The sequence below is a fragment of the Winogradskyella aquimaris genome, assembly GCF_042676105.1.
In the GTDB taxonomy this organism is placed as follows: Bacteria; Bacteroidota; Bacteroidia; order Flavobacteriales; family Flavobacteriaceae; genus Winogradskyella; species Winogradskyella aquimaris.
On the sequence record NZ_JBHTJQ010000002.1, the window covers coordinates 57672 to 288357 of the forward strand.

A 230686-nucleotide genomic window follows, 5' to 3' on the forward strand; every position below is an offset into this window, starting at 1 on the left:
CAGGACGTAATGTTTGAAAGAATATAGGGTCTCCGTTTGGAAGTGTTCCAAACTGAATGTTTGCTGCATTATTACGTGAAGGTGTATATACCCCCAAGTAACCGTAGTTTTGGCCTATTTCTTGCTGACCAGTAACACCCCATCCAGCTCTAAGTTTTAAGTTTGAAAAGAATGAATTTTCCATAAAACTTTCATTCATTAATTTCCAACCTACAGAGACACCAGGGAAAGATCCCCAACGGTTATCTTCGCTAAATCTTGAAGAACCATCACGTCTAAAACTTGCAGAAATCAAATATTTATCAGCAATATCAAAACTAGCTCTGGCAAAATAAGACTCTAGTGCATTTCTGTTAATGTCAGTATCCGTTAACGTTGTAGCAGATACCCTGTCTACAAAACTTTTTATGTAAAATTCCTGAAATGCATGACCTGCTGTAATATCTACTAACGTATTAATAGATTCAATATCTTTTTTGTAATTCAAATAAAAATCCAAAGAGGTATTTCGGTTTAGACCAGAAGATACTTCGTTGGTAGGTACTGCACCTGAATTGTTTGGATTGGCAGCTGAAAATTGATAACCGTTGTTTTCAGCATAATCAATACCAGCATTCAAATTAAATCGTAAGTCTCTTAAGAACCAGAATTTATAGTCTATGTTGAAATTAGAGATAACACGTTTTATTGTTTGTCTACTATTATAATTATTGTTATCGAGTAAGAATAATGGGTTAGCAGGTGCTAAATTAGCACTAGTTCCATATTGTGTATAATTACCATTTTCGTCAAAAACTGATTGAGTAGGATCAAACGCAACCGCCGCACCAATAGCGCCTTCGTTAGCATAGTCATACTCATCTTGAATAGCTTTTGTTACTAAAGTCAATTTTAAATCATTATTTAAAAATCGATGAACAAAAGAGGTGTTAATACCAGTTCTTTCATAAAGGTCATTTAGTGGGCCCTCTTGCGAAACATGATTCAAATTTACTCTGAAATTAAAACGCTCGTAACCTTTAGAAACGGTAATGTTGTGAATGGCACCTACACCAGTCGTGTAAATTTGGTCTTGCCAATCGGTATTAGCATTGCCTAAGGAGGCAACATCCCCACCATTATCCGTAACAACTTGTCTAAATTGGCTTGCATTTAAAACGTCAACGGTGTTAGTAACAGTTCGTGTTGATGCTTGAAGGCCATATTCAACTTTAAATGGCTGATTTGCACTACCTTTTTTCGTAGTAATTAAAATAACACCGTTAGATGCACGAGAACCATAAATTGCAGTTGCCGAGGCATCTTTAAGAACTACAAAGTCTTCGATATCAGCTGGGTTAATGGCGTTTAAGGCATTTCTACTTCCTTGCGCACCACCTCTCTGATCAATTGGTAATCCATCTATTACGATAAGCGGGTCATTCGTAGCACCAAAATTAGAACCTAAAGAAGCTCCTCCACGTATTCTAATTTCACCACCTTCACCAGCAGCACCACCACCTGTTGTAATACGTACACCAGCGGCTTTACCAGCAATAAGTTGCTGAGGTGCCACAATAGCACCACGGTTAAAGTCTTCATCACCGACCTTTTCAACTGCTCCGGTAGCATCTTGTTTAGTTGTAGAACCGTAACCGATAAGTACCACTTCATCCAATTGCGCGGCATCTTCTTCTAAGACAACGTCAATTGTAGATTGGCCTGTATAGGTTATTTCTTGAGTTTTGTAACCAACGTAAGAAATCACGATGATTTCTCCTTGATTTACTTCTAAGGTGTAATTACCATCAAAATCGGTAGAGGCACCTCTCGAAGTTCCTTTAACCAGTACATTAACACCTGGCAAAGGCATAGCGTTTGCTTTGTCTGTAACTGTACCTGAGACGGTCGATTGTGCCATTAGAGTGGCAGGTACCATAATCAAACAGAACAGTAAAGCATTTAAGAATGTTTTCATACAATGTTTTTAAGTTAATTGCTTAGTTAATTGATTTATATTTTCACTTCTTGGGTTAAATCTATGTAAAATTAATGTGTTTTGAGTGTTAAAAAACATGACATAAGTCACGAAAACGTTTTCGTGTTAAAAACTTTTTAACAAACGTTAACATTTGCATTAAAATAGAAAAAAAATAAAAAATTCACAATATTGTCTAGTTAAAATTAGGAAGTCTGGAATTTGAATTGTTAAAATTAGGTTATCTTAGCCTCTTGATTGACAGTCAGAATTATGAAAAGAAAAATTACTTTAAAGCAAATTGCACGAGAATTGGAAGTCTCTATTTCGACCGTTTCAAAGGCCTTAAGAAATAGTCCTGAAATAAGTGAGGATACGAAGCAGAAAGTGCAAGCTTTTGCTAAACTTTATAATTATAGACCAAACAATATTGCACTAAGTCTTAAAAACCGGAAGACTAATACTATTGGTATTATAATTCCGGAAATTGTACACCATTTTTTTTCTAAAGTTATTCGTGGTGTCGAGCTGGTGGCTAATAAACGGGGTTACAACGTCATTATAGGACTTTCAAATGAGTCCTTTTCAAAAGAAGTCATTAATATGGAGATGTTGGCCAATGGGAGTATTGATGGGTTTATCATATCCATTTCAAAAGAAACCCAGCAATTACAAGATTATCACCATTTTAATGAAACTATGAGTCAGGGAATGCCAATTGTTATGTTTGACCGGGTCGTTAGTGATATCAAGTGCGATAAGGTGATTGTGGATGACTTAAATGGCGCTAAGAATGCAGTAGAAAAGTTAATAGCTAATGGTTGTAAGTCAATTGCGCTGATTACTACCAAAGATTATGTCAGTGTAGGTAAACTGCGTACACAAGGGTATTTAGAGGCTTTGGAAAACTACAAAATTCAACCGAAAGCCGAACTTATACTTAAGATCGACGATACCTTAGATTATGAAACTCACTTGGAGGCTTTAGAAGATGAAATAGAGCAATTGTTTAAATCCAACAGGCACATAGATGGTATATTTGCCGTTAATGAACTGTATGCGCTTACAGCTATGAAAGTAGCGCGAAAGCTAGGTTTAGAAATTCCTAAAGACTTACAAGTTATTGGGTTTACAGATGGTGTTTTGTCAAAACATTCTACACCTGGTTTAACAACAGTTAGCCAGCATGCACAGCAAATGGGAGAGCGCGCTGCAGACCTTTTGATTGATAAATTAGAAAACAAAATAGAAACAGAAGAGGAAGAGTTTCAAACCATAGTTATTGAGACCAATTTGGTTGAGCGAGAATCTACCAAATAGAAATTTAACATTGGCATTCTAAAATCTTTGTCTATCTTTACGCCCGAATCAAGACTTATATTTTCACTTCACAAATAAGTTTTGATGAGCGCAGCTTGTCAGAATAGTATAAACAAATAACATACTATTTATGGAAAAGCGCAGGTTAAGCTTTCTAGAAATCTGGAATTTAAGCTTTGGGTTTTTAGGAGTTCAAATGGGTTTTGCTTTGCAAAACGCAAACGCGAGTAGAATACTTCAAATTTTTGGCGCAGATGTTCATGAGTTATCCTGGTTTTGGATTGTAGCTCCCTTAACGGGTTTGATTGTCCAACCTATTATAGGGCATTACAGTGATAAAACTTGGACAAAACTTGGCCGAAGAAGACCTTACTTTTTGGTAGGTGCTATTTTGGCTTCATTAGGTTTGATTTTAATGCCTAATTCAGATTTATTCACGGCATACATGCCTGCTCTTTGGGTTGGTGCTGGTATGCTTATGATAATGGATGCGTCATTTAATGTAGCCATGGAGCCGTTCAGAGCATTGGTTGCAGATGTTCTGCCCTCAGATCAACGTACTCTGGGATTTAGTGTCCAAACGGTACTTATTGGTGTAGGTGCTGTAATAGGTTCTTGGTTACCGTATGTATTAGCTAATTGGTTTGGTGTGACAAATGAAGCTTCAGTTGGTGAGGTGCCATTAAACTTGTTAATGTCATTCTTTATTGGTGCAGCAGTGTTAATAGGTAGTATTTTGATTACCGTAGTGACTACCAAAGAATATTCTCCAGAAGAAATGGAGCTTATTCATGAAGCGGCAGGTGAAACTATGGAAGAAGAATCTTCTAGTTTACTAAATATCTTTTCGGACTTTGCTAAAATGCCAGAAACCATGAAACAATTGGCATGGGTTCAGTTTTTTTCTTGGTTTGGTCTTTTTGGAATGTGGGTGTTTGCAACACCTGCAATAGCATCACATATCTATGGTCTGGATATATCAGATACGCATAGTAAAGGATTTCAGGATGCAGGTGATTGGGTAGGAATTCTTTTTGGTGTTTACAACCTGGTTTCTGCAATTTATGCGTTCTTCCTACCTGCAATTGCTAAAAAAGTTGGACGTAAAAGAACACATTCCTATTCTTTAATCGTAGGTGCACTTGGACTATTATCCTTATATGTACTTCCAGATAAGAATTGGTTAATACTTTCAATGGTTGGCGTTGGTGTAGCCTGGGCTAGTATTCTTGCTATGCCTTATGCAATTTTGGCTGGCTCAATACCAGCAAGAAAGATGGGTGTTTATATGGGAATTTTTAACTTTTTTATTGTGTTGCCACAGATTTTGAATGCACTCATAGGTGGTCCTATGGTTAAATATTTGTACAACGACAAACCTATTTTTGCACTTGTTTTAAGTGGTGTGTCTTTTATAATTGCAGCTTTGCTAGTATCTAGAGTGCAAGATGTAGACGATGAAGTTGTTGTAAATGAAATTGAACAAAAATGAGAGGTTTTATATTCGATTTGGATGGAGTTATAGTAGATACTGCAAAATATCATTATTTGGCTTGGAAAAAACTTGCTAATGATTTGGGTATTGACTTTACCGAAGAGGAAAACGAGCAATTAAAAGGGGTGAGTCGAGTAAAATCTTTAGAAAAGATTTTGGATTGGGGAAATAAGACCATCTCTGAGCAAAGCTTTAATGAATTAATGGCTAAGAAGAATGATGATTATTTAAGTCATATTTCAAAAATGGACGAAAGTGAAATATTACCGGATGTCCCTAGAGTTTTGAATTTGTTAAAGAAGAAAAAACAACCCATTTCGCTCGGGTCTGCAAGTAAGAATGCCAGAACAATATTAGAGCGTGTTAGTTTAAAAAATCAATTTGATGCCATTGTAGATGGTAATGATGTTAGTAAGGCTAAACCAGACCCTGAAGTGTTTTTGATAGCCGCAAAAAGGTTAAATGTAAAACCAGAAAATTGTATTGTTTTTGAAGACTCGGTAGCTGGAGTTGAAGCTGCAAATGTTGCAAATATGATATCTATTGGTATCGGGAGTAAAGATGTTCTAGGGCATGCAGATTACATATTTAGCGACTTTACAGAGATATCCGATGAGTTTATTAAATCACTAATTGAAAATTAAAATGCTTAAGAAGGCATTTGAAAAAAATATTCATGAATTTAGATTATATCATACCCAATGATTGGTCAATCTTAGAAGAGGGATTTGACCCAAAACATGTAAAAGCTTCAGAAAGTATTTTTAGCATAGGTAACGGTGCTATGGGGCAACGTGCTAATTTCGAAGAAAGATATTCTGGACCTACATTTCAAGGAAGTTATATCGCGGGAGTGTATTATCCTGACAAAACCAGAGTAGGATGGTGGAAAAACGGTTATCCGGAATACTTTGCAAAAGTACTCAATGCACCAAATTGGATAGGTATTGATGTGTTTATTAACGATGAAGCCTTAGACCTATATAAATGTAAGAAGGTAGAGCATTTTAAAAGAGAGCTCAATATGAAAGAAGGATGGCTATCCAGATATTTTATAGCCACACTTCAAAATGATACAAAAGTTGAAGTTTCTGTAAAACGCTTTCTCAGTTTGGATATGGATGAGTTAGGTGCTATAAACTATTCTATAAAACCATTAAATTCTAACGCTACGATTACTTACAGACCTTATATAGACAGCGGTATTACCAATGAGGATACTAATTGGGACGATAAGTTTTGGGATACCTTAAGTGTAAGTCATCAGGACAATCAAGCTTTCATTCAAGCAAAAACCATGAAGACAGATTTTTATACCTGTACATTCATGCAGTCCCAAGTATTTGTTAATGATGGATTAGTTGCGATTGAACCCGATACCAGCTCAGATTCAAATAGTGTTTCATTTGGTTACACGCACAATGTTAAAGAAGGTGAGAGTTATAGCATTCATAAGTTTGGCGGCTATACAGTTGACAGAAACCATGATAAATATGAATTGGTTACTGCGGCAAAAAGTGTTTTGAATAAAGCCGTCAAAGAAGGGTTTAATACACTACTCGAAAATCAAAAAACAGCTTGGTCCAAAATATGGGAAATGGCAGATATCACGATAGATGGGGATGTTAAAGCTCAACAAGGTATCCGTTTTAACATTTTTCAGCTTAACCAAACGTATTTAGGGAAAGACGCAAGATTGAATATTGGACCAAAAGGATTTACTGGTGAAAAATATGGTGGTAGTACCTATTGGGATACCGAAGCCTATTGTATTCCATTCTACATGGCTACCAAAGACCAAAGTGTGGCGAGAAATCTTTTAGAATACCGTTATAACCATTTAGAAAAAGCCATTGAGAACGCAGAAAAATTAGGATTCTCTAATGGTGCAGCCTTATATCCAATGGTAACAATGAATGGTGAAGAATGCCATAACGAATGGGAAATTACCTTTGAAGAAATTCACAGAAATGGCGCTATTGCTTTTGCAATTTTTAATTACCATAGATATACAGGTGACTACAGCTATATACCTGAAAAAGGATTAGAAGTGCTTATTGGAATTGCCAGATTTTGGCATCAACGTGCTACATTTTCAAGAGACAAAAACAAATATGTTATCCTTGGGGTAACAGGGCCTAACGAATACGAAAATAATGTCAATAATAATTGGTACACCAACTATATAGCGCAATGGTGTATAAATTATGCCTTAGAAAACATTAATACGGTAGAGAACCAATATGCGACGGACTACACAAGAATTATGAATAAGGCAAAATTGTCTAAAGCCGAAATGCAAGAATGGAAAACGGTAGCTGATGGCATGTATTTTCCATATTCAGAAGAAAAAGAGGTGTATTTACAGCAAGATGGCTTTTTAGATAAAGAGTTAATTACGGTAGCTGACTTAGAAAAGTCGCAACGACCAATAAATCAAAAATGGTCATGGGACCGTATTTTAAGGTCTCCATATATCAAACAGGCAGATACCTTACAAGGCTTCTACTTTTTTGAAGACCACTTTACAACTGAAGAACTCGAGCGTCATTTTGATTTTTATGAGCCATTTACGGTTCATGAAAGTTCATTATCTCCTTGCGTACACAGTATCCAAGCAGCCAAACTGAATAGAATGGATCAGGCTTACACCTTTTACCTTAGGACGTCACGCTTAGATTTAGATGATTATAATCATGAAGTCCACGAAGGTTTACATATTACCTCAATGGCTGGGACTTGGATGAGTATCGTAGAAGGTTTTGGTGGTATGCGTATTAAGGAAGGCAAGTTAAGCTTTGAACCAAGAATTCCAGAACAATGGAATGCATATTCGTTTAAGGTTAACTTTAGACATCAGATTCTCAAGGTTAATGTGTGCAAAGGTCATACTCATTTTGAGTTAGAGGGGGATCAGGATTTACATATTGTGGTCAATGGTGAGGATGTCACTATTTCACCAAATAACTTAGTGACTGTCTAAGGCGTTATAAAATTACAAGAACATAAATTAAAAATTCATGAAAAAACTAATTTTAAGTATTACACTATTTTTAGCAATTTTAATATGCTCTTGTAAAGAACAGGTTGAAAAAACAGATCAAAAGCAGCAAGACCAAGAGTTGGTTGAAGCATTTGAATTAAATAAGGTTGAACCACCTCACTGGTGGACAGGTTTTAAAAGTAATGAGCTTCAACTCATGGTAAAGCATCCTAATATTGGTAATTATAACCCAAGTATTAATTCAGATGTTGTCAATCTCGTTGAGGTCCATAAAGCAGATAGTCCAAACTATCTATTCCTAGACTTAGAGATTGAGGAAACAACGCAATCCCATAAATTTAATATTGTTTTTAAAGATGCCAATGGTACAGAACTCACACAAACCTATGAGCTCAAAGCAAGAGAACAGTCGGCAGATGATTTTATAGGTTTCAATAGTAGTGATGCTATTTACCTCATAACACCTGATCGTTTTGCCAATGCTAATCCGTCTAATGACTCCTTTGATTATATGAGTGAAATAGGAATTGATAGATCTGATGATTATGCCAGACATGGTGGTGATATTGAAGGCATTATCCAAAATGTTGATTACATTAAAAACTTAGGATTTACTTCTGTTTGGCCTTGTCCTTTATTAACCAATGATATGTCAAGTGGGTCCTATCATGGTTACGCAATTACCGATTATTATCAAGTGGATCCAAGATTTGGGACTTTAGAAGACTACAAAAAATTGGCCAACACCTTGCGCAAAAATGATATGAAACTCGTTATGGACCAAGTGGCCAACCACTGTGGTTTAGGGCATTGGTGGATGCAGGATTTACCATTTAAAGACTGGGTGAATTTTCAAGATAATTATATTCAGAATCAGTCGCGGTGGGACAATTCTAAAGTCATTACATCTAATCATGTACGTACTACCAATCAGGATATTTATGCTTCGCAAAGCGACAAAAAAGGCATGAGCAACGGTTGGTTTGTGAGCGGTATGCCGGATTTAAACCAGAGAAATCCATTTATGGCCAATTATATTATTCAGAATAGTATTTGGTGGATTGAAACCCTTGGACTAGGTGGTATTCGACAGGACACTTATCCCTATCCAGATAAAGATTTTATGAGTAATTGGGCAGGTGCTATAATGAATGAGTATCCCAATTTTAATATTGTGGGTGAAGAGTGGTCTACCAATCCACTGTTAATAGCATATTGGCAAGAAGGTCATGACAATCATGATGGATATAAATCTAATTTACCATCTACGATGGATTTTGCCATGCAAGAACAATTGGTTTCAGGGCTTAAAAATCCAGAAACTTGGGGAACAGGTTTAAAAGAAATCTATGTGGCGCTAGCCAATGATTTTGGCTATGCCAACCCTCAAAGTATTATGGCATTCCCAGATAACCATGATATGAGTCGCATCTTTACACAGTTAGAAGGCGACATTACTAAAACTAAAATGGCACTGAGCTATTTAGCTACGATACCACGGATTTTTCAAATGTATTATGGGACTGAAATATTAATGAATGATTTTGAAAAACCTGGAGACCATGGCTTGATTAGAACTGATTTCCCCGGTGGTTGGGAAGGAGATGCTGTAAATGCCTTTACGGGCGACAATTTAGAAGCATCTAAAAAAGAGATGCAAGGTTTTATCGCAACATTACTCAATTTTAGAAAATCGTCAGATGCCATCCATAAAGGGAAAACCATTCATTTTGCTCCGGAAGACAATACCTATCTTTTGGCTAGGTATAATGAAGATGAAACCGTTGTTCATATTATGAATAAAAACGAAGAGCCCTTTGATTTAGGACTTGATCGCTTTAAGGAACTTGGACTAGAAGGAAAGACCTTAAAAAATGTCTTTACTGGTGAAACGGTGACTTGGTCAGAAAATTTAACCTTAGACAAAAAGGGGAGTTACTTATTCACTACAAAACTGTAATGAAATGAGAGCTTTTTACATTATCATATGTTTTTTAGTAGGCTTTACCTCATGTAAACAAAAGGAAAGTGAAGGTGAAAAACCAACAACTAAGGATGTCGCGTATGAGATGTTATTTCAGAAGGTTGATACCGCGAAAATAGCTTCTGGGACATTACTGCGTGTTGAAACATATCCTTCAAAATTTATTGTTTCAAGACCAGTTGATGTGTGGCTACCCGAAAACTATTCAGAAGACAGGACCTATGACGTTCTGTATATGCACGACGGTCAAATGCTTTTTGATAGCACTACGACTTGGAACAAACAAGAATGGAAAGTAGATGAATGGGCTTCTCAGCTCATGAGTAGCAACAAAACCAAAGATTTTATTGTGGTGGCGGTTCATAATATTCCAGAGCGCCGCTGGGAGGATTTATTTCCAGAAAAGGCTATGGGTTTTCTGTCTGAAGAAGAACTAAAAACGGTTAAGGATATTTCTAACAGAACTGATTATACCTTAAATGGAGATAATTATTTACGGTTTATGGTAGAAGAACTAAAACCAGAAATAGATAGAAGCTTTTCAACCAATGCCGATGCATCTCACACTTTTGTTATGGGGTCTAGTATGGGAGGGCTTATGTCCATGTATGCCCTGAGCGAATACCCACAAATCTTTGGTGGAGCGGCTTGCTTGTCAACACACTGGCCTGGTGCCGTACCAAGTGAAAATCAACTGTTGCCCAATGCTGTTTTTAAGTATATGGAAATCAATTTACCTAGTGCAGGTCATCATAAAGTTTATTTTGATTACGGAAATCAAACACTAGACGCGTATTATCCACAATATGGTCCGAGAGTAGATGAGTTATTACAAACTAAAGGTTATACAGATAAAGATTCCAAAAATTTATTTTTTGAAGGTACGGACCATTCTGAAAACTCTTGGAATAAGCGTTTGGACTATCCTATTATGTTTTTGTTGGGAAATTAATCCGTTAGTAGTTGTTCCGTATATAATGCGGAATCTATTTTTGAAATATATGAAACACGTTATCCTATACCTGTCTATTTTTTTCATTGCAGTGTCAGTAACTGCTCAGAATACAAATCGTAAGTACAAATCACACAATGAAGAAAACGGAATATTTTCTGTAGTAACCAATGACGGTGCCTATAAATTTCAGTTTTATACGTCAGAAATTATTCAAACTAGTTTTACCCCTTCAAACGATGATAATTCGAGTGATTCCCATGCTGTAGTATTACAACCTGAATCTGTAGATACAAATTACAAATACGTTGGTAATGAAATCACATTCGGAACTGAAGATCTTTCTGTAACAATAACTACAGAACCTTTTCAAATCTCATACTACTACAAAGGTGAATTTGTAACTTCAGAAAAACGTGGCTATTACAAGAGCAACCACGAACCCATGGAAATGGTTAAAGGTAATATCATTGCCGATTACACTGAAAAAATAGAATTTAATTTATCAAAAGATGAAGTTCTTTATGGCGGAGGAGCTAGAGCTTTGGGTATGAATCGTAGGGGGCACCGATTACCGTTATTTAACCGCGCACATTACGGTTACGAAACCGATTCTAAACTCATGAACTACACCATGCCAATTGTGCTTTCTTCAAAGCAGTATATGATTCACTTTGACAATGCGCCAATTGGTTACTTGGATTTAGATAGTAAAGGTGATAATACTTTAACTTACGAAACCATTTCAGGTCGTAAAGCCTATCAGATTATCGTAGGCGATTCTTGGTATGAGATTCTTAACAATTATACCAATTTAACCGGAAAGCAACCAATGTTGCCACGTTGGGCGCTTGGTAATTTTTCAAGCCGTTTTGGCTACCACTCGCAAAAAGAAGTGGAACAGACGATTGCCAAATTCAAAGAAGAACAAATTCCAGTAGACGCGATAATACTTGATTTATATTGGTTTGGAAAAGAGGTGAAAGGGACTATGGGCAACCTAGAAGTCTTTAGGGATTCGTTTCCAGATTTTGAGGGTATGGTAAAACGGCTGAACGACAAAGGGGTTAAAACCATTCCCATTACAGAACCCTTCGTTTTAACTACATCCAAAAAGTGGGATGATGCTGTTGCCAATAATGTTTTAGCTAAAGACTCAGTAGGCGAAGCAGCACGATATGATTTTTATTTTGGAAACACGGGGCTTATAGATATTTATAAACCCCAAGGTGAACAATGGTTTTGGAACATTTATAAGGAATTGGCCAATAAAGGTGTTGCAGGTGTTTGGGGGGATTTAGGTGAGCCGGAAGTGCATCCGCATTGGGTGCATCATCATACAGGTTCAGCTTCAGAAGTGCACAATATCTACGGACACGATTGGGCACGTTTGGTTTATGAAGGTTATCAGCGTGATTTTCCAGAAGTAAGACCTTTCATTTTGATGCGCGCGGGCTATTCTGGAACGCAACGTTATGGTATGATACCTTGGTCTGGAGATGTTAACCGTACATGGGGAGGCCTACAATCACAACCAGAAATTGCAATGCAAATGGGCATGCAAGGGTTGGCCTATATGCACAGTGATTTAGGTGGTTTTGCAGGTGCTAATTTAGATGACGAATTGTACGTGCGTTGGTTACAATATGGTGTTTTTAACCCTATTTTTAGACCACATGCGCAAGAAGATGTACCAAGTGAACCAATCTTTAGAAGTGAAAAGGCAAAGCGCCTAGCAAGTTATGCCATAGCCATGCGTTACAGATTATTGCCATATAACTATAATTTGGTCTATGAAAATCATAGGTTTGGGAAACCACTTATGCGTCCTTTATTTTTTGAGGAAGCGGATAATCCGCAGTTGTATAGCTATTCAAAAACCTATCTATGGGGAAATGATATTTTGGTTTCACCTGTGTTAGAGGCAGGCAAAAAACAACAGGAAGTTTATTTTCCAAAGGGTTCAAAATGGTTTAATATCGAAAATGATATTGTTGTAGAAGGTGGTAAAGTCCAGACTGTTGAGTTAAAGGAAGACTTTATTCCTGTTTACGCCAGAGCAGGAGCATTTATACCATTAACTAAAATGGTGCAAACGACGGCGGATTATGATGATAGTGAATTTCAATTACAGTATTATCATGATGCTTCCATAAAGAAGTCTGAGCGTGAGTTTTATTTTGATGATGGAACAACAACGCATCCATTAGAAAAGGATAACTATCAAATTTTAGGTTTTGAGGCGGAGATTGAAGGTAATTGGTTAGAATTTGAGCTTGAAGCAGAAACAGGTGTAGACTATTCAGCTAAAACAAAAACGATTGCTCTAACCGTTCATAATATTAATAGTAAACCAAAAAAAATCAAAGTAGGTAAAGACAAAGTCAATGGAGCTTACAATGAGAAGTACAAAACCTTGACCATTAATGTAGTTTGGGATACAACAGAAGAAAAAGAAATAAAAATAAAACTTAGCAAATAACATGCGTTTAAGATATTTCACTACCCTAATTTTAGTTACAACCATTTTTTTGAGTTGTAAAAATGAGAACAAAAAAGCGTTAATCAATAATGAATTAAAAGTTAATTCAGTACAGCAGAACATGAAAAAGAAAGAAGTCGTCTATCAGGTCTTTACACGTCTATTCGGAAATACCAATACCAACAATAAACCTTGGGGGACATTAGAGGAAAATGGCGTTGGTAAGTTCAACGACTTTACAGATAAAGCGCTTACGGAAATCAAAGATTTAGGGGTAACGCACATTTGGTATACTGGAGTTCCGCATCATGATGTCATAACAGACTATACTAAATATGGTATTTCTAATGACGACCCAGACGTGGTAAAAGGAAGAGCGGGCTCACCTTATGCCGTAAAAGATTATTACAATGTCAATCCTGATTTAGCAGAAAATGTAGATAATAGACTTCAAGAGTTTGAAGCCTTGATTGCGCGTTCGCACAACGCAGATTTAAAAGTAATTATTGATATTGTACCAAACCATGTGGCTCGGAATTACCAAAGCTTAACGAATCCAGAAGGGACTTCAGATTTTGGGGAGAATGACGATACAACGGTCACTTATCATGTTAATAATAACTTTTATTATAATCCAGGTGAAGCTTTTATCGTACCCGAATGGAAGAATGGCTACCAACCACTCGGTGGAGAAAATCATCCTCTCGCTGATGGAAAGTTTGAAGAGAACCCAGCTAAATGGACAGGCAACGGCTCTCGAGCCTCACAACCCGATATGAACGATTGGTACGAAACCGTAAAGGTAAATTATGGAGTTCGACCAGATGGTACGAAAGACTTTGACGAATTGCCAGAAGGTTTTGAGGACAAGGATTATAAAGCACATTTTGAGTTTTGGAAAGATAAGGTCGTTCCAGATTCATGGGTAAAGTTTAAAGATATTGCGCTGTACTGGACGGCAAAGGGTGTTGACGGTTTCCGATTCGATATGGCCGAAATGGTTCCTGTTGAGTTTTGGAGCTATATGAATTCCAACATAAAAATGGCCAATCCAGATGCCTTTTTACTCGCCGAGGTTTATAACCCTAGTTTGTACAGAGATTATATTAAAAAAGGCAAAATGGATTACCTCTACGATAAAGTACAGCTTTATGATACTCTGAAGCACGTGATGCAAGGCCATGGTAAAACTGATAATATTCCACCAATTCAGGAGGGTCTTAAGGACATTGAGCATCATATGCTACACTTTTTAGAAAATCATGACGAGCAACGCATTGCGAGTCCAGATTTTGCTGGAGATGCTTTAAAGGGTAAACCGGCTATGGTGGTGTCTGCAACGATAAGCACCTCACCAACCATGGTGTATTTTGGTCAGGAATTTGGTGAAAAAGCCGAAGAAGATTTGGGCTTTGGCGATCCAACACGTACCTCTATTTTCGACTATGGTAGCGTGCCGACTGTCGTGCGTTGGGTCAACAACAAACAATTTGATGGTGGCCAATCCACTGCCGAAGAACTGGAGTTAAGAGACTTTTACAAGCGCTTACTCAATTTTACCATTAAAAGTTCAGCTTTAATGGGGAATTATCAGGATATCCATCTATACAACCAACAACATACCGAATGGTACAATGATAAGGTATTGAGTTTTGTGCGTTGGAGTGATGACGAGCAATTAATTATTATTTCAAACTTTAATGCTGAAAATACTTATGGGTTTGAACTACAACTACCAGAAGATTTGGTGGGTAAACTTGGCTTAAAAGATGGCCAATATGAAGTTAAAGACCAACTCTTTGGTAATTATACGCCTGTTTTAAAAGTTGAAAATGGAAAGGCTGAGGTGCGTATCGACATTAAACCTTTAGAATCCTTTATTCTGAAGATAAAAAACTAACACGATGAGAACATTACTAGGCATTTGCTTTTTGCTATTAAGCTTTTTAAGTTGTGATAACGTTAAAAAGGAAGAAAAGCAGAATGTAGAAAAGAACAAGGATAGTATGAACGCTTATGAACCAGAAGACTATGTAAAACTAACCCATCCAGAATGGAGTAAAAATGCGGCTATTTATCAGCTCAATACTAGGCAGTTTTCAGAAGAAGGCGCCTTTAAGGCCGCTCAAGAGCAGTTGCCCAGACTTAAAGACTTGGGTGTAGACATCATTTGGCTCATGCCTATACATGCCATTGGCGAAAAAAACAGAAAAGGGAGCTTAGGCAGTCCATATTCAGTTAAAGATTATTATAGCGTTAATCCCGAGTTTGGAAACCTTGAAGATTTAAGGAATTTTGTAAATGCAGCGCACGAGCAGGGTATGTACGTTATTTTAGACTGGGTAGCCAATCATACGGCTTGGGATAATGTTTTGGTAGAGGAACATCCAGATTGGTATGAGAAGGATTATAAAGGCGATTTTAGACCTACACCATGGTGGGACTGGTCAGATATCATTGATTTGGATTACAGTAAACCCGAAGTTAGAAAGTACATGACAGAGGCCTTAAAATATTGGGTAAAAGAGGTTGATATCGATGGCTATAGGTGTGATGTCGCGGGATTTGTTCCTATTGAATTTTGGAATAATGCGCGTAAGGAACTTGATGCCATAAAACCTGTTTTTATGCTTGCGGAATGGGAATCCAGGGATTTACATGCCAAAGCATTTGACATGACCTATGCTTGGAGCTGGAACGAAAAAATACATCAAATCTGTATGGGTAAAGCTGATGTTAATCAACTTTATATTTATTATTCCTGGAACGAAAGTGCCTATCCAGCTAACAGTATGCGTATGACCTTTGTAAGCAACCATGATAAAAATGCTTGGGAAGGTACCATGTACGAGCAGTTTGGTGAGGGTCTCGAGGCTGCTATAGCTTTATCAGTCGTTGGTGAGGGAATGCCCTTAATATACAATGGGCAGGAAGCTGGCAACACCAAACGTTTAGCATTTTTTGATAAAGATGCCATTCAATGGAAACAAGATGCTATTGGAAAGCTCTACAAAGATTTGTTTGCTCTCATGAAATCGAATACGGCCTTATGGCATACTAAATGGGGTAGCAGGATGATTAAAGTACCCAATAATGATGAGACTAACGTGTTTAGTTTCGTGAGATCCAATGAAAAGGATAAGGTTTTTGCGGTATTCAATTTTTCTGCTGATTCAAAAGAGGTAGTCTTTAAAGAGCATCTGCATTTTGGTAAATACAGACAATTTAGGGATGGTAACAATATGACATTTGACGAGGATTCTAGCATAAGTCTAAAGCCTTGGGACTATAAAATCTATATTAAGGAATAAACAGTGATAAAATGAAAAGAATAGCAGCAATAATCTTAATACTCATAGCATTGAACTGTAAGGAACAACCCCATAAACCTAAGGTTACTAATAGCGCCTCGGTTGAAAAGGCACCATTTGTATGGGAAGGTGCAAATATCTATTTCTTATTAACCGATCGTTTTAATAATGGCGATACATCCAATGACGTTAATTTTGACAGAACTAAAGAAACTGGAGTGCTTCGTGGGTTTGAAGGTGGTGATATCAAAGGTGTAACTCAAAAAGTAAAAGAAGGCTATTTTACAGAGTTGGGTATTAACGCCATTTGGATGACACCTATTGTAGAACAGATTCATGGTGCGACTAATGAAGGTACGGGAAACACCTATGGATTTCATGGGTACTGGACCAAAGACTGGACTAGCATTGACCCTAATTATGGAACAGCTGCAGATTTGCACGAGCTTGTTAAAGAAGCACATGCAAGGGGAATAAGAATTGTATTAGATGCTGTTATCAATCATACAGGTCCTGTAACTGAAAAAGACCCTGTTTGGCCAGAAGAATGGGTGCGTACCGACAAACAATGTAGTTATGATAATTACGAGAATACCGTAAGTTGTACACTCGTGGCTAATTTACCAGATATTCGAACAGAGTCTAATGCTCATGTGGATTTACCACCGCAATTGGTAGAAAAATGGAAGGCAGAAGGACGCTATGAGCAAGAAGTGGCAGAGCTCGATGCCTTCTTTGAGCGCACGGGTCATCCTCGTGCACCACGTTTTTATATCATGAAGTGGCTAACAGATTATATTACCGAATTTGGAATCGATGGCTATCGTTGCGATACCGTTAAGCATACCGAGCCTTTTGTTTGGAGTGAATTTAAAATAGAATGTGATTACGCTTTTGAGGAATTTAAAACTAACAATCCTGATAAGGTTTTGGATTATAACAAGTTTTATCTGGTCGGCGAGGTATACAATTATGGTATTTCTTCCGGAAAAGCTTTCGATTTTGGTGATAAGAAGGTCAACTATTTTGATAATATGTTTACCAGTCAAATCAATTTTGAATTTAAATGGAATGCTGCACAATTAAGTTATGAAGAGCTCTTTAACAAATATTATAATCACCTATCTAATGAATTAAAGGGATTTGGTATACTCAATTATATAAGTTCTCATGACGACGGTAGCCCTTATGACCCTTCAAGAGAAAAGGCCTATCAAGCAGCCAATATTCTATTATTATCACCGGGAGCATCACAAGTCTATTATGGAGATGAGTCAGCTAGAATCCTTAAAGTTGAGGGTGCAGAGGGAGATGCTAATTTACGTTCCTTTATGAATTGGGAAGCTATAGGCTCAAACACACCTCAACAAGAGGTTCTAAACCATTGGCAAAAATTAGGTCAGTTTAGAGCCAATCATCCTGCGGTTGGTGCAGGGATCCATCAGATGATTACGAAAGAACCCTACATGTTCTACAGAAGCTATCAAAAAGGGAATTTTAACGATTTAGTAGTTATAGGCTTAGACTTAAATAGGGGAAGTAAAACAATAGATGTATCTAAAGTTTTCGAAGATGGTGATCAGCTTCATGATGCTTATTCAGGACAACAAGCTACCGTCAAGAACGGAAAAGTAATAATCACTTCAGAGCACAATATTGTTTTAATTGAAAAGCTATAAAAGTATGAGTTTTAGATATATTCTACCGCTACTCGTCATTCTTTTAAATGCATGTTCAAAAGAAAATAAAAAGATTTTTGAGGTAACATCACCTAATTCAGAACTAGTGGTGAACTTTAATGTTAATGCAAAAGGACAACCGTTTTATACTGTAGCTTTCAACAATAAGAAGGTGGTGGACACCTCATATTTAGGATTTGAATTTACGAATGCCGAACAGCTTAAGGACAGTTTTAAAATTTTAAGAACAACAAAAAAGGAATTTAATGACACATGGCAAATGCCTTGGGGAGAACAACTTCAAGTTGCTAATCACTATAACGAATTTCGCGTTGAACTTGAAGAAACATCACCCTCACAACGTAAGCTTAATGTAGTGTTTAAAGTCTATGATGACGGATTAGGTTTTAGATATGAATTTCCCAAACAAGCGGGTTGGACAGAGGCCTTAATTAAAGAAGAACAAACCGAATTTAATCTTACAGAAGATTACAAAACCTTTTGGATTCCTGGCGATTGGGATATTTATGAACATCTATACAGTACTACCAAACTCTCTGAGATTGACGCTAAATCGTATATCCCCAAAACAAATTTGGCGCAGAGTTATATTCCAGAAAATTCTGTGAATACACCTGTCACTATGGTAGGCGAAAAGGGACTTCATCTCAGTTTTCATGAAGCGGCTTTAGTAGATTATTCGGGTATGACCCTTAAAGTAGATACGACTCATCTGAATTTAAAAAGTAGTTTGGTCGGTTCAGAAAATACGGACTATAAAGTAAAACGAACGCTACCGTTTCACACACCTTGGCGCACCATTCAAATTACGGATAACGCACCAGACTTAATAGCATCAAATCTTATTGTTAACCTTAATGAACCCAATAAACTGGGTGATGTATCATGGTTTGAGCCTATGAAATATACTGGTGTTTGGTGGGAAATGCACTTAGGAAAATCCACTTGGGATTACGGTATGGAAATGGTGGATGGCAAATGGACGGATACAGGTAAGGCACATGGTAAACATGGTGCAACGACTGAAAATGTAAAGCGGTTTATAGATTTTTCAGCAAGAAATAACATTAAAGGTGTTTTGGTGGAAGGATGGAATACTGGTTGGGAACGTTGGATTGGTTTTGAAGATCGCGAAGGGGTTTTTGATTTTGTAACCCCTTACCCAGATTACGATTTAGATGAAGTGACACAGTATGCCAAAGAAAAGGGAGTCCAAATCATTATGCATCATGAAACTTCTGCAGCAACCGAAACCTATACCAAGCAGCAAGATACCGCTTATGCTTTAATGCAAAAGTATGGTATGCATGCCGTAAAGTCTGGATATGTAGGTAAAATTTTGCCAAAGGGTGAATATCATCATGGCCAGTACATGGTGAATCATTATAATAATGCGGCTATAAAAGCTTCAAAATACGAGGTAGCTGTAAATGCTCACGAACCAATTAAACCTACAGGCCTAAGACGCACCTATCCTAATATTATATCTCGAGAAGGATTGCGAGGTCAAGAATTTAATGCTTGGTCCATTGATGGTGGTAATCCGCCAGAGCATTTGCCTATCGTGGCTTTTACTAGAATGCTGGCTGGACCAATAGATTTCACTCCAGGAATTTTCAATATAAAATTTGATGAGTATAAGACAGAAAATCAGGTTAATACCACATTGGCACAGCAGTTGGCGCTATACGTTGTCATTTACAGTCCAGTGCAGATGGTTGCCGATTTGGTAGAGCATTATGAGGCCAATCCAGAACCACTTCAATTTATCAAAGATGTTGGAGTCGACTGGGAAGCAACTAAAGTGCTAAATGGTGAAGTTGGGGATTATGTGACCATTGCTCGTAAAGAAAGAGAATCTGGCAATTGGTTTGTAGGTGGTATCACCGACGAACATTCAAGGGCTATTGAGTTGAGTTTCGATTTTCTAGACCATGATCAAAATTACGAAGCAATAATCTATAAAGATGGTGAGAAGGCACATTGGAATGATAATCCTCTGGATATAATCATTGAAAAAATGGAACTGACTAAAGACTCAGGCCTAAGTATTCGATTGGCAGAAGGTGGCGGCTTTGCTATTAGTCTTATAAAGATAGATTAAGCTATTGTTATACCATTGTTTTATCGTTTGATATGATCTGTAAGTTAGTCTAATCAGAAGCGACTACTGTAATTATTGTATCTTTGATTATAAAAAAAAATACGATTTGGACATTAACGATAACATTGATTCACCCTTTATTATTAAAGTAGGGTTTAATAAGTTGCTCAATCAATATCAAAAATTGGTTGAGGCTGATAATGATTTTATTGTTGCTAATGCACGTCGTGTTTTAGATATTGCCGACAAAAATCCCATTTTAAGAGAAGGTTTTAGTGATATAAAATTGCTAAAAACATATGAAAAAGAAATCGAAGGCTTACTACAAGATGCTTTCAGCCCAATCTTAACAAAAAATGAGATTAAAACGGCTTCTGTTCCTTTTCAAGATATTATTTTCAATTCATCAGAACGTTTTCGTTCTATTTTAAAAACGGCAGGTGAGGATTTCGAGTTGAAGATTAAGAATATGCCAGAAGACCAAAGGTATATCATCGCCTGTACCATCATCCTCAATTTTTGTTATGGCTATAATTTAAATTTTAAGCGTCCATTCTTTTATGAAATTCCTGATGGCAAAGGTATAATTCGTTATTACAAGATTTTGTATAATGCTGATTTCGTTGAAATTGTACCGAAGGACAATGCACCAAAAATTACCCAAGAGGATTATGAAGAGCTTTTAGATAATTTTGAAAATATAGACTTATGGCGTGAGAAGTTTCCACCAAGTAGCTATGAGTTTAAGGGTTTTGTGATTTCAAATATTTTTGATGTAACAGACGATCAGTCTATATCCAACATAAAATCATCTTTAATAGGCGAAGACAAACGCAAGAACCAAAGTTTTATGCAGGGGTTTTATGAAATTTTCAGATCCTTATTTGGTTTTAAAAATATTGAAGTTGGTTTTTCTATCTACAATGAAGAAGAGGGTGCTTTTGAGCGCGTTTACGGTGCTGGTATGAATAGTTTTCTATTAAATAAGAAAGAGCGGGTACCGTGTGAAAGTGCACTTTGCAAATGGTCTTATAAACGCTTGCTAAAGGAAAATTCGTATTTCTCCATTTCTGATGTAGATAAAGTTTATAAAAACACAAAGGGTAAAGTTCCTCACATAAAAGTATTACATGATCAAGGGTTTAAAAGTGCCATTTTTGCACCAATAGCAAATGAAGATGGTTTGATGGGAATTTTAGAAATCGTATCCAAAGAACCTTGGGCCTTAAATAGTATCAATGCTAATAAATTGGTAGATATTATGCCTTATATTGTTTCTGCAGTAGAACGTTCCAAGAATGAGGAAGCGAATTTAATCGAAGCTATCATTCAGAAAGAATGTACATCTATTCATCCTAGTGTACACTGGCGATTTGTTCAAGAAGCTAAGGACTATATCAAAACTGAGTATAATACAGGAGAGTCCCCAACCTTTAGGAAAATTGCTTTTGATAATGTATATCCATTATTTGGTCAAATCGATGTCAAAGGCTCTTCTAAAGCCAGAAATGAAGCGACTCAAAAGGATTTATCTCTTCAATTGAGTTTGGCAGAAAAAATTTTAAATAAAACACTTCAGAAAAAGGAGCTTCCAATTTTTGAACAGATAAAATTTCAGGTCAATGCCTATTGTAGTGATATTAATACTCATTTTAAAGTAGATAGTGAACATGAAATTACGGTTTTTTTGAAGGATGAGATTAAACCTGTTTTTGAGTTAATTGCTGAAACAGAACCTGAACTCAAAGAGGATATTGACGATTACTTTAGTAAAGTAGATGAGGATTTGGATGTAATCTACTTTTATAGAAAACACTACGATGATACGGTGAAGTTGATTAACACCAATATGTCATCACTACTAGATGAAAAGCAAATTGAGGCGCAAGAGATGTATCCGCATTTCTTTGAGCGATTTAAAACGGATGGTGTTGAGCATAACATGTACATCGGGGAATCGATCACTAAGCATGATAGTTTTAACATGATTTACCTCTATAACTTAAGGTTATGGCAATTACAGGTAATGTGTGAAATGGAAAACTCATACTATCAGAATCAACATGAATATCCTTTGGGTCTAGATGTGGCCTCTATGGTATTGGTGTTTAATCAACCATTATCCATTCGTTTCAGAATGGATGAGAAGCGTTTTGATGTAGACGGTACCTATAATGCACGTTATGAAGTGGTTAAAAAAAGGGTAGATAAAGCATTCATAAAAGGTACAAAAGAACGCGTAACTAAGAAGGGAAAGCTCACCATTGTTTACTCTCAGAAAGAAGGTGAAGAAGAGTATAAGCGTTACATTAGTTTTCTTCAATCTAAAAATGTCCTCGATGAGGATTTGGAGACCTTAGAGCTTGAAGATTTACAAGGTATAACAGGCTTAAAGGCCTTAAGGGTTAGTATTTTATATCATAACGAGAATGATGATAAAAATTTCTATACCTATAAGGATTTAATGGCGACGATTAAATCCTAAATCGAATTTCTTTAACTATTTCTGATTTTTTGTTGATAAAACCTGTTTCGATATTTGATTGAGGTAGGACGTCTTCAATTGTCACGTTAGGATTATTTTTTACCGCAATGGCAAAGGCCATTAAAGAGATAATAATTCCTATCATAAAAACAGTGTAGGTAATTCGTAATAGCCTGTATTTTCGTTCTAAAACTTTGCCCAAAAAGTAGAGGTCTTTAGTTAGTGCTTTGTAAATGTAGTCTTTGTCCTTTACCATTTCCATAATAGCCCATTCAAATTCTTTTAGCTCCATTTTATGGAAGTTTCCAAAAAAACTTAAGTTCACTTTTTGATTTTTTACATCTTCTTTGGTAAACTGACCACTGGTAACATTTGGTCGTGTTGCAATAATAGAAAGTACCATAGAAACCACACAGAAGAATAGGAATATGATGGTTGGCCATGTCAAATAGGGATTGGTATCCAATTTAGAAATTAGATTGGCCAATACAACCGAAATAATTATGGCATTTACCGATAATAATATATTGGCTTTGGTATCAGCAATATCACTTAACTTTATATGGTTTCTTAAAGCTGTTCTATAGAAGGTTTGCACACCTCGTTCGGGACTTTCATTTTTGTATTGTGCCTTATATTTAGCCTTTAATTTTTCTACATCGAGTTTCTTTTTACGCTTTTTCTTTTTACCCATCAACTTAGCCAAGTTCTTTTCTTTTCTTGTTTGCCAATTTTTTAGGGCATAGGCTGTATAATAACTATGATGTGTCAGTACTTTGATATTCTCTGAACGCCATTCGGCAGGCGAGTAGGTTTTAATTCCGCGTAATTCCAGTTCTTTTCTCAAGAATTCACTCGCTTCAAAAAAATATTTTTTACCAAAATGGGAGGCATCTGCATCTCTTATGATTTCTTGGAGTTTATTGTTAGGTTCACCATCAATTTTTGTTGCCAAGATACAGTCGGAAACCGTTTTGATAATTCTGTCACTAACGTTTCTTTCTTTTAAGAAAGCTTCCGCAAGTTTCACACTTTCGGCTTCATGATTTTCAGAGTCAACGGTATAACCGATATCGTGTAATAGTGCTGAAAGCTCTAGTATTGTCTCTTCTTCCTCAGATAGCTCAGTGTTTTCAATAAGCTCTCGGGTACTTTTTAATACACGTAGCGTATGGGTGAGGTTGTGATAGAGAAATGAACTAGGAAGTTCATCTTTTAAAAGATTAACAACATAGTCTTGTGTGTCTTCAATAAGAGACTTTGTCATAAGTGTCACTAATTAGTAATGAGGTCTAAATTACGAAAATTACAAGACTTAACAGATAATTAGCGCTTTTACAAATTACTAAATTGTATTTTTATGATTTACATATTGTGTTTAGCCTTTTTGTACTTACAAAACCCAACATAATGTTGTAGAAGAGTTTATCAATACTATGAAATTAAAGATTGAAGATACCTTTAATAAAGAGTTACCATCTGATACGAGTTTAGACAATACCAGACGTAAAGTCTTTAATGCTATGTATTCTTTTGTGAGCCCTAAAGTTCCTAAATCACCAAGTTTGATTCATGCGTCTATAGAACTAGCAAAAGACTTAGGTATTTCAGAAAAAGATGTAAACTCCCAAGAATTTTTAGATATATTTTCAGGTGCTAAAGTTTATCAAAATACAAAACCTTATGCCATGGCATATGCCGGACACCAGTTTGGTCATTGGGCAGGACAATTAGGAGATGGAAGAGCTATAAATTTGTTCGAAGTGGTTCACAATCATAACCGTTGGGCGCTCCAGCTCAAAGGTGCTGGTGAAACACCTTACTCCCGTCAAGGAGATGGTTTGGCGGTTTTAAGATCTTCTTTAAGAGAATACCTATGTAGCGAAGCTATGCATCATCTGGGAATTCCTACAACTAGAGCATTAAGTCTTATGTTTTCTGGTGATGATGTATTAAGGGATATGTTATATAATGGTAATGCAGCTTACGAAAAAGGGGCTATTGTTTGTAGAGTTTCACCTACTTTCATTCGTTTTGGTAATTTCGAATTGTTTGCGGCTAGAAATGATATTGATAACTTAAAAAAGCTAACGGACTATACCATAACCTATTTCTATCCAGAACTCGGTAAACCATCAAAGGAAACGTACATTAAGTTTTTTAAAGCGGTTACGGATAAAACATTAAGTATGATTATTGACTGGCAGCGTGTTGGTTTTGTACATGGAGTCATGAATACCGATAATATGTCCATACTTGGTCTTACCATAGACTATGGGCCATACGGTTGGTTAGAAGGTTTTGATTTTGGATGGACTCCAAACACCACGGATAGTGAACATAAAAGGTATCGCTATGGCAATCAGCCTAATATAGCACTGTGGAATTTGTTACAGCTAGCTAATGCATTGTATCCAATGGTTGAGGAATCTGAGCCTTTTGAATCTATTTTAAATCAGTACCAAAGCGATTTTGAAACACAACATTTAAATATGATGCGCTCAAAATTAGGCTTGGATTTAAAAGACGGAGATGATGCTAAGTTAATTGAAGCGTTAGAGGATTGCCTATTGTTATCAGAAACGGACATGACCATTTTTTTCCGTTTATTGTCTACTTACAAAATTGGGCGACCCAAGAATGGAATTAAAATGATTACAAAGGCATTTTATAAACCAAACCAGATTAAGGAAGACATTGAGGATAAATGGAACCAGTGGTTTAAAATCTATGACGAGAGATTACAGCTAGAAGAACTTTCAACAGAAACGCGTCAAACCAAAATGAATTCGGTGAATCCAAAATACGTTCTTAGAAATTATATGGCGCAACTGGCGATTGATGATGCAAATCAGGGCAATTATAATTTACTTAACGAACTGTTCGAATTATTAAAGAAGCCATATAATGAGCAACCAGAATATGAAAAATGGTTTTCTAAGCGACCCGAATGGGCGAGACATAAAGTTGGATGTTCAATGTTGTCATGTAGTTCATAACTAACGTTGAGGTTATTTTAGAGTGAAGTTACAAATACAAAACATGAAGTTTATTTTAAGAAGAATTACAATACTTATCTTATTTGTTCTAAGTCATGCCTGTGCTACATATAAAGCACAGTATGCAGATGAGAATTTTGTCAATCAAAATTTACCGGATAAACCTGTAGACCATGTCTTTTATTTGGTAGGCGATGCAGGCAAGTCACCCATGGATGGATATTCAGATGCATTATTGGCATTTAAAACCTATTTGGAGAGTCATGACGTTTCAAAAGATGACTACGCCATATATCTGGGTGATAATATTTATCCAGCAGGATTACCAACTAAGGACCATAAGAATAGGGATGATGCCGAGAATGCACTTCGTGCCCAAATCGGAGCAGTTAAGAATTTTAAAGGTAAAACGATTTTTATTCCAGGTAATCACGATTGGTATGCTGATGGTTTAAAAGGGGTAAAGCGTCAAGAAAAATTCATTGAAGACGCACTTGGTAAAAACACCTTTCAACCAGAAAATGGTTGCCCATTAGAGAGTATTGATGTTAGTGAAACAGTTCAACTTATTATCATAGATACACAATGGTATTTGGAAGATTGGAATGACAATCCAGGCATAAACGACGATTGTGAAATAAAAACAAGAGAACGATTTTTTTTAGAGGTTGAGGGCGAATTAAAAAAGGCACAAAACAAAACTATTGTATTTGCAATGCACCATCCAATGTACACCAACGGAGTTCATGGTGGTCAATTTGCAGCGTCAAAACATATTTTTCCTGGTCAGAAAAAAATACCCTTACCAGGTCTAGCAACGCTGGTGGCACAAATTAGAACCCAAGGCGGTGTATCCATTCAAGACCGATATAACGAACGTTATAATGAATTAATGAAACGATTGGAAACCCTTGCTGTCGATAGTAAGAAATTGGTATTCGTGTCTGGACATGAGCATACGTTACAATATATTGAAGAAGGTCGGATAAAACAAATTGTTTCGGGTTCTGGTGCCAAGGAGTCCTATGCAACTTTAGCGCATAATGGATTGTTTTCATACGGAAAACAAGGTTTTGCCAAACTTGTGATATACAAGGATGGTAGCGCTTGGGTTGAGTTTTTTAGTGCTGAAAATGGGAAGCCTAAAGTGATATATCAGAAGGAGATTATGCCGCCCAATAGACCTGATTATGATATTACTACTTTGCCAGATAGCTTTCCAAATAAGGTCGAAGTATCAATATATTCCAAAGCGGAAACTGATAAAACAGGTTTTTTTAAATCCATTTGGGGTGAAAACTACAGAGACGTTTACAGTACAAAAATAACAGCTAAAGTCGCTACATTAGATACACTTTATGGTGGATTAGAAATTGTGAGAAAGGGAGGTGGGCATCAAACGCGGTCCTTAAGGTTGAAGTTAAAAGATGGCCGAGAACTTAATATGCGAGCCCTACGAAAAAGTGCGACACAATATATCCAAACGGTTGTATTTAAGGACAACTTTGTGGAGAATGAATTTGATGAAACTATTGTAGAAGACTTGATATTGGATTTTTACACAGCAGCCCATCCTTATGCCTTTTTAGCAGTGCCGAAACTGTCTGATGCTGCACAAGTCCTTCATACCAACCCTAAACTATATTACATACCAAAGCATAAGCATTTAGGGAAATATAATGACGAGTATGGTAATGAACTATATATGATTGAGGAGCGTCCTGAAGATCATTATGCTGATGAGAGTAATTTCGGGTATGCGGACGATATAGAAAGCACACATGATATCATCGAAAAGATTAGAAAGGATGAAGAGTATAAAATAGACGAAGAGGCCTTTGTTAGAGCACGACTTTTTGATATGCTTATTGGTGATTGGGATCGACACCAAGACCAATGGCGTTGGGCTCAATTTGATCAACCTAATGGAGATAAATTATATAGGCCAATTCCAAGGGATAGAGACCAGGTATTTTCAAATTTTGATGGGACGCTACTGGATATTGGTCGCACAATTTCTAATGCAACCAATCAATTACAAGTGTACGATACAGAATTGAAGGACATTAGATGGATGAATAATGCAGGGCATAAGTTAGATAAGGCACTTATTAAACAATCTGATAAAGGAACCTGGCTTGCACAAGCAAAATTTCTTCAAGTACAAATAACAGACGATATTATAGAAACGGCCTTTTCAGATTTGCCAGAAGCCATTCAAGATGAAACCATAGAAGATATTAAGGCCAAACTTAAAGGAAGGCGTGATAATTTGCTTGATATTGCTTCTCGTTATTCCGATTATTTAGATGAATTAGTCATACTTACTGCAACAGATAAAGACGATTTTATTACCATTACAAGATTAGCAGATAAAGAAACGCGAGTTCAAATTTGGCGAAATAAAGGTGGTGAAAAGGCGAATGTCATTGTAGATAGAACTTATCATAGAGATACCACCAAAGAGATTTGGGTATATGGCTTAGATGATACCGATATTTTTGAGGTTAATGGAAAAGGCAATAATTTAATTTACACCAGACTTATTGGTGGTCAGGGGAATGACACCTACATTATAAATAATGGAAGGCGTATTAAGGTCTACGACCATAAGTCCAAAAAAAACACGGTCGAGCTTAACAAAGGTGGTCAGTTAAAGTTTACAGATGATTATAAATCTAACCTTTATGATTTTCAAAAATTTATATCACACACAAGTATCCTTACACCAAATATTGGTTTCAATCCTGATGATGGTTTTAAGGTTGGTTTAAGTCTAACAAAAACAACTAAAGGTTTTGAACGCAATCCGTTTTCGCAACAGCACAAATTTAGATTAGGATACTACTTTGCCACAGAGGGCTTTGATTTGAGATATCAAGGGCAATTTGCTAATGTATTTAGTGATTGGAATTTGAAAATGGGAGGCGTTTTTACTAGTGCAAATTTTACAAATAATTTCTTTGGAATAGGTAACGAAACAGAAAACGATGATGACGAGTTAGGTTTGGATTACAACAGAGTAAAAACAAGTATTGTTGGTGTTGATGTAGGTATAGTGAAAAACTCAGGTTATGGCAGTGAATATGGATTTAAAGCTATTTTTGAGGGGGTAGAATTGGATAACACCAGTAATAGGTTTATTAGTGATTTCACTCCATCAACAGATGAAGAGTTTTTTGAAAGACGTTTATTTACTGCTTTAGAAGCCGAATATAATTACCACAGTGCTGATGATGAAATTGCTACGTCAAGAGGAATGGACTTTAATATTATTTTAGGATCTAAAACAGAGATTGAAGAGTTCAACTCCATTTTTGGTTATTTAAATGCACATTTGGGATTTTATAATGCTTTAACTGTTAATAGAAAGCTCGTCTTAAAAACTGATGTTAGAACCCAGTTGCGTTTTGGTGATGACTTTTTGTTTTTTCAAGGAGCCAATATTGGAGATGGCACAGGTCTGAGAGGTTACAGAAGAGAACGTTTTACGGGTAAAAATGCTTTCGTTACGAATGCCGATATAAGATATAGTTTTAACACCTTCAAAACAGGGTGGTTTCCAATGCAAATTGGTGTTTTTTCAGGTGTAGATGTGGGTAGGGTTTGGGTAAAAAATGACACTTCAGAGAAATGGCATAATTCCTATGGTGGTGGTTTTTGGGTTGCGGCTGCAGAATCTGTCGCAGGAACATTTAATTTTTTTACTGGTGAAGATGGATTGCGTTTTTCGTTCGGCTTTGGACTAAATTTTTAGTCGATCTTAAAACTATATATATTTCCACCCTCACCCCCATCACGTTCATCAGTGATTAAAACCGAATGGTGGTTTTTAAAGCAAATGCCTTCTTTTTGCGAGTTATGGTCAAATTTTAATTCCTCTATGTCACCAGAGAAGAAATTATCCTCATCAAAATTAGAAAGTTTCCAGAGTTTATCGTGATTTAACAAGACTATGGTTTTACCATCTTCACTAATATCTGCAGATGTAATTTTATTGTCTTTCCCCTCTAAATTAAAATCGTAAATTATCGTTGCTTCATGTTTACCAACACTATTAGGTACCTTAAGAACAATGAATTTTTTAGTTTCCTTGCTAAAAATGTAAAATGTGTTTTGAAATAGGAAAAAGGCCTCAAAATCTTTAGAGTCTTGTTTCTTAGGTAATGTGAATTCAATGATATCGACTTGTACGGCCTTATTTTTTAGATCCTCTTTTTTAATTTTTAAAATTCTAAAATGCTTTCGCTTTTCGTTGTTATTTCCAAAATCACCGATGTATATATTGCCTTTAGAATCGCTGGTAAGATCCTCCCAATCAATATTACTAGCATTGGTAATGGCGATTTGTTTTACTATTTTGCCGTGAGAATCTAAACCATATAAATTATTGTCGTTGCCTGCGTCTTCTATTGTCCAGATAAGAGGAGATTGTGAAATAGTTTCAGCAGCAGACGCTTCTTCAAGAGCGTTGTTTATGCTCCCCTCAATTTTTAACTGACCAGAAGACTGACAAGAAACTGCAATAAGGGTAATAAGTATTAACCTTTTATAGTGTATCATTGTATTTAGTTTCAGACCTTAAGAATAATTAATGGGATTAGGATTAGCAAGGAATTAGTCATAAAATCTTCTTAAACCAGAATTTTGCAGATACAAAGAGACATCGTAATTATTGGAGGAGGAGCCGCTGGTTTTTTTGCTGCAATAAATATTGCAGAGCAGCATCCTGAATTGTCCGTCGTGATCTTAGAACGTGGTAAGGAAGGTTTGCAAAAGGTAAAGATTTCTGGAGGAGGACGTTGTAATGTGACGCATGCAGAATTTATACCATCAGAGTTGGTGCAAAATTATCCTAGAGGTGAAAAGGAACTATTAGGGCCATTTCATAGATTTATGACAGGCGACACCATAGCTTGGTTTGAAGACCGCGGAGTAGAATTAAAGGTTGAAGAAGATGGTAGAATGTTTCCTGTTTCTGATTCGTCTCAAACTATTATTGACTGTTTTTTAAATGAGGTCAGAAAACTCAATGTTGAGGTTTTGTATAATCATTCCGTAAAATCTATAAAATCCCATGAAGGTGGATTTATTATTAGCACCTCACAAGTTGAGGTAGAGGCAAATAAAATAGTTGTCGCTACAGGAAGTAATCCAAAAATTTGGAAGCTTTTAGAAGGTTTAGGACACACCATTGTACCTCCTGTACCTTCGTTATTCACCTTTGATATAAAAGATGAACGCATAAATGACATTCCCGGTGTCGTAGCAAAAAATGTTGAGGTCAAAGTTGTTGGAACAGATTTGGTTTCCGAGGGGCCATTACTCATTACACATGTTGGTTTAAGTGCTCCTGCTATATTAAAGTTATCTGCATTTGGTGCGTTAGGGCTAGCCAAACTGAATTATAATTTTGATATTGAAATTAACTTCATAAAGCAAGATTTTGAAACTAGTTTAAACGATTTGAAGGAGATGAAGCAGGCATTGGCTAAAAAGCTAGTTTACGGTAGCGCACAATTCGATTTGCCAAAACGCCTTTGGAAAAAACTAGTAGTAGCCTCTCATATTTCTGAAAATGATCGCTGGGCAGATATAAACAAAGGACAACTTCAAGAACTAGCGATCCAATTAACTAAAACAATTTTTAAGGTTACGGGGAAAAGTACGTTCAAAGAAGAGTTTGTAACAGCAGGTGGTGTTGACTTAAAAGAAATCAATTTTAAAACCTTTGAGAGCAAGTTAATTCCCAACTTGTATTTTGCTGGCGAGGTTATCAATGTGGATGCGGTAACTGGAGGTTTTAACTTTCAGAATGCATGGACAGGAGCTTACATTGTGTCCCAATCTATTGCAAGAAATAAAGATTCTAACAGATAAACCTTCGGATTATTTCTAATGAAGATTAGCGTATATTTGCACTCTTATAAAAAGACTTATTGTGGTAGAGCAAGATTTTATTCTGACGTCATATAATAACGCTATAGATTCAGGGAAAGTAAAATGGTCTTCTCCAAGTAACATTGCATTGGTGAAGTATTGGGGCAAACGAGAACATCAGATTCCAGAGAATCCGTCTATTAGTTTTACCCTGTCAAACTGTAAAACCGTCACGGAAGTAACCTTTACTAAGAAAGAATCCGATAGTTATAGTTTTGAGGTATATTTTGAAGGTGAAAAAAACGAAGCTTTTAAACCTAAGATCCAAACGTTTTTTGAGCGTATTGAGGTCTACGTGCCATTTATAAAAGACTATCATTTTAAGATTGAAACTTCCAATACCTTTCCTCATAGTTCTGGTATTGCCTCTTCAGCTTCAGGAATGAGTGCTATTGCCCTATGCTTAATGAGTGTGGAAGAAAAATTGACGGAAATCATGATGTCAAAGGATTACTTTAACAAAAAGGCATCTTTTTTAGCGCGTTTAGGTTCTGGTAGTGCATGTCGAAGTATAGAAGGAGAACTAGTGGTTTGGGGACAGAATAAAAGTACGGAAAGCTCGGATTTGTATGGGATTAAGTTTGATGGTGAGGTACACCCTAATTTCAAAAATTATCAGGACACAATTTTACTGGTAGATAAAGGCGAAAAACAGGTAAGCAGTACGGTTGGGCATCAGTTAATGTATGGCCATCCATTTGCGCACCAACGGTTTGAGCAAGCCCATGAAAATTTGGCAAACCTAAAGGCTATTTTAGCCTCTGGAGACCAAAAGGCATTCATAAATATAATAGAAAGCGAAGCCTTAACGCTTCATGCCATGATGATGACCAGTATGCCCTATTTTATTTTAATGAAGCCTAATACGCTTCAAATTATCAATAAGATTTGGAACTATAGAAACGAGAATGATTCTAATATCTGTTTTACTTTAGATGCAGGTGCTAATGTACATGTGTTGTATCCTGAGATTGAAAAGGAAAGTGTTTTAGAGTTCATAAAAAATGATTTAGCGGCCTATTGCCAAAATGGTCATTTTATTACCGATCATGCAGGTAATGGTGCAGAATTAATCAAAAAATAACATGGCTTAAAGCTTGATTGCAAACTATATAGCAGATTTATACGTATATTTGTTTAAAGAAATTGTTTAGCATAGTATGAAAGGACCCCTTTTCTATTCAAAAATTTTACTCTTTGGTGAGTACGGAATCATCAAAGATTCTAAGGGTTTGTCGATTCCTTATAATTTTTATAACGGAGCTTTAAAGGTGGATGAGAATCCAACTGATGAAGCATTAAAGTCAAACCAAAGTTTAAGTCGTTTTGCATCTTATTTAGAGAATTTAGATAAGGATTTAGTGTCGTTTGATATAGATACCCTAAAGGCAGACATAGAAGCCGGTATGTATTTTGATTCGTCAATACCACAAGGCTATGGAGTAGGAAGTAGTGGTGCGCTAGTTGCAGCAATTTACGACAAATATGCCACCGATAAAATCACGGTATTAGAAAACTTAACTCGTGAAAAGCTATTAAAACTAAAGGCAATTTTTTCTGAAATGGAGTCTTTCTTTCATGGAAAATCTTCAGGTCTTGACCCTTTAAATAGCTATTTGAGCCTTCCAATATTGATAAATTCCAAAGATAATATCGAGGCTACTGGCATTCCGTCTCAAAGTACTGATGGTAAAGGTGCAGTATTTTTATTGGATAGTGGTATTGTGGGTGAAACAGCACCTATGGTAAGTATATTTATGGAGAACATGAAGAATGAAGGCTTCCGTAGTATGCTGAAAGAACAATTTATAAAGCACACTGATGCCTGTGTAGACGATTTTTTAAAAGGTGATATCAAATCTTTATTCAGAAATACAAAACAACTTTCCAAGATTGTATTAAATAACTTCAAACCAATGATACCACAAGAATTCCATGAGTTGTGGAAAAAAGGTATCGAGACTAACGATTACTACCTTAAACTTTGTGGATCTGGAGGTGGAGGTTATATTTTAGGGTTTACAGAAGACATCGAAAAGGCCAAGGAAGCTCTTAAAGGTCAGAAGTTGGAAGTGGTTTACAATTTTTAAGCTTAAAAACATTACATTTAAGCCTCGCAAATTTTCGTGATTTGTGAGGTTTTTTTAATTCTAATCCATGCTAACAAGACGACAGAAACATATTCTTTTAAAGTTTTTTAGCTTGTTTTCGGTAGTTCGAGGCTACAATATTTTAGTTGTAGTTATAGCACAATATTTAGCATCTGTTTACATTTTTGCTCACAACAAACCTGTAAAGGCCGTATTATTTGATATTAATTTATTAATGCTGGTGTTAGCATCATCAGCAACCATTGCTGCAGGATATATCATTAACAATTTTTACGATTCTGAGAAGGACTTAATCAATAGGCCTAGAAAAACCATGTTAGATCGTTTAGTTAGCCAAAACACCAAACTATCATTTTATTTTGTTTTAAACTTTCTTGCTGTGGTCTGTGCGAGTTATGTGTCTTTTAGGGCAGTCGTATTTTTTGCACTCTACATTTTTGCAATATGGTTGTATTCGCACCGATTAAAAAAGCGACCAATGACGGGTAATTTAGTATCCGCTATACTTACCGTAACTCCATTTTTTGCAATATTTATCTATTACCAAAATTTTGAGTTGGTCATATTCGCACATGCTATATTCTTGTTTTTGTTAGTATCGATGCGTGAGTTAACTAAGGATTTAGAAAATATCAAAGGTGATTTCGCATTAGGTTATAAGACAGTACCGGTTGTTTATGGAGAAGAAACCTCAAAACGCATGTTAAGTGTCTTAGCTATTTCAACTATAATTTCTGGAATCGTACTTATTCTTTTTTTTAAGATTGGCTATATGTATTATTTCTTCTATGTGAGTATAGCCTTATTAGTACTATTTATATTAATTCTTTGGAGATCAAATAAAAAATTGCACTATTTACTTCTTCACAATATTTTAAAGTTTATTATTGTGGCAGGAGTCGTCTCAATTTTACTTATTGACGTATCCGTAGTTTTAAATCGTTTATAATCCTTTAATTACATCTAAAAACAACTTTACAAATAAAACAGCAGATATTAACTATTGTTATACCTTTGTACCAAAATTCATCCACGTTTATAGGGACGAAATAAAAAATAATATGAGCAGACATCAAGATAGCAAAGGAAGAGGAAAAACTTCAGGAAGAGGCCAGGCTAACCGCAAATCAAAGAGTTTTGCGAGAGGTAATGCTCCTTTTAAAAAGAAAGCGCAATCAAAATCAAAATCATCGACTAATACAGATGAAATTCGATTGAATAAATACATAGCCAATTCTGGTATTTGTTCGCGTAGAGAAGCGGACGAAAACATCGCGATTGGGTTAGTTACTGTTAACGGAAAGGTGGTTACCGAAATGGGCTATAAAGTAAAACGTTCTGATGATGTGCGTTTCGATGGTCGTCGTATTGCGCCAGAACCTAATGTTTATGTGTTGCTTAACAAGCCTAAAGGCTTTGCGACGACAACTGCCCAAAGTAAAGGACCAACAGTAATGGATTTGGTCGCCAATGCTACAAATGCCAATATTAAACCCATAGGGCGTTTAGGTAGAAATTCCTTAGGACTTTTATTGTTTACCAACGATGATAAAATTGTACAAAAGTTTACTAATTCCAAGAAAGGAGTGGCACGTCTTTTCCAAGTAGAACTAGATAAAAATCTAAAGTTCGAAGATTTAAAAAAGATACAAGAAGGGTTTAATGTAAATGGTAAATTAATTACAGTTGAAGAGATCAGCTATATTGATGGTGAGCCTAAGAATATTATAGGCATCAAAATAAAAAATACAGGAAATTCGATTTTAAGAACCATTTTTGAAACTCTAAAATACGATTTGGTAAAAGTTGATTGTGTGGCAATTGCTCACTTAACTAAAAAGGATATTCCGCGTGGACACTGGAAGCATCTCACAGAACAAGAGGTTAATATTCTAAAGATGCTTTAATTGTTACTTTTTAACTTCAACCGTATACGTGGAAATTAAATCGTCATTTAGATAAAAATGCACATCGTAAAACCCAGTTTGATTAAACTGGTGCTCAAAATCTAAGAATTTGTCATTAATGCTAATTGAAGTAGGTTGGTCTTTCCATGTACCAAAACCATTATCAAAACCTAATGTTACACTAGTAGTTGAGACTGTGTTTTTTAAATGATACTTAAATGCTATTTTTTGAAACGGTTTTATGGTATGGTGCATCATTAGAGGCGTCTTATGTAAATTTAGGTGTTTATAGGCATTACCATAAAGAACCGGTGATCTCAAAAACTCTTCAAAAGAAGGTGCTTGGTTATCATCTAATAGCCACCAACGCTTTTCTACCGGAAAATGATTTATGGCAAATAGTTTGGGGTTCGCTAGAAAGAACCCATCATTATAGTTGAAACTAAATTTGTTAGTTGTAGGATTGGGTATGCCACTAGCCCATGTAGGATCGCAAAGATACCATTTACCAGAGAGTTTTACTGCATTCCAAGAATGATTGGGCAAATCTAGGGTTTCAATATCTGTGGTGCTCACGCGTCCAAATCCTTGTACGATTTCACATTCGATGTTTGCAAAATTGGCTAGTGTTTTAACCAAATACGCATAGCCTGTGCAAATGGTACGCTTTTTATTAAGAAGCCGCTTAAATAGTTTTGTTCTAAATTTTGTATTCCATGCAGCGAGCTTTATGCTATCATCTTTAAGACGTTGTCTTTTACGATTGTTTTTAAGGTAAAGAGTATAATCATTAGAGATATTAGCACAAACCCACCTGTAAATAGCTCTAAATCGTTCTACATCAGTATGAAGCTCGTGAGTAAGCTTGTATGAAAGTTCTGGTAGATTGGTAAGACTCTCCCCTTTTAAGGCTAATGCAATACTATCTGCTTTTTTAAAATTAAACGTTTTAAAATCCCTAATTTGAGCATTAAGGAAAGTAAAACTCAAACTTAACAGAAGTAAAAGTGTTGTTTTTTTCAACGCTTAGAATTAATTCTTTTTACGTTTAGACTTGTAAGGTTTATTCGTGTCTACAGCACCAATCATTTCTACCATATCTGGTGTGAGCTCTAGGGTAATAAAACTGGTATTGTCCGTAATCGCAATCTTTTGGGTCTCATAACCAAGGTAGCTAAATATCAATACGTCACCTGTTTTTAATTTCTTTGGAAAAGTAAATTCACCATCATTGTTGGTAACTGCACCTATTCTGGTACCTTCTAATGTAATATTGGCGCCAGGCAACGGACCATCTTCATTAGTAACTAAACCTTTTATAGTACGTTCTTGTGTAGCCTCTTTGGTTTGTCCGTAAGTGGTATTAAACGTAAATAAGATCATCATTAAAGCTATTGCCAAACCAAAAGTTTTAAATATGTTTCTAGGTGTTAATGCATGTGTTTTCATAATATCTAAGTTTTGTTTACCACTAAACTATGGCGTTTGGTTAAAGATATAAAATAGGTTTGAGTTATTAATACCTTTGCTTGAGTAAAGTGCTAGCTTCAGTAAGTTAAATATTCATGATAATACGTACACCTAAAAAAATAGTTGATTTAGAATTGAGCATTGGCAACAGCAAGCCTTAGTCAATAATTTTTTGGCGGTTTTACTCTAACTTTCTGGTATTGGCAACCTCTCTATGCAGTTTCCATTGGCCATCACTTTTATCTTTTTTAAGTATCGCCAAAAAAGTAGCGGTTAGTTCAATGGGATCTCCTTCGGCATTTGTGTAATAAGTAGAACTTGTACCAAAATCATAGGCTACGCTATCACTCACGATGACAGTCTCTCTTGGTCGCATAACCAAGCTGTCGTAATGAAATTTGCCTGTTGGATTTTCTCGTAGGCTCTTAAAGGGTTCCCAATTGCCACAATCTGGCGTAAGCGATTTTACGTCTTTAATAGCGTAATTCTTTAAATCACCAAATCTGTTTTCTTTAATTGCAAGCTGGAAAGCGGTTCGGGTTTTTTCAATGGACGCTAATTCGGCTTGTATATCAATACTTCTTTCTTCAGAATGTTTGGTCTCTATCGGATTATGTTTTTCAACACACGACATCAAAAATAAGATCAGAATTAAAAGTGAGAAATTTTTCATTTTATTATGGATTAATGGTTATAGCTATGATTAAGTGCAACATTCTCGAGATGGTTTTGTTTAGGTAATGGACATCATTTAGTCGTCACCTTAAAGTTAGTAAAAAGCCTTAATGTTCTGATTAGTAAGTCCAACCAAAAAGAGATATGTATGTTATTTTGAGTTCTTAATTTTATTGAGACTTATGTGCTTCCAATTCTATTTCTACCATAAATTCAGGAAGTGCTAACCCCTTTACTTCAAGCCAAGAACCTGTTGGAAAACCGTTCTTGTAGATTTCAGCTCGATAGCTTGACTTTTCTAGCATTAATGCCATGTTTGTTGTAAAAATATCCTCTTTTACAACATCATCAAAAGTGCAGCCAAAGTGATTTAATATTTTTTCTAAGTCTGCATAGCAGTTTTTCATCTGCTGTTCTATGTCGCCTATAGCTGTTGGATTTCCTTCATCATCCATACTTACAGCTCCAGAGATCTTAATGTCATTTCCAATCTTAACAGCATGGGTGTATCCATATGCGTTTTCTACGTCAGGTCTTAATTGAAAATATTCAGGTTCTTCGGATTCAATAATCACTTCTTCTACAACCTCTTTAGTTTCTTCTTTTTGTCCACAACCCTGAATTGTCAAAGTCATAGTAAAAAGTGTAAATAATATTGCCAGTCGGTGAGTTAGTTTTTTCATTTTTGTATTGGTTTAGTTTCTATAATACACTTGATTTTCGTTCTAAATTCACCAACATTCTAATTAGAAAATTCCGTATCAAAATGTTGGCCCCAGTGCATGATTAGTCCGTCTATTTCTTCTAATGTTGGACGTGAATTAATTCCGAAGGCACAGATTATCATCAATATACTAATGATAATCAATAGATTGGTATTTAAATTTAATTTTTTTTGTTCTTTTTTAGTTTGTTGATTTATGGTAAGACCTCAAATGCATGTGCGTATTAAAATATTTTAAACTAATCGGTTCACTGATGTTTAAAATTGAACGCATTAAAAAAAATCATAAAATGTTTGGCATATTAAAAAATAGCATACTTTTGTTATGAAATTTAGAGTCGGTAACATAATAGATTCTAAATTTAGCTGAACACCTTGAAAACTGTTTTTACGTTCGGGCTTTTGAAAATTAGGAAGTCATATTCAAAAGTAGCTTATAAGATGAGCATCCGAAATTTAAAGCTAACTTCCGCGTCTCCGATTGCTGCCAGTCAGCATAATTTTGGTTTTGTTCCCACTACACAAAGCCAGTTCCAGATTTGATATTTAGTTAACACCAATTGTCTATATAACTTTATATCTTTATTTTCCTGATAACTGAGAATTAAACAAAAAATGAACACAAAATATATTGATCTCATTGATCAATCCTTTTACTTTCCACAAGAAGAGTTTTTTCTTGAGGATAATGCACTGCAATTTCATGGTATTAATCTTATGGCATTGATTGAGCAGTACGGTGCACCTTTAAAGTTTACCTATTTGCCACAAATTTCTAACAATATTCAACGTGCCAAATCTTGGTTTGCCGAAGCGTTTGCCAAACACAATTACAATGCCACATACAATTACTGTTATTGTACTAAGAGTTCTCACTTTAAGCATGTGCTAGACGAAGGCCTGAAAAACGATATCCATATTGAAACTTCTTCAGCATTCGACATTGATATTGTCAACAACTTAAAGAAAGAAGGTAAGATTACAGATAAAACCTTTGTGATAAGTAATGGCTTTAAGCGTGAGCAGTACGTTAACAATATTGCTGATTTAATAAACGGTGGCCATCAAAACTGTATTCCTATCATAGACAATTACGAAGAATTGGATTTGCTTACAGAAGCAATTAAAGGTAAGTTTAAGGTTGGGATTAGAATTGCATCTGAAGAAGAGCCTAAATTTGAGTTTTACACATCCCGTTTGGGAATAGGCTACAAAAATATTGTACCATTCTACAAAAATCAAATTCAGGATAATGCGCAGGTAGAGCTTAAGATGCTACATTTCTTTATTAACACGGGTATTAGAGATAATGCTTACTATTGGAATGAGTTAACCAAATGTCTTAAGGTATACACAGCACTTAAGAAGATTTGCCCATCATTAGATAGTTTAAATATTGGAGGAGGTTTCCCTATTAAAAATTCATTGGCGTTCGATTTTGATTATGCCTACATGGTAGATGAAATTGTCAACCAAATAAAGGCTGTTTGTGAAGAAGAGGAGGTGGATGTTCCTCACATTTTTACCGAATTTGGAAGCTTTACAGTTGGCGAAAGCGGTGGTGCTATATATAAAGTGTTGTACCAAAAACAGCAAAATGATCGCGAGAAGTGGAATATGATCAACTCATCCTTTATCACCACTTTACCAGATAGCTGGGCTATAAATAAACGTTTTATTATGTTGCCCATAAACCGATGGCAAGATACTTATGAGCGCGTGTTACTTGGCGGTCTCACTTGTGACAGTGACGATTATTACAATAGTGAGCAGCATGTGAATGCTATTTATTTGCCAAAATATCATAAAGATAAGCCTTTGTACATTGGTTTTTTTAACACGGGAGCCTATCAAGAAACTATCGGTGGTTTTGGTGGACTACAACATTGTTTAATCCCAAGTCCTAAGCATATATTGATTCAACGTGATAATAACGGAAACTTAACAACCAAGGTTTTTGCAGAACAACAAAAAAGTGAAGATTTACTGAATATTTTAGGATATTAAAAGATTTCAGAATCAAATAAAAAACAACAAGAATAAATAACCAATTTCCCTTTCAGGAATTAAAAAAATGAACACAAAAACTTACGCTGGAATTCCAGCAGAGCATTCAAAATTAGAGCAGTCAAAGATTGTTTTAATCCCAGTACCTTATGATGGTACAAGTACATGGCAGAAAGGTGCAGATAAGGGCCCAGAGGCATTTTTACACGCATCGGAAAACATGGAACTGTATGATATTGAAACCGATTCTGAAGTGTACCTTCAAGGTATTCACTTAGCAGATGCAGTAACAGAAAATGCCTCACCAGAAGCCATGGTTGAGGCTGTGCATCAAGCAACCAAAACCTATATTAAAAAGAACAAGTTTGTTACAATCTTTGGTGGTGAGCATTCTATCTCAATCGGTACAATAAGAGCGTTTAATGAAATGTTTGAAGACTTAACGGTATTGCATATTGATGCCCATGCCGATTTGCGAGAAAGTTACGAAGGCTCAAAATGTAACCATGCTTGTGCTGTTTACGAAGCTAGCCAAACAACAAATTTAATTCAGGTTGGTATCCGTTCAATGGATGCGATCGAAAAAACAGTGATGGATGAGGACAAAACTTACTTTGCTCACGAAATGGCTGTAGATGATAATTGGATGGACTCTGCAATAGATCAGATGACAGACAACGTGTTTATAACCTTCGATTTGGATGCTTTTGACCCTTCTATAATGCCAAGTACTGGTACGCCAGAGCCTGGAGGATTATTCTGGTATGAGACTTTAGAGTTCTTAAAACAGGTGTTTGAAGAAAAAAATGTAGTTGGCTTTGATATTGTAGAGCTTTGTCCAAATAAAAATGAAAAGTCATCCGATTTCTTGGCGGCAAAGTTGTATTATAAAATGTTAAGTTATAAGTTTCAGGACGAAGATGTAGAGGACGATTTTGAAAGTAATTTCAATAATGGTTCATCTGGAACTAATAAATTTTCTAAATTTAACGATGACGATGAGTACTAACAAAGGACACATATCCCAATTTATAGAAAAGTATTACCTCCATTTTAATGCAGCAGCTTTGGTCGATGCGGCCAAAGGTTATGAGGACCAGCTTAACAATGGTGCTAAGATGCTAGTATCCTTAGCTGGAGCAATGAGTACCGCAGAATTGGGAAAAATATTTGCAGAAATGATTCGTCAGGATAAAGTGCACATTATATCCTGTACAGGTGCTAACTTAGAAGAAGATATAATGAACTTGGTAGCACACAGTCATTACAAGCGTGTTCCTAATTATCGTGATTTAACGCCACAGGATGAATGGGATTTGTTAGAAAAGGGACTGAACCGAGTTACAGATACATGTATACCAGAAGAGGAAGCGTTTAGAAGAATTCAACAGCATATTGTAAAAATTTGGAAAGAGGCAGAAGCTAAAGGAGAACGTTACTTGCCACATGAGTACATGTATAAGTTGTTGTTGTCAGGGGCTTTAGAAGAATATTATGAGATAGACTTGAAAGATTCTTGGATGTATGCCGCAGCAGAAAAAAACTTACCTATAGTTTGTCCTGGTTGGGAAGACAGTACCATGGGCAATATTTTTGCAAGTTATGTACTTAAAGGAGAATTGAAAGCCAGTACGATGAAATCGGGTATTGAGTACATGACGTTTTTAGCAGATTGGTATACATACAACTCTGAAAAAGGGATTGGGTTCTTCCAAATTGGTGGCGGTATAGCAGGAGATTTTCCTATTTGTGTTGTCCCAATGCTCTATCAGGATATGGAACGTACAGATACACCATTTTGGAGTTACTTTTGCCAAATAAGTGACAGTACCACAAGTTATGGGTCGTATTCTGGTGCTGTACCAAACGAAAAGATTACTTGGGGAAAATTAGATATTAATACACCAAAATTTATCATAGAAAGTGATGCAACCATTGTTGCGCCATTAATTTTTGCGTACCTTTTGGACATGTAAATCCAACCTAAAAAGATGAACAGAAAAGACCAACATTTAAAACGTGTCATAGTTGACTTTAAAAAGTTAACACCAGAGATACTTGCCTTATTGGTGGAAAAATATCCTGATGGTTATGATGAAGACCACATTATTACCTTTAGAAATGCCAAAAATGAGATTATAGATGCTGTTGAAGTCACTACGGAAGACACTAAATATTTAGTGAAGGTAAGCACAAAATTGGCGGTTACAATGGAGAATTATGATGAGGATGATTATGAAGATTTTGACAATGACGATCCAGAAGCGGTCCAAGACCCAGAAATTGCTGATGAATCTGATGAAGAGGATTTTGATTAATTTTCCTTACCGGTGTCATATAATTTTGTAACTTTCTTTATACTAAAAAGTTATAAACTCTAAGTGCTTAAATTATGGAAACGTCATTTCACATGTCACTACCGTGTTTGAGTGTAAACGAAACTCAAGACTTTTACATTAAAAACATTGGCGCTTCTGCAGGAAGAACCTCAGAAAACTGGGTAGATATAAATTTATTTGGGCACCAAATTACATTTATAAAAGCTGAAAAATTTAACTTTAATAATCCAAATTATGTGTTTGAAGGTAAAATTTTGCCATCTTTTCACTTTGGTGTTATTGTGGGTGCTGATAATCTGAAAAACATCTATTCCAAGCTTACTAAGCAAAAGTTGGAGGTTGTAACCAAAACCACTTTTTTAAAAGATAAGACGGGAGAGCATCTATCGTTTTTCATTAAAGACCCAAATGATTACATGTTAGAGTTTAAAAGTTTTAAAGAACCTCAAGATATGTTTGTAGCATAATGTTACCGGTTGTCGCTTATCAGGTAGCAAACACTATCAGTACCAAAGAGTGCAAACAACAATTGCAATGGCATCTGTTGTTTCAAGATAGTGATGAATTATTCTATTTATATTCAGAAGATAAGTACATTTACCTGTTTCAGTATGGAATGGTTAGTTTCTTCAATCTTTCTAAAACGGAGATCGATAGTGCATTAACCCTAATTAAGCCATTTTGTGATATCTATTTTACAAATAAAATTGCCGAAGAAGTCAATGTGGAAATAAAGACCGACACGCTTCAGGTAAATTTTGAAAGCATTGTGTTGCCAGACTTTGATAGCGAAATGATTCGCCTAGTGATGCTAAATGCATCTCAATCGGTCGCCTTAAACCGCTATTCTGAAATTACTGAAGCCTTATTGATTGAGACTAATGAGCATACAAAATACTTAGAATCCAAAGGAAAACTCAATATATCAGGTAACAAGCTAAAACGCTTTATAGGTAAGGTATTGAATATCAAGAATAAGATTTCAGAAAATCTATACATTTTTGACTCACCAGATATCACCTGGGAAGATGAGCAGTTAAATAAATTAAATATTGAGTTAAAGAAAACCTTTGATCTTAAGGATCGATACCACTTAATCCATGATAGAATAGAAATTATTAAAGAGAATCTAGAACTCTTTAAGGATATTATGGATCATAGAGAAAGTAGCCGTTTAGAGTGGATTATTATCATTCTAATTTTGGTAGAAGTCATAGATTTGTTTATTCTAAAACTGTTTTAAAAGACAAAGAAAACTCCAAAGAAAAACCACAGTTATCGCTGTCTCAGATGGTGAGCTAAAAGCACTTGGGCTTGAGGTGGTAAACTCCCAAAAACTATAATTAATACCAATAGATTTTTCATTACAACATGTTAATGAAAGATCAAAAACATAAGATATCAAAATGAAAAACAAGCATTTTTTAGTATTACTTTTTTCGATTATGATGTTTGGTTTAAGCGCAAATTCGGAAATTAAAAGTCCTTCACAAGAGAATAAAACCGTTACTACCGTTGCCATCTTTGACGGGTATGATGAAGATGATGGCTATGCCTTTCTAGTAAAAAGCGATGACGAATACGACGACGTTATGTACTTTTCTGAGGTCAAACCAGAAGTTTTAAAAATTGTAAATCTTCAATCTGAAGATAATATTGGTGTGCGGTTTGAGATTACTTACGAAATAGAAGAGTTTGAAGAAGAAGATGAGTATGGTTATACCGAGGTGTATGAAAAATATACTATCACAAAGATTAAAAAGATGTAATAATAAAAGGACTGCTAATTAAAATGGCAGTCTTTTTTTTAGGAATACTTCCCAGGTAAACACTGCAAAAACAATGAGGTATTCAAAAGCAACGACCCATAAGTTTTCAATCTTATCCTCTGAGCCAATACCTAGGTAGGAGAAGTAACTTAACACCACCACCAAGCTCCATACTAATGGGTATTTATAGTTGGTAAATACACTAAGGATAACTAAAGAGGCAATATACCAAGGATGTACCGTTGTGCTTAAAAATAAGTAACAGGTCATTGCCAAAAGCATGGATGGGATAAGCTTGGTTAAGCTGTTGTTTTTTGTAAAAAATGACAAACCTAGAACACATAGAAGTGTTATGACTGGTAGTATCTTTCCAATGATTGCTATTTCATTATATCCGGTTATGGCAAAGCCAATGGATCTTAACAGGTAGTATATGCTAGCATTAAATTCAAAATCGTTGAACCAAAGACCTACTGTTTGAGCATAGTTGGTTATAAATTCCATTGAAAAAAATGGAAGAAAGCATAACAAAGTATATGAGCAGACAATCGTATAAAATAAAATCAATGTTGTCATTCCTAGTAACATAGAGTTTTTGTTTATTCCTGTATAGCTTCTATTCGAATGAAACCACCAAAAAAATAACGGTAAAAACATCAATGGAATTAATTTAATTGTGACAGAACAGGCAAATATTACAGCTGCCCATTTCCATTGGCCTTTGTTTAGTAAGTACAAACTCCAAACCAGAAAGAAAATCATTACACCCTCAAAATGAAGGTTACCTGTCAGTTCAATGATGATAAAAGGATTTAAAACATACCAGAAAATTCTATTTGATGGTAGTTTTAAGTCTTCTAAAAGCTTTTTTCCAACGTAAAGCGTTCCAATGTCCGCAGCGATAATAATTAGGCGCATGCCTATGACAGAGCTTAAAATACTCTTTCCAGGAAATAGATTTCCAAGCGCAAAACACAACTGATTTAAAGGTGGGTAATTGCTAAAGTGAGAGGCACTGAGTGAGCCCATACCATTATACAGTTCCTGAGCCATTGGAATATCAATTCCAGATCCATTCATTATGTCATTAGGTCTGTATAAGTAGGGATTTAAACCTTCTAAAAGCATTTGCCCATCCCATATAAATCGATAGAAATCTTGAGAAAGGTTAGGAATAGCAAATAAAAAAGATAATCTAAACAGGATGGCAGCCAGTACTAAAACCCTAAAATAAAAGCCAGAGGTTTTTAGGATTTGGAAACCTAGAAAGAATAAGGCTACATATAAGAGAATGAGTTTTAAACCTTCAGTGCGTTCCAAGCCATATGCAAACCATAGATAAAGGATACAACTGATTAAGATGTAGGCTAAAGTACTTTTTTTATAGCTATAAATATTGGCCAATTGCAGCATGTAGCCAAAGATAGAATTATTTAGAATAGGCTGCTATTGTATTTTTGAGCCCAAAAAGGAACATTCCTAAACTTTAGAAGCAATAGACTTAAAGAATACATAACCAAAGCCGATGAAAAGCATTAAATGAAATGGGAAAAGTCCAAAATCTCCTCCTTGGTCGCCAACAATAAATGCACTGTAAAGGCCAAATGCAAAATACAACATCAATATGCCCTCTAAGACTACATTTTTAGATAAAGACTTTTTTAGGTATTTGTTATTTTTCCAATTATCCTTAAAACTCTTAATGTTAAATTTTGGCGTTCTAATAAACTCACTTTTTTTACCTAAATGACCTTCTATAACTGCTATGGAATTATGCAGTGAAAAGCCCATGGCAATAGAGAAAAAAGTAAAAAACATGCCTATATAGCCAAAAAAGCGTTTAAAACCGCTGCCATAAATATTTCGGTACATAAACCAATAACACACAAAGAAAATAATGGTGCTCATAATAAAGAAACTCATCACATAGAAGTAGTCTCTTAAATGGCCATATTCGTTTTTAATGTAAAGCATAGGGATGCTCAAAACAGCAACTATAAAGATGCTTAAAAACATGGTGCTGTTTAATAAATGCAGTAGACCATGTACTTTGGTTTTAGGTGAAATATTTTTAGACTTGATTACGCGCCAAAGCATTTTTCTAAAGTTTTCGGCACCACCTTTGTTCCATCTAAACTGTTGTGATCTAGCCGCGCTTATGACCACAGGGAGTTCTGCCGGAGTCTCAACGTCTTCAAGATATTTAAACTTCCAATTTCTAAGTTGTGCTCTGTAACTTAAGTCTAAATCTTCGGTAAGGGTATCACCTTCCCAGTTACCGGCATCTATAATACATTCTTTACGCCAAATACCTGCCGTTCCATTAAAGTTGATAAAATGCCCTTTACTATTTCTGCCAACCTGTTCTAATGTAAAATGGGCATCTAATGCAAAGGCTTGTATTCTCGTTAATAAAGAATAATTACGATTAATATGACCCCAACGCGTTTGTACAACACCAATGCTTTTATCTTTAAAGTAAGGCACTGTACGTTTCAACCAGTTGGGTTGCGGTAAAAAATCCGCATCAAAAATTGCAATGAATTCCCCTTTGGCTATTTCTAAACCTTCTTTGAGGGCACCAGCTTTGAATCCAATACGATTGGTTCTAGTAATGTGTTTGATGTCTAATCCAGTAGCTGCTAGTTTTTCTACATGCGCTTTGGTGGAATGAACAGTCTCATCAGTAGAATCGTCTAGTACCTGTATCTCTAATTTTTCTTTGGGATAGTCTAACAATGCGATGTTGTCCAGTAGACGCTCCATAACATACATCTCGTTAAAAACGGGTAGTTGGATCGTTACGTAAGGGACTTCGCTAGGATTGTCTAAATTAAAAGTGTCGTTATCTTCACGTTTCTTTTTGGATGATAAATAATTGACCAATAAATTTAACTGTGCCAAGGCGTACAAAAAGATAAGTACGATGGCAATAGTATAAACAACAATAATAAAGTAGTGTAAATAAATCACTTAAAACTGTATTTAAAAATCCATGTTAAGATTTTTACGCCTGCAAATATAGCACCTTTTACCGTTCCTGAAACTTTTGAGACACCTATTCTGTTTTTATAGTGTACAGGGATTTCCTTATAGCTCAATTTTTGCTTAAGTACTTTTAGCTGCATTTCTACCGTCCAACCATAGGTTTTGTCTTCCATTTTTAGATCTAGTAGCTTTTGATACTTAATGGCTCTAAATGGGCCTAGATCTGTAAAAGTTGATTTAAAAAACAAGCGCATTAAAAACGTAGCTAACCAATTGCCAAATATTTGCGGACCAGTCATAGAGCCTGGTTCTCTTAGTTCTTTAACACGAGCACCAACAACAAAATCAATATTGTCTTCTATTATAGGTTGAACAATTTTGGTGAGTTCCTCGGGATAATCGCTATAATCTCCATCTAGGAATACGACAATATCAGGTAGTTCTGTATAATCAAAACTTGCAACATATTCCATGCCTTTTAAACAGGCATGCCCGTAACCTTTTTGATGTTCTACTAAAACGGTTGCTCCTGCGCTTTTAGCGTTATCTTCGGTATTGTCGGTAGAGTTATTACTTACCACAATAATTTCGTCAACAATTGAAGGGATGTCTTTTATAACATAAGAGATAGAGGCTTCTTCGTTGTAAGCCGGAATAATAACAACTATTTTAGGCATTTGATACGATTGAGGCTGCAAAATAACTGCCTTATTTCTGATTTACCAAATCCATTAAATCAATATCGTTTCCAAGTAGTATTTCATTTGGGTTGATGCGTCCTTTCATGCCATCATTCTCTAATTTTAAAACACCCCTTGGGCAGACAGCACTGCAAATGCCGCAACCTACACAACTAGAGCGTACTATATTTTCTCCTTTTTGGGCATAGGCGCGCACATCGATTCCCATTTCGCAATAGGTCGAACAGTTTCCGCAAGATATACATTGTCCACCATTGGTAGTAATTCTAAATTTTGAAAATAAGCGTTGCTGAAAGCCTAAGATTGCTGCCATGGGACAACCAAATCTACACCAAACCCGACTGCCAAAAATAGGATAGAAGCCAGTACCAATAACTCCAGAAAAAATAGAGCCAATTAAAAATCCGTAGGTAGTTCTCAAGGTTTCAGATTTGAATAGAAACAAGGTATTGTTTTTAGTGAAAACGTACATTGCAAAAAGTGCTGCAATGACTACAAAATAACCTATTGCACCATACTTAGCGTCTTTAGCTAATTCTTTCCGTTTAAATATCATAGTGCCTGCAAAAATGAGTGTTAAGAATGTGCCGACACCAATTAAAAACGTAGATTTTGTCAACCAGTACTTACCGGTGTCCGTACCTAAATAACTGTGTATAACAGCGGTTGTCATTAACACTACAAAGACCAAGACCGAGTGGATAACCCAACGTTCTACCTTCCAGGCAAATTGAGATTTATCACTAAGTTGTCTAAAGCTATCACCAGCAGTTTCGGCTAGAGCACCGCAACCACATACCCAAGAACAATACCAGCGCTTACCGTATTTGTAGGTTAGAATTGGCGTAATGACAAAAATGGAAACAACACCAAAAATGAGCATCGCTAAACCAATATTTCCTGCACTTATAAAGGCTTTGACGCGATAACTTTCAAAATTATAATAATTAAGTGGCCAAATATTCTTCAAATCATAGTATGGTAAATCGCTATTTAACACATACATAAACTCAGGAATAAGAAAAGCAAAGGCCAACTGAAAAAACATCACGGAAATGGTTCGTATTTGCTCATAGCGATTATGCCTATATTTTAGGAGAAACTTGTAACCAAAAACTAAAATGGCAACGGTGTATAGTGTGCCGTATACAAACCATTGACTAGCATTTCTACCGCTTAACAATTGACTTAAAGGATCAAAAAGTGCTATTAAGCCAGTATTGCTCTCTTCTTTTTGAGCCAAACCTAAGTATTGTGGATAAAAATAAAGAACCACGTAAAACAAGGTTAGAACAATACCAATGACCCAACCAATACTACCTCTAGAGGATAAGGACTTAAAATAAACGCCGTCGTTTTTTATGCCTTTTTGTTTGGTTAAATAAGCGTTGTTTGCAAACCAAATACCACCAATAAAAATGAGGCTTAAAGCAATAGTTAGTGTAATGGCTTTGTTTGGAAAGTCAGTATTAAATAAGGCCAATACAAAAATAAATAAGCCCATTATTCCTATTGCAGAAGCTATTCTTTGGGTAGTTGTAAGCCCATAAGAATTTGCCAAAGACATACTGTAATTTAGTTTTAAGCTCATATTAATTGGTTTGCAAGGTGTTATTATAGGATGCTCTTATCTCATTTTCGAAGCGTTTATATAACTCTGGGTCAAAATTTGCCTCTTCAAGGTGATTAATGACATAATCTAAATCCCGTTTTTCGGAGAGCCATCTGTCAAAAACATTGTGTCGCATTCTAATTCCAAAGGTGTTAATGCCTAAAAGAAGATTTGTATCTCTGTGATAGGCTATAGTGATACATTTGGTATCATCCTTATGTTTCCAATGAAAATGAACTTCGTAATCCGGTTTGCCTTTTTTGCCGTGAACCCAACCATAAGTTTGGTATTCGATATCAAAAAATTTCGCACTATTAAACCAATGTCCTGGGTTGTATTTAATGCGATTGCCACAAATGGTTTGAGCTAAGGTTTCACCCATCATTCTACCAGTGTACCAAACGGATTCAATGGGTCTACGAAGACCTAAAGCTTCTTGTTGTTCGGCACAATCGCCTATGGCATACACATCTTTGACGTTGGTTTCTAAATACCGATTAACTAGTACACCTTTGTTGGTGTTGATTTTAGAATCTTTTAAAAAGGAAATGTTAGGGGAAACGCCTGCGGTTAACCCTACAAAATCACATGGAACTTCCTCACCAGTTTCTTCAATAACAATCGATTTTACTTTACCATTACTGTCTGAAATGATTTCTTTTAAATTAGAGGACAACCGCAAATCAATATGATGATTTTTAATATGTCTGTTTATCATTTGACTTTCTCCATCGGGCAGAACACCGTTCCAGAAGCTGTTCTCTCGTACTAAAAATGTCACAGGAATATTTCTTGTATTTAACATTTCTGCCAATTCAATACCAATTAGTCCACCACCAACAATAACAGCGCGTTTACATACCTTGTTGTTAGGTGCATATATTTCAAGGTTTTCCAAATCCTGCTTGCTATATAAGCCCTGGACGCCTTTTAAGTTCTGACCGGGCCAACCAAATTTATTGGGCTTGCTACCGCTTGCAATCACTAATTTGTCGTAAGTGAGGGTATTGCCATCATCAAAATGGAGTATTTTTTTGTCAGTATCAATTTGATGGACATAGCCTTTTTTTAATTCGATCTTATTTTTTTTCCAAAACCAATTTTCGTAAGGTTGTGTATGTTCAAAGGTCATATGCCCCATATATACATACATTAAAGCAGTACGAGAAAAGAAGTAATCACTTTCAGCAGAAATAATAGTGATTTTCTTTTTGGACATTTTTCTAATATGTCTTGCAAGGGTAACACCCGAAATACCGTTACCTATAATCGCAATGTGCTCCATACTTTTGGTTTAGTTGATTTTTAGGTCGCACCTAAAGATAATACCTTAATTATTGATATCAATTTAGAAGGAATTTAAATTAAAATTGATTTGTAAGGTATTGTCTTTTTGCAACACACGACTTTTCTTTAAATTTACATTATGAGGGTAGCACTTGTTTTTTTGGTTGTATTATTTTTAGGTTGTTCGGCTGCGCCATACAAACCGACCAAGATTAACGGTGTAAGTTTTGTGGCTGCAAGAGATGTTGTTGATAGTACACATGTAGAACCTGTGGTTAATGTTAATGCTAATTTTGCAGCGGTTATGCCCTTTGGGTTTATTAAAAATTTAGAGCATCCAGAGATAATCCATAATACCGATAGGCAATGGTTTGGTGAAACTCGAGCAGGTGCTGAGCAGTATATTTCAGAATTACGAAAGGCGAACATTAAAATAATGATTAAACCTCAATTGTGGGTTTGGAGAGGAGAGTTTACAGGTGAAATTATGATGACGAATGAAAGTGATTGGCAAGATCTAGAAACCTCTTATGAAGCTTTTATTTTAGAATATGCAGATTTGGCTAATAAAGTGAATGCTGAGATATTTTGTATTGGAACTGAATTAGAGCTATTTGTAAAATTCAGACCCGAATTTTGGTCTCAATTAATTGAAAAAATAAAGTCTAGATATACTGGGAAATTAACCTACGCTGCAAATTGGAATGAGTTTGCCAAGACACCGTTTTGGAATCAATTGGATTATATAGGGATAGACGCCTATTTTCCAATAAGTGACAAAAAAACACCGACCTATGAAGATTGTTTGAAAGGTTGGAAAGCTCATAAACCAACTATAAAACGACTTTCTGAACAAAACAATACACCGGTTTTATTTACAGAATATGGTTACCGAAGTGTAGATTACTCGGGTAGGGAACCATGGGTTTCGGACCGTACAATGAAGGAGGTTAACCTTGATGCACAGGTAAACACGACTAAAGCCTTATTCGATACCTTTTGGAAAGAAGATTGGTTTGCTGGTGGATTCATCTGGAAATGGTTTATAAAGCATGATGAGGTTGGTGGGCATGACAACCCGATGTTTACACCGCAAAATAAACCTGTTGAAGCGATCCTGTCTGAGACTTACGCGGAGTTTAATTAACTCTATTTTAATCTTTAAAATAGTTGTGCTTAATCATTATAATTTAGTTTTGTGTAAAAGATATTGGAAATGCGAACACTAACGGTTGGTGATATTCATGGTGGTTTAAAAGGCTTATTGCAGGTATTAGAAAGAGCTGAAATTTCCGAGAAAGATCGTCTCATATTTTTAGGTGATTATGTAGATGGTTGGAGTGAATCTGCTCAGGTTATTGATTATCTAATTCATCTTTCAACAACAAACACATGTATATTTATAAAAGGGAATCATGACGTTTGGTGTGAGCATTGGTTGGCCGATGGCAATGTTAATAATGTTTGGTATATACATGGTGGAAAAGAAACGATAGAAAGCTATAAAGGATATTCAAAACAGCAAAAGCAAGCACATCTCGATTTTTTTGAAGCCATGCCCTTGTACCACATAGATGATGAGCAACGGCTTTTTGTTCATGCAGGTTTTACGTCAATGCATGGAGTAGAGCGCGAAACTCATCGAGAGACCTTTTATTTTGACCGTACGTTATGGGAAATGGCATTGACCATGGATAAACGAATTCAACAGAATTCAGAATTATTTCCAAATAGACTTAAGCATTATAAAGAAATTTACATAGGACATACACCCACAATAAGATACCACAAGTACGAGCCAATGCAAGCAGTCAATGTGTGGAATGTTGATACAGGTGCGGCCTTTACAGGAAAATTATCGGTTTTGGATATTAATAATAAGGAGGTGTTTCAAAGTGATACCTTAATGCATTTGTATCCCGATGAGATGGGTCGGAATACTTAGACTTTATGCTATATGCCTTTTATAGTAGGCTAATAGATCCTCAGCAGATGCACCCAACCATTTTTTCAGGTGTATAGCCCAATAATGAATTTGTAATTTCCAAATTCCAACCCTTTTGTAAAGTCTGGCTGAGGTGATAATTCTTTTATTAATGACAATGAATTGATTGCGTTTGTAGAGTTCCTTTATTAAGATGTTGTCTTCGTAAATGATATAAGCTTCGTCATAACCACCAATAGTGTTGAATAACGATTTAGTAATAAATAAGCTCTGGTCACCACCACGACAAACTTTTAAATTAAACTGCGTTAACCAACCTGCAAGTTGTAGCCACCAATGCGAACTATCGAATTGCATTCTAAAACAACCTGCTTCATGTCCTTTTTTAACTTCGTTTATAATGTAATGGTCAAAATGTTTGGGCGGAAAAGAATCAGCGTGTAGAAAATATAAAATATCCCATTTGGCATTTTTTGCACCTAAATTCATTTGTTTAGCTCTACCTTTTGGTGAATTTAAAAGTAATATGTCGGGTTGAGTGAAATCGCTTTTTTGAGCTTCTTGATTCAATTTTTCACTATGTTCAAAATCACTCGAAGCGATGAAGTTGGTTACAATTTTTTGAGTGCCATCAGTACTTCCGCCATCCACAACTATGATATCTGAGATATTATTAGAATCGGAATTTTCCATAAGGTGCTGTAATAAACTGCCGATAGTTTTGGCTTCATTTAATACTGGGATTATAACACTTATCATATTATTACTTACAGAAAAATTAGTAACTAAGTTTTCAATCATTTAAGGCCCAATTGTAGTCTTTAAAACTTTTTTTGGCCTTATCTGAAATGACGATATCTGAATAGCGATTTAAAAAATCAATAAGACTTCCGTTTTGTTCAAAATCTTTTTTAAACCATCTGAAAATTTTAGAGAGTTTGAGTTCGTTTTCTGAAATCTCGTTTTTTGACTCATCTGCCAAAAATGCTTTAGTTGCTTCGGTGAGTTGTGTGTCTAAATCTTCAGCGACAAAAGCTTTGTTTTTTAATTTAGGACATGATTTAGATGCACAAACAATGGCAAAATGAATTCTTGGTTCGTTCATTTTTCGCAAAATGTCATGTTCAATATCATTAAGGTTGAGCCATTTGTCTTTGAATTTCCATAAGCGTTGATCCCAAGGGTCCTTAAGGTCTTTAATGCTTTCCAATGGATAATTTCTTAGGATTAAGTCTATCGTAAGTGCGTTGTAGGCATTGATCCAAAATGCGAGTTGTTCTTCTTTTGTGTTGCCTTCTGAAGGAGCATTAAGCTTTAAATATGAAATATAATTTTTAAGTTTTAAACTATCTTTTATAAACGCTTCATAATCTACATTACCTGTTTTTGAAACATGATTGGTTAACAGTTCTGTCCACAACTGATGATCAGAATTTTGTGCTAAACCAAAAAACGTCCAACCAAAGCATACTATATAAATAAGGATTTTCATTCTTGCTTTTATAGTTTTTTGATTAAACGTTTGTTTTGAATTTAGATTGTCGATTAGCAACAGCCTCCACCATCGTAATGATAGGTAGATTCGCTAATAAAAATATCATCCCTGCCTAAACTCGCTAAGGCACCAGCAGTCTTATCGCAAATAGCTAATGGTTGGTTTTTTAGTAGTATATGGCCTGCTTTATCGTCAAAATAATCATCTTCGCCATAGTATATGGCAGCTTTACCTGTAAAAACACAAGATCCGTCAACAGGCATTGGATCTTTTATGGCTGCAACTTCGATCGATTCAATATAAATTAATTCGTCCGTTGGATAATGCTTAGGGTCTAATATTCTGTAAGGTTTGCGTGCTCTAATTTCAATAGTGCCAAATCCAGCATCCGTTAAAGCTTTTACGTATTCTTTAATGGGTAAACTACCACTCAAACATAATGCTCGTAATCTTTCATCATTTCGTAAAGCGTCGTTCATGGGCTGCTCGCATGTAGGGTCACTCATTACCAAACGACCGTGAGGCTTTAATACACGATACATTTCTGCGATAGCTTTTTTTAATTCGTCTGCTTTAAAAATATTGAATAAACAGTTTTGTGCCGCAACATCTATACTATTATCTTCAACTGGTAGGTGTAAGGCATCTCCTTTTTTTAGATCCACAAAATCACTCTTAAACCAAGGATTTAATCTTTCAGCTTCTTTAAAATTTTGACGTGAGGCCTCTAACATTTCTTCAACAACATCTACGCCAACAACACCTCCTTTTTGTCTGTTGAAATAAGCAAATTGAAGCAGTTCCATACCTCCGCCAACACCGACATAAAGCATTTTGGGGTTGTTGGTTAAATCGCGAGCATGCACTGTAGAACCACAACCATAGTTCATTTCTTGCATTATTTTTGGGATTTTTAAACCAGGAAGTTCCCAAATAGGGTTTGTAGTACAGCATAATCCAACATCTGGTGTCAGTGCTGCTTCTTTATAAACGTTTTTTGTGGTCTCTAAATAGCTCATAAGTTTGTTGTATTGTGTTGGGTTTTCAGTGGGTGATCTCAATGAGCATTGTCATTGAAGACCAAGTGTTTTAAAGTGTTTTTATTAGTTCTTTAAATAAGGTGATCATGTCAGGCTCGGCTTTATTAGCCATAGCAATAATCTCTTCAATATTTACAGGTTTTAGGTTGTCTGGATCGCATTCGTCAGTTAAAACTGAAACAGCCGCAGTTTTTAAGTTAAGATGATTGGCTACAATAATTTCTGGCACGGTACTCATGCCAACAGCATCGGCTCCAATAATTTTTAACATGCGGTATTCAGCTCTGGTTTCTAACTGCGGACCAACGACACTGGCATAAACACCTTTGTGTAAAGTAATGCCATTAACCTTAGCAATTTTTTCAAAGTTTGAAATGATTTCTGTATCGTATGGAGCACTCATATCTACAAAGCGTTCGCCAAGTTTGGAAACCCCTTTAAATGACAATGGAGAATTACCCTGTAGATTGATATGATCATCAATCAGCATTAACTCGCCCTTTTTAAAGTCTAAATTTACGGCCCCAGCGGCATTTGAAACCAAAAGCGTTTTAATACCCAGTTGTTTCATGATTCTTACAGGAAATGTAACATCTTGTAGTGTATAACCTTCATACACGTGAAAACGCCCTTGCATAACAACTACTTTTTTTCCTTCAAGAATGCCATAAATCAATTTGCCTTTATGGAATTCTACTGTTGCTGTGGGGAAATTTGGGATATGATTATAGCTGGCTTGCGCTAGTATATCTATTTCGTTGATTAACTGTCCCAATCCTGTTCCTAAAATGATTCCTACCTCTGGATTGTCAAAACCTTTGTCTTGAAGGTACTCAGTGCTTTCTGTTATTTGTTTAATCATTAAACTGCTGTATTTTTTCTTGTAATTTAGTGTTGTTCATATAAAAATCTGAAGCTATTAAATCTTCATAAGTATCAATATCGTTTAGAGGTTCTAATGTACTAAACGATATATTTAAATGTTCTAATTCCAGGAGTGTTGTTTTTAGTAAATGCGGTTGACTCCATGGCTTATTTATAAAAATCCCTGGTGGTAATTGACTTAAACCAATGAGGTAATAGCCGCCATCTTCCGCTGGGCCAAAAACGACCTGATTCTTCTCTAATGCTGCTAAGCCCTCTTCAATATGTAATGTGCTAATATCAGGTAGATCAGAGCCAATGAGTACAATATTCTTGTAACCGTCTTCAAATCCATCTTTAAATGCATTATACATACGTTCTCCAAGATTTGTACCGCTCTGTATCCTGTTTGCGTAATTTGGCCATCCGTCATCGTCTATAGTTTCAGAGAAGTATATGCGAACATCGCAACTTAATTCAGCAACAGCATTTTTTGTGATTTTCAGAAGTTCTTTATACACTTCTAAAGCACCTAGATCTCCAATGGTTTTGGCTAATCGTGTTTTTACAGACCCTAAGGTTGCTTTTTTTACAAAAACAATGACGAGGTTTTTAGTCATAAATCTTTATACCTTTTAGGAGCCATTGACTCCATTCTTTTGAAAATGCATGCACATTTTCTGTGGGATTGTTGTTGTTATCGTAAACTGTGAAACCCTTATTTTTCCATTCAAAAATTCCCCCAAAAAGGTTGTAAACATTAGTGTATCCTTTATTTTGTAATTGTTCTGCAATATCTTCGGAGCGAATGCCTAACGAACAGTACACTACAATCATTTGATCTTTATTGTTGAGGTTCTTTACCGTATGTTCTAAATTAAATTCGTTATACCCAACATACAGAGCATCCTTCAGGTGACTAACCTCATATTCCTTAAGTTCTCTTGCATCCAAAAGAATGGCATCGGTTTTTGGCATGGCCAATTCTTGAACCGAAATATAAGGGATATCTTCATTGTTATGCTTCTTTAAAACCTCTGGAAGGGTTTGTTGGGAAAACACAAATCCAGAAATAAATAAAAAGGTATATATAATAGTTCTTTTCATAATTTAAGAGTCGTGTAATAACAAATATCCGTTAAGCTACAGTTCCTTGACAGCTACTGCCTGCACCAGCAGTACAACCATAGCAATGCTGGGAGATTACAATATTTCTGCCCTCAAGTAAATCTTCATTGTATTCTGAAATGTGTTTCACTTTGCTATTTACAGGGAGCTCTAACATTTGATTAAAATCACAATCGTACAAGTAGCCATCCCAACTTACGGAAATAGTATTGGTACACATCACATTGGCCACAGCTGCAGGATTATATGCTTCTACTAATTGGTACATATAATCTTCATAATTTTCCGAAGCTATTAGGTAATCCAAAAAGCGACTTATGGGTAAATTGGTAATGGCAAATAAATTATGAAACTGTATTCCGAAATCTTCCATGAGGGCTTTTTTAAAGTCCTTTTCCATTGCAGCTTGATTGCCAGGTAAAAAAGCACCTGATGGGTTATAAACCAAATCTAACTTTAAGTCACTATTGGGCATACCATAACCTACGGCATTTAAGTCTTGTAAGGCTTTTATAGACTTATCAAAAACACCATCACCTCTTTGCTTGTCTGTTTTTCCGCGGGTCCAGTGAGGCATTGAACTCACAACATGTATATTATGTTTTTTAAAGAACTCGGGTAAGTCATGATATTTTTTATTCGCTCTAATGATGGTGAGATTTGAACGTACTATAAAATCCTTAACACCTGCTTTTCCAGCCTCTTCCACAAACCATCTGAAATTAGGATTCATTTCTGGTGCTCCCCCTGTTAAGTCTAATGTATGGGCACCAGTTGTTTTAATCACTTCCAGGCATTGTTGCATGGTTTCTTTGGTCATGATTTCTTTACGATCAGGTCCTGCGTCTACGTGGCAATGCTCACAAACCTGATTGCACATGTAGCCAACATTAATCTGTAGGATTTCGAGCTTCTTAGCGCTTAGAGGAAATTGATTGGTTTCGGCTATTTTGTCTTTAAAAGTTGGTAATTCGCCATTTTGAAAAATACCATTAGAAAGAATTTCTAACTGCTTTTTACTTTTGGCTAATACGCTTTCGCGTTTGTGCAAAGATTTGGTGATCATTAATTATGTGGTCTTTTTACTGTATGTACGATAATACTATAAAGTTTTTTTTAAGGCTTTTATCCATCTAATTTATTGACTTTGTTCATCATTTGAACACCATGAACCAAGGATGCTCCACCTCTAATAGCGCCTGCAACATGGAGTGCTTCCATCATTTCTTCCTTAGTAATGCCTCTTTGTAACCCATCACCGGTATAAGCATCGATGCAATATGGACATTGAATGGTATGAGCTACGGCAAGTGCGATTAAGGATTTTTCTCTTTCGGATAGCGCACCCTCTTTAAAGACGGCATTGTAGTAGTCAAAAAATTTACCGCCAAGTTCTTCGTTCCAATCTGAAATTTTTCCAAATTTTCTCAAATCAGCCGGATCATAATACGTTTTAGACATGTATTTTCATTTTAAATTGTACGAAAAATCAATATAGCACTTTTGTCGAAGTTAATTCTTAAAGATTACAGAAAAATTTAAAATTTGATGAATTAGACGCCTATACTTTTTATAAAAGTCTTACTGTTAAGCTAATACTTTATTTTATCCTCTTTTTTTTTCCATTCTTTAAATGCTTCAATAGCAATTTCGGGTGCTACTTGCTCAAAAGGAATACTTCTTTCGTTGTATGGTAAAGGAATTTCTTTGTAAATAAATTCGTCGTCAAAGCCAATATTAGCAGCATCTGAATGGTTACTGCCATAAAACACCCTATCAGGTCTTGCCCAATAGATAGCGCCTAGACACATGGGGCAAGGTTCACAGGAGGTATAGATGTCACAACCTTCTAATTGAAAGGAATCCAAGTTTTTGCAGGCTTCTCTAATAGCTGTAATTTCCGCATGAGCAGTCGGATCGTTGGTGGAAGTGACTTTGTTGTTGCCTCTCCCTATGATTTTTCCATCTTTTACAATCACACAACCGAAAGGGCCACCTTCATTACTGCGCATTCCCCTTAAAGCAGTTTTTACCGCCTCGAGCATAAATTTTTCTTTTTCACTCATAGTCAAAAAAATCAAAAGTCTAAATTAGGATGTAAAAATAAGTAATGCCTATTTTAAACAAGGATAATTTAATAGCTAAATAATGTTAATCCCTTTAGGTTATGGTCTAAAAACAATATCTTTAAGATTCGAAGATTAGCAAACCACAAAGCACTTAAATTTAATTTATTCTATGCATACTGAACCCAAATTAGCACGATTCAATCAAAATGTACTTTCCAAATATCAGATATACAATAGTATCTTTATGACATTGCCTTTTGATACTTTGTCTAAAACAGTGGCCTTGTTACCATTGTTTTATGAAACTTGTAAAACAGGATTTGAAGATAAGCATGATCCCACAACCATAGTAAAAACCTTTTTTAACAAATATCAAAGTCAACTGAACGAGAAAGGCCAGATAGACTTGTTGTTTCGTTTTATACAATACATAGAGCGTCAGGTTGTTTTATTTGATGCGGTTGAGGATGCCGCTTTTCCGATTGTAAATAATATGGAAGGTGTTGGGTCGTTAAGAAGTTTAAAAGAAAATGCAGCGGCACAGCATAAAAAGGAATTGCTCAAGCGATATCTCGAAACCTTTAATGTGCGCATTGTTTTAACCGCGCATCCAACACAATTTTACCCAGGTGCTGTATTAGGTATTATAACGGATTTAGCCGAAGCCATAAAAACCGATAACTTAACTGAGATTAGTGAACTATTGGGACAGTTAGGAAAAACCCCTTTCTTTAAAGACCAGAAGCCAACACCTTATGATGAAGCTGTTAATTTAATTTGGTATCTCAAAAATGTATTCTACCATTCCTTTGGGGATATTTACGATTATGTACAGCAAAATATTTTTGATTATGATGAGATAAATAATTCTTTGGTAAATATTGGTTTTTGGCCAGGAGGTGATAGGGACGGCAATCCATTTGTAACACCGCAGATTACCTTAAATGTTGCCAAAAAATTAAAAGAGTCTATCATCAAAAATTATATTAAGGATGTTAAATATTTGAGGAGAAGGCTGACTTTTAGAGGTATTAGAGAGCGTATCATTGATGTAAACCATAGATTGTACAATACGTTATTACTTAAAGATAATGACATTACCCTAGAGGAATTAAAATCGGAATTAAACCAGATAAGAACACAATTAATTGAAGAGCATCAATCTTTATATTTGGACAAAGTAACCTCGCTAATTAATAAGCTAACCTTATTTGGGTATCATTTTGCCAGCTTAGATATTAGGCAAGACAGTCGCGTTCACGATAAAATGTTTAGGTCGCTTGTTGGTGAGTTAATTAATAATGGTAGTGATCTCTTTCCTGAAAACTTCTTTGAACTTTCGGAAAGTGAACAAAAGCAACATCTGGCCGCTATCAACGGTACCATAGGCAATGTTGAGTTTAAAGAAGCTTTATCTAAAGACATTGTGGAAACGATAAAAGCGATGAAATCCATTCAGGAAACCAATGGGGAAATAGCCTGTAGCCGATATATAATTAGTAACAACCAAACCACGATGAATGTGCTGCAGTTATTCGCTATGTTAAAAATAATTGCTTTTCATGACAGTTTAACTGCTGATGTAGTACCACTATTTGAAACGGTATCGGATTTAATTGCTGCCCCTAAAGTCATGGAGGAGCTCTACACGAATTCACATTACAGAGCTCATTTAGAGAACAGAAATAACAGGCAAACAATAATGCTTGGTTTTAGTGATGGTACCAAAGATGGTGGTTACTTAATGGCCAACTGGGCTATTTTTAAAGCAAAAGAAGCGTTAACAGCCTTGTCGCGCCAATATGGTATTGATGTGATATTTTTTGATGGTAGAGGGGGCCCGCCTGCTAGAGGTGGTGGTAAGACACATCAGTTTTATGCGTCATTAGGTCCGACGATTGAGGACAAGGAAATTCAGTTAACCATACAAGGACAGACCATTAGCTCCAATTTTGGAACTTTAGATTCTTCAAAATACAATATGGAACAGCTTATTAGTTCTGGTATTATGAATCGTCTTAACGATAAGAATTTAGAAATGGAGGTTGAAGATAAAAACGTTATGGACCATTTGGCAGAATTGAGTTATCAGGCTTATGTAGATTTTAAAGGTCATCCCAAGTTTCTGCCGTATTTAGAGCATATGAGTACCTTAAAATATTATGCTAAAACCAATATAGGTAGTCGTCCTTCAAAACGTGGTAAATCTGAAGGCTTGGATTTTGAGGACCTTAGAGCAATTCCTTTTGTAGGCTCTTGGAGTCAGCTCAAACAAAATGTTCCTGGCTTTTATGGTGTTGGGACGGCCTTGAAATTTTATGAAGATAAAGGCGAGTTTGAAAAGGTTAAGCATTTATATAAAGAGTCAAGATTTTTTAGAACACTTATTGCTAATAGTATGATGTCGTTGTCTAAATCCTTTTTTGAGTTAACACGTTATATGGCAGAGGATAAGGAGTATGGTGATTTTTGGAAATTAATTTACGAAGAGTACGAAACTACAAAACGACTTATTTTAAAACTCACAGGGTTTAATAAGCTCATGGAAAACGAACCTGTGGCCAAAGCATCGATAGCGGTAAGAGAGTCTATCGTATTACCATTGCTTACCATTCAGCAATTTGCACTCAAAAAAATGCAAGAATTAAAAAGTGCCGATGAAAGAGATGAAGCTAAAATTGCTGTTTTTGAAAAGATGGTAACCCGATCCCTATTTGGAAACATTAATGCAAGTCGAAATTCTGCTTAGGCTCTTAATGTTTGAAAGAAATTAAATACCCTCTAAACTTTATTTAGAGGGTATTTTTTCACAATTTAAATTAAAAACAAGTATAAGAAGTTTTAGTGTTCGTTTAATCTGAAATCTGGATAGGCATCCATACCGTGTTCATAAGCATCCAGTCCTTCTAGTTCTTCAAGTTCGGAAACTCTAATTCCAACAGTTTTCTTTAAGGTAAAAATGATTAAAAACGATGAAACCAGGCAAATAGCCGCATAAGCTAATACTCCATAGAGTTGAGGTAAAAATGATAAAGCGTTCGTTGCTTCTAGTGCAGAAGCCACAACGTTACCATCAGCATTTAAAAATTCACCAGCTTCATTAGTCAATGGTTTAAAACCAAAAATTCCTACGGCTAGGGTTCCCCAAATACCACAAACTAGATGTACGGCAATGGCACCAACAGGGTCGTCTAGCTTTAATTTATCAATGAAGCTTACGGCAAAAACAATGATAATACCTGAGATGGCCCCAATTACAATAGCATCTGTTGGGCTCATAACATCGGCGCCAGCAGTAATGCCTACAAGGCCACCTAAAATACCATTTAAAAACATGGTAAGGTCTAAATTTTTAAACATGAGGGTTGATGTGATTGCAGAAAAAACTCCACCCGCTGCCGCAGACAGACAAGTTGTAACTAACGTTAGTGATGTCAGTTCAGGGTCTGCAGATAATACAGAGCCACCATTAAAACCAAACCATCCCAACCATAAGATTAAGACACCTGCGGTGGCAATTGGAATATTGTGTCCTGGTATGGCTTGCAGTTCACCATCTTTAAATTTCCCGATTCTTGCACCTAATAAACAAACGGCCACTAAGGCTGCCCATCCGCCAACGGAATGCACTAGTGTTGAACCTGCAAAATCATAAAAACCAAGTTGGTCTAGAAATCCTTCGCCCCATTTCCATGATCCTGCAATAGGGTAAACAAGCCCAACGTAAAGTACGGTGAAGATCATGAAAGGTCCAATTTTAATACGCTCAGCTACAGCCCCTGAGACAATGGTTGCTGCAGTAGCAGCAAACATACCCTGGAATAAGAAGTCGGTCCAGTAGGTGTAACCTTCGTTGTATGATAAGTCTAATGTGCCGGTTTCCGTTAAAGGAGCTTCAAGTCCAAAGCCAGATAAACCAATGAAACCGTTGAAATCTCCGGGATACATTAAATTAAAGCCCACGAGGTAATACAGTAACAAGCCAACAGTAATTATAAAAATGTTTTTGAACAATATATTTATGGTATTCTTCTGACGTGTTAAACCTATCTCTAAGAATGCAAAACCTAAGTGCATAAAAAACACCAAGGCAGTACAAATCATCATCCAAATGTTATTAGCAGTAAATAATTCCATCTTGTTAATTTAAAGTTTGACTTCCTTTTTCGCCAGTTCTAATTCTATAACATTCTTTGATGTCTGATACAAAAATTTTACCGTCACCAACTTCTCCCGTAGCTGCAGATTCTAAAATGGCTTTAATGGTAACCTCTTCAAAATCATCGTTCACAACTATAGATAGGTAGCGTCTTTGTATATCGCTGGTACTATATGAGACTCCTCTGTAGACATGACCTTCTTTTTCGTTTCCAAGACCGGTAACATCCCAATACGAGAAGAAATTAACGCCAACGTTATGCAGTGCGCTTTTAACAGCAGAAAACTTGGATTTTCTAATAATAGCTTCGACTTTTTTCATCAGTTTTAAATTTTATGAATTCTATTAAAATTCTAAATTTTGTCAAATTTATTATTTTTAATATAAAAACCCCCTAAAAAATAGGGTATGAGGATTAAATAATAGTTAAAAAGTAATTATAGCCCTAAAAAAATAAGGGTATAGTGTTGTTAATAAATTTTTAAATGTAAATAAGTACATTATTAGCTAGCGTATTTAAGCTACCAGAATTGTGATACAATAACTTATTTATGTGCTAGTTGATTAAAAAATCTGTAAGCTCTTGATAAGTAGAAATCTTAATGCTCTTTTTTTCTTTATTCAGTATAGATTTGATTTGTGAAGGTATTGTCATATTATCGACAATGTCTTTTGGCATGACAGGTAAAAACTTAATAGGGTGTGCCGTCTCGAGGAAGACTCCATGAACTTTCAGGTTTTGATTTAAATAAGTTTTTAGGGCCAGGTAACCAATAGCTCCGTGAGGGTCAGCAACGTAATTATGGTGTATTTTTAAATAGTTTATGGCTTTCACTGTTTCTGCATCATTAAAGCTATAGCCTGAAAGATTTTGTTTCAATCGGTCAAAATTATGATCGTGAAGCTCTTCAATTCTTATAAAATTACTGGGATCACCAACATCCATGGCGTTGCTAATAGTAGAAACAGAGGTTTTGGTCTTATAATTACCCGTTTTTAGATAATCTGGAATTATGCTGTTGGCATTGGTTCCTGTAACAAAATGATGAATGGGTAATCCTAATTTTTGAGCCATCATACCAGCACAAATATTACCATAATTACCGCTTGGAACAGAAAATACTAAGTTTTTGCCCTTGTGTTTTAATGCTTTGTAGGCAAAAAAGTAATAGAACATCTGTGGCAGCCATCTGGCTACGTTTATGGAATTTGCAGAGGTAAGTGTTCTAGCGGTTTTTAAATTTTGGTCTAAAAAAGCGGTTTTTACCATGGCTTGGCAATCGTCAAATACACCGTTAACCTCTAAGGCGGTAATATTTTGTCCTAGCGTGGTCAATTGTTTTTCTTGAATATTGCTAACCTTACCACTGGGATATAAGATTATAACATCTACGCCTTTGACACCTAAAAATCCATGGGCAACGGCACCTCCCGTATCACCAGAAGTGGCAACCAGAACAGTAATGTTATCCTTGTTATTATTTTTATTATTGAAATACCCTAGACACCGAGCCATAAACCTTGCGCCAACATCTTTAAAAGCCATGGTCGGACCATGAAACAATTCTAAAGCTGTAATGTTTTTGTCAATTTCAACCAATGGAAAATCAAAATTTAAAACATCTTTTAAAATCTTTTTGAGATCATTTTTAGGGATTTCATTACCAACAAAGGGGGCAATGACTTCAAATGCAATAGAAACATTATCTAGATTTTCAATATTTTGAAAAAAGGAATCTGATAATCTTTCAATTTTTTTAGGAAAGTACAAGCCTTTATCAGGGGCCAATCCTCTTACAACAGCTTCTTCAAAACTAACATCTGGAGCATTATGGTTTAAGCTATAATAGGTCATTGGATTCGGGTTCCTGTTTTACTAATTTGAGATACATACGTGCTAAAGTCAATATCTGATTTTTTATAGACAGAAGCTATAGCATATTCAACTTGTTTGGCAGTCTCCAAACCTTCGCTCAAGGCAAAAATGGATGGGCCAGATCCTGAGATACCAGCTCCTAAAGCGCCTGATTTAAGGGCTGCATGTTTGACCTCATCAAAAAAAGGAATCAATTTTTTTCGGTTGGGTTCCGCAACTAAATCGACCAAAGACCTACCGATTAAATCAAAATTATTGCTGTAGAGGCCGCTAATAAGTCCGCCAACATTAGACCATTGAGAAATGGCAGTTTTTAGATCAATCTGTGTTGGTACAACCTTACGTGCGTCTTCGGTTTTTATTTCAATCTGGGGATGAATAATAGTAGCTATGAGGTTGGTGGGTGTTGGAATATTCACTATATCCAAAGGCTCATTACTCCGAACCAAAATGAATCCTCCGTAGATTGCCGCGGCAACATTATCTGCAATGGCAGATCCACAAGCAACAACTTCGCCTTGCATGGCAAATTTAGTAAGTTCAAGGTCTGGGTAACGCTTATCTAATAGTTGATTAACGGCAAACGCAGCTCCTGATGCGCTAGCGGCACTACTTCCTAGGCCACTACCAGGTTTAAAATTCTTAAAAATTTGAATATCTAGACCAAAATTGGCTTTACTATCTTTAAGCATAAGTTGGGCAACAGCGCCAGCTACATTTTTATCACTATCATAAGGAAGGTCTGCCCCTTCTATTTTAGATATGATTACACCTTTAGAGTCTGTTTTAGTAAATATCATGTCATCACCCAAAGTTTCTAAAGCAAAGCCCATAGCATCATAACCACACGATACATTAGCGACTGTTGCTGGTGAAAATACTTTGATTTGATCCATGTTTTTTTAATTTCTTCCTAAGGTAATGATGTCGCCAAATAAACCAGAAGCAGTAACTTGGGCACCAGCTCCAGCTCCCTTTATTATTAATGGTTGTTCGGCATATCGTTCTGTAAAAAACAGTACAATATTGTCCTTTCCTTTTAAATTGTAAAAAGGATGCTCTTTGTTTATTTCTTGTAATCCGACACTAGCTTTACCCTCGTTAAATTCTGCAACATACTTGAGTTGACAGTCGTTACTTTTGGCAGAGCTATAAAGCTTGCTAAAATGTAAAGCTTCGGTTTTTAAGGTTTTGTAAAACTCATCAATCGTTTTTGCTTTTAAACTTGCCTTTGGTAAGAACGATTGGTTTTTAATAGCTTTTAAATCGATTTTAAAACCAGCTTCCCTAGCAAGGATTAAAATTTTTCGTGCCACATCAATACCACTCAAATCTATTCTTGGATCTGGTTCGGTATAACCTTCTTCTTGAGCTTGTTTTACAATGTCATGAAAACTGCACTCATCATTAAAGTTATTGAAAATAAAATTTAAGCTTCCTGATAATACGGCTTGAATCGAAGTGATCCTGTCACCCGAATTGATTAAGTTGTTGAGTGTATTAATAACAGGTAATCCTGCACCAACATTGGTTTCAAATAAAAACGAAGCATTGTATTTTCTTGATAATTCTTTTAGCTCTCGATAATCTGAATATTTTGAAGAGCACGCTATTTTATTGCATGCTACAACCGAAATACTCTCTTTTAAGTAGTCTTTGTAAGTGTTTGCAACATCCTCGTTAGCGGTGACATCTACAAAAATGCTATTGCTTAGGTTATACTTTTTAACGGTTTCAAAAAATAATTGGTGCGTGCGTTTTTTACCTTTTTGTAATTGCGCTTTCCAAGAATTTAAGTCTATGCCTTCCTCGTCAAAAAGCATTTTTTTGGAGTTACTGATACCAACAACCCTAACGTTTAGCAGCAGATTAGTATTGAGGTGCTGTTGTTGCTTTCTTATTTGGTCCAATAATATAGCTCCTACATTACCAACGCCCACAATAAATAGATTGAGCGTTTTAACTTGTTTTTCGAAGAACTGATTATGTAATACTGTAAGGGCTTTTTTTATGTCTTTGCTAGCGATGACTGCAGAAATATTCCGTTCAGAAGCCCCTTGAGCGATGGCTCTTACGTTTACATTGTTTTGGCCTAAAGCTCTAAACATTCTGCCGCTAATCCCTTGATGACTCTTCATGTTGTCACCAACTACAGCGACAATTGCAAGGCCTTCTTCAACCAATAGAGGTTTGATTTTCTTTTTGGAAATTTCATATACAAATTCCTCATCAACCACGTGCTTGGCCTTTTTTGCATCAGCACTATATATGCCTACACATATGGAATGCTCAGAAGATGCCTGGGTTATTAAAACTACATTAATACGATTTCTTGATAAGGCGGAGAACAAACGTTTAGAAAATCCGGGTATGCCCACCATACCATTACCTTCTAATGTAAGTAAGGCAATGTTTTCAATATGGCTTATGCCTTTTACAGGCAGAGTTTTATTTTTGTTTTTTTTCGTGATTAAAGTACCTTCTTCAGTGGGTGCAAATGTGTTTTTTATAAGAATAGGAATATTCTTTTGCAAAGCCGGTTGAACCGTTGGTGGATACAATACCTTGGCACCAAAATGTGATAATTCCATGGCTTCCTCGTATGAGATTTCTCTTATAGGAAAAGCCTGTTTTACCAATTTAGGATTAGCAGTGTACATGCCACTGACATCGGTCCAAATCTCAAGAATATCTGCTTTAACTGCGGAAGCAATCAATGCTGCTGTATAATCTGAGCCACCTCTACCAAGGGTCGTGGTGTCCCCATTTCCATTTTTTGAAACAAACCCAGGGAGTACTACAACCTTATTTTTGTTCTTTTTAAAAAAGGTTGAGATATTGGTTGTGGTTTCTTTTGTTTTTACAATTGCGTTTGTGAAAGTAGAATCTGTTATTATGAGTTCTCTACTATCTTTTAAGGTCGAACTTTTTAAGGTTTGTTGTAAAATTTCAGAAATGATGTAAGATGATAACAGTTCCCCAAAACTCACAATTTTATCTATGGTTTTGTTTGAGAATTCATTGATTAGATATAAGCCTTGAAGGAGTTGCTTTAAATCCAAAAGCAATCCATTAACTTCATTAAGGACATCAGTTCTTTTTTGATCTGAAATAAGATCCTTTACTAAGCTGATGTACCGATTGCTCACTTCCTCATATACTTCTAAATACTGTTTGTCTTTTTTCGTGGCGAGTTCACCAGTTTTCATGAGCATATCGGTAGTGCCACCTAATGCAGATACAACAACTGCAATATTGTGTTTTTTAGATTCCTTCTCTAAAATCTTGATGACTTTTGATATGTTATCGGCATTGGCAACAGAAGTACCACCAAACTTAAGTACTTTCACTGGTAAATAATTCTTTTAACAATGATATTAAAAAATGTGTAAAATGATACTTGTAAAAAGAAAATATATTTGAGTAATCTTAGGTTAAAACTGTTTTTAAAGACAGGATCTTTTAAAAACCAAAAAACCCAATTCAAAAGAATCGGGTTTTTGATGGTGGTGCCTCCAGGAATCGAACCAGGGACACAAGGATTTTCAGTCCTTTGCTCTACCAACTGAGCTAAGGCACCAGTTGCTTAATTAAGCGGATGCAAATATAAATTCATTTTTAGTATTACCAAAAAGAAAATTGTAAAATTTGATTTTATAAATTTGCTTCTTATTTAAAACGTATGAATCTTATAGTTGACGTAGGAAATACATTTGTAAAGTTTGCAGTTTTTAAAAATGACGAGTTAACTTATAAGGTGGATTTTAAACTGTCAGAGCTCGAAAAGCAATTTAGAAGTTTAAAACATGATTTTCCCAATTTAAATTGGGCAATTGTGTCTTCCGTAGGTCGCTTAACAAAAAGACAACTTCAAACCATTGAAGCAGATTTAAATGTCATAGAGCTGAATCATAAGCTAAGATTGCCGTTTAAAAATCTTTACAAAACGCCAGAAACCCTTGGCTTAGATCGCATTGCTTTAGTAAGTGCTTCAGTGCATCAATTTCCCAACCGTAATGTTTTAGTCATAGATGCTGGTACTTGTATAACGTACGACTTTATTACCAAAAAAAGCGAATATTTAGGTGGGGCAATTTCACCTGGTATAGGATTGCGTTATCAAGTGCTTCATAATTTAACAGCCAACTTACCGTTATTAGAGAAAAGCCAACCAGAAAACATTATAGGTAATTCAACCAAAACTTCTATTCACTCGGGAGTGGTTATTGGAGTTATTAAAGAAATTGATGGTGTGATAAATCAATATAAAGCTGAACATCAAGATTTAACAGTTATTTTAACAGGTGGTGATGCCAATTTTTTGTCAAACCAATTAAAAAATAGCATATTTGCGAACTCAAATTTTCTTTTAGAGGGTTTGAATTACATTCTACATCTTAATTCATAGTAATGATAAAGCGGCTCATTGTAATTTGTATTGCAATTATAAGTTCTAGTGTTTTTGCACAACAAGGTACGGCATCTCCATATTCTTTTTACGGAATAGGTAGTCTTAAATTTAAGGGTACTGTAGAGAATCGTAGCATGGGTGGCATGGGAGTATACTTAGATAGTATTCATCTAAATTTAAGGAATCCAGCTTCATACGTTGGTAAAAATATTGATGCCTATCCATTTGAAGGAGAAAGCAGACCTGTAAAATTTGCTGTAGCTGGTACGACCTCTAATGTTAAGCTCAAAGGAGATTCGGGTGAAATCGATGGCAATAGCGCAACTTTCGATTATATCGCTTTATCAGTTCCAATCGGAAAATTTGGTTTTGGTTTTGGGCTTTTACCTTTTACTTCTGTAGGCTATAAGCTAGACGATATAAATAACAATGATGATATCATTAATAGGTTCAGAGGTGAAGGTGGTGTCAACAGGGTTTTTGCAGGTTTTGGTTATCAGATCTCAAAAAAGCTTGGATTTGGTGTGGATATTAACTACAACTTTGGAAATATTCAAAATTCTGCAATCGAATTTGCTTATACACCAGAAGGTGAACTTATTGAGCTACAAACTAGAGAGGATAGTAGATCCGATTTAAGTGGTCTTAATGTAAACTTTGGATTAGCTTATAAAACCAAGATTTCTGATAAGTTGGAATTATCAGCTACTGCAACTTATGCACCACAGAGTCAGTTGTCGTCTGAAAATGAGAGGTCATATTCAACCATAATTATTAATACCGTTACTGAAAGGGAAGTGACCCTAAACACAATTGAGGCAGATCTTGATGCTCAAAACCTAAGAAACACAAAACTTACCTTACCCTCTAGATGGTCTATTGGAACAGGTATAGGTAGACCTCAATCATGGTTTGTTGGAGCAGAGTACACGCTTCAAAGCACAAGTGATTTTGATAATCCTTTTTACAGTAATGAGGTTTCTTCCTTTGAAAATGCGTCTGAGATAGCGGTAGGTGGTTTTTATATTCCAGACTTTGATGCGTTTTCTGGGTATTTAAAACGTGTGGTTTATAGGGCGGGAGTCAACTTTTCAAATACTGGTTTGGTAGTAAAAAATGAAACTATTAAGCAGTTTGGCATATCTTTTGGTCTAGGATTACCTGTTGGTCAAAGATCCAGTGATCCCTTTTCAAATTTAAATTTAGGATTTGAATTAGGACGACGTGGCACAACTAACAATAATTTAATACAAGAGAATTTTATAAATTTCAACGTAAGTTTAAATTTGAACTCACGTTGGTTTAAACAAAGAAAGTACAACTAACAATAACATAAATTAAGATGAAGACGAGAATTACTATACTACTAGCGGCTCTGTTTGTGAGTTTCAATATTAGTTATGCTCAACAGGATGAAGAGTGCATGAACAATCTATCAATTTTTGATAGTTATGTAAAAACAAAGAAGTATGATGATGCTTATCAGCCTTGGAGCATTGTTCGAAATAAATGTCCAAAATTCAACAGGGCTATTTATGTACATGGTGAAAAAATACTAACACACAAGATTGAGAATTCTACGGGTTCAGATCAAGTGGCTTATATTAATGACTTAATGTTGCTATATGATCAAAGTTTAGAGAATTTTCCATCAAAATACGATTTAGGTGAAATTTTAGTTGATAAAGCTAATTTGGCATACAAATACAGAAAAGAGCTTAATAAAACCGATCAGCAATTGTATGATATGTTTGATAATGCTTATGTAAAGGATGCTAAAAACTTTACAAGTGCTAAAGGACTGTATACTTATTTCTCATTAGCAGTAGACTTATTTGATGCCGGTAAAAAACCAGCGCAGGAAATGTTTGATAAGTATGACGACGTTAACGAAATCATTGAAAACTTAATTGCTGGTTACACGACAAAACTAAACAAGTACGCGGCGAAAGAAGAAGCAGGTGAGACTTTATCTAAAAAAGAAAATCGTTACAAATCTAGCTACGAGTCTAATATCGAGGCATTTGAAAATCAGATTCTAGGTAGTATGGATAAAAAGCTAGGTGATAGAGCAAATTGTGATGTTTTAGTACCACTGTATGAAAAAAATTATGAAGATAATAAGGATGATCGTATTTGGTTACAGAGAGCAATGAACCGAATGTATGCAAAAGGCTGTAAGGAGAGCCCTTTATTTTTAAAGTTAGTACAACAAAAAAATAGCCTTGAGCCAAGTGCAGATACATCATATTATTTATACCTGTTAACAGGGGAACAGAAGTATTTTGACCAAACCTTAGAGTTAGAGGTAGATCCTTTGAAAAAGGCAAAGCTTTACAAAAAGTTAGCTAACGAATTAAAGTCTAAAGGAAGTTATGGGAAAGCGAGACAATACTATATGGAGTCTTTGAAATTGAATCCTTCAGATGGTTCACCTTACTTATCTATTGCGTCTATGTATGCTAAAAGTGCCAATAACTGTGGTGATTCTAACTTTAACAAAAGAGCGGTATTTTGGTTGGCTGCCTTAGAAGCAGAAAAAGCAGGTAGAGTTGACGGTCGTTTAAGATCTGCAGCTGCTAAATCTGCAGAAAGCTATAGAGCTAGTGCGCCATCTAAATCAGATATTTTTACTGAGGGTAATTCAGGACAGACCATTAAGATAGGATGTTGGATTGGTCGCTCAGTAACGGTACCGAGTATTTAATGATTGTAAAAGATTTACATATTATAAAACATTTAGTCACAGCTTTTGCTGTGACTTTGTTTTTTTCATGTAATAATGATTTTAGCGATGTACAAAAGGTTGGGGTTCTTCAAAATCAACCCATAGGAGAAGCTGAGAATATAGATTTAAAATATACTGAGTTTATCGATGACTCTGTGCGTCTAAAAGCAAATCTAATTAGCCCTAAAATGCTAGATTATTCTAATCGGGATTTTGCGTTTTCAGAGTTTCCAAAGGGTATCATTTTAAAGGTATATGATGAGGATGGGAATATGACAACAATAACCTCACGCTATGCTATTTTTTATACAGATACCGATGTTATAGACCTACGTGAGGATGTGACCATTACCACCCATCAAAACGAAAAATTGGTCACCGAACAGTTGTACTATAACGAAAAATTAGAATGGGTGTTTACCAATAAGCCATGGGTATTTCAGCAAGCAGCGGGGCCAAGGTATGGTAATGGATTTGACTCTGACAAGGACTTTAAAAATTTTCAGATGTTAGAAATGGGTGGAGATTTCGAACTCGATAATTAACTATCTTTGCTGTCTAATTAATTAGATAATCTCATCATGAAAATCTTTAAAATATTTCAATACGCCTATATCATCTTTGCGGTTTTATTTCTTTGGGACGCTATAGAGAACTGGTCTGTAGATCGAAGCAGGTCTTATATGTCTTTGTTTTTTGTGGCTCTTGCTATATTCATGTTCTTTTTTAGAAAGCGTTTTGCACAAAGGTTTCAAGACAGAAATAAGGATTAATTTATGACTTTAGATATAGTCATTATAATTTTAACACTCATTCTTTCAGCTTTTTTTTCAGGAATGGAAATTGCTTATGTGTCTTCCAATAAAATTCATATAGAGCTTGAGAAAAAGCAAGAGGATTTCCTTGGGAGGATATTAACCAGACTTACTGAAAAACCTTCAAAGTATATCGCAACCATGCTTATTGGTAATAATATAGCATTGGTTATTTATGGTTTAAAAATGGGAGATGTACTCGTACATTGGTTTCAATCCATGCTGCCATCAGAGCATGCCATTTTAAACTATCTTTTTTATGATTTGCAATTGCTAACGCAAACCGTTATTTCAACCTTCGTTATTTTGATTACCGCAGAGTTTTTGCCAAAGGTGTTTTTTCAAATTTACGCTAATTCCCTAATGAAGGTTTTAGCGGTGCCAACTTATATATTTTATGTGGCCTTTAGTTGGGTTTCGGATTTTGTACTTTGGATTTCCGATGCAGTTTTAAAATACATTTTTAAGGCTAAAGATGAGGACGTTGCGCTGGCCATGACCAAGGTAGAACTTGGTAATTACATTAGTGAGCAGATGGAGTCTGTTGAAGACCACGATGAGGTTGATAGTGAAATTCAAATATTTCAAAATGCACTGGAGTTCTCAGAAGTAAAGGCAAGGGAAGTGATGGTGCCTCGCACTGAAATAACGGCTGTAGATATCTCTGAGTCAATTGAAAATTTAAGGCAGTTATTTATTGAAACAGGACGAACAAAAATTATAGTTTATAAAGATAATATTGACGATATTTTAGGCTATGTACATGCTTTTGAGTTATTTAAAAAACCTAAAAGTATAAAGCCGATTATTATTCCGGTAAGTTTTGTGCCCGAAACCATTCTTATTAAGGATGTACTGAATATATTAACAAAAAAGCGGCAAAGTATTGCAGTGGTCATTGATGAGTATGGTGGTACATCCGGTCTTATGTCTGTTGAAGATATCGTTGAAGAACTTTTTGGTGAAATTGAGGACGAGCACGATACGCTAGAAATGATAGAGGAACAGATAGATGAGGATACTTACAGATTTTCTGCAAGGTTAGAAGTAGATTATATCAATGAAACCTATAAACTTAACCTTCCTGAAGGTGAAACTTATGAAACTTTAGGCGGACTAATTGTTAACGAAACTGAAGGTATTCCAGATAAAAACGAAGATATAATGATAGATAATTTTAAGTTTACCATAGAGGAAGTATCTTCAACAAAAATAGATATTGTAAAGCTCAAAATACTCGAGATAGATTAAAGGTCTCACTAGCTTACAAAAACTATACTTCTCCTTTTATTATTTATTAGAAAGTACTATTTTCGCAGACTTATTTATACGAAAAATTTAAGAAATGGCGATTTTAAATAAAATTAGACAGCGTTCACTAATCTTAATCTTAGTCATAGCGCTAGCATTATTTGCTTTTGTTATACAAGGTGTTATTGACAATCCAAACGCATTTTCAAACTCTCAAGGTGTTGTGGCTAGTGTAAATGGCACGGATATCGAGGTGAATGATTTTCAGCAAAAGGTAAAGAATTATCAAGATCGAGCTGGTGGTAGAATTTCTTCAACTCAAGCAATGAATGCCATCTATAATCAGGAATTAAGAAAGATTATTTTAGATGACGAGTATGAAGCACTTGGTCTTTCCGTGGAAAAAGATGAGATGCGTGAGTTGCTTAAAAATAGTTTTCAATCGTATCCAGAATTCCAAGATGCTAATGGAAATTTTGATGTGAATCGTCTAAATGCATTTATTAGTAATCTAAAGGATATTAGTCCAGATTCAGCACCTCTAACTTCTGGTGGGCAGTCATTTAATATCAATTATGATATTTGGACTAACAATGAGCAATCTATTGCTTCTAATGCACTTCAGCAGAGCTACTACAATATGATCAAGGCTGGTGTTAGCACCACTATAGGTGAAGCTAAGGACGAATATATGGCAGATGCCAAAAATGTCGATATTCGATTCGTTCAGATTCCTTACACAACTATTGCAGATAGTTTAGTAGAAGTTACAAAGTCTGATATAAAGGCATACATAAAAAACCATGAGGAAAAATACAAAGCAGATGCGAGCAGAGAAGTGGTTTATGTAGAATTTAAGGAAGAAGCTTCAAAAGAAGACGAAGACGCGATCAAAGCGGAGTTATTAAAATTAAAAAAGGACAGAGCTGAGTATAATGAGAGTAGCGGTAATACAGATACCATTCCAGGATTTGATACCGTGAAGGATGTAGAAGCCTTTGTTAATTCTAACTCTGATATTAAATATAACGACACGTTCTTAAGAGTTGCACAAGTTCCTGGTGTGGCGAAAGATAGCTTGATGAAATTAGAAGTTGGTGACTATTATGGTCCTTACAAAGATGGTGAGTACTTTAAGCTTTCAAAAATGATAGCTAAGGAACAGATGCCAGATACTGTAAAAGTAAGACATATCTTAATTCCTTATGCTGGTGGTCAGAGAGCAGATGCTTCTGTAACTAAAACACCAGAAGAAGCTAAGGCTACAGCAGATAGTATTTTAGCAAAGATTAAAAGCGGTACAAAATTCTTAGATCTATTAGACTTATCATCTGATAAAGTAAGTAATGAAAAAGATGGGGAGATTGAATTTGCTTATAATGCAGGGATGGCGCCAGAGTTTAAAGAATTTTCTTTTGATAATAAAGAAGGTGACATTGATGTAGTAGGGACGTCTTTCGGCTATCACGTAATTGAAATATTAGAACAAAAAAGTTTTAATAATGCTTATAAAATAGCAACTATAGCTAGAAAAATTGAGCCGTCAGATCAAACATTACAAGACATCTTTAATAAAATGTCTAAGTTTGAAATTGCTGCAAAAGATGGTGATTTTACTGAGTTGGCTAAAGAACGCGAATTAACTTTAAAACCAATTACGTTTAAAGAATTGGATGAAAACATTCCAGGTCTAGGAAGTCAGCGACAAGTGGTCCGTTGGGCTTTTGAAGAAACAACTGATGAAGGAGATTTTAAAAATTTCCCAATTTCAGGTTTTGGTTTTATCGTAGCAAAATTAGTAGAGAAAAATGAAGAAGGTTTGATGAGTGTAGAAGATGCTTCAGTAACCGCGCTACCAGAAATAAAGAAGCAGAAGAAGGCTGAAATGATTGGTGCAAAAATTAAAGCAACATCAATAGATGAGATTGCAAAGAACCAAGGTCAGAGTCCTAAAACAGCAGCAGCCTTAACTATGAAAAACACAACATTGGCTGGTGCTGGTGTTGAGCCAAAGGTTATTGGTGCGGCGTTTGGTCTTGAACAAGGAAAGACATCTAAACCAATTGATGGCGAAAAAGGAGTTTACATAATAGAGGTCACTAAAGTAACCGAAGTTACAGAATTAGATAACTACACCTCAATAATGAACAGGTTAAACACTACCAAACGTGGTGCTGTTCAAGGCAAAGTTTACCAAGCATTAGAAAAAGCTGCAGATATTGAGGATAACAGGGCCAAAACAGTTTACTAAAAGAAAAAAAATAGACTTATATTAAAAAGGCTTTACAGAAACGTAAAGCCTTTTTTAGTTTAATACCATTTCAGAATAGGGAATAACGGTCTCAAAACCTTTGGATTTAAAATAGGTCGACGGATTGCTTTTAGAGGTCACCAAAACAAAATCACCTCCCCAAGCACCTAGGCTTTTAACAGAGCCTTCAAAATCCTTAAATAATTTAGATTTTATAGGTTCTTGATGTATAATCTCGGCTACAAGATGCTCATGTTGGTCCAATAAGACTTCAAAATCATATAAAGTTTTTGTAGTTATCAGCTTTTCTGTGATAGCCGTGATATCTTCTAATATGCTATCATTTACTCTGTTTAAGGTTTTATAAGTCTCAATACCCTCTCGGCTATTTTGTTTTTTGTTGAGATATACAAAGTAGAGCTGATTTTTAAAAGAAGGATCAAAGGCAACAGGATTAACTATCGGGTGTTTAGCGTTACTCAACTGAAATGTTATTGAAGTTTTGTGTTGGGCACAAGCAATATCATATCCACTACCTCCAAAGGTTTTTTCTAGAAGTCTATAGGCATCAATATTTGCCCATTGGGCAACATTGTTTATTAGTGTAGAAGAAGTTCCTAGCCCCCAGGTTCTTTTAAAATCTAGATGAGTTGAAACGTTATATCCACTTCCGGTTTTTAAAAAATCTGGATTTAATGCTTTGGCTGCCTCTAGAATTTGCATCAGCCGAATAGCAATGGCATTTTCATTCTTATTTTGATTCAAGATGTTACTATCATCAAAAGCAAAAGCTTCCGCAAACCAAAGGTTACCATTTTCGTCATAACTTTTCCAATCCAAAATAGTTCTTTTGGTACGTTCAACTGTTAAGCGTTGGCCGTATTTAGTAGGTATCGCTAGGGCTTTTGCTCCATCCAAAACCACATACTCGCCAGTAATTAAAAGTTTGCCGTTGCTACAGAAAGTCTCCATTAGCGTCTAATTTTTTCAATAGCCTCAACAACAGCGCTATGCGTTACGATATGAGTTTTAAAATGTTCTATTAGTTTTTCTTTTTCTGTGGTAGTTGCTCCAAACTGATTTAAAATATTTAGTAAATGCATTTTCATATGTCCTTCTTGAATGCCAGTGGTAGTTAAGGACTTAACTGCAGCAAAATTCTGTGCTAAGCCTGCAACAGCAACAATCTGCATTAATTCTTTGGCCGATGGATTTTCAAGCATATCTAAAGCAAACTTAACCAAAGGATGTAAAGTGGTTAGGCCGCCTACAGTACCTAGGGCTAATGGGATTTCAATCCAAAATTTAAAGACACCATCTTCTATAGAGCAATGCGTAAGACTTTTATATGAACCCTCTTTTGCTGCATACGCATGCACTCCAGCTTCAACGGCTCTAAAGTCATTTCCGGTAGCTAAAACAACAGCATCAATGCCATTCATAATCCCTTTGTTATGAGTTACCGCTCTATAAGGTTCAATTTCAGCAATATTTATGGCTTGTTTAAATTTTTGGGCAAACAGTGATGGACTAGAGATATCCTTGCTCTTTAAATCTTCTATAGGACAAGAAACTTCTGCTCTTACCAAACAGTTGGGAACATAGTTAGAAAGGATACTCATTACAATATCTAGCTGACCTTCTAATTTATGTTCGGCTTCTTGTTGAAAGGTTTTTGCAAATTGCTCTAAACACGAATTTATAAAATTGGCACCCATGGCGTCTAACGTTTCAAACGTAGCATGCAGTTGATAATAGTATTCTAGGTCTTCGGTTTTTGGTCTTAATTCAATATCCAGGATGCCACCACCCCGACGTTCCATGTTTTTGGTAATGTCTTTGGTGTCTTCAATGAGTTTTGGCTTTACATTTTCAAAAAACGATTTTAAGGCCTTAAAGTCCCCATCGTAGGTAAAATGCACCTGACCAATTTTTTCTGTGGAAATAATCTCAGCATTAAAACCGCCTCTATCTAGCCAAAATTTCGCTGCTTTACTTGCAGCAGCAACTACAGAGCTTTCTTCTATAGCCATTGGTATCGTGTACAACTTTTGGTTTATTAAAAAGTTTGGAGCTACACCAAGCGGCAGATAATAATTCGTAATGGTATTTTCTATAAACTCATCGTGTAATTTCTGAATAGTTTCATCGGTATTCCAATATTGCTCAACTAGGTTTCTTGCGGCTTCCTTGTCCGAAAAATATGTATCTATAAGCCAGTCAATCTTTTCAGATTTAGAAAGCTTTGAAAAACCAGAAATTGCGTTTGGCATAGGGCTATTAAATTTAAAATGCAAAGATACTTAGGATTGCTATAAAATGGGCGTCTATTCTATTATTATTGCCGATTTACTGTTAATAATGCCTGATTTTTGCATATTTTTTAGTAAACTTGACCTTGCTTTATTGAAAAAAGATTTACATGAAATTGAGATACGTCGTCGCAATCGTCGGATTCCTAACAGCCACATTAATTTATGGTCAGGATAAGCAAATTACACTTGAAGAGATATGGAGTGGAGCTTTTAGAACAGAAGGCATGCAGGCCTTGCATTCCATGAAAAATGGAAAGCAGTATTCGGTGTTAAATTATGATAGACAAAGTGGAACATCTTCTATTGATATTTACGAGTATAAAACTTTAGAAAAAATTAAAACCTTGGTGTCCTCCTCAGATATAGCGGAGATTCAAGGTTTTTTTGATTATACCTTCAGTGACGATGAGACCAAGGTCATTTTAACCACAAATGAAGTGCCTGTTTACAGACGCTCTAGACTAGGGGAATATTATGTTTATGATCTCGAATCAGGGCGTATAATAAAAGTGTCAGATCAATTGGTGCAAGAGCCAACCTTTTCACCGGATGGCCGTAAAATAGCTTATGGTTTTGAAAATAATCTCTACATCAAAGACTTAGAGTCAGGCCTAGTAACTCAGATTACCCAAGATGGTGAAAAGAATAAAATCATCAATGGAATTACAGATTGGGTATACGAGGAAGAGTTTAGTTTTGTTAGGGCATTTGATTGGAACAATGCTAGTAATCAAATAGCGTTTATTCGATTTGATGAAACTGATGTCCCAGAATTTTCAATGGATGTTTATGGTTCTGGATTATACCAAACACAACAAGTATTTAAATACCCAAAAGCTGGAGAAAAGAACTCAGAAGTATCCTTGCATTTGTATGACTTGCAAACTGGGAAGCTAACAGAATTAAAGGTTGACAAAGCCTATCAAGACTTTTACATTCCTCGAATAAAATGGACCAAGGATGCCAATGTATTAAGTGCTCAGTACATGAACAGACATCAAAATGAACTAGATCTTTGGATGATAAATACTAAAACAAGGACTTCTGATTTAGTATTGGCAGAAAGGGATAAAGCTTACGTAGATGTCACATTTAACCTAACATTCTTAAAGGATAATAGTTTTATTTGGACGAGTGAGAAGGACGGTTACGATCATATTTATCATTATGATAACGATGGGAAATTGATCAGTCAAGTTACCAATGGTCAATGGGAAGTAACGGACTATTATGGATTTAACGAAAAAACCAAAACCATTTATTACCAATCTACAGAAAATGGTTCTATCAATAGAGACGTTTATGCGATTGATTTAAATGGCAAGAATAAAACGCGATTGTCAATGCGAGAAGGGACTAATAGTGCATCGTTTAGTGCAGATTTCACTTATTTCATCAATACGCACTCGAGTTCAACCTCACCACCAGAATATACCTTACATAATGCTAAAAATGGTACTCTTGTTAAGAGTATAAAGGACAACGATAGATTAGCCCAGAAAATAGGTGATTACGTCACTTCTAATAAAGAATTTAGTACCATTAATGTCAATGGTAACGACTTAAATATGTGGATGATAAAACCGGCTAATTTTGATAAGAACAAGGAGTATCCCTTATTTATGTATCAATACTCTGGTCCTGGTTCGCAGCAAGTGGCAAACCGATGGAATGGTGCCAATGATTACTGGTATCAGATGTTGGCACAACAAGGTTATATTGTAGTGTGCATAGATGGTAGAGGTACAGGATATAAAGGTGCTGATTTCAAAAAAGTGACTCAAAATGAATTAGGGAAACTAGAAGTTGAAGATCAAATAGAAGCTGCTAACAAACTTGGGTCCTTACCGTATATTGATGCCTCTCGTATTGGTATTTGGGGATGGAGTTATGGGGGATTTATGAGTAGCAATGCTTTATTTAAAGGTAATGATGTATTTAAAATGGCCATTGCTGTAGCACCGGTTACAAGTTGGAGGTTTTATGATACCATTTATACAGAGCGTTACATGACTACGCCAGAAGAGAATCCAAGCGGGTATGATGATAATTCGCCAATAAACCATGTGGATAAACTAAAAGGCGATTTTTTACTAATCCATGGAACGGGTGATGATAATGTACATGTGCAAAACACCATGCGAATGGTAGAGGCTTTAATACAGGCGGACAAGCAATTTGAATGGATGATATATCCAGACAAAAATCATGGTATTTATGGTGGAAATACGCGATTACATCTGTACAAAAAAATGACGAATTTTATCCATAGGACATTAGGTGATAAGATTGAAGAGAATAAAACGCAAGAAAAGGAAACATCAAAAATTAAAGGCTAACAAACAAAAAACTAACTAATTAATTAACACAAAAATTATATGTCAACAGCAATCAAACAACCGCATCAAAAGGAATTATTTGGGCATCCTGTAGGTTTATACGTTCTATTTTTTACTGAAATGTGGGAACGTTTTTCCTATTATGGAATGCGAGCAATTTTAACCCTATATATGGTCGCCAAAACAACAGATAGTAATGCTGGTCTTGGTTGGGATAATGGTAGAGCACTTGCACTATATGGCTGGTACACCATGCTGGTTTATGTGGCTTCTATACCTGGAGGTATAATTGCTGACAAAATATTGGGTCAAAAAAAATCGGTAATGATTGGAGGCTGGCTTTTAGTTGCGGGTCATGGTATTTTATCAATAGAACAAGAATGGGCATTTTATACAGGTTTACTTTTAATCGTTTTAGGTGTGGGTATGCTAAAACCAAATATTTCTACCATGGTTGGTGGTTTATACAAGCAAGGAGATATTAGGCGAGATAAAGGGTTTTCAATCTTTTATATTGGAATAAATATTGGTGCAGCAGCAGCCAGTTTAATTGTTGGAATAGTTGCCGCTGAATATGGATGGCATACAGGGTTTGGACTTGCAGCTATTGGTATGGTACTCGGTCAGTTAGTGTATCTCGCAGGTCAAAAATATGTAAAACATGTTGGTAATGCGCCCTCAAAAGAAATTGATCAAAAGGATTCTGTTTCCATTGGTGTAATCTTCCAACGAATGTTTAGTACTACAAAAACTTTAGTTGTTTTTAGTCTTTTAGTAATCATTTCTGTAGTGATTCCTCAATTATTTATGGATAACGAAATTCTTAACTATACAATTTTCTTTGTCTTCTTATCCTTAGTAGTTGGATTTATGATAACTGTTTTTGACGATCTCGATAACCGAATTGATAAAGATAGATTTGTTGTACTTCTACTATCATTTTTAATCGTAATAGTTTTCTGGGGAGCCTTTGAACAAGCCGGAGGTTTGATGAACATCTACACGGAACAAAAAACAGATCGTATCATTGCTGGTTGGGTAGTGCCTGCTGCAATAATGCAATCATTTAACCCAATCTATATAATTATTTTCGGTATTCCAGTAGCTTCATTTTGGGCCTGGTGGAAAAATAGAAAAAAAGAATCATCTTCAATTTTTAAGATGGCTACTGGAGTTATAATAATGGGATTAGGTTTCATTTTTATGGTTGGTGCCTCTTTACAATATGAAGAGTTGGGGAAATCAGCATTATATTGGTTAGCGCTGGCCTATTTGTTCCATACTTTGGGCGAATTATGTGCCTCCCCAGTTGCGTTATCCTTTATAACTAAGCTAGCTCCAGTGAGATATGGAGCTTTAATGATGGGTGTTTACTTTGCTGCTACAGGATTAGGAAATAAAGTAGCTGGAATTATTGGTGAAGGTGCCTCAGAAGCTGGTGAATTGACGATTTTTACTGGTATTACAATATTCTGCGTGGTATTTGGGATTTTGGTAATATTAATGCTAAAACCTTTAAAGCGTTTGACTCATGGAGCGGAGGACAACGAACATGAAATGCTAGAGACGGAAAAATACGAATTGGCAGATCCTGATATCAATAACTAAAAATATTACCCTTGTAAATTTAGATTTACGAGGGTTTTCTCTACTAACTAAACATTTTAAGATTTATGAGTAATTCATCCGAAAATTTTTTCGAAACAAAAGTCATGGGACATCCAGCGGGTCTGTTTGTCTTATTTTTCACAGAAATGTGGGAGCGTTTTTCGTATTATGGTATGCGTGCTATCCTTGTTATATTTTTAACAGGTGCTTTAGTAGGAGATAATCCTGGGTGGGATTGGGATAAACCGGCAGCACTTTCGCTTTTAGGAACTTATGCTATGTTTGTTTACCTAACACCAATTGTTGGTGGTTGGTTGGCTGACAATAAAATTGGGTATAGAATGGCGGTTGTTATTGGCGCGTTGTTAATGACGCTTGGTCATGCGTCAATGGCCATAGAAACACCAACATTTCTGTACATTGGTATTTCATTATTAATTTTAGGGAATGGGTTTTTTAAGCCAAATATGACGTCTATCATATCAAAGATGTATGAGGGTCATGACGAGAAAAAGGATGGTGCTTACAATATCTTTTATATGGGTGTAAATGCTGGGGCGTTTTTAGGAATTATGCTTTGTGGATGGCTAGGTGAAAATGTTGGATGGAGTTACGGATTTGGTCTAGCAGGTATTTTTATGTTTTTAGGAATGGTTCAGTTTTATTATGCGCAACCGCTCTTTGGTGATGTTGGTGCCAAGCCAAAAAATGAAAAGAAAGGTATTATTGATACATTATCTGAGGATTTAGAGTCTTCGAAAGAAAAGATTAGTGGTAAACTCAATCACTTCATTACTATAGATTATTTGTTAATAGGTGTTTTTATAATATCTGCATTAATTTTTATAGTGAATGACCCATTAAGCAAAATAGGGAATATCAATACACTTAACTTTACGGTAGCTGGAATGACAGATTCTTTATTTTTTGCATTGCTGGCCGCCATATTATTTATTCTAATTCTTATTGTTAGAATACCGCGTTACGAACGAGTGGTAAGAGATCGCATGATTGCTTTTACAATCTTCTGTATTTTTACCATTTTCTTTTGGGCCGCGTTTGAACAAGCAGCAGGTTCTCTGCCTATATACACCAGAGACTTTACCGATAGAGTATTAGAAGGCAATGCGGCATCAATTTTTAAGATTATCGATGCCATTGTAACTGTAGTTCCAATAGGAATAATCACCTATGTTTTAATAAGCTTATTTAGACAAACATTTAGTAGAATTGGTTTTTCTAACATTGTATTAGCAATAAGTTTCGTTATAATTTGGGCATTGGTGATTTATAAGCTTTACATCAACTTTAGTGCAGAGGCAAAAGAAGTTGAAATCACATGGTTTGCTATTTTAAATTCATTATTTATTATCGTATTTGCGCCGTTATTCACAAAATGGTGGGATAGTAAATACAATCCACCAGCATCAGTTAAATATGGATTAGGACTCATTATAATGGCTATTGGGTTTGGCTTATTAGCTTTTGCTACAAGAAATGTGCCTCTGGGTGCAGAAACAGCCAAATTAAGTATGATTTGGTTGGTATTGGCATACTTATTCCATACGCTTGGTGAATTGTGTTTATCACCTATGGGATTATCATATCTAAGTAAGTTAGTCCCTGCCAGAATGGTGGCCTTTATGTTTGGAGTCTATTATTTAGCCATTGCTATAGGTAATAAAATGGCCCACTATGTGGGTGGCGACATCGAAAAGATTACAAAAGAGGATGGGTTATCTTATTTCTTTTTAATATTTACAGTGGTGCCAATTGGACTTGGATTACTATCTTTTGCCTTACACCCATTATTAAAACGATTAATGCACGGTGTACGCTAGTAATACCGTTAAAAATAAATGAAAATGCTCCTATTTAGGAGCATTTTTTGTAAGTTCGGTACAAGTTTTGCAACAAATTGGATATGAAAAGAATTAGACTACTTATAGCGTTTATAGCTTTTGGAACATTAGCCTCGTTTCAAAACGTTAATGAAACACCAGAAAAGGAAATCAACTGGATTACTTTAGAAAGAGCGTTAGAACTTCAAAAAAAGAACCCTAAGAAAATTATTATGGATGTTTATACCACGTGGTGTGGGCCATGCAAAATGCTAGATAAACATACCTTTCATAACGAGGACGTTGTGGATTATGTTAATGCGCATTATTATGCGGTTAAGTTTAATGGTGAAGGGAATGACACGGTAACTTATAAAGATAAAACCTATACGAATCCCAACTATGACGCTACTAAAGCAAACAGACGTAATAGCGCACATGAACTAACACGTACCCTTGGTGTAAGAGCATATCCTACGATGGTATTTTTTGATGAGAATGGCGATTATATCGCACCAATCTCTGGATACTTAAAACCACGACAAATAGAGTTATACCTAAAGTTGTTTAAGACCGATAAGTATAAAGAAATGGATACCCAAGAAAAGTTTAATGAATATTATAAAAGCTTCGAGCCTACATTTAAGGAGTAAATAAATGAATTATTTAATAATAAAAGCTCCCTTTTCATTGGTGTAATGGAAAGGGATTTTTTTTGCTCTACATGTTGCCTTCCAGCGTTCGACATAAGATTTGTAATTACTGGCATCTGCGATTATCTGTTGCGGTCTCAAGCTGTCAATGACCCTATTAAGATTGATTCTTGGCGAATTGCGGAGTAGTATTAAATTTGGATGGAATGATAGGCCTTTATAGAGGCCTAAGCTATCCATAACTAGTATGGTGTTGTTTTTAAATTGGTACACATGTTGCAAACTATCCAAAGTCACAAAATCTATCTGTTCTCCAACTTTGTAATTCTTAATAATAGCATCATCTTTTAGTTTTAAAGAATCTACATTATGATGAACCTCAAGTTTATTATGCGCTCTTAATCCTAATATTGAAAATCGACTTTTATTAAAGACAATAAAAGTATCATCTTTATCCTTAACATTGTTGTAAACGTAAGTGGTTTGAAGACAAATAATAGAGATTAAGCACAAAGAAACCCATTTAAATGTTTTGAATTTATAGAACTGAACTGCGCTGATAATAATCGCGTAAGTACAAATAACCTGGAGTAGGGTAAAGGGAATGTCTCTAAATAGAAACTGTTCAAATTGAGCGATCCAAGCAATAAATCCGTTTAGGGATTCAATGATTAGGCTGTAAATTTCAGCTAATGTTTTAGGGAGAAAATTCAGTAATGCCAAGACAATTACTAAAAGACCTAAGCCAAGTATCAATCCTAAAAACGGAATAACAATGAGATTTGATATAAAAAACAACCCAGGAAACTGGTGAAAATATAAGAGACTGATAGGAACAACCCCAAATTGAGCTGCAAGAGTAACTGTAAATATTTGCCATGGTTTATCGATAATCCAGTATTTAGGTTGCCATAGCTTATATAAAATGGGCTGAATACTAACGATTCCCAAAACAGCTAAATAACTCATTTGAAAACCAACCTCAAATAAAAAAGTAGGTTTTACCAGTAGAATAAGAAATGCTGATATGGCCAAGGTGTTGTAAATATTTGTTGGTCTTTTGAGATGCATTGCAATACTTATAAGGCTAAACATAGAAACAGCTCTGGTAACAGATGGTGACAAACCTGCAATTATGGCAAATAGCCAAAGTAAAAAGACAATAATCAATGGTCTTAAAATACGTCCGTATTTGAGAAGGAGTAATGGTTTAAAAACAAAATTAAGAATAAGTAGGAGTATCCCAACATGTAAACCGGAAACAGCCAGAATGTGTATGGTTCCAGAATTGACATAATTGTTGTAAATACTTTGGTCAATAGTTTGTCTTTGGCCTAAGAGTAGCGCATTGATTATACTTAGCACATCTTTTTGAAATCCAGCTTTAAGAAGTTCTGTATTGACTTTGGTTCTCAAACGATCAGCAAAACCATAAATAGATGTGGGTTGCTCAGATAGTATTAAAATGTCATTGGGCTTAAGATAGGTTTGTTTATATACTTGCTTAAGTTGTAAATAATTGCTGTAGTCAAACTGATGAGGATTTAACGGTTTTTGAATGTCACTTAAGTCAGATTTCGTATAAATAATGCAATCAACGGGAAGAGGATTGAATGTGGTGTCTCTTTTTATATTAAGAAGTAATTTGCCATTAGCTACTTTTTGGTTGGCAGAAATCAAAGAGACGATATATTTGTCATTGTACAAATCGGGTTTGAGATGTTCCTTGACCTTAAACACAATATCAATGACTCCTTTTAATTCTAAGTTGGTATAGTGTTTAGGCTGTAACTGTTCGTTTTGTAGGTTATAAGCGTTTATGCCAATGCTAACCATACAACAATAAGTAATGACAGCAAAAAATGGTGCAGTGCTTACTTTGCGTTTTAGTCTTAGGTAGTAGTAGAAAACGGTACCTATCAAACCTATGGACAAATAAAGCCCCAGGTTAAAACTTATTTTTAAATAATGAGCAGAAATTATGCCCACCATTAAACAAGCCGTGAGTTTTATGATAATAAAATTTAGTAACTTCATGATAATGAGTTACTAATATAATAAAAAGCATTAGTTTGATAAGAAAAATATTACAGAACTCTCCTAGCTTGGACAAAGGCAAAATACCAGTATTTTTCTGCCAGGGAAGAAATTATGACTCCACGGCTCGTTGAGGCGTGAATAAACTCCACGTTACCCGTTCTTACATTAGTTACAATACCTACGTGATTCACCTTACGACTATTTTTTTTGGTGGCAAAGAACACTAAGTCGCCAACATTGACTTCTTTGAGATCAATCCAATTACCAAATGAGGATAAGTCTCGTGTTGTTCTAGGTACAACAATGTCATTATCACCAAAAGTGGTAAAAATTAGACCGGAGCAATCCATACCACGTTTGGTAGTACCACCATATTTATAGCGTGTTCCATTAAATGTTTTGGCATACCTTGCTATAGCTTCACCCTCAGGAGAAGGCTTTATGTTAGAGTTAACTTTTACCGTATGTGTTTGTCTTTTTTTTGTACTGTAGGATTTCTTTGCTTTGCAGCTACTGGCTACTATTAGTAATAAAAGAACAGGTAAAAGGTTTTTCATCTTTAATAATGGGGATTTGTAATTTTTGAAATAATGAGCTTTGCTGCTTTATCACTTGCCCCTTTGCCGCCAAGTTTTTTCTCCAACTCAAAATAATCTAGGAAAAGCTGTTCTCTTTTATCTGGATCAAGAATGGCACTTAGTTCTTTTTTTAAACGTTTTTTGTTTAAATCACCTTGTATGAGCTCGGTCACAACTTCTTTATTCATAATAAGGTTGACCAAGGATATAAACTTTAAGGTAATAATGCGCTTGGCAATTTGGTATGAAATCCAATTTGCTTTGTAGCAAACCACCTGAGGAACTTTATATAAAGCAGTTTCTAAAGTTGCGGTGCCAGAAGTAACTAGCGCAGCATAAGAAATACTCAACAAGTCGTAAGTTTTATTGGAAATAAAGTGAACACGACTCCTTCGTAAAAACTTTTCATAGAATTCAAAATCTTGACTTGGTGCACCTGCTATAACAAATTGGTAATTTTCAAAATCATCTACTAAGCTCAACATGATACCCAGCATTTTGGTAATCTCCTGCTTTCTGCTTCCAGGTAATAAGGCGATAATAGGTTTGGTGCTTAAGTTATGTGTCTTTCTAAATTCATTTTCATTAATTTGAGGGCGGTTAGCGATGGCATCAATTAGCGGGTGCCCAACAAAATGGACGTTATAATTGTATTTGCTATAAAATTCTTTTTCAAATGGTAAAATGCAGTACATTTCATCAATATCATGTTTTATATTTTCTACACGACTGGCTCTAGAGGCCCAAACTTGTGGTGAAATGTAATAGTGTGTCTTGTAATGTTGTGCTTTAGCCCATTTAGCGATCCTCAAGTTAAAACCCGAGTTATCTATGAAGATTATAACATCTGGTTTAAAGGCATCAATATCTTTTTTGCAAAACTTAATATGACCAGAAATTTTTCTGAGATTCATAATAACTTCAGCAAAACCCATAAACTGGCGCTCTTTATAATGCATTACCAAATCACCACCAACAGCCTGCATTAAATCACCGCCCCAGAATCTTACATTGGCCTGCTTGTCTAATTTAAACAAGGCTTTCATAAGATTAGAGCCATGGAGGTCTCCTGAAGCTTCACCTGCAATAATGTAATATTTCACGCTTCTAAATTTAGGTTTGTCATTTATTTGAGCTTCCAGGTATTTAAAGATTGAATGGCATGGTGCGCTGTTAAATCAAACTGTACTGGTACAATCGAAATATAGCCATGTTCTAGTGCCCATTCATCAGTATCTTCACCATTATCCATGTTAACAAATTTACCAGCTAACCAATAGTACTCCCTACCCATTGGGTTGATGCGCTTGTCAAATTCTTCTACCCAATTTGCACGTGCTTGTCTGCAAACTTTTATGCCTTTTATGTCTTCGTTTTTCAGCTTCGGTATGTTTACATTTAAAACAACACCGTCAGGTAAACCGTGTTCTAAAACTTGCATGGTAATGGTTTCTACAAATGATTTACAGTAATCAAAATTAGCATTCCAATTGTAATCTAAAAGTGAAAAGCCTATGGCAGGAATGCCTTCTATACCGGCTTCTAGGGCTGCACTCATTGTGCCTGAATAAATAACATTGATAGAAGAGTTAGAGCCATGGTTAATACCAGAAACACAGATATCAGGTTTTCGTTCTAAAATTTCTCTTACGGCTAGTTTTACGCAGTCTGCTGGTGTGCCTGAACAACTATATTCGGGTTGTTTACCATCAATAACCACTTGTTCCAAATACAGGGTAGAATTAACAGTAATGGCGTGTCCCATAGCGCTCTGAGGGCTATCTGGAGCTACAACAACTACATCACCAATAGTTTTCATGACGCTAATAAGGGTCCGAATACCTGGAGCGGTGATACCATCATCATTTGTCACCAAAATCAAAGGACGTTTAGCCATATACAAAATTAGGTTTAAATAGTGTAAAAATACTAAAAAGCTTAAGAAGTATTTGTGTTTATACCTTTAACAAAAAATTAGTTATGCAATTTTTTATGGCACGGTTTTTTCTTCTATTTTAGTAGAATATTCATTACTTAAGTATAGTAATTAGAAAAATTAGAAAAATGAAAGGGAATTATAAGTTCTTACTGCTGGCTTTGCTCATTGCATTTGCATCCTGCAGTTTTACCAATAAAACATTTGATGACAATCCAGACAAGGATAAATTGCTTATTCAATTAATCACTTATGTGTTGGATAATGGTCATTTTAATCCACAAGATATCAATGATAGCTTTTCGGAGAATGTATATGAAGATTATTTAAATCAATTAGATCCATTTAAGCGTTATTTCTACGAATCTGACATAAAGGAATTTGAAGCTTACAAAACACAGATTGACGACCAGATTAAGGATTATGATGTTGCATTTTTTAATCTAACGCATGAACGCTTATTAAAACGAATTGAAGAGTCTAAAGCGATTTATAAAGAAATTCTTGAAAAACCGTTTGATTTTTCCAAAGACGAAGCGTATACAGCTGACTACGAAACATTGGAATATGTTAAGAATAAACGTGAAATGAAAGAGCGTTGGAGACAACAGTTAAAATTTTCAACAATTGCCAATTATGACGATGCACTGTCACAGCGGGATGACGAACTCGATACCAATGCGCTTCCAGAGAGTGTATTTTCAGCTCAAAATGAAAAATCTAACACTAACGAAAAGAAATCGTTAGAAGAAATCGAAAAGGAAGCTAGGGAAGTTACTAAGCGTTCCCTTGATGAACTTTACGATTTTATTGACGACAGACAACGTAAGGATTGGTTTGCAGTATATATCAATGCTATTGTAGAAGAGTTTGACCCTCATACGTTCTATTTTGCTCCGGAGGACAAAGATCGATTTGATGTGGCCATGTCAGGTAATTTTGAAGGTATTGGAGCAAGGCTTCAAAAGAAAATGGATGCGATTATGGTTAATGAAATCATTAGTGGTGGTCCAGCATGGAGAGCTAATGAGTTAGAGGTCGGGGATCAGATTTTAAAGGTACGTCAGGCAGACGAAGAAGAAGCTGTAAATATCGTTGGTATGCGTTTAGACGATGCCATTAAACTCATTAAAGGCCCAAAAGGAACAACTGTTGTACTGACCTTAAAAAAAGTAGACGGTACCATTGAGGATATTTCTATTACTAGAGATATTGTAGAACTTGAAGAAACATATGCAAAATCATCTACAGTAATCAAAGATGATAAAAAATTTGGTGTCATTAATCTTCCAAAATTTTATGTAGATTTTGAGAACTACAATAAAAGAAATGCGGCCTCTGATATTAAACAAGAAATTATTAGACTAAAAGAAGAAGGTGTTGAAGGGTTAGTGTTAGATTTAAGAAATAATGGTGGTGGCTCTTTGCAAACCGTTGTAGATATTGCTGGATTATTTATCGAAGAGGGACCTATTGTTCAAGTGAAAGAAACGGGTCAGCCAAAAGAAGTGCTGAAAGACAGAGACAAATCTATTGTTTGGGATGGGCCATTGGTGATTTTAGTTAACGAACTTTCAGCGTCGGCCTCCGAGATTTTAGCTGCGGCAATGCAAGATTATAAGCGAGCGATAGTTATTGGGAGTAAACAGACCTATGGTAAAGGAACGGTGCAAAATGTTTTGGATTTAAATCGATTAGTGAGAAATAACTCCAATGGTGATTTGGGAGCACTAAAGTTTACAACTCAAAAGTTTTATAGAGTAAACGGAGGTTCAACCCAGTTAGAAGGCGTAAAAAGCGATGTTATTGTGCCAGACAGATACAGCTACATTGACATAGGGGAAAAAGATCAAGAAAATCCGTTACCTTGGGATAAGATAGATGCTGTAGATTATGAGGTTTGGGGTAATTATTTCGATTATGATACTACCATTGAAAAAAGTAAAGCCCGTATGGCAGCCAACGAGCAATTAAAATTAATTGATGCAAATGCCAAATGGGTAAAGAAAATAAGAGATCGTGAAAGCTATTCTTTAAACTATGAAGACTACAAAAAAGAGATGGAGCTCAATGAAGAAGAGGCAAAACGGTTCGAAAAATTATCAGAGTATAAAACAAATTTAACATTTGGTTCTTTGCCGTATGAGTTAGAGCTAATGGATAAAGATTCTATACTTAAAGAAAAGCGCAACCGATGGCATCAAAGCTTAGCAAAGGACGTTTACATTGAAGAAGCCTTAAATGTTTTGCATGACCTAAAAATGACTTATGCCATAAAAAATAAAGTAGCAGAGGTTAAGAATTAAATTGAGATTACTAATGTCTTAATTGGCTTGATATAGTGTCTCTTTACAGGTAAATTTTGAATAGAAACAACTCATTAACAAGTTTAGCGCTCCAAAAGTTTAAAAGAAACTTTTGGGGCGTTTTCAGTTTGGGGATAATTGTTTGTATCGGTCTAGTTTCAATTTTAGCCTATCTTTTTGCACCAGATGATTCTATGAATGCTAATCAGATGCATTTGTCCATACACTCAAAACCTCCAGGGTTTGAAGTTCAGATGTTAACGATACCGTCGAGTATAGAATCTGAACAAAGTTTTCTGTCAAAATTGTTTTTCGGTGTAGAGAATACAAATACAGAAATTCCGATCCAATCCTTCAAAGTACTGAATAATGAGTTGCACTATGTAGAGTATACCTCAGATGGATTGCAAGGTATAGAAAAGCAAATACCATTAGAGCGATTTCCAAACTCAGAATACAATAATTACATTGAAAACCGAACCTTCATTTTTGGTACAGATAAATATGGTAGAGATTATTTAAGTCGAATATTGATAGGATCGCGTATTTCATTTTTTATTGGTTTTATTGCCGTTTTCATTTCTTTGGTAGTTGGCTTACTCATGGGGAGTTTAGCTGGGTATTATGGAGGAAAAGTGGATGCTGTAATCATGTGGATTATAAACGTGACCTGGTCTATACCAACATTGCTTTTGGTTATAGCAATCACCTTAGCATTGGGCAAAGGCTTTTGGCAGGTATTTATAGCGGTAGGGTTAACGATGTGGGTAGAAGTAGCAAGGGTCGTAAGAGGGCAAATTATAAGCGCCAAAGAGATGCAATACGTTACTGCAGCTAGGGCTCTGGGTTATACAGATTACAGAATTATTACAAAGCACATTTTACCTAATATATTTGGTCCGCTAATTGTGATTTCTGCAGCAAATTTTGCGGCTGCAATACTCATAGAAAGCGGATTGAGTTTTTTAGGAATAGGTGCACAACCACCAATGGCAAGTTGGGGAGCCATGATAAAAGACCACTATAATTATATTATTCTCGGAAAACCGTATCTAGCTTTAATTCCAGGTATTTGTATTATGCTATTAGTGATGGCATTTATGTTGGTTGGAAATGCCTTGCGAGATGCTTTGGATGTTAGGGCTTAAGTCTCATCATTTTTTAAAGCTTCAATCTCTTCGTTAGTAGCTTCAATAAAGTCCAAAACATCATCTTGCCCCATTTTTTTAGAAGACGAGGTAATGAAGTATGGAGGTAATTCTTCCCAGGTTTTTAACAATTCTTGACAATAATCATCAACATGGCGTTCTATGGCTTTGGGCTTTAATTTGTCTGCCTTGGTAAATACAATCCCAAAAGGAATACCTTTTTCACCCAAATATTGCATAAACTCTAAATCGATGATTTGTGGTTGGTGTCTAATATCAACCAAAACAAAAGCAGATACTAATTGTTGTCGTTGTTCAAAATAATTCGTGATAAACTTCTGAAACGCTTTCTTTGAAGTCTTAGAAACTCTGGCATAACCATAACCAGGTAAGTCTACTAAATACCATGTGTCGTTAATGATAAAATGATTAATGAGTTGTGTTTTTCCAGGTCTTCCGGAGGTTTTTGCCAAACTTTTACGATCGGTGAGCATATTAATCAAAGAAGACTTACCTACATTGCTTCGCCCAATAAAAGCATATTCGGGAATACGATTCTTAGGGCATTTGGCCACATCAGAATTACTCATTACAAACTCAGCAGATTTTATCTTCATAATAGGATTCTAGAAAAAAGAAACTTAATAATTTATGCGTTCGTAGATCTTAAAAATTTTAAAATCCACGTTTCACAAGCCAGTTATTTAGCAAGTTATTGAACTCTTCAGGATGCTCCATCATTGCCGCATGCCCGCATTTATCTATCCAAAATAGATCAGAATCAGGTAAAAGGTCGTGAAACTCTTCGGCAACTTCTGGAGGAGTTACAGTATCATTTTTTCCCCAAATAATACAAGTTGGTGTCTGCATTTTAGGGAGGTCTTTAGCCATGTTATGTCTTATCGCACTTTTAGCGATGGCCAAAGTCTTTACAAGTTTATTTCTATCATTGACGGTTTCATAAACTTCATCTACAATCTCCTTGGTGGCAACAGCTGGATCGTAAAATACATCTTGAGCTTTTTTCTTTATCACTTCATAATCACTACGTTTTGTATAGCCGCTTCCCATAGCGCTTTCATACAAACCAGAACTACCTGTAATGACAAGAGCTTTAACTTTATCTGGATATAGTTTAGTGTGATATAGCCCAATATGTCCACCTAAAGAGTTTCCCAATAGAATAACGTTATCTAAACCTTTAAACTCAATAAAATCCTTCAAATAGTTTGCAAAGCTTTTAACGTTAGTTTTTATCAGTGACATTGAGTAAATAGGGAGTTCTGGAATAATAACCTTGTAACCATTTTGACCAAAAAAATTGGTAACGGCGTCAAAATTACTTAATCCTCCCATTAAGCCGTGAAGTACTATTATTGGTGTCCCTTCTCCTACTTCAATATATCTATAATCCTTTTCTTTTTTTAAAAGGTGTGCCATCTATAATGTTAGTGCTTAATGTTAAAAACAAATATAACTAAATCCTTTTTAAAACAAATACAATAATCGCTAATCAATTGGCTTCAATGAAATACAGGTTTTTTTAATCTGTTGATAAACAACACGTCTAAAATTTGTTCTAACCACTTGTGTTTGTTGAGATTTTGGTTTTTGGAGTTGTTAAAACCTAAAACTTTTCAACAAAAGTGGGAGAACGTGGTAAAATGTGGTAAATTTTTCAATATATTTGATTCTTAAACGTTAAAGTGGAAAACCAAGGGTATTGAATTCATTTATTGGAACATACGAGTGTAAAGCAGATGCTAAAGGAAGGCTAATGATTCCTGCGGCATTAAAAAAGCAATTGTCTGCGGCTTTGCAGGATGGCTTTGTGCTTAAGCGCGCTGTGTTTCAGCCATGCTTAGAGTTGTATCCAATGTCGGAGTGGAATGCCTTAATGGCTAAAGTGAATAAGCTTAACCGATTTAAGAAAAAGAATAACGATTTCATTAGACGGTTTACAGCAGGTGTGAAGGTCGTGGAAGTAGACAGTGCAGGGAGGTTGTTAATTCCTAAAGATTTAATGAGTTTTTCAGGAATTACAAAAGAAGTCGTTTTGGCTTCTGCCGTAAACATTATTGAAATATGGGATAAAGACAAGTATGAACAAGCTATTGATGATGCGGCATCGGATTTTGGGGAATTAGCTGAAGACGTTATGGGACAAGATGGTGATGACGATGGAATATCATAATGCAGTTTTACTTAAAGAGACAGTTGATGGTTTAAATATAAAGCCAGATGGGGTTTATGTCGATGTCACATTTGGTGGTGGTGGGCATAGCCGTGAGATCTTATCAAGATTAGGTGCCGAAGGCAAATTGTATGCCTTTGATCAGGATAAGGACGCCTTAGCTAATACAATAGATGATGATCGCTTTGTGCTTATCAATGAGAATTTTAGATATATCAAACGATTTCTAAGGTTTTACGGTGTAAAGGAAGTTGATGGTGTTTTAGCAGATTTTGGGGTGTCATCCCATCAGTTTGATGTCGCTGAGCGTGGTTTTTCAACACGATTTGAAGCGAAGTTGGATATGCGCATGAATCAAGACAATAAGCTTTCGGCTTATGAAATAATCAACGACTATGAAGAGGAACAGTTAAGAGATGTCTTGTCAAAATATGGTGAGTTAAGACAGGCTCCGGCTATGGCTAGGGTAATAGTGTCGGAGCGTAAGTCAGCACCAATCGAAACAAGTGAGCAACTAAAGACGGTATTGAAGAAGTTTCTTAATCATAGAAAAGAGAACAAGGTTCTAGCGCAAATCTATCAGGCTATAAGAATTGAGGTCAATCAGGAGATTGAAGTGCTGAAAGAACTGTTATTGCAAATGCCGGAGATTTTAAAAAAAGGAGGCAGGCTAAGTTTCATATCATACCATTCTCTCGAGGATAGATTGGTAAAGCGTTTTATTAGAAATGGGATGTTTGAAGGTGAGCCAGAACGAGACGTGTTTGGAAATTTTGAAGTACCACTAAAAAAGGTTGGTGGTTTAATAGTACCGAAGGAATCAGAAATAAAAATGAACAATAGAGCGCGAAGTGCCAAACTTCGAATCGCCGAAAAAATATGAAGAAAAGTATCTACAGCATATTAAGGGGAAAGTTTCTAATCAGTGATGATTCGTTTAAAAATTGGCGCATCATCATTTTTATTTCGTTTCTAGCCATCATCATGATAGCGAGCTCGCATAGTGCCGATAAAAAGGTGCATGAAATTGCTAAACTCAATAATCAGGTTAAAGAATTAAGGTCGGCATTTGTAGATGGTCGTTCTAAGCTAATGCGCTTAAAAATGGAATCAACCATAATAAGAAAAGTGGCGGATAAAGGAATTCAGATTTCTGAAATTCCGCCAGTTAAGATAAAAGTAAAATCGTCAATTCAAGAATAAGCCTTGGCAACAACGGAAACAAACATATTAAACAGATTATACTTTGTGGCAGGATGCATGTTTGTGTTCGCTTTAGCTGTTGTATTTAAGCTGTTTAGCATTCAGTTTATTCAAGGTGATGTGTATCGTCAACTTGCAGAGAAAAGGACAGTTAAGGATTTTGATATAGCACCTAATCGCGGAAATGTTTATTCTGCAGATGGCAGTTTATTGGCAACATCAATACCAAAGTACGATATCAGACTTGATGCCGTACAAGCACAACAAGCCGTATTTGATGAGCACATTGGGGCTTTGGCCGATTCACTTTCGGCTTATAAAGGTAAGTCGGCGAGTTATTATAAAGACATCATACGAAAGGCGCGTAGAAACAAGAACAGATATTTTCTATTAGCTAGAAACATCAGCTACTCGGACTATATAAGATTGAGAAACTTTCCGTTGCTCAATAAGGGAGCCATAGGTGGTGGATTAATTGTTGAGCAAACTACCCGAAGAGAACATCCAATGGGAGAAATAGCAGCGAGATCTATCGGTTATGAGCGATTTGATGAAGATGGCAATGTAAGTAGAGCGGGAATAGATGGCGCTTTTGGTGAAAAATATTTACGTGGTGTAAAAGGAAAACGCTTAAAACAAAAAATAGGCAATGGCCAATGGAAGCCTATCGCAGATTTTGATCAGGTGGAACCGCAAGATGGTTATGATGTGTATACCACTATTGATGTGAACATTCAAGACATCGCCCACCATTCTCTTTTAGGTCAGCTTGAGAAGTATGAAGCTGAACACGGCTGTGTGGTGGTTATGGAAGTGAAAACAGGCGAAATAAAGGCTATAGCCAATCTTGCCAAAACATCTAAAGGGACCTACTACGAAAAGAGAAACTATGCGGTCTATGAATCACATGAACCTGGTAGTACATTCAAGGTGATGGCCATGATGGCAGCGCTGGAAGACAAAGTGATAGACACTTCTACGGTTATTGATGCTGCTAATGGACGAAAATATTTTTATGGAAGAATCATCAATGATTCCGGCCATGGTTACGGTAAAATATCAGCAGCAAAAGCTTTGGAGGTATCTTCTAATATCGGTTTGGCGACCATTATAGATGATAACTACGCAAAGGATCCGATGCGATTCATAAACCATATCAAGAGATGGAAACTTAATGATTCTTTAGATATTCCGATTCAAGGAGAGGGTATTCCTAATATACCTGAACCAGGAAAGTCTAATTGGAGTAAAAATGCTTTGCCATCTATGGCATATGGCTATAATTTGGCTATTACACCTTTGCAAACGCTAACATTCTATAATGCTATAGCCAATGGTGGTCAGATGATAAAACCACGGTTTATACGCTCGGTAAAATCATTCGATAAAGATATTGAAGTATTTGATAAAGAGGTTTTGGTCAATAAAATCTGTTCTGATAAAACTTTGGCCGAAATAAAGGATATTCTTAAAAATATAGTGATTAGGGGAACAGGACAACGTATGTATTCCGAAACATTTTCTATGGCAGGTAAAACAGGTACGGCTCGTACAGACTATGCGAATTACGAAGAATGGATAAAGGAAAGAAAATACATTTCGTCTTTTGCAGGATACTTTCCTGCAGATAACCCAAAATATTCCTGTATTGTGGTCATCCATAAGCCAAGTACCAAGGTTGGGTATTATGGTGCCGATGTTTCTGGTCCAGTTTTCAAGCGTATTGCGCAAAAAATTTATACGGATACGCCATTAATTGATGAGGTAAAAACTTTGGAGTTTAAAAACGATCTGGTCATTAACGAGTATGAAACCTACTTTGAAAATGCACGTAAGTATAAAGAATTAATGCCAAGTGTTGTTGGTATGCCAGCAATGGATGCCATCGCCTTACTCGAAAACCTTGAGGTTAATATAAAGGTGAAATTAAAAGGAAGCGGTACAGTTAGATCTCAATCTATAGAAAAACACCAAAAACTTAAACCTAACCAAACAATAGTTCTAGAAGCCTCATGACCTTTTTGAAAGACATATTGTATAAGGTTACCATTAATGCAGTTGTTGGCAGTACAAGTACCGCTGTAAACAAAATAGAATTCGATTCCCGAAAAATTGAAACAAATGATGTATTTGTAGCTATTCGTGGAACTGTAACCGATGGCCATAACTATATTGCCAAAGCGATCACAAATGGTGCTTCTTCTGTTGTTTGTGAAGTTTTGCCAGATTCCTTACAAGATGGAATTACTTATATAGAAGTGGCTAATTCCAATCAAGCATTGGCCTATATGGCTGCCAATTATTATGAGCATCCATCAGAAAATTTAAAGTTGGTAGGTGTAACGGGTACTAACGGTAAAACTACAGTAACCAGTTTGCTGTATCAGTTATTCAAAAAAGCAGGTTATAAAGTTGGGTTGTTATCTACGGTTAAAATAATGGTAGATAATACCGAACATAAGGCAACCCATACTACACCGGATTCATTAACCATCAATAAGTATTTAAAACTTATGAATGATGAAGGGGTGGAATTCTGTTTTATGGAGGCGAGTTCACATGGTATTCACCAAAGTAGAACAGAAGGCTTAAAGTTTGCGGGAGGTATTTTTACCAATCTCTCTCACGATCATTTAGACTACCATAATACGTTTGCTGAATACAGAGATGTAAAAAAATCATTTTTCGATCAGTTGCCTAAAAATGCTTTTGCATTATCTAACATAGATGATAAAAATGGTTTGGTGATGTTACAAAACACGCAAGCAAAGAAATTTACCTATGCCTTAAAGAACTACGCTGATTTTAGAGCCCAGATTTTGGAGAATGAATTCAGTGGTCTCCTTCTTAAAGTAAATGAAAGTGAATTATGGACAAAACTCATAGGGAGTTTTAATGCCTATAACATTCTGGCAATTTATGGTGCAGCAGAATTATTGGGTCTTGAAAAAAATGAAATTCTTAGGCTTATAAGTGAGTTAGAAAATGTCTCGGGTCGATTTCAATATTTTATTTCAGAGGAAAAAATAACGGCCATAGTAGATTATGCACATACACCAGATGCCCTAAAAAATGTCCTTGAGACTATTAATAGTATCCGCACAAAAAATGAAGAATTAATCACTGTTGTAGGTTGTGGTGGAGATAGGGATAAAACCAAGCGGCCAAAAATGGCTCAGATTGCATCAGCTCTAAGTACGAAAGTAATTTTTACTAGTGACAATCCAAGGAGTGAGGATCCAGATGCCATAATTAAAGACATGGAAAGCGGTGTAGAGCCGCAAAATTTTAAAAAAACATTGTCTATTACAGACAGAAAACAAGCTATAAAAACCGCCTGCCAAATGGCAGAGGCTAATGATATTATCCTTATTGCGGGCAAGGGCCATGAAACCTATCAAGAGATAAAAGGGGAGCGCTTTGATTTTGATGATTATAAAATCGTAAGCGATTTTTTAAAACAATTACAAAAGTAAATACGTAGATGCTGTATTATTTATTTGAATATTTAGAACAACAATTTCAGTTTCCTGGGGCATCACTGTTTGGGTTCTTAACCTTTAGAGCAGCAATGGCGGTTATTTTGTCGTTGCTAATTTCTACCATTTATGGTAAGCGAATTATAACGTTTTTAAGAAAAAAACAGGTTGGTGAGACCATCCGTGATTTAGGTCTAGAGGGGCAGGTAGAAAAGGCAGGTACGCCTACAATGGGAGGACTTATCATTATTTTGGCGACGTTGCTTCCGGTAGTGTTAATTGCTAAACTCGAAAACATCTACATTATTCTACTTATCATTACCACCCTTTGGATGGGAACAATTGGGTTTATTGATGATTACATCAAAAAATTCAAAAATGATAAGCAGGGCTTAAAAGGAAAATTTAAAGTTCTTGGGCAGGTTGGATTAGGTCTTATTGTTGGGCTAACCTTGTACTTCCACGACGATGTAACGATTAAAGAAGAGTTGCCTGAACAGGTACAACGCCAATTATTGGCTGAAAACCCAAATATTCCGGAAGCACAATTGTTTGATGTCGCAGAGAAATCTACTAAAACTACCATTCCTTTTGTAAAAAACAATGAGTTTGATTATTCAAGTTTAATCACATGGATCAGTCCAGATTTAGAAAGCTATGCCTGGATTATTTTTGTTTTGGTGAGTATCGTCATTGTCACTGCGGTCTCTAACGGTGCCAATCTAACCGATGGTATCGACGGACTTGCTGCCGGTACATCTGCTATAGTTGTACTAACCTTGGGAATTTTTGCTTGGGTCTCTGGTAACATTATTTTCTCCAAATACCTCAATATCATGTACATCCCACAAGTAGAGGAGATTACGATTTACATCGCAGCATTTGTGGGGGCACTTGTTGGATTCTTATGGTACAACGCTTATCCAGCTCAAGTCTTTATGGGAGATACAGGTAGTTTAACTATTGGAGGTATCATCGCAGTCATAGCCATAGCCGTAAGAAAGGAATGGTTGATTCCTGTGCTGTGCGGTATTTTCTTAGCAGAAAACTTATCGGTCATGATGCAGGTGAGTTATTTCAAATACACAAAGAAAAAATATGGTGAAGGTAGGCGCATTTTTAAAATGTCGCCATTACATCACCACTATCAGAAGTCAGGATATCACGAAAGTAAAATAGTGACACGATTTTGGATTGTTGGAATTCTATTGGCCATTATATCAATTGTGACATTGAAGATCAGATAATGAGAAGGTTAGTGATTCTTGGTGGTGGAGAAAGTGGAGTAGGAACTGCTTTATTGGGAAAGGCAAAAGGGTATGACGTATTTGTTTCCGATAAAGGGAAGATTAAGGAAAAGTATAGAGACGTTCTTTTAAATAATGAGATTGAATTTGAAGATGAACAGCATACGGAATCCAAGATTCTAGATGCAGACATTGTTATGAAAAGTCCTGGTATACCGGATAAGGTAGCTTTGGTAAAGGAAATCAGAACAGCCGGTATTAAGGTCGTATCCGAAATCGAGTTTGCCTCAAATTTTACGGACGCAACTTTAGTGGCTATAACAGGGAGCAATGGTAAAACAACGACTGCAACCCTAACACATCATTTGTTGAAACGAACGCTGGATGTGGGTTTAGCAGGAAATATTGGTGACAGTTTTGCCAAACAAATTTTGGATAAAAACCATGAGAATTATGTGTTAGAGGTGAGTAGTTTTCAATTAGATGACATACACAATTTTAAACCTAAGATAGCGGTATTAACCAATATCACACCAGATCACCTCGATCGATATGATTACAAGTTTGAAAATTATATCGCATCAAAATTCAGAATTGTAGAGAATCAGACCAAAGACGACTATTTCATTTATGATGCAGATGACGAAGTGATTTCAGAAAAATTGAAAAACCATCCTATTCAATCTAAAAAACTGCCTTTTTCCTTGAAAAGAGAAATTGAAGAAGGTGCTTACTATAAAGACAAAAACATAATAATAACGATAGATAACAACAAAATAATTATGCCAACAGAAAACATAACCTTAGAAGGGAAGCATAACGTTAAAAACGCTATGGCAGCTTCTACTGTAGCACATTTGCTAAAAATAAGAAAGCAGACCATACGAGAGAGTTTAGAAAACTTTCAAGGAGTGGAGCATCGATTAGAACATGTATTAAAAATCAATAAGGTGCAATACATAAATGATTCTAAAGCAACTAACGTCAATGCCACTTATTTCGCCTTGGAGAGTATGGATGCACCTACCGTATGGATTGTTGGAGGAGTGGACAAAGGGAATGATTACAAGGAGTTATTTCCATTTGTTAACGAAAAAGTTAAGGCCATCATTTGCCTCGGTGTTGATAATAAAAAGCTCTATGAGGCCTTTGGAAATATGGTAGATATCATTGTAGAGACACAGTATATGAGTGAGGCCGTTAAAATAGCTTATAAGGTGGCAGAAGCAGGGGATAATGTATTATTATCTCCAGCGTGTGCTAGCTTCGATTTGTTTGAAAATTATGAAGATAGAGGACGACAGTTTAAGGAGGCTGTAAGGAATTTATAGTAAACGAAAAGTTGAATTAGGGACTCAACTATAAAAGGTTAAGCGTGCAAAATATATTTTCACAGATAAAAGGAGATAGAGCCATATGGGCTATAGCTACATTGTTGGCTATATTTTCGTTTTTACCAGTCTACAGTGCCGCCAGTAATTTGGCATATGCAGGAGGTACGGGTGGTAATACGTTTTCCTTTTTTGTAAAGCACTTTGTACACCTGTCCTTAGGTTTCGCAATTATGTATGCGGTACATAAAATCCCTTATAGATATTTCAAGGGGCTGTCCATGGTGTTAATTCCTGTGGTCTTAGTGCTTTTGTTAATAACAATTTTACAAGGTTCGACGAATGCTCAAGGGACAAATACAAGCCGCTGGATCCAAATTCCAATAGTCAATATGTCCTTTCAGACATCAACATTTGCAGCAGTTGTTTTAATGGTATACGTGGCGCGCTATCTTTCAAAAATAAGAGAGAAAAATGTAAGCTTTAAAGAGACGATTTTACCACTTTGGGGACCTGTGTTTTTTATTCTCATTTTAATACTTCCCGCAAATTTTTCGACTACGGCTATCATATTTACCATGGTAATGATGTTAGCCTTTATTGGAGGGTATCCCATTAAATACCTTTTGGTAATTATAGGTTCTGGATTGTTGGCATTAACCATGTTTGTGCTTGTGGCCAAGGCTTTTCCAGAGGCGATGCCCAACCGAGTAGATACCTGGATGAGTAGAATAGAAAATTTTGCCAATGGAGAAGATACTGAAGAAGATTATCAAATTGAGAAGGCTAAAATTGCCATAGCAACAGGTATAAAGCCCTTAGGACCAGGGAAAAGTGTTCAGAAAAACTTTTTACCACAGTCATCATCAGATTTCATATTTGCTATCATCATTGAGGAATACGGCTTGTTTGGCGGTATTTTTTTATTGGTCATGTATTCTTGGTTACTGCTCAGAATTGTAGTGGTGTCACAAAAAGCAGATACCATATTTGGCATGCTGTTGGTTCTTGGTGTTGGTTTACCTATTGTATTTCAGGCATTAATTAATATGGCTGTGGCGGTTGAGCTATTTCCGGTAACAGGACAAACCTTACCATTGATAAGTAGCGGAGGTACATCCATTTGGATGACATGTATGGCCATAGGAATCATTTTAAGCGTGAGTGCAAAGCGTCAGGAAATCAAAGAAAATGAAGTGTTAGAAGGAGATAATCCCTTGGATATTTTAGGTGAAACTATATAATGAGTAATTATAAATTCATATTGTCAGGTGGAGGCACAGGAGGTCATATTTATCCTGCCATCGCTATTGCTAACGAATTAAAATTGCGTTACCCAGACGCTGAATTTTTATTCGTAGGTGCATCAGACCGTATGGAAATGGATAAAGTACCTCAGGCGGGTTATCCAATAGAAGGGTTGTGGATTTCTGGTATTCAAAGAAAACTAACCTTCAAAAACTTGATCTTTCCATTTAAACTTTTAATAAGCTTACTCAGATCTCGTAAAATTATAAAAACGTTTAAGCCAAGTGTCGTTATAGGTACTGGAGGCTTTGCAAGTGGACCGCTACTGCAGGTGGCAACCTCTAAAGGTATACCAAGTTTAATTCAAGAACAGAATTCGTACCCAGGAATCACCAATAAATTATTAGGTAAAAAGGTGGATACAATTTGTGTTGCTTATAAAGGATTGGAAAAGTTCTTTCCTAAAGAAAAACTAAGACTTACAGGTAATCCCATACGAAAAGATTTGTTAGCTGTAAAAGGAAAGCATATTGAAGGCAAAGATGCTTTTAAGCTTATTCATAGCAAGCATACATTATTAGTATTGGGAGGTAGTCTTGGTGCAAGAAGGATCAATGAATTAATTGAGGCGAATCTCGAATTTTTTGAGGAACAGAATGTACAACTCATATGGCAATGCGGTAAGTTGTATTTTGATCAGTATAAGCAGTATAATACTTTAAAGCATGTACAAGTGCATGCATTTTTAAATAATATGGATATGGCCTATGCGGCTGCAGATGTCATTATCTCAAGAGCCGGAGCTATTTCGGTTTCTGAATTATGTATTGTTGGTAAACCAACCATTTTTATACCATCGCCTAATGTTGCAGAAGATCATCAAACCAAAAATGCTAGTGCTGTTGCAGCGAAAAATGCTGCGATTTTAATCAAGGAGAGTGAATTGGATAATGAATTTCAAAAACAATTTTCTGATTTGATCACAAACGGTGAAAAGCAATCAGAACTAAGTAAAAATATAGAAGTTTTGGCACTCGTCAACGCGACGAGAGATATTGTAGATGAGGTAGAAAAACTATTAAAAAATAAATGAATTTAAACGCTATAAATAACGTCTATTTTATCGGTATTGGAGGTATCGGTATGAGTGCTTTGGCGCGTTATTTCATGGCTAATGGAAAACGGGTATCAGGATATGATAAAACATCTTCAGATATCACTGAAAGTTTACAAGGTTTAGGGTTTGAGATTCATTTTAATGATGATATGACCGAAGTTAGTGAGGAGTTTTTAAATCAAGAAAACACCTTAATAGTTTATACACCAGCTATTCCAAATAACCATACCGAGTTAAACTATTTTAAAAACAATGGTTTTAAAGTCTATAAGCGTTCTCAAGTCTTAGGAGAAATCACTAAGCAAAGCACATGTTTAGCAGTTGCTGGTACACACGGTAAGACTACAACGACAAGTATATTAGGACATTTATTAAGCGAATGTAAAGTAGCAGTTACAGCGTTTTTGGGTGGAATTAGTGAGAACTACAATTCAAATCTAATCTTAAAAGGTACAGAAGTCACTGTGGTAGAAGCTGATGAATTTGATCGTTCTTTTTTAACCTTATCACCAGATTTGGCGTGCATCACTTCCATGGATGCCGATCATCTGGATATTTATGGGGATGCTGCAGAACTCACCAAGACATTTAAGGCATTTTCAGAATGCATAAAACCTAACGGTAAACTGTTTGTGAAAAACGGATTGCCATTAAACGGAATTACGTACGGTATTGATGACGATTCCGATTATACAGCTAAAAATATTAGAATTACAAATGGTAGTTATGTGTTTGATGTGCAAACACCTAACGGTTTATATAAAGATTTTCAATTTAACCTACCTGGTAGACATAATTTGTCGAATGCAATAATCGCCTTGGCGATGGCTGCTGAATACGGTTGCCCTCACAACCAGCTTGCCAAGGCTTTAGCATCTTACAAAGGGGTTAAAAGACGGTTTACCTACCAAATCAAAACAAATGATTTAGTCTTCATAGATGATTATGCCCATCATCCAGAAGAAATAAATGCGGTACATCAAGCGGTGCGTGAAATGTATTCGGATAAAAAAGTGTTGGCGATTTTTCAGCCACATTTGTACAGTCGTACACGAGATTTTGTAGATGGTTTTGCAGAAAGCCTTTCAAAGTTCGATGAAATATTGCTTTTGGATATATATCCAGCAAGAGAATTACCAATAGAAGGGGTCACATCCCAATGGCTATTAGATAAGATTGAAAACCCCAATAAAAAGCTGATTTCCAAGTCGGCAATCGTAGATGAAATTAAAGCTTCAAATGCCCAAGTTGTTTTAACTATCGGTGCAGGGGATATAGGAGTCGAAGTAAAACGGATAAAAAACGCTTTTAGTGTTGCGAGTTAATATTAACTACATAAAAATCATTGTGTTACTGGTCTTGGTCAGTGTTCTCTTTGCATTTTCAAATTACAGAAATGCGAATCGAAAAGTAGCTGAGCCAACAATTGAGTTTGTGGGTGAAAACAAGTTGTTTATCACAGAGTCAACTGTTAGTAAATTGTTAATACAAAATCAAGGCACCGTTGCGGGACAACCTAAAGAAATTATAGATTTGAACGAATTAGAAACGGCCCTGAATTCTAATCCAATGATAAAGAAAGCTGAGGTGTTTATGTCAGTAAACGGTAAGCTTTCTGCGGAAATTGAACAAAAACGACCTATTGCTAGGGTTCAAACAAATGCATCATATTATATCGATGATCAAGGATCGTATATGCCTTTGTCATCTAATTATGCTGCTAGAGTACCCTTAGTTACTGGTAGTGTTAAGAAAAATAATCTCAAAACAGTATTTCAATTTGCAAAGGCTGTAGACCAAGATGAATTTTTAAAGAAACACGTCATCGAAATTCGTCAGAATGATGACGAAACCATTGATTTTAAAATTAGAAGGAGTGATTTTTTGGTTCATTTAGGAACCTTAAACCAGCTTCAGAAAAAGATAAACAATTTTAAAGCCTTTTATCAAAAGGCCTTAAAGGATAAGATTTTAGATAACTATAAGCTTGTAAATCTCAAATTTGATAAACAAGTGATTTGCACCAAAACTTAGACTATGGACGAGCACAACATTTCGGTAGGTTTAGATATAGGGACTACAAAAATTGTGGCCATGATTGGGCGCAAAAATGAGTATGGTAAAGTTGAAATTCTAGGTGTAGGTAAATCCAAAAGTTTGGGAGTGCACCGCGGTGTTGTAAACAATATTACACAGACTATTCAATCTATTCAGCAAGCGGTTCAAGAAGCGGAAGCTGCAGCATCAGAAAAGATTGAGGATGTCACCGTTGGTATTGCGGGGCAGCACATCCGTAGTTTACAACATAGCGATTATATCACAAGACCAAATTCAGAATTGGTCATAGATGAAGCCGATATTGATCGTCTTATCAATCAGGTACACAAGTTAGTCATGCTACCAGGTGAAGAAATCATACATGTTTTACCACAAGAGTTCAAAGTAGATGGGCAAGCAGAGATAAAAGAGCCAATCGGTATGTATGGCGGTAGGTTAGAAGCCAACTTCCATGTTGTTGTTGGTCAGGTTTCATCTATTAGAAACATAGGACGTTGTGTTAAGAGTGCAGGCTTAGAGTTAGAAGGCATCACGTTAGAACCCTTGGCCTCAGCAAATGCGGTATTGAGTCAAGAAGAAAAGGAAGCTGGTGTGGCTTTGATAGACATTGGAGGTGGAACAACCGATTTAGCTGTTTTTAAAGATGGCATCATTCGTCACACGGCTGTTATCCCGTTCGGTGGTAATGTTATCACCGAAGATATCAAGGAAGGTTGCTCAATTATTGAAAAGCAAGCCGAACTTTTAAAGATAAAATTTGGTTCAGCATGGCCTGGAGAAAATAAAGACAATGAAATTGTATCCATTCCAGGACTTAGAGGAAGAGAGCCTAAAGAAATTACCTTAAAAAATCTATCGAAGATAATCCATGCTAGAGTTGTGGAAATCATTGAGCAAGTTTACGTAGAGATAAAAAACTACGGTCATGAGGAACAAAAGAAAAAGCTTATAGCTGGTATTGTTTTAACAGGAGGAGGAAGCCAGTTAAAACATTTAAAGCAGCTCGTGGAATATATCACGGGAATGGATACTAGAATTGGGTATCCTAATGAGCATTTAGCAGGTGATAGCGATGAAGATATCGCAAGCCCATTATTTGCTACTGCAGTTGGTCTGGTGATGGACGGTCTCAAGCGACATGAGCGCAGAAAAGCTGAAGCACTAGAGGAAGATGTATTCAAGGCGTCTGAAAACGAAGGTGAACAAGATACAGATCAAGAAGCAGTTATTGAAGAACCAAAGAAAGAGCGACGCTCCTTCTTAGACAAGTTAACCGAGCGTGTCAAAGAATTTTTAGACAACGCAGAATAGGGCTGAGTGTAAAGAAATTGTCCAGTGGACAATTTTAACGAAGAGCCAGCGCTGAGGCGAGGGTTTAAAAAGATAAAACATGAAGGAGTAGATAATCATCATGTGTTTAAAAGAATAAGCAAAATTTAAAAGATATATAAAATCCCAAAATCTCAAAAATATGAGTAGCAGCAACGAATTTGGAAACATCTCATTTGATTTACCTAAGCACCAGTCCAATGTGATAAAGGTCATCGGTGTTGGTGGTGGTGGTAGTAATGCCATTAACCATATGTTTCAACAAGGTATTAAAGGCGTAGATTTTGTCATTTGTAATACAGATGCGCAGGCTCTACAGAATAGCGGTGTTCCTAACAAAATACAATTAGGAGTAAACTTAACTGAAGGCTTAGGCGCTGGTGCTAACCCAGACGTTGGTGAACAAGCTGCTGTAGAAAGTTTGGAAGATATCCGTAGAATGCTCGATACCAATACAAAAATGGTATTCATTACAGCAGGAATGGGTGGTGGCACAGGTACTGGAGCAGCACCAATCATTGCAAAAATGTCAAAGGAATTAGATATTCTCACCGTTGGTATTGTGACTATGCCATTTCAATTTGAAGGTAAAATGCGTAACGAGCAAGCGCAACGTGGTATTGAAAATTTAAGGGAGCATGTAGATTCTTTAATTGTAATTAACAACAATAAGTTACGAGAAGTTTATGGTAATCTTGGGTTTAAAGCTGGCTTTTCTAAAGCAGATGAGGTATTATCAACAGCATCTCGTGGTATAGCAGAAGTGATTACTCATCATTACACTCAAAACATCGATTTACGCGACGCAAAAACGGTTTTGAGCAATAGTGGAACGGCTATTATGGGATCGGCCACGGCTTCTGGTCAGACTAGAGCACAAGAAGCGATTATGAAAGCTTTAGATTCACCACTATTGAATGATAATAAAATTACGGGTGCCAAAAACGTATTGTTGCTTATCGTTTCGGGTTCTCAAGAAATTACTATTGATGAGATAGGTGAAATTAATGATCATATTCAAAACGAAGCTGGTCACGGTGCAAACATCATCATGGGAGTAGGTGAGGATGATTCTTTAGAAGAGTCTATTGCTGTAACCATCATTGCTACGGGCTTCAATATAGATCAACAAAATGAAATTTCTAATACAGAAACCAAAAAGGTCATTCATGCCTTAGAGGAAGAGGTTATTGAAGAGGTAAGTACTCAAGAGAGGGAACCCGCAATCATTACACCAGATATCGTTCTTGAAGAGAAAACGGAAGAGGAAGTAGTGCGTCATACCCTTTTAGATGAGGATGACCTAAACATGTCCAGCGATTCTGATATGGATTTAATTTCCACTACAGATCTTATAAGAAATATGGATGTGATTTACGATGAGGTTTTGGATACTAATTCACAGTTAGACACAGATCCAGACGAATTTATCATCACCCCAATTGAGAATAAGGCAGAGCCTATAGTCGAAGAAAAAGAAGAGCAAATCACACTGACGTTTGACTTGCCATTATCTAACAATGAGCCTGAAAAAGTTGAAGAACCAGAATCTGGCGAGGAAATGATGTTCTTTAGCTTGGATGAAGACGTTAAGGATATGGATGTTAATGAGCCTGTGGAAATCATATCTGTAACCGAAGTTAATGAGAAAGGTGAAAAGCGTTATGCATTAGACGATTTTGAAACGTATGAGTCTTCAATGAACTCTAAATCAGAAACCACTGAAGTCAAAGAAGAAATTGTATTTGAAAAGAAAGTACTTCCTGTAGACGAAACTGAGAAAGAGGTGGAAGAGGAGATAGACCCGATGAACAGTCCAATTTCAGAATTAATCAAAGCACGTGCCGATGAGAGAAGAAAGCACATGAAAGATTTTAACTATAAGTTTAATTCTGCAAAGATAGATGAAATAGAAAAGGAGCCTGCTTACAAGAGACAAGGTGTTAATTTAGAGAATGCACAGCATTCGTCAGAAACCAACGCTTCCAGACTATCGGTCGGTACAGATGATAACGACGATATCCAGTTACGAAGTAACAATTCATTTTTACACGATAACGTAGATTAATAGCAAGTTTAAGTTGAGTGTTTTTACACCATTGTCAAGCCCAAAAAGGTCCTCAAGCTTTTTGGGCTTTTTGTTTTATATCGGTGTAGATACATGACTTTTTTAGTATCTTCGCAGTTCTAAAATATTTGGTTAACCATGAGTTTACAAGATAAGGTGATGACTGCTATGAAAGCAGCGATGAAAGAAAAAAATCAAACGGCTTTAGCAGCTTTAAGAGCTGTGAAATCTGAAATATTGTTAGCGAAAACAGCATCTGGTGGTAGTGAGGATTTATCAGAGGAACAAGAGTTGAAGATTCTATCTAAGATGGTGAAACAGCGCAAAGATAGCGCTGCTATTTTCACAGAGCAGGGTCGGGAGGATTTAGCACAACCAGAATTGGACCAAGCGGAAGTTATCAATCAGTTTTTACCAGAAGCTTTGAGTGATGAGGAAATTGAAAAAGTTGTGGTGATGACAATAGATAGCATAGGTGCTGAAGGCATGAAAGATATGGGTAAAGTAATGGGTATAGTGAGTAAAGAATTAGCTGGTCAGGCAGACGGTAAGACCATTTCTAACATTGTAAAAGCTAAACTTTCTAATTAGTACATTAAAGGCCACGTAGCTCAGCTGAATAGAGCACTGGATTTCGGCTCCAGCGGTCGTAGGTTTGAATCCTACCGTGGTCACGAATACATACTACAAAAAGAAAAAATGCCAAGCTCGCTTGAGCATTTTTTTGTTTGAAGTATGTTCAAAGCGGATCACAAAGGATGCGACAGCAATCCTTGGGATTCGATTTGCCAATGCTCTACTTAAGGCCGTATAGTTGAATTTGTATATGGGATTTTTTGGTTTTCAAAGCGGGGCACAAAGGATGCGACAGCAATCCTTGGGATTCGATTTGCCAATGCTGTACTTAAGGCCGTATAGTTGAATTTGTATATGGGATTTTTTGGTTTTCAAAGCGGATCACAAAGGATGCGACAGCAATCCTTGGGATTCGATTTGCCAATGCTGTACTTAAGGCCGTATAGTTGAATTTGTATATGGGATTTTTTGGTTTTCAAAGCGGAGCACAAAGGATGCGATAGCAATCCTTGGGATTCGATTTATCAAAACTATACCAAGGATATAAAGCAAATGTAAAACTTTAATTTTCAGGATACCAAAGAGTGAGAAATAAGCATTATTTTTGAGGTATAAGCAACACAATCATAAATGAAAAGAATATTAGTAACGGGTGGTGCGGGATTTTTAGGATCACATCTTTGCGAACGTCTTCTTAATGAGGGCAATGAGGTCATCTGTTTAGACAATTATTTTACTGGAGCTAAACGGAATATTGAGCATTTGATGGACCATCATTATTTCGAATTGGTAAGACACGATATTACCAATCCCTTTATGGCCGAAGTTGATGAAATCTACAATTTTGCCTGTCCAGCTTCTCCCGTCCATTACCAATACAATCCTATAAAAACAACAAAAACCTCGGTTATGGGAGCTATTAATATGTTAGGATTGGCCAAACGGGTTAAAGCCAAAATATTACAGGCCTCTACAAGCGAAGTCTATGGGGATCCTACTATACACCCACAACCAGAACATTATTGGGGCAATGTGAACCCTATTGGGCTACGCTCATGTTATGATGAAGGAAAACGTTGTGCAGAAACCTTATTTATGGATTACCATAAGGAGAATAAGGTAAAAATTAAAATCATTCGTATTTTCAATACGTATGGACCTCGGATGCATCCTCAAGATGGTAGGGTAGTGTCTAATTTTATTGTTCAGGCTTTAAGAGGAGAAGACATTACTGTTTTTGGGGATGGGAAGCAAACCAGAAGTTTTCAATATGTCGATGATTTAATCGAGGGTACGGTGAGAATGATGCATACACGTGATAGTTTTATAGGACCTGTAAATATGGGTAACCCTACAGAATTTACCATGTTACAATTGGCAAATGAAGTCATTGATTTAACAGGTTCGAAGTCAAAAATCACCTATTTACCACTTCCAGAAGACGACCCTATGCAACGCCAACCGGATATCAGTTTGGCGAAGCAAGAATTGGGAGGTTGGGAGCCAAAGGTAAATTTAAGAGCAGGTTTAAAGCATACCATCACTTACTTTGATGAACTATTAAGCAGTGGATTGTAAGTTATAGCACAAAAGAAATCCATTATAAACAAAAAAAGGGCTCTACAACTAGAGCCCTTTTTTTGTTTACTATAGTTGTTTCTTATAATGCGAATACAGCTTGTATATGTGTTTGGTAGTGATTGTTATCTAAGCCACTTTCGGCATGGTCTAAAGCAAATTTACCGATAACTTGGGCTCTTATTCCAAAAGTTTGTCTTCTATTCAACCAGAATAAAACCCCACCGCCAAGGTTCAATGAGATATTGGTTTCATCAATATTAAAGAATCCAACACCAGCATTACCATAAAAATCAATCCAATCTGCTGATGGGAAAAGGTGTTTACCAAAATAGTATTTTGCATGCGTGTCAAATGAAAAATAGGTGTAATCCTTTTCCAAAATAGCACCATCAATTTCATCACCTTCTGCAAAAGAGTTTAAGGTAAAGGCCTGCTCAATGGATAATCCAGACGTCCATCCCACTTCTACACCTAGAGAAATTGGGAGGTTAATAGCCCAGTCGGTCATTCCATTTACTGGCGACTGCGTTCCAGCACTATTTATAGCGTTTAGACCAACACTTCCAAACCACTCACTAGAATTTGATTGGCTATATGAATTGAACGTAAAAGTCAAAACCGCTGCTAATAAGAGTAATTTTCTCATGAAAAAATTGATTTTAAAATTCAAAGTTAAACTTTATGACTTATAAAACAAATAAACACACAAAGTTATTTAGTTGTAAATATAATTATTAATGCCTGTTTTTAAAAAAAGACCTGAATAGTTTAAAAACACGCTTTCTGTCTCTAAACAAAGCCTTTCTGTAAGCTTTGTTTGTGATAAAAAAGGGTATTCTTCCTAAAAGAATTACCAAAAAACCATAGTGTTTTAAAAGACGATTCCAAAACTTGTAAAAGGTGACATGCTTCAATTTAAAGTAGTAAAATCGTGTTGTAAAATTGGTTGAGACATATTCTTTGGGAATGTCCTTAAAGAACATAGCGAGGATATTAAAGTAGGACCTTATTACTTTATCTTTTATAATAGAGATTTGATTATTAGAGTGTTTTAATAAAACAATGGTGTCATAGGCCGATCTGAAGCTGATACTATTGTACAAACCCCCATTATCGTTAATTTGATAGTTCAAAACATTATGAAGACCTAAATGCTTTACAGATGGAATGGAAATTCCATTTACCATTTGTCTGGAAGCTAATATATTGGAGCTGCTCAAGGTTTGGTCATGGTAAGTCACAAACAATTTTCTATGCAATTCAACAGCACATATGGCTTTATTGGTCTTTAATCGTGGTAAGTGCTTATGTTCAAAAAAATCATGACCAAAGGTTTGTGGTATAGGTTCATAACCATGATCTCTTAGGAGGTCGAAAGCGGCATCCAAATCGTGCTCAGATACCAATACGTCGATGTCCCCAAGCATCCGTTCGGCGTGATCCTCATAAAAACCACCAGCCAATAAGGCCGCACCCTTTAAAAAAACATGAGTAATGTGATGCGTATTGAATAATGTGGATAAGGCTTCAATTTGATCTAATATAGCGGCATTTCGTGAACGGTTTAAGGCCGTAATGTCTTTAAGGTAGCTTTCAAGGTCTTCAGGTAAAAGATGCAAACGTTGTTTTGCGGTCAACCGACAGTAAATCGCTGGTAAAACTAAGTGCCTGCTTCCTTGCCTAACGATATCATCCCAATCAAAATCAGGATGGCTAAGGGTCTGTTCTAACTCCTTATCGTTACCTTTAAAACTTATTATATCGGCAATGTGGTGGTATGTTGTGGCTAGGTCACCCATAAGAGGAGCTTGTAAGTCCTAAATATAATTAATCTTGGGCGTTAGGCAATGTTTTAAATAGGGTTGAAATTTCTTTTACAACACTCGCCGTATCACTATATGTCAGTTCGTAAATTTTTAATTGGGCTAACCAATCTAAAAATTGTCTGGCATGCTTGGGTTTAGGCGACAACCAGGATTCTGGAATCAAGGTTTCCAAAGGTGTTTTTATAGACAAAGGTTCAAGTTTGGTTGGTTTTCCTTTGGCGTAGTTCACCATAATAAGCGCTTTACAAGAATAGCTGCCTTTTAAAAGTGGGTTTGGTACTAAGTACTTTAAAGGCCCCTTACTTTTATTAAATAAGGTTTCTGGAATCTCCTCAAACGAACGGACCAAAGGGTTTAAAACTTCAAAGGCCCCTTCTTTTAAGGATATGGCAGAAGGATTGCTATAGATATGCAAATCTTTGGAGAGCAGTGGTGAAACATCATCGGCCACCAGCTCAAAACCATGAGCAACTAATAAGGCGCTTAGCGTACTTTTACCTTTACCGGATTCGCCCATAAGCAATAAGGCATGGGTGCCATCCGAAATTGTAGACCCATGAAATGTTCCCACCCAGTCTGATTCTTCCTTTTGGTGGATAAGCGAGAGCAGTTCCATAACAAATTTTCCCTGGATCAAGTGGTAGTCTTTTTTAGGGGCACTTCTAAGCAAGGTTTTATTTTTAAATAGACAAAGCTGGTCCTGATCTAAATACACATCAAAAACCACATTTGGTTTTTTAGTGGTGTTTACTTCTAAATGTGCTATGGACGGGTGAATCGTTTTTTTAACCAACTCAGAATCAAAATTAATCTGAAAGCGTTGACCAAAACATTCATAGTGTATGGAAAAACTAGGAATAACAGGTTTAAAAGAAAGTGTAGCGGAGACCGTTTGGTCAATGTCCTGAGTATGGCATTGCTCTAGGTAGTACTGTATACGGTCTGCAATGGTATCAGCGTTAGCAATATCAAGATTAGAACGAAAGGTATTAATAGATTCAGATTGTAGGTAAGCGTCTAAAAGCGCCTTAAAGTTTTCGTCCACTATACTATAGCGGTTAGACGTTTTATACCATAGTACCCAATGAGAACCAAGCAACTGTTCATATGTTGGCCCTAAACTGTGATTCAAAATGTATTATGAATTAATCAAATGGATTTCCACCTGGATCTGGTGGAGAAGAAGATTGTGCTTTAAGTGGATTTAAAATCACAAAAGTTCCAACAGCAGTTAACGCTGCGTACTTGCCCATCTTTTTAATAGCATCCTTACGTGTGATTTTATCAGTGTTGTTGTCTTTTTTCATGGACTAGCCGTAATTTGTTTCAAAAATAATAAAATAATTTAGTTATCAATGCAAAATGTTAAAAGGTTTATTTTAAAACTAATAATGCAGTTTAAAATTAAGGCTTTTTAACGCAATTATTAAGCGAATATATAAAATAAAGTTAAAAAGCCTAATAATCTCCCTACACTTAGGTCAGTGTAGGGAGTTGCTTTTCTATTTTAAAATTATTTTTTCAGTCTTGCTATAATTACCACTAACAAGATTTATTATATATACACCCGTATATAAGTTGCTGGCATCGATAGTCTGCAGCGTTGCGTTAGATTCTAAGACTTTAGAAGTGACCAAACGACCTTGTATGTCATACACATTAGCTGTAGTATCTCCAGCCAACTGTCCAGCAATAGTTATATTACGATGGTTTTGATTGGCATAAATACTAATGTTATCTAAAGTATTATCTGACGTTGATAATGCACTATTGGAGAATCTTAAATAAAAACGGCCAGTTCCATTAAGGTCTTCTGAAGGAGTTAACACATAATCTGAAGTGTTCAACAGGGTAGAAGTGCTGGTCAAGGTATCGTCTAAATACACCTCGATAGAAGCTGGTAAGGTGTTTTCTGCAATACTAAAGGTTAATTGCTCACCCATGTTCGCATTAACACCAAGGGCAATAGTCGTGTCGTTATAATCATTTTTGCCAATAGCTTGAGTAGCAAATGGTACACCGACATTGTCTTGTACCAAGTGCGAGAATAATGCAAATGCTGGTGCCACTCCGCCAAGTAGACTCGCATCATATCCAGGATCTAAACCTAGACCTGAAGATGGTGTAAAGTAAATTTTAGTAATAAAATTATCAGAGATATTACTTAGATTGATATTTACATTGGTAATTGCAGATGCCATATTTCTACCCGCAATAAAATCATCATCAGTAGAGGTAATACGCATATCTGGTGTACTTGTAGTAAATTGTAGATTACCACCAGTGGGGTTAGAGGCTACAAAGAACCCTTGACCTGGTGCGATATCTACATCCGTATTCTCAAGTGCACTAATAATAGTATAATCATCTGCAGAAGTCCCATTAGTACTGTCGTTATAACCGTAGATCACTTGGGCACTTGGGTCTAATAATGCACTATTTACACTTAAAAAGTCCTGCGCATTCAAATACGATGGGAATGGGTTGCCCACTAAATTCAAAATACTAGCTGTGCCTTGTCCAATGGGAACTTGAACTAAACTTGTATTCACAGTACCCTCAAAGGATACCAAGTTAGAGCCCGCTAAAGGATCTACACCAGTTCTGTAACCAACTCCAGCCGTTAAAGGTGTGGTGTCTGTTTCATCCCATAGCTCAAACGGATTCACAGCATCGTCGTTATCAAAGCCTCCAAAAAGCACATTGGTACCACTTGGATTGGCTAAGATATTGGTGTTATTGGCAATAAATGTATTGAATGCCTGACCTGAAACAGGGGCACTGACTAAATCATTCCCATTAACAGGACCATTATCATTGACATGGCGGTTATAGATGCTGGTTCCACCACCAGAGCTGCTGCCATTCACAATTAAGCTAGAATACTGAGTGCTAGATGAGTTCATAATTAAAGTACCATCATTAATAAAATCCCCACTATATGTAGCATTTCCTCCAATAGTAAGGCTATTGGCTGGGTCAATTGTCACGGTATTTGAAGCATTAATATCAAAAACACCAACGGTAGCATCCACGTCTACAGTTATATCATCATTAATTGTAATGTAATCAGTATCAAGAGGGGGGTTTCCATTTCCCCAAGACCCATCAAAAGACCATACACTAGCGATTGATGTTGTACTTCCAAATCCACCTTGTAAGTCATCTGTGGTAAAATAGGTGTCGAATGCTGCCCCAGCAAATCCAGCGTTGCCACTTCCATCAGGACTAAATGCGAAAAAACTACCAATGGCCTCATTAGATCTATAACCGGTACCGCTAATGTATGTAGCAATAAACTTAAAGGAAGTTGGATTGCCAATATCAGCATTCAATAGGTTAAACGTCCAATCAGAACCATCAAGAGCAATATTCACAGATCCTATGTAACTATGAGGTGATCCATTAGCAAGACTCCATAAGCCTCCAAATGAAGAATCAAAAGCTATCGCATAATCTGCTTCAAAACCAGGTGGAAAATCTAATCCAGCTCTTTCAAGTTCATTTCCGTTGAAACCAGATATAGCTACTCTTAATGGGTCACCAGTATCTGTAAACCCATAGGTGTTTGTAAAGTTACCACTCTCATCAGAATCAATATAGATAACTACCTTGTCATTAAAAGATCCAATACCAGGAAAAAGGGTAAATAATGTCTCTGTTGGACTTGAGTCTTCAAAGTCAATATCTATGACACAATCACCTAAAAAACCGCCAAAGCCTGTATTGCCATTTCCAAAAAATGAATTGGTCTGCCCATTCACAAAAGGCAACCAAAATAATACTATGATAAAAGTGTAAAAATGTCTCATAAGCTTATATAGATTTGATATTTTGCTAATTAGTTATTTTCAAATATAGGATTTTTTTGCAGATTTAGTAAGGTATTTTTTTTATTTAAGTATTCAAAACTTGTGTTTAAGTACTTGCTAATTAGTAGTTTGAAATAAAAAAACGCACTCTTTGTGAAGAATGCGTTTTTTTCAAAAGGATGTATAATTTAGTTTATTTCAAAATAATTTTTTGTGTTTTACTTTCATTTCCGTTACGAATTACCACGATATAAACACCAGTATTTATAGCGTTAGCATCGATACTTTGTAATCTAAGGCTCGATGTTAGAGCCTTGGAGGTAATCAATCTTCCTTGAATATCGTATACACTAGCTGTGGTATTGTCGTCAACCTCACCAGAAATGTTGATAGATCGGTTGGACTGATTTGCATATATTGTTAATGTCTCGAAAGTGTTGTCTGGGGCAGAAAGCGTCGTATTGGTAAAATGAATGTAGAAACGCCCAGTACCTGTAAGGCTTGTGTTTGGTGTTAATACATAGTCTGTTGTGTTTAGCAGCGTAAACGTATTGGTAACATTGTCTTCCAAATAAACGTTAATGGGTTCTGGTAACGATGAGTTTTGTCCTAATCTAAACGTAATTTGTGTTTGTGCAGGTGATTTGACACCTAAAGGAACAACCACTCCATTTAAATCATCTAAAGGTAAAGACTGATTAAAAAATTCAACACCATTATTATCTTCGACCAGATGTGTAAAAATACCCTTTGCGTTACCAAAATGGGCTCCTGTATCATAGCCTGGATCTAAACCTCTTGTATTGTTAGCTCTGAAATACAAATTTGTTTCATAAAAAGCATCTTCGTTAGAAAGAAGAATGTTAGCTATAGGGGTGTTAGAGCTGCTGCTATTTCTACCCAAAATAAAATCATCCGCATTTCCAATACGCGTCATGTTAGCGTTAAAGCTAAAAGTTCCCGAGGCATTGACTGCAACAAAAAAGCCTTGGCCAGGTGCAATGAGTAGGTCTTGATCTGAGTTACTATCCCAAATGGTCCAACCATCCGCAGCGGCACCATCATAACCGTAAATCCCAGCAAAACTTGGGTCAAACATGGCACTATTGGCATCAAGAAAATCACCAAGGTGCAAATAGGCAGGGAATCTATTTCCTATTAAGTTCCAAATTCCGAATGAACCGGTTCCAATCGACACAATAGAGGCACCTGATGTTATTGGTGGACCTTCAAATAACAAATTGCTGCCATCAGTTGTAGCTACCCTAAATCCAGCGCCTTGACCGGTCATTGATGTTAAGGCATTTGACGTGGTATCATAATTATCATACGTGTCGGTATCATTATTAAATGGTGCAAACGCCTTGGTAATACCATCAGCAGCAGTAGCCAAATTTGGGTTGGCCGCAGTAAAATCACCAAAATTTTGCCCTGATAAAGGAGGTGAGATTAAATCATTTCCTTCCGTTAGACCAGAACCAATACCATTAACAAAACGGTTGTAACGGACCGTACCAACTACGCCATTACCATCTGTAGTCTTTAAACTCGAATAACTATTAGATGTAGATTCAAGAGTTAATGTGGTTAAGGTCAAAATGGAACTACCAGTTGTCTCTATCCCAGCACCCGGATTTACAAGTACCGTATTTGCTGATGTTGAAGCGCTAATTATTGGGTGGTTAGCAGTCTGCAGTATGAGCACGTCATCCAATACTGTTGGTACATTTCCACTGCTCCAGTTAGCGCTATTCGCCCAATCGTTATCAACAAAACCTTTCCAGGTTATGGTTGAGAATGGTAGACCAGACGTATTATATAAACCAGGTGAGGCTGTTACTGGATTGGTCTGTATGCTTGTGTGTTGCACAAAAGCACCAAAAAGGTCTTCATTTCTACCTAAAGATTGGTCATTTCCACCTTCAGAACCATAAGAATAGGTTGCAACAACATTACTGCTTGTGTCTTCAAGAGTAACAGTATCACCACCATTATTTAAGCCTAAACCACCAGTAGATGCTACAGTAGAGATACCAGAGATACCTGTTGGTGTACCACCACCAAACACGACTACGGATCCTCCAGCAGGTATGACTACACTGCCAAAGGTGTGTCTCACGCTTACACCGTCAGATAGCGTATAACCCGTAATATCTACCGCAAAAATTTCATTATTAACGAGCTCAACAAATTCGTCATCCGTTGCACTAGGAGTTCCATCTCCATTGGCATCAATAACATTTGAGTCAGCTAAAATTTCATTAATCACAATATTTGGTAACGGAGGTGTATCATCATCAATAATGGTAACTGTATGTGTCGCTTGGGAAATCACCAAACCAGTTACCGAACTGGTTTCGGTTAGGGTTAGCTCTACCGTTTCGTCATCAAAATCCGCATCAGCATTAATATCTATAGTAATGTTTTGTGTACCATCGGCAGTAAATGATAAGGATGTCGGTGAAGTAAAAGCATAATCACCTGCTTCAGCGGTACCACCGGTAACACTAACGTCGATATCAATTTGATTGCCATCGTAGTTTGTAACGGTTATAGGAATATTAGAACTTGTAAAAGTCGTGTTGGTTTCGTTTTCTGTACTTGTTGCAGTTCCAAAACCTATTGTTGGATTTGAGGAAGCAAGTGTTCCCTGAACAAGAACATTATCAAAGCTTATAGATTCTGTACCGGCGTTATTATCCATTTCAACATATATAACCAAGGAGCTGCCAGAAAGTCCACTAACCTGTAAGGTTGCAGTATTAAAATCGTCTATTTCTTGAGCAAACTGAATTATACTTCCGCCATCAATTTGATAGGATGCACGGATAAAATCTTGGTTTTCCATTGTGCCAGTTTCTACAGCATCAATTGATATTGAAACGTCAGTATAACCTGAAATAGGTATAGATGGACTAATCCAAATAGGTCCATTACCAGAACCATTTGTCTGTTGTGTTCCATCAACATCCTGCCCTTCAAAAGCTTCATTTTCAACTCTGAACCAATCAGATGTTGCAGATAAATCTGCGTTAGTTACATCAATTGTCCAACTTACCCCTGTTAAATCTATTGTAGGACTAGAGCCACCAGGGCCTGTTGCACCTTTTCCATTTTGACCAGTAAAATCTTCGGAGTAAAGTGTCGTCTGCCCAAAACCAAGGCTTGTAAATAAAATCGCAACTAAAAATGTGTAAAAATGTTTCATATACCTATAAAATATAGTGTTTGTCGTTAAAAAAATAAAGCGTGGTTAAAACTGTATCGTAGAAGGGGACAGCAAATATAGTAAAACATTAGGTTCACCATGCATTTAAATATTAACAAAGCGTTAATATTAGGTGTAGGGTAGCATCCTCCCGATGATCATACCATACAGATAAGATAGCCGTGTTACTTTTTTAGCAATGGGTCAATAAGTTTTGGTTTACGCTGTAGAAGACTGGTAAATATTAAAGATGCTAAAATGAATATCTCAGAAATTCGAAATAAGGTCATAGGTCCAAAAATCTGCAGTGCTATTATTATGTAATTAGCTGTTTATCAGCATTTTGTTGTTGTTGTAGTTGACAATGTTATAAACATTTGAGCGAAAGAGTTGCACCTTACCCTACTAAAAAAGCAAATATAAAAATGTTTTATAAAGTATAAATAATTTATAATCAGTGTATTACATAGACTAATATTATACGACGTTTTCTTCTTCAAACCAAAAAATACACCAAGAATTTGTTAAGAACTTTGTTTTAAAAAACACATAGCAATTCGCATCTTTGTAAGTGTTGTGAAGGCACTGACTGTCAGTGTACTGCAGCGAAGTATATTTTTATAATTAAAAAATTTTTAAGCCAATGGCAGTAAAATTTAAGGCGCAAGCCAAACGAAACCCTCAGGACATTCCATTACCTGAGAAGTACTACGCAGCAGCGATAGCTGATGGCGAAGTAGATTTAGACATGCTCGCGGAGCAAATTGCGTACGAGTGTACGGTCACCGAATCGGATTGTTATGCCGTGTTGCTCTCTTTAGAGCGTAACATCATTCAATCCTTGGATGCTGGTCGTATTGTAAAACTCGGCCGCTTGGGTAATTTTCAAGTCGGTCTAAGCTCGGAAGGAGTGGACACTGAAGACGAGGTCAACGCCAGTCTCATTACAAAATCACGTATTTTGTTTAGACCAGGAAAGCGTTTACGGCAATTACTAACGTCCTTGAGTTACAAAAAAGCGAGTTAGGATCCGCTTGTTACAATAGCCTAGAGCTATGTTGGCCTTGAGTGTTTCTTACCGCTCAAGGCCTTTTTTTTAAATACAATTGTTGTTCCGATAAAGCGAAGCGCCTCGGCATCTCATCATAGCACAACAAAAAATCTTTAAAACTCCCGCAACTTCCTTTAAAAAGGTCAGCACCTTATTGTAAAGCGTTCTGCACCTTGTTAATTAAAGTTCGGCACCTTTCCTACTAAAGTTGCGCAACTTCCATAAGGTTACTAATTTTAGGGGTGTTACAGGTCTTATTTTTAGGTTTCGACCTCAGATTATTTTACGGGAAAAATGAATTGAAGCGAAGGGATAAGCAAAAATGAACAGGAGTAAAAACACACTAGCATTAAATAAAGCCATAAAAAAAGCCTAAAAAGCGAGTTAGGATCCTTGTTTTTTAGGCTAAAGCTATCTTGGCCTTGAGCGTTTCTTACCCACTCAAATCGATAGTATGTGGTTACAAAAGTACAGATTTATGGCTTTGACGCCTAATTTTATAGACTTTTTTGCAGGTGCTGGTGGGTTTTAAGACCAAGCAGAGGATAAGCCTGATACACGTTGCCTTAATCATTTGTTAAATGAAAAGGCAGATTTTTTTATGGGAGGTTATGGGAATTAGTTTAGTTTTGTTTCCATAAACAGAAACCTATCTAAACGTTGCTTAGAGACGTGTTATGACGTTTCCATGGTTTACATTATATTGTAACAAGAAAATAAGCGATAGTTCCTTTCAGGTAGAGCGTTACATGCCATACCAATGGTTAAGCAAAGAGTAACTAAAATGAAGAAGATAACAAAACAATCAAAAATATACATTGCAGGGCATAAAGGTATGGTCGGTTCGGCCATTTGGCGTTGTTTAGAGGCAAAGGGGTACACCAACCTCATTGGCAAAAGCAGTAAAGCACTCGATTTAAGACAGCAGTCTGAGGTGTACCGGTTTTTTGATGATGAAAAGATAGAGGTGGTCATTGATGCGGCGGCACGTGTGGGTGGCATTTTAGCCAACAATACCTATCCCTACCAATTTCTGATGGAAAACATGCAGATTCAAAATAACCTGATTGATGGTGCCCTATCGCATGGTGTTGAGAAGTTTATATTTTTAGGAAGTTCCTGTATTTATCCAAAGCATGCCCCACAACCCTTAAAAGAGGAGGCGTTGCTTACGGCACCTTTAGAGCCCACTAACGAGTGGTATGCCATTGCAAAAATTTCGGGTGTTAAGGCCTGTGAAGCCATCCGTAAGCAATATCATAAGGATTATGTGAGTATGATGCCCACCAATTTATATGGGAGTCACGATAATTTCGATTTAAAAACCTCACACGTCTTACCGGCGATGATCCGAAAGTTTCATGAGGCCAAATTAAACGATCATAGTACTGTACAGCTTTGGGGCACTGGCACTCCAATGCGCGAGTTTTTGTATGTAGACGATTTGGCAAAGGCGGTAGTCTTTGCTTTAGAGAACCAATTGCCAGAGCATTTATATAATGTAGGGACAGGCAAGGATATCACCATTAAGGAACTGGCAGAAACCATTCAACGAATCGTCGGACACCAAGGGGCCATCGTTTGGGATAGTACAAAACCAGACGGCACCCCACGGAAACTCATGGATGTGTCTAAGTTAAATGCCTTAGGGTGGCACTACCAAACCGAGTTAGAGGAAGGCATACAAAAAACCTATCAATGGTTTTTACAACATCAAGACAACTTTAAGGAAGTAAAAATTTAATGAAGAGTACTAATGACAAACAATAAGACGCAAAAAGTAGCATTCATTACGGGCATTACGGGACAGGACGGTGCCTATCTGAGTGAATTTTTGTTAAAAAAGGGCTACGTGGTACATGGTTTAAAACGCCGTTCATCACTGTTTAATACCGACAGGATCGATCACTTGTACCAAGACCCTCATGTAGACCATCAAAACTTTATACTACATTATGGCGATATGACCGATAGTACCAATCTAACACGGTTGATCCAAAAAATTCAACCCGATGAGATTTACAATCTTGCGGCCATGAGTCATGTACGGGTATCTTTTGAGATGCCAGAATATGTGGCCGATGTAGATGGTATCGGCACCTTAAGACTATTAGAGGCCGTACGTTTATTGGGTTTAGAACATAAGACCCGTATCTATCAGGCTTCGACTTCAGAGTTGTACGGAAAGGTACAAGAAGTACCCCAAACCGAAACCACACCGTTTTATCCAAGAAGCCCTTATGGGGTGGCCAAGATGTATGCCTACTGGATTACGGTGAACTACCGGGAAGCCTATAACATGTTTGCCTGTAACGGAATTTTGTTTAACCATGAATCGCCCATACGTGGAGAAACTTTTGTGACCCGAAAAATAACCAGAGCGGTCGCTAGGATTGCCTTGGGCTTACAGGATAAGTTTTATCTCGGAAACCTTGATGCCCAGCGCGATTGGGGCCATGCCAAAGATTATGTGCGTATGATGTGGCTAATTTTACAAGCAGAACAACCAGAAGATTGGGTAATAGCTACTGGCAAAAAAACGACCGTACGCGACCTTGTCAAAATGGCCTTTGCAGAAGTGGGCATTAGCTTGCGTTTTGAAGGAGAAGGTCTTGATGAAAAAGCATTTGTAGTGTCTTGTACTAACAGAGCCTACCAACTGCCAGTGGGTAAAGAAGTATTGTCTATAGATGCCAGATACCATAGACCTACCGAAGTAGAACTGTTAATTGGAGATGCTTCAAAGGCCAAAGAAAAATTAGGTTGGGAATGCCATTACCAACTAAGTGATTTAGTAAAGGACATGATGCAGAGCGATCTCAAGCTGATGCAAAAGGACCAGTATCTAAAAGACGGCGGTTACCAAACCATGAACTATTTTGAGTGACTACAAGTTTGAGTGAAGCTTACAGTTAAATGATACATTGAATAGGGGTTACTTTCAAATACCAAAGGCTTATATATGTCTTAACTTAAAGTCTCCTTTGTTATGATGCTAAGAGAATTGTTTTAGATTTGCCTAATCGTATTTCAGTTTTAAATAAAAAGCCTCGAAAACACTTAGATGAGAAGCAATAAAATTCTTAATGGTTTGCTCAATAAACTGAGTTTTGACAAAAACTCTTCAGAAGTTTTTGTGCAATCCTTTAAGTCTTCAATTGTTAAGGCTTCTGGAATGGCTTTTGGTATAATAGTAAGTATTCTCCTTGGGAGATACTTGGGGCCTGATGGTATTGGAATTATCAATCTTTCCAATAGGGTGGTTTCTATATTGTTGTTAATAGCTCTTTTTGGCATGCAACAAGTTATTGTAAAGGAGGTGTCTCTTGGTGCTAGTAAAAGGGATAATAAGAGAATAGCAAGCAATGTTGTAACTACCTATTTTTTTAATGGTATCCTAAGTATTTTTTTGGTAACGGTCATGATACTTCTTACACCTTGGTTGGCCAATACTGTTTTTGATAATCCGGAACTTGAAATCCCATTACTTATTTTTTTGATTATTGCACCATTTCAGGTATTTGCACGGTTATTTTCTTCTGGGCTAATAGGCTTTAGAAAAATATGGCAAGCCAGTTTAGTAGACCAAGCATTGAGTTTAATCTTAGTAAGTATAGGCTTGGGTGTGATAGTATTTTTTAATTTAGAATTTACCGTAATTAATGTAGCATGGTGTTATGGTATTTCTAGAATTCTTGTCTTTTTAGTTACTGGGATTTATTGGCACAGCCTTTTTAAAGAATACAAGCAAGTAAGCAATAAGCTAAAGTCTATTTTAAATATGGGGTTTCCTATGTTTGTAGCGTCATTAACCGCATCGTTGTCTAATAATATTGATATTCTGTTTTTAGGATTTTTAAGTACAACCTATGAGGTGGGTTTATATACGGTGGCCGCAAAGATTGCATTTATGACGTCTTTTTTTCTTGCAGTTGCGCATAGCGCCATATCCCCAAAAGTGGCTATTTTATATGATGATGAAAATAAGGCACCCTTAGAAAAAATGATACAAACTATTACTTTGATATTAGTGATACTTGGTGTATTGAGTTTATTGATTTTTGTAATATTTGGACACACACTTCTAGGTATTTGGGGGACTGAGTTTAGAGAAGCCTATCTTTTATTGGTCATTCTTAGTATAGGGCAATTTGTAAATATTGCTACAGGTACCGTAGGGTCGTTATTTTCCATGACTGGTTTTGAAAAGAATTTATTATGGATTAATGTAATATATCTTGGGTTTAATATTTGCATTTCATACGTTCTTATCTCAATGTATGGAGCTCTTGGAGCAGCTGTAGCAATGGCTGTCTCTGTAGCACTATTTAATATCTTCAAAGTGATTATGGTCAAACGGTTGGTAGGTATTAATTTAATATCAATAGGTTTTTTGAAAAAATAATAATGACGCAGCAACTTAAAATAGAGCGCTTCAACAAGGATTTACCATTGATAGCAGATTTACGGGCATTGATAAAGGAGAAGTATGCAGATTTGTTTTACGCAGTCATTGTTCATGGGAGTGTGGCAACCAATGAAGTTGTTCCCTATAGTGATTTTGACGGGCTATTAATCATAAAAGATGAGTTTGCTAATTCAAACCGATTGCAACGGTTTAAATTAGACTCCACGAAATTGATATTGAAGTTTGATCCGTTGCAACACCATGGATGGTTTCAAATTAAAGAAAGTGATTTGAATAATTATCCTCAGTATTATTTACCCTATGAAATATTAGAACACTCCAAAGTTATCTTTTCAAGAAAAGATGATTTGTTACTCAATATAAAGTTTGACGAATCAAAAATTGATTATAAAAAAAGTTTAAGTCAATTAATTACAGGCATACAACAGCAATTAGATGGTGATGTTTCTAAAATGAGAATGTACGAGTTCAAAAGCTATTTAAGCAAAATTATGCTCTTGCCATCAATGTATTATTCAGCAAAGTATCGAAAAGGCATATTTAAAAAAGACAGTTTTGAGCTTGTAAAACCACTTGTTTCAGAAAATGCTTGGCATTGTATTGAAGTATCCTCAGATATACGACAAAATTGGTCTTATAAAATTTCAGTATTCCAAAAACGCATTATGACTTTGCCAAATCGTATTTTTAGACGTCTTACAAAAAGATACATTTCACCAAATATCCCACAAGAATTTTCAAATAAAATTGATTCTAAGTTTTATAAAAGTCTCGAAGAATTAATTGATAAGATTAATAAAGATATATTTGTAGCTTGATTGTTATTTTATGGTAAAAAAATCACTTAAGCTTTTACGATATTATTTTCAAAAAAAAATATTAAGAACTAGGAGAGATGTTCCAATTTATATTTTTGGTTATCACAAATGCGGAACCAAATTACTTGGTAAAGTATTTCTACAATTGAGTTTAAAATATGGCTGGGAGTATAAAAGTGTAGCTGGTTCTACTGATAAAATTCCAGATGCAGATGTGGTTTTCTTTCTACATTCACAAATAGACTATTCTAAATTGCCAGAAAAGTACATAGGAATTCATATGGTTAGAGATCCTAGAGACATCATTATTTCTGGTTATTTGTATCATAAAAGAACTACTGAAGAGTGGTGCGTAAATAAGAACTTCCAAACAAGTAAGCCAATTAAATATCCTCAAGTACCTAATTCTCAAATGTACCGTTCAGAAGAATGGAAAGTTAATTACTTGAAGAGTTTAGAGGGTATGTCTTATCAAGAAAAAATCAACTCTCTAGATCAAGATGAAGGTATAATGTTTGAAATGAACCACTATGGTAAATGGACAATTGAAGACATGCTTAAATGGGATTTTGATAAAGCCAATTGTCTTGAGTTGAAGTTTGAAGACGTCATGAGCAATTATGATAATGAAATGATGACGGTGTTTAAACATTGTGGTTTTTCAGGAGAACAACTACAAGTTGCTAAGGCTTACGCAGATAAAGAAGATATGAACAAGATGAGCAAAAAGGATATAGAAAAGAATCCGCATATATCCTCTGCTAAAACTAAAAAATGGGAACGTTACTTTACCAAAGATCACCTGAAATATTTTAATGATAATTACGTAGACGTTTTAAAGAAGTATAAATATTAACTAAGCATGAAATTAATAGATATACCCAAAAAATATAATGAAAATGTCTACCATGATGTTATCGATAATCAAGTTGAGAATCTATCAAAAGTAGAAGGTGTTATCTCTATTTATCAAATTGGTGGGCTGTCAACACCGGGTATTTCAGATATCGATTTAGTGGTCGTGTTTAAAGATGGAGTGCAATACCATAAAAACCCACGTGTTTTCAACTCAGGTATAGGAAACTATTTATTTACGCACGGTTTGTATGGTGCATCAGAAGGCCAATTTCAAGACTGCTTAAAGTATACGTTTTTTCACAATTTTAGGTTGCTATACGGGAAAGATATCAATTTAGATAATACAACCAATCCCAAAAACCAACAGATTTTAAAGGAACAGATTGCTTTAGAGTTTTTGTTTAAAATGTACATTAATCTGGCGGTTCAGAAGTCTTATAAAACTATTAAGCTAAGATCACTTTTCTTGCACATAAAGGCATTACCTTATGATTTTGAATTTCTAAATATTAATCCTGTCGAGGTTTTAGACCTTGTTCATGAAGGAATTCGTTTAAGAAATGATTGGTTAGAAGGAGGTGTTTCAAAACAAGATGTCGTAAAATGGTTTAGATTGTTCTTTAAGACCTATGAGTTGTTTTTAGTAGATCTTTTTAAAGATAAAAGCCTGTGTGCACCTTTGTTGAATTTCAAAATTGCACCAAACATTAATATCTCTAATTCCGAAAAGCTAAGTTTTAGCAAGAAAGGATTTGTGTTTCCTGATGCATTCAATATTTTGGATAAAAAGTATTTTAAAGCATTGAACAGGTTCAATACTTTTAATTTTAACATACCACTCAACTTAGACGCTCCGGATATTGTAAATTCTTATTTTAATTATGCTAATGAGGTTGGCAAATACAATAAAGCCCACTTACCTCATTTTATGACCTTAACGTCTAGTCTAAAAGTCTATAAGGAATGAGCAGTAATAGATTGAAAATAGAGTGGTTAACTAAGTCATTAGCAATGAAAGCATATTTTGATGGTGATAGGACGATGCAATACACAGGAGGTACGCTTTATGAAATAGATGCAATTGAAACCTTGTCTAAAAACTATGACATTTCAGTTAACTTTAATTATATAAAGACTGAAAATACTCTTACATACTATTTCAAGCGTCATAAAAAATTTCTTAATGCTGATATTTGTGTGACCGATCCTTATGTTCTAGCATTTAATAAGCTAGATTATAAGAGGTACAATATTGCAATCATCCATCATATTGACGAGGGCTTGACTAAACAAACTAAGTTTGGTAAATATTTTTTAAAGCAACTTTTAAAAAATTTAGCTAAAGTAGATTTAGTAGTAGTTGTGTCTAAATATTGGGAAAATTACTTGGCTTCTAAAGAGATACAAAATATTAAAATTATTTATAACTCATATCACTTAGAGGATTTTGAAGTTGAAGATTATAAATTGGCGAAATTAAAAAAGAAGCTACAGCTAGATTCAGAAAAACCTACAATCTATTTAGGTAAACTCGGAAAAGGTAAAGGTGTGGAAAAAGTATTGCAGTATATTGATGTTTCTAAATATAATTTGATAGCCACAGGGAAAAACAAATCAACATCTGATTATTACAGAACAGTTTTTTTACCAAAAGAGGACTTTCCTGCATTATTAAAACTTGCAGATGTAGTATTGTGTATGTCTACGATGCCAGAAGGGTGGAATAGAGTTGCACACGAAGCTATGCTTGTAAAAACACCAGTAATTGGTTCTGGATCGGGCGGTATGAAAGAGCTTCTTGATAACGCTGGGCAAAGTGTAATTACAGAATTTTCACAACTTGAATCCAAAATTCAAAAGGTAATAGAAAATAAAATGGAGTTAGGTAATTTAGCCTTCGACTATGTAAAACAGTTTAATTCGGAATACTTTAACTCAGAATGGATCTCAATAATTAAAAATGCAATTCAGAAGGTTAATAGGTAAAGGCTATGTGTGGAATAAACGGAATTTTTAAAATATCTCATTCAGACCTCAATTTATCAAAGCATATTACTGCTATGAACAATAAGTTATCTCATAGAGGGCCAGATGATAATGGATTTTGGATTGATGAGAGTGAAAAACTAGCCCTGGGCCAGACTCGCCTAAGCATATTAGATTTATCTAGTGCTGGTCATCAACCTATGCATGACTTATCAGTTAATAATACTATTACTTACAATGGGGAGATATTTAACTATAAGTTACTCAATGAGAGGTTTTTAAAACACGAAAAATTTAATTCTCATTCAGATACTGAAACCTTGTTGAAGCTTTACAAGAAGTTTGGTATAGAGATGCTAAAGCATCTTAACGGCATGTTTGCATTTGCATTATGGGATTCAGAAAAAGAAGAGTTGATTCTGGCTAGAGATCGTTCAGGTAAAAAGCCACTTTACTATACTCAAATGAATGGTCATTTTTTATTTTCTTCTGAACTAAAAGCCTTATTTGAAATACCATGGGTAAAAAAAGAAATAGACGGAAGAGTTCTTTATGACTTCTTGACATTTAATTCGGTCCCTACACCCAACACAATGTTTAAAGACATTTTTAAGTTTAAGCCAGGGCATTGTATGGTTGTTGGTAAGGACGGCATTAAGGCTTATGAATCTTTCAATGATTTAAAATATAAAAAACTCAACTTTACTTCTGAAAAGGAGTTAGAAGACCTCGTTTATAATAAGTTAGAAGAATCGGTAAAGCTAAGAATGATTTCAGATGTACCAGTAGGAGCTTTTTTAAGCGGAGGTGTAGATTCTTCGGCTATTGTGGCGCTTATGCGCCAAAATACTCCTAACGAAATTAAGACCTTTACTATTGGTTTTGAAGATCAGCCCGATTATAACGAATTGAAATATGCCGATAAGATATCAAAACGTTATAATACCAATCACTTTGTCAAAACTGTAACGCCCAATGACCTACTGGAATTTATTCCAAAGATTACAGATATATACGATGAACCTCAGGCAGATACCACGGCAATACCTATTTACTTTATCTCTCAACTGGCAAAGGAGGAGAATATTAAAGTGGTTTTAAATGGTGATGGTCCAGATGAATTATTTAGTGGCTATAAAAATTATGAACGTTATGTAAAAACATATCAATATTATAAGATTGTAGAAAAAGCGCCTGGTTTTATTAAGGGAATTGCAAATACTTTAATCAATAAAATTAGACCAGGCAGTCCTATAGGCGAAATAATCAATAGATTAAATAATAAGCAAGATTTTTATTGGCCAGGAGCAGGAGGGATGAAAGAAGGAGTAAAAAGTAGCTTAATCTCTAAAGAATTTATGGAGAGTGTCAATGGACATTCGTCATATGATTATGTTCAGAAGTTAAAAAAGGACTATTATACATTTTTAGATGGCCAGGAATTTGATTTTATTAATTGGTTATGTTATTCAGGTTATAGACAAGCGATAACCGAGCGTTTTTTGTTTAGAGCAGATCGCTTGGGTATGGCACATTCCATCGAAGCTCGTAGTCCGTTTTTAAATCACGAAATGGTGCAGTTGGCCTTATCCATCCCGGGGGAGTATAAAATAAAAAATGGGGTTAATAAATACATTTTAAAAAAATCACTAGAGCGCATATTGCCTAACGAGATATTATACAGAAAAAAAATGGGGTTTAATTTGCCAATTAGAGAGTGGGCAAAGGACACAATATATAACGGGGTCAAAGATGAAATTAAACAGTTTAATAAAGAAACAAATTTATTTAACTTAAACACGGTCAATTCTCAACTTCATTATTTAAAAGCGGGTAATGAAGACTATACCAATTCAATTTGGACCATATACTTCTTGATCCATTGGTACAAAAAATGGATTTAGATCTAATATTTATAATTTTAGATTGAATGGATAAGATACTGATAGTAGGGTCTAATAACAATGCAGCACTAGCTATTGCTCAAGATTTGGGCAATGATTATAAAATTATTTGTTTCGGGTTCAAGGAAGATTTTAATAAGGTACAATACTCGCGATTTCTTTATTCTTATCATAATATTTCAAAAGTATCATCTATCAAAGAAATTGAAGATAGTATTGTCAAATTGACTATTGAAAAAAAAATAAATTTTATCATTCCAACTAATGACAGGTTTACTTTGTTACTTAGTAGAGATACTATCAGATCAAGAATAAATAACGTTATAATTACAACACCAGAGTACAAAATACTAATCAATGGAATAGATAAACTTAAAGTTACTAAAATTGCTCAAAAAGTAGGATTAAAGACACCACTAACCTATTTAAATAGTTATGAAAAGATTAGTAAGTTTCCAGTTTATATGAAATCAAGAATTAGTTGGGATATTACAGAGGGTAAGTTTGAAAAGGGGATTGTGAAGAAAATTAACAATCATGTTGAATTAAGAAGCCATTTACAAAACTATGATACCAATAAAATATATATACAGAATCAAGTTTTTGGTAATGGTTGGGGTTTAGAGGTTATTGCTAAAAATGGTATTCTGTTAAATTATTTCGCACATTTAAGACTAAGAGAGTCAAATCCTAAAGGGGGGTATTCATCTGCAGCTAAATCTATCATCCCAAAAAGTTTCTACTTGGAAAAAATAAAACTTATTTTAAAAGAATTGAATTGGACTGGTGTAGCAATGTTTGAATTTAAAGGTGACTACCAAAATAAAGATTCAAATTTAATTGAAATGAATTGTAGGTTTTGGGGTTCACTGCCTGTGGCTTTGCATTCAGGGAATAGATTTCCTTATAAGCTCATCAGTATGCATGAAGGAAAAAAAATAAACCAGTCGGAATACAACTCAAATATTAAAGTGCGTTGGCTCCAAGCAGACATTATACATTTCATTAAAGTATTAACTCTAAAAAATAGAAAGCACTATAATATTCCATCCCCACTAGTCACTTTTAAAAATGTTTTTTTTAAGAAAATGAAAGGTTATAATTATATTCATGGTGACTGGAGACCTGGTTTTTATGAGATAACGATTGGTTTTTTAAAAAAAATATATGGTTAAAGGAATACTACATGTTCATTCTGATTTTTCCTATGATGGAATTAATTCTATCGAAGAAATTGCTAATTGGGCGAAGTCTGAAAAAATCGATTTTGTTATCCTTACGGAACATGATAATGATTTTAATGATGAAAAATTTGACTCTTATTTAGAGGAATGTCGCAAAAACTCAAATAATATTATTATCGTGCCGGGTATTGAATATTCTTTTGGAAAGAAAAGACACATTCATATCAATGTTTTTGGTATTGATCAATTTTTAAATACAAATAATACTATAGAGGATATCCCGAGATTTTTAAAAACGGTTAAAAGTTTGAATGGTATAGCAGTTTTAAATCACCCAAAATCAATAGTTAAGGAGCTGGGATTTATTGATCTATCCAGTCTATTTGGTGTTGAATTATGGAATACCAAAAGTGACTTTCTATATTCGCCAGACCCCAGAACATATAAATTAGTAAAAGAAAAATTAATGAATAAAGCTGTTTTTGTTACATCTGATATTCATACCATTCCAAAAAATGAATATGCAAAAATTATTTCTATGGAAACGGTTGCTGACATCAATAGTGTAGTTACATTGATAAGAAATAGAAGCTTTTATTGTGTTTTCAATAATGCTATAATTGAAAATACTTTTAAAGATATTCAATTGAACAAAGTTCTTTTATTCTTAGCTGGTTCTCACCATAAAACTTATAGATTTTTAAGAAGTATTAAAAGGGTTTTAGGATTAAATGTGTCACCCAAAATTGTTAAAATGATAAAACTAAAATGAGTTTAAAAAGTAAAATCTACAAAGGGTTCAAGAATTTTGCTAATTCAAAGGCTTCAAGAAACAGTGATTTCGGTAGCAGAATTTTTATTTATCATAATGTTGGGGACGGCCAGGTAGATGCTTTTGAAAAACAAATGGTGATTTTAAAATCAGAGTTTGATGGTTTCGTTAATGTCACAGAATTTGTGAAATTAGTTCAAGATGGTTTATTGAACTCAAAAAAAATTGCTTGTATTACTTTTGACGATGGTTTCTATGATGTTTATAAAAATGCAAAACCAATTTTAGACAAATTAAATATTTCTGCTACTATTTTTTTAAATCAAATGTTGTACGAATTAACAAATGAGCATCCAGAAAAATTAGAAGGATTTGTTAATGATAAATTTCCACGCCTATCTAGAAGTCATCAAAATTTAAGAGGACTTACAGCAGTACAGCTAAAAGAATTTATTGAAGACGATTATGAAATAGGTGGGCATACTTATTCTCACGTGTCTGTGTCAAAAATAAAAGGCAGTCTATTCGAACAGGAAATAACCAATCAACGTCAATTCCTAAAGGACAATTTTGGATATGTCATTAAGTCTTTTGCCTATCCATATGGTCGAAAAAAGGACATTCCGTCTTGGGGAGCTAAAATTTTGAAAAATTGTGGCTACACTAGTGGGTTTACTGGAATAAGTCAAGACATAAGTAAATTTGAAAGAATTAATCAGTTTGAGTTTCCTAGAACTAGTGTGTCATTAAATATTTCTGAACAAGAGTTTAGAAATTTAATTAAAGGTAGCGCCGATATTTTAGATAAATTAACAAGACAGTACAAATGACGAAAAGGATTTTATGGGTTACCGCTAGTTTTAATCATTATAAAGCACGTTTTTTAAATCATTTTGGGGCTGAAAATAGTATTGTGCTAACCTTGTTAACTGGAACCGGTAGAAGCAATATGGGGGATCAAGAAATAGATGAAGATTGGTCTTTTAAACATATAAAGGTTGAAGTGCCTAAAAAGGATTTTGGAAGGTCTAAACAAGTTAAAGAAAAACTACAAACCATATTTGCAGATTTTGACTGGGTTTTAATACCTGCAGAAAAGAAGAATATTTCCTTATTGTTATTTACGCTAAGTTTGAAAAATAAGCATCCCAGTGTTCGACTTTTTTCATATAACCATTTGCAATTTAAATCTAAAAACAGACTACTTTCTATATCTGATAAGACGTTGACAAGATTCTTTTATAATAGACTGGATCGCGTTATTTTTTACACAGAAGAAAGTTGTAAACGTGCCGTTAATATGAAAATGATTAATAAAAATAAAGCCTATTGGGCTAATAATACTATCGATACTACAGAGGTTGAAAAGTATTATCAATTTGAGCTGCCACCCAAACATGAGCAAAGAATACTTTTTATTGGTCGATTAATTACCTCAAAACGAATAGATGATTTAATTGTCTATTATGAAGCATTACAGAGGCATTTGCCAAATCTCTATTTAGACATCATTGGTGATGGTCCAGAAGGAGCAACAGTCAATAAAGCCATAAAACACAATAAAAATATTATATGGCATGGTACCATTGTAGATGAGGCGCGCATCGCACCAATTATGCGAAGAGCGTCCCTAGTATTGGTGCCAGGTCTGTCAGGCTTATCCATCAATCATGCCTTTGCTTATGGTAGACCATATATTACATTAGCAGCCGAAAAACACGGACCAGAAATAAGTTATGTAGTCCATGGTGAAAATGGCTATGTTTTAGATCGCAATTTTGGGGAGAACATCAAAATATTAAAAAACCTTCTTGAGGATTATGAGCAGCTTGCTGCGTTTTGCAGAAATGCAAAGGCGACAGGAGATACTCTAACGGTTGACCAATGGGTGGTGCAAATGAAATCAAGCCTGATAGATGCAGAATAATAAGAAGCCAAAAATATTATTTGTAGGACCAACTCCACCACCGTACTCAGGTCCGGAATTGAGTATGCAACAATTTTTGGAATCGGATAGCCTCAATGAAGCCTTTGATATCAAATTCTTAAAAACAAACTTTAGAAAAGACAACACCAAAAAAGGAAAGTTGGATCTATCTATGCTCGGTAATTTTTTTAGTTACTTTTCAAGATTACTTAGGTTGTTGTTTGCTCATCGCTTTAAGTGCGTCTATTACCCAGTAACACCAACACAAATTGGTTGGATTGGACGAGATACGTGGACCATCTTATTGAGCAAGCTGTTTGGTGCAAAGGTCATCATTCATTTAAGGGGAAGTCATTTTAAATTAAATTTCCAAACGTTTAATGGTGTTATAAAATGGCTGGTAGGTTGTAGTTTAAGACGTGTAGATAGAGCCATTGTTCAGGCAGCCTATCTTAAAGACCAGTTTCAACCTTATATAAATGAGTCAAACGTGTCTGTACTTTATCAAGCTATGGATATTAATGTGTATTCTAATTCTCATAATACAGCCCAAGAGGATGGTAAGATTTTAATAATGGGTCATATGACCAAGGCTAAAGGTTATACTGATATTTTAAAAATAATTCCTGACATTTGTGAAGCGTATCCTCATGTAAAATTTTACTTTGCAGGTAATATGAGAAGGGGTGAGCGCGGTGTGTTTTACAACCAATACACTGGTAAAAAAATTCAGTACGAAGACCCTTTTGAGGCAGAACAGCATATATTGCAGTCTAAATATAGTGGTAACTATGTTAATTTAGGAGTCATAAGCGGAGATGAAAAAATGAAGCACATACAGTCCACAGCTATTTTTTTAACAGCCTCATACTCAGAAGGGTTTTCGAGGTCTTTATTGGAAGCCATGGCTATGGGCAAACCTGTGGTCTATACTCCTGTTGGGGCACACCGTGAGGTTTTTGAACATGGTGTTCATGGTTATACGTTTGTACCAGGGGATTTAGAACAAATGAAAGCAGGTCTTACGGCATTGTTGGCTAATGGATCCAAAAGATTGGAGATAGGTAGAACTAACAGATCCTACGTCGTTTCAAATTTTTCTATTGAAAGGATTGCCTCAGAGTTTAAAAGTATAATCTTTAAAACATTGGAATCATGAAAACCCTAATTCGCAAATTGATACATTATTTAGGAAATGTATTGCGTTTTTTTCAAATGACATTCCTAAGAGCATCTGGTGCTAAAATAGGGAAGAATACCATGATTAGTTTAGGAGCCAAAATCGATGTTCGACGAGGTAAAATAACCATAGGCGACCATTGTTTAATAACTCATGGATGCTATATTTTATCGCATGATGGTGCGGCACACGTTATTGATGCTAACGACAATGGTACAGGTTATGTTACCATTGGGAATCATGTATTTATTGGGGTGAATTCAGTAGTGATGCGTAATGTTACCATTGGTAACCATGCGATTATTGGTGCTGGTTCGGTCGTTAATAAAGATATTCCGGAAGGAGCCATTGCTGCAGGGAATCCCGTAAAAATCATCAAACAGTTAGAGCCGCCTTATCAGCCATTACCAAAGGTGCATAAAGATTTATCATGATTATAGTTCCACTATTAATTATAGTTGTCATCTTCATTGTAAGATTTCAAAAGGGTATGTTCGCTGCGTTACTGATTATTGTTGCCACAAAGTCATTATTAGACGCTTTTTGGGAATATAGAATAGGACCATTATCTTTTATTTCATTTCAAGGTCTAGTCATTCCTTTCCTTTTCATGAAAATTTATTCGAATAGAAAAGTTTTGCCAAAAGCAATTTCAATAAATGCTTCTTTAATTATAATTTCATACTCGATTGGTTTAATTTTTGCTTTACCAGTAGAACCTTTAGCTACTTTCGAGTTAATAATAATTAATATCAATATTTTTTTAGGTTTCTTCCTAATTCCTATGCTTGTAATTACCCCTAAGAGACTTAAGCAGTTTTTATTAGCTTTAATATTTGGTGGTATTTTTCCTATATTGGTTAGTGTATATCAATTCATTACAGGAGATATATTTCATGTACGAGAAACTGTAAATTTAAGTCGGTATGTTGGATTTTATCACGATGCATTTCCCGTAAGATTCTATGGTTTAATGACCTTATTTTCTGTTATTGTTTATTTTAAATATTTTAAACCAAAAAATAATATTATATCATTGTGTTTAGCAGGGGTTGCAATTGGCGCTATTTTTTCTATTTATTTAGTTTTTAGTAAAGCTGGTATAGGTATTTTAGTTTGTTGGGCTGTGTTGCTTATCTTTTCTAAGAGGGGCCATAAGAATTTCTTATTTTTAGCCTTGGGCCTACTTGTAATTATATTTTTGTTTGGAAGTGATTTCTTCTCTAATATTGAGCAATTGTTTAGTAAGGAGATAGATTATCAAGAAGGCGTTAATAAAGACGCGCGTTATACTTTAGCAGGTCGTGGTTATATTTGGCAAAAATTATGGGCACTTTTCCAAGAGCGTACTTTATTTTTCCAATGGTTTGGCAATGGTTTTAATAGTCCAGCACATAACGAATTTTTAAGGGTTCTTTTATTGAGTGGTTTTGTGGGATTGATATTTTTTGTTCTGTTCTTATTTAACATTGTTAAGACAATATTTAAGTTTTGTAAAAGAGATGAAGCTATATTTTCTTTAATGTTGTTGACGGTATTTATTTTTGATTGCATGGGGCTTATTCCAGGTGTTTTCTATTATTATAACATTATTATTTGGGGCTTTATCTCTTTTTTCATTTTAAATAAGAAAATTATATAAATCTTGACTAATAAAAGATTGATAGAGTTTGATATTATGACAGGAATAACAATTTTAATTGTTATTTATGGTCATATGCTTTTTGATGGAAACTTACCATCCTGGTATATTAAATCTAGACTGATTATTTACCGATTTCATATGCCGGTCTTTATGTTTATATCTGGCTTTATAATATCTTACAGTTACAAGCCAGTTAATAATTTATTAGAATATTGGTATATGGTTAAGAGAAAGCTTTTAAAATTTGCACCTACTTATATTCTATTAGCGATAATTTTTATTTTATTAAAAATTTTGATAAATGGGGCCTCCTCAGATCAAACTAGAAAAGACATTTATTATGCCATTTTTATTCCGATTCAGTCACCATCAGGATTTTTATGGTATATCTATGTGTTAATGCAATTTTATATAATCTTTCCGTTATTAGAATGGATTGCAAATAAGAATATATTATTGTTGATAATATTAGGCTTTGCAATACATTTTATAGATGTAACATCTATGTTTAATCTAGATTTGTTTGCATTTTATTTTATTTTCGTCGCTTTTGGAATTGTAGCTAATAGGTATTACAATATTTTTAAAACGTTTTTTAAAAAAATCGGCATAATAATTATAAGTCTGATCATAATATTAAGTTGTTTTAATCATATGCCTTCTAAGCTACCTTTTGGTATTTTGGCTATACCTTCAATTTATTACTTATCCTTAATTTTAGCCAAGTATAAAATTGGAACTTATTTAAGTTTTCTAGGGAAGAATGCATATCAAATGTATATTTGGCATACATTAATTATGGGCTTTGTTTATATTTTTTTTACACGCATACTTAATTTAGAAGTGTCTATAATTATACTAATGATTGTTTTCGCCTCAGGGGTGATTATGCCAATATTAATTAAGAAATCAATCATAGAAAGAAGTCATTTTTTAAAGAATTTTTTTAAATAAAGCACATCAATGCATCAACTCACACAAAAACTAGGCTCAGGCGATATGGTGATTCAAGAAGTGCCTTATCCACAGGTAGGTAAAGGGATGGTTATTGTTAAAAATCATTACTCTATTATTAGTGCAGGAACAGAGGGCTCTACCGTAGTTGCGGCAAGAAAGAGCTTAATTGGTAAAGCCAAAGAGCGCCCACAACAAGTGAAGCAGGTGATAGACACCTTAAAAAAGCAAGGGCCTGTACAAACCTATCGTGCCGTGATGAAAAAGCTGGACGCCTATTCGCCTTTAGGTTACAGTTGTGCTGGTGAAGTGATAGAAGTGGGTGAAGGAGTCACAGAGTTTGAAGTGGGTGATAAAGTGGCCTGCGCTGGTGCAGGTTATGCCAACCATGCTGAGGTAGTGGCAGTTCCGGTAAACCTTTGTGTAAAATTAGAACACGAGGCCAACCTTAAAGACGCCGCATACAACACACTAGGTGCCATTTCCATGCAAGGGGTTCGTCAAGCCGATTTAAGATTAGGGGAGTCTTGTGTAGTCATTGGTTTAGGGTTGTTAGGGCACCTGGCCGCCTTAATTCTTAAGGCTTCTGGGGTGACCGTCATTGGTATTGATGTGTCCGAGGCTGCGGTTAAGCAGGCTGTAGACCATAACGTTGTGGATTTAGGGTTAACACGGAATGCAGCAGGTGTGGAAGAGCAAATCTTAAATGCGACTAAAGGCCATGGTGCCGATGCCGTGATTATTGCCGCGGCAACATCGAGTTTAGATCCCATTAATTTTGCTGGTGCCATTGCCCGCAAAAAAGGAAAAGTGGTCGTCTTAGGTGCGGTGCCAACAGGGTTCGATCGCGATCCGTATTGGTACCGTAAAGAGTTAGAGTTAAAGATGGCCTGTTCTTATGGTCCAGGGCGTTACGACCTTACTTATGAAGAAAAAGGCATCGATTATCCTTTGCCTTATGTCCGTTGGACCGAAAAGCGGAACATGGAAGCGTTCCAGAATTTATTGACTACCAAGCGTATCGATATCGGCTACTTAACCACGCACGAATTTGAATTTGATAAGGCCAAAGCCGCATTTGATTTGGTCGTCTCCAAATCCGAACCCTTTACAGGGATTTCTTTAAAATATGATACGTCTAAAGCGATTTCTAAAGCTAAAATCACAACATCAGATGCGACTAAACTAGGAAAGGTCAATATTTCATTTATTGGTGCTGGGAGTTATGCACAGGGCAATTTGTTACCTAACATTCCAGAGGCTTCGGAGGTTACTAGAGTAGGAGTGTTAACCAATACAGGGACGACCTCTAAGCGTGTGGCTGAAAAGTTTAAGTTTCAGTTTTGTGCCACCGAAGAAGCCGATGTATTGGATGAAAATACCAATACGGTATTTGTAGCCACACGTCATGATTCGCATGGCCCTTATGTTTTAAAAAGTTTACAAGCCAATAAACATGTGTTTGTAGAAAAACCGCTATGCTTGTTAGAGTCAGAATTAGATGCGATTATTGAGGCGCAGTCTGTAGCTAATAAAGCAGTAATGGTCGGTTTTAATCGACGCTTTTCACCCCTAACAACAAAACTTAAAAAAACGGTGGGTACTAATCCAATGACCATGATCTATAGGATTAATGCCGGAGCCATTCCAAAAGACACCTGGATTCAGGATGCTGAAATTGGTGGTGGCCGAATCCTAGGGGAGGTGTGTCACTTTATAGATTATCTGACCTACCTCAATGGCAGTTTACCAACAAAAGTATCGGCATCAGCATTACCAGATGCCAATCAATTAAACGATACCCTAAACATTTTAATTCAATTTGAAAATGGCTCTTCCGGAGTCATAGGCTATTATGCAAATGGGTCTAAAGCGATGACTAAGGAATATGTTGAGGTGTTTTCAGCGGGTACGTCAGCAACGTTGAGCGATTTTAAAGAGTTAAAGATATACGGAAAAGGAAAGCCAAAAAAAACCAAGCTACTCAATCAAAATAAAGGGCAAAAAGAAATGGTAACAGCATTTGTAAATGGCTTGCTTGAGGATGGTCAAGCTCCAATTTCTTTTGAAGAGATTGTTGCCGTCACGAAGACATCGTTTAAAGTTTTGGAATCTATAAAACGTGGAGGAGAACAAGTTGATATCTAGTTTTAAAAATAGCTTTCAAAAACTTAAGTCTTACTGCGAAACTGAAAACTTCGCCGGTTGGGATCCTTACGACGGTTTAAACTCAAAAATCTTTCAGGCCCTGCCTTTAAAACATTGGGATGTGGCACGTTTGGCTTGGATACAAGGCTTTAAACGCAGCCCAGTGAATTTTAGAAAACTATTATTGGTACCCAAAGAGCACAACGCAAAAGGGCTTGCCTTGTTCCTTTTGGGCTATTGCAGGTTATACCAAGCAGCACTTGAGGGAAAGACTGCGTTTGGAACATCTGAAGCGCTTCTGGAGAAGATTAAGGATGTCACAAAATTACTTTTGGACATGAAGGTAGAGGGCTATGCAGGGGCGTGTTGGGGCTATAACTTTGACTGGCAAGCTAGACGATTGTTTTTGTTTAAAAAAAATACACCAACAGTAGTAGCCACGGCATTTTGTGTGGAAGCATTAATAGAAAGTTATAAGATTACCCGAAACGAAAAGGTCCTTGAAGTGGCCTTGTCATCAGCAGAATTCGTGCTGCAGGACTTATCCCGAACGGAGCATGGAAAGGGACATGTCTTTTCATATAGTATTACCGATGGAAACAATACTGTAATTAATGCCTCTTTGTTGGGATCTAAAATTTTAAGTTATGCCTACAAATACAAGAAAAAGCAAACGTATTTTGATATGGCGAAAAAGGCCGTCATAGCAGCTCGTGATTTACAAGAAGAGGATGGCTCATGGATTTATGGCTTGCTACCAGTGCAATCCTGGAAAGATAGTTTTCATACCGGTTTTAATTTAGATGCCATAGCCACCTATCAGCAAAATACGGAGGATATGTCCTTTAAGGCCTGTATAGATAAGGGCTGGGATTATTATACAAAGCACTTTTTTGAAGCCGATGGTAAACCCAAATACTATCACAATAAAACCTACCCGATAGACATTCATTGTCCGGCTCAAGTCATAGTCACAGCCTCTAAACTCAATGAGTTTCAAAACAACTTGGAGTTGCTGGAACGCACATTACATTGGACGATAAAACACATGCAGTCCAAAAAAGGGTATTTTTACTACCAATACAGAAAAGGATTAAGCTCTAAGATATCCTATATGCGTTGGAGCAATGCCTTTATGTTTAATGCTATGGCACATTATTACTTAGAAATAAACACATAATCATGCAGTCCCAAGCTTTAAATAAGGTCATCACATATGCACCAAAGTCCAGAGACCAACTTATCGACTATGCCTTTGAGTACCATAAAATTTTAGTTGCGGTAAATGCCGAAAAAATTCTACATGCTACCGATCAAAGTAGGGCACTCATTAATCGAAACTTAGGTTATCCAGATGGGATTGGAGCCGTTTGGGCATTGCATAAAAAAGGTCATAAAGATGTGGTTAAAATACCAGGCTGCGAACTTTGGCTGGATATTGTTAAAAAGCACCATAAAACAAAGTCGTTTTATTTGGTAGGTGGCAAACAAGAGGTCATTAAGGAAACAATAGTAAAGCTAAAAGAGGACTTTAAAGGTATTACCATTTGCAATTACAGAAATGGTTACATTAAAACTGATGAAGAAGAAAAGGCATTGATAGAAGACATTGTAAAACATCAACCCGATGTTGTCTTTGTAGCTATGGGTTCTCCCAAGCAGGAACTGCTTATGGAACGTATACAACTGAAACATAAAGCAGTGTATCAAGGCTTAGGTGGAAGTTTCGATGTGTATACAGGTAATGTAAAACGAGCCCCAAAATGGTGGGTAAAAAATAATCTGGAATGGGCTTATAGGCTTATAAACCAACCAGCTCGTATCAAGCGGCAAATTCATTTGGTACGCTTTTTTATCAACTTGCATTTAAACAGGTATTAGCCAATTAGCCATTCTAATAAAATACTCTTGTGATTTTTACTAATTATATAGGTCTCAACTGACAAATTCTAATATTTTTGTCTTTAAATAGACCAAATCCATGATACTATGATGACTTACAAAATCACAATTATAGCAGGTGCCAGACCGAACTTCATGAAGATAGCACCCATTATTCATGCGATTCAAGCTGCTAAAGACCGTGGAGAGTCATTGGATTACAGATTGGTACACACCGGACAGCACTACGATCAAAACATGTCGGGTAGTTTTTTTGAACAGCTGAACATTCCTGAGCCACATGTTAATTTAGAATGTAGTGGTGGCACACAAGCTGAACAAACCGCAGCGATTTTGGTCAATTTTGAAAAGGAATTAATGGTAAATCCTGCAGATTTGGTTGTAGTGGTTGGTGATGTCACCTCTACCATGGCTTGTGCTTTGGTAGCTCAAAAACTGCACACTAAAGTAGCGCATGTAGAGGCTGGTATACGCTCAGACGATTGGACCATGCCTGAAGAGATCAACCGATTGGTGACCGATAGTATTAGCAACTATTTCTTTACCACCTCTGAGTTGGCCAATGAAAATCTTCTCAAGACAGGTGTTGAGGACAACCAGATATTTTATGTGGGTAATACCATGATAGATACACTTTTGAAGCAAAAGCCAAATTTTAGACCACCAGCGGTGTGGAACCATTTGGGTTTAAAGCCAAAGTCTTATATTGTTATGACGCTACATCGCCCAGCTAATGTTGACGAGGAGAGCCAATTAAAGGCTATGGTAGATGAAATTATTGCCAATACCAAAGAATTGTCTTTAGTTTTTCCCGTGCATCCGAGAACAGCTAAAATTTTAGAGCGTTTAAACGTATCACATCCGAGATTGCACATGGTAGATCCTTTACCGTATTTGGAGTTCAACTACTTAGTAGAAAATGCCAAAGCAGTGATTACAGATTCTGGAGGGATTACGGAAGAAACCTCTGTAATGAATGTACCATGTATGACCCTTAGGGATAATACGGAACGTCCAGAAACAATCACATTAGGTACCAATGAATTGGTGGGAACTAATCCAGAGGCTATAAAACCCTATCTCGATAAGCTCTTTAATGGCGACTGGAAACAATATAAAACCATACCGTTATGGGATGGTAAAACTGCAGAACGAATCGTAACCCATATTCTTAGCTTAACTGAAAGATGATTTAAACGATTGTCTTTAGATATCTTAGACTTCGGTTAGAAATTTTGTATATTTCAATCCCCTAAGATGTTTTAAAATCAACCTATATGATTGAAACATTACTTGAGAATTTTACTCCTGAAAATAATATAACCATCTGGCTTGTTGCAGCATTCGTAATAGCATTTTTTGTTGCCTATCAGACGTTTCCAACCATATTATATGTAGCCAAGGAAAAGCATTTGATGGATGAACCCGATAGTCGCAGTGTACATTCCGATAAAACACCAACTTTAGGAGGCATAGGAATTTTTGTAGGACTTATAGTGGTCATGACTATTATTGGAGCGTTTTTAAACACCAAGGTGCTACTATTGATAATGGGTGGTTTAACCATCTTATTTTTTTTAGGACTCAAAGACGATTTAACGGTACTGTCCGCAGGTAAAAAGTTCATGGGACAACTGCTAGCGGCAGGTCTATTAATTGTTTTTACTAATACTCGAATTATCGGGTTTTCCATGATTATGGAAATCGATATTTTACCTTATTGGATATCTATTATTTTTACACTTTTTGTATATATCCTTATCATTAATGCCTATAATTTAATTGACGGGGTAGATGGTTTGGCAGGAACTATCGCTTTATGCGTGAGTGGCATTTTTGTGTACCTCTTTGTAAATGCCCATGAATTGAGTTTGGCGACGATAGCTATTGCCTTGTGTGGCTGTTTATTGGCATTTTTAAGGTTGAATTTTTCTAGCCGCAACAAAATTTTTATGGGAGATACAGGCTCGATGATTGTGGGCTTTTTACTGGCATTTTTTACTATTAGCTTTATCAATATGGCACAGTTAGATGGATCTTCACCTTATTTTAGAGCTTCGCCAGCATTAGCCTTTGCGTTATTGTTTTATCCGTTGATGGACACCTTACGGATCTTTTTTTTAAGGATTGTAGTACATAAAACCAGTCCCTTTAAAGCGGATAAAAACCATGTTCATCACAGGTTTTTACGAAGTGGCTATAGCCATTTAATGACTACGATTTTGATTAGTGGTATTAATGTTGTGATTATAGGCATTGCTTTTAATCTATTACATCTCAATCTAAACACGCAGATTATCTTATTGCTCCTCTACGGTTCAGTCCTATATGTATTGCCTTTTTTAATAAAGAAAATACATTAAAACGGGGCTTTAACTTTTTAAATCCTAAAATTGCTTTTGCAAGTCCTTGAAATGCGGTTATATTTGCCTTATATAGAACAATTATCTTAATGAAAATTCATAGCGTTTTTAGTGCCCTTCTTTTGATTTTAGTAGCTTCGTGTGCCTCAAGGAAGGAGATTCTTTACATGCAAGATGCAAAGGATGTTGGTAATGCTGAGATTAACTACCAGACACCTACCATTCAACCTAATGATATTTTAAAAATTAATGTTGAGACCCTCATTCCTGAAGCGGCCGTTCCGTATAATAAAGGAACTTTACAGGGAATGCAACCGCAGAATTTACAAGTGCTACAATTGGACGGGTATTTAGTATCTCTAGAAAACACGATTAAATTCCCGGTTTTGGGTGAAATTTCTACAAAGGACTTAACCACAATGCAGTTGGAAGAAGACCTAAAGCAGCGCTTGGTTGATGGTGGTCATCTATTAAATCCAAAGGTGAATGTAAGGCTTATTAATGCTAAAGTGACCATATTGGGAGAGGTCAATCAACCAGGAACTTATACCTTTACTGAGCAAAATATAACGGTATTACAAGCATTAGGCTATGCTGGGGATTTAACCATAAATGGACGGCGCAATGATGTTTTAATGACTAGGGAAGCAGATGGCATAAGAAAGGTAACGCACCTGGATCTAACATCTGCGGAATTTATGAATAGTGACTACTACTTTATTAGGCCTAATGATGTGATTGTGGTGAATCAAAATAATCCAAGGGTTAAAAATGCTGGCTTCATTGGAGATATAGGAACCGTTTTAACTATTGCATCCTTAGCCCTCAGTGTAACGATTTTATTGACTAGGTAGGTATGGATAACCAATTTAATAATAGTTTTACCTTCAACGAGGAAGAAAGTATAGACTTAAAGCAAGAATTGAGACGTTATTTTCGGTACTGGCCATGGTTTGTCATTGCTTTGTTAGTGTCGCTGTTAGGAGCATACTTCTATGTACGTTACGCACCGAGAATCTATGAAACCTATTCAAAAATTAAAATTTTAGATGAATCTGAGGGACTTGAATTACCTACATCTGCTTTTGTTTTTAAACGGACCAATATCAATTTGGAAAATGAGATTGAAATTATTACATCTTATTTAATTATGGATCGTGTGGTGAGGGAACTTAATCTTAATACCAGTTTTTATGAAGAGGGCACCATACAAACCTCACAGATAGCGTCCTTACCATTTGCTTACGAGCAAATCATTAAACCAGACAGCATAGAACGTACTTTATCCTATAAGTTGGAACTTAATACTAAAGGCTTTCAAATCACCAATTTAAAGACCGAAAATGTATTTGATTTCAACACCTATTCCACAAAACAAGACGACCATAATTTACCGTTTAATGTCGCACTTGAAGATGATACTCAATTAGACAAGCTCAGGGATAAAGCTTTTATAATCAATTTTAATCCTATAAAGAGCACTGCCTTAGGATTAAAGAACAAGATAAAAGTAGAAGCTATTGGTGAAGCTAGTGATTTGTTAAAGCTATCTATTAAAGGGGAGAGTGTGGGGCGTTCTGAAAAAATCATCAATACTTTAATGGATGTCTTTAATAAGGATGGTATTTATGACCGGCAATTAGTGTCTAAAAGAACCTTGGACTTTATAGACGAGCGTTTTGTGTTCCTTGCAGAAGAGCTCGATTCGATTGAAATCGATCAGGAAGTATTTAAGGAAAAAAATAACATTATAGATATTGCAACGGATGCAGAGTTGGGCTTAGAGCAACGTTCCGAATCTGAAGCAGAACAGTTTAAACTAGAAAACCAACTCACGTTATCACGATTATTGGGTGAGGCTTTAAAGGGGAATTCAGAATCCGATTTGCTTCCTGCAAACATTGGTATTGAAAATGGGGGCATTAATACCTTGATATCTGAATATAACTTGGCAGTTATTAATAGGGATAAGCTAGAGAATAGTGCAGGTAAAAACAATCCAGCAGTACAATCCGCTCAGAGCCAGGTTGATGACTTGAAAGCTAATATTAGCAGATCGTTAAATACCTACACGAGTCAATTAGAAGCGTCACTAAAACAATTAGAGACCCGTACGCAGAAATTTGCTGGTAGGGTATCTCAAATACCACAGCAAGAACGTTTATTTAAAGCAATTCAACGCCAACAAAAAATAAAAGAAAGCCTATATTTATTACTGCTTCAAAAACGGGAAGAGGCGGCGATAAACCTTGCAATTACTGAGCCCTCAATAAAAGTGGTAGAAAATGCACTGTCTGGTACTAAGCCTATTTCACCAAAACCAAATATTGTCTATGCTGCAGCTTTATTAGGTGGATTACTAATTCCGTTTGGAATTTTGTACCTCATCTTTATGCTCGATACAAAATTACACGGTAAGGAAGATATCACGAAGGTGACCTCTAAAATCCCGGTCATTGGTGAAATCCCTAATTTAAAAAAGTCAAAGGACATTATTTTTAAGGATCCGAATGACCGTTCGCCACTAGCCGAATCCTTTAGGATCTTGAGTGCCAATGTGGATTATATCTTACCTATTGCAGATGGTGAAAAAGGAAAGGTCATTTATTGTACCTCTACCATTAAAGGGGAAGGGAAAACCTATATCAGTCTTAATCTTTCCTTAGCCTTATCAAGTATGAATAAAAAGGTGCTATTGATAGGGGCTGACTTAAGAAATCCTCAAATTCACGCCCATATTAATGAAGATAAGCAAAAATCGGGGCTTTCTAATTATTTGCACGACGTAGAGTACGACTGGAAAGAGGCATTAATCAATGGTTTTGGTATGCATCCTAATCATCGTATCTTACTTTCTGGAAATATACCTCCAAACCCTGCACATTTATTGACTAATGGCCGCTTCAAAAAACTTCTTGAGGAAGCCAAGCAAGAATACGACTATGTGGTGGTGGATACAGCACCAACGATTTTAGTGACCGATACCATGTTAATTTCACAATATGCAGATGCTACGGTATATATTGCAAGGGCTAACTATACCGAGAGGAACCTATTGAAATTCTCCAAGGAATTATCAGAAAGTGGGAAACTGAAAAACATGGCTTATGTGATTAATAGTGTAGGCGCAGGTAAGTCCTATGGTTATGGTTATAATTATGGGTATAACTATGGTTATGGTAATCCGAGCAACTCCTAGTTGTATTCGATTATCTTATTTTCAGAATCTTACATGATATTTATCATGATTTCTATCAGTTTTATACGTTACTTTTAATAGTGAATTGTAAAACTAAGAGTCATGAGATATATACCACCCGTTTCAGAAATAATGACCAAAAATATCATCGCCTTAAATAGGGATGATGATTTAGAGACTGCAGAAATCCTTTTTAAAAGACATAAAATAAGACACATACCCGTTGTAAATGGGGAAGTTATTATAGGGATGTTGAGTTATTCGGATTTATTACGTATCAGTTTTGCTGATGCGGTCTATGATACAGAGGAAGAAGTAGATACCGTAGTTTATAATATGTTTACCATAGAGCAGGTGATGGTAAAAAATGTGAGGACTGTACCATCTAAGGCCACTATAAAAGAGGTGGCTAATATTTTAGCAAAAGAGGAATTTCATGCCCTTCCTGTTGTAGATAATGGCAACCTAGTGGGCATTGTAACAACAACCGATTTAATAAATTACCTATTAAAACAACTGTAACTGTTAAGAAGCGCCAATAGGCGCTTTTTTATGAGTTGGCTAAAGCCTTTAAGGTTTTAATGGTTGCTGTAGGATTATCACTTTTAAACACATGACTTCCTGCAACAAAGGTATCTGCACCAGCTTCGACTAATTTAGCTATATTTTGATCTGTAACACCACCATCAATTTCAATACGGGTGTCCAAGCCTTGGTCGTCTATCATTTTGCGCAATTTTTTAATACGCTGATAGGTGACGTTTTCAAACTTTTGACCACCAAATCCAGGATTGATAGACATTAATAACACCATAAAGCATTCCGGTAAAATATCTTCTAAAACACATATTGGTGTGGTGATATTAAGCACGACACCAGCTTTACAGCCAGCATCTTTTATCTGCCTTAAGGTTCGATGAAGATGTACCGTAGATTCGTAATGTACCGTAATGATATCAGCACCAACCTTGGCAAATTCTTCGATGTAGCGTTCTGGTTTCTCTATCATTAAATGCACATCCAAAGGTTTGGTCGCATGCTTTTTTATGGCAGCGATAACAGGCATGCCATACGAAATATTTGGTACAAAATGACCATCCATAACATCGATATGAAACCAATCAGCTTCACTTTGGTTAACCATTTCAGTATCGCGTTGTAAGTTGCCAAAATCTGCGGCTAACATGGAAGGTGCTATTAATTTTGAAGCCATTTTAGTGTGGTTTTTTTGTTGTTGGTAAAGGTAATATAAATATGAAGTTTATTAAGGTTGAAGTTGATAAGATATTATAAAAAGTGAACCCACGGTAATCAGCCGTGGGTTCTTTCATCAATCAAAAAACGAACAGTTATGTTTTGTAACTGTTGTTACCTTTATCAGGTTGGTTGCTAAATATACAAAAAACCAAGCCCAATCAAACGTTTAATCTATTTTAACTTTTAATACTTCGATAATGATAATGAATCATTGCAACTAAAATATTCTTTATCAGAAGTTAACCTAGATACGTTTTTAATATTTTGCTTCGTGAGGTGTGTTTTAACCTACGAATTGCTTTTTCTTTTATTTGTCTAACGCGTTCGCGCGTTAAGTCAAAAGTTTCACCAATCTCCTCAAGGGTCATTGGATGTTGATTTCCAAGGCCAAAGTATAAGCGGATAACATCGGCTTCACGTGGTGTTAATGTTTCTAAAGCGCGCTCAATTTCCGTTCTTAAAGATTCATGCAATAAATCTTTATCTGGATTTGGCGATTCGCCACTTCTTAATACATCATAAAGATTGGAATCTTCACCTTCAACTAATGGAGCATCCATAGAGACATGACGCCCAGAATTTTTCATGGACTCCTTAACATCATTAATAGTCATGTCTAATTCCTTAGCAATTTCCTCAGCTGATGGTGGACGCTCATGACTTTGCTCTAAAAAGGCAAAGGTTTTATTGATTTTATTAATGGAACCAATCTTGTTAAGCGGTAAACGTACGATACGTGACTGTTCTGCTAAGGCTTGTAAAATAGATTGTCTGATCCACCAAACGGCATAAGATATAAACTTGAATCCACGTGTTTCATCAAAACGTTGTGCAGCCTTTATTAAACCAAGATTGCCTTCGTTGATTAAGTCTGGTAATGTTAAGCCCTGATTTTGATATTGCTTTGCTACGGATACAACGAAACGTAAATTGGCTTTAGTTAATTTTTCTAAAGCAACTTGGTCTCCAGCTTTAATACGTTGTGCTAATTCAACTTCCTCATCTGCAGTGATCAAGTCAACTTTGCCAATTTCTTGTAGGTATTTGTCTAATGAAGCGGTTTCTCTATTGGTAACCTGCTTGGTAATTTTGAGCTGTCTCATTTACTTTTAATAGTTTGTACGACGCAACGTTAGTGTTGCTTATATTATACGTGTAAATGCATTAAAATGTTACACAATAGATGAAAAAACTTTAAATTTTAATCAACTTTACCGTATTCAGGTTAATGTCGTTAATGGTTTCATTAGTAAATTTATAATGCCCACGAGTGGTAATAATCCTAAATCTATAGGACTTTATTTGACTTAAGGTGTTGAGAAAAAGCCATTTGGATTTTAATAATCTTGGCTTTTGTGATTTTAAGCTCAAATCAAAAATATGCTTACGACCTTCTTTTTCCGCTACAATATCTGGGGTAACTTCGATTTTACTGCCTTTTTTCAAATAGGACTTCGGAGTTTCGTAACCATCGATGTCTGCCTTAATTTTAGAATACCCTAAACTTTCTAAATAGGATATGGAGTGGCTTAATTCTTCACTATATTTTGCTTTATCTTGTGTAATCATAGCCTAAAATATAACGAAATAAAATTAAAAAATCAAATTTCGAAGCTGTTTTGAGCTTTTTTAGGTTCTCACATGTCCATCACCAAACACATAATACTTGTTGGTCACCAGTTGTTTTAGACCTAAAGGACCTCTATGATGCAGTTTGTCTGTACTAATGGCCAATTCTGCACCAACTCCCATTTGCCCACCATCAGTAAATCGGGTAGAAGCATTATGATAAACAGCTGCACTATCCACATTATTCATAAAAGTTAGGGCTTCATTTTTATCCTCGGTGATTATGGCCGCAGAATGTTTTCCAGAATATTTATTAATCATTGCTGTTGCTTCCTCCATATTATCCACCGATGCGATGAGAAGTTTTAATGCTAAAAATTCTTCATACCATATACGATCTTGAGTTACTTCATTTACAGTTTTTAATTGTTGAGAAACACTTTTATCGGCAATGATTTCAACATTGTATTGTTCCAGTTTTTGTTGTAGCATTTCTAACTTGGTCTCATATTCAGGCATATTCTTATTAATCAGGACTTTGTCTAATGCATTACATCCTGAAATCTTATCGGTTTTGGCATTAATGATAACATTAACCGCCTTACTCCAATCTGCTTTTTCGGATACATATAAGAAATTGTTGCCTCTACCACTAACCAATACGGCACAAGTGGCATGAGTTTTTACAAATTCAATGAGCCGTTCACCTCCTCTTGGCACTATTAAGTCTAGTGGTTCTGTTGGGTTTTTTAGAAACTCTTGGGTTTCTTCACGTTTTAAGTGCAATAACTTAATCCAATCTTTAGAAAGGCCGTTTTGGGATAAAGCGTCATGCCAGCATTTCTCCAATATTATATTACTATGATAAGCTTCTTTGCCGCCCTTAAGCAAGATTTTATTATTGGCCTTAAAGGCTAGCACTGCCGCTTCAATAGTAACGTCTGGTCTTGACTCATATATTATAAGGATAGTCCCAAATGGAGCAGTAGTATTTACAATATTAAGACCATTTTTAAGCGTTCTATTTGAAATTTCTTGGCCAACAGGATCGTCTTGAAGTCTTACCGAATTTATGGCGTTGATCATCTCATCTACCTTTTTGTTGTTAACGATTAGGCGATCAAATAAGGCCTGGTCTTCAATTTGAAAGGCATCAAGGTCTTTTTTATTGGCTTTGATAATAGCATCGCGTTTGCGATCCAAAATTTCAGCCATGGATGTTAATACGTTATTTTTTGTTTCTGTATTTAAGAGTTTCATCTATTTAAAAATTTTCAAGAACCTTTGGTTCAGTTATTTAATTATTATAGTGGGTAATGGCTTTTGTTTGCCAAATGCCCATTATGGGCTTTCATAATTGTTTTGATTTTAGGCGCTGATAAATTTAGTGCCAACTGCTTTGTTATTAATGATATCTACAATGACGTTTTCACGTTTACCATTGGCGATGTAGGTGGGTATGTCTTTTTTGGCAGTGCCCTTGGCAATCTTTAATTTTGATGCCATGCCGCCACGACCTTCTCCTTCTTTTTTATCAGAGGCACAAACATACTTTTCTACATTTTGATTTGTTTTTACAATGTTTAGTTTCCTGGACGTCTCATCATCTGGATGACCAGTATAAAGGCCGTCCGTATCTGATAATATGATTAAGCGATCGGCATCTAATAATTCAGCGACCAAACTTGCAAGTTCATCATTATCAGAGAACATAGACATGGTTAATGAGACGGCATCGTCTTCATTTGCGATTGGAATAACACCTTCCGCAAGTAGGCCTTCATAACAGTTGATCATATTTTGACGGTGCTTTCCAGGGTCAAAATCGCGCTTAGTAGCCAATATTTGGGCACAGCGCATCCCATAATCGTGGAAAATACTGTAATAATGGCGCATCATTCTGGGCTGACCTACCGAAGAATAGACCTGCCTTCTTATGGATTTATCCACAATATTGGTGTCCCCTAGAACTTCCATGCCAGCAATGGCAGAACCGGATGATACTAAAATTACCATGATGTCCTGCTCGTATAACACCGCTATTTGTCGGACTAATTCTCGGAGAACGGGTCCTAAAATTCTATTATCTTTATTAGTAAGCACGTTGGTACCTACCTTAACGACTACACGTTTGATTTCCTCTTTCATCTTATTTGTTTTTACCTAGTTCTACAGCTCTATCAAAAGCGGCATAAGCTGCTTCTTTAATGAGTTGATTTACATTGTTGTCTTCCATGGAGTCGATAGCCGCTTGTGTGGTACCCCCTTTTGAAGCAACTTTATCAATCCAACGCTCAGGTGAGATATTGGATTGATTAAATAACTCAATAGCTCCTTCAAATGTATTACTCACCAAGACTTTTGAATCATAATCTGAAAAGCCCATTTGCTTCGCAGCCTCTAGCATGGACTGCATAAAGTAAAATACATAGGCTGGTCCACTACCCGAAATCCCTGTTGAGGCGTCTATGAATTTTTCAGAATCAACATGTATGGACGTTCCGGTAGTATCCAATAAGTGTCTTACCATGAGTAACTCAACACGCGATATTTGTTTAGCTGCAGTATATGAAGTCACACCTTTACCAACTTTTGCAGGAAGGTTGGGCATGGTTCTTATCACCTTATTAACGCCTAAACCGTCTTGGATGGTGGCGATACTCACACCAGCCATTAAGGAAACAAATAGCTGTTCGTCGTTTATTAGTGGTTTCATTTCTTTAAATAACGCATCGCAGTGGTAGGGTTTAACGGCTATAAAGACAATATCTGCTTTTAAAAGCGCATCATCTAAGGCTGTGTAAACATCAAATTTTTCAGTTTTTCGAAGGGTTTCGATTTTATTAGGGTCAGTATCGTAAATTCTTAACTTTTGTTTCCCTAACAATGAAGAATTTGCCATTCCCTCAGAATAGGTTAAGCCCATATTTCCGGCACCTATTACTAATACTTTCATAATTTATCTTTTTGTTTTCGGGTATAAAGGCACAAACACTATGCGATAGTGCCAAATAGAACAATGGATTTAAAGAATTTTGAAGTCTTGAAGGATTTGTGCGAAATATTAACAGATTAAAACCCTAAAGTAGAAATGTTTAACAATATGAAAATTAAAAAAAAATCGAAAAGCGGTAATTGTGACAGTATGTCGGTGACAAAATGTAATTTTTTAACCTTTTTAAGTTTTTTCTAAGGTTTAGTGGCGATCAATTCTTAGGGTTTTGTAACTGGCTTAAACAGGATGTTGTTTAATACCATAAAATAAAAAACAAGACCATTTGGTCTTGTTTTTTTATAATAGGGGAAGTAAAGTAACTTCTAACTTAAATTATAAATATTAATTTTCTTCATAGGTTTGTGCATCGCCAATATGTGCTACTCTCGCGTTAATAGCAAAAGCATTACCAGTAAAGTTATCATTGGTTATGAAAGCAATAATACTAACTTCGTTAGTGTCTTCAACATTAGATGGTACATTTGCAGTAAAGGTTCTACTATATTCTGAGTTTGTAACTTCATTGCTTGGTATAGCATCACCTGTAATGTTTGTAAGGCTTGCTCTTAATACATGATCGTGTACGAAATTTGGTATAGGGTTTTGACCACCATAGTAACTCTGGTTGTTTTGCTGGTCTCCTATTAACCCATCTTCTAAGACCATAACAACAAGTCGTGTATTGTTAAAGTCAAAATCTTGGCTAAATTTAGCATCTACTTTAACGGTCATCGTATTGCCAGAAAGTGACGGTGTAATGGCTAAGCCTAATGGTGCATTATCACATAAGGTTTGGTCTACGATTTGATCTATGTTGCTCGGCTCAGGAAAAGTCCAGTCAGAACCTCTATTTACTCTAGCCGTTGGAAAACCTGTAATACCAAATGCAGATAGCATATCACCAGCTATAGAAGGTTCAAATTCATCATCCCAGTGTACTGCAACTACAGCAATTTGATCTGTTTGTTCTTTGACTTGTTCAATAGCATAGGACACTCTAGGACAAAAAGGACACCATGTCCCTGTATAATCTTCTACTAATACGTGCTTGGTAAATTTATAATTATCAGCAGCAACATTTACATTTAAATTATTTGTTGTACTAATATCTTGATAAGTGGCAGAAACCTGTAATGATCCTGCTTGAGTTGTAGTATAAGTATTACCAGTTATGGCTGATCCATTAACTGAAATGGTAGCAGAATTGGTAACGTCAATATTGTTGTTGCCCATAACAGAAAAACTTACGGTATCGCCAGCGTAAATACCACACGCTACTGAGCTTGTTATTTGAACAGTGATACTTGTGATGTCATTACCGTTACCGTTGCCATTACCGTTGCCATTATTGTTACCATCTCCATCGCTATCACTACTACAGGCACTAAAGCTGATGGTTAGGGCAATGAACAAAAGATTGAATAGATGTTTAGTTTTCATAAAAATTCAGAAATTAATAAATAATTAGTAGTATTTTTCTTTAAAAAAATGCAATTTATACTAATTTTTTAAAAAACAGATGGTATTATTGCAAAATGTTAAAAAAAACTAAAAATTCAAAAAACATGAAGCACCTATTTTTTACGTTATTCATTCTAAGCTCATTATATATCAAAAGTCAAGAAATACCAGATATAAATCTTATTGATCTTGATGGTAATACGATTTCTATAAAAGCGCTTACAGATTCTGAGGATATTAAAATTTTTAGTTTTTGGGCGACATGGTGTGTGCCTTGTATTAACGAATTGGATGCCATTGCAGATGTTTATGAAGATTGGCAAGATGAAACTAACGTAGAGCTAATAGCGGTTTCTACAGATGATGCGAGAACCAAGAAAAGAGTGATTCCTTTGGTTAATGGAAAAGGCTGGGAATATCAGATATTATTAGACGACAATCAAGATCTAAAACGAGCCCTAAATATTAATGTGTTACCCTATGTAATTGTAGTTAAGAATGGTGAAATTATTCATACTAGAACGGGCTATACACCAGGAAGCGAAGAAGAACTTTACGAAGTTGTAAAAGAACATTCTCAGAAATAATTTTCGCTCTAACGAAACTAACTAAATCAAACCTTATTTATGAAAAAGCTTTTATTGCTGTTATTCTTTTGTTTTACAATAAACCAAATTTCAGCACAATTGCTCGATAATCTGCGAGTTGGTCTTGAATCTAACATGGCTTGGTATAATGATGATAAACGTACTGGTCCTTTTTTTGATGGTGAAAACAATGATGGGGATGAGCACGTGCGAGTCAATACGTATTTAAAATTGGATTATAGTTTTCTTGAAAACTTTACTGCTACAGTTCAGATAGAATCTTATGAACCCTTAGCATTATTAAACTATTCGCCAAATTTTGATGGCACTGACTTTGGTATTTACTCCCTTAATTACAAAAGTGATAAGCTAGAAGCCAATGCAGGGCATTATTATGAACAGTTTGGTAGTGGACTTATTCTTAGAAATTGGGAAGACCGACAATTGGGACTTAACAATGCGCTATTAGGCGGAAGATTAAAGTATATGCCTACTGATTTCCTCTCAATTACCGCATTGTATGGTAAACAACGTGTTGGCTTTGAGACAGCAGACAGCGATATTTTTGGTTTCAATACGGAGATTGAATTATCTAATATTTTAAAGTTTGAAAATTCCTCCCTAAATCTTGGCTTTAGCTACGTAGGACGTCAAGAAAAAACGGATATCGAAGATCCGAATTTTGATGAGTTGACCAATGCTTTTTCTGGTCGTATAGACTTTTCTAAAGGGAATTTTTATGCCAATGCAGAGTATGTGACTAAATCTGATGATGTATTTGTGATTAATGGACAGTCCGTAAATTCTTTTGTGAATCCTGGTAACGCATTATTGTTTAATACAGGATTTTCGCAAAAAGGATTTGGCGTAGATGCGACTTTTAGGCGCTTAGAGAATATGGGATTCTTTTCTGAACGTGAAAAAACAGGAAACGCATTTTTAGAAAATAATATTAACTTTACTCCAGCTCTAACCAAGCAGCACGACTATTTATTGACTAACATATTTGTTTATCAAGCACAATCCTTAGTTGTATTTGCTGATCCGCAGCTTATGGAAGCCGGTGAAATAGGTGGTCAGATTGATATGTTTTACAATATTAAAAAGGGCACTGGTCTAGGAGGTAAATACGGCACAAAACTGGCGTTTAATGCGTCGTATTGGGCTGGTTTAAAAGGTGATTATGATTTTGATAATCTATCTTATGATGTAGATTACTTTGGTTTTGGTGATAAGTACTTTTCAGATGTGAGTTTAGAAATTAGAAAAAAATGGAACAAGAAGATGAATTCCATTTTTTATTATGTAAACCAGTACTATAATCAGAGAACTATTGAGGATAATTTTTCAGGTGAACAAATTAAAACAAATATTGTTGTTGGTGAGACCATTTATAAGTTCGGGAGGATTGGCCAGTCGGTGCGTTTAGAACTTCAAAAGTTATGGTCCAACTCTGACAACCATGATTGGGTTGGTGGTACGTTTGAGTATAACGCCAGTCCCAGATTATCATTTTACGTGAATGATATCTATAATAGTGGTTCGGATAGTAGTACGTCAGAAAACCACTATTATAATTTTGGTGGTAGTTACAATAAAGGAACGACACGTTTTTCATTGAACTATGGAAGACAACGTGCCGGTTTGGTTTGTGTAGGTGGTGTATGCCGTTTTGTGCCAGAAGCCACAGGGTTATCCGCTAGTTTATTGATGTCTTTCTAATTTTTTAAATACCTTAAAATAATAAGCCTATCATGTTTGATGGGCTTTTTGCATAAGATTTTGGCGTCTTACAACCGTCAATATTGATTTTGATTTTTTTTCTTATGCCATTTATCTTCTTGTTAATTTTTTTTATAACTTAAGTGTCTCATTTATGGGGTTTTATATTTTATACCAACCAATCAGAAATGTATATTATTACTATAATTAACTTTGTTTTGATTGCAGGTGTATTAAGATGATTTGAGCAGTTCATAGCAAGAAGTAATATTAATTTTTGTTTATCAATGTTTAACCAAACCACAGGGTAATGAAAAGCTTGTTTAAAATATTTGCTTTCTTGATGTTGTTCTCGTGCTCTACAAATGATTCTGGTTCTAAATGTCCTAATTGGTATTATGTGTATCTTCTTGAAGATTGCTCTTGTAATTCAATTTATGATTCTTGCGCTACATACCAAATTATAGATAAAGATATATACATGTGTCTTGATGTTCTTTTGAATTCTTCTGAGTCCGATTGTATTTATATTGACGAATCTACTTGTCCTGAAGTAACTTTCTCAGGATATATAAAAGAGGTTGTAGAAGATTGCTTAGAAATTGATTTGTAAAATAAAAGTACTTTGATAAAACATAAAAAAAGCCTATCACAATGATAGGCTTTTGTATTATCAAGTGATTAAAGAATTAATCTTCTTTGCTATCATTTCTAGGTTTCCTGTCATCACGACGATTACCTCTGTTGCGATTGTCACGTCCTCGATTATTATCTCGGTTGCGATTATTGTCGCGTTTTGGTCTATCTTCCCAGCCTTCAGGTTTTGGTAAAATAGCTTTACGAGATACTTTTTCTTTTTTAGTCCTTGGGTCTATACCAAAGTATTTCACATCAAATACGTCACCCATGTTTACAACATCAGATACATTTTCTGTGCGTTCCCAGGCCAATTCACTAACGTGCAATAAGACTTCGTTACCAGGTGCTTCCGTATATTCTACAACAGCACCAAAATCAAGCATTTTAATCACTTTTACTTCATAAATGCTACCAACTTCTGGTTTAAACATTAAGGCATCGATGGTAGCAATAACTTTGTCTATACCCTCTTGGTCGGTACCTAAAATTTCAACGATACCTTCTTCTGTTACAGGATCTTCATTGATTACAATAGTCGTATTGGTATCTTTTTGAAGCTCTTGGATTACTTTTCCACCAGAACCGATTACCGCTCCAATGTACTCACCAGGAATAATCTTTGTGACCATCTTTGGTGCATGGGCTTTTACCTCAGCATTTGGTTCGGCTATCGTATCGGTGAGTTTACTTAAAATGTGAAGACGACCTTCTTTAGCTTGCATAAGCGCTTTTACTAAAACTTCGTAAGATAGTCCTTTGATTTTAATATCCATTTGGCAAGCAGTGATACCATCTTCCGTACCTGTAACCTTAAAGTCCATATCTCCTAAGTGATCTTCATCACCAAGAATATCAGATAATACAGCGTAACGGTCACCATCGGAAATTAATCCCATAGCAATACCAGATACAGGCTTTTTTAATTGTACACCAGCATCCATAAGGGCCATTGTTCCGGCACAAACGGTTGCCATAGAAGATGAACCATTAGATTCTAAAACTTCAGACACCACTCGTACGGTGTAAGGGCAATCATCAGGAACCATTCCTTTTAACGCACGTTGTGCTAAGTTACCATGTCCTACCTCTCTACGCGATGTTCCTCGTATAGGTCTGGCTTCACCCGTTGAAAATGGTGGGAAGTTATAGTGTAAGTAAAAACGTTCTTCACCTTCAAAAGATGGCATATCAATCACGTTAGCCTCTCTACTTGTACCTAAGGTAACGGTGGCTAAGGCTTGGGTTTCACCACGCGTAAAAATAGAGGAACCATGTGTAGATGGTAAATAATCTACTTCGCACCAGATCGGTCTAATCTCTGTTGTTTTACGACCGTCTAGTCGTAAACCTTCATCCAAAGTTAAATTTCTAATGGCTTCTTTTTGCGCTTTAGCGACATATTTATGGATAAGTTTTCCTAATTCGTCTTGTTCTTCTTCAGAGAATGAATTAAAGACTTCTTCTTTTATTTCTGAAAAAGCAGCGCCTCTTTCATGTTTAGCAGAACCTGCTTTGGCGATGGCGTATGTCTTGTCATAAACCATCTCATGAATTTTCTTCGCTAAATCTTCATCTTCAACTTCAGGCTCGTATTCACGAACTTCTTTTTTACCAACAGCTTCGGCTAACTTCACCTGAGCTTCGCACTGTACTTTGATATGTTCGTGGGCAAATTTGATGGCTTCTGCCATTTCTTCTTCAGAGATTTCATCCATTTCACCCTCAACCATCATCACTGAATCTGCAGAAGCACCAATCATCATGTCAATATCAGATTCTAGAAGTTGTGCTTGGGTTGGATTAATAACAAATTCGCCATTAATTCTTCCGACTCTAGCCTCAGAAATTGGAGTTTCAAAAGGGATATCAGAAAGTTGAATAGCCGCTGAAGCTGCTAATCCAGCCATAGCATCTGGCATGACGTCTTCGTCATGTGACATAAGCTGAATCATCACCTGTGTTTCGGCATGGTAATCTTTTGGGAATAGTGGACGTAATACTCTGTCTACCAATCGCATTGTTAGGACTTCGCCATCACTTGGTCTGGCTTCTCTTTTGAAAAAGCCACCAGGATAGCGGCCAGCTGCAGCAAATTTCTCTCTATAGTCGACTGTTAATGGTAAAAAATCGACATCTGCCGAATGGTAGTTAGATACAACCGTACATAAAAGCATGCAATTTCCGGACTGTACCACCACACTACCGTGTGCTTGTTTTGCTAATTTTCCGGTTTCAATAGAAATTTCTCTACCGTCTCCAAGGTCTATGACCTCTTTGTAAGTTTTTGGAATCATAAAAATTTTAAATCTTTTGCTGACGTGTTAAGCACTGTTAGCAATGTTAAACAATGGTCGTTGTGTTGTTGTGTAGTTGTATTGTGACCAATGAAAAACCTTGGGTAGCTTCTTCAATTCGAAATTTAAACGCTTTCGAAGACGTTATATATTAAACAAAAAACCACGCTGAGGCGTGGTTTTTTTTGAAAAATTACTTTCTTAATCCTAATTCTTTAACGATTGCACGATATCTCAAGATATCTTTTTTGGTTAAGTAGTCTAGTAAAGCACGACGCTTACCTACTAATTTTACCAATGAACGCTCAGAGTTAAAATCTTTACGATTGTTTTTTAAGTGCTCAGTTAAATGGTTAATGCGGTACGTAAATAACGCGATTTGACCTTCAGCAGAACCAGTATCGTTTTTTCCGTTACCGTATTTTGTGAAGATTTCTTCCTTTTTTTCTTTAGTTAAATACATTCTAATATTATTGTAAATGATTGTTATGTACTTTGAAAGATTTTCTTTCAAGCTGCAAATATAGTAAAAATTAAGGATTTACCAGTTTAATTCGTATTCTTTTCGAGAAAAGATTAAAATATTAAACCTTTTGAAATTGTTATGGTCTTATCAACGTATTAACAGTAAAAAAAGTAATTATGAATTTTTCGAATCTTAAATTAAAGAATTTCCTTAGGGGTGATGTGCGTCAAAATTTTAATGTGCTCAAGAAAGGAATTGTAGGTCTTTTCATTCTAGGTTTAGTTTTTACCTCGTGTAGTGATAATGACGGATCTGGTGAGGATGAAAGTCTTTCCATGGATACAACAGAGTTACAACGTTCTGCAGAGATTGATCAGGTTGATAATATGCTGGGAGATTTGGTTGTGGAAGCGTATGAAAATCGAGAGTCCAGTGAGCTAGGTAGAGGTACTTTTACGAGTGGTATTCCGGAATGTGTAACCATAACGGTTATTGCACAACAAAATTATAGAGAAGTAACCTTGGATTTTGGTATTGAAGGTTGTTATGTGAATGGTCATCTTATACGAGGACAACTTGTTTTTGATTATACAAGAGATACGGAAGCGCAGCAAATTATGATTAATTATTATTTAGTTGATTTTTATTTTGATGCCAAACAGATTATTGCCAATCGCTCTATATTAAAAGAATTATCAAACGAGAATGGAAATCCACAGTTTACACATGACTTGAGCATCACGGTAATTTGGCCAAATGGTGTACAGGCCTCCAGAGAAGGTGCACGCATAAGAGAGTGGGTAGAAGGTTTTGGTAGTGGTGTATTTAGTGATAATGTGTTTGAAATTACAGGTGATTGGACGGCAACATTTGTTAATGGCAATACACATACGTATGAAGTACTAACTCCTCTAAGACGAGAGGTCATATGCTCTAATATTGTAAGCGGTTCGTTTGATGTGCAGCGCACCAACTTTGGGGGTATTTTTGATTTTGGTGATGGCGATTGCGATAACCAAGCCACGTTTACCTTCAATAATGGTACGGAAATACCCATAACATTAAATTAAGAGTTGGTTTAGTTTTAGTTGATTGCATAAAAAAAGCGAGCTGTTTGGCTCGCTTTTTTTTATGCTCTTAATGGCTGATTTTTTATCAAATCAATGTAGAGGTTTATTTTTTTCTTAAGGTCTTTTCGATGCGCAATAAAATCCAAGAAACCATGTTCTAGCAAGAACTCTGATGTCTGGAAACCTTCTGGTAATTCTTGCCCAGTAGTATCTCTTACCACTCTTGGTCCAGCAAAACCAATTAATGCTCCAGGCTCGGCGATGTTAATGTCTCCAAGCATGGCAAAAGAAGCGGTGGTTCCTCCAGTTGTTGGATCCGTACATAATGAAATGTATGGGATTTTAGCTTCTGCTAATTGCGCCAACTTTGCAGAGGTTTTTGCCAATTGCATTAAGGATAATGCTGCTTCCATCATACGTGCGCCACCAGACTTACTTATAATCATAAATGGAATTTTGTGTTTTAGCGCATAGTCCGCAGCTCGGGCAATTTTTTCACCTACAACACTTCCCATAGATCCACCAATAAAGCTAAAATCCATACAGGCAATAACCAAATCCTCACCCATAGATTTTCCAACCGCAGTACGGACAGCATCTTTAAGATTGGTTTTGGCCTGAGCAGCTTTTAACCTATCTGGATATTTTTTAGTATCCTCAAATTTTAGCGGATCCTTAGAGCTTAAGTTAGCATCCAGCTCTTTAAACTTATTATCGTCAAACAGAATTTCAAAGTATTCTTTGCTTCCAATTCTTACATGGTAGCCGTCTTCAGGACTTACATAAAAATTCTGTTCCAGTTCTTTAGTATCAATGATTTTTCCGGTAGGAGATTTATACCAAAGTCCTTTGGGAGTATCTTTTTTTTCTTCGGTAGAGGTTTGGATACCTTTATCTTTTCTCTTAAACCAAGCCATATAATTATGATGTTTTAGACCCTTTGACCATGCTTAGGGGTATTTCTCAATTATAGATTAAAAAGATTTCTATAATTATTGCTGTTAGTTAGTTAAGGCAAAATTACTATTAATTAATTAAACACAAAACGGTTGTTTCATGTAATTATTAAAATGAACAAACCTATCGAAACTAAGAAATGGCTTCGATAGGTTGGTTCTTATATTAATTTTTATGATAAAGTATTGACGTTGTTTAAGTCCTCAAACGCTTTTTTAAGACGCTCAACAAAAGCTTGTTCTCCTTTTCTTAACCACACTCTTGGGTCGTAGTATTTTTTGTTAGGAACATCATCACCTTCTGGGTTACCAATTTGCGTTTGTAAAAAGTCATGATTGTCTTGTATGTAGTCTCTAACACCACTTAAAAAAGCCCATTGCATGTCGGTGTCAATGTTCATTTTGATAACACCGTAACCAATAGCCTCTCTAATTTCTTCTACTGTAGAGCCAGAACCACCATGGAATACAAAATCGATATGGTTATGACCAACGTTGTATTTTTTAGTAATGTATTCTTGTGAATTCTTTAATATTTTTGGTGTCAACTTAACATTACCTGGTTTGTATACACCGTGAACATTTCCAAAAGCTGCAGCTATAGTGAATTGATCACTTACCTTGCTTAATTCTTCATATGCATAAGCTACTTCTTCTGGTTGTGTGTACAACTTGGAAGCATCAACATCGCTATTGTCCACGCCATCTTCTTCACCACCTGTAATTCCAAGCTCTATTTCTAGGGTCATACCCATCTTGCTCATACGAGCTAGATATTGTTTGCAGATTTCTATATTTTCCTCAATAGGCTCTTCAGATAAGTCTATCATATGAGAACTGTAAAGTGGTTTTCCTGTTTCCTCAAAATGTTTCTCACTTGCATCTAATAAACCATCAATCCAAGGCAATAATTTTTTTGCACAGTGGTCGGTATGTAAAATTACAGGAACACCATAAGCTTCAGCCATGTGATGTACGTGTTTTGCACCCGCAATTCCCCCTGCGATTGCTCCTTTTTGGTTATCGTTGCCTAAACCTTTTCCGGCATTAAACTGTGCGCCACCATTTGAAAATTGAATGATGACAGGTGCATTTAAGGCCTTTGCGGTTTCTAAAACACCATTAATGGTATTTGATCCTATAACATTTACTGCTGGTAAGGCGAATCCTTTTTCTTTGGCTAACTTGAAAATTTCCTGAACTTCTCTTCCTGTTGCAACTCCAGGTTTGATATTGTGACTCATGATTTTATGATTGAAAATTAGATATCAAAAATACATAATTTTAGGTATCTTTTCGGTAGTTTTTAAAGATTAATGCTTCATTTAAGGTCGAAAACGATGTAGAAAAGCAACGCTTTTTTAGAATGGATAATTAATACCGATATTATAGACTGCGTTTCTAAAATTATAGCTTTTAAACCAACGATCGCCCAGAGTTAGTGAAGGCTCATACGTTTTGAAACCGGTATCAAAACGCAGTACAAAAAAACCAAAATCATAACGAAGTCCAAATCCAGATCCAATGGCAATATCTTTAAGGGAGTTAAAGCTTGAAAAGGTGGCTTTATCATCTTCAACATTATCCAAAACATTCCAAATGTTTCCGGCATCTACAAAGAGCGCTCCCCTTAAATCCCCAAAAAGGCCAAAACGTTGTTCTGCACTCAAATGAATTTTAAAGTTAGCTTCGTTAAATTCATTTGTAGTACTCGAGCTTCCAGGTCCAAGATTGTATGCCGTCCATGCTCTATTGTCATTAGGTCCACCACCAAAAAAACTTTCTGCAAAAGGTATACTATTGGAATTACCATAGGGAATAGCAATTCCAGCATAACTCCTAAAGGCAAAAACGTTATTTCTGCCTAAATCAAAATATTTGACGTAATCAATTTCGGTCTTAAAGTATTGAGAAAATGCCACTCCAAAAATTTCGTAATTACCATTTTCATTTTTGGGGCTTCCTAAAAGTTCAGACACGTTAGACAGTAAATTTCCTGCGAGTTCAACTCGCCATTTGAAAATGGAAAAATCATTATCAAAAATACTGGTACGCTTGTCCTTTTTATAATCAAAACTCGTTGAAAAGATAAGGTTGTTTTCCGTAAGACGTTGTTTTCGCTCTTCAATATTATTAACTACAATAAAATCGTCGTCCGTAGGAGCTAAACTGGTATTTCCGTTGATGACATCATTAATAAACTGATCCGCTTCTGTTGGGATTGTTAAATTGTCGTTAGAGGATATGTAGCCGATATTTTGTGCAATCGTGTTGAGGCGACTATATGAATTGGTATATACCCCAAAATAATTACTTGTATTTAAATTTTTGACAAACTGAACATTAAAAAACTCTAATCTATTAGTAACAGTTTGCGAAGGAGACCAGTTGTAACTCAATAAGCCTGATAGGGTTTGTTTGTCTAAACCAATATTTTGCTGACTTGTAACAGAGGCATTAATGGCGGTGCTTGGCGACATATATTTTGGAATAATCTTATCTGTATTAAACGGGGTAAATAGCCTAGGTATGGTTAATCTAATGTTACCCCCAAATTCGTTGATATCAAAAAAGGCACTAACATCATCACTTCTGTTTTTTGAAGCTCCAATGGCGGCAATACCACTGATTTCTAAAGTTTCTGCACCTCTAAAAATATTTCTGATTTTTAATCCTGGTGTTACGGAAAAGCCAATAGTTTGTATGTTACTTTGTGACACGTCTACATCTAAACTTAAGGCATATTTCTTTTTTGGTTCTAAGTAGATGTTAGCGGTTAAGCTTGTGTCTTCTGTATTTTCTACATATTCTATACTTGGGTATCTAAATACCTGTAAATCGTTAAGATAACGTAAGGATCGACTACGTGCTAAATCAGTATAAATATCCCCTTTGTTGATGAAAACAGCATCCGTTATGGCTTTAGGTCTAAACCTTAGTTTTTCTTTGCTATAAAGATTAAAATCTTTATAAAAGGTCGTATCTGAAATGGTTTTGAAACGATTTTCAAAATTGTCGTCAGTAAAAATATTTACCTCCTTAATTTTAAATATTTTGAAAGGTTCTAAAATGGTGGAATCCTCGGTTCTTATCAGGCGGTTTGCTATGATGAGGTCGGTATTTATTTTATGGTTAGTGTCAATCGTATCTGTTTCAAACCTTATATAATCCTGGCTAAAGTAATAGAATCCAACATTCCTAAGATATTTGCTAATACGCTCACGTTCGCTTTCGAAATTTTGCTCATCGTACTGCTCCCCTTTTTTAAGTAGAGTTGCTTTTATAAATTTAGGGTATAGGGAATCTATTAAAGGACTACTAATATTAGGCCTAAGAGAATCCAAAGTATAAGGCTTTTTTTTAGTTACCTTGTAGGTGACTTGGGCTCTTTTGTTGCTGTCTTTTTCAACCTCAAAGCTTACTTCATTGTCAAACCAGCCCTTACTGTAATAATATTTTCTAAGATTATTTGAAGTTTTAACCGTTTTGTCTTCATTATAAATGGTTGGTGCTTCTCCTGTGCGCTTTAGCCAACTGTTAAAGTTTTTTCGAGATTGGATTTCTCTGTCAAATTGTTTTTTGGAAAGTAGTTTTGTTTTCCAGCGTACTTTAGACGAATCACTTAAGACTTTAGCTTCAATTATAGAATCTATATTTGGTCTAGCGAGATTATACACATGCAATTTTAGCGGGAAGCCAAAAAAGCTGTTCATACCAGAATTGGTTTTCTGTATAATGATGTTATTTATGCGCTCATCTTTAATGGTTTTGCCATCTTCAACGATTGTGTTTTTGGTAATGAGATGTTCATTGGATTTTACACGCTTAACGACATTGCAGGAACTAAATGATAGTATTAAAGTTAACATCAAAATACCATGTCGTATTTTAGGATATTTAGATAATATTGAAAATTGAATTTTCAAGTTGTTTTGATGTATATTTTATTGATATGGGTTGCTGTAAACAAAAATTAATCCAAAATAGATTTACTTTGTAGTGAATCTAAGCAAAAGTAAAGACATTTTAATGGTTACAAAGCAAGAAATAAAGTTAATTAAAAGTTTAAACCAAAAAAAATACAGACAACAGTTGCAGCAGTTTACTGTTGAAGGTATAAAAGGTATTCGTGAATTTTTAAATTCAGGTTTTGAATTGGAGACCTTATATACTACAAAACCTATTTTTGAAGCTCCTCATGGCCAAACGGTAATTATATCAGAAAAAGAATTAAGTAAACTCTCAACTTTAAAAAATCCAAATACGGCTTTAGCGGTTTTTAAAATTCCTAAACCATTAAAAGTTGATACCGATGGTTTGGTTGTTGCCTTGGATGATGTCAGGGATCCAGGAAACTTGGGAACCATTATAAGACTCTGTGACTGGTACGGTGTAAAGAACTTGTTCTGCAGTTTAAATACAGTAGATTGTTACAACCCAAAAGTTGTGCAGGCGACCATGGGGTCTTTAACACGTGTAAATGTTTCTTATGTTGATTTGTTGGATTTTTTGTCTCACCAGAAAACAACTGTTTTTGGAACTTATATGGAAGGTGAAAATATTTACCAAACGGATTTGCCCAAAGAAGGCATTGTTGTTCTTGGTAACGAAGCCAATGGTATTTCAAAAGACATCACGTCAATAATGACTAGGAAATTATCCATTCCGCGATTTGGTGCCACAAAAGATACGGAAAGTTTAAACGTCGCCAATGCTGCAGCTATTGTTCTTAGTGAATTTAGAAGAAGGATTATTGAAACGTAAAGTTGATAAAAATACCTCTGGTTTGCATTTTTGCCACATTTCCAGTCCATGGGCTATTGGGATCAGCATCCCTTACAATTTCATCATTAATAGCAAAAACACCTCGAATGGAAGGGGTAAACTTAAAGTACAGTAAGTAAAGGTCTATCCCAAAACCGATTTCATAGAAATAGGTGTTTTTCTTCATTCTAAACTCACCTGCACTGTTGTCGTCCGGATTATCCTGATTACTGGAAAGGTTTAGAGCGGTAGAGAATCCACCAATAATAAAAGGTTTAAAGTTGTTTATGCGTTTGGTGGACACCTTTAATAATAATGGGATGTGTATGTAAGTGGATTTTACCTCTCGTAGTAAGTCAGAGTCATTAAAATCAGTGCCAGCAAAATAACTTTCATCATATCTTAGATTTCTTGTTGTGAAAAATACCCCAGGCTCTAACCTCAAGTTCATGTAGTTATTAATACGCATATCTCCAATGAGCCCTAAATGAAACCCAAAAGTTTTATCCACTAATATGTCTCTCAAATCTTCGTTATAATCAAACTTAAAATCATATTGATTAAAACCTAAAAAATAGCCCCAAGACAAGAATTTTTGATCGAGATTGTCAATATTGTTTGCTACCTTTTCCTTGGTGAACAGTTGAGCATTACCATTATTAAATGCCAATAAAAATATAAGTAAAACTAAAATACGTTTCATATTATGCTTTAGATGCTGTATATATAGTGGCCACACCCATCGTTTGTGGCTTATCTTCGACATTAATAAACCCAATTTTCCTTAAAATATTGTTTAGGGCTTCTCCATATGGAAAAACCGAGGCCGATTCGCTAAGGTAACTGTAAGCGATTTTATCTTTAGAAAATAACTTGCCTATTGTGGGCAAAATAAACTTTGAATATACATTATATCCAAATCTGTATATAGGGTTGGTGGGTACAGAGGTTTCTAATATGACAAAAATTCCATTTGGTTTTAACACTCTCAAGATTTCGGACAGTCCTTGCTCTAGGTTTTCAAAGTTTCTAATACCAAATGCGACGGTAATGGCATCAAAAGTGTCGTTCTCAAAAGGAAGGTTCTCAGAATCACCAATGACCATTGAGATTATACTGTCCAATTTTCTTGTGGCTATTTTTTTCTTACCAACTTCCAACATGCCACTGCTAATATCTAGACCAATAATTTCATTGGCATTCGTTGCTGCGAGATTTATAGCTAGATCTCCAGTTCCTGTTGCGATGTCTAAAACCTTATTTGGTTGTTTCTCACCAACAATTTTAACCACTTTCTCTCTCCACTTAACATCAATACCAAAAGAGATCACACGGTTTAGGCCATCATACTCTTTTGAGATGGTATCAAACATTTCAGTGACCTGTTCTTTTTTAGAAGCTTCACTGTGCTTGTACGGTTTTACTTTTTCGGCCATTAGAAATTTTTGGCAAATATATGGATTAAGTTGCAAGTTCGTAAGTGCCTCAAATATTATAGTTAAATTCTAAGTCTCTTTAAGGTTTCATTATAAACTTTGTCTAAATGTTCAACTTTAGGTGCCCAAGCCTGAGTACTTCTAACTTAATCCATATATTTGTATGTTTATTTTGAAGAAAACACAATGAAAATAATCATCGCAGGTGCAGGAGAGGTAGGATTTCATTTGGCGAAATTATTATCCTACGAGTCGCAAGAGATCACCCTAATTGATACCAAAAAAGATAGTTTAACCTATGCTGGTGAGCATTTGGATATTAAAACGATTAAAGGTGATGCCACATCCATTTCTATTCTCAGAGAAGCAAGGATTGAATCCGTTGATTTATTTATAGCTGTAACATCGTCTGAAACGACTAATATTACAGCCAGTGTTTTAGCAAAACAGCTTGGTGCACAACGCACTATTGCTAGAATATCCAACACCGAATTCATCGATGAAAAGGATACCATAGGGTTTTCACAATTTGGTATTGATGAGTTAATTTCTCCAGAGTCACTTGCGGCATCTGAAATAGAATTATTACTTAACCAATATGGTTTTAACGATACTTATGAGTTTGAAGAGGGAGCATTGACCATGCTAGGGTTGCGTTTATCGAGAACCGCAAAATTTGTTGGTAAAACGGTAAAGGAAGCCGCTGAAATTTATCCCGAATTACATTTTATACCAATCGCCATACAACGATATGGAACACAGTATACCATTATTCCACGTGGTGATACCCAATTCAAGGAAGGAGACAAGGTTGTGTTCATGACTTCTAAAGGGGGTGACGCCGAATTATTTGAATTATCCGGTAAAGTAAAGACGGAAATTAAAAATGTAATGATTCTAGGTGGAAGTAAAATTGGTTTTAAAACGGCAAGAGACCTTTGTAAAAGTAAATTTAATGTAAAGCTAGTAGAGAGCAGGCAGTCAATGGCTGAGGATTTAGCAGACAGACTTCCAAATGCCCTTATTATTTGTGGTGATGGTAGAAACGTTGATATATTGGAAGAAGAAAATATATCAGACATGGATGCATTTATATCCGTAACTGGAAACTCTGAAACCAATATCATGTCTTGCCTATTGGCAAAATCCAAAGGTGTAAAGAAGACTATTGCTTTGGTTGAAAATATGGATTACTATCAACTCTCACAATCTATAGGTATTGATACGCTAATTAATAAAAAGCTTCTGGCTGCAAACAATATATTTAGATATATAAGAAAAGGTGAGGTTGTAGCCATGACCAAGCTTACCAATATGAATGCAGAATTACTGGAGTTTGTTGTTAAACCTAATTCTAAGATTACGAATAAATTAATAAAGGATTTAAATTTCCCGAGGTCTGCTATTTTCGGAGGTGTCATTAGGGACGGTGAAGGTATGATTCCATTAGGAAGTTTTAAGATTGAAGCAGGAGATAGAGTCGTAGTCTGTTGTTTGCCGCGTTCAATTTCAGAAGTTGAAGCCTTTTTTTCTTAAGCCATTCTTATGTCTAAAATTCGACTTAACTATAAAATCATTTTCCATTTTCTGGGATTGTTGTTGTTGTTCAATGGCGGTTTTATGTTGCTTGCCACATTGATTAGCTTAATCTACAAGGACGGTGTAACACTTAATTTATTTCTTGCAAGCTTATCTACGATTCTTATCGGAACTATCGGGATGTATGTGACTAAAAATCACAGTAAAGAAATGAATAAGCGCGAAGGTTACATTGTTGTTGCCTTTGGTTGGATAGTGATGTCCCTCACAGGAACATTACCCTATTTAGCTACTGACGCTATACCCACCTTTACAGAAGCATTTTTTGAAACGATCTCTGGTTATACCACTACTGGAGCAAGTATACTTAATGATATTGAAATATTGCCAGAGGGTGTTTTGTTCTGGAGAAGCATGACCCATTGGATTGGAGGTATGGGGATTATTGTACTTGCCATTGCTATTCTTCCTTTATTAGGTGTTGGAGGTATGCAGTTATTTGCTGCTGAAGCTCCAGGGCCTGGTGGAGATAAGTTACATCCAAGAATTACGGATACTGCCAAGCGTTTATGGCTTATCTATTTTGGATATACCGTTGCTGAAACTATTTTACTCCAGATTGCAGGAATGTCGTTTTTTGATGCCATAAATCATGCCTTAAGTACCTTATCTACAGGTGGTTTTTCTACAAAAAATGCGAGTATAGCACATTGGAATGATAACCCTGCGATTCAGTATATCATTATATTATTTATGTTTTTGGCAGGTACCAATTTTGTACTGAGTTATTATCTATTCAAAGGCAAAGTTGTAAAAATTGTAAAGGATGATGAATTTAAACTCTACTTTAGGTTTATAGCCATTTTCACAATTATTGCTGCATTACTTATATATTTCAGGGCAGATGTATCCCAATCTTCTATAGCGCATCCGATGGTTTTGGGAGAAGCAGAAAGTGCAGTTAGACATGCGTTGTTTCAGGTATTAACCGTGGTAACCACAACGGGTTTTGTGTCTGCTGATTACACGATGTGGACACCCTTTTTAACTGTATTTTTCTTCGGATTGATGTTTTTAGGAGGTTCTGCAGGGAGTACGTCCGGTGGTGTTAAGGTAGTACGCCATCTCATTCTAATAAAAAATGGTTTTTTAGAGTTTAAACGTTCGTTACATCCTAATGCCATTTTACCGGTTCGTTATAATACAAAGTCTGTCTCAAAGGATATTGTATTTAATGTCTTAGGTTTCTTTATTCTCTATATGTTATCCTTTATCATCGGAGCTTTGGTGTTTTCAATGTTTCAGATAGACTTTGAATCTGCCATAGGGCTTTCGGCTTCTAGTTTAGGGAATGTAGGACCAGCCTTAGGAGAATTTGGACCAGTAAATAACTATGCTGCATTACCTCCTTTGGGGAAATGGTGGGCGTCTTTTATGATGCTTTTAGGTCGATTGGAATTGTTTACTGTACTTATCCTGCTCACTCCTTTTTTCTGGAGAAATAGATAGTTTTTGAATTTTTGAAAAAAAATTAAAAATTTAGCTAGCCTATATTTTTACTGATACTTTTAGGTTTTATGTACTTAAAATCAGATAGTTGTTGTGATGTTGTGTGTAACATTTTTATTGCTGTTGCGTCATATAAGTGTAACCAATTAAAAATAATCAATCATGGAATTCGCATTAAATCAAGAATTAGAATCAGTACCAGAACCCATTGTGGTGTCCAGTTACCCAACAAATGGTTTGTTAAATTCTAGTTACAAAAGTATTGTAAAGAACAATTTTAGTAAGTCTACAACCTCCTCTATTTTTGGAATAAGACAACGTATTAAGTCTTCACAATTGAGCAATGTAGATCATATAGCAGCAATTTTAAAATTGTCTGTATTCGTTATAGCGCTAATCGCCATTTTCTAAGGAAATAGCCTAATTTCTGAACTCAAACTGGCACATTTTATATGTGCCTTTTATTTTCTTTCAACAATGTACGTGTGTACAATGCTAATAATCTATGCTTTAATTCTAAATCAAGAATCGATGTCTGCAAGTTATATGTCAACTAGTATAAAAAACAACCTTAATCTGCTTTCTAAGCGCCAAAAGCTTAGAAATACAATAGGAAGCTATAATCATAGCAATAGGACGGAGTACGATTTGCCAAAAGCATCACATAAGCAGTTGCGTAATATAGCTAAGTGGCTAAGAGAAGAGCATAGGGTCAGAATGGCAAAAGTAGCAGTGGTCACTGTAGTGTTATTTTTTGCTCTGGTTGGTATTTTTCTTTATGCTAAAGGAGGCATTATCCAGCTATTAACCTATTAAAATGAATCAGTTTAGTTATCTTGGATAGCATAAAAAAAGCTATAATTCCTGTAAAGGATTATAGCTTTTGTATTAAAAATATGTATTCCTCTTAATTTAAAGCTTCTCTAATTCTTTTAATGGCTTCAACAATCTCTTCTTTCGATGCGGCATAAGAAATACGTATACAGTCTGCATTTCCAAAAGCTTCACCGGTTACTGTCGCGACTAAAGCTTCTTCCAATAGAAATAAAGACATATCGGTCGCATTGTTAATGGTCTTGCCCTTAATAGTTTTACCAAAATAAGCAGATACATTTGGAAAGACATAAAATGCTCCTTCTGGCTGATTAGTTTTAAAGCCTTCTATACCATCGAGTAACTCTAAAATTAATTGACGACGTTCTTTAAATTCGTCTATCATATATTGAATTTTAGAAGGATTTGCTTCTAGTGCCGCAATCACTGCACGTTGGGCAATACAATTAGCACCACTTGTTACCTGACCTTGCATTTTATTACAAGCGCGTGCGATCCAGTCTGGCGCTCCAATATAGCCAATTCTCCAACCCGTCATAGCAAAAGCTTTAGAGACCCCATTCACTGTAATTGTCCTGTCGTACATGTCTTCGAACTGTGCCATGCTATGGTGACCGCCTATAAAGTTGATATGTTCATAGATTTCGTCGGATACAATGTAAATATTTGGATATTGCTGCAAAACATCAGCAATAGCTCTTAACTCTTCTTTATTGTAAACCGATCCACTAGGATTACAAGGGGAGCTATACCAAATCATTTTGGTTTTTGGTGTAATGGCAGCTCGTAATTGCTCGGCAGTCATTTTAAAATCGTTACCAATATCTGTTTTTACTTCAACAGGTACTCCTCCATTTAGCTTTACAATATCTGCATAGCTTACCCAATAAGGACATGGTAAAATAACTTCGTCTCCATCATTGAGCATGACCGCAGCAACGTTATATAGCGACTGCTTTGCGCCATTGGATACTACAATTTGGGATCTGGAGTAGTCAAGATTGTTATCACGTTTAAATTTTGTGATGATGGCGTCCTTTAGTTCCACATAACCATCAACAGGTGTGTAGCTATTGTAGTTGTCGTTTATTGCCTTTATAGCAGCTTCCTTTACAAAATCTGGTGTGTTAAAATCCGGTTCGCCAAGACTTAACCCAATAATATCTTTACCCTCTGCTCTAAGCTCTCTGGCTTTGGCCGCCATAGCAAGGGTTGCCGAAGTCGATAGATTGTTAATTCTATCAGAAAGTTGGTTCATGTGTTAATGAATAAAAGTATTACGATTGCATTGATGGTCGCATACCCATTTCTTTTAAAAATTTAAAGTGAGCGACTATAGCTTTTCTTGTGGTTTCGTATTCTTTGTATGGTAAATTGAATTCCTTAGCGGTATCCTTTACAATTTCAGCAATTTTATTGTAATGAATATGACTAATATTAGGAAAAATATGGTGTTCTACCTGGTGATTAAGTCCACCTGTATACCAATTGATTAGCCAGTTTTTAGCACCAAAATTTACAGTTGTTTTGAGCTGATGAACAGCCCAAGTGTTTTTCATGGTACCATCTTTTTCTGGCATTGGCATTTCGGCTTCGTCCATAACGTGGGCTAATTGAAACACAATACTCAATATAAGTCCGGCCACATAATGCATTATAAAGAAGCCAATAAGAACCTCATACCAAGCTAAATCAGTAAGAAGTATTGGTAGTACAATCCACATGGAAACGTAGACCAGTTTAGAAATAACCAATTTACTCCAATTAACAATTGGGTTTGGGAATTTACCATAAGACAATTTACGCTTCATGTAGCGTTTCATTTGTTGAAAATCTGTAGTAATAGCCCAGTTAATGGTTAGTAAGCCATAAAGTAACACCGAATAATAGTGCTGAAATCTATGGTGTTTTCGCCACTCGGCATGCTTAGAAAAACGTAGAATTCTTCCAGCCTCTAAATCTTCATCATGACCGTGAATATTTGTGTAAGTGTGATGTAGTACATTGTGTTGTACTTTCCAGTTATAAACATTGCCCGCTAGAATGTAAATGCTACTTCCCATTAAACGGTTAACCCATTCTTTATTGGAAAATGCGCCGTGATTCCCGTCGTGCATGACATTCATCCCAACACCTGCCATACCAACTCCCATGACAATGGTGAGTAGAATTTGTGCCCATGTTGGCATGTTTAAAGTGAGTAATAAGAAATAAGGAGTAAGAAAAATGGCAAACATAACCACGGTTTTAACCCATAGTTGCCAATTTCCAGTTCGCTTTATATTATTTTCTTTAAAGTAATTGTTGACGCGTTTGTTAAGTGTTCTAAAGAATTTTGCAGAATCTGCTCTTGAAAATGATAAGGTTTGCTGTCCCATACAGTATTTATTTTTTATCTATAACGTTGAGGATTAAAAAACATTACGTTATAGGCCTCAAATATAATAATAATTAAATGGAAGCCTTATGATTCGTTTTAAATTATCCACATTAAAAAATGTACTTTTGCAGAAAGCAATTTAAATGGAATTAATTCTCAAATATTTTCCTGATTTATCCGAAACGCAAATTGAGCAGTTTGCAGCTTTAGAAGAGCTTTACAAGTATTGGAATGCCAAAATCAACGTTGTGTCTCGTAAGGATATTGATGAACTTTACTTACGACATGTACTACATTCTTTAGGAATTGCAAAGGTGGTTGAGTTTGCCGAAAATACCTCAATTTTAGATGTTGGGACTGGTGGTGGTTTTCCTGGTGTACCTTTGGCAATAATGTTTCCAAACTGTCAGTTTCACCTTGTCGATAGTATAAATAAAAAACTCAAGGTGATTAATGCGGTTTGTGAAGCCATTGAACTAACCAATGTAAGAACAACCCATAGTAGGGTAGAGGCCATAGATGAAACCTATGACTTTATTGTAAGTAGAGCGGTAACAGCTATGCCAGAATTCACCAAGTGGGTAAAAGGTAAAATTGCTAAAAAGCAACGAAATGAATTAAAGAATGGGATATTGTACTTAAAAGGTGGTGACCTAACAGAAGAGCTTAAACAATATACTACAGTAAAAGCGTATCTTTTATCAGACTATTTTGAGGAAGCTTTCTTTGAAACAAAAAAAGTGATTCAATTGCCACTCAAGTATAAATAAAAAAAGCGCTTTACATGAAGCGCTTTTTTTATTTACTTATTTAATTGGCAACAAACTTAGTTGTAAAATTGGTATTATTTTCAGAGGTCACATTCAAAATATAGAATCCTGATGCCAGATCCATGGGTAAGACCGTTCTATTAGATAATACTATGGATGTATTGTATACCACTTTTCCCGAAACATCTATAATTTCTATGTTAGCGTTTGAGGTATTTTCCGTAAGGAGTACCAATTCTTCTCTAATAGGATTTTTTTCTAATTTAAAAACAAGCATTTCATTATCAGGAATAGCGAGGGAAGGAGTCAAAATTTCTGTTAAAGCAAAATTTACGTTATTCTCTGTTAATTGTACATGCGGTTCGTTTTCATCTGGTAAAAAGGTATTGTCAAAAGGAGTGTTATTCGTTGTACCACGACCCATTAAGTTGATGTCATGATGCCAGTCAATTTCGTTATCTGTTATTGCCAAGGCTAATGCGCTAACCGACGGAATAAAATTGAATTTATCAATCTGTAAAGCATTCACAAAGTCACCCGCAGTACCTCCACCTGCTGCAATGTCACCGGTAAGGGCAGCAAGATCAAAAAGACCTCCAGGTGCAGCATCTACACCATCGGAATATGAAAATGATTGGCTATTAGCGTTAGACCCCTCGACTTCAAAACCAAAAAGTGAAATACCAATATCACTTACTGAAGAGGTGATGCCAGCCGCTGGAGTAAAGTAAATCTCAACATCAACTATCGCCGTGAAGGCACCTGCCGGAACACTAAAACTATCATTGATTACCGTGTAGCTGTTGGTTACTGTTGGCCCATTATTGCCTAATGCGAAATAAGAATTGCCGATTCCGCTTCCATTAATTATTGCAACGTTTCTAGTATTTTCTGGAAATCCAGAACTATTAAAACTATTAATATTGTTTTCAAACTGGGCTCTAAATGGGTGAGCTTGAGGTAATGTAAGTGTTGGATCAAAATTCACACTACTTCCAGACTGAAGATGAGCTTCAAAATGATCAACTAACAACTGTCGTGCTGCCGGAGACTTTAAGAAAGAGTCAATCAGAGGCTGAACTTCTGCAATGGGTTGGGTTCCGTTATTAGCAAGAAAGTTTAATTGGTGTTGTAGTCCAATGGGGACATTTGCTCCATGGTGCGGAGAGTCAAAAGACATGTATAATCGTGTGTCTGCATTTAATCCATTTGATTCCATGTAATTTAAAGCATATCTTGAAATCAATCCACCCATACTAGGGCCTATAATAACATTTTGCTCAGGACTGTTGCCAGCTTTTGCGGTATTGATAATATCTAAAAGCTCTACAAGTAGCATGGCATTACGCTCTATAAAATCGGTACCGCCATCAACGGTTGCACCATCAGCTGCCCTTAGATAGGTAGGGAAATTTAAAATAATAACATCAAAACCTTCTGCTCTCACGAGATCTGCTAGGTTTTGAGAACCAGAGCTACTTGTAAAATCCAATAAACTGTATAAACCAGGAATATCTCTGGAGTCTCCAGGATCAAAGCCGTCCACGACGATTATAGGTTTGTCTAGGATTCCAGTTTGAGTATCTAGAAAAATCTGATATTCGCCTTCTCCAGGATAATTAGTGACTTCACCATAAGCTGATAAGTCTGGAGTGATACTAGAGGTGAAAGAGGTTTGGGCTATTAATAAAGAAGGAAAGATTAAAAAGATGAAAATGTAAAGTTTTTTCATATCGAGGGAGTTTTTGATTTTAGACTCAAAAGATACAAAGTTTCAAAAGGTCTTCAATCAATAGCTGTATTATATTCTATTAAAAGCAAAAAAAATCCTTAAAAGCATTGAGCGTTTAAGGATTTGTTTTTCAGATTGTTATAAAATCTAACCCAAAAATGGATATCTGTAATCAGTTGGTGTCACAAATGTTTCTTTGATTAATCTTGGAGATACCCAACGTAATAAATTTTGAGCACTACCTGCTTTGTCATTTGTTCCTGAAGCTCTGGCACCACCAAATGGTTGTTGCCCAACAACGGCACCAGTAGGTTTGTCATTAATGTAGAAGTTACCCGCAGAATTTTGTAATGCTGTGGTTGCTTCATCAATAGCATAACGCTCAGTGGCCAAAATAGCACCAGTTAAGGCGTATTCGCTAGTTTCATCAACCAGTTTTAAGGTTTCAGAATAACTGTCGTCTTCGTAAACATAAATAGTAATTACAGGACCAAATAATTCGGTACACATGGTTGTGTATTTAGGATTGGTAGTAACAATAACTGTTGGTTCAATAAAGTACCCTTTAGACTTGTCATAACCTCCACCAGCAATAATTTCAGCATCGCTATCCGCTTTCGCCTGGTCTATGTACTTAGCTAATTTATCAAACGATCCTTCATGAATTACTGCTGTGATAAAATTGCTCATATCTTCAGGAGAACCCATTTTGAAAGAAGCGATGTCTTCTAAAACATACTTCTTCACATCAGTCCAGATACCTTTTGGGATATAAGCTCTGGAAGCTGCACTACATTTTTGGCCTTGGAACTCAAATGCTCCGCGAGTAATAGCTGTTGCTACTTGTCTTGCGTTTGCAGATTTATGAGCTACGATAAAGTCTTTGCCACCTGTTTCGCCAACAATTCTTGGGTAGGTCTTATAGCTATGGATATTTTCTCCGATTTGTTTCCAGAGCTCTTTAAAGATAAAAGTAGAACCGGTGAAATGTAATCCTGAAAAATCAGGACTTGATAAAACGGTTTTTGTGATCATAGCCGGGTCGCCAAACACAACGTTGATAACACCATCAGGTACGCCAGCTTCCTTAAAGACGTCCATAATAACTTTAGCTGAGTACACTTGACTATCACTAGGTTTCCAAACCACAACATTACCCATTAATGCCATACAAGATGGTAGGTTACCTGCAATTGCAGTAAAGTTAAAAGGTGTTACAGCATAGGTAAAACCTTCAAGTGGTCTGTATTCAACACGATTCCACGCGCCACTGGTACTTTCTGGTTGTTCCATGTAGATGTCTGTCATAAACTGAACATTGAAACGTAAGAAATCTATAAGCTCACAAGCAGAATCTATCTCTGCTTGATGAATTGTTTTAGACTGTGCTATCATTGTAGCGGCATTAATTTTAGCCCTGTATGGGCCAGCAATCAGTTCAGCAGCTTTTAAGAAAATTCCAGCACGCTGTTCCCAAGGCAATTGAGACCATGTTTTACGGGCTTCTAGAGCAGTGGCAATAGCGTCTTCTACATGCTTTTGCTCTGCAACATGATATTCTCCAACAATATGTTGGTGATCGTGTGGAGGAGACATGGTTCTGGTATTACCAGTTTTTACATCTTTTCCATTAATATATAAAGGTACTTCTACTTTACTGTTAATCATAGATTTGTAAGCTTCTGCAACAGCTTTACGCTCTGGCGAACCAGGTGCATAAGACTTTACAGGTTCGTTAACAGCAATTGGTACATTAAAGAATCCTTTTGACATAATATGAATATTTTTTGTTTGATTTTGAAAGTGCAAAGTTACAATATTTATAAGAGAATCTAGGTTACATTCATAACAGACCTGTTTGGAAAATCATTATATTTTTTTGTAAGTTGCCTAAAGTGATTTTTTAATTCTAAGATGCCAAAAAATAATGCCTTTGTTTTAACCCTCGCTTATCCAGAAACGATTGTTTCTCATGCAGATGAGTGGTATTCTAAGTATTTAAAATACCTTTCAATAGGAAGTGAAAATCATGTGAGAGCAGGACATGCGGCCATGGTTTTAATTCATAAAGACACAGGTGTTTTGGAATATCATGATTTTGGGCGTTACATTACTTCAGAACCCAATGGGCGAGTTAGAGGAAGAGAAACGGATTTTGAACTGCATTTTCCAATTAAAGCTAAAGTGGAAGGCGATACCATTAAAAATTTAGAAGAGATCCTGGAGTTCTTAGCCGTGAATCCTAAGTTAACCCATGGTGATGGTCATTTGTATGCATCGGTTTGCAATGCTGTAAATTATGATATGATCAGAACGCATGTTGATAAAATGCAAGCTAAAGGATTCATTAGATATGCTGCATTTGTAAAAGAGGCATGTAATTGTGCCAGGTTTGTAACCGATTCCTTAATCGCTGGTGTTACGCATAGTAATATAAAAAAGCAACTTATTCGATCTAAATGGTTTACACCAAGTACCATAGGTAATGTCATCATTGCAGATACTGAAGATTTTGTTTACTTGGTGAATGAACAAGGTGAAATAGGAGAATTTAAATCTACTGTAGGTAAAGAGAATAGAAGACTGTTTTTAGATAGGCTTAAAGGTTACAATCCAAGTTTGGAAGGAACTTTAGAGCCCAAACATAATGAAGTAAAAGAAGAGCATGCGCAATGGTTGCCTGGCATTGCGGCAGGTGCTTGGTTTGAATTACATGATTTAGGACACGACTGTGAATACCGTTTTAGAAGAATCTCACCTTATGGTAATATGGACTGTGATGGTATTTACAAAGTGAACGATGATAGTTTCGATATTTCAAAAGATTATCAGTTTGTTCATTACTCCAATTGTTTGTTTTTTAATGTGAAACAAAAAGGTAAGGAATATAAATTCGAGTATTTACGACCGAGACCGATTAATTAAGCGCAAAAGGAGCACTCAATTTAAACGAAGGAATATATACTTTAAACTTACTGGCTTTTGTAAAGTTTACCATGTTATAATGGCCTTGCATGGCACCAAAAGGTGAGGTTAGAAGACAGCCAGAATTGTAAGTGTGTTTTTCGCCTGGTTTTAAAACAGGCTTTTTTCCAATAACCCCTTCACCTTCAATGACCTCTTCGTTATTGAGCGCGTCGAGAATTTTCCAGTGACGGGAATGTAATTGCACAGAATCTTTACTTTGGTTTTCAATAGTCACTTTATAACCAAAAGCAAAGTGCACTTTATAGTTCTTATAAAATGTACCTTCAAAATTGGTTTCTACGGAGATTTTGATGCCGCTCGTAACTTGTTGTACCATTGATTATCTGTATGTTGTATCTGCTAAAATAAAATAAATTTTCATTGAAGCCTTATATTTTGGCTAAGAGGTAGATATTTTTAACATTTTATCGTTGACATGCATTTCTAGAGTTTTAAAAAATGCCAAAATATCATTTTCTTCCAAAGCGCTATTTATGGTTACCATACGCACAAACTGCTCACCTTTAAAGGAACCAAAACCAACCATGAGATCAGCGTGTTCATATAAGGATGTGCAGAGGGCCTTAGCGTCAATATCCTTGTAATTAAAGCAAACTGAAATAGAATCGTCAAAACTGTAGAGTTTGTAATTGCTATTGCTTTTGATGTATGCTCTGGCTATCTCTGCTAATTTAAACTGTTTATTTACAATTTTTTCCAAACCTTTTGTGCCGACAGATTTCCATAGTGTCCAGATTTTAAGGGCATCATTGCGTCGGCCACATTGCATTGAGGTTTTACCTAAATTAAAATCGTCTCCATCGGTTTGGTAGAGGTAATCCGCTTCGTTAGAGAACGAATGATGAAGTTGTTCAGGATGTTGTGTCACAATAATAGAACAACTTAGGGGAGTGCCTAACATTTTGTGTGCATTAATACTAAATGAATCTGAATGTTTTAATCCCTCGATTAAGTGTTTGTATTTTTTGCTGAAAATAACACCACCACAATAGGCACCATCAACATGAAGCCAAAGGCTGTATTTTTTACTGATTTTGCTAATGGCTTCAATATCATCAAATGCACCAAGGACCGTAGTTCCTGCAGTAGCATTGATGAAAAAAGGGATGTAATTATTTGCAAGGTCAATCTTTATTAAGGTCTCTAAATGATCAATTAACATCTCGCCCCTTTCATCCGTGTTTACCAGTCTCACTTGTTTACGGCCAATTCCTGTTAAAGCCGCATTTTTTGATATCGAATAATGAGATTCTGCAGAGGTGTAAAGTGTCATTTTTGTTGAAATTCCCTCAGTTCTTATGGCTGAGTTTTTAGCATCTCTCGCCATAATAAGTACCATCATATTACTCATTGAGCCACCAGGTGCAAAGGTGCCGTCACTATCTTGTGAGTAATCAATGAGGTTACAGATGTTTTTTAAAACCTGCTTTTCTATACCAACTTGAGGGCCTGCCACTTTGTAGGTATACATGCTATTGTTAAGCATAACGGCTAGTAAATCACCTAGGGTGGCTTTACCAATTCGGCCACCAAATAATTGGTTGAAAAAGGATTTTGTAGCTGTTTTTGGTGTGCTTTTTATAATGGATTTTAAGTTTTCTATTAATTCACTATCAACCACACCTTCAGAGTTTAGTGATAAATCCAATGCGCTATATAAACTAGAGGTTGGTATTGGTTGGGCAACAGGATGTTTTTCTTCTTCTGAAAGAAGCTGTTCTGCAAGTTCTATGAAGAGTTGTAAGTCCTTTTGCATTGGGTAAAGCTCTGATATTGAATAGTATAAATTTATTCCTATTTTTTGATACTAAAGAACGAATTATCAGAATATTAAATATGTCCTTAAAAGTACAAAATGGTTAAGGAGGACTTACATAGTTGGGTTCTTAATTAGAAATGTCCACAGAAGTAGCTTCCCCATAGCCTATAAGTCTATCGTATCGTGCTCCTAAATCTCTGTAATATACCAAAACTTTGTAGTTATTCTCTGTTTGCCAATAGTCACCGCTTATTGCACCTTCATCAAGTTCGCCCGTTTCTTGGTCAACCACTACATATTTGTAGTTGTAAAAACCTTGTTTGAGCCTAAAACTAACTTCATATTCGTCCTTTTCAGAAATATATTCCATTCTGGTTAAAGGTTCAATGGCAAAGGCATTAAAATTACCGTAGACATGAATGTCTTTTCCAATCAATTCGTTTTGTGCCAGTGAAAAGTGTACCATTGTGTAGTCAGCCTCAATGTCTACATCCAATCGGTCTGCGGCAGTCACCTGAAAATTGCCGTTGAGGTCTGGGTTATAGGTGTAAGGCCTTCCTGCCCTTACGATGTTAGGATATAAGTAACTTTGGTATATATCTTTTAAGTCAATGAACTGAACACCTACATTGGATGTTCTGACATCTTTATTTTCAAACCACAGGTATTCATTACCTCCCCAAAAAGCAGATTCGGTATCATATCTGTAAATAAGTTCATTACCAAGTGTATATTGTGGTTTCAGGTCAGATATCGAGGTGTTAAGATTGTTGTTTTGAATGATAACGGTCTTAATCGTTTCAAGTGGATTGTTAAAGTTGATGCTATTGGTGGATATAGTAAGGTCCACAGATTGTTTTTCATCAATTACCCTAACATCTCTTGAGCGTTTAACCCTAACACCAACGTTTACCAAATCTTCATAGACCATAAATTTTCTGCTAAACATGAGTTCGTCGTACTCATCATAGATCGAAATCATATAGTTACCACTTTTTAAAAGGGCTCTTGTTTGAATATTTGGTACTTGTAGTTTATAGTGCGAATAGACTTGATACGTATTAAAAGAATTGTAATATTCTAATATGCGTTGGTTATCTAATCCTCTAAGATATTCCGCCTTTGCCAGAACCGATGGTGTCCAGTCAAAATTGAAGTGTTCAATAACGTAATAGAAGTCTTCTTCATTGGCGTTAAGTGCATCAAACTCAAGAATCAAAGGTTCTCCCAACCTTAAAACTGGTAATTGACCTTGGGTGGTGTTGCTCTTAAAAGTTATGGTTTTTATGAAGTCTGGTGGACTTACTTCTTTAGCCTGCGATATTAAACTTAGAGGAATGAGAATAAGGGATAGAATAAAATAGATTTTTTTTGATGTCATATATTAAATGTCTATGGTATAAAGATAATCAATTTACGTGCCTTAATATATATATCCTATTTATAATGGTTATAAATAAAAAAGATGTTTCATAATGAAAATTATTTAAGCATTAATTCTTAAATTTGCACGGATTTTTAGATAACTAATCTTTAACTATATGTCAAAAGACATCAGAATAAAAAAAGGTTTAGATATAAAACTGGTTGGCGAAGCCGAAAAAACTACTGAAAATGCTATTGTTAGCAATTTTTATTATATCAGACCCGAAGATTTCCACAGTATAATCCCAAAACTTGTTGCAAAAGAAGGTACACACGTTAAAGCAGGTGAAACGTTGTTTTACAATAAGGACAATGAGGATATGAAGTTTGTTTCACCTGTATCAGGCGAGGTAATAGAAATTCAACGTGGACCAAGACGTCGTATAGACGCAATTAAAATTACTGCCGATAATGAGCAAACCTACGTAGATCATGGGAAGTTTGACCTATCAGCAGATGCAGAAAAAATTAAAGCACATTTATTGGCTTCAGGATGTTGGGCGTTTATAAAGCAACGTCCTTATGATATCGTGGCAAAAACAACAAGCAGTCCTAAGGCTATTTTTATTTCGGGTTATGCTAGCGCTCCATTAGCTGCCGATCTAGACTATACTTTAGCTGGTAAGGAGAATGAGTTACAGGCTGCGGTTACTGCATTGTCAAAGTTAACCGAGGGAGATGTTCATATTGGAGTAGGGAGTTCAAACTCACCGTTGGCAAATTTACAAAATGCTATAATTCATAAAGTTTCTGGGCCACACCCATCTGGAAATGTGGGTACTTTAATAAATAAAGTAGATCCAATTAACAAAGGTGAGGTCGTTTGGACCGTGAATGCACAGGATTTAGTTATAATTGGCGAACTGCTTTTAACAGGCAAATTTAATGCAGAGCGCATCGTTGCTTTAGCAGGTTCTTCTGTAAAAAAGCCAAGATATTTTAGAACGAAGATAGGTTCTGAAGTAGCAACCATGATTTATGATAATGGTGTTGAAAAGGATGCAAACGATAGAATTATCTCTGGAAATGTTTTAACAGGGAAAAAAGTAGGGCCAGATGGAGCATTAGATTACTACAGTAATGTGATTACGATCATACCAGAAGGAGATGATTACGAGTTCTTTGGATGGAATAAGCCTGTGTTTAATAAGATTTCTACATCGAGAGCTTTAACTTTTTCATGGTTAAACCCTAAGAAAAAATACGACCTTAACACTAATACCAATGGTGAGCATCGTGCATTTGTAGTTACTGGTAGTTACGAGGAGGTATTCCCTCTGGATATCTATCCAATGCAAATATTAAAGGCGTGCATGTACAAGGATTTAGACGAAATGGAAGCGCTTGGTATGTATGAAGTAGCTCCTGAAGATTTTGCTTTAACAGAATTTATTTGTGTGTCTAAACAACCACACCAAAAAATTATAAGAGAAGGATTAGACTTAATGCTTAAAGAGATAGGATAATGGGTTTAAAAGAAAATTTACACAATTTTAAGGAGAAAAATAAAGACAAAAAGTGGATTCCTGGTTTTAATGCCCTATTCACGTTTTTATACATGCCGAATGAGACTACTCATGGTGGAACTCATATCAAAGCGGCTGATGATTTAAAGCGTACTATGAATACGGTAATCATAGCTTTGATACCATGTTTAATTTACGGGATGTTTAATGCAGGTTATCAGCATTATCTAGCTCAAGGTTTAATCGAGTCAGCTGATGGGTTTTTAGGTGCATCCTTCTGGACTTGGGACAACTTAGTGATTGGGCTATGGAAGGTTCTACCATTAGTTGTTGTGTCTTATGGCGTTGGATTAGCAGTAGAATTCGTCTTTGCAATTATTAAAGGTCATGAAGTTGAGGAAGGCTATTTGGTAACAGGAATGTTAGTGCCACTCATTGTGCCAGTAGATATACCATTATGGATGTTAGCGGTGGCTGTGATTTTTGGGGTTATCATTGGTAAGGAAGTTTTTGGTGGAACGGGAATGAATATTCTTAATCCAGCTTTAACCATTCGTGCATTCTTATTTTTCGCATATCCAACATGGATGTCTGGTGATAAAGTATGGGTACATGGAGCAGTAGAAAGAGATCAAGCTATAGCTGCAGGTCAGAGTTTGGATGCGATTTCCGGTGAAACATTATTAGGAGCTTACGCTCAAAACAGCTCTTTAGCAGGTATAGACTATTGGGACATGTTTTGGGGATTGATACCTGGTTCTGTTGGAGAAACTTCAAAATTCCTAATCATCATAGGTGGCTTATTCTTAATCTTTACTAAAATAGGAAGTTGGAGAATTATGTTAAGTACGGTGATTGGTGCTTTAGTCATGGGGCTTATCTTCAATGGTGTTGTAGATGCAGGTTGGATTGGTGAAACAAGTAAGTTTTACGGATTAATGAGTGTGCCTTTCTGGCAACACCTGATTATTGGTAGTATTTTATTTGGAGCCGTTTATATGGCAACAGACCCTGTTACAGCGGCTCAGACTAATAAAGGGAAATGGATTTATGGGTTCTTAATTGGATTTGTTTCAATCATGATTAGAGTGTTCAATCCAGCATACCCAGAAGGTGTATTCTTAGCCATTTTATTAATGAATGTGTTTGCACCAACCATAGATCATTATGTGGTACAAGGAAACGTGAAGAAAAGAATGAAACGTATTAAAGTTAAAACAGCATAAACATGGCACTTAACACAGAAAAAAATTCATATACAGTAATTTTCGCCATCGGGATGGTGTTGGTTGTAGGTGCGCTATTGGCTTATTTAGCCTCCTCCTTAAAACCTACGATTACAGAGAATGAGCGATTAGAAAAACAGCAGAATATCCTTTACGCTATGGGTGTTAATAACAATGAAGGCTCTAGTGTAGAATTTATATCAACGGCAGTAGCCCCAAAAGAATTTGAAAAAAATATTTCAGAACAATTGGTCTTAACGGTTGACGCTTCAGGTAAAATTATCAAGAAGCAAACACGTGAGGAATACTTGGAAGAGTTCAAAAAAGAACCTTACTTAATTGATATAAAGAAGGAAAAATCTAATTATAAAAACGGTACGCCAAGACAATTACCGCTTTTTGTTGGTGAAAAGGATGGTAAAAAAGTGTATGTGGCACCTATTTATGGTAAAGGGCTATGGGATGCTATTTGGGGGTATGTAGCTATGGATGAAAACATGGTAGTGCAAGGAGCTTATTTTGACCACAAAGGTGAAACACCTGGATTAGGGGCTAACATTAAGCAGCGCTTCTTTATGGATGACTTTTATGGAGAGCATTTACTTTCTGAAGCAGGTGTATTTAAGGGAATAACTGTAGCTAAGGGAAATGCTGACCCAAAGAATGAAGACAAAACAGATAACGAGGTAGATGCAATTGCAGGTGCAACGATCACAGGTGATGGTGTTACAGCAATGATTAAGAGTGATCTTAAATTATATGTGCCTTATTTCAAATCTTTAAAAAATATGTAAGACATGGCAAAAGATAGTAGATTAATATTAGATCCATTAGCAGATAACAACCCGATAACCATTCAAGTATTAGGGATATGTTCTGCGTTGGCAATTACAGCAGAATTGGAGGCATCTATCGTAATGTCAATTTCAGTACTGTTCGTGTTGGGTGTTGGTAATGTTGTCATTTCTTTAATGCGAAACATTATTCCTTCAAAAATTAGAATTATTGTACAGTTAATTGTTGTTGCTACGTTGGTTATCATAGTAGACCTGGTTTTGAAAGCTTTTGCCTATGAACTTAGTAAAACATTATCCGTATTCGTTGGGTTAATCATTACTAACTGTATAATTATGGGGCGTTTTGAGGCCTTTGCTTTAGGTAATGGCCCTTGGAGATCATTTTTAGATGGTATTGGAAATGCACTAGGTTATGGTATTATACTTGTTATCGTAGGATTCTTTAGAGAATTATTAGGGTCAGGTACACTTTTAGGATTTCCTGTGTTGGGAGACCCAATTGAGAAAACGGGTTTATATGCTTTAGGCTATGAGAATAACGGATTTATGTTATTATCACCAATGGCTTTAATCGTTGTGGGTATAATTATCTGGGTACAACGTACTAAAAACAAAGCATTAATAGAGGACTAATAGAAACTGTTATCCTGAATATTCAGGGTTTCAAATAGAAAAAATATGGAACACGTAGAGTTATTTTTTAAGTCAATTTTTATAGATAATATGGTATTCGCCACATTCTTGGGAATGTGCTCTTACCTTGCCGTATCTAAAAAGGTTTCGACAGCGGTTGGACTTGGTGCTGCTGTAATATTTGTATTGGCCATTACAGTACCATTAAACTGGTTATTAGATCAGTATATTCTTCAACCAGGTGCTTTATCTTGGCTAGGAGAGGAGTATGCGAGTTACGATCTAAGTTTCCTATCGTTCATCATGTTTATTGCGACAATCGCAACAATGGTGCAATTGGTAGAAATCATTGTTGAAAAATTTTCACCTTCTTTGTACAATTCACTAGGTATATTCTTACCATTAATAGCAGTGAACTGTGCGATTTTAGGAGGCTCTTTATTTATGCAGTCACGTGAAATCGCGACACTAGGATTAGCTTTAAATTATGGAGTAGGTTCTGGTATAGGTTGGTTTTTAGCCATTTTAGCAATTGCAGCAATTCGTGAAAAAATAAGATATAGTAATGTGCCTCCTGCGTTAAGAGGTTTAGGAATAACCTTTATTATTACGGGTTTAATGGCGATAGGTTTTATGAGCTTTGGCGGAATGCTAACCGGAGGAGACGATGAAGGAGCAAAGTCTGAGGATCAATCAGCTGCTATTGAAATAATTCAAGAAGATATTAAAACAAATGATGCTAATAAAGAGTCTGACTTAGAATTAGCTGAAAACACAAATAAGTAATTGATGAGCACGATGATATTAGCCGCAAGTACGATTGGAACTATTATTGCAACTGTTGGTGCCTTTTTATTGGTAACCCTTTTGTTAGTTGCACTATTATTGGTTGTAAAACAAAAATTATCACCTTCAGGTCCTGTTAAAATTACCATCAATGGTGAAAAAGAAATAGAAGTTGCTTCTGGAGGAACCTTATTATCTACTCTAGGTAATAATAAGATATTTTTACCATCAGCTTGTGGTGGAGGTGGAACTTGTATTCAATGTGAATGCCATGTTTTAGAAGGTGGTGGTGAAGCGCTTCCGACCGAAACCCCACATTTCTCAAGAAAGGAATTACAGCATGGTGCACGATTAGCATGTCAGGTTAAAGTAAAACAAGACATGGAAATCACTATTCCAGAGGAAGTATTTGGTATTAAAAAATGGGAGGCAACTGTAGTGCGTAACTATAACGTGGCATCCTTTATTAAGGAGTTTGTTGTTGAGATTCCAGAGGATATGAATTATAAAGCTGGTGGTTATATTCAAATTGAAATTCCACCTTGTGAAATTAAATATTCGGATATAGACATTACTGCACATCCAGAGGAGCATGAAACTCCAGATAAGTTTCAAGCAGAATGGGATAAGTTTGGTCTTTGGCCATTAGTAATGAAGAATAATGAAACTGTTGAGAGAGCATATTCTATGGCTTCTTATCCTGCAGAAGGTCGTGAGATCATGCTTAACGTGCGTATTGCAACTCCGCCATGGGATAGATCAAAAAATCAATGGATGAATGTTAACCCAGGTGTGGCATCATCATATATTTTTGCACAAAAGCCTGGAGATAAAGTGATTATATCCGGACCTTATGGTGAGTTCTTTATCAATGAGTCTGATAGCGAAATGCTTTATGTAGGTGGTGGAGCAGGTATGGCGCCTATGCGTTCGCATTTGTATCACTTATTCAAAACCGTAAAGACTGGTCGTAAAGTAACCTACTGGTATGGTGGACGATCTAAACGAGAGTTGTTCTATATCGAACACTTTAGAGAATTGGAAAGGGACTTTCCTAATTTTAAATTCTACATGGCATTATCAGAACCACTAGAAGAAGATAACTGGAAAGTTAAAAAAGATATTAATGATGAAGAAGGAGATGGTTTTGTTGGGTTTATCCATAACTGTGTTATTGATAATTACCTTAAACACCATGAAGCACCAGAGGATATTGAATTGTATTTCTGTGGACCACCATTAATGAATCAAGCTGTTCAGAAAATGGGTGAAGATTTCGGAATCCCAGATGAGCATATTAGATTCGATGATTTTGGTGGATAATCACTAAACAGTATTCATATAAAAATCCCATTTAAATTAAATTTAAATGGGATTTTTTCTTTAGTCGAAATAAGAAAACATACAATAACGCTTTACTAACTAAAATCGTTGTTTAATGATTTACTTTGTATCTTTGCTACAATGAAAAAGAAATTGAATGGAAACCAAAGTAGCTTCAAATATATTACCAGAGCGCAAACCTAAATGGTTAAGGGTTAAATTACCAACAGGTAAAAAATACACTGAACTTAGGAGTCTTGTCGATAAGTATAAATTAAATACAATTTGTACCTCAGGAAGTTGTCCAAATATGGGCGAGTGTTGGGGAGAGGGTACAGCAACCTTTATGATTTTAGGTAATATCTGTACGCGTTCTTGTGGTTTTTGTGGTGTAAAAACTGGAAGACCAGAAACTGTGGATTGGGATGAACCTGAAAAAGTAGCGCGTTCTATTAAGATAATGCAAATTAAACATGCAGTTTTAACAAGTGTAGATAGAGATGATCTAAAGGATATGGGAAGTATTATGTGGGCAGAAACTGTTAAAGCCGTCCGTAGAATGAATCCCGAAACTACCTTAGAAACACTGATTCCGGATTTTCAGGGTATAGAACGGCATATCGATAGAATTATTGAGGTTGCCCCAGAAGTGGTATCGCACAATATTGAAACAGTGCGCCGCTTAACTAGAGAAGTTAGAATTCAGGCAAAATACGATCGTAGTATGGGTGTTTTAAAATATTTAAAACAACAAGGTCAACGCAGAACAAAATCAGGTATTATGCTGGGCTTAGGTGAAACTAGGGAAGAGGTTATTGCTACACTTCACGATCTTAGAGATAATGATGTGGATGTTGTTACAATAGGTCAATACCTTCAGCCAACTAAAAAACACTTACCAGTACAACGCTTTATAAATCCAGATGAGTTTGAGGAATTCAAGTCTATTGGTTTAGAATTAGGATTCAGACATGTTGAAAGTAGTGCCCTCGTAAGATCTTCATACAAAGCCCAGAAACATATTAATTAATGATTAGGGTTGCTATTAATGGTTTCGGTAGAATTGGGCGACGAGTTTTCAGATTAGCACTTCAACATCCCAGAATACAAATTGTAGCCATAAATGATTTAGCCGATGCCAGAACATTAAGCCATTTGCTTAAATACGATAGTATTCATGGTGTTTTAGATAACAATGTATCATATAAGGACAGTTCAATAATTGTAGATAATATAGCTACTCCATTATATAATGAAAAGCATCCTAAAAGCATCAATTGGAAAAATGTAGAGCCAGATATTGTTATAGAATCCACAGGGAAGTTTAAGTTCAAACAGGATCTTTTGTATCATATTGAAAATGGTGCCAAGCAGGTGATATTATCTGTTCCGCCGATTGAGGATGATATCAAAACCATAGTTCTTGGTGTTAATGATTATAGTGCAGATGGTTCAGAAAGTATTGTATCTAATGCCTCCTGTACAACCAATAATGCAGCACCTATGATAGCGCTAGTTAAACAACACTTTGGTATTAAACAAGCGTATATCACAACGATACATTCTTACACAACCGATCAAAGCCTACATGATCAACCACATAAAGATCTCAGAAGAGCCAGAGCAGCTGGGCAGTCTATAGTGCCCACAACAACTGGAGCAGCAAAAGCATTGACTAAAATTTTCCCAGATTTATCCAATGTTATTGGTGGCTGTGGCGTCAGAGTGCCAGTGGCCAATGGATCGCTTACCGATATTACCATCAATGTTGAGAAGCAGACGACCATTCAAGAGGTTAATACCATTTTTAAGAAGGCCTCTCAAGATACTTTAAAGGGTATACTGGAATATACTGACGATCCTATTGTTTCTATAGATATAGTTGGTAATTCACACTCTTGTATTTTTGATTCCCAAATGACTTCAGTAATCGGGAATATGCTGAAAATAGTGGGCTGGTACGACAATGAAACCGGCTATAGTTCAAGAATTTTAGATTTAATTTGCAATTTATCGGATAAAAAAGCACTTTTATCGAATAAATAATTATATTTGTTCGTATAAAGTGAGCTGAAATGTCCCGAATCAAATATTACATATTTGTTTTTTTAGCATGTTTTTCCAGTCTTTTCTTCGCACAACAAGGTATCGTCGAGGATAAGGACATGTTGTCTGTGCGCATACAAGAACGCGTAAACCAGGCAAAATTAGAAAGCGATCGAGGCGATTATTATGATGCATTAAATAATTTGGATAATGCTTTGGAAATGGCCAAAACATTGGATGACAAGGAGAGTTTAGGAAAAATCCATACCAAAATTGCTAAATTACGCTATCTGGTTGGTGAAACCGATAAAGCTAATATATCACTCTCGACAGCAATTCAAATCCAGCGAGAGAATGATGATTATGGAAACTTAGCGGTTAGTTATAATATACAAGGGGTAGTATACAATACAAAGGAGCAATACGACGTTGCCCTCGATTATTATAATTCTGCTAAAAACTTATTTGAACAAGAGGGTCTAGAAGAATATATTTCTGAAGTTACGCTCAATGAAGCCAAAACGTATATTGCACTTGGTAGATATGAAGAGGCTAAGGCACAGCTAGAAAAGACCATCATCATTGCAAAAAAATATGAGCAATCAAGACTCCTCAGTAGTGCATTCATACAATCTGGAAGAGTCTCATGTAAACTAAAAAATACTGATTTAGCACTTACTCAAGTAGAGGAAGGGTTATCTATAGCGAAAGCGTTTAAACTCACCGAAAATATAAATCAAGCTTATTTAACCCTAAGTGATATTTACAAATCGAGAGAAGATTATAAAAGTTCGTATGAATACATTACAAAGCATATAAAGTTATCAGACTCTATATTGGATGTTAAAAGAGAGAATCTGGCCCCTGGAATTTCTGGTCAATTTATAAATAAATATAAGGATGCACAGAACGAGCAATTAAAACAGCAAATAGATGAGGTAAGTGCAGAGAGTAATTTTACCAGGGTAACTACGATATTAAGTATTGCCTTAATTACAATTTTATCACTTTTAACGTTATCGTTGTACAAGAACAATAATATCCGGTTGAAGACCAACAACATGCTTCACAAAAAAAATGATGAACTTATTGTTGCAAAAGAAAAGGCAGAATTAGCCTCTAAAACTAAGGCCAACTTCCTGTCCACGGTTACGCACGAGTTAAGAACACCACTCTATGCAGTTACAGGACTAACCAACATGTTATTGGACGAAAATCCTAAAGAGCATCAGATTCCTCACCTAAAATCATTAAAATTTTCAGGGGATTACTTGTTGACATTTATTAATGACATCCTCCAAATCAATAAAATAGAAGCGAACAAGGTTGAACTCGATCCTGAAATATTCAATTTAAAAAATAAAATAGAAAATGTAATGTCTGCGTTAGCCAATTCTGCCAAAGATAATGGTACGCAATTACATTTTGACTATGAAAAAGGTCTGCCAGAAACATATAATGGTGACCAACTAAAAATTTCCCAAATCTTAATTAACCTACTAGGTAATGCCATTAAATTCACAAAAGATGGAGACATCTGGGTAAGGACGTACAAAATTGACCAAAAGGACAATAAGTACACCTTACGTTTTGAAATCGAAGATAATGGTATTGGTATTACAAAAGAAAAACAAGACCAAATGTTTGAGAGTTTCTCCCAAGGCTCCGTGCAGATTAATCGTAAATACGGTGGTACGGGTCTAGGTTTATCTATTGTAAAAGGACTTATCAAAATTCTCAAAGGTAAAATCTATTTGAAGAGTGAGCTAGGAAAAGGCACTACATTCTTCTTTGAGATTCCTCTAGAGAAAGCCGAGAAGGCCGAAGTACCAATCGCAGAGAAAGCTAAAAAACCTAATAAAATGGAAGATTTGGATTTAAGTAATGTTAAGATTTTAATTGTTGAAGACAATAAAATCAATCAGATGATTACTAAAAAGATTCTCAATAAAATGGGACTCGATTGTGATGTTGTAGATAATGGAGAGGCAGCAGTAGAACAAGTAAAATCAACAGTCTATAACGTTGTCTTGATGGATATTCACATGCCAGGAATAAGTGGACTAGAGGCTACCAAAATCATTAGAACGTTCAATAAAGACATCGTAATATTTGCGTTAACGGCTGTAACTCTTGAAGATAAAATGCATGAGTTCGGTGAAGCAGGCTTTAATGACATTATTCCAAAACCCTTCAAGCAAGAGGACTTTGAAGGTAAATTGTACGACGTACTCTCTGGTAAAGAGGTCGTGTCTAGTTTCTTTTAATCAATACATTGTAAAATCAAATTATCAAACTCCTCTTTTCTATCCAAGGTTACCGTTATCGGAAGGTAAAATAAGTTAGGTTCCAAAATATCATTGTCTGATAATCTTACATAGTCCTTTTCTGTAGTTAGAATACATTCCTTTTTTGATAAGAGCTCAATATCATTTTGTCTAAAACTATAATGATCAGGATATTCTAAATGTTCAAATTTCAAGCCCTTACTTTTTAGAAAATTCACTAGTGGTTTAGCATTTGCAATGCCTGTTACAAGGGTAAATTTTGGCAACAACTCGAGGTCTAATGTTTTGGTTTTTGCAACTACCTGTTTTGCATAATCGATATGGCTGAAAAATATACTCTGATTCGGTCGTAGTTTAAGTTCAGCAGTTATTTTAGCTTTTTCAGTTTCAGAAATAGTTTTAGGGCATTTAGTAACGATGACAACATTAGCGCGCTTAGCACCAGAACGTGGCTCCCTTAAGTTGCCAGTTGGCAAAACAATATCACGGCTATACAAATTGTAATAGGATGTAAGTAAAATATTAAAATCGGCTTTTACTTTACGATGTTGGTAAGCATCATCCAGTAATATAACGTCTGGCTTATGTGAAAGAGACAAGAGTTGTTCAATACCGTTTTGGCGATTGCCATCTACTGCTACAAGCAGGTTGCTAAACTTTCTATAAAATTGATACGGTTCATCCCCAATCGTATCTGCAGTTGCATCACCATCTGCTAAAATATAGCCTTCGGTAATACGTTTATAGCCTCTGCTCAGTGTGGCGATAGACTTCTTATCTTTCAATAGCCGAATTAAGTATTCGATCATTGGAGTTTTTCCAGTGCCACCTGTACTGAGGTTTCCAACACAAATAATGGGTGTGTCGTAGGACTTTGAGGACTTAATTCCTTTTTCGTATAACCAATTACGTAGCCATGTCACCACATAATAAAAAGGCACAACGGGAAACAATATGATGCGTAGAAATTTCACGAGCACTAAAATATATTATTTTTGACATAAATATGCACTTATGACAGTACAAGATGTAATAAATCAATTGCAAGAATTGGCTCCTCTAAATTATGCCGAGGATTTTGATAATGTAGGACTTTTGGTTGGCGATAAGAATCAAAATGTCTCAGGAATCTTAGTGACCTTAGATACGCTAGAAACTGTAGTTGATGAAGCCATTGAAAATAATTGTAATCTCATAGTTAGCTTCCATCCAATTATTTTTAAGGGCCTTAAAAAGATTACGGGCAAAACTTATGTAGAACGTGTGGTCATCAAAGCTATAAAGCATAACGTTGCCATCATTGCTATACATACGGCTTTGGATAATGCTTTTCAGGGGGTAAATTCAATTATCTGTGATCAATTACAACTACAGAATAAGAAGATTTTGATTCCACAACAAGGAACATTAAAAAAATTACAAACCTATGTGCCAAAAGATCATGCAGAATCTCTAAGAAGTGCGTTGTTTGAAGCTGGTGCAGGAAACATTGGTAATTATGATTCTTGCAGTTTTAATCTTCAAGGAACAGGTACTTATCGAGGCAACGAGGACTCTAATCCATCGGTAGGTGAAGCAGGAAAATTTCACGAGGAAAACGAAACCTTAGTTTCGGTTGTATTTCAAAAGCATAATCAATCTAGGGTTGTAAGCACACTTTTCAATACACATCCTTATGAAGAGGTGGCTTATGAAATTACCACGTTGGATAATACCAATCAATATATTGGTATGGGCATGATCGGAGCACTTGAAACTGAAATGGATGCTCAGGAGTGTTTAAACTATGTTAAACATAAAATGAATACAGCCCATATGAGGCATTCAAAACTGATAGACAGACCTATTAAAAAAATTGCAGTTTTGGGTGGTTCAGGAAGTTTTGCTATAAGTGCTGCAAAGGCTGCTGGTGCAGACCTCTTTGTAACGGCAGATCTTAAATATCACGATTTTTTCACTGCTGAAAATGATATTGTGCTGGCTGATATTGGTCATTATGAAAGCGAACAGTTCACAAAATCGTTTTTAGTAGACTATCTCTCGAAAAAAATTACTAATTTTGCAGTCGTTTTATCAAAGACAAATACAAATCCGGTAAAGTATTTATAATTATGGCGAAAAAAGCTGAAGCTACTGTAGAAGAGCGATTAAGAGCGCTTTATGACTTACAGTTAATTGACTCTAGAATAGACGAAATAAGAAATGTTAGAGGTGAACTGCCTTTAGAAGTGAGAGATTTAGAAGATGAAGTTGAGGGTTTAAATACCAGACTAGAGAAGTTAAACGATAGCCTCGCTGTTATAGATGATGAGATTAAAGGAAAGAAAAATTTAATCGAAGAAGCTAAAACTTTAATCAAAAAGTACAGCGAGCAACAAAATAATGTTAGAAATAATAGAGAATATAATTCTTTAACAAAGGAAATTGAATTTCAGGAATTGGAAATTCAATTGGCTGAAAAGCACATTAAGGAATTTAAGGCACAAATAGAGCAGAAAAAGGAGGTTATCTCAGAAACAAAAGAGCGTTTAAAAGATAGAAAAGAACACCTTAAGCATAAAAAAGGGGAGTTAAATGCCATTTTAAAGGAAACTGAAAAGGAAGAAGAAGCGCTAATAGGTAAATCTGAAGAATATCAGAATAATATCGAAGAGCGATTGGTAAAAGCCTATTTAAGAATACGAAATAATGTTAAGAATGGTTTGGCTGTTGTGCCTATAGAGCGCGGTGCTTCAGGAGGTTCGTTCTTCACTATTCCACCTCAGGTACAAGTTGAAATCGCATCGCGAAAAAAGGTGATCACAGATGAACACAGTGGTCGTATTTTAGTAGATGCAGCCTTGGCAGAAGAAGAAAAGGAAAAAATGGATAAATTATTTGCAAAGTTAAGCAAGTAATTAATTTACAAAATATTGTAAAAGGCCTTCATAGATTATGAAGGCTTTTTTATTTAATATAACTTTAAAACAATTTCTTTTAAGGAATTGTATTTTTACACCTCTATAGAAAAAGAAAAATTAAGTCATGAAAAAGTTATTGATTATTCTAGCCGTAAGTTTGTGCTTTAATTGCCACAATCAGGCACAATCCAATACAAAGCAACAAGAAATTATTAACGCAGATCCTGTAGAGGTTCCCATGGAAAATGGCAAAGCCAAAGCCTATTTCGCCAGTGGGTGTTTTTGGTGTGTAGAGGCGATTTACGAAAGTGTAAAAGGTGTTGAAGAAGTTTACAGTGGTTTCTCGGGTGGACATACGGATGATATTACTTATGAAAAAAGCCACTCAGGTACAACGGGACACGCTGAAGCCGTTGAGGTGATATACGATCCAGAAGTGGTGAGTTTTTCAACTTTGGTAGACGTCTATTTTGGTTCTCAAAATCCTGCCCAAGTTAATGGTCAAGGACCAGATAAAGGACCGCAATACCGTTCCATCATATTCTATCAAAACGATGAGCAGAAGAAAATTATTGAAGACAAAAAAGCGGCACTAGCAAAAGAATTGGATGCAACAATCGCTGCGGAAGTATATCCGTTCTTAAAATTTTATAAGGCTTCCGATTATCACCAGGATTTTGAAAAGCGTAATCCTAATCAAAGCTATGTAAGAGCAGTGTCTATACCTCGATTAAATCGTTTTAAGGCGAGGTTTCCAGAACTGTTAAAAGAAGAAGAAAAGCACTAATTAAAAGGCCTTAATATATTTTTAAGGCTTTTATCTTTTAGTCGCTTTAAGCTCAAAAATCATTGGAAATAACTGATTTTTCATCTTATACATTCCGGCTTCTGTTTTTACTAAATCAGGAAAAACATCATACGGACTCTCATCATGTTCATTGAGATAGTCTATCTCTAAACCAGCTTCAATGAGTGCGTTGACGACTTCGCTTAACCCATGATTCCAGCCGTACTCCTTACTTACTATTTTTGAAGATGGGTTGGCATAGGTGCCTTGGTATTCCTCGTAAATGACTTCGTCCTGACTGTAATGGTATTTTAGCTTTGGTTTACTATCAACATAGTCAAACATCCAAAGGATAGGATGAAATTCAACCATATAAAACGTACCACCAACCTTTAAGCGTTCGGTAATCATCTTGGCCCAAGGTTTTAAGTCAGGTAACCAACCAATAACACCATAACTCGTGTACACGATGTCAAACCTTTTTGAAATATGTTTTGAAGTGTCCAAAACATTGCAGCATACAAATTTGGCATCAAGTTGCAATTTGTCATTGAGTTGTTTGGCAAGTTTTATGCCTTCATCGCTTAAATCCACACCAAAACATTCCGCACCCATACGAGCCCAACTTAAGGTGTCTTGGCCAAAATGACATTGTAAGTGCAATAATGATTTACCATTAACATTGCCCAAAGCTTCTAATTCGTATTGCATTAAAGAAGATTTCCCGGCTTTAAAAGCTTCTAATTCATACATATTACTTTCAGCATGTATAGCTACTTTTTTGTTCCAGGTTTCTTTATTAGTTTTAAAATAGTTGTCAAAATCTTCCATGTTCTTAATAACTTTTTGTTCCTTCCCTTTGGGAAGGTTAAGATGGGCCTTAATTTTGATGTAATTTAAAATATCTTTTCTTATGAAACCACTTTACCTAAGCTTCATTTGTTTCTTGGTCCTTTCAGCATGTAAATCTGAAAAGAAAAAAGACATTGTAGTAGAATCGGAAGAGGAACTGACCATTGCCGAGAAAATTGCCAATGCACACGGCTATGAACACTGGCAGAATGTTGAGCGTGTCGCGTTTACATTTAAAGTTGATAGAGATACCATTAAGGGTAATGGACGTTCTTGGGTTTGGTGGCCAAAAAAGGACAGTGTTCATATGAAAGCCGGAACTCAAAATGTAAAATATTCCAGACGCAATTTAGATAGTGTGCCTTCGAATGCGGATAAAGCCTTTATAAACGACAAGTACTGGCTTTTGGTGCCATTTCAACTGGTTTGGGATACGTCAGCAACAATTTCTGAACCTAAAAAAGCTGAAACACCAATAGGTAACAAGGAATTAGATATGATAACCATTACCTATCCAGACGAAGGTGGTTATACGCCAGGAGATGCGTATGATATTTATTTTGATGAAGATTATTTAATTAGAGAATGGACGTATAGACGAGGCAATTCACCTGAGCCATCATTAACTAATACCTTTGAAAATTATCAGGATTTCAATGGTATTAAGATTGCGATAGATCATAAAAAGGATGATGGCAACTGGAACTTAAATTTTACGGATGTTAGTATAACATTAGAATAGATAAAATTCAAAATATTGGCATTATTTTTATAATCCATAATGTAAGTTTCACGTAAGTCCTTGCAACTTTAAACGTATAGCTTACATTTTCCGCCTTTTGGCGCCTATATATTCAAGCACTTTAGTTTACGAGCTAGAGTGCTTTTTTTAGCCTCTAAAATCTTTTTTTACATGCGCTCCATCACAATATGGTTTGTTTTGTGAAGCACCGCAACGACAAAATGCAGTAGTCTTATTTTTGGTTTCTTGCTTACCGTCTTTATGGGTAACCTTAAGAGTTCCATACACCAAAAGTGGCCCATTTTCTAAAACTTCAACTTTAGTGTCTAACGTCTCTGAAGTTTTATCCTCACTATTTGTCATGTAATAACTCAACGCACCAGAAGGACATTTTTTAACGGTTTCAATGATTTTGTCGGTTGTTGAGGCATTAATTTTTATCCAAGGTCGCTCTTTAGGCTGAAACACGTCTGGTAAGCCTTTTACACACATTGCAGAGTGAATGCATTTTTCAGCCTCCCATACCACAGTAACTTCGCCGTTGGAATATTCTTTTGTCTTTCCCATATCCTTTTTTCACAATTGTGACAGTTTTTAAATTAGACTTCTTTTCCCTTTAAAGATACTTAAAATTTTAATGCTTAAAAACACCTTTAATCCCTCATTTTAAATCCTTATTTTTGTTACAAACCAAAAATCAATCATACATTGTCCGACTATAAATTTGGCCTTGAATACGCCAAACAACAAGATATTTTAGATGAATTATCACGCTACAGGGAGCAATTTCATATTCCAAAAGATAAAGATGGAAATGAACTTATTTATCTCTGCGGTAACTCTCTTGGATTACAACCAAAATCTACAAAGGATTACATAAATCAAGAACTGGAGGATTGGGCAAATCTTGGGGTGGAGGGTCATACAGATGCCAAAAACCCTTGGATGAAGTATCATGAATTTTTAACGGAAGCCACAGCAAATTTGGTTGGTGCAAAGCCTATTGAAGTCGTTACCATGAATTCGTTAACGGCGAACCTTCATTTTATGATGGCCTCCTTTTATAAGCCAACAAAAGAGCGCTATAAAATCTTAATAGAAAGTGATGCCTTTCCATCAGATAAATATGCTGTTGAATCACAATTACGTCATCATGGTTTCAATGATGAAGAAGGATTGTTGTTATGGAAGCCAAGAGAAGGCGAAGAGTTGCTTAATTATGAAGACTTAGAGCTCATACTTAAAAATCATGGGCACGAAATAGCCTTAATAATGATTGGTGGTGTTAACTATTACACAGGGCAATTTTTCGATTTAAAACGTATAGCTAAATTAGGTCATAGTTATGGCTGTATGGTTGGTTTTGATTGTGCACATGGTGCAGGGAATGTTAAGCTGAATTTGCACGATTCCAATACGGATTTTGCGGTTTGGTGTACGTATAAATACTTAAATGCTGGGCCTGGAAATTTATCGGGGTGTTTTGTGCATGAGAGACATGCCTACGATAAAGACTTAAACCGTTTTACAGGATGGTGGAGTCATAATAAGGAAACGCGTTTTAATATGCGTCAGGAGTTTGATGTTTTGCCTGGTGCCGAAGGCTGGCAATTAAGTAACCCACCAATTTTAGCTATGGCTGCCATAAAAGCGTCATTAGATATGTTTAATGAGGTTGGTATGGATAGGCTTTTGGAGAAGTCAAAAAAACTCACAGGCTACTTTGAGTTTTTGCTTAAAGAATTAGGAGATAATATTATACGGATTATTACACCTTCCAATCCTGATGAACGAGGTTGTCAATTGTCAATTCAAGTATTAAACGCAGATAAATCATTACATCATAAACTAACGGAATCGGGCGTGATTAGTGATTGGCGGGAACCCGATGTGATTCGTTGTGCACCAGTACCAATGTACAACAGTTTTGAAGATGTGTATAGAATGGTAGAAAAGTTGAAAGAAATCTTGTAAATGAGAAGTTTTTTTTCACTTATAAAAGATGAAATTATTATTCTCAAAATCAAGAAAAAATCAGAAGCAAGTTTTTGGGAATATCAAATTTTAGGATTGTTCTGTTATCTTTTTAATTTAGGTTTTGACTATTTTATAATAACGGATAAAAAAATAGTTTACGTGATTAAAGATGAATTACTAAAGGTTGCTGAATATAAGGATTTTGAATCTCTACAATTTAATTCAAATAACGATGTTTTTTCATTTAGAAATCTTGATAATCAAGAACAAACACTAAATTTAAAGAGACTGAGATTATCATACGAAGAGATTCAAAAAATAAAAAAGACGTTGAATCAAAATATTTAGAGTCTTGCTAAAACGAAGGATAAAATAATGAAACAAAACCAAAATATTCTAATCATTGGCGCAGGTTTATGCGGCTCTCTTTTGGCCTTAAGATTGGCGCAAAGAGGTTACAACGTGAATGTTTATGAAAGTAGGCCAGATCTTCGCGTTACGGATATTTCTGCAGGTAGATCGATTAATCTTGCTCTGTCTGATCGTGGGTTCAAAGCTTTACGTTTAGCTGGTGTAGAGAATAAAGCCAGAGAAATCTGTATACCAATGAAAGGTAGATTGATGCATGATACTCAAGGAAATACGTTCACATCAAACTATTCTGGTCGCGATAATGAATTTATCAACTCGATTTCTAGAGGGGATTTAAACGGTATGTTACTGACTGAAGCTGATAAGTACGACAATTTAACCATTCATTTTAACACCGAATGTGAATCGGTAGATTTGGATACTAACATTGTTCATTTCGTCAATCGAAAAACAAAGAAAAAATTTAAGGTTGAAGCAGATGTTATATTTGGTACAGATGGTGCGGGTTCAGAATTAAGAAAAAGCTACTTTTTACAGCGTAAATTCTTATTCAGTTTTTCACAAAATTTCCTAACTCACGGTTATAAAGAATTAGAAATTCCTGCAGCAGCAGAAGGAAGTCATCAAATTAGCAAAGATTATTTACACATTTGGCCAAGAGGCGAATACATGCTGATCGCACTGCCTAACTTAGACGGAAGCTTCACTGTGACCCTATTTTTAGGACATGAGGAAGGTGAGTATAACTTTAAAGATTTAGATTCTGAAGATAAAATAAAAGCATTCTTTCAAGAGCAATTTCCTGATGCTTTAGCGCTAATTCCTAATATCGCAGAAGAGTTTGAAAACAATCCAACAGGTCCATTAGGGACTATAAAATGTTCACCGTGGTATTATAAAGGCAACACCCTAATTCTAGGAGATGCGGCACATGCCGTTGTTCCGTTTTATGGTCAAGGGATGAATGCCTCTTTTGAAGATGTGGCGGTTTTAGATGGTATTATTGACAAACATGAAGGCAATTGGGAAACCATTTTTAAAACCTACGAATCGGTAAGAAAAGCAGACGCAGATGCTATTGGCGAATTAGCTGAAGAGAACTACTATGAAATGAGAGATCATGTTGCCAATCCTATTTTCAAGAAAAAGCGTCAGTTGGAGATACAGTTAGAAAAGCATTTCCCTGAGCAATATTTTTCAAAATATTCGATGGTAACATTCAATGAAAATATTGGCTATCATGAAGCCATGACTAAAGGTCGTGCGCAAGACAAAGCCATTTTAAACATGATTGCAGACAACGAGATTAATTTAAACGATGACCTATCGGTTTTATTAAAAATAGTACAAGAAAAAACAAACGACATTATTGATGATGACAATATTGCAAAAACGATGCATCATTAAGGTAAAAATATTATGAATACAAACGAAGGAACAAAAGTAAAACCGAGAGGCGCATATCCACACGTAAAAGTAGTAGGTGATTTCATTTTCGTTTCAGGAACCAGTTCAAGACGCGCAGACAATACCATTGCAGGTGTAGAACTCATTGACGAAATGAATACCAAAAAATTAGATATCGAAGTTCAAACCAGAGAAGTTTTAAAAAACATCGATAAAAATTTACAAACTGTTGGCGCTAGTCTAAAGGATGTGGTCGACGTGACAACCTTTTTAGTAAATATGAACGATTTTGCAGGTTATAATAAAGCCTACGCCGAGTTTTTTGACAAGGAAACAGGACCAACCAGAACAACGGTTGCTGTGCACCAATTACCGCATCCTGATTTGTTGGTTGAGATTAAAGTGATGGCATACATGAAAAGAGATTAAAGAACTAAGTTACGAGACTAAGCAGTCTTGAATCTTGAATCTTGATTCTAACATCTATTAAAATAATGAACATCAAAAACTACATAAACGGTGAATTTGTAAATCCAGAAAGCAATCAATGGATAGACAACTATAACCCTTCAAATGGTGAAGTCTATGGGCAAATTCCAAACTCATCAAAAGATGATGTAGAGAAAGCCTATCAAAGTGCACAATCTGCTTTTCCTAGTTGGAGTCAAACCACATTAGAAGAACGTAGCAGAATTCTAATTAAGATTTCAGAATTATTAGAAGCCAATTTAGACCGTTTCGCAGAAGCTGAAAGTAAAGACAATGGTAAACCAGTTAGTCTTGCCAAAATAGTTGATATACCAAGAGCTGCGAGTAATTTTAGATTTTTTGGTAACGCCATTACACAATTCGCTAGTGAAAGTCACGAAAGTGTGGGGCAAAATGCAGTAAATTACACCCTACGTCAACCTATTGGTGTTGTGGGTTGCATTAGTCCTTGGAATTTACCATTGTATCTCTTCACTTGGAAAATTGCACCAGCAATAGCAGCAGGTAATTGTGTCGTTGCTAAACCAAGCGAAGTCACACCAATGACGGCTTATTTGTTAGGGGATATTTGTAATGAAGCTGGCCTACCAAAAGGTGTGTTGAATATCGTTCACGGTTTAGGTACAACTACTGGTCAAGCTATTGTAGAGCATCCAAGCATCAAAGCCATTAGTTTTACTGGCGGAACAGCAACTGGTGCACATATTGCCAAAGTTGCTGCACCACTATTTAAAAAATTGTCTTTAGAGTTAGGTGGAAAAAATCCAAATATCATATTTGCCGATTGCGATTATGACGATATGTTAAATACAACCGTACGCTCGTCGTTTGCTAATCAAGGTCAGATTTGTTTATGCGGAAGCCGAATTTTTGTTGAGGAAACTATTTATAAGAAGCTTAAAACAGACTTTGTAGAAAAAGTAAAAGGATTAAAAGTTGGTCATCCATCTGAAAAGGATACCAATATTGGTGCGTTAGTTTCAAAACCACATCTTGAAAAAGTAAAAAGTTATATCAATATTGCGAAGGAAGAAGGTGCAACTATTCTGTGTGGTGGAGACGAAGTCACTGTTGAAGGTTTTGAAAACGGTTATTATTTACAACCAACGGTTATCGAAGTTAAAACAGATGATTGTCGTGTTAATCAAGAAGAAATTTTTGGTCCAGTCGTTACCATTATGCCCTTTAAAACTGAAGACGAAGTTTTAGAGATGGCTAACAAAGTAAAATACGGATTATCAGCAACACTCTGGACAAATAATCTAAAACGTACCATGCGAATGAGCAACAAACTGCAAGCTGGAATAGTTTGGGTAAACACTTGGATGCTGCGTGATTTACGCACACCTTTTGGAGGTGTCAAAGACTCGGGAGTGGGACGCGAAGGTGGTTTTGAAGCCTTGCGTTTTTTTACTGAGGGTAAGAATGTATGTATAAAGTATTAGTGTTATGCCTGCAAAAGTAGGTATCACATAAATCAATTTAAACTAAAAAAGATTTCTGCTTACGCAGGAAATAATTATGGACTTAAAACTAAACGATAAATACGCACTAGTTTGTGGTAGCACGGCAGGTATAGGCAAAGCTACTGCTTTTGCTTTAGCTGAGGAAGGTGTAAACGTCACACTAGTAGCAAGAAATGAAGACAAACTAAAAGCGGTTTTAGCAGAATTACCCAAACATCGAAATCATGATTATATCGTTGCCAATTTTTCTAATCCGATGGAATTAAAAGAGAAAGTTGAAAGCTATATAAGAAACAATCATGGATTTCATGTGTTAGTTAATAATACTGGCGGACCAGCTGGTGGACCAGTGTTTGAAGCAAACATTGAGGAATTTGAAAACGCGTTTACGCAACATCTAAAATGTAATCATGTATTAGCCCAAGCTGTCGTTCCATTTATGAAAAATGAGCAATATGGTCGTATTATTAATGTTATTTCAACATCTGTAAAACAACCTTTAGATGGACTTGGTGTGAGTAACACTATTCGTGGCGCTGTAGCAAATTGGAGTAAAACCTTAGCTAATGAGCTGGGTCAATTTGGTGTTACCGTAAACAATGTCTTACCAGGAGCTACAGGCACTGAACGCCTAACTGAAATCATTAAAAATAAAAGTGCTAAAACTGGTAAAACAGAAGAGGAAGCTGCCATGGCCATGAAGAGCGCTGTTCCTGCAAAGCGTTTTGCAAAACCAGAAGAATTAGCTGCTGCCATTACCTTTTTAGCAAGTGAAAAAGCGAGTTATATAAACGGAATTAACCTTCCGGTTGATGGTGGTAGAACAAAAAGTTTATAAGCCTAATATTTCAGAAATATTATTCTTAATTTTATTCAATTGATGAATCTGCGTTAAGGATTGAAAGGTTTGTTTGAGCTCTTCGCAAAGCTCAAGCCTTGAAAGCCTGACCCGATAGGGTAACGCCCAAAATAGTATACAATGAGCAAGTTATTTCCTCCTATTAATTTTAAAGCATGGATTGAAGAAAACCGTCACTTATTAAAACCACCAGTTGGTAATAAAGTGGTTTGGAAAGATGCCGATGTTATTGTTATGGTTGTTGGTGGACCAAACGACAGACAAGATTATCACTATAATGAAACACCAGAATTTTTCTATCAAATTGAAGGTGATATGGTATTAAAAGTGATAGAAAATGGAGAGTCAAAAGATATTCACATAAGAGAGGGCGAAATTTTTGTCTTACCACCAAAAGTACCACACTCACCACAAAGAAGCGCAAATACTGTTGGTTTGGTTATAGAATATCCGAGACCAGAAGGGGTAATGGATAAATTACAATGGTACTCTGACGAGGATACAAGTTTGATTTATGAAGAAGAGTTTATGCTAGATAATATAGAAACTGATATGCCTGCCATTTTTGACCGTTATAATGATATGGTTAAAAAAGGTGCATTTAAGAAATAAATCAAAAAAAATATCTAAATAACACAATCAATTACCAAAATTAAATCTTGGTAATATTCAAAACACATGGTTAAACGTAAACTTAGAATAAACGGTCACTCACATCTTTTGCCATATCCTGAAGAGATTCCTGAATTTATGAAGGATAAAGGGATATTTTGGGTAGATAAAGACCGAAAATTCATGCTTCAAAAGGATTGGAACCGACCAATTACAGATTCTAGTTTTTTCCTGAATGAGAAATTGGCCTGGATGGAGCATTTTAAGATTGACCACGCTGTAGTTTTAAACTTGTCTCAACTTTATGGGAATGGTTTACGTCTTGAGGAAATGAAACAAGCGTTGCGTTTTCAGAACGATTTTAATGCACGCATTCAAAACGATAATCCCAGTAAATTTACAACAGGTTTTGTGGTACATCCTGGTTTCGTTCGTGGTGCTTGCTGGGAAATAGAGCGTTGTGTTGAGGTCTTAGGCATGCGGCTTTTGTGCTTACCTACGCATTACATGGACACCATTGGAACTTGGCGTTGTATTTTTGATGAAGAAAATGAGCCTATTTTTGAATTAGCTAATAAGTACAATCTCGCTGTTGAGATTCATCCTTATGATGGTGAAAAGTTTATAAAGCTAGAAAATACATCATGGCGTTTCCATTTAATATGGATGTTGGCTCAATGTGCAGATGCTTATCATTTTTTAACTCTGAACGGCTATTATGAAAAGTATCCAAATATGCGTGTTTGTTTTGCGCATGGAGGACAATTGGCACAAATAAATCTCGGTAGGCGAATCCAAGGGTTTGACGGAAGACCCGACTTGTTTGAAGGCAAAAAGCATCCACGTAAAGCTGTAGGTCATAAAAACATATTCTTTGATACCTTAGTGCATGATACAGGTTCATTAGAGCTTCTGATAAAAAATCAGACTTCAAAACAGGTTTTAATTGGTCTTGATGATCCATACCCATTAGGTGAAATGGAAAGCACCAAACAATCTTCCTATCCTGGAAAGATTTTAGATTTGGCTATAGAACGTAATATTATCAATGAAACTGAGCGTGATGCTATTTGGGAAGATAATGTGATTCAATGGTTATGTGGCGATGATGAGGATGCTAAAAAAGCCTTAATCGATAGAATTAATTCCTAAACTAGTTTTGCATGCATTTTTTACCAGTAGCTATAGACAAATATGTGGTTGCACATTCTGAGAAAGAGCCTGAATTGTTGCAGCAATTAACGCGGGAAACCTATCAAAAAGTTTTACAACCTATAATGCTTAGTGGACCTTACCAAGGTAGAGTGCTCAGTATGGTTTCTAAACTTGTAAATCCTAAAACTATTTTAGAACTAGGTACGTTTACTGGTTATGCTACATTATGCTTAGCTGAAGGACTGCAAAAAGATGGTGTTATCCATACTATAGATATTAATGAAGAACTTTATGATTTTCAAAGAAAGTATTTTGATAAATCTGAATATGGGCACCAAATCATTCAATATGTAGGAAACGCGTTAGATATTATTCCGAATTTGGAGAGTTCATTCGATTTAGTTTTTATCGATGCAGACAAACCCAATTACAGCAATTATTTCCGTTTAATTATCGATAAGCTTAATCCAGGTGGAATTATTTTATCCGATAATGTACTATGGCATGGAAAGGTGGTAGAAAAGCTTAATGAGAAGGATATCTCTACAAAGGCTGTTTTGGACTACAACACACTTTTAAAAGAAGATAACCGTGTAGAAACCATAGTTTTGCCTATACGTGACGGCTTAACTATTAGCAGAAAAAAATAGACTACATTTTTCGTTTTATTGAACCCGAAAAATCTTCAACTTCATCTTTAATTTTATCGATTTCTTGCTGTATGTCCTTCGCAGTATCGGAATCCAAGATATTGCTTTCCTTAGCACTTTTAGTAACCTCATGCTTAATATCGTTGGTGGCATCTCTCAAAGTTCTCATTCCTTTTCCCATGCCACGAGCGATTTCTGGCAACTTATCTGCACCAAAAACTAATACTACAATAAATAGTATAAAAACGATTTCTGTACCTCCGATGAAGAGTAATGTAGCTAATTTAATCACACTGCAAATATAGATTGACTTTATCTAATAAAAAAAACCGACTCGTTAAAGTCGGCTTTATTTTTTAAAAAGTTTATTAATTTTTAATTTGATTCTTAAATTTATCAAAATCACTTTCCTGTACCTCTCGAGGCCATGAATTATTTGATGTATCAATATCTGCTGTTTCCAAGTCTGGATCTACGGTTATTGAAACTATTTCTTTATCCGTAGCAATAGCTCTACTGACTTCTTTGTCATTTAATCTCCAGATTTGTGCAGGATAAGTTATTTTTTCTTTAGAACCATCTGAATATTTGTATTCAACAATCAATGGCATCACTAAACCACCTGGTTTGTCAAAAGTTACCTGATAGAAATACTTTGGTGTTTTCTTCATATTTTTTTGCTGCTCTGGTGTAAAATTGTCCATGATGTATTCTTTTACTGTAGCAAAATCTTCCATCGTTGAGGCACTATTAAGAGCATCTTCATAACCTTCTTCTCCTTCACCAATAAAATATACAAGAGCATTAGGGTCCATGTTATAGCGTTCCGCCAATTTTTTACCATTTTCATTAGGATTATTGGTTACTGCAAATTTCTTCACTTCTTTAATACCTATATCTGTGTAATCGGTTGTGTAAAACCATCCTCTCCAGAACCAATCCAAGTCAACTGCTGATGCATCTTCCATAGTTCTAAAAAAGTCTTCAGGTGTTGGGTGTTTAAACATCCAGCGTCTGGCATATTCCTTAAAGGCATAATCAAATAAATCACGGCCCATAATGGTTTCACGAAGAATATTCAAGCCTGTTGCTGGTTTACTGTAAGCATTACTTCCAAATTGGTAAGTATTAAGACCTTTGGTCATAATCGGTGCAATAAAATCTTGGTCACCACCCATGTATCTCACAATATTCTTGGCAGGTCCTCTTCGAGAAGGATACTTATCATGTCCAGGAGATAAAGCTGTTGGGTTCCATTCGCCAAAATCCTGTTCTGCAATATATTGCACAAAAGTATTTAAACCTTCATCCATCCAAGTCCATTGACGCTCGTCACTATTGACGATCATCGGAAAAAAGTTGTGACCTACCTCATGAATGATAACACTGATCATTCCGTATTTTGTTCTGTCGGAATAGTTGCCATTTTCATCTGGGCGACCAAAATTGTAGCATATCATAGGATATTCCATACCCATAGGCGCATGTACTGAAATCGCCTTGTGATAAGGGTAATCAAAGGTCATGCGAGAGTAAGATTTCAATGTGCTTGCAACAGTTCTTGTAGACCATTGTTCCCAAAGCGGATTTCCTTCTTTTGAATACATAGAGACTGCCATTACATCTTTGTCTCCAATTTTTACAGCCATCATATCCCAAATGAATTTACGAGATGTTGCAAATCCAAAATCTCTTACCATTTGTGCAGAGAGCTTCCACGTTTTTTTCTTGGTACTTTTTGATTTTTCAGTTTTACGCGCTTCGTCTTCGGTTACAATCATTACAGGTTTATCGTAAGATGTTTTCGCTTTATTGTAACGCTCCATCATTTTCTTGGTATAGACTTCTTCTCTATTGGTTAAATAACCTGTACCGTCTAAGATATGATCTGCAGGTACGGTAATGTTAACATCAAAATTACCGAAAGGAAGGGCAAACTCATCTCGACCCCAAAATTGGGAGTTTTGCCAGCCTTCCACGTCATTATAAACAGCCATACGTGGATAAAACTGCGCCATGACATAGATTCTATTGTCATTTTCTTCAAAATATTCATATCCTGAACGACCTCCATCTCTTACATGATCGTTGATGTTATACCACCACTTTATTTTGAATGAAAATTGATCACCAGTTTTCATGGGTTTTGGTAGCTCTACACGCATCATTGTGCGATTAATAGTGTGTGGTAAATCTTTATTGTTGGTATCTTTTACATATTCAATATTAAAGCCACCATCAAAAGGTTCTTTTAGATAGGAACGCGCGGCTCTTGATGCTGAAGTTGCAGGACCTATACCAGAACTATTTATCAATGGTGTTTTAGAATCCTTAGCTCTCATATTTTGATCTAATTGCACCCATAAATAAGTGAGTTCATCTGGCGAATTATTGGTGTACGTAATCGTTTCTTGACCGTATAATCTGGCATTGACATCATCAATTTCGATATCCATTTTATAGTCGGCTTGTTGTTGGTAGTAAGCAGGTCCAGGTGCTCCAGATCCGGTTCTAAACATGTTTGGCGTTGCAAATTCATCGTATAATTGTTTGAATTTGTTTTGGTTAGTGTGACCAGGTTTACGCTCTGGCTTAATGTCGTTTTGTGCAAAAGACGATGCAAAAACAAATAGCATAGCTCCAAATGCGAACTTGAAAATTTTCATTACAATTAGTGTTTTTTAAAAATGATTCCGAAAATAGAGAATTTGGAGCGCTTTAACGGTTTTTTTAGTTAAAGTTTAACATGCATTCATCATTCTCTGGGATAAGTAAAAAGCTCTTATTTTTATCCAACATTTTAAGTCTAACAATATTCTGTTGGTCAGGTAAAATATCGAAAAGAATGCGATTGATTACGCTTATGGATTTTATATCTTTTATATTTTCGATTTCTAAGTAGCAGTAAGTAATGTCTTCTTTATATTCTTTACCTAGAAAGTTGAATTCATAGCTTTTTTCGTTTATTTTAATTTTGAGCTTGTCTTCTAAATAGCGCTTCATGTATTCATCTACAATTGCTGGTTCGTCAGCTTCGGCAAGCGTTATGGTCTCATCGTATCTCTGTCTTATTAAACTTTCAAAATCATCTATAAAAATCTGACTGATAATTTGAACTGACTGTTGCTCTTTGGCGTATTCTATATTAGTAACACTCACATAGTATTCGTGTTTGGTATTGCTAGAACTTAAGAGTAAGCCAATTATTAAAGTTAAAATTAGGTAGGTTGATTTCATAAATATGTTTCTGTTTTTTTATCTCAGACCAAAAAGTATTCCAAAATTAATCATTATTGGTGCTACTAAGATTTTCTCGGTAAGCTTTTAACTTTTGTTGTAAAAATTCAAGGAGTTTAATGTCGTTATCCTGTTTACATAAGTTCAAAAAATTCTCATCTTCTTGGGCAAATAAAAAATATTCGTTTCTCAAATTTTTGGAGAGTGTATCGTTTTCAAAAATAATAGATTCAAAGTCAATTTTTAGTCTGTTGATACATTCATCTCTATTATCCAACTCAACAATATTCTTTAGCTTTTTGGTTCGTCCACTTATTTTATTTAGTAATTTGTGAAAATTAACTCCAAAACCCAATCCCAGACTTCCCCAAGATCCGCCATCGGCATCATGAAGTTTTTTTTCGTTTTGTGTTAATGGTAATTTCGTATTTCCAGGTATACCCAAATCATAGAAATTTATTTCCGTTTTAGCATCTGAGTTTTCTAGATCAGATTCTAGGCTACCAGTTAAGATCTTACCAACAACCACTTTATCCAAGGCGCTTACTTTTTCCTCTAAATCAATGTTTATAGTACCTGATTGTTCATGCTCAGTACTGATAATAACTTCCTTGTTTTCGTAAATTAAGCTTGAGATAAGCAGGGTATCAGCAGTTCTACCAAGTATAATAAACTCACCTTTGTGATCTGAAATGGTGAACTTTGATGCTGTTTTATTTAAGATATGTAGCCCTTCTACATCATCATTAGCTATCAGTTTACCCTTAATTTCCTTCCTTTGGGCTTGTAATAAAAAAGAGAAACAAATAGTTAAAAGACAAATTAAGAGTTTAATCTTTTTCACTTTGATTTTTAAGGAAGGATTTACTAAGTTGTGTTATACGTTCTAAAAACTGCATTTCTTTATCTTTAGCCAATAAGGCTTCATCGACTCCCTCTTGCTCAACATAATCTATAAAAGCGGTTACTTGTTCTAAAGGAATATCAAAATTAGTGTGAATATAGTTGACACTGAATTTATCTAGCGCCTCTTTAAAAGGTGTAGTTTTGATAGCTTTTTCAGCTTTTGTTTTATCATTTTTTTCTATGTCCACAATTTGGCTTACGATAAACCCAGCAAGGTTAACAAGATTAAGCATGTTATCTACTCTTGGATTGTTTTCATTGAAGGCAACATTTTCTGCTTTTGTCTTGTAATCGGCCGAAAACTCAAAATCTTCAATGTGGTCCAAACCAAAGTAAACGTAATCTAAACTTACGTTGTAGGTTCTCACATTTTCCAAATCGGCTTCTATATTACCGGTGAGTCCAAAAGGTAAAATAACCACCTCATCAAGTTTGTTAACTTCTTCAACCAGAATAACGGTAAGATTTTTAGATTTGATCACATCTTCTGAGATGGTGACATTAAAATTTTTAAACTGAAGGGCACTAAATTCTAGGATGTCGTTAAGGGCAACTTTAATTTCAAAATCACCATTTTCATCTGTAATTGTACCTCTATTTGATGAAGAATTAAATACCGTAACTCCTTCTTTGTCTTCTGATGCTACGGAAATCCTTCCACTTATGAGAACGCGATCTATATCTTGTGCGTAAAGGGAAATTGTTAAGAAAAAACTGAGTATAAGTGTTAAGTGTTTCATGATGGCTTTATTGACTCATAAAGTTCGTTTTTATTGTTCAATTTTCATAAAAAAGGGTTAATAAATCTTTGTTAAAGTACAAAGTAATTATATGAGCTGTTACGGATATATACTTTAAATTTGTGTTATGAGATCAATTATAATAGCAAGCACATCCACAATTCATGGTGGCCAACCTTTAGACTATCTTTTAGATGAATTAGAGAATCATTTTAAAACTACAGACGAAGTATTGTTCATTCCTTATGCAAGACCAGGAGGTATATCACACGATGAATATACTACCAGAGTAGCAGAGCCTTTCGGTAAAATTGGAAAGTCGGTAAAAGGTATTCATTCGTTTGATAATCCTAAAAAGGCTATTGCAGAAGCTAAAGGTATTTTTACTGGTGGTGGCAATACCTTTGTTTTGGTTAATCAGTTATACAAAAATGATATATTATCATCAATAAAAGAAGCTGTTAATAATGGGACACCTTATCTGGGCACAAGTGCAGGTAGCAATATATGTGGACTAACAATGAACACTACCAACGATATGCCAATAGTCTATCCACCAAGTTTTAAAACTTTAGGCTTGGTGCCATTCAATATAAATCCTCACTACTTAGATCCCGACCCAAAAAGCACGCACATGGGGGAAACCAGAGAAACTAGAATTAAAGAGTTTCATGCTTATAATACACAACCAGTTATAGGATTGAGAGAAGGCAGTTGGATTGAGGTTAAGGGAGATAGCATGGTTCTAAAAGGCAATTTAGATTCTAGAATTTTTGAATTTGGTAAAGATCCTTATGAGATTTCGGCAAATTCCGATTTAGAGTTTTTAAAGTAGATTATAGCTATAGCTTTTTTAGAAAGTGATAACCTAAAATTTGAAAACCTTCATTGTAGTAAAACTTATGCGAAGGGTAGTTCTGAACATAGGTGTTCAGTTCCAAGGTCTCATAGCCTTTTTCCCTACAATAGGTTTTGATCCAATTCATAAATAACTTACCTAGTCCTTTGTTTCTGTGTTGTGGTTTAATGTAAACATGATCTAATTCTACAGATTTTCCTGAATAATGCCGAGTACAAAACCATAAGCCAGTAATACCAACCACTTCATTCCCTTCCATAATAACAGCACATTCATAATTTTGATTTTTCATCTCATTTAGGCGAGATAATAGAACGGCTCTACTGATTTTACCATCGTTTAGTTCATAAACTAAAGATACTATGGCCTCTAACTTGGAATTATGAAGAATTTTAAAATCGTAATTCATTTTAAATTTTTATGACTGCAAAATTAGAGTTTTTATAAATTTATTGAGACATGACTTATGACTTTTCAATAAATTGTGTGTCAAACTTTTGTAAATTTAGTGCGTTAAGTCCATCAATATGAGAAGAGGTAATTTTAAAGTTCGAATATTTATCGCTTTGGTAGTAGTAGCCTTTGCGTTAATTAGAAATTGGAGTCAAAGGGAAACCAATCCGTATACAGGAAGAGTTCAAGCCATTTCATTATCACCAGACCAAGAAATTGCTATTGGTTTGCAAAGTGCTCCTGGCATGGCACAACAACATGGAGGTTTGCATCCAAACCAGCAATATCAAGCATTAGTGGATGATGTTGGTAATAGGCTGGTAAACAATAGTATTGCGAAGGACACTCCATATCAGTACGAATTTCATCTCTTGGCAGATGAAAATACAATCAATGCCTTTGCCTTACCAGGCGGCCAGATTTTTATTACCTATGCTTTATTTTCTAGACTAGAAAACCAAGACCAATTGGCAGGAGTTTTGGGTCATGAAATTGGTCATGTTCTTGGTAAACATTCTAACGAACGAATTACGGATTCAAAAAAATGGCAAACTATTATTATGGGTGCTGGTGCAATAGATATGGGAAGCGTAGCGCAACAAATCGGACAAGGTGAACTCCTAAAAAATGGAAGAGGTGATGAGTTGGAAAGTGATGAACTCGGTGTAGAATTTATGTTGGATGCAGGATACAATCCGGAAGAGCTAATTGGAGTTATGGAAATACTAAAAGCTGCTGCAGGACCAAATCGAGTGCCTGAGTTTCAGAGTACGCATCCAGATCCTGAAAATCGTATTGAAAAAATTAAGGAGGCAATTCGTAAATATAAAAATGCGCCTTAAACTAAGGCGCATTTCCAATTAACTAACTCAAATAATTGTCTTTAATTAGACACTTTCTTTTTAAAGCGCTTCAAAAACTGTGCCGCATCATCTGCTTTTGATAGTTCTGCGTGGTCTAAGGCCGTATATCCTAGGTCACAAGGTTTATGAACGTCGGCACCAGCTGTTAATAATACTTTTATTAACTCAACACGGTTATATTTGGCTGCATAATGTATAGGGCTCATTCCATTGGACTTGGCGTTGACATCTGCACCTTGATTTATTAAGGTCTTAGCAAGCTCTACGTCACCTGTAGCAACGGCTTTACAAAGTGGGCTTACTTTAATGGTTTCTACACTAACTTCACCTTTGGTTAAAGCTACATGATTTGTTGCATTTACATTTGCGATTGAAAAGCCCAATGCTAAGGCTAAAACTACTGCTGTTTTTTTCATGATGAAAGATTTTAATTTAATTGATTTGTTTTTTGATTACACTAAAGAGACGACAATATCTCTGTTCTGTTACACTCAATTTTTTATATAACATACATTTAACGTTTTGAAAACAAATCTGTTAAGGCTTTCATAAAACTGACTATCTATTTAATAATCAATGTTGTATATTTTTAAAATTAAATAACATTTAAAATTTTTTGAATACGGATTTATAGTCGTATACTATGCCTTATATTTGAGGTAGATAAATAAAACAACATGAATAAGAAGGTTATTTTGATGATTTTAGATGGTTGGGGGAAATCACCTGATCCTAAGGTTTCTGCAATTGATAATGCTCATACTCCGTTTATAGATGCTTTATATAACAAATACCCAAATGCTAGCTTGCGCACCGACGGTTTGCATGTGGGCTTGCCTAAAGGACAAATGGGAAATAGTGAAGTAGGCCATATGAATCTTGGAGCTGGTAGAATTGTTTATCAGGATCTGGTAAAGATTAATCTTGCAGTTGAAAATAAAACCCTTCAAGAAGAGCAAGTACTTAAAAATGCTTTTGAATATGCAAAAACTAATGGAAAGGATATTCATTTACTCGGATTAGTAAGTGATGGTGGTGTACATTCCCACATAAATCATCTTTTCGGACTTTTAGATGCAGCGGATGATGCAGGTTTAAAAAACGTTTTTGTCCATGCCTTTACTGATGGTAGAGATGTAGATCCAAAATCTGGCTATGGTTTTATTTCAGAATTGGAAGAGCATTTAACCAAGTCAACAGGTAAGTTAGCGACAGTTACTGGCCGTTATTACGCTATGGATAGGGATAAGCGCTGGGAACGTGTCAAGTTGGCTTACGATGCCCTAGTCAATGCAGAAGGTATTCAGACAACTAATGTATTAAGGTCAATTCAACAAAGCTATGAAGAGGGTGTGACGGACGAATTTATAAAGCCCCTGGTTGTAAATGAGGGAGGCCAACCTGTAGCAACGATTAAAGATGGTGATGTTGTTGTTTTTTTCAATTTTAGAACCGATCGTGGTCGCCAATTGACCCAAGCGCTTTCGCAAGAGGATTTCCATGAGTACAATATGCATAAATTAAATCTATATTATGTCACCATGACTAACTATGATGATAATTTTATAGGCATAAATGTTGTTTTTAATAAAGATAATTTATCAGAAACGTTAGGTGAAGTATTAGAGAAGCATGGTAAAAAACAAATAAGAATAGCAGAAACGGAAAAGTATCCACATGTTACTTTTTTCTTCTCTGGTGGAAGGGAAGAACCATTTGAAGGTGAAACTAGGATTTTAAGAAACTCGCCTAAAGTTGCTACTTATGACTTAAAGCCAGAAATGAGTGCTTATGAACTAAGAGATGCCTTAGTGCCAGAACTTAAAAAAGGCGAGGTGGATTTTGTTTGTTTAAACTTTGCCAACGGAGATATGGTAGGACATACTGGGGTCATGGAAGCTGCAATCAAAGCATGTGAAGCGGTAGATGAATGTGTAAAGGATGTGGTTACCACGGCTTTAGAAAATGATTACACAACTATATTAATAGCAGATCATGGCAATTGCGAGACCATGATAAATCCTGATGGTACACCAAATACAGCACATACAACAAATCCAGTACCCATAATATTAATAGACAAAGATCTTAAAGAAATAAAAGATGGCATCCTTGGTGATATTGCACCTACCATTTTGAAATTAATGGGCATAGAGCAGCCTGAGGCCATGACACAACATAGTCTTGTATAAATGTCGCATTGTTGTAACTTTGTTGATTAATTGATTGATGGCATGAATTTTCAGGATAGATTAATAATAGCAGTAGATTTTGATGGTACCATAGTAGAAGATGCCTACCCTAAAATAGGCAAAACGCGAATCTTTGCATTCGAAACTTTAAAACGGCTTCAGCAGGATGGGCACAGACTGATTCTGTGGACCTACAGAAATGGTACTAGATTACAAGAAGCTGTAGACTTTTGTAAAGAAAATGGTATTGAATTTTATGCTGTTAATGCTAGTTTTCCAGAAGAAAAATACGATTACAGCCGAAGCCGAAAAATCCATGCCGATCTCTTTATAGATGACAGAAACATAGGTGGTGTCCTCGGTTGGGGAGAAATCTATCAGATGATTACTAACGAAGAACCAAAAATTAAGAAATCAAAAGGTGGTTTATTCGGATGGCTTAAATCCTAGTTTACGTTAATTCAAAATAAGCTTTTGCTATATCTTCTCTGTGGTCAGGATGTGCAATATCTACTAAGGCTTTAACACGTTGTTTAATTGTTTTTCCAAATAAATTAGCAATACCATATTCAGTTACGACATAATGAACATGCGCTCTTGTTGTAACAACACCGGCTCCTGGTTTAAGTGTTGGTACAATTCTACTAATTCCTTTACGAGTGGTAGATGGTAGCGCAATAATAGCTTTTCCTCCTTGGCTGAGAGTCGCGCCTCTTATAAAGTCCATTTGCCCTCCAACGCCAGAATACATTTTAGAGCCGATGGAGTCTGCACAGACCTGTCCAGTAACATCAACCTCAATAGCAGAATTTATGGCAACCATTCTAGGGTTTTGTTTTATATATGCTGTATTATTGGTGTAATTAGAGGCTCTCATTTCTACAAACGGATTGTCGTCTACATAATCATATAATCGCTTAGAACCCATCAAAAAGGTAGTTAAGGCACGACCTCTATTAATTTTTTTATAGTTTCCGTTAATGACGTCACTTAAAATTAAATCAATGACACCATCAGAAAACATTTCTGTATGTAACCCGAGATCTTTGTGGTTGGTTAATCTGGTCAAAACTGCATTTGGAATATTACCAATTCCCATTTGAAGCGTACTTCTGTCCTCAATCAAACCTGCTACATAATCTCCAATTGTACTCTCAATATCTGTAGGCTCCGAGGCATTTATCGCAGGAATTTCATCATCACACTCTACAAAATAATCGATTTCAGTGTAGTGTATAATGCCCGCACCATGGGTACGCGGCATGTTTTTGTTAACTTGAGCAATGACAGTTGTTGCGTTGTCAATAGCAGCCAAGGTAGCTTCAACAGAAACACCTAATGATAAATATCCGTGTTTGTCTGGTTCAGAAACATGAATTAACACCACATCTAAATCAATGATGTTTTTTTGAAATAAAATAGGTAATTCACTTAAAAATACAGGGGTATAAGAACCATTTCCTGCAGACAAAGTATGTCTAACATTCTTACCTAGAAAAAAGGAGTTGACGTGAAAACTATCTTTTAATTCTGGATTGGCATAAGGCGCTTCACCTTCAATATGTAAATGGCAGACTTCAACATTCCGTAGCTCTTCATGTCTTTTAGTCATGGCATTTATTAGTTTTTGTGGCACTGCGGCTGCTGCCTGTATATAAACTCTATCGTTAGATTTAATAACTTTTACTGCTTCTTCTGCACTTACTCTTTTGAACATTTTTTGAATTTTAGGTTACAAACTTACTGCCCAAAAGATAAAAAAAAACTGTCTTTTATCATGTTTTACAAAAATTATTTAATTGTTATAATTAGCTATCTTTGCACCTTAATTTAGAAGACCATGATTATTGTAAAAACCAAGGAAGAAATTGAGTTGATGCGCCAAAGTGCGCTTATTGTATCTAAGACCTTAGGTATGCTTGCTAAAGAGATAAAAGAAGGTGTTACGACCAATTATTTAGATACTATTGCAGAGGAATTTATAAGAGATCATGGTGCTTTGCCAGGTTTTAAAGGTTTGTACGATTGCCCATCAACACTTTTATGTAGTGTGAATGAGGCTGTAGTTCATGGATTGCCTACTGATGTTCCATTAAAAAACGGTGATATTGTCTCGGTCGATTGCGGTGCCCTGATGAATGGGTTTTATGGAGATCATGCCTATACTTTTGAGATTGGTAATGTTGAAGACGCTACTAAGAAATTAATTAAAACCACTAAGGAGTCATTATACGTAGGTATAGAACAATTGAGAGTTGGGAATCGTGTTGGGGATGTTGGCTATGCTATACAACAATATTGTGAAGCCCAGGGTTATGGTGTAGTGAGAGAGCTGGTTGGGCATGGTATTGGTCGCAAAATGCATGAAGACCCAGAAATGCCAAACTATGGAAGAAGAGGTCGCGGCAAGAAGTTTGTAGAAGGTATGGTGGTAGCTATTGAGCCTATGATTAACATGGGAACCCATAAAGTAAAACAACTGAAGGATGGCTGGACCATTGTTACTCAAGATGGTAAACCAAGTGTGCACTTTGAACACGATGTTGCCATTGTAGATGGAAAGCCAGAGATTTTATCCACATTTGCTTATGTGCATGAGGCATTGGGAATATCATCTGATGAAGAAGACAGATTTAGACAAAATGCTCTTATAATTTAAAAAGATATCAATGGATGTTAAACAGTTAGAACATGAATTAAGTTTATGGCGTGAAGAGTTAAAACACCATAAGTTATATGAGGTTTTAACGACTGTAGAAGACATAAAAACGTTTATGCAAGAACATGTTTTCGCGGTCTGGGATTTTATGTCTTTACTTAAGTCCTTACAAAGGAATTTAACGAATACCTCTACACCTTGGATGCCAGTTGCTAATCCTGAAATAGCACGCTTCATCAATGAAATTGTTTTAGACGAGGAAAGTGATGTGAATGAGTTAGGTGAGCCTATGAGTCATTTCGAAATGTATCTCGATGCTATGAGACAAATTGGAGCTGAAACAAAAGCGATAGAGCTTTTTTTGGATGATGTAAAACAAAAACAAGATATAACTGAAGCATTACATAAAGTTGAAATAAACCAACAGACTATAGAATTTGTTAAGTATACTTTTTCAGTTATAGAGTCTAACGAAAGCCATAAAATAGCAGCGGCATTTACCTTTGGAAGAGAGGATGTTATACCAGATATGTTTTTTCAAATCATTAATCACTCTAAAAGTAAGGAAAAATCATTTAGTAAATTAACATATTACCTCAACAGACATATTGAATTAGATGGTGATGAACATGGCCCTCTGGCTTTAAGGATGATTGTGGCACTATGTGGCAGTGATGCTAGGAAATGGGAAGAAGTTTTGGAAGTTTCAAAGTTGGCATTACAGCACAGAATTGCACTTTGGGATGGTATTTATAACTCCATTATAAAACATAAAGCTATTGGAGAGGTAAAATAGCTAATGAAAACAGTTTTTAAATTTTTTCTAAATCTTTTACCAAGACCTATATTGATTAGGTTAAGTTATGTCATTAGACCCCTCTTAGCTTTTTTTTTAAAAGGCAATAAGTATGTAGATCCCATAGATGGTAAGGGCTTTAGAACATTTTTACCTTATGGGTATGGTAAGCAACGGCCAAATGTGTTGTCTCCATCAACATTGTCGCTAGAGCGGCATCGTTTATTTTGGTTGTACTTAAAAAATAAAACCGATTTCTTTTCAGGTAGCTATAACGTGCTTCATTTTGCCCCAGAGCAATGCTTTTTAAAACGCTTTAAAAAACTGAAGAATATAAACTACACCACGACCGATTTAATATCACCAATTGCAGATGTAAAAGCAGATATTTGTAATCTTCCATTTGAGGATAATACCTATGACGTTATCTTTTGTAATCATGTTTTGGAGCATATTTCTGATGATACAAAAGCTATGCAAGAATTGTATCGTGTGATGAAAGTAGGCGGATTTGGAATTTTTCAAGTACCCCAGGATTTAAGACGGGAAACCACTTTTGAAGACGACACAATTACCGATAAAGCGGAACGTGCTAAAATATTCGGGCAGTATGATCATGTGCGTATTTATGGTAGAGATTATTTTGATAAACTGCGAAGTATTGGTTTTGCAGTTGAAGAGGTAGATTACACAGCAACATTATCGCCATCTGATGCTGATAAATACCGTTTAGCTAAAGGAGAGATCATTCCTGTGGTGTTTAAAAAATAGATTAAAATGGGTCAGCATATCTTTATAATAACAGGTTCAATTTTTGGATTATTAGCTATTCTTTTAGGTGCGTTTGGTGCACATGCCTTAAAAAAAATCCTATCTGAAGAGCAACTCAAAAGTTTTGAGACAGGTGTAAAGTATCAAATGTATCACGCCATAGTCCTACTTACACTTGGGTTGAATTCAGAATATTCAACCTCTGCAATGTATTGGTGTTTTTCTATAGGGATACTATTCTTCTCTTTCAGTATTTACGGTCTGGTTTTAAGTTCCGCCAAAGGAAAGAAAATCAGATTATTGGGCGCGATTACTCCAATTGGCGGTTTGCTTTTAGCTGCAGGATGGCTGCTTATAGTTTTAAAGGCCTTTTAGTTTGAAAGCTATATCTAGAAACCGGTAAAGTAAATCTCATTAGTAATTAGGATTTAATAACAAAACTCTTCGATATAAAAAAGGATACTCAATATTATTCCGGAAAGCTGTTCAGGTTTAAAGTTTTTAATGTTTTGTCAGTGTCTTCATAGATAAGGTAAACCTTAAGTTCAGGATGTGATGTTAAGAAATCAGTGACCTTTTCTAGTCCCATAGCCTGAAATGCGGTGGCGTAACCATCGGCGGTCATACAATCTGGTGCTATTACAGAAACGCTTAGTATATTTGTCTTTGTTGGATAGCCTGTTTTGGTATTAATGATATGCGCATATCGGTTCCCGTTTTCATCAACTTTAAACTTTCTGTAGGTACCAGATGTGGCCATGGCTTCATCCCTTAACTCTAATGCTTTAAAAACCGATTGTTCACCATCAAACCGAGGTTCATCCAAGCCAACTTTCCAGTGTGAGTCTTTTTCCGTGTTTTTTCCTTTTACTCTTATTTCTCCACCAATTTCAACTAAGTAATCCGTAATATTTTCTGACCCCAAAAATTCAGCAATGACATCTACGCCATAACCTTTAGCAATAGCATTAAACTCTAAATAAGTAGCCTCGGGTTTATTAATAGTATGGCCCTTGAGCGATACTTTATTAAAACCAACATACTGCATCAAGCTGTCAATTGTAGTACTATCTGTTAAGAATTTATTGGTTTCAGCACCAAAATTCCAAGCATTAACCACATTGCCAATGGTTGGGTCAAACACACCATTCGTTTCTTTGTAAATTAATTTGGAAGTGTTAAAGACTTCAACAAAATAATGATCGACTTCACTTATTTCATTCCGATTCAACTTGGAAATATCTGAATCAATTTGGTAAGTTGATAAGGATTGGTTTACAGCATTGAACAAACTATCTATTTGCTTTGAATAGTTTGTGCTCTCATCGGCAGCATATTGAATATTGAAACTTGTTCCAAAAACCGGTCCTGACAACCTAATAAGGTCGTTTCTTTTTTGTTCTGGCTTACAAGACAAAATAAGAATAAGGATTAAAGCGAGTAATGTGTTCTTCATGTTAATTTAAATTCATGTCAATCACTTGGATACCATTATATTCTATAAGGTATTCCTCATTAAGATAAATTGGTAAACCTTCACCTTCAGGGTTACCAAGCCCAACTCCGGCATACAAGACTTTTGCATTTTTTTCGTAAGCGTGTTTTTTAAAGGTTTCCATCCAAACCACGTCATAATTGTTAGGGTTTTCGGGTAACATGACAGCTCTTACAACCACAAAGTAGTATTGGCTATTTTTATCAATGCATACAAATTGAGGGTGGCGTTTTAAGGTGCTGTTTATGGCAATAAATTCAAAACCACGAGATTCTAAATCCTTACCAACATGGTTCATTGCTAAGTTGTGTAGCTCTTGTGTTGTCAGTGCTTTGCTCATACCGCAAAGATACAAAGATGCTTATTTAAATCTTACAATTATTGTATCACAAAAACTTGTAAACTGTTATAATAGGTCAATTTTATATAACTTTAATGCTATGATTACTATAGTTTTAAGAAATCTGTTTTTTGCAGTTTCATGTCTTTTGGTTTTAAATTGTAAATCTGTGGAGAAGCTACCAGACCCTTTGCAAGCAGGTTGGAAGGGTAAAAAAGTATGTGAAGTGGTAGAGGAAAATAAATCGGCACGAATTTTAAAATGTACGTTTCCTCCAAATGTTGGACATGAGAACCATTATCATAATCCACATTTTGGTTATACGTTAACAGGTGGTAGATTCAGAATAACGGATACTTCAGGTACTAGAGAAGTTGATGTGCCAAAAGGTTATAATTTTTCTAAGGACAAAATATCTATTCATGAAGTGTTAAATATTGGGGAAACCACCGCAGTATTTTTAATCATAGAATATAAATGAAATAAGATTTTATTATCTTAATGTCGAAAAAGAAAATGACATGTTATGAAAACGTCCAAAAGATTTGAAAACGCTGTTCGAAAACTTTACCTAGCATTCCATGAGGGAACACTCAATCCGGAAGATTGTAAGCAATGTGCTGTTGGTAATATATTAGATAATAATGATAGTTGGAGACATATGACAGACTTGCATGGTTCTACCAAACTAAACTATGTTGGTTTAGTGCACCAAAATTTAGGAAGAAAATTCAATGGGTATTCACCAATCGAATTGCTTCAAATTGAAGCATCTTTTTTAGAAGGTTGTGGGTATCGCTTAGGAAGGACCTATTGTCATAAACCCGACTTGTATAAAAATCAGGAGGTGTTATTTAATGGGTTAAGCGAGGTTGTTGGAACGCTCAGTAAATTAGATGGTATAAAAAATATAATGGATTGTAGTTTTCTTTTTGATTATGAAATCAAGGACAAATTGAATCTACAGGGTGCTTAGGTACCAGATACTAAATCCCACCAAAAACAATATTCCCAACCAAGATAAAATATGTAAGCCTAAACTAGGTCTCCATTCCTTGGGTGTTTGTTCACTACAGAGTAGCCTATAATTAATAATTGCATAGAATGGTGCTGTTACAAATGATAGAATGGTTGCCACTTTAATGAGTAATCCCATTTCGGAAGCAAGACCCAAAAAAATAATTATAGTACCTAAACTTAAAATCAAGATCCAGTAGAGGTATCCATTCCTGAAGGATTTTTTTGAAAGAATTTCTAAGCTTCTATTCATGGCTCTTGGTGAAGCATCTAGTGTAGTTATGGTGGTGCTAAACATGGTTGTGAAGGCTGCTATACCGATGATAATTTTGGCCCATTCCCCTAGACTGTTTGTATATAGTTTTATAAGTTGGTTAGAAAACTCACCTGCTTTATCGCTAAAACTGTCACCAGAGTGATACATCACAAAATAGCCGAGACAAACAAAAGCCACACCTAATATGATAGCACCAAAAAAGCCTATATTAAAATCCAATAATGCGTTTTTTGAAGTGAAGGTATTTTCATCTTTCTTCTTTTCTAATGCCCAAATAGAGTGCCAAACAGAAATATCCAAAGGTGCGGGCATCCATCCCATAAAGGCAATTAAAAAAGCAATTTCAATACTATTGTTTGGTAGTACTTGGTCGAAGACGATGTTTTGATCAAACTCAACAAATGCAAAATAGACAGCAACTAATGTGCTTATCGTTAGTGTAACAATAATGACTTTGATAAGCTTATCCAAGGTATTGTATTTTCCTAGTAATAGAATTAACAAGCAAATTGCTATTAGGATAATTGTCCAGATTTCTACACTACTAATACTTTCAATTCCAAGATTTAAAAAAGAGATATCACCAAAAAGGGAATGGGCTAGTCCTGCTGTGACTATAGTTACAGCAGCTTGAATGGTAAACATGGTTGCAAATGATAGTATAAAGTAGGCCGTTAATAGAGGCTTACCTAATTTATAATAGCCTTCTAGTAAACTCTCACCAGTGGCAGCAGCATACCTCGGACCAAATTGAAAAAAAGGATACTTAAATAAATGGACTAGAAATAATGCCCATAATAGACCCAAACCAAAATCTGCACCAGCTCTTGTAGATTGTACCAAATGTGATACACCTATTGCTGCACCCGCAAAAAGTAAACCTGGACCTAATTTTTTAATGTTAGAAAACATCATGTTTTAGTAATAATTGCAGCAAGCAACTTTTTGGCACGTAACAGTTTTACTTTGACATTATTGATGGGTTCGTTGAGTTCTTCCGAAATCTCTTTATAACTCAGTTCTTGAAAATATCTTAAATTAATGACTTTCTGATAGTGTGGCTTAAGCTTTTTTATATCCCTTAGGAGTTTCGCAAGGTTTTGTTCTGTGATAATTTTATCTTCTGGAGTTGGTGAGTCATCTATAATCTCAAAATAGTGCTCATTGTTATCCTTAGAAGTATTTTGAATGATTTTTTTTTGCTTTCTGACTAAGTCTATATGGATGTTTTTTGAAATGGTTATAAGCCAAGTCTTAAATTTGTAATTATCATCATACGTGTCAATTTTATCAAAGGCTTTAGAAAAGGTCTGGATGGTAATATCTTCAGCATCATTTTCATTTTCAGTACGTTTTAACTGAAATGCATAAACATCATTCCAAAATGTGTCTAAAAGAAAATTAAATGCCACCTGGTTGTTTTGTTTTGCTTTACTAATGGCTTCTTTTATTTCCAATGTTTTGGTGTAGAGATTAGATTAGTTATAAAGATACTTAATTGTGTGCTAACTAAAAATAGTTCTAAGAATGGTGCGAGAACTAAAAGATTCATAGCATCCAATTTTTTAGCTGTAAACCCAAAACATAAAAGTTGAATTACAAACCGAAATATGATAAGCACAACAACCCATTGAGTTTTAAAAGCCAAGAAGAGTAGTGTAATACTGATAATCCAAAATAAAAGTTGAGAAATGTAAAAAAGCGCTAGCAAGACCTTGTGCTTGGTTTTATAAAATTTTGCGGTACTAACATGTCGTCGCTTTTGTAAAATCCAATCCTTAAAAGAAGTCTTAGGCTCTGAAATGGTAAAAGCATCCTTTTCATAGCATATTTCAGTATTCTTACTTTTGGCCACTTGGTTTATAAATAAATCGTCATCACCAGATTTTAAGGCCATATGGCTATTAAAACCATTATTATTAAAAAACAATTCTTTTCTATAGGCCATATTTCTTCCAACGCCCATATATGGCACACCCAATTGAGCATATGAAAAATATTGCAGTGCTGTAATTACCGTTTCAAATCTAATTAGTGCGTTTAAGAAAGATCTCTTCTTTTTTGCATAGGCTCCATAACCTAAAACAATAGCTTTTTCATTAGAAAATTTGCTGCTTATATGCGCTAGCCATTTGTTAGTAGCGGGTTTGCAATCAGCATCGGTAAAAACCAAAAAATCATTGCTTGAAGCTTTTATTCCTAGAGTTAAGGCATACTTTTTATTACCCCAGAATGTTTCAATGGTTTTAACATCTACTATTTTGATATTGCTATGAGAGGCTTCAAAGGTCTTCATGACTTTTAAGGTTTTGTCACTAGAGCCATCATTGACCAACACTACCTCAAAATTTGAATAATCCTGCTCAAGGATAGCAGGAAG

At 35.7% G+C, this 230686-nt stretch carries 202 protein-coding genes and 2 tRNA genes (2 of these 204 only partly in view); 126 read left to right on the plus strand and 78 right to left on the minus strand.

Annotated elements, in window-relative coordinates; translation table 11 throughout:
• On the minus strand, positions 1 to 1957 hold the 5' portion of the coding sequence (locus ACFQ1K_RS00825) for a SusC/RagA family TonB-linked outer membrane protein (RefSeq protein WP_320555727.1). Its footprint begins 959 nt before the window's first position; 1957 of the gene's 2916 nt are visible here — the first part of the coding sequence; it begins with the start codon at positions 1955 to 1957; its stop codon lies beyond the left edge, outside the window.
• Between the two features lie 273 nt (positions 1958 to 2230).
• Here ACFQ1K_RS00825 and ACFQ1K_RS00830 point away from each other — a divergent pair, with 273 nt between their 5' ends.
• The 12 genes from ACFQ1K_RS00830 (at position 2231) to ACFQ1K_RS00885 (ending at position 22794) form a co-directional block, all read left to right on the plus strand.
• Entirely contained in the window at positions 2231 to 3277 is a 1047-nt protein-coding gene (locus ACFQ1K_RS00830; RefSeq protein WP_320555726.1) for a LacI family DNA-binding transcriptional regulator, read from the plus strand.
• A gap of 130 nt (positions 3278 to 3407) precedes the next feature.
• Positions 3408 to 4769 carry an MFS transporter gene (locus tag ACFQ1K_RS00835; RefSeq protein WP_320555725.1) on the plus strand — a complete coding sequence of 454 codons (1362 nt, stop codon included), beginning with the start codon at positions 3408 to 3410 and terminating at the stop codon, positions 4767 to 4769.
• Positions 4766 to 5416 carry a beta-phosphoglucomutase gene (gene pgmB, locus ACFQ1K_RS00840; protein WP_320555724.1) on the plus strand — a complete coding sequence of 217 codons (651 nt, stop codon included), beginning with the start codon at positions 4766 to 4768 and terminating at the stop codon, positions 5414 to 5416. The genes ACFQ1K_RS00835 and pgmB overlap by 4 nt, the downstream gene beginning before the upstream one ends.
• A gap of 32 nt (positions 5417 to 5448) precedes the next feature.
• Entirely contained in the window at positions 5449 to 7755 is a 2307-nt protein-coding gene (locus tag ACFQ1K_RS00845) for a glycoside hydrolase family 65 protein (RefSeq protein WP_320555723.1), read from the plus strand.
• Positions 7756 to 7792: 37 nt separating this feature from the next.
• Entirely contained in the window at positions 7793 to 9736 is a 1944-nt protein-coding gene (locus tag ACFQ1K_RS00850; protein ID WP_320555722.1) for a glycoside hydrolase family 13 protein, read from the plus strand.
• A 4-nt stretch (positions 9737 to 9740) separates the two neighbouring features.
• Positions 9741 to 10712 carry an alpha/beta hydrolase gene (locus ACFQ1K_RS00855; protein ID WP_320555721.1) on the plus strand — a complete coding sequence of 324 codons (972 nt, stop codon included), beginning with the start codon at positions 9741 to 9743 and terminating at the stop codon, positions 10710 to 10712.
• A gap of 49 nt (positions 10713 to 10761) precedes the next feature.
• Positions 10762 to 13194, plus strand: a complete 2433-nt coding sequence (locus tag ACFQ1K_RS00860; protein ID WP_320555720.1) for a TIM-barrel domain-containing protein — start codon at positions 10762 to 10764, stop codon at positions 13192 to 13194.
• Positions 13195 to 13315: 121 nt separating this feature from the next.
• Positions 13316 to 15094, plus strand: a complete 1779-nt coding sequence (locus tag ACFQ1K_RS00865) for an alpha-amylase family glycosyl hydrolase (RefSeq protein WP_320555719.1) — start codon at positions 13316 to 13318, stop codon at positions 15092 to 15094.
• Positions 15095 to 15098: 4 nt separating this feature from the next.
• The gene (locus ACFQ1K_RS00870) at positions 15099 to 16505 is read left to right on the plus strand and encodes an alpha-amylase family glycosyl hydrolase (protein ID WP_320555718.1); all 1407 of its coding nucleotides are present in this window, start codon (positions 15099 to 15101) and stop codon (positions 16503 to 16505) included.
• Between the two features lie 11 nt (positions 16506 to 16516).
• The gene (locus ACFQ1K_RS00875; protein ID WP_320555717.1) at positions 16517 to 18184 is read left to right on the plus strand and encodes an alpha-amylase family glycosyl hydrolase; all 1668 of its coding nucleotides are present in this window, start codon (positions 16517 to 16519) and stop codon (positions 18182 to 18184) included.
• A gap of 4 nt (positions 18185 to 18188) precedes the next feature.
• On the plus strand, positions 18189 to 20309 hold the full coding sequence (locus tag ACFQ1K_RS00880) for a glycoside hydrolase family 97 protein (RefSeq protein WP_320555716.1): 2121 nt from the start codon (positions 18189 to 18191) through the stop codon (positions 20307 to 20309).
• Between the two features lie 106 nt (positions 20310 to 20415).
• Positions 20416 to 22794, plus strand: a complete 2379-nt coding sequence (locus ACFQ1K_RS00885; protein WP_320555715.1) for a GAF domain-containing protein — start codon at positions 20416 to 20418, stop codon at positions 22792 to 22794.
• On the opposite strand, the gene ACFQ1K_RS00890 is transcribed toward ACFQ1K_RS00885, so the two are convergent.
• Entirely contained in the window at positions 22784 to 24061 is a 1278-nt protein-coding gene (locus ACFQ1K_RS00890; protein WP_320555714.1) for a Pycsar system effector family protein, read from the minus strand. The genes ACFQ1K_RS00885 and ACFQ1K_RS00890 overlap by 11 nt on opposite strands.
• Before the next feature lie 169 nt (positions 24062 to 24230).
• Between ACFQ1K_RS00890 and ACFQ1K_RS00895 the strand changes: the two genes are divergently transcribed.
• Positions 24231 to 25793: a protein adenylyltransferase SelO gene (locus ACFQ1K_RS00895; protein WP_320555713.1), complete on the plus strand. Its 1563-nt coding sequence runs from the start codon at positions 24231 to 24233 to the stop codon at positions 25791 to 25793.
• 43 nt (positions 25794 to 25836) lie between these two features.
• On the plus strand, positions 25837 to 29550 hold the full coding sequence (locus ACFQ1K_RS00900) for a metallophosphoesterase (RefSeq protein WP_320555712.1): 3714 nt from the start codon (positions 25837 to 25839) through the stop codon (positions 29548 to 29550).
• Here the strand turns inward: ACFQ1K_RS00900 and ACFQ1K_RS00905 are convergent.
• Positions 29547 to 30356, minus strand: a complete 810-nt coding sequence (locus ACFQ1K_RS00905) for a hypothetical protein (RefSeq protein WP_320555711.1) — start codon at positions 30354 to 30356, stop codon at positions 29547 to 29549. The genes ACFQ1K_RS00900 and ACFQ1K_RS00905 overlap by 4 nt on opposite strands.
• A 90-nt stretch (positions 30357 to 30446) precedes the next feature.
• Here ACFQ1K_RS00905 and ACFQ1K_RS00910 point away from each other — a divergent pair, with 90 nt between their 5' ends.
• From ACFQ1K_RS00910 to ACFQ1K_RS00930, 5 genes are all read left to right on the plus strand, one after another.
• Complete coding sequence (locus ACFQ1K_RS00910) at positions 30447 to 31673, plus strand: BaiN/RdsA family NAD(P)/FAD-dependent oxidoreductase (RefSeq protein ID WP_320555776.1); 1227 nt, start codon at positions 30447 to 30449, stop codon at positions 31671 to 31673.
• Between the two features lie 61 nt (positions 31674 to 31734).
• On the plus strand, positions 31735 to 32817 hold the full coding sequence (locus ACFQ1K_RS00915) for a diphosphomevalonate/mevalonate 3,5-bisphosphate decarboxylase family protein (protein ID WP_320555710.1): 1083 nt from the start codon (positions 31735 to 31737) through the stop codon (positions 32815 to 32817).
• A 76-nt stretch (positions 32818 to 32893) separates the two neighbouring features.
• Positions 32894 to 33823: a mevalonate kinase family protein gene (locus tag ACFQ1K_RS00920; protein ID WP_320555709.1), complete on the plus strand. Its 930-nt coding sequence runs from the start codon at positions 32894 to 32896 to the stop codon at positions 33821 to 33823.
• A 67-nt stretch (positions 33824 to 33890) separates the two neighbouring features.
• Positions 33891 to 34793 carry a geranylgeranylglycerol-phosphate geranylgeranyltransferase gene (locus ACFQ1K_RS00925; RefSeq protein ID WP_320555708.1) on the plus strand — a complete coding sequence of 301 codons (903 nt, stop codon included), beginning with the start codon at positions 33891 to 33893 and terminating at the stop codon, positions 34791 to 34793.
• Positions 34794 to 34905: 112 nt separating this feature from the next.
• Entirely contained in the window at positions 34906 to 35751 is an 846-nt protein-coding gene (locus ACFQ1K_RS00930) for a pseudouridine synthase (RefSeq protein ID WP_320555707.1), read from the plus strand.
• 3 nt (positions 35752 to 35754) lie between these two features.
• Here the strand turns inward: ACFQ1K_RS00930 and ACFQ1K_RS00935 are convergent, their stop codons facing one another.
• From ACFQ1K_RS00935 to ACFQ1K_RS00950, 4 genes are all read right to left on the minus strand, one after another.
• Complete coding sequence (locus tag ACFQ1K_RS00935) at positions 35755 to 36774, minus strand: transglutaminase domain-containing protein (RefSeq protein ID WP_386133560.1); 1020 nt, start codon at positions 36772 to 36774, stop codon at positions 35755 to 35757.
• Between the two features lie 9 nt (positions 36775 to 36783).
• Positions 36784 to 37200 (minus strand): carboxypeptidase-like regulatory domain-containing protein, encoded by a 417-nt coding sequence (locus ACFQ1K_RS00940; protein ID WP_320555705.1) that lies wholly within the window; start codon positions 37198 to 37200, stop codon positions 36784 to 36786.
• Positions 37201 to 37402: 202 nt separating this feature from the next.
• On the minus strand, positions 37403 to 37894 hold the full coding sequence (locus ACFQ1K_RS00945) for a hypothetical protein (RefSeq protein ID WP_320555704.1): 492 nt from the start codon (positions 37892 to 37894) through the stop codon (positions 37403 to 37405).
• Between the two features lie 172 nt (positions 37895 to 38066).
• Complete coding sequence (locus tag ACFQ1K_RS00950; RefSeq protein WP_320555703.1) at positions 38067 to 38531, minus strand: RidA family protein; 465 nt, start codon at positions 38529 to 38531, stop codon at positions 38067 to 38069.
• A gap of 704 nt (positions 38532 to 39235) precedes the next feature.
• Here ACFQ1K_RS00950 and ACFQ1K_RS00955 point away from each other — a divergent pair.
• The 7 genes from ACFQ1K_RS00955 to ACFQ1K_RS00985 all read left to right on the plus strand — a co-directional run bounded on the left by ACFQ1K_RS00955 (position 39236) and on the right by ACFQ1K_RS00985 (position 44735).
• A complete protein-coding gene (locus ACFQ1K_RS00955) occupies positions 39236 to 40627 on the plus strand; it encodes an arginine decarboxylase (RefSeq protein ID WP_320555702.1) in 1392 nt (463 codons plus the stop codon).
• A gap of 67 nt (positions 40628 to 40694) precedes the next feature.
• Positions 40695 to 41636 (plus strand): agmatinase, encoded by a 942-nt coding sequence (gene speB, locus ACFQ1K_RS00960; RefSeq protein WP_320555701.1) that lies wholly within the window; start codon positions 40695 to 40697, stop codon positions 41634 to 41636.
• Entirely contained in the window at positions 41626 to 42603 is a 978-nt protein-coding gene (locus ACFQ1K_RS00965; protein WP_320555700.1) for a deoxyhypusine synthase family protein, read from the plus strand. Before speB ends, ACFQ1K_RS00965 begins: the two co-directional genes overlap by 11 nt.
• Before the next feature lie 15 nt (positions 42604 to 42618).
• Positions 42619 to 42945 (plus strand): hypothetical protein, encoded by a 327-nt coding sequence (locus ACFQ1K_RS00970; protein ID WP_320555699.1) that lies wholly within the window; start codon positions 42619 to 42621, stop codon positions 42943 to 42945.
• A gap of 74 nt (positions 42946 to 43019) precedes the next feature.
• The gene (locus tag ACFQ1K_RS00975; protein ID WP_386133567.1) at positions 43020 to 43433 is read left to right on the plus strand and encodes a VOC family protein; all 414 of its coding nucleotides are present in this window, start codon (positions 43020 to 43022) and stop codon (positions 43431 to 43433) included.
• The gene (locus ACFQ1K_RS00980; protein ID WP_320555697.1) at positions 43433 to 44209 is read left to right on the plus strand and encodes an RMD1 family protein; all 777 of its coding nucleotides are present in this window, start codon (positions 43433 to 43435) and stop codon (positions 44207 to 44209) included. The genes ACFQ1K_RS00975 and ACFQ1K_RS00980 overlap by 1 nt, the downstream gene beginning before the upstream one ends.
• 163 nt (positions 44210 to 44372) lie before the next feature.
• Complete coding sequence (locus ACFQ1K_RS00985; protein WP_320555696.1) at positions 44373 to 44735, plus strand: hypothetical protein; 363 nt, start codon at positions 44373 to 44375, stop codon at positions 44733 to 44735.
• Positions 44736 to 44753: 18 nt separating this feature from the next.
• Here the strand turns inward: ACFQ1K_RS00985 and ACFQ1K_RS00990 are convergent, their stop codons facing one another.
• The 5 genes from ACFQ1K_RS00990 to ACFQ1K_RS01010 form a co-directional block, all read right to left on the minus strand.
• The gene (locus ACFQ1K_RS00990; RefSeq protein ID WP_320555695.1) at positions 44754 to 46148 is read right to left on the minus strand and encodes a mannosyltransferase; all 1395 of its coding nucleotides are present in this window, start codon (positions 46146 to 46148) and stop codon (positions 44754 to 44756) included.
• 66 nt (positions 46149 to 46214) lie between these two features.
• Positions 46215 to 47705, minus strand: a complete 1491-nt coding sequence (locus tag ACFQ1K_RS00995; protein ID WP_320555775.1) for a cellulose synthase family protein — start codon at positions 47703 to 47705, stop codon at positions 46215 to 46217.
• Complete coding sequence (locus tag ACFQ1K_RS01000; protein WP_320555694.1) at positions 47705 to 48400, minus strand: glycosyltransferase family 2 protein; 696 nt, start codon at positions 48398 to 48400, stop codon at positions 47705 to 47707. The genes ACFQ1K_RS00995 and ACFQ1K_RS01000 overlap by 1 nt, the downstream gene beginning before the upstream one ends.
• A gap of 31 nt (positions 48401 to 48431) precedes the next feature.
• Positions 48432 to 50015, minus strand: a complete 1584-nt coding sequence (locus ACFQ1K_RS01005) for a 4Fe-4S binding protein (protein ID WP_320555693.1) — start codon at positions 50013 to 50015, stop codon at positions 48432 to 48434.
• A gap of 1 nt (position 50016) precedes the next feature.
• The gene (locus ACFQ1K_RS01010) at positions 50017 to 51321 is read right to left on the minus strand and encodes an NAD(P)/FAD-dependent oxidoreductase (protein ID WP_320555692.1); all 1305 of its coding nucleotides are present in this window, start codon (positions 51319 to 51321) and stop codon (positions 50017 to 50019) included.
• A gap of 141 nt (positions 51322 to 51462) precedes the next feature.
• Between ACFQ1K_RS01010 and ACFQ1K_RS01015 the strand changes: the two genes are divergently transcribed.
• A complete protein-coding gene (locus ACFQ1K_RS01015) occupies positions 51463 to 52470 on the plus strand; it encodes a glycoside hydrolase family 113 (protein ID WP_320555691.1) in 1008 nt (335 codons plus the stop codon).
• Between the two features lie 69 nt (positions 52471 to 52539).
• Complete coding sequence (locus tag ACFQ1K_RS01020; protein WP_320555690.1) at positions 52540 to 53268, plus strand: metallophosphoesterase family protein; 729 nt, start codon at positions 52540 to 52542, stop codon at positions 53266 to 53268.
• Between the two features lie 3 nt (positions 53269 to 53271).
• On the opposite strand, the gene ACFQ1K_RS01025 is transcribed toward ACFQ1K_RS01020, so the two are convergent.
• The 9 genes from ACFQ1K_RS01025 to ACFQ1K_RS01065 form a co-directional block, all read right to left on the minus strand.
• Complete coding sequence (locus ACFQ1K_RS01025) at positions 53272 to 54069, minus strand: TIGR04283 family arsenosugar biosynthesis glycosyltransferase (protein WP_320555689.1); 798 nt, start codon at positions 54067 to 54069, stop codon at positions 53272 to 53274.
• Positions 54062 to 54760 (minus strand): DUF547 domain-containing protein, encoded by a 699-nt coding sequence (locus ACFQ1K_RS01030; protein ID WP_320555688.1) that lies wholly within the window; start codon positions 54758 to 54760, stop codon positions 54062 to 54064. The genes ACFQ1K_RS01025 and ACFQ1K_RS01030 overlap by 8 nt, the downstream gene beginning before the upstream one ends.
• Positions 54761 to 54813: 53 nt before the next feature.
• A complete protein-coding gene (gene arsM, locus ACFQ1K_RS01035; protein WP_320555774.1) occupies positions 54814 to 55782 on the minus strand; it encodes an arsenosugar biosynthesis arsenite methyltransferase ArsM in 969 nt (322 codons plus the stop codon).
• Between the two features lie 70 nt (positions 55783 to 55852).
• On the minus strand, positions 55853 to 56665 hold the full coding sequence (locus ACFQ1K_RS01040) for a purine-nucleoside phosphorylase (protein WP_320555687.1): 813 nt from the start codon (positions 56663 to 56665) through the stop codon (positions 55853 to 55855).
• Positions 56658 to 57287 carry a TIGR04282 family arsenosugar biosynthesis glycosyltransferase gene (locus ACFQ1K_RS01045; RefSeq protein WP_320555686.1) on the minus strand — a complete coding sequence of 210 codons (630 nt, stop codon included), beginning with the start codon at positions 57285 to 57287 and terminating at the stop codon, positions 56658 to 56660. The genes ACFQ1K_RS01040 and ACFQ1K_RS01045 overlap by 8 nt, the downstream gene beginning before the upstream one ends.
• On the minus strand, positions 57280 to 57774 hold the full coding sequence (locus ACFQ1K_RS01050) for a rhodanese-like domain-containing protein (protein WP_320555685.1): 495 nt from the start codon (positions 57772 to 57774) through the stop codon (positions 57280 to 57282). Before ACFQ1K_RS01050 ends, ACFQ1K_RS01045 begins: the two co-directional genes overlap by 8 nt.
• Positions 57775 to 57805: 31 nt before the next feature.
• Complete coding sequence (gene arsS, locus ACFQ1K_RS01055; protein ID WP_320555684.1) at positions 57806 to 58861, minus strand: arsenosugar biosynthesis radical SAM (seleno)protein ArsS; 1056 nt, start codon at positions 58859 to 58861, stop codon at positions 57806 to 57808.
• 59 nt (positions 58862 to 58920) lie between these two features.
• Positions 58921 to 59256, minus strand: coding sequence for an arsenosugar biosynthesis-associated peroxidase-like protein (locus ACFQ1K_RS01060; RefSeq protein ID WP_320555683.1), 336 nt, complete (start codon positions 59254 to 59256; stop codon positions 58921 to 58923).
• A 131-nt stretch (positions 59257 to 59387) separates the two neighbouring features.
• On the minus strand, positions 59388 to 59861 hold the full coding sequence (locus ACFQ1K_RS01065) for a nucleoside deaminase (RefSeq protein ID WP_320555682.1): 474 nt from the start codon (positions 59859 to 59861) through the stop codon (positions 59388 to 59390).
• A 172-nt stretch (positions 59862 to 60033) separates the two neighbouring features.
• Between ACFQ1K_RS01065 and ACFQ1K_RS01070 the strand changes: the two genes are divergently transcribed.
• Positions 60034 to 62613, plus strand: a complete 2580-nt coding sequence (locus ACFQ1K_RS01070) for a phosphoenolpyruvate carboxylase (protein ID WP_320555681.1) — start codon at positions 60034 to 60036, stop codon at positions 62611 to 62613.
• Between the two features lie 92 nt (positions 62614 to 62705).
• Here ACFQ1K_RS01070 and ACFQ1K_RS01075 read toward each other — a convergent pair whose 3' ends face one another.
• From ACFQ1K_RS01075 to ACFQ1K_RS01100, 6 genes are all read right to left on the minus strand, one after another.
• Positions 62706 to 64001, minus strand: a complete 1296-nt coding sequence (locus ACFQ1K_RS01075) for an ammonium transporter (RefSeq protein WP_320555680.1) — start codon at positions 63999 to 64001, stop codon at positions 62706 to 62708.
• A 4-nt stretch (positions 64002 to 64005) separates the two neighbouring features.
• Positions 64006 to 64344: a P-II family nitrogen regulator gene (locus ACFQ1K_RS01080; protein ID WP_320555679.1), complete on the minus strand. Its 339-nt coding sequence runs from the start codon at positions 64342 to 64344 to the stop codon at positions 64006 to 64008.
• 235 nt (positions 64345 to 64579) lie between these two features.
• On the minus strand, positions 64580 to 65878 hold the full coding sequence (gene thrC / locus ACFQ1K_RS01085; protein WP_320555678.1) for a threonine synthase: 1299 nt from the start codon (positions 65876 to 65878) through the stop codon (positions 64580 to 64582).
• On the minus strand, positions 65875 to 66795 hold the full coding sequence (locus tag ACFQ1K_RS01090) for a homoserine kinase (protein WP_320555677.1): 921 nt from the start codon (positions 66793 to 66795) through the stop codon (positions 65875 to 65877). Before ACFQ1K_RS01090 ends, thrC begins: the two co-directional genes overlap by 4 nt.
• A 6-nt stretch (positions 66796 to 66801) precedes the next feature.
• On the minus strand, positions 66802 to 69249 hold the full coding sequence (gene thrA, locus ACFQ1K_RS01095; protein WP_320555676.1) for a bifunctional aspartate kinase/homoserine dehydrogenase I: 2448 nt from the start codon (positions 69247 to 69249) through the stop codon (positions 66802 to 66804).
• 154 nt (positions 69250 to 69403) lie between these two features.
• Positions 69404 to 69479 (minus strand) — tRNA-Phe (locus tag ACFQ1K_RS01100).
• Between the two features lie 102 nt (positions 69480 to 69581).
• On the opposite strand from ACFQ1K_RS01100, the gene ACFQ1K_RS01105 reads away from it, so the two are divergent.
• The 7 genes from ACFQ1K_RS01105 to ACFQ1K_RS01135 all read left to right on the plus strand — a co-directional run bounded on the left by ACFQ1K_RS01105 (position 69582) and on the right by ACFQ1K_RS01135 (position 77355).
• On the plus strand, positions 69582 to 70307 hold the full coding sequence (locus ACFQ1K_RS01105) for a type III pantothenate kinase (protein ID WP_320555675.1): 726 nt from the start codon (positions 69582 to 69584) through the stop codon (positions 70305 to 70307).
• 2 nt (positions 70308 to 70309) lie between these two features.
• Positions 70310 to 71635, plus strand: a complete 1326-nt coding sequence (locus tag ACFQ1K_RS01110) for a hypothetical protein (protein ID WP_320555674.1) — start codon at positions 70310 to 70312, stop codon at positions 71633 to 71635.
• A 17-nt stretch (positions 71636 to 71652) separates the two neighbouring features.
• Positions 71653 to 73017, plus strand: coding sequence for a hypothetical protein (locus ACFQ1K_RS01115; RefSeq protein WP_320555673.1), 1365 nt, complete (start codon positions 71653 to 71655; stop codon positions 73015 to 73017).
• Positions 73017 to 73583 carry an LPS export ABC transporter periplasmic protein LptC gene (gene lptC, locus ACFQ1K_RS01120; RefSeq protein WP_320555672.1) on the plus strand — a complete coding sequence of 189 codons (567 nt, stop codon included), beginning with the start codon at positions 73017 to 73019 and terminating at the stop codon, positions 73581 to 73583. The genes ACFQ1K_RS01115 and lptC overlap by 1 nt, the downstream gene beginning before the upstream one ends.
• Before the next feature lie 36 nt (positions 73584 to 73619).
• Positions 73620 to 73811, plus strand: a complete 192-nt coding sequence (locus ACFQ1K_RS01125) for a hypothetical protein (RefSeq protein ID WP_320555671.1) — start codon at positions 73620 to 73622, stop codon at positions 73809 to 73811.
• A 3-nt stretch (positions 73812 to 73814) separates the two neighbouring features.
• Positions 73815 to 75104 carry a hemolysin family protein gene (locus tag ACFQ1K_RS01130; protein ID WP_320555670.1) on the plus strand — a complete coding sequence of 430 codons (1290 nt, stop codon included), beginning with the start codon at positions 73815 to 73817 and terminating at the stop codon, positions 75102 to 75104.
• 94 nt (positions 75105 to 75198) lie between these two features.
• Positions 75199 to 77355 carry a SurA N-terminal domain-containing protein gene (locus ACFQ1K_RS01135; protein WP_320555669.1) on the plus strand — a complete coding sequence of 719 codons (2157 nt, stop codon included), beginning with the start codon at positions 75199 to 75201 and terminating at the stop codon, positions 77353 to 77355.
• A 54-nt stretch (positions 77356 to 77409) separates the two neighbouring features.
• Here ACFQ1K_RS01135 and ACFQ1K_RS01140 read toward each other — a convergent pair whose 3' ends face one another.
• Positions 77410 to 78327, minus strand: coding sequence for a GYDIA family GHMP kinase (locus ACFQ1K_RS01140; RefSeq protein WP_320555668.1), 918 nt, complete (start codon positions 78325 to 78327; stop codon positions 77410 to 77412).
• Positions 78327 to 79628, minus strand: coding sequence for a hydroxymethylglutaryl-CoA reductase, degradative (locus ACFQ1K_RS01145; RefSeq protein ID WP_320555667.1), 1302 nt, complete (start codon positions 79626 to 79628; stop codon positions 78327 to 78329). The genes ACFQ1K_RS01140 and ACFQ1K_RS01145 overlap by 1 nt, the downstream gene beginning before the upstream one ends.
• 149 nt (positions 79629 to 79777) lie before the next feature.
• Between ACFQ1K_RS01145 and ACFQ1K_RS01150 the strand changes: the two genes are divergently transcribed.
• The 4 genes from ACFQ1K_RS01150 (at position 79778) to ACFQ1K_RS01165 (ending at position 86111) form a co-directional block, all read left to right on the plus strand.
• On the plus strand, positions 79778 to 82009 hold the full coding sequence (locus tag ACFQ1K_RS01150; protein WP_320555666.1) for a S9 family peptidase: 2232 nt from the start codon (positions 79778 to 79780) through the stop codon (positions 82007 to 82009).
• Positions 82010 to 82048: 39 nt separating this feature from the next.
• Complete coding sequence (locus ACFQ1K_RS01155) at positions 82049 to 83617, plus strand: peptide MFS transporter (RefSeq protein WP_320555665.1); 1569 nt, start codon at positions 82049 to 82051, stop codon at positions 83615 to 83617.
• A gap of 65 nt (positions 83618 to 83682) precedes the next feature.
• The gene (locus ACFQ1K_RS01160) at positions 83683 to 85458 is read left to right on the plus strand and encodes a peptide MFS transporter (protein WP_320555664.1); all 1776 of its coding nucleotides are present in this window, start codon (positions 83683 to 83685) and stop codon (positions 85456 to 85458) included.
• Positions 85459 to 85541: 83 nt separating this feature from the next.
• A complete protein-coding gene (locus tag ACFQ1K_RS01165) occupies positions 85542 to 86111 on the plus strand; it encodes a thioredoxin family protein (protein WP_320555663.1) in 570 nt (189 codons plus the stop codon).
• A 9-nt stretch (positions 86112 to 86120) separates the two neighbouring features.
• Here the strand turns inward: ACFQ1K_RS01165 and ACFQ1K_RS01170 are convergent, their stop codons facing one another.
• Genes ACFQ1K_RS01170 through surE form a run of 4 tightly spaced genes read right to left on the minus strand, consistent with a single transcriptional unit; the run spans position 86121 to position 90626 of the window.
• Complete coding sequence (locus tag ACFQ1K_RS01170) at positions 86121 to 88148, minus strand: ComEC/Rec2 family competence protein (protein ID WP_320555662.1); 2028 nt, start codon at positions 88146 to 88148, stop codon at positions 86121 to 86123.
• A 50-nt stretch (positions 88149 to 88198) separates the two neighbouring features.
• Positions 88199 to 88708, minus strand: coding sequence for a C40 family peptidase (locus ACFQ1K_RS01175; protein ID WP_320555661.1), 510 nt, complete (start codon positions 88706 to 88708; stop codon positions 88199 to 88201).
• Positions 88709 to 88710: 2 nt separating this feature from the next.
• Positions 88711 to 89832, minus strand: coding sequence for a lipid-A-disaccharide synthase (lpxB, locus tag ACFQ1K_RS01180; protein WP_320555660.1), 1122 nt, complete (start codon positions 89830 to 89832; stop codon positions 88711 to 88713).
• Between the two features lie 23 nt (positions 89833 to 89855).
• Positions 89856 to 90626, minus strand: coding sequence for a 5'/3'-nucleotidase SurE (gene surE / locus ACFQ1K_RS01185; protein WP_320555659.1), 771 nt, complete (start codon positions 90624 to 90626; stop codon positions 89856 to 89858).
• Between the two features lie 167 nt (positions 90627 to 90793).
• Between surE and ACFQ1K_RS01190 the strand changes: the two genes are divergently transcribed.
• Together ACFQ1K_RS01190 and ACFQ1K_RS01195 are read left to right on the plus strand one after the other, a co-directional pair.
• Positions 90794 to 92971, plus strand: a complete 2178-nt coding sequence (locus ACFQ1K_RS01190) for a carboxy terminal-processing peptidase (protein ID WP_320555658.1) — start codon at positions 90794 to 90796, stop codon at positions 92969 to 92971.
• Between the two features lie 53 nt (positions 92972 to 93024).
• Positions 93025 to 94119: an ABC transporter permease gene (locus ACFQ1K_RS01195; protein WP_320555773.1), complete on the plus strand. Its 1095-nt coding sequence runs from the start codon at positions 93025 to 93027 to the stop codon at positions 94117 to 94119.
• Here ACFQ1K_RS01195 and yihA read toward each other — a convergent pair.
• Together yihA and ACFQ1K_RS01205 are read right to left on the minus strand one after the other, a co-directional pair.
• Positions 94116 to 94736 (minus strand): ribosome biogenesis GTP-binding protein YihA/YsxC, encoded by a 621-nt coding sequence (gene yihA / locus ACFQ1K_RS01200; RefSeq protein WP_320555657.1) that lies wholly within the window; start codon positions 94734 to 94736, stop codon positions 94116 to 94118. The genes ACFQ1K_RS01195 and yihA overlap by 4 nt on opposite strands.
• Before the next feature lie 58 nt (positions 94737 to 94794).
• Entirely contained in the window at positions 94795 to 95559 is a 765-nt protein-coding gene (locus ACFQ1K_RS01205) for an alpha/beta fold hydrolase (protein WP_320555656.1), read from the minus strand.
• Between the two features lie 283 nt (positions 95560 to 95842).
• Between ACFQ1K_RS01205 and mraZ the strand changes: the two genes are divergently transcribed.
• From mraZ to ACFQ1K_RS01285, 16 genes are all read left to right on the plus strand, one after another.
• A complete protein-coding gene (gene mraZ, locus ACFQ1K_RS01210; RefSeq protein ID WP_320555655.1) occupies positions 95843 to 96313 on the plus strand; it encodes a division/cell wall cluster transcriptional repressor MraZ in 471 nt (156 codons plus the stop codon).
• Positions 96300 to 97196, plus strand: coding sequence for a 16S rRNA (cytosine(1402)-N(4))-methyltransferase RsmH (rsmH, locus tag ACFQ1K_RS01215; RefSeq protein ID WP_320555654.1), 897 nt, complete (start codon positions 96300 to 96302; stop codon positions 97194 to 97196). The genes mraZ and rsmH overlap by 14 nt, the downstream gene beginning before the upstream one ends.
• Positions 97193 to 97516, plus strand: coding sequence for an FtsL-like putative cell division protein (locus ACFQ1K_RS01220; protein WP_320555653.1), 324 nt, complete (start codon positions 97193 to 97195; stop codon positions 97514 to 97516). The genes rsmH and ACFQ1K_RS01220 overlap by 4 nt, the downstream gene beginning before the upstream one ends.
• A 57-nt stretch (positions 97517 to 97573) precedes the next feature.
• The gene (locus tag ACFQ1K_RS01225; protein WP_320555772.1) at positions 97574 to 99532 is read left to right on the plus strand and encodes a penicillin-binding protein; all 1959 of its coding nucleotides are present in this window, start codon (positions 97574 to 97576) and stop codon (positions 99530 to 99532) included.
• Positions 99529 to 100992 carry a UDP-N-acetylmuramoyl-L-alanyl-D-glutamate--2,6-diaminopimelate ligase gene (locus tag ACFQ1K_RS01230; RefSeq protein WP_320555652.1) on the plus strand — a complete coding sequence of 488 codons (1464 nt, stop codon included), beginning with the start codon at positions 99529 to 99531 and terminating at the stop codon, positions 100990 to 100992. Before ACFQ1K_RS01225 ends, ACFQ1K_RS01230 begins: the two co-directional genes overlap by 4 nt.
• 8 nt (positions 100993 to 101000) lie before the next feature.
• Positions 101001 to 102242 (plus strand): phospho-N-acetylmuramoyl-pentapeptide-transferase, encoded by a 1242-nt coding sequence (gene mraY, locus ACFQ1K_RS01235; RefSeq protein ID WP_320555651.1) that lies wholly within the window; start codon positions 101001 to 101003, stop codon positions 102240 to 102242.
• Complete coding sequence (murD, locus tag ACFQ1K_RS01240; RefSeq protein WP_320555650.1) at positions 102242 to 103573, plus strand: UDP-N-acetylmuramoyl-L-alanine--D-glutamate ligase; 1332 nt, start codon at positions 102242 to 102244, stop codon at positions 103571 to 103573. The genes mraY and murD overlap by 1 nt, the downstream gene beginning before the upstream one ends.
• Before the next feature lie 44 nt (positions 103574 to 103617).
• Complete coding sequence (locus ACFQ1K_RS01245; RefSeq protein WP_320555649.1) at positions 103618 to 104817, plus strand: FtsW/RodA/SpoVE family cell cycle protein; 1200 nt, start codon at positions 103618 to 103620, stop codon at positions 104815 to 104817.
• Positions 104817 to 105914 (plus strand): undecaprenyldiphospho-muramoylpentapeptide beta-N-acetylglucosaminyltransferase, encoded by a 1098-nt coding sequence (gene murG, locus ACFQ1K_RS01250; RefSeq protein ID WP_320555648.1) that lies wholly within the window; start codon positions 104817 to 104819, stop codon positions 105912 to 105914. Before ACFQ1K_RS01245 ends, murG begins: the two co-directional genes overlap by 1 nt.
• The gene (gene murC, locus ACFQ1K_RS01255; protein WP_320555647.1) at positions 105911 to 107263 is read left to right on the plus strand and encodes a UDP-N-acetylmuramate--L-alanine ligase; all 1353 of its coding nucleotides are present in this window, start codon (positions 105911 to 105913) and stop codon (positions 107261 to 107263) included. Before murG ends, murC begins: the two co-directional genes overlap by 4 nt.
• Positions 107250 to 107972, plus strand: a complete 723-nt coding sequence (locus tag ACFQ1K_RS01260) for a cell division protein FtsQ/DivIB (protein ID WP_386133592.1) — start codon at positions 107250 to 107252, stop codon at positions 107970 to 107972. The genes murC and ACFQ1K_RS01260 overlap by 14 nt, the downstream gene beginning before the upstream one ends.
• Positions 107973 to 107975: 3 nt before the next feature.
• Positions 107976 to 109307, plus strand: a complete 1332-nt coding sequence (gene ftsA / locus ACFQ1K_RS01265; RefSeq protein ID WP_320555645.1) for a cell division protein FtsA — start codon at positions 107976 to 107978, stop codon at positions 109305 to 109307.
• Between the two features lie 160 nt (positions 109308 to 109467).
• Positions 109468 to 111393, plus strand: coding sequence for a cell division protein FtsZ (ftsZ, locus tag ACFQ1K_RS01270; RefSeq protein ID WP_320555644.1), 1926 nt, complete (start codon positions 109468 to 109470; stop codon positions 111391 to 111393).
• Between the two features lie 138 nt (positions 111394 to 111531).
• Entirely contained in the window at positions 111532 to 111984 is a 453-nt protein-coding gene (locus tag ACFQ1K_RS01275) for a GatB/YqeY domain-containing protein (RefSeq protein ID WP_320555643.1), read from the plus strand.
• 9 nt (positions 111985 to 111993) lie between these two features.
• A tRNA-Arg gene (locus tag ACFQ1K_RS01280) sits at positions 111994 to 112067 on the plus strand.
• Between the two features lie 532 nt (positions 112068 to 112599).
• Positions 112600 to 113547 (plus strand): UDP-glucuronic acid decarboxylase family protein, encoded by a 948-nt coding sequence (locus ACFQ1K_RS01285; RefSeq protein ID WP_320555470.1) that lies wholly within the window; start codon positions 112600 to 112602, stop codon positions 113545 to 113547.
• 82 nt (positions 113548 to 113629) lie between these two features.
• Here ACFQ1K_RS01285 and ACFQ1K_RS01290 read toward each other — a convergent pair whose 3' ends face one another.
• The 6 genes from ACFQ1K_RS01290 to ACFQ1K_RS01315 form a co-directional block, all read right to left on the minus strand.
• Complete coding sequence (locus tag ACFQ1K_RS01290; protein WP_320555469.1) at positions 113630 to 114196, minus strand: hypothetical protein; 567 nt, start codon at positions 114194 to 114196, stop codon at positions 113630 to 113632.
• An 88-nt stretch (positions 114197 to 114284) separates the two neighbouring features.
• The gene (locus ACFQ1K_RS01295) at positions 114285 to 115349 is read right to left on the minus strand and encodes a nucleotidyltransferase family protein (RefSeq protein WP_320555468.1); all 1065 of its coding nucleotides are present in this window, start codon (positions 115347 to 115349) and stop codon (positions 114285 to 114287) included.
• A 28-nt stretch (positions 115350 to 115377) separates the two neighbouring features.
• A complete protein-coding gene (locus ACFQ1K_RS01300; protein WP_320555467.1) occupies positions 115378 to 116508 on the minus strand; it encodes a hypothetical protein in 1131 nt (376 codons plus the stop codon).
• Between the two features lie 13 nt (positions 116509 to 116521).
• Positions 116522 to 116683 carry a hypothetical protein gene (locus tag ACFQ1K_RS01305; RefSeq protein ID WP_171032473.1) on the minus strand — a complete coding sequence of 54 codons (162 nt, stop codon included), beginning with the start codon at positions 116681 to 116683 and terminating at the stop codon, positions 116522 to 116524.
• Between the two features lie 195 nt (positions 116684 to 116878).
• Positions 116879 to 119188, minus strand: coding sequence for a T9SS type A sorting domain-containing protein (locus ACFQ1K_RS01310; protein WP_320555466.1), 2310 nt, complete (start codon positions 119186 to 119188; stop codon positions 116879 to 116881).
• A 193-nt stretch (positions 119189 to 119381) separates the two neighbouring features.
• The gene (locus ACFQ1K_RS01315; protein ID WP_320555465.1) at positions 119382 to 122396 is read right to left on the minus strand and encodes a lamin tail domain-containing protein; all 3015 of its coding nucleotides are present in this window, start codon (positions 122394 to 122396) and stop codon (positions 119382 to 119384) included.
• 643 nt (positions 122397 to 123039) lie between these two features.
• Here ACFQ1K_RS01315 and ACFQ1K_RS01320 point away from each other — a divergent pair.
• The 25 genes from ACFQ1K_RS01320 to ACFQ1K_RS01440 all read left to right on the plus strand — a co-directional run bounded on the left by ACFQ1K_RS01320 (position 123040) and on the right by ACFQ1K_RS01440 (position 151238).
• Complete coding sequence (locus tag ACFQ1K_RS01320; protein WP_320555464.1) at positions 123040 to 123423, plus strand: HU family DNA-binding protein; 384 nt, start codon at positions 123040 to 123042, stop codon at positions 123421 to 123423.
• An 817-nt stretch (positions 123424 to 124240) separates the two neighbouring features.
• Positions 124241 to 125191: a GDP-L-fucose synthase family protein gene (locus tag ACFQ1K_RS01325; RefSeq protein WP_320555475.1), complete on the plus strand. Its 951-nt coding sequence runs from the start codon at positions 124241 to 124243 to the stop codon at positions 125189 to 125191.
• Between the two features lie 12 nt (positions 125192 to 125203).
• On the plus strand, positions 125204 to 126334 hold the full coding sequence (gene gmd / locus ACFQ1K_RS01330) for a GDP-mannose 4,6-dehydratase (protein ID WP_320555463.1): 1131 nt from the start codon (positions 125204 to 125206) through the stop codon (positions 126332 to 126334).
• A 177-nt stretch (positions 126335 to 126511) separates the two neighbouring features.
• Entirely contained in the window at positions 126512 to 127852 is a 1341-nt protein-coding gene (locus ACFQ1K_RS01335) for a flippase (RefSeq protein ID WP_320555462.1), read from the plus strand.
• 2 nt (positions 127853 to 127854) lie between these two features.
• On the plus strand, positions 127855 to 128694 hold the full coding sequence (locus ACFQ1K_RS01340) for a nucleotidyltransferase domain-containing protein (RefSeq protein WP_320555461.1): 840 nt from the start codon (positions 127855 to 127857) through the stop codon (positions 128692 to 128694).
• Positions 128695 to 128839: 145 nt separating this feature from the next.
• Positions 128840 to 129550 carry a sulfotransferase domain-containing protein gene (locus tag ACFQ1K_RS01345; RefSeq protein WP_320555460.1) on the plus strand — a complete coding sequence of 237 codons (711 nt, stop codon included), beginning with the start codon at positions 128840 to 128842 and terminating at the stop codon, positions 129548 to 129550.
• Positions 129551 to 129556: 6 nt separating this feature from the next.
• Positions 129557 to 130519, plus strand: coding sequence for a hypothetical protein (locus ACFQ1K_RS01350; RefSeq protein ID WP_320555459.1), 963 nt, complete (start codon positions 129557 to 129559; stop codon positions 130517 to 130519).
• Positions 130516 to 131538 carry a glycosyltransferase gene (locus ACFQ1K_RS01355; protein WP_320555458.1) on the plus strand — a complete coding sequence of 341 codons (1023 nt, stop codon included), beginning with the start codon at positions 130516 to 130518 and terminating at the stop codon, positions 131536 to 131538. Before ACFQ1K_RS01350 ends, ACFQ1K_RS01355 begins: the two co-directional genes overlap by 4 nt.
• 5 nt (positions 131539 to 131543) lie before the next feature.
• On the plus strand, positions 131544 to 133442 hold the full coding sequence (asnB, locus tag ACFQ1K_RS01360; RefSeq protein WP_320555457.1) for an asparagine synthase (glutamine-hydrolyzing): 1899 nt from the start codon (positions 131544 to 131546) through the stop codon (positions 133440 to 133442).
• Between the two features lie 26 nt (positions 133443 to 133468).
• Entirely contained in the window at positions 133469 to 134617 is a 1149-nt protein-coding gene (locus tag ACFQ1K_RS01365) for a hypothetical protein (protein ID WP_320555456.1), read from the plus strand.
• Complete coding sequence (locus tag ACFQ1K_RS01370) at positions 134610 to 135398, plus strand: PHP domain-containing protein (protein ID WP_320555455.1); 789 nt, start codon at positions 134610 to 134612, stop codon at positions 135396 to 135398. Before ACFQ1K_RS01365 ends, ACFQ1K_RS01370 begins: the two co-directional genes overlap by 8 nt.
• Positions 135395 to 136228 carry a polysaccharide deacetylase family protein gene (locus ACFQ1K_RS01375; protein WP_320555454.1) on the plus strand — a complete coding sequence of 278 codons (834 nt, stop codon included), beginning with the start codon at positions 135395 to 135397 and terminating at the stop codon, positions 136226 to 136228. Before ACFQ1K_RS01370 ends, ACFQ1K_RS01375 begins: the two co-directional genes overlap by 4 nt.
• Positions 136225 to 137325 carry a glycosyltransferase family 4 protein gene (locus ACFQ1K_RS01380; RefSeq protein WP_320555453.1) on the plus strand — a complete coding sequence of 367 codons (1101 nt, stop codon included), beginning with the start codon at positions 136225 to 136227 and terminating at the stop codon, positions 137323 to 137325. Before ACFQ1K_RS01375 ends, ACFQ1K_RS01380 begins: the two co-directional genes overlap by 4 nt.
• The gene (locus ACFQ1K_RS01385) at positions 137315 to 138484 is read left to right on the plus strand and encodes a glycosyltransferase family 4 protein (protein WP_320555452.1); all 1170 of its coding nucleotides are present in this window, start codon (positions 137315 to 137317) and stop codon (positions 138482 to 138484) included. Before ACFQ1K_RS01380 ends, ACFQ1K_RS01385 begins: the two co-directional genes overlap by 11 nt.
• Positions 138481 to 138939 (plus strand): acyltransferase, encoded by a 459-nt coding sequence (locus ACFQ1K_RS01390; protein ID WP_320555451.1) that lies wholly within the window; start codon positions 138481 to 138483, stop codon positions 138937 to 138939. Before ACFQ1K_RS01385 ends, ACFQ1K_RS01390 begins: the two co-directional genes overlap by 4 nt.
• On the plus strand, positions 138936 to 140147 hold the full coding sequence (locus ACFQ1K_RS01395) for an O-antigen ligase family protein (RefSeq protein ID WP_320555450.1): 1212 nt from the start codon (positions 138936 to 138938) through the stop codon (positions 140145 to 140147). The genes ACFQ1K_RS01390 and ACFQ1K_RS01395 overlap by 4 nt, the downstream gene beginning before the upstream one ends.
• Before the next feature lie 36 nt (positions 140148 to 140183).
• On the plus strand, positions 140184 to 141104 hold the full coding sequence (locus ACFQ1K_RS01400) for an acyltransferase (protein ID WP_320555449.1): 921 nt from the start codon (positions 140184 to 140186) through the stop codon (positions 141102 to 141104).
• A gap of 9 nt (positions 141105 to 141113) precedes the next feature.
• Complete coding sequence (locus ACFQ1K_RS01405) at positions 141114 to 143252, plus strand: Gfo/Idh/MocA family oxidoreductase (RefSeq protein WP_320555448.1); 2139 nt, start codon at positions 141114 to 141116, stop codon at positions 143250 to 143252.
• Entirely contained in the window at positions 143227 to 144432 is a 1206-nt protein-coding gene (locus tag ACFQ1K_RS01410; protein ID WP_320555447.1) for a delta-aminolevulinic acid dehydratase, read from the plus strand. Before ACFQ1K_RS01405 ends, ACFQ1K_RS01410 begins: the two co-directional genes overlap by 26 nt.
• Positions 144433 to 144434: 2 nt before the next feature.
• Complete coding sequence (locus tag ACFQ1K_RS01415; protein WP_320555446.1) at positions 144435 to 145133, plus strand: WecB/TagA/CpsF family glycosyltransferase; 699 nt, start codon at positions 144435 to 144437, stop codon at positions 145131 to 145133.
• Between the two features lie 108 nt (positions 145134 to 145241).
• Positions 145242 to 146345, plus strand: coding sequence for a non-hydrolyzing UDP-N-acetylglucosamine 2-epimerase (gene wecB / locus ACFQ1K_RS01420; RefSeq protein ID WP_320555445.1), 1104 nt, complete (start codon positions 145242 to 145244; stop codon positions 146343 to 146345).
• An 86-nt stretch (positions 146346 to 146431) separates the two neighbouring features.
• Complete coding sequence (locus ACFQ1K_RS01425) at positions 146432 to 147517, plus strand: MraY family glycosyltransferase (RefSeq protein WP_320555444.1); 1086 nt, start codon at positions 146432 to 146434, stop codon at positions 147515 to 147517.
• 89 nt (positions 147518 to 147606) lie between these two features.
• Positions 147607 to 148371 (plus strand): polysaccharide biosynthesis/export family protein, encoded by a 765-nt coding sequence (locus ACFQ1K_RS01430; RefSeq protein WP_320555443.1) that lies wholly within the window; start codon positions 147607 to 147609, stop codon positions 148369 to 148371.
• Between the two features lie 2 nt (positions 148372 to 148373).
• Complete coding sequence (locus tag ACFQ1K_RS01435) at positions 148374 to 150716, plus strand: GumC family protein (RefSeq protein ID WP_320555442.1); 2343 nt, start codon at positions 148374 to 148376, stop codon at positions 150714 to 150716.
• A gap of 102 nt (positions 150717 to 150818) precedes the next feature.
• Positions 150819 to 151238 carry a CBS domain-containing protein gene (locus tag ACFQ1K_RS01440; RefSeq protein ID WP_320555441.1) on the plus strand — a complete coding sequence of 140 codons (420 nt, stop codon included), beginning with the start codon at positions 150819 to 150821 and terminating at the stop codon, positions 151236 to 151238.
• Between the two features lie 28 nt (positions 151239 to 151266).
• On the opposite strand, the gene rpe is transcribed toward ACFQ1K_RS01440, so the two are convergent.
• The 7 genes from rpe to ACFQ1K_RS01475 form a co-directional block, all read right to left on the minus strand.
• Positions 151267 to 151929, minus strand: a complete 663-nt coding sequence (gene rpe, locus ACFQ1K_RS01445) for a ribulose-phosphate 3-epimerase (protein ID WP_320555440.1) — start codon at positions 151927 to 151929, stop codon at positions 151267 to 151269.
• Between the two features lie 283 nt (positions 151930 to 152212).
• Positions 152213 to 153076, minus strand: a complete 864-nt coding sequence (locus tag ACFQ1K_RS01450; protein WP_040247666.1) for a sigma-70 family RNA polymerase sigma factor — start codon at positions 153074 to 153076, stop codon at positions 152213 to 152215.
• Between the two features lie 91 nt (positions 153077 to 153167).
• Positions 153168 to 153542, minus strand: coding sequence for a hypothetical protein (locus ACFQ1K_RS01455; RefSeq protein ID WP_320555439.1), 375 nt, complete (start codon positions 153540 to 153542; stop codon positions 153168 to 153170).
• Positions 153543 to 153602: 60 nt separating this feature from the next.
• Complete coding sequence (locus ACFQ1K_RS01460; RefSeq protein ID WP_320555438.1) at positions 153603 to 154802, minus strand: glutamate-5-semialdehyde dehydrogenase; 1200 nt, start codon at positions 154800 to 154802, stop codon at positions 153603 to 153605.
• A 108-nt stretch (positions 154803 to 154910) separates the two neighbouring features.
• Positions 154911 to 155690 carry a glutamate 5-kinase gene (gene proB, locus ACFQ1K_RS01465; RefSeq protein WP_320555437.1) on the minus strand — a complete coding sequence of 260 codons (780 nt, stop codon included), beginning with the start codon at positions 155688 to 155690 and terminating at the stop codon, positions 154911 to 154913.
• A 1-nt stretch (position 155691) separates the two neighbouring features.
• Complete coding sequence (gene proC, locus ACFQ1K_RS01470) at positions 155692 to 156498, minus strand: pyrroline-5-carboxylate reductase (protein WP_320555436.1); 807 nt, start codon at positions 156496 to 156498, stop codon at positions 155692 to 155694.
• A 381-nt stretch (positions 156499 to 156879) separates the two neighbouring features.
• Complete coding sequence (locus ACFQ1K_RS01475; RefSeq protein ID WP_320555435.1) at positions 156880 to 157977, minus strand: Omp28-related outer membrane protein; 1098 nt, start codon at positions 157975 to 157977, stop codon at positions 156880 to 156882.
• Positions 157978 to 158102: 125 nt separating this feature from the next.
• Here ACFQ1K_RS01475 and ACFQ1K_RS01480 point away from each other — a divergent pair, with 125 nt between their 5' ends.
• From ACFQ1K_RS01480 to ACFQ1K_RS01490, 3 genes are all read left to right on the plus strand, one after another.
• A complete protein-coding gene (locus ACFQ1K_RS01480) occupies positions 158103 to 158585 on the plus strand; it encodes a TlpA family protein disulfide reductase (RefSeq protein ID WP_320555434.1) in 483 nt (160 codons plus the stop codon).
• 39 nt (positions 158586 to 158624) lie between these two features.
• Positions 158625 to 160307, plus strand: a complete 1683-nt coding sequence (locus tag ACFQ1K_RS01485; RefSeq protein ID WP_320555433.1) for a DUF6029 family protein — start codon at positions 158625 to 158627, stop codon at positions 160305 to 160307.
• A 310-nt stretch (positions 160308 to 160617) separates the two neighbouring features.
• A complete protein-coding gene (locus tag ACFQ1K_RS01490) occupies positions 160618 to 160920 on the plus strand; it encodes a hypothetical protein (RefSeq protein WP_320555432.1) in 303 nt (100 codons plus the stop codon).
• Between the two features lie 76 nt (positions 160921 to 160996).
• Here ACFQ1K_RS01490 and ACFQ1K_RS01495 read toward each other — a convergent pair whose 3' ends face one another.
• Positions 160997 to 163240: a polyribonucleotide nucleotidyltransferase gene (locus ACFQ1K_RS01495; protein ID WP_320555431.1), complete on the minus strand. Its 2244-nt coding sequence runs from the start codon at positions 163238 to 163240 to the stop codon at positions 160997 to 160999.
• 193 nt (positions 163241 to 163433) lie between these two features.
• Positions 163434 to 163703, minus strand: coding sequence for a 30S ribosomal protein S15 (rpsO, locus tag ACFQ1K_RS01500; protein WP_320555430.1), 270 nt, complete (start codon positions 163701 to 163703; stop codon positions 163434 to 163436).
• A 179-nt stretch (positions 163704 to 163882) separates the two neighbouring features.
• On the opposite strand from rpsO, the gene ACFQ1K_RS01505 reads away from it, so the two are divergent.
• Positions 163883 to 164776: a hypothetical protein gene (locus ACFQ1K_RS01505; protein ID WP_320555429.1), complete on the plus strand. Its 894-nt coding sequence runs from the start codon at positions 163883 to 163885 to the stop codon at positions 164774 to 164776.
• A gap of 59 nt (positions 164777 to 164835) precedes the next feature.
• On the opposite strand, the gene accD is transcribed toward ACFQ1K_RS01505, so the two are convergent.
• The 3 genes from accD to tamL all read right to left on the minus strand — a co-directional run bounded on the left by accD (position 164836) and on the right by tamL (position 169658).
• Positions 164836 to 165693, minus strand: coding sequence for an acetyl-CoA carboxylase, carboxyltransferase subunit beta (gene accD, locus ACFQ1K_RS01510; protein ID WP_320555428.1), 858 nt, complete (start codon positions 165691 to 165693; stop codon positions 164836 to 164838).
• A 212-nt stretch (positions 165694 to 165905) separates the two neighbouring features.
• Entirely contained in the window at positions 165906 to 166976 is a 1071-nt protein-coding gene (gene fbaA / locus ACFQ1K_RS01515; RefSeq protein ID WP_320555427.1) for a class II fructose-bisphosphate aldolase, read from the minus strand.
• Between the two features lie 117 nt (positions 166977 to 167093).
• On the minus strand, positions 167094 to 169658 hold the full coding sequence (tamL, locus tag ACFQ1K_RS01520; RefSeq protein WP_320555426.1) for a translocation and assembly module lipoprotein TamL: 2565 nt from the start codon (positions 169656 to 169658) through the stop codon (positions 167094 to 167096).
• Between the two features lie 103 nt (positions 169659 to 169761).
• On the opposite strand from tamL, the gene ACFQ1K_RS01525 reads away from it, so the two are divergent.
• Entirely contained in the window at positions 169762 to 170496 is a 735-nt protein-coding gene (locus tag ACFQ1K_RS01525) for a TrmH family RNA methyltransferase (protein ID WP_320555425.1), read from the plus strand.
• Here the strand turns inward: ACFQ1K_RS01525 and porT are convergent.
• Both porT and ubiE read right to left on the minus strand, forming a co-directional pair.
• A complete protein-coding gene (gene porT, locus ACFQ1K_RS01530) occupies positions 170483 to 171199 on the minus strand; it encodes a type IX secretion/gliding motility protein PorT/SprT (RefSeq protein WP_320555424.1) in 717 nt (238 codons plus the stop codon). The genes ACFQ1K_RS01525 and porT overlap by 14 nt on opposite strands.
• Before the next feature lies 1 nt (position 171200).
• A complete protein-coding gene (ubiE, locus tag ACFQ1K_RS01535; RefSeq protein WP_320555423.1) occupies positions 171201 to 171932 on the minus strand; it encodes a bifunctional demethylmenaquinone methyltransferase/2-methoxy-6-polyprenyl-1,4-benzoquinol methylase UbiE in 732 nt (243 codons plus the stop codon).
• 186 nt (positions 171933 to 172118) lie between these two features.
• On the opposite strand from ubiE, the gene trkA reads away from it, so the two are divergent.
• The 4 genes from trkA (at position 172119) to ACFQ1K_RS01555 (ending at position 175796) form a co-directional block, all read left to right on the plus strand.
• The gene (trkA, locus tag ACFQ1K_RS01540) at positions 172119 to 173468 is read left to right on the plus strand and encodes a Trk system potassium transporter TrkA (RefSeq protein WP_320555422.1); all 1350 of its coding nucleotides are present in this window, start codon (positions 172119 to 172121) and stop codon (positions 173466 to 173468) included.
• 9 nt (positions 173469 to 173477) lie between these two features.
• A complete protein-coding gene (locus tag ACFQ1K_RS01545; protein WP_320555421.1) occupies positions 173478 to 174980 on the plus strand; it encodes a TrkH family potassium uptake protein in 1503 nt (500 codons plus the stop codon).
• Positions 174981 to 175142: 162 nt separating this feature from the next.
• Positions 175143 to 175391 (plus strand): hypothetical protein, encoded by a 249-nt coding sequence (locus tag ACFQ1K_RS01550; protein ID WP_320555420.1) that lies wholly within the window; start codon positions 175143 to 175145, stop codon positions 175389 to 175391.
• 120 nt (positions 175392 to 175511) lie between these two features.
• A complete protein-coding gene (locus tag ACFQ1K_RS01555) occupies positions 175512 to 175796 on the plus strand; it encodes a hypothetical protein (RefSeq protein WP_386133622.1) in 285 nt (94 codons plus the stop codon).
• A gap of 91 nt (positions 175797 to 175887) precedes the next feature.
• Here ACFQ1K_RS01555 and ACFQ1K_RS01560 read toward each other — a convergent pair whose 3' ends face one another.
• Positions 175888 to 177072, minus strand: coding sequence for a pyridoxal phosphate-dependent aminotransferase (locus tag ACFQ1K_RS01560; protein WP_320555418.1), 1185 nt, complete (start codon positions 177070 to 177072; stop codon positions 175888 to 175890).
• A gap of 19 nt (positions 177073 to 177091) precedes the next feature.
• Positions 177092 to 178192 carry a fatty acid desaturase family protein gene (locus tag ACFQ1K_RS01565; protein ID WP_320555417.1) on the minus strand — a complete coding sequence of 367 codons (1101 nt, stop codon included), beginning with the start codon at positions 178190 to 178192 and terminating at the stop codon, positions 177092 to 177094.
• Positions 178193 to 178337: 145 nt separating this feature from the next.
• Between ACFQ1K_RS01565 and rsmG the strand changes: the two genes are divergently transcribed.
• The gene (gene rsmG, locus ACFQ1K_RS01570) at positions 178338 to 178964 is read left to right on the plus strand and encodes a 16S rRNA (guanine(527)-N(7))-methyltransferase RsmG (RefSeq protein WP_320555416.1); all 627 of its coding nucleotides are present in this window, start codon (positions 178338 to 178340) and stop codon (positions 178962 to 178964) included.
• A 40-nt stretch (positions 178965 to 179004) separates the two neighbouring features.
• Here the strand turns inward: rsmG and ACFQ1K_RS01575 are convergent, their stop codons facing one another.
• On the minus strand, positions 179005 to 180696 hold the full coding sequence (locus tag ACFQ1K_RS01575) for a T9SS type A sorting domain-containing protein (RefSeq protein ID WP_320555415.1): 1692 nt from the start codon (positions 180694 to 180696) through the stop codon (positions 179005 to 179007).
• Positions 180697 to 180843: 147 nt separating this feature from the next.
• A complete protein-coding gene (pruA, locus tag ACFQ1K_RS01580) occupies positions 180844 to 182469 on the minus strand; it encodes an L-glutamate gamma-semialdehyde dehydrogenase (protein WP_320555414.1) in 1626 nt (541 codons plus the stop codon).
• A gap of 141 nt (positions 182470 to 182610) precedes the next feature.
• On the opposite strand from pruA, the gene ACFQ1K_RS01585 reads away from it, so the two are divergent.
• On the plus strand, positions 182611 to 183621 hold the full coding sequence (locus ACFQ1K_RS01585) for a DUF6695 family protein (protein WP_320555413.1): 1011 nt from the start codon (positions 182611 to 182613) through the stop codon (positions 183619 to 183621).
• Here ACFQ1K_RS01585 and apaG read toward each other — a convergent pair.
• The 3 genes from apaG to ACFQ1K_RS01600 all read right to left on the minus strand — a co-directional run bounded on the left by apaG (position 183614) and on the right by ACFQ1K_RS01600 (position 186824).
• Positions 183614 to 184000 carry a Co2+/Mg2+ efflux protein ApaG gene (gene apaG, locus ACFQ1K_RS01590; RefSeq protein ID WP_320555412.1) on the minus strand — a complete coding sequence of 129 codons (387 nt, stop codon included), beginning with the start codon at positions 183998 to 184000 and terminating at the stop codon, positions 183614 to 183616. The genes ACFQ1K_RS01585 and apaG overlap by 8 nt on opposite strands.
• Positions 184001 to 184063: 63 nt before the next feature.
• Entirely contained in the window at positions 184064 to 185440 is a 1377-nt protein-coding gene (locus tag ACFQ1K_RS01595; RefSeq protein WP_320555411.1) for a pyridoxal phosphate-dependent decarboxylase family protein, read from the minus strand.
• A 130-nt stretch (positions 185441 to 185570) separates the two neighbouring features.
• Complete coding sequence (locus tag ACFQ1K_RS01600) at positions 185571 to 186824, minus strand: type IX secretion system plug protein (RefSeq protein ID WP_320555410.1); 1254 nt, start codon at positions 186822 to 186824, stop codon at positions 185571 to 185573.
• Positions 186825 to 186984: 160 nt separating this feature from the next.
• On the opposite strand from ACFQ1K_RS01600, the gene ACFQ1K_RS01605 reads away from it, so the two are divergent.
• The 9 genes from ACFQ1K_RS01605 (at position 186985) to ACFQ1K_RS01645 (ending at position 197412) form a co-directional block, all read left to right on the plus strand.
• The gene (locus ACFQ1K_RS01605) at positions 186985 to 188334 is read left to right on the plus strand and encodes a Na(+)-translocating NADH-quinone reductase subunit A (protein ID WP_320555409.1); all 1350 of its coding nucleotides are present in this window, start codon (positions 186985 to 186987) and stop codon (positions 188332 to 188334) included.
• Complete coding sequence (locus ACFQ1K_RS01610; RefSeq protein ID WP_320555408.1) at positions 188334 to 189560, plus strand: NADH:ubiquinone reductase (Na(+)-transporting) subunit B; 1227 nt, start codon at positions 188334 to 188336, stop codon at positions 189558 to 189560. The genes ACFQ1K_RS01605 and ACFQ1K_RS01610 overlap by 1 nt, the downstream gene beginning before the upstream one ends.
• A 2-nt stretch (positions 189561 to 189562) precedes the next feature.
• Positions 189563 to 190354: a Na(+)-translocating NADH-quinone reductase subunit C gene (locus ACFQ1K_RS01615; protein WP_320555407.1), complete on the plus strand. Its 792-nt coding sequence runs from the start codon at positions 189563 to 189565 to the stop codon at positions 190352 to 190354.
• A 3-nt stretch (positions 190355 to 190357) separates the two neighbouring features.
• Positions 190358 to 190990 (plus strand): NADH:ubiquinone reductase (Na(+)-transporting) subunit D, encoded by a 633-nt coding sequence (locus ACFQ1K_RS01620; RefSeq protein WP_320555406.1) that lies wholly within the window; start codon positions 190358 to 190360, stop codon positions 190988 to 190990.
• Between the two features lie 45 nt (positions 190991 to 191035).
• Positions 191036 to 191776 (plus strand): NADH:ubiquinone reductase (Na(+)-transporting) subunit E, encoded by a 741-nt coding sequence (gene nqrE, locus ACFQ1K_RS01625; RefSeq protein WP_320555405.1) that lies wholly within the window; start codon positions 191036 to 191038, stop codon positions 191774 to 191776.
• Positions 191777 to 191788: 12 nt separating this feature from the next.
• A complete protein-coding gene (gene nqrF / locus ACFQ1K_RS01630) occupies positions 191789 to 193099 on the plus strand; it encodes an NADH:ubiquinone reductase (Na(+)-transporting) subunit F (protein WP_320555474.1) in 1311 nt (436 codons plus the stop codon).
• Positions 193100 to 193256: 157 nt separating this feature from the next.
• Complete coding sequence (lipA, locus tag ACFQ1K_RS01635) at positions 193257 to 194129, plus strand: lipoyl synthase (RefSeq protein WP_320555404.1); 873 nt, start codon at positions 193257 to 193259, stop codon at positions 194127 to 194129.
• Positions 194129 to 195145: a type I glyceraldehyde-3-phosphate dehydrogenase gene (gap, locus tag ACFQ1K_RS01640; protein WP_320555403.1), complete on the plus strand. Its 1017-nt coding sequence runs from the start codon at positions 194129 to 194131 to the stop codon at positions 195143 to 195145. Before lipA ends, gap begins: the two co-directional genes overlap by 1 nt.
• A gap of 29 nt (positions 195146 to 195174) precedes the next feature.
• Positions 195175 to 197412: a tetratricopeptide repeat-containing hybrid sensor histidine kinase/response regulator gene (locus ACFQ1K_RS01645; protein ID WP_320555402.1), complete on the plus strand. Its 2238-nt coding sequence runs from the start codon at positions 195175 to 195177 to the stop codon at positions 197410 to 197412.
• Here the strand turns inward: ACFQ1K_RS01645 and lpxK are convergent.
• Positions 197409 to 198407 carry a tetraacyldisaccharide 4'-kinase gene (gene lpxK, locus ACFQ1K_RS01650; protein ID WP_320555401.1) on the minus strand — a complete coding sequence of 333 codons (999 nt, stop codon included), beginning with the start codon at positions 198405 to 198407 and terminating at the stop codon, positions 197409 to 197411. The genes ACFQ1K_RS01645 and lpxK overlap by 4 nt on opposite strands.
• A 40-nt stretch (positions 198408 to 198447) precedes the next feature.
• Here lpxK and ACFQ1K_RS01655 point away from each other — a divergent pair, with 40 nt between their 5' ends.
• The 3 genes from ACFQ1K_RS01655 to msrA all read left to right on the plus strand — a co-directional run bounded on the left by ACFQ1K_RS01655 (position 198448) and on the right by msrA (position 201120).
• The gene (locus tag ACFQ1K_RS01655; protein ID WP_320555400.1) at positions 198448 to 199542 is read left to right on the plus strand and encodes a Nif3-like dinuclear metal center hexameric protein; all 1095 of its coding nucleotides are present in this window, start codon (positions 198448 to 198450) and stop codon (positions 199540 to 199542) included.
• Positions 199543 to 199544: 2 nt separating this feature from the next.
• Positions 199545 to 200330 carry a zinc ribbon domain-containing protein gene (locus ACFQ1K_RS01660; protein WP_320555399.1) on the plus strand — a complete coding sequence of 262 codons (786 nt, stop codon included), beginning with the start codon at positions 199545 to 199547 and terminating at the stop codon, positions 200328 to 200330.
• A 127-nt stretch (positions 200331 to 200457) separates the two neighbouring features.
• Entirely contained in the window at positions 200458 to 201120 is a 663-nt protein-coding gene (gene msrA / locus ACFQ1K_RS01665; RefSeq protein ID WP_320555398.1) for a peptide-methionine (S)-S-oxide reductase MsrA, read from the plus strand.
• 30 nt (positions 201121 to 201150) lie between these two features.
• Here the strand turns inward: msrA and ACFQ1K_RS01670 are convergent, their stop codons facing one another.
• On the minus strand, positions 201151 to 201951 hold the full coding sequence (locus ACFQ1K_RS01670; protein ID WP_320555397.1) for a methyltransferase domain-containing protein: 801 nt from the start codon (positions 201949 to 201951) through the stop codon (positions 201151 to 201153).
• A gap of 82 nt (positions 201952 to 202033) precedes the next feature.
• On the opposite strand from ACFQ1K_RS01670, the gene ACFQ1K_RS01675 reads away from it, so the two are divergent.
• Positions 202034 to 202714 carry a hypothetical protein gene (locus ACFQ1K_RS01675; RefSeq protein WP_320555396.1) on the plus strand — a complete coding sequence of 227 codons (681 nt, stop codon included), beginning with the start codon at positions 202034 to 202036 and terminating at the stop codon, positions 202712 to 202714.
• A gap of 147 nt (positions 202715 to 202861) precedes the next feature.
• Here ACFQ1K_RS01675 and ACFQ1K_RS01680 read toward each other — a convergent pair whose 3' ends face one another.
• A complete protein-coding gene (locus tag ACFQ1K_RS01680) occupies positions 202862 to 203281 on the minus strand; it encodes a (4Fe-4S)-binding protein (protein WP_320555395.1) in 420 nt (139 codons plus the stop codon).
• A gap of 141 nt (positions 203282 to 203422) precedes the next feature.
• Between ACFQ1K_RS01680 and kynU the strand changes: the two genes are divergently transcribed.
• From kynU to ACFQ1K_RS01725, 9 genes are all read left to right on the plus strand, one after another.
• On the plus strand, positions 203423 to 204688 hold the full coding sequence (kynU, locus tag ACFQ1K_RS01685) for a kynureninase (RefSeq protein ID WP_320555394.1): 1266 nt from the start codon (positions 203423 to 203425) through the stop codon (positions 204686 to 204688).
• Positions 204689 to 205039: a hypothetical protein gene (locus ACFQ1K_RS01690; RefSeq protein WP_320555393.1), complete on the plus strand. Its 351-nt coding sequence runs from the start codon at positions 204689 to 204691 to the stop codon at positions 205037 to 205039. It abuts the gene before it with no gap.
• Between the two features lie 27 nt (positions 205040 to 205066).
• Positions 205067 to 206470 carry an FAD-dependent oxidoreductase gene (locus ACFQ1K_RS01695; RefSeq protein ID WP_320555392.1) on the plus strand — a complete coding sequence of 468 codons (1404 nt, stop codon included), beginning with the start codon at positions 205067 to 205069 and terminating at the stop codon, positions 206468 to 206470.
• Positions 206471 to 206482: 12 nt separating this feature from the next.
• The gene (locus ACFQ1K_RS01700; protein WP_320555391.1) at positions 206483 to 206899 is read left to right on the plus strand and encodes a RidA family protein; all 417 of its coding nucleotides are present in this window, start codon (positions 206483 to 206485) and stop codon (positions 206897 to 206899) included.
• Between the two features lie 65 nt (positions 206900 to 206964).
• Entirely contained in the window at positions 206965 to 208404 is a 1440-nt protein-coding gene (locus tag ACFQ1K_RS01705; RefSeq protein ID WP_320555390.1) for an aldehyde dehydrogenase, read from the plus strand.
• Between the two features lie 76 nt (positions 208405 to 208480).
• The gene (locus ACFQ1K_RS01710; RefSeq protein ID WP_320555389.1) at positions 208481 to 209263 is read left to right on the plus strand and encodes an SDR family oxidoreductase; all 783 of its coding nucleotides are present in this window, start codon (positions 208481 to 208483) and stop codon (positions 209261 to 209263) included.
• A 141-nt stretch (positions 209264 to 209404) separates the two neighbouring features.
• A complete protein-coding gene (locus tag ACFQ1K_RS01715; protein WP_320555388.1) occupies positions 209405 to 209896 on the plus strand; it encodes a 3-hydroxyanthranilate 3,4-dioxygenase in 492 nt (163 codons plus the stop codon).
• Between the two features lie 66 nt (positions 209897 to 209962).
• A complete protein-coding gene (locus tag ACFQ1K_RS01720; RefSeq protein WP_320555387.1) occupies positions 209963 to 211048 on the plus strand; it encodes an amidohydrolase family protein in 1086 nt (361 codons plus the stop codon).
• Between the two features lie 11 nt (positions 211049 to 211059).
• A complete protein-coding gene (locus tag ACFQ1K_RS01725) occupies positions 211060 to 211701 on the plus strand; it encodes an O-methyltransferase (protein ID WP_320555386.1) in 642 nt (213 codons plus the stop codon).
• Between the two features lies 1 nt (position 211702).
• On the opposite strand, the gene ACFQ1K_RS01730 is transcribed toward ACFQ1K_RS01725, so the two are convergent.
• From ACFQ1K_RS01730 to ACFQ1K_RS01750, 5 genes are all read right to left on the minus strand, one after another.
• Complete coding sequence (locus tag ACFQ1K_RS01730; protein WP_320555385.1) at positions 211703 to 211993, minus strand: Sec-independent protein translocase subunit TatA/TatB; 291 nt, start codon at positions 211991 to 211993, stop codon at positions 211703 to 211705.
• 76 nt (positions 211994 to 212069) lie between these two features.
• A complete protein-coding gene (locus ACFQ1K_RS01735) occupies positions 212070 to 214367 on the minus strand; it encodes a M1 family metallopeptidase (RefSeq protein ID WP_320555384.1) in 2298 nt (765 codons plus the stop codon).
• 64 nt (positions 214368 to 214431) lie between these two features.
• Positions 214432 to 214938 (minus strand): DUF6702 family protein, encoded by a 507-nt coding sequence (locus ACFQ1K_RS01740; protein ID WP_320555383.1) that lies wholly within the window; start codon positions 214936 to 214938, stop codon positions 214432 to 214434.
• 46 nt (positions 214939 to 214984) lie between these two features.
• On the minus strand, positions 214985 to 215782 hold the full coding sequence (locus ACFQ1K_RS01745) for a hypothetical protein (protein WP_320555382.1): 798 nt from the start codon (positions 215780 to 215782) through the stop codon (positions 214985 to 214987).
• Complete coding sequence (locus tag ACFQ1K_RS01750; protein WP_320555381.1) at positions 215769 to 216584, minus strand: carboxypeptidase-like regulatory domain-containing protein; 816 nt, start codon at positions 216582 to 216584, stop codon at positions 215769 to 215771. Before ACFQ1K_RS01750 ends, ACFQ1K_RS01745 begins: the two co-directional genes overlap by 14 nt.
• Positions 216585 to 216711: 127 nt before the next feature.
• On the opposite strand from ACFQ1K_RS01750, the gene pepE reads away from it, so the two are divergent.
• Positions 216712 to 217419: a dipeptidase PepE gene (pepE, locus tag ACFQ1K_RS01755; RefSeq protein ID WP_320555380.1), complete on the plus strand. Its 708-nt coding sequence runs from the start codon at positions 216712 to 216714 to the stop codon at positions 217417 to 217419.
• Positions 217420 to 217426: 7 nt separating this feature from the next.
• Here pepE and ACFQ1K_RS01760 read toward each other — a convergent pair whose 3' ends face one another.
• Positions 217427 to 217852: a GNAT family N-acetyltransferase gene (locus ACFQ1K_RS01760; protein ID WP_320555379.1), complete on the minus strand. Its 426-nt coding sequence runs from the start codon at positions 217850 to 217852 to the stop codon at positions 217427 to 217429.
• Positions 217853 to 217970: 118 nt separating this feature from the next.
• Here ACFQ1K_RS01760 and ACFQ1K_RS01765 point away from each other — a divergent pair, with 118 nt between their 5' ends.
• Positions 217971 to 218738 carry a M48 family metalloprotease gene (locus tag ACFQ1K_RS01765; RefSeq protein ID WP_320555378.1) on the plus strand — a complete coding sequence of 256 codons (768 nt, stop codon included), beginning with the start codon at positions 217971 to 217973 and terminating at the stop codon, positions 218736 to 218738.
• A gap of 41 nt (positions 218739 to 218779) precedes the next feature.
• Here the strand turns inward: ACFQ1K_RS01765 and ACFQ1K_RS01770 are convergent, their stop codons facing one another.
• Positions 218780 to 219175, minus strand: a complete 396-nt coding sequence (locus ACFQ1K_RS01770) for an ankyrin repeat domain-containing protein (protein ID WP_320555377.1) — start codon at positions 219173 to 219175, stop codon at positions 218780 to 218782.
• A 261-nt stretch (positions 219176 to 219436) separates the two neighbouring features.
• Between ACFQ1K_RS01770 and gpmI the strand changes: the two genes are divergently transcribed.
• Positions 219437 to 220951: a 2,3-bisphosphoglycerate-independent phosphoglycerate mutase gene (gene gpmI / locus ACFQ1K_RS01775; protein WP_320555376.1), complete on the plus strand. Its 1515-nt coding sequence runs from the start codon at positions 219437 to 219439 to the stop codon at positions 220949 to 220951.
• A gap of 42 nt (positions 220952 to 220993) precedes the next feature.
• The gene (locus ACFQ1K_RS01780) at positions 220994 to 221401 is read left to right on the plus strand and encodes a BT0820 family HAD-type phosphatase (protein WP_320555375.1); all 408 of its coding nucleotides are present in this window, start codon (positions 220994 to 220996) and stop codon (positions 221399 to 221401) included.
• 1 nt (position 221402) lies between these two features.
• On the opposite strand, the gene ACFQ1K_RS01785 is transcribed toward ACFQ1K_RS01780, so the two are convergent.
• On the minus strand, positions 221403 to 222668 hold the full coding sequence (locus ACFQ1K_RS01785) for an acetyl-CoA hydrolase/transferase family protein (RefSeq protein ID WP_320555374.1): 1266 nt from the start codon (positions 222666 to 222668) through the stop codon (positions 221403 to 221405).
• Between the two features lie 123 nt (positions 222669 to 222791).
• On the opposite strand from ACFQ1K_RS01785, the gene map reads away from it, so the two are divergent.
• From map to ACFQ1K_RS01805, 4 genes are read left to right on the plus strand one after another with little or no spacing between them, the layout of a single operon-like run.
• Positions 222792 to 223610, plus strand: a complete 819-nt coding sequence (map, locus tag ACFQ1K_RS01790) for a type I methionyl aminopeptidase (RefSeq protein WP_320555373.1) — start codon at positions 222792 to 222794, stop codon at positions 223608 to 223610.
• 10 nt (positions 223611 to 223620) lie between these two features.
• Positions 223621 to 224406 (plus strand): DUF3050 domain-containing protein, encoded by a 786-nt coding sequence (locus ACFQ1K_RS01795; RefSeq protein WP_320555372.1) that lies wholly within the window; start codon positions 223621 to 223623, stop codon positions 224404 to 224406.
• A 3-nt stretch (positions 224407 to 224409) separates the two neighbouring features.
• Complete coding sequence (locus ACFQ1K_RS01800; protein WP_320555371.1) at positions 224410 to 225177, plus strand: class I SAM-dependent methyltransferase; 768 nt, start codon at positions 224410 to 224412, stop codon at positions 225175 to 225177.
• 6 nt (positions 225178 to 225183) lie between these two features.
• Positions 225184 to 225552, plus strand: coding sequence for a DUF423 domain-containing protein (locus tag ACFQ1K_RS01805; protein WP_320555370.1), 369 nt, complete (start codon positions 225184 to 225186; stop codon positions 225550 to 225552).
• A 94-nt stretch (positions 225553 to 225646) separates the two neighbouring features.
• On the opposite strand, the gene ACFQ1K_RS01810 is transcribed toward ACFQ1K_RS01805, so the two are convergent.
• Positions 225647 to 226633, minus strand: coding sequence for an FAD:protein FMN transferase (locus ACFQ1K_RS01810; protein ID WP_320555369.1), 987 nt, complete (start codon positions 226631 to 226633; stop codon positions 225647 to 225649).
• Between the two features lies 1 nt (position 226634).
• Complete coding sequence (locus tag ACFQ1K_RS01815) at positions 226635 to 227012, minus strand: Na(+)-translocating NADH-quinone reductase subunit F (protein ID WP_320555368.1); 378 nt, start codon at positions 227010 to 227012, stop codon at positions 226635 to 226637.
• 100 nt (positions 227013 to 227112) lie between these two features.
• Here ACFQ1K_RS01815 and ACFQ1K_RS01820 point away from each other — a divergent pair, with 100 nt between their 5' ends.
• Together ACFQ1K_RS01820 and ACFQ1K_RS01825 are read left to right on the plus strand one after the other, a co-directional pair.
• Positions 227113 to 227493, plus strand: a complete 381-nt coding sequence (locus ACFQ1K_RS01820; RefSeq protein WP_320555367.1) for a cupin domain-containing protein — start codon at positions 227113 to 227115, stop codon at positions 227491 to 227493.
• Between the two features lie 45 nt (positions 227494 to 227538).
• Entirely contained in the window at positions 227539 to 227988 is a 450-nt protein-coding gene (locus tag ACFQ1K_RS01825) for a Na(+)-translocating NADH-quinone reductase subunit F (protein ID WP_320555366.1), read from the plus strand.
• On the opposite strand, the gene ACFQ1K_RS01830 is transcribed toward ACFQ1K_RS01825, so the two are convergent.
• The 3 genes in view from ACFQ1K_RS01830 to ACFQ1K_RS01840 are tightly spaced (each overlapping or abutting the next) and all read right to left on the minus strand, a layout consistent with a single transcriptional unit that may run on beyond the window.
• The gene (locus ACFQ1K_RS01830) at positions 227974 to 229221 is read right to left on the minus strand and encodes an NRAMP family divalent metal transporter (RefSeq protein ID WP_320555365.1); all 1248 of its coding nucleotides are present in this window, start codon (positions 229219 to 229221) and stop codon (positions 227974 to 227976) included. The two genes, ACFQ1K_RS01825 and ACFQ1K_RS01830, sit on opposite strands and share 15 nt — an antisense overlap.
• Positions 229218 to 229763: an RNA polymerase sigma factor gene (locus ACFQ1K_RS01835; protein WP_320555364.1), complete on the minus strand. Its 546-nt coding sequence runs from the start codon at positions 229761 to 229763 to the stop codon at positions 229218 to 229220. The genes ACFQ1K_RS01830 and ACFQ1K_RS01835 overlap by 4 nt, the downstream gene beginning before the upstream one ends.
• Positions 229754 to 230686, minus strand: partial view of a glycosyltransferase gene (locus ACFQ1K_RS01840; RefSeq protein ID WP_320555363.1) — the 3' portion only. 180 nt of this gene lie beyond the right edge of the window; only the last 933 of its 1113 coding nucleotides appear in the window; the start codon falls outside the window, past its right edge; it ends in the stop codon at positions 229754 to 229756. The genes ACFQ1K_RS01835 and ACFQ1K_RS01840 overlap by 10 nt, the downstream gene beginning before the upstream one ends.

Bases quoted from the DNA above. Each gene is read 5' to 3' on its own strand.
- ACFQ1K_RS00830 (WP_320555726.1), top strand. From the start codon at position 2,231: ATGAAAAGAAAAATTACTTTAAAGCAAATTGCACGAGAATTGGAAGTC.
- ACFQ1K_RS00835 (WP_320555725.1), top strand. From the start codon at position 3,408: ATGGAAAAGCGCAGGTTAAGCTTTCTAGAAATCTGGAATTTAAGCTTT.
- pgmB (WP_320555724.1), top strand. From the start codon at position 4,766: ATGAGAGGTTTTATATTCGATTTGGATGGAGTTATAGTAGATACTGCA.
- ACFQ1K_RS00845 (WP_320555723.1), top strand. From the start codon at position 5,449: ATGAATTTAGATTATATCATACCCAATGATTGGTCAATCTTAGAAGAG.
- ACFQ1K_RS00850 (WP_320555722.1), top strand. From the start codon at position 7,793: ATGAAAAAACTAATTTTAAGTATTACACTATTTTTAGCAATTTTAATA.
- ACFQ1K_RS00855 (WP_320555721.1), top strand. From the start codon at position 9,741: ATGAGAGCTTTTTACATTATCATATGTTTTTTAGTAGGCTTTACCTCA.
- ACFQ1K_RS00860 (WP_320555720.1), top strand. From the start codon at position 10,762: ATGAAACACGTTATCCTATACCTGTCTATTTTTTTCATTGCAGTGTCA.
- ACFQ1K_RS00865 (WP_320555719.1), top strand. From the start codon at position 13,316: ATGAAAAAGAAAGAAGTCGTCTATCAGGTCTTTACACGTCTATTCGGA.
- ACFQ1K_RS00870 (WP_320555718.1), top strand. From the start codon at position 15,099: ATGAGAACATTACTAGGCATTTGCTTTTTGCTATTAAGCTTTTTAAGT.
- ACFQ1K_RS00875 (WP_320555717.1), top strand. From the start codon at position 16,517: ATGAAAAGAATAGCAGCAATAATCTTAATACTCATAGCATTGAACTGT.
- ACFQ1K_RS00880 (WP_320555716.1), top strand. From the start codon at position 18,189: ATGAGTTTTAGATATATTCTACCGCTACTCGTCATTCTTTTAAATGCA.
- ACFQ1K_RS00890 (WP_320555714.1), bottom strand. From the start codon at position 24,061: ATGACAAAGTCTCTTATTGAAGACACACAAGACTATGTTGTTAATCTT.
- ACFQ1K_RS00895 (WP_320555713.1), top strand. From the start codon at position 24,231: ATGAAATTAAAGATTGAAGATACCTTTAATAAAGAGTTACCATCTGAT.
- ACFQ1K_RS00900 (WP_320555712.1), top strand. From the start codon at position 25,837: ATGAAGTTTATTTTAAGAAGAATTACAATACTTATCTTATTTGTTCTA.
- ACFQ1K_RS00905 (WP_320555711.1), bottom strand. From the start codon at position 30,356: ATGATACACTATAAAAGGTTAATACTTATTACCCTTATTGCAGTTTCT.
- ACFQ1K_RS00920 (WP_320555709.1), top strand. From the start codon at position 32,894: ATGAAAGGACCCCTTTTCTATTCAAAAATTTTACTCTTTGGTGAGTAC.
- ACFQ1K_RS00925 (WP_320555708.1), top strand. From the start codon at position 33,891: ATGCTAACAAGACGACAGAAACATATTCTTTTAAAGTTTTTTAGCTTG.
- ACFQ1K_RS00930 (WP_320555707.1), top strand. From the start codon at position 34,906: ATGAGCAGACATCAAGATAGCAAAGGAAGAGGAAAAACTTCAGGAAGA.
- ACFQ1K_RS00940 (WP_320555705.1), bottom strand. From the start codon at position 37,200: ATGAAAACACATGCATTAACACCTAGAAACATATTTAAAACTTTTGGT.
- ACFQ1K_RS00945 (WP_320555704.1), bottom strand. From the start codon at position 37,894: ATGAAAAATTTCTCACTTTTAATTCTGATCTTATTTTTGATGTCGTGT.
- ACFQ1K_RS00950 (WP_320555703.1), bottom strand. From the start codon at position 38,531: ATGACTTTGACAATTCAGGGTTGTGGACAAAAAGAAGAAACTAAAGAG.
- ACFQ1K_RS00955 (WP_320555702.1), top strand. From the start codon at position 39,236: ATGAACACAAAATATATTGATCTCATTGATCAATCCTTTTACTTTCCA.
- speB (WP_320555701.1), top strand. From the start codon at position 40,695: ATGAACACAAAAACTTACGCTGGAATTCCAGCAGAGCATTCAAAATTA.
- ACFQ1K_RS00965 (WP_320555700.1), top strand. From the start codon at position 41,626: ATGAGTACTAACAAAGGACACATATCCCAATTTATAGAAAAGTATTAC.
- ACFQ1K_RS00970 (WP_320555699.1), top strand. From the start codon at position 42,619: ATGAACAGAAAAGACCAACATTTAAAACGTGTCATAGTTGACTTTAAA.
- ACFQ1K_RS00975 (WP_386133567.1), top strand. From the start codon at position 43,020: ATGGAAACGTCATTTCACATGTCACTACCGTGTTTGAGTGTAAACGAA.
- ACFQ1K_RS00980 (WP_320555697.1), top strand. From the start codon at position 43,433: ATGTTACCGGTTGTCGCTTATCAGGTAGCAAACACTATCAGTACCAAA.
- ACFQ1K_RS00985 (WP_320555696.1), top strand. From the start codon at position 44,373: ATGAAAAACAAGCATTTTTTAGTATTACTTTTTTCGATTATGATGTTT.
- ACFQ1K_RS00990 (WP_320555695.1), bottom strand. From the start codon at position 46,148: ATGCTGCAATTGGCCAATATTTATAGCTATAAAAAAAGTACTTTAGCC.
- ACFQ1K_RS01000 (WP_320555694.1), bottom strand. From the start codon at position 48,400: ATGCCTAAAATAGTTGTTATTATTCCGGCTTACAACGAAGAAGCCTCT.
- ACFQ1K_RS01005 (WP_320555693.1), bottom strand. From the start codon at position 50,015: ATGAGCTTAAAACTAAATTACAGTATGTCTTTGGCAAATTCTTATGGG.
- ACFQ1K_RS01010 (WP_320555692.1), bottom strand. From the start codon at position 51,321: ATGGAGCACATTGCGATTATAGGTAACGGTATTTCGGGTGTTACCCTT.
- ACFQ1K_RS01015 (WP_320555691.1), top strand. From the start codon at position 51,463: ATGAGGGTAGCACTTGTTTTTTTGGTTGTATTATTTTTAGGTTGTTCG.
- ACFQ1K_RS01020 (WP_320555690.1), top strand. From the start codon at position 52,540: ATGCGAACACTAACGGTTGGTGATATTCATGGTGGTTTAAAAGGCTTA.
- ACFQ1K_RS01025 (WP_320555689.1), bottom strand. From the start codon at position 54,069: ATGATTGAAAACTTAGTTACTAATTTTTCTGTAAGTAATAATATGATA.
- ACFQ1K_RS01030 (WP_320555688.1), bottom strand. From the start codon at position 54,760: ATGAAAATCCTTATTTATATAGTATGCTTTGGTTGGACGTTTTTTGGT.
- arsM (WP_320555774.1), bottom strand. From the start codon at position 55,782: ATGAGCTATTTAGAGACCACAAAAAACGTTTATAAAGAAGCAGCACTG.
- ACFQ1K_RS01040 (WP_320555687.1), bottom strand. From the start codon at position 56,665: ATGATTAAACAAATAACAGAAAGCACTGAGTACCTTCAAGACAAAGGT.
- ACFQ1K_RS01045 (WP_320555686.1), bottom strand. From the start codon at position 57,287: ATGACTAAAAACCTCGTCATTGTTTTTGTAAAAAAAGCAACCTTAGGG.
- ACFQ1K_RS01050 (WP_320555685.1), bottom strand. From the start codon at position 57,774: ATGAAAAGAACTATTATATATACCTTTTTATTTATTTCTGGATTTGTG.
- arsS (WP_320555684.1), bottom strand. From the start codon at position 58,861: ATGATCACCAAATCTTTGCACAAACGCGAAAGCGTATTAGCCAAAAGT.
- ACFQ1K_RS01060 (WP_320555683.1), bottom strand. From the start codon at position 59,256: ATGTCTAAAACGTATTATGATCCGGCTGATTTGAGAAAATTTGGAAAA.
- ACFQ1K_RS01065 (WP_320555682.1), bottom strand. From the start codon at position 59,861: ATGAGTGAAAAAGAAAAATTTATGCTCGAGGCGGTAAAAACTGCTTTA.
- ACFQ1K_RS01070 (WP_320555681.1), top strand. From the start codon at position 60,034: ATGCATACTGAACCCAAATTAGCACGATTCAATCAAAATGTACTTTCC.
- ACFQ1K_RS01075 (WP_320555680.1), bottom strand. From the start codon at position 64,001: ATGGAATTATTTACTGCTAATAACATTTGGATGATGATTTGTACTGCC.
- ACFQ1K_RS01080 (WP_320555679.1), bottom strand. From the start codon at position 64,344: ATGAAAAAAGTCGAAGCTATTATTAGAAAATCCAAGTTTTCTGCTGTT.
- thrC (WP_320555678.1), bottom strand. From the start codon at position 65,878: ATGACCTATTATAGCTTAAACCATAATGCTCCAGATGTTAGTTTTGAA.
- ACFQ1K_RS01090 (WP_320555677.1), bottom strand. From the start codon at position 66,795: ATGGATCAAATCAAAGTATTTTCACCAGCAACAGTCGCTAATGTATCG.
- ACFQ1K_RS01105 (WP_320555675.1), top strand. From the start codon at position 69,582: ATGAATCTTATAGTTGACGTAGGAAATACATTTGTAAAGTTTGCAGTT.
- ACFQ1K_RS01110 (WP_320555674.1), top strand. From the start codon at position 70,310: ATGATAAAGCGGCTCATTGTAATTTGTATTGCAATTATAAGTTCTAGT.
- ACFQ1K_RS01115 (WP_320555673.1), top strand. From the start codon at position 71,653: ATGAAGACGAGAATTACTATACTACTAGCGGCTCTGTTTGTGAGTTTC.
- lptC (WP_320555672.1), top strand. From the start codon at position 73,017: ATGATTGTAAAAGATTTACATATTATAAAACATTTAGTCACAGCTTTT.
- ACFQ1K_RS01125 (WP_320555671.1), top strand. From the start codon at position 73,620: ATGAAAATCTTTAAAATATTTCAATACGCCTATATCATCTTTGCGGTT.
- ACFQ1K_RS01130 (WP_320555670.1), top strand. From the start codon at position 73,815: ATGACTTTAGATATAGTCATTATAATTTTAACACTCATTCTTTCAGCT.
- ACFQ1K_RS01135 (WP_320555669.1), top strand. From the start codon at position 75,199: ATGGCGATTTTAAATAAAATTAGACAGCGTTCACTAATCTTAATCTTA.
- ACFQ1K_RS01140 (WP_320555668.1), bottom strand. From the start codon at position 78,327: ATGGAGACTTTCTGTAGCAACGGCAAACTTTTAATTACTGGCGAGTAT.
- ACFQ1K_RS01145 (WP_320555667.1), bottom strand. From the start codon at position 79,628: ATGCCAAACGCAATTTCTGGTTTTTCAAAGCTTTCTAAATCTGAAAAG.
- ACFQ1K_RS01150 (WP_320555666.1), top strand. From the start codon at position 79,778: ATGAAATTGAGATACGTCGTCGCAATCGTCGGATTCCTAACAGCCACA.
- ACFQ1K_RS01155 (WP_320555665.1), top strand. From the start codon at position 82,049: ATGTCAACAGCAATCAAACAACCGCATCAAAAGGAATTATTTGGGCAT.
- ACFQ1K_RS01160 (WP_320555664.1), top strand. From the start codon at position 83,683: ATGAGTAATTCATCCGAAAATTTTTTCGAAACAAAAGTCATGGGACAT.
- ACFQ1K_RS01165 (WP_320555663.1), top strand. From the start codon at position 85,542: ATGAAAAGAATTAGACTACTTATAGCGTTTATAGCTTTTGGAACATTA.
- ACFQ1K_RS01170 (WP_320555662.1), bottom strand. From the start codon at position 88,148: ATGAAGTTACTAAATTTTATTATCATAAAACTCACGGCTTGTTTAATG.
- ACFQ1K_RS01175 (WP_320555661.1), bottom strand. From the start codon at position 88,708: ATGAAAAACCTTTTACCTGTTCTTTTATTACTAATAGTAGCCAGTAGC.
- surE (WP_320555659.1), bottom strand. From the start codon at position 90,626: ATGGCTAAACGTCCTTTGATTTTGGTGACAAATGATGATGGTATCACC.
- ACFQ1K_RS01190 (WP_320555658.1), top strand. From the start codon at position 90,794: ATGAAAGGGAATTATAAGTTCTTACTGCTGGCTTTGCTCATTGCATTT.
- yihA (WP_320555657.1), bottom strand. From the start codon at position 94,736: ATGAAGATAAAATCTGCTGAGTTTGTAATGAGTAATTCTGATGTGGCC.
- ACFQ1K_RS01205 (WP_320555656.1), bottom strand. From the start codon at position 95,559: ATGGCACACCTTTTAAAAAAAGAAAAGGATTATAGATATATTGAAGTA.
- rsmH (WP_320555654.1), top strand. From the start codon at position 96,300: ATGGAATATCATAATGCAGTTTTACTTAAAGAGACAGTTGATGGTTTA.
- ACFQ1K_RS01220 (WP_320555653.1), top strand. From the start codon at position 97,193: ATGAAGAAAAGTATCTACAGCATATTAAGGGGAAAGTTTCTAATCAGT.
- ACFQ1K_RS01225 (WP_320555772.1), top strand. From the start codon at position 97,574: ATGTTTGTGTTCGCTTTAGCTGTTGTATTTAAGCTGTTTAGCATTCAG.
- ACFQ1K_RS01230 (WP_320555652.1), top strand. From the start codon at position 99,529: ATGACCTTTTTGAAAGACATATTGTATAAGGTTACCATTAATGCAGTT.
- mraY (WP_320555651.1), top strand. From the start codon at position 101,001: ATGCTGTATTATTTATTTGAATATTTAGAACAACAATTTCAGTTTCCT.
- murD (WP_320555650.1), top strand. From the start codon at position 102,242: ATGAGAAGGTTAGTGATTCTTGGTGGTGGAGAAAGTGGAGTAGGAACT.
- murG (WP_320555648.1), top strand. From the start codon at position 104,817: ATGAGTAATTATAAATTCATATTGTCAGGTGGAGGCACAGGAGGTCAT.
- murC (WP_320555647.1), top strand. From the start codon at position 105,911: ATGAATTTAAACGCTATAAATAACGTCTATTTTATCGGTATTGGAGGT.
- ftsA (WP_320555645.1), top strand. From the start codon at position 107,976: ATGGACGAGCACAACATTTCGGTAGGTTTAGATATAGGGACTACAAAA.
- ftsZ (WP_320555644.1), top strand. From the start codon at position 109,468: ATGAGTAGCAGCAACGAATTTGGAAACATCTCATTTGATTTACCTAAG.
- ACFQ1K_RS01275 (WP_320555643.1), top strand. From the start codon at position 111,532: ATGAGTTTACAAGATAAGGTGATGACTGCTATGAAAGCAGCGATGAAA.
- ACFQ1K_RS01285 (WP_320555470.1), top strand. From the start codon at position 112,600: ATGAAAAGAATATTAGTAACGGGTGGTGCGGGATTTTTAGGATCACAT.
- ACFQ1K_RS01290 (WP_320555469.1), bottom strand. From the start codon at position 114,196: ATGAGAAAATTACTCTTATTAGCAGCGGTTTTGACTTTTACGTTCAAT.
- ACFQ1K_RS01295 (WP_320555468.1), bottom strand. From the start codon at position 115,349: ATGGGTGACCTAGCCACAACATACCACCACATTGCCGATATAATAAGT.
- ACFQ1K_RS01305 (WP_171032473.1), bottom strand. From the start codon at position 116,683: ATGAAAAAAGACAACAACACTGATAAAATCACACGTAAGGATGCTATT.
- ACFQ1K_RS01310 (WP_320555466.1), bottom strand. From the start codon at position 119,188: ATGAGACATTTTTACACTTTTATCATAGTATTATTTTGGTTGCCTTTT.
- ACFQ1K_RS01315 (WP_320555465.1), bottom strand. From the start codon at position 122,396: ATGAAACATTTTTACACATTTTTAGTTGCGATTTTATTTACAAGCCTT.
- ACFQ1K_RS01320 (WP_320555464.1), top strand. From the start codon at position 123,040: ATGGCAGTAAAATTTAAGGCGCAAGCCAAACGAAACCCTCAGGACATT.
- gmd (WP_320555463.1), top strand. From the start codon at position 125,204: ATGACAAACAATAAGACGCAAAAAGTAGCATTCATTACGGGCATTACG.
- ACFQ1K_RS01335 (WP_320555462.1), top strand. From the start codon at position 126,512: ATGAGAAGCAATAAAATTCTTAATGGTTTGCTCAATAAACTGAGTTTT.
- ACFQ1K_RS01340 (WP_320555461.1), top strand. From the start codon at position 127,855: ATGACGCAGCAACTTAAAATAGAGCGCTTCAACAAGGATTTACCATTG.
- ACFQ1K_RS01350 (WP_320555459.1), top strand. From the start codon at position 129,557: ATGAAATTAATAGATATACCCAAAAAATATAATGAAAATGTCTACCAT.
- ACFQ1K_RS01355 (WP_320555458.1), top strand. From the start codon at position 130,516: ATGAGCAGTAATAGATTGAAAATAGAGTGGTTAACTAAGTCATTAGCA.
- asnB (WP_320555457.1), top strand. From the start codon at position 131,544: ATGTGTGGAATAAACGGAATTTTTAAAATATCTCATTCAGACCTCAAT.
- ACFQ1K_RS01365 (WP_320555456.1), top strand. From the start codon at position 133,469: ATGGATAAGATACTGATAGTAGGGTCTAATAACAATGCAGCACTAGCT.
- ACFQ1K_RS01370 (WP_320555455.1), top strand. From the start codon at position 134,610: ATGGTTAAAGGAATACTACATGTTCATTCTGATTTTTCCTATGATGGA.
- ACFQ1K_RS01375 (WP_320555454.1), top strand. From the start codon at position 135,395: ATGAGTTTAAAAAGTAAAATCTACAAAGGGTTCAAGAATTTTGCTAAT.
- ACFQ1K_RS01380 (WP_320555453.1), top strand. From the start codon at position 136,225: ATGACGAAAAGGATTTTATGGGTTACCGCTAGTTTTAATCATTATAAA.
- ACFQ1K_RS01385 (WP_320555452.1), top strand. From the start codon at position 137,315: ATGCAGAATAATAAGAAGCCAAAAATATTATTTGTAGGACCAACTCCA.
- ACFQ1K_RS01390 (WP_320555451.1), top strand. From the start codon at position 138,481: ATGAAAACCCTAATTCGCAAATTGATACATTATTTAGGAAATGTATTG.
- ACFQ1K_RS01395 (WP_320555450.1), top strand. From the start codon at position 138,936: ATGATTATAGTTCCACTATTAATTATAGTTGTCATCTTCATTGTAAGA.
- ACFQ1K_RS01400 (WP_320555449.1), top strand. From the start codon at position 140,184: ATGACAGGAATAACAATTTTAATTGTTATTTATGGTCATATGCTTTTT.
- ACFQ1K_RS01405 (WP_320555448.1), top strand. From the start codon at position 141,114: ATGCATCAACTCACACAAAAACTAGGCTCAGGCGATATGGTGATTCAA.
- ACFQ1K_RS01415 (WP_320555446.1), top strand. From the start codon at position 144,435: ATGCAGTCCCAAGCTTTAAATAAGGTCATCACATATGCACCAAAGTCC.
- wecB (WP_320555445.1), top strand. From the start codon at position 145,242: ATGATGACTTACAAAATCACAATTATAGCAGGTGCCAGACCGAACTTC.
- ACFQ1K_RS01425 (WP_320555444.1), top strand. From the start codon at position 146,432: ATGATTGAAACATTACTTGAGAATTTTACTCCTGAAAATAATATAACC.
- ACFQ1K_RS01430 (WP_320555443.1), top strand. From the start codon at position 147,607: ATGAAAATTCATAGCGTTTTTAGTGCCCTTCTTTTGATTTTAGTAGCT.
- ACFQ1K_RS01435 (WP_320555442.1), top strand. From the start codon at position 148,374: ATGGATAACCAATTTAATAATAGTTTTACCTTCAACGAGGAAGAAAGT.
- ACFQ1K_RS01440 (WP_320555441.1), top strand. From the start codon at position 150,819: ATGAGATATATACCACCCGTTTCAGAAATAATGACCAAAAATATCATC.
- rpe (WP_320555440.1), bottom strand. From the start codon at position 151,929: ATGGCTTCAAAATTAATAGCACCTTCCATGTTAGCCGCAGATTTTGGC.
- ACFQ1K_RS01450 (WP_040247666.1), bottom strand. From the start codon at position 153,076: ATGAGACAGCTCAAAATTACCAAGCAGGTTACCAATAGAGAAACCGCT.
- ACFQ1K_RS01455 (WP_320555439.1), bottom strand. From the start codon at position 153,542: ATGATTACACAAGATAAAGCAAAATATAGTGAAGAATTAAGCCACTCC.
- ACFQ1K_RS01460 (WP_320555438.1), bottom strand. From the start codon at position 154,802: ATGAAACTCTTAAATACAGAAACAAAAAATAACGTATTAACATCCATG.
- proB (WP_320555437.1), bottom strand. From the start codon at position 155,690: ATGAAAGAGGAAATCAAACGTGTAGTCGTTAAGGTAGGTACCAACGTG.
- proC (WP_320555436.1), bottom strand. From the start codon at position 156,498: ATGAAAGTATTAGTAATAGGTGCCGGAAATATGGGCTTAACCTATTCT.
- ACFQ1K_RS01475 (WP_320555435.1), bottom strand. From the start codon at position 157,977: ATGAAAACTAAACATCTATTCAATCTTTTGTTCATTGCCCTAACCATC.
- ACFQ1K_RS01480 (WP_320555434.1), top strand. From the start codon at position 158,103: ATGAAGCACCTATTTTTTACGTTATTCATTCTAAGCTCATTATATATC.
- ACFQ1K_RS01485 (WP_320555433.1), top strand. From the start codon at position 158,625: ATGAAAAAGCTTTTATTGCTGTTATTCTTTTGTTTTACAATAAACCAA.
- ACFQ1K_RS01490 (WP_320555432.1), top strand. From the start codon at position 160,618: ATGAAAAGCTTGTTTAAAATATTTGCTTTCTTGATGTTGTTCTCGTGC.
- ACFQ1K_RS01495 (WP_320555431.1), bottom strand. From the start codon at position 163,240: ATGATTCCAAAAACTTACAAAGAGGTCATAGACCTTGGAGACGGTAGA.
- rpsO (WP_320555430.1), bottom strand. From the start codon at position 163,703: ATGTATTTAACTAAAGAAAAAAAGGAAGAAATCTTCACAAAATACGGT.
- ACFQ1K_RS01505 (WP_320555429.1), top strand. From the start codon at position 163,883: ATGAATTTTTCGAATCTTAAATTAAAGAATTTCCTTAGGGGTGATGTG.
- accD (WP_320555428.1), bottom strand. From the start codon at position 165,693: ATGGCTTGGTTTAAGAGAAAAGATAAAGGTATCCAAACCTCTACCGAA.
- fbaA (WP_320555427.1), bottom strand. From the start codon at position 166,976: ATGAGTCACAATATCAAACCTGGAGTTGCAACAGGAAGAGAAGTTCAG.
- ACFQ1K_RS01525 (WP_320555425.1), top strand. From the start codon at position 169,762: ATGGTTACAAAGCAAGAAATAAAGTTAATTAAAAGTTTAAACCAAAAA.
- porT (WP_320555424.1), bottom strand. From the start codon at position 171,199: ATGAAACGTATTTTAGTTTTACTTATATTTTTATTGGCATTTAATAAT.
- ubiE (WP_320555423.1), bottom strand. From the start codon at position 171,932: ATGGCCGAAAAAGTAAAACCGTACAAGCACAGTGAAGCTTCTAAAAAA.
- trkA (WP_320555422.1), top strand. From the start codon at position 172,119: ATGAAAATAATCATCGCAGGTGCAGGAGAGGTAGGATTTCATTTGGCG.
- ACFQ1K_RS01545 (WP_320555421.1), top strand. From the start codon at position 173,478: ATGTCTAAAATTCGACTTAACTATAAAATCATTTTCCATTTTCTGGGA.
- ACFQ1K_RS01550 (WP_320555420.1), top strand. From the start codon at position 175,143: ATGGAATTCGCATTAAATCAAGAATTAGAATCAGTACCAGAACCCATT.
- ACFQ1K_RS01555 (WP_386133622.1), top strand. From the start codon at position 175,512: ATGTCTGCAAGTTATATGTCAACTAGTATAAAAAACAACCTTAATCTG.
- ACFQ1K_RS01560 (WP_320555418.1), bottom strand. From the start codon at position 177,072: ATGAACCAACTTTCTGATAGAATTAACAATCTATCGACTTCGGCAACC.
- ACFQ1K_RS01565 (WP_320555417.1), bottom strand. From the start codon at position 178,192: ATGGGACAGCAAACCTTATCATTTTCAAGAGCAGATTCTGCAAAATTC.
- rsmG (WP_320555416.1), top strand. From the start codon at position 178,338: ATGGAATTAATTCTCAAATATTTTCCTGATTTATCCGAAACGCAAATT.
- ACFQ1K_RS01575 (WP_320555415.1), bottom strand. From the start codon at position 180,696: ATGAAAAAACTTTACATTTTCATCTTTTTAATCTTTCCTTCTTTATTA.
- pruA (WP_320555414.1), bottom strand. From the start codon at position 182,469: ATGTCAAAAGGATTCTTTAATGTACCAATTGCTGTTAACGAACCTGTA.
- ACFQ1K_RS01585 (WP_320555413.1), top strand. From the start codon at position 182,611: ATGCCAAAAAATAATGCCTTTGTTTTAACCCTCGCTTATCCAGAAACG.
- apaG (WP_320555412.1), bottom strand. From the start codon at position 184,000: ATGGTACAACAAGTTACGAGCGGCATCAAAATCTCCGTAGAAACCAAT.
- ACFQ1K_RS01595 (WP_320555411.1), bottom strand. From the start codon at position 185,440: ATGCAAAAGGACTTACAACTCTTCATAGAACTTGCAGAACAGCTTCTT.
- ACFQ1K_RS01600 (WP_320555410.1), bottom strand. From the start codon at position 186,824: ATGACATCAAAAAAAATCTATTTTATTCTATCCCTTATTCTCATTCCT.
- ACFQ1K_RS01605 (WP_320555409.1), top strand. From the start codon at position 186,985: ATGTCAAAAGACATCAGAATAAAAAAAGGTTTAGATATAAAACTGGTT.
- ACFQ1K_RS01610 (WP_320555408.1), top strand. From the start codon at position 188,334: ATGGGTTTAAAAGAAAATTTACACAATTTTAAGGAGAAAAATAAAGAC.
- ACFQ1K_RS01615 (WP_320555407.1), top strand. From the start codon at position 189,563: ATGGCACTTAACACAGAAAAAAATTCATATACAGTAATTTTCGCCATC.
- ACFQ1K_RS01620 (WP_320555406.1), top strand. From the start codon at position 190,358: ATGGCAAAAGATAGTAGATTAATATTAGATCCATTAGCAGATAACAAC.
- nqrE (WP_320555405.1), top strand. From the start codon at position 191,036: ATGGAACACGTAGAGTTATTTTTTAAGTCAATTTTTATAGATAATATG.
- nqrF (WP_320555474.1), top strand. From the start codon at position 191,789: ATGATATTAGCCGCAAGTACGATTGGAACTATTATTGCAACTGTTGGT.
- lipA (WP_320555404.1), top strand. From the start codon at position 193,257: ATGGAAACCAAAGTAGCTTCAAATATATTACCAGAGCGCAAACCTAAA.
- gap (WP_320555403.1), top strand. From the start codon at position 194,129: ATGATTAGGGTTGCTATTAATGGTTTCGGTAGAATTGGGCGACGAGTT.
- ACFQ1K_RS01645 (WP_320555402.1), top strand. From the start codon at position 195,175: ATGTCCCGAATCAAATATTACATATTTGTTTTTTTAGCATGTTTTTCC.
- ACFQ1K_RS01655 (WP_320555400.1), top strand. From the start codon at position 198,448: ATGACAGTACAAGATGTAATAAATCAATTGCAAGAATTGGCTCCTCTA.
- ACFQ1K_RS01660 (WP_320555399.1), top strand. From the start codon at position 199,545: ATGGCGAAAAAAGCTGAAGCTACTGTAGAAGAGCGATTAAGAGCGCTT.
- msrA (WP_320555398.1), top strand. From the start codon at position 200,458: ATGAAAAAGTTATTGATTATTCTAGCCGTAAGTTTGTGCTTTAATTGC.
- ACFQ1K_RS01670 (WP_320555397.1), bottom strand. From the start codon at position 201,951: ATGGAAGATTTTGACAACTATTTTAAAACTAATAAAGAAACCTGGAAC.
- ACFQ1K_RS01675 (WP_320555396.1), top strand. From the start codon at position 202,034: ATGAAACCACTTTACCTAAGCTTCATTTGTTTCTTGGTCCTTTCAGCA.
- ACFQ1K_RS01680 (WP_320555395.1), bottom strand. From the start codon at position 203,281: ATGGGAAAGACAAAAGAATATTCCAACGGCGAAGTTACTGTGGTATGG.
- ACFQ1K_RS01690 (WP_320555393.1), top strand. From the start codon at position 204,689: ATGAGAAGTTTTTTTTCACTTATAAAAGATGAAATTATTATTCTCAAA.
- ACFQ1K_RS01695 (WP_320555392.1), top strand. From the start codon at position 205,067: ATGAAACAAAACCAAAATATTCTAATCATTGGCGCAGGTTTATGCGGC.
- ACFQ1K_RS01700 (WP_320555391.1), top strand. From the start codon at position 206,483: ATGAATACAAACGAAGGAACAAAAGTAAAACCGAGAGGCGCATATCCA.
- ACFQ1K_RS01705 (WP_320555390.1), top strand. From the start codon at position 206,965: ATGAACATCAAAAACTACATAAACGGTGAATTTGTAAATCCAGAAAGC.
- ACFQ1K_RS01710 (WP_320555389.1), top strand. From the start codon at position 208,481: ATGGACTTAAAACTAAACGATAAATACGCACTAGTTTGTGGTAGCACG.
- ACFQ1K_RS01715 (WP_320555388.1), top strand. From the start codon at position 209,405: ATGAGCAAGTTATTTCCTCCTATTAATTTTAAAGCATGGATTGAAGAA.
- ACFQ1K_RS01720 (WP_320555387.1), top strand. From the start codon at position 209,963: ATGGTTAAACGTAAACTTAGAATAAACGGTCACTCACATCTTTTGCCA.
- ACFQ1K_RS01725 (WP_320555386.1), top strand. From the start codon at position 211,060: ATGCATTTTTTACCAGTAGCTATAGACAAATATGTGGTTGCACATTCT.
- ACFQ1K_RS01735 (WP_320555384.1), bottom strand. From the start codon at position 214,367: ATGAAAATTTTCAAGTTCGCATTTGGAGCTATGCTATTTGTTTTTGCA.
- ACFQ1K_RS01740 (WP_320555383.1), bottom strand. From the start codon at position 214,938: ATGAAATCAACCTACCTAATTTTAACTTTAATAATTGGCTTACTCTTA.
- ACFQ1K_RS01750 (WP_320555381.1), bottom strand. From the start codon at position 216,584: ATGAAACACTTAACACTTATACTCAGTTTTTTCTTAACAATTTCCCTT.
- pepE (WP_320555380.1), top strand. From the start codon at position 216,712: ATGAGATCAATTATAATAGCAAGCACATCCACAATTCATGGTGGCCAA.
- ACFQ1K_RS01760 (WP_320555379.1), bottom strand. From the start codon at position 217,852: ATGAATTACGATTTTAAAATTCTTCATAATTCCAAGTTAGAGGCCATA.
- ACFQ1K_RS01765 (WP_320555378.1), top strand. From the start codon at position 217,971: ATGAGAAGAGGTAATTTTAAAGTTCGAATATTTATCGCTTTGGTAGTA.
- ACFQ1K_RS01770 (WP_320555377.1), bottom strand. From the start codon at position 219,175: ATGAAAAAAACAGCAGTAGTTTTAGCCTTAGCATTGGGCTTTTCAATC.
- gpmI (WP_320555376.1), top strand. From the start codon at position 219,437: ATGAATAAGAAGGTTATTTTGATGATTTTAGATGGTTGGGGGAAATCA.
- ACFQ1K_RS01780 (WP_320555375.1), top strand. From the start codon at position 220,994: ATGAATTTTCAGGATAGATTAATAATAGCAGTAGATTTTGATGGTACC.
- ACFQ1K_RS01785 (WP_320555374.1), bottom strand. From the start codon at position 222,668: ATGTTCAAAAGAGTAAGTGCAGAAGAAGCAGTAAAAGTTATTAAATCT.
- map (WP_320555373.1), top strand. From the start codon at position 222,792: ATGATTATTGTAAAAACCAAGGAAGAAATTGAGTTGATGCGCCAAAGT.
- ACFQ1K_RS01795 (WP_320555372.1), top strand. From the start codon at position 223,621: ATGGATGTTAAACAGTTAGAACATGAATTAAGTTTATGGCGTGAAGAG.
- ACFQ1K_RS01800 (WP_320555371.1), top strand. From the start codon at position 224,410: ATGAAAACAGTTTTTAAATTTTTTCTAAATCTTTTACCAAGACCTATA.
- ACFQ1K_RS01805 (WP_320555370.1), top strand. From the start codon at position 225,184: ATGGGTCAGCATATCTTTATAATAACAGGTTCAATTTTTGGATTATTA.
- ACFQ1K_RS01810 (WP_320555369.1), bottom strand. From the start codon at position 226,633: ATGAAGAACACATTACTCGCTTTAATCCTTATTCTTATTTTGTCTTGT.
- ACFQ1K_RS01815 (WP_320555368.1), bottom strand. From the start codon at position 227,012: ATGAGCAAAGCACTGACAACACAAGAGCTACACAACTTAGCAATGAAC.
- ACFQ1K_RS01820 (WP_320555367.1), top strand. From the start codon at position 227,113: ATGATTACTATAGTTTTAAGAAATCTGTTTTTTGCAGTTTCATGTCTT.
- ACFQ1K_RS01825 (WP_320555366.1), top strand. From the start codon at position 227,539: ATGAAAACGTCCAAAAGATTTGAAAACGCTGTTCGAAAACTTTACCTA.
- ACFQ1K_RS01830 (WP_320555365.1), bottom strand. From the start codon at position 229,221: ATGATGTTTTCTAACATTAAAAAATTAGGTCCAGGTTTACTTTTTGCG.